The organism is Vibrio sp. Vb1980, assembly GCF_033338615.1.
GTDB classification, from domain to species: domain Bacteria; phylum Pseudomonadota; class Gammaproteobacteria; order Enterobacterales; family Vibrionaceae; genus Vibrio; species Vibrio alginolyticus.
In genome coordinates this window covers 343,589-545,665 of sequence record NZ_JAWOSZ010000003.1, presented here as the reverse complement: position 1 = coordinate 545,665, position 202,077 = coordinate 343,589, and the positions used below count along the sequence as shown (strand labels likewise).

Sequence of the window (202,077 nt, the reverse complement as noted above, 5' to 3'; positions counted from 1 at the left end):
GCCGCCAGCGTTCAATCTGAGCCATGATCAAACTCTTCAATTTAAGATTTTGTTCGGCTCAATGAATACTGAACATTCCTTTCGCTAATAAATAGCAGAAGTAATGTTTGAATTGACTGTGCTGAATCTTTCGATTCAATGGTCACTTCGTATCATTGAAACCTAATTTGAAGCCTAAGCTTCTAATTGGATTATCATCAACGAGTGCCCACACAGATTGATAGGTCTATATTTTTAAAGAGCACACTTCGAAGTTCTCTTCAAAGTGGACGGCTATTTTAGCTAGATAACTTATCGTGTCAAACACTTTTTTAAGTTATTTATCTGCGAGTTAATTTTAACTCACTAACCGTAGTTGTTTAGGTTCCGCTTCACTTGCTTTCCCGTGACAACGGAGGCGCATTATAGGGAGTTCATTAAAGAACACAAGTGCATTTTTTAAAAAAACTCACCTTTTTAGTTTATTCGTATAGAAAACAGACAAAAGACTCTAAAAAACTATAGAAAAGGGGCCAAACGGCCCCTTTAGTGTGATTTTTATCTCAATTTTACTGTATCCATACAATTATTGATGAGCACAAATTTGGTCATTAGTAACAATTAGCTGCACTGTCTTGTCTGGAACGATTTCACCAGAAAGAATTGATTTGGCTAACGGGTTCTCGACATTCTGCTGAATTGCACGTTTTAAAGGACGCGCACCATACACAGGATCGAAACCAACTTGAGCGATCAAATCGAGTGCTTTGTCGGAAACTTCTAGTTGATAGCCTTTCTCCTCTAGTCGTTTCGCCAAACGTTCCAATTGAATAGAAGCAATGGACTTAATGTGCTCTTGACCAAGTGGATGGAACACCACGATTTCGTCAACACGGTTCAAGAACTCTGGGCGGAAGTGTTTGCTAACCACATCCATCACTTCACTCTTGATACCTTGATAGTCTAATGTTGCGAAATTCTCTTGGATACGAGATGAACCCAAGTTAGATGTCATGATCACAACCGTATTACGGAAGTCAACAGTACGACCTTGACCATCCGTTAAACGCCCATCATCGAGAACTTGCAGCAGAATGTTAAATACATCCGGATGCGCTTTCTCTACTTCGTCTAACAAAATTACCGAATACGGCTTGCGACGAACCGCTTCAGTTAAGTAACCACCCTCTTCATATCCGACATAGCCTGGAGGAGCACCAACCAACCTTGCCACTGAGTGTTTCTCCATGAACTCAGACATATCGATACGGACCATCGCATCTTCACTGTCGAACATAAAGCTCGCAAGTGTCTTACAAAGCTCTGTTTTACCCACACCAGTTGGACCTAAGAATAAGAAGGAGCCAATTGGTCGGTTTGGATCAGAAAGCCCAGCTCGACTACGACGAATGGCATTCGATACAACAGAGACCGCTTCGCTTTGCCCTACCACACGATTATGCAGCACGTCTTCCATACGAAGTAGTTTCTCTTTTTCCGCTTCTAGCATCTTGGATACCGGAATGCCGGTTTGCTTAGAAAGTACTTCTGCAATCTCGTTGTCGGTTACTTTATTACGCAATAGCGTCATTTCCTGCATTTCAGCTTGGGTTGCAAGATCTAACTGCTTCTCAAGTTCAGGAATACGACCATATTGAAGCTCCGACATACGGTTTAGATCACCAGCTCGGCGAGCAAACTCCATGTCCATACGAGCTTGTTCAAGCTCAGACTTAATATGTTGAGTACCAGAAAGAGCTGCTTTTTCTGTATTCCAAACCTCTTCTAGTTCAGCGTACTCACGTTCTTTTTCATTGAGTTCTTCATTAAGCGCTTTCAAACGCTTTTCACTCGCTTCATCGTGCTCGTTACTTAGTGCTTGCTGCTCAATTTTGAGTTGGATGATTTTACGCTCAAGCTTATCCAAGGACTCCGGCTTAGAGTCAATTTGTAAACGAATGCTTGAAGCCGCTTCGTCGATTAAGTCGATCGCTTTATCCGGCAACTGACGGTCGGAGACATAGCGATGTGACAAACTCGCCGCAGCAACAATCGCTGGGTCGGTAATTTCGACGTGATGATGAAGCTCATAACGCTCCTTCAAGCCACGTAAAATCGCCACGGTATCCTCAACGGTCGGCTCATCCACCAGCACTTTTTGGAAACGACGTTCTAATGCTGCATCTTTTTCGATGTACTGACGATATTCATCCAATGTTGTTGCGCCAACACAGTGCAGCTCACCACGAGCTAATGCCGGTTTTAGCATGTTGCCCGCATCCATTGAGCCTTCACCTTTACCAGCACCGACCATAGTGTGTAGTTCATCAATGAAGAGGATGACGTTGCCTTCTTCTTTAGCAAGTTCATTCAATACTGATTTTAAACGCTCTTCAAATTCACCACGGTATTTCGCGCCAGCAACCAGTGCGCCCATGTCTAATGACAGCACACGGCGACCACGCAAACCTTCAGGTACTTCATTGTTAACTATACGCTGCGCTAAGCCTTCAACAATTGCTGTCTTACCTACGCCTGGTTCACCGATAATCACAGGGTTGTTTTTAGTACGACGCTGCAATACCTGAATAGTACGACGGATTTCATCATCACGGCCGATAACCGGATCCAATTTACCTTGCTCTGCACGTTCGGTAAGGTCTATGGTGAACTTTTCCAATGCTTGACGAAGCTCTTCTGCATTCGGATCATTGACCTTTTGACCACCTCTGATCTTTTCGATTGCCTGGCTGACTTTTTGCTCCGTTAAGCCGATCTCTTTGAGTAATTGCCCCAATGGTCCGCGATCTTCTAAAGCGGCAAGCAGGAAGACTTCAGACGAGATATAGGAGTCTTGACGCTTTTGCGCCACTTTGTCACACAGGTTAAACAATGTGCCCATCGAGCTAGAGAGCTGAACATCCCCACCGATGCCACTGACTTTTGGTAATCGATCTAACATTTCACTCAATTTAGAGCGTAAATGCGTTACGTCCACATCCAGCATAGTAAGCAATGGACGAATTGGACTGCCATTTTGATCAAGCAAAGCCACCATGAGGTGAACTGGCTCGATATATTGATGATCGCGCCCTAACGCTAGTGATTGAGCATCAGAGATAGCGATTTGAAACTTACTTGTGAATCGATCAAGACGCATATCTACCTTCCTAACCTCAACTAAAGGAAATTCTTTTGACAGTTAGAAAGATGGATACTCAGAGGAGGAATTTCAAGGGAGTGAATGAATAAAGATAGCTTTGCAAAAATAGTAGTATGCATCTTAGCGCTTTGGTGCTTATAGCTAGTCTTCGATCCAAATAAAGGTTGCTTGTCGACCAGTCTTACCATCACGGCGATAAGAGTAAAAAGAGGCTTTATCTTGGTAAGTACAAAGTCCAGAATCAAACACTTGTGTCACACCAGCTCGGTTTAAACGTTGCGTTGCCAGCACCGACATGTCAGCAAACCATTTACCGTCGGTATCGCGTGGAGCAAATGCTTGATTCGCCTGTGAATCAAAATCAACAAAAGCTTGCAGAACATCTTCACCCACTTCGAAGGCTTGAGGGCCAATGGCGGGGCCAAGCCACGCTATCACTTCACCAGAAAACAACGCTAACGCATTTTCGACAATGCCATTTGCTAAGCCACGCCAACCTGCGTGAACAGCGGCTACTTGCGTACCTTGTGTATTAGTCAATAATACAGGTAAACAGTCGGCGGTCATCGCTGAACAAACAACATGGCTTGAAGAAGTAAATACACCATCCGCATCAAGCACCTGTGTTGTTGGTTCATTTACTTGAGCCACAACGGTTGAATGCGTTTGGTTTAACCAGATTGGCGCATTTGGCATGCTTGCCTGTTGCGCCAACCAAGCTCGGTTCTTCTCTACTAAAGACAAATCATCCCCAACGTGAGTACCTAAATTTAGCCCTTGGTAAGGGCCTGTCGAAAATCCGCCTATGCGTGTTGAGGCGAAAGCTTTGACATTTTTAGGCGCTGGCCAATTCGGAATGATCGTCTTCATATTAGAATTCTTCCGGTAAGCCGTGCTCTTCTGTATCTTGACGAAGCGCTTCAGTCATCACAACCATGTCATCAGGCACTGGAGCATGAAACTCAAGAACTTCGCCCGTAATTGGGTGCTCAAAGCGCAGCATTACTGCGTGCAATGCTTGGCGATCGAAACCCCGGATCATTGCCGTTAGCTCTTCAGACGCACCTGTCGGGATGCGAGCACGTCCACCATATGCAATATCACCGAGCAACGGATGCTGAAGGTAAGACATGTGCACACGAATCTGGTGCGTACGACCCGTTTCTAGACGCAAGCGAATACGCGTGTGTTCGCGGAAGCGTTCAGCAACACGGTAGTGCGTTACTGCTGGTTTGCCCATTGGTGCTACCGCCATAAGCGTGCGCTTAGTAGAGTGACGACCAATCGGTTGATCCACTTTACCGCCCGCAGTCATACGACCAATAGCGATCGCTTCGTACTCACGAGTAATATTACGTTTTTGCAGTGCGCGAACCAGACGAGTTTGTGCAGGAACGGTTTTCGCCACCACCATCAAACCCGTTGTGTCTTTATCCAAACGGTGCACGATACCTGCACGAGGTACTTCTGCAATATCAGGGTAATGATGCAACAACGCATTAAGCACAGTGCCATCAGGCGTACCAGCGCCCGGATGAACCACAAAGTCACGAGGTTTGTTGATAACGATAATATCTTCATCTTCATAGACGATATCTAGCGGGATATCTTGCGCTTCCCAGCGTTCTTCATCTTCTAACTCGGCTTGCAATGTAATTTCCTCGCCACCCATTACTTTGGTACGAGGTTTAGTGACAACTTCACCATCAACTTGAACTTTCCCATCAAGCAGCCACTCTTTTAGGCGCGAGCGAGAGAAGTCCGCGAATAATTCGGCGATAGCTTGGTCTAAACGTTGACCTAACTGGCTATCTTTTACGGTATTTGTTAATACAATCTGCTGAGCCATATCGAACTTTTTTAAAAACTGTGAGACTAATGCTCACGACTGTGAAAAAATAGACTATTACGTCATTGTATCTGTTACTGGAAAGAAAGTAACGGCAGCTTAAGAAATATTTAGATTCAAGGAACAGACTCCTGATATGAAACGTCAGACTTTAACAAGCCTTTTAGCGGTATCCCTTCTGTTTGGATGTGCAAGCAAAGAAGAAATCGTTCCTGATGTGCCGCCTTCGGAACTGTATGCAGACGCACAGATTTCTCTTCAAAGTGGTAATTGGCTTTCTGCAATTGAGAAACTGGAAGCATTAGACTCACGTTACCCATTCGGTGCCTACTCAGAACAGGTGCAGCTTGACCTAATCTATGCGTACTACAAAAACGACGACCTTGCTTTGGGCTTGGCAACCATTTCTCGCTTTATGCGTTTAAACCCAACCCATGAAAAGATGGATTGGGTGCTGTACATGCGAGGTCTAAGCCACATGGCGCAAGATCGTAACTTTATGCATGATTTATTCAGCGTAGATCGAAGCGATCGCGATCCTGAACCGGTAAAAAAAGCGTTTGATGACTTCAAAAAACTACTTCAACGTTACCCGAATAGCCCATATGCAGAAGATTCACAAAAACGTATGGTCGCGCTGAAAAACCGTCTAGCGAACTATGATTTAGCGACTGCTGACTTCTACCTTCGCCGTGAAGCTTGGGTCGCTGCTATTAATCGCAGCCAAGAGCTACAAAAAGCGTATCCAGACACAGAAGCTGCACGTAAGTCACTGACTATCCAGCTAGAGGCCTACAAGCAACTTGGTTTGGAAGACGCCGTAGCAAGAACTGAAAAGCTTATAGAGCTCAACCCTGTGAAGTAATTGAACTTGCTTTAAACTGAACCGCCACCGTTTTTACCGTGGCGGTTTTTTATTACTCTCAATAGTGTATTCAGCCCTTTCTTGATGATCTTCCTAGCTCCACATATGCTTAAAGTTCTCCTCCCCCCTTTATAAAAAGGATGTGAACGTGACGATATCTAAGCTTTGCGCAGTTATGCTGCTCCTATTGTCTGCTTCCGTTTGCGCACTGCAAATCTCGCCGCTCAAACAGCCTCCTTATACTGGGGACCTCGATGTCATCAAGGAGAAGAATGTACTGCGCGTCTTAGTTTCTGCTGATTTAGGCTTTTACTACATTGAGGGCGGCACACCAAAAGGCATAGGCGCGGAATTGCTGGCGCATTTCGAAAAAGACCTTCGTAAACTCAAACCAAAGCTTAACGTACAAATTATTCCTGTTGCCCGCGACCAGCTACTGCCAGCCTTAGAAAACGGTTCAGGTGACTTAGTTGTCGCCAACCTGACTATTACCGACACGCGCAAACAGAAAGTGGAGTTCAGTTCACCCATTCTCACTGACATTCAAGAGTGGGTAGTGACAAACAAAAGCACACCAACGATGACGAAAATCGAACAACTGAGCGGCAAAGAGATTTGGGTGCGCGCCAGCTCTAGCTACTTTGAAAGCATTCAGACACTAAATAAGAAACTAAACAAAAAAGGCTTACCGCCTGTTATCGTGCACTTTATTGAAGAAACACTTCAAGATTATGAGCTGGTCGGAATGCTCAACAATGGTTACGTCAAAGCCATTGTTCTCGATAGCCATAAAGCCAAGCTTTGGCTGAAAGTGATGGATGATATTCGGGTTCACAAAAAAATCCCTATCCGCAAAAATGGCAAAATTGCTTGGGCAATGCGAGAAAATAGTCCCAAATTAAAAGCCGTCGTGAATAAGTTCATCCAGAAGTCTCGCTCTGGGACACTACTCGGTAACGTTATTTACGGTAAATACATCGATAACACGGGATGGTTGAACAGAGCTCTTAACCCTAAGAAAATTGCTCAACTAGAAAAACTCGCAGCGCTATTTTCACGCTATGGTGAGAAATACGATATCGACTATTTACTGATCGCTGCAATCGCTTACAAGGAATCAGGATTTAATAACGACCTAGTTGGAAGCCGAGGTGCCGTTGGCATAATGCAAGTCCTACCCAGCACCGCTCAAGATCCGAATATCAATATCAAAAATGTTCGACAATTAGAAAACAACATTCATGCTGGAGTGAAATACTTAGCTTTTTTGCGTAAGCAGTACTTCAGTGATCCTGATATTACTGCACAAAATAAACTCTACTTTACATTGGCGGCTTACAATGCGGGCCCCGGCAATGTAGAGCGTATTCGTAAGCGTGCAGCCCAACAAGGTTACGATCCTAATGTTTGGTTTAATAACGTGGAAGTCGTTATGCGGAAAAGTTTAAGCTCAACGGTTGGGTACGTCACAAGCATTAATCGCTACTACATAATATACAAACAACTAGAAAGTTTGGACCAAGTCAAAAGTCTAGAAAGGGTTTCACTAGCCCCAAAAGACCCCATTTTCATGATACCGCTACGAAAAGTCAGCCAAATGCCAGACAGTAAAAAGCCGCTTGTACAGTAAGCGGCTTTTTAAATGGATTCATTGGAAAGACTCAGTGATCGTCATCACACCTTACGTGTAGTTAAATTTTAACCACCTCAAATATTAGGCCGTAAAACTTCCCTAAAAACGAGGCCGTTTTCAGCTGAGTACTCTATCCAATCTACGGATTTACTAACCGATAACAAGCAATTTCACGATAAATCTCAGAAGTTCTTGAGTGAGATCACATTCATTTTTCATCATAAAAAACCCGAGCAAAATAATGATCTGAATCACATTTTTTTATGCTTAAAGCGGTAATCTGAACTCAACCCATGAGGGATGCAACAGAGGAAAAACACTTATGACAATGAATATCACTGGCAAAAACATCGAAATCACCTCTGCAATCCGAGCTCATATTGAGAGCAAATTTAAAAAACTGGAGAAATGGCAAGTAGACCTAATTGGTTGCCAAGCAACTTTCAGTGAGGAACCAAACAAACAGAAGAAATTCGAAGCGGTTATCAAAGTTCCTAAAGGCCAGCTTATTGCCTCAGCAACTCACGAAGATCTTTACGCAGCTATCAACGAAGTGGAGCAAAAACTAGAACGACAATTGAACAAGCTGACCCACAAACCTGAAGCTCGACGTGCAAGTAAGCCTGAGCTAGTGGAAGAAGAAGAGTAAACTGAACAGATTGAGGAAATAGCGCCGAAAGGCGCTATTTTTTTGCTTGACGCTCTCCCCTGCCTTGCTTATTGTGTTTAAACACTCATAAATTAAGCACTATTTATGCATTTAACCTCACTGTTTATTTTTGACTTCTTTTTCCTCCCATAGTTGGAGGGGCGAACTCGTTTGTGAAAGAAAAGTCAAAAACAAACAGAAAGCCTCCCAAATCGGGAGGCTTTTTTATAAGGAAAGAATTGATGACTGACCAACCTATTTCCCTCGAAGAAATTCGTTTACGCTTGAATGAGTTGGATGACCAACTTCTCAGCTTATTGTCTGAGCGCCGTAAACTCAGCATTGAAGTAGCCAAAAGCAAAGTACAAACCTCAAAGCCTGTTCGCGACGCCGTCCGTGAACAGCAATTATTGGTCAAGCTGATTTCTAATGGCCAAGATAAATACGAACTTGACGCGCAGTACATCACTAAACTTTTCCATACCATCATTGAAGACTCAGTTCTGCTTCAACAAAGTTATCTGCAAAATCTCGTTAACCCACAGCAAAGCCGTAAGCCACTTGCTCGCGTCGCTTTTTTAGGAGCCAAAGGCTCTTATTCGCACTTGGCAAGTCGCGAATACTTCAGTCGTAAAAATACAGAGCTTATCGAGCTCAACTGCGAGCACTTTAAAGAAGTGACTCAAACGGTTGAATCTGGCCATGCTGATTATGGCGTTCTGCCAATCGAAAACACCAGCTCAGGCTCTATTAATGAAGTGTATGACTTACTACAACACACGACGCTTTACATCGTTGGAGAGCTGACTCAACCAATCGAACACTGCTTGGTTGCGAAAAAAGACATTCGTCTGGAAGATATTAAAACGCTGTATTCTCACCCTCAGCCACACCAACAGTGCAGTGAGTTTTTAAGCCGTATGAAAGGGGTAAAGCTGGAGTCCTGCGCGAGCACAGCAGATGCAATGCAGAAAGTCCAAGAGATGGATCGTGATGATGTGGCTGCAATTGGTAATGCATCAAGCGGTAAGCTATATGGCTTGCAAGCAATTCAAGGCAACATCGCAAACCAAACCGAAAACCATACTCGCTTTATCGTGGTTGCTCGTAAACCGGTTGAAGTTTCTACTCAGATTCCAGCAAAAACCACATTGATCATGTCGACCTCCCAAGAGGCAGGTTCATTGGTTGAAACACTATTAGTGCTGCAACGTTACGGCATCAATATGACCAAGCTAGAATCACGCCCAATTATGGGGAACCCGTGGGAAGAGATGTTCTACGTAGACTTGACATCACATCTTGCTTCGACAGAAATGCAACAGGCACTTGAAGAGCTAACAAAAATCACTAAACACTTGAAAGTATTAGGCTGTTACCCGAGTGAGAACGTAAAGCCTACGCAAGTAAAATTGAGTTAATAGACACCAGTGAGTAAAAAGATCATGGCAACCCAAAAAGTCGTAATCGCATCGCTAAACCTAGCCAAAATTAATGCAGTTCAAAGTGCATTTCGTAATGCATTTCCGCATCAAGAGTTCAACTTCGTTGGCATCAGTGTACCGAGTGAGGTCGCAGATCAGCCCATGACGAATGAAGAAACTCATCGTGGTGCGCTAAACCGCGTTAAAAACGCAAAAGTAGAGATGCCAAACGCGGATTACTATGTCGGTCTCGAAGCGGGAATTGAAGCAAACGTGACGTTTGCTTGGATGGTGGTTGAGTCAGAGACTCACCGCGGTGAATCTCGTTCTGCAAGCTTAATGTTGCCGCCAAAAGTCTTGGAAAAACTCAAGGATGCGAATGAGTTGGGAGATGTAATGGACGAAGTGTTTGGTACTGATAATATCAAACAGAAAGGTGGCGCTATTAGCCTGCTAACCCAAAACCAGCTAACTCGAAGCTCGGTCTATCACCAAGCCTTGATTCTGGCTTTAATTCCATTCACAAACCCTGAGCATTTTCCTTCAAATTTATAACACTCAGCCTAGTCTCTAGATACGCAAAAGGGCGGATATTTCCGCCCTTTGTAATACGTTATCTTAGTCACTTGTAACACCAAGGCCTAAAAGCAAATTGGATATACTGTCTACTTAGATACCGCAACTTGTTCTAACAAGACTTTCAACTTGTCTTTTTCTTCATCAGATTTCGACTTTAGTTCGTTAGAGCCACGAGTAATGGTGGCAATGCCCACACCAAGCATCTGACTGATCTGACGTTGAGATAATTCTCCTTTAAGAAGTTCGTTAATTATATTAACGCGTGATATTAATGACTCTCTCTCATCACGTGACATCAGCATAGTTAACAGCATGTCATCTTGCTGGGTGCCCATACTTGTTCGAATTAGCTCAATAATCTGTTGCCAGTCTTTATACTCGGGTTCGTGCGACATCAAGTTACCTCACTCAATACTTGGTATTGATCTCATGTTGATTCAATAACGCGCCATCGATACCCAAAAGATCACGATAGTATGTTTCAAACATCAAGATGTTTTGTACATAACCGCGCGTCTCTTTAAATGGAATTGCCTCAATAAAGGCATAAGCATCCACTTTTCCTTGGGTACGCTCTCGCCACGTTTTTACTCTGTTAGGACCTGCATTATAAGCAGCAAGAGCAAAAATACGATTATTATCGTAATCCTCTAATAAACCTTGCAAATAATGGCTACCAATTTCGATATTTTTTCCTACATTGTAGAGATCCTGCGTACCTTGATAACTCAACTTATATTTACGTGCCGTGTACTTCGCCGTTGCAGGCATGATCTGCATAAGACCACGAGCGCCAACTGGAGAGCGGGCTTCAACATCTAACGCACTTTCCTGTCGAGCGAGAGACATCATCGTGACGGGATCAATGTTGTGCTTTTTCGCATAAAAATTAAACCACCAGCGGTGTGCTATTGGGAACCTAAGTTCGATATTATCCCACATCTGCGCTTGGATACTCGCGGTCACCGTTAGGTTATGCCAACGTTTAAATGATGCATAAGCCGCCAACATCACCTTTTCATCTTTCCCTACGCGGCGCAGTAAGTGTGCCCATTCACTCTTCGCTGCTGCGATTTTATCCGTCGCGATCAACTCTTCGATACGAGCTAGCGAGTCTTGATAGGGTTGAACAACTTTCTTGTCCAACTTAACCGTATGCGTTGGGTATTTGATTGATTGCCCGATTGCATTGGCGGCAGCCACACTGTAGAAGTTTCGTTGCCCAAGCAGAGTTGCTAAACGCTGTTTCCCCGCGATGTCATCACCTAACGCTATTTCACTTCTTCCAAGCCAATATTGCCAGCGTAGCGTGGCTTGTTCTTCTTTATTTAGAACAGCAATCCACTCTTGTACGCCTTTCCAATCTGCATTTTGAATCGCTAAGCGGATGCGCGTTTCAATCAACGGTAAGTACTGACTGGTTTTCGTTTTATCATCGCGCCATTTAGCTAATGACTCAGACTCCGTACGAGTCAATCGAAATGCAATATAGTCGGCAAGTTCTTGCGCTTTTTCTGGAGAAAACTTCTGTCCTTTAATGACGGCATCGTACGCACCTTGTGCTTGGCTAGTGTTCATGCGAGCCAACTTTTCTAACGCATATTCACTTTGCGCTCGATTAAAATCATTCGCAGGTTTTTTCTTCGCGAATTCCGCAACACTTGAAGGATTATCAAACAACGCTTTCATTTCTTTGGCTTGTTGCTTTGCCTGCGCGGATTTAGGCAGTTTGAGCAAGTAACTCATCAAACCGCCATTACGAGCATCAAACGCCAGTAACATACGCTGTAGAATCAGTTCATCGGTACGCTCACCCGCCTTGTCCCATGCTTCAAATAATGGGTCACACTCATCAGCAATGCTGATGCCACGTAACCACATATGTTCAGCCCCTTTAAACGCCGCGACTTTCTTGCCTTGCTTTAATTGAGCGACGTAGAAAATACATTGGTAACGCTCACCACTAGGAATGACTTTTTGAAACTCAGTAATGGTTTTCCAATCTTTTTGCTTATAAAGATGATTGAGGTATGGAGCGCGAACTCGACGAGAAAATGGAAAAGACTCGTGCTCAGAAATAAACTCGTTCACCTGTTGTGGTGACTTTTCCGGTAACTGTCTAATAAAAGTGCGGTAATCCACATAAGGCGTTAGTGGATAGTCAGAAATTTTAGGACGAATCGAAAGGTATCCGTCGATGTCATTTTTATCTAATAAATCTTGAGCTTGCTCATATACTTCGCGCTGCTTTTCCAAACTCAGCGCGGCATTAGCACTCAAACTCATAGCACACAACGCGGCGGCGCAGCATACGTTTTTAGCCAATTCAGATACGTTGAATCTCATTTGTGTCATTTTCCCCAGACATATACTGCCCTAAAGCCTAGTTTTGTTAGAGTTCATGTGATGTTAAGGCAATTTTCACACATGCATCTATTTACACAGAATGCAGATGTCCATGTAAAGCAACTTAGTGTATTAAAAATTGTACTCGTCAAACTTTTAAGACGATGGAGACAAAGCGTTTCTAACTCGCATAGAAAACACTTCGTCATTCTTAACGAATAACAAAAGTGTATACCCTAACCGTGTAAGTTTCCGGTCAGCTCAAAATAAGAAATCCATTCGTTAGGGAAATTCTTGCAATGCGGTAACAAAAACAAAGCACTTGGTATAAAATGATGGGTTTGAATGACAGTTAATTTAGGAACGATCGGCAATGGCTGAATACGTATATACCATGTCGCGGGTGAGCAAAATTGTGCCACCTAAGCGTCAAATTCTTAAAGACATCTCTCTGAGCTTCTTCCCTGGTGCGAAAATCGGTGTTTTAGGTCTGAACGGTGCAGGTAAATCCACACTGCTACGTATCATGGCAGGTATCGACACGGATATCGACGGTGAAGCGCGTCCACAACCTGGTCTAAACGTAGGTTACCTACCTCAGGAACCAGTATTAGACGAATCAAAAACCGTTCGTGAAGTTGTTGAAGAAGCGGTTGCTGACGTTGCTGACGCTCTGAAACGTTTGGACGCAGTCTACGCAGCTTACGCTGAACCAGATGCAGACTTCGACGCACTTGCAAAAGAGCAAGGCGAGCTAGAAGCCCTTATCCAAGCGAAAGATGGTCATAACCTAGAAAATGCGCTTGAGCGTGCAGCAAACGCACTACGTTTACCTGAATGGGACCAAAAAATTGCGCACCTATCAGGTGGTGAACGCCGCCGTGTGGCTATTTGTCGCTTGCTACTTTCTAAGCCAGACATGCTATTGCTTGATGAACCTACCAACCACCTAGATGCAGAATCAGTTGCTTGGCTAGAGCGCTTCTTAGTGGATTACACAGGTACCGTAGTGGCCATCACCCACGACCGTTACTTCCTAGATAACGCTGCGGGCTGGATCTTAGAACTGGACCGTGGTGAAGGTATCCCATGGGAAGGCAACTACACCTCATGGCTGGAGCAAAAAGACGCTCGTCTACAACAAGAAGCCTCCCAAGAGAGTGCTCGCCAAAAGACTATCGAGAAAGAGCTTGAGTGGGTACGTAAAAACCCTAAAGGTCGTCAAGCGAAGTCAAAAGCACGTATGGCTCGCTTTGAAGAACTGCAAAGCTCTGATCACCAAAAACGTAATGAAACCAATGAACTGTTTATCCCACCAGGTGAGCGTCTAGGTGATAAGGTTATTGAAGTGAAGAACCTGACCAAGTCATTTGACGGTCGTGTTCTGATTGATGACCTGTCATTCAGCATCCCTAAAGGTGCGATTGTTGGTATCATCGGTGCGAACGGCGCAGGTAAATCGACGCTATTCAAGATGTTAAGTGGTACTGAACAACCAGACTCGGGCACAATTGAGATGGGCGATACAGTAAAACTGGCATCGGTCGATCAGTTCCGTGACAGCATGGACGATTCTAAAACCGTATTCCAAGAGATCTCTGAAGGTGCTGATATCATTAAGATCAACAACTTCGAAATCCCAGCTCGCGCATACTGTTCACGCTTTAACTTTAAAGGCAGTGACCAACAAAAGATTATTGGTGAACTATCGGGTGGTGAGCGTAACCGTGTCCACCTTGCGAAGCTGCTTAAAGCGGGCGGTAACGTGTTGCTACTCGACGAACCAACCAACGACCTTGACGTTGAAACACTGCGTGCTCTAGAAGAAGCATTACTAGAGTTCCCTGGTTGTGCAATGGTTATCTCGCACGACCGTTGGTTCCTTGACCGTATCGCAACCCACATCATTGACTACCGTGACGAAGGCCAAGTTAACTTCTACGAAGGTAACTACACAGAGTACATGGATTGGTTGAAGAAAACATTGGGTCCTGAAGCCGCAGAACCACACCGTATCAAATACAAGCGCATTGCGAAGTAATCGCAACCCACAAAGTTTGATTGTAATTTGTACAAAGGCCGCTATCATAGCGGCCTTTGTTTTCTTTGTTATAAAAAGAGCTCATTAGCCCGTCTCGTTCGTTAAGAACATGACATAGCACTTACGTCACTCTGTAGCGACCTCGACACTTTTCAAACAACAATCGAACATTTTTTGTTCGTATTGATATACTATTCAATTCTGTTTGACGACCTGACGAGAATATTCATATGACAGAGAGACGACGCTTTTCACGTATTCTCCATCAAGCTCCAGCTAAGATAGAACAACGTGACTTGGCAATTGAAGCTAGGATTCAAGATCTTTCCTTGCATGGTTTACTCATGAAAGTGGAAGAGACTGAGGCTTTGGATCCAACCCTTCCGGTCCATGTGACTTTTTCATTTGATCAATCCGAACAATTGATTACGTTAAAAGCGCAAGTTGTGGATGTCTCTAAGTGTGAGGTGAGGTTGAAGATCGCTAAGATAGACATCGAAAGCATTAGCCAACTAAAACGATTTATAGAATTGAATGTAGGCAATAACGACCTTCTGAATAGAGAGTTAGAGCACCTCTCTGGTTTTTAGGAGAAAAATAAATGAACGCCTATTTAAGTAACAATAACTATGTCTAAAAAAATCATCATGCAGATCCCGACGAAAGACGGCGATCAGCAGTTCTATTTGGGCCGCAGTTCGGTCCTAGCAGTATTTGCTTCGGTATTGGCATTACCCGCCGTCGTTGGTGGTGCGTGGTACCTTAATCAGCAGCAGATGCACAATAAAGACGAACTAACACAAATCATCGCCAAACTGGAAAGTGAAAAGGCCGAAGTGACGGCTCTTTACGAAGAGCAGCTTGATACCAATCATTCACTTTCCCAGTCTTTGACGGACAAAAACAATCAAATTCAGCTATTGGGCAAACGGGTATTCGACGTTGAATCGGTTTTAGGTCTCGCAGACGAAGAGTTGATGATCGATGAGAACAGCATGGGGTTAGAGGAGCGAATTGACGCAGCCGCTATCGATTCTGCTGTTCGCGCGACGATGTTCCGTTTGATACCAAATGACAGTCCAGTCACATACCAACGTATTTCTTCTTCTTACGGCAGTCGTATTAATCCGATTTCAGGTAAGAGGCATGTTCATACTGGTATCGATCTGACTTGTAAAAGAGGAGAAGAGATCCTGGCACCGGCTGACGGTGTGGTGGAAACCGTTCGCCCGAGCAATCGTGGTTATGGTAACTATGTCACCATTCGTCACTCATTTGGCTTTATGAGCTCCTTTGCTCATCTACAACGCTTCAAAGTGAAAAGCGGTCAGTTTGTTAGTAAAGGCGACATCATTGCTCAATGCGGTAACTCTGGCAACTCCACAGGGCCACACTTGCACTATGAAGTACGCTTTCTCGGACGAGCACTCAACCCTCAATACTTAATGGAGTGGACGCCAGAAAACTTCAATGACGTCTTTGAAAAAGAGAAAAAAGTGAAATGGGGACCTTTGGTTCAATTGATTGATAACGTTGTACGTCTACAAGTCAATTTAACCAATTCACCCTATCGCGATACTAGTATCAACACAGTATCAAGTGAAGATACGAGTAATACTGCGACGAACTGATTTGTCCATCAACACGAAAAAGAGCAGCTTACGCTGCTCTTTTTGTTTCGGACTCTGCACGGCTAAATGACCCGTGATTAGCCGCGATGAATATTATCATTCGCCTGTTTGAGTAAGTTTTGGCTCTCATTCATAAATTGTTGAGAATAAGTACCAAACCAATCACTCACCTGCTTAAAGCTTTCGATGAATCGCGCTTTGTCTCTGCTATCCAGAATCGCTACCGCATCACCTAAACGCTGATGGAATCGCTTGATCATATCGATATTCTCTTGAGAAGAGAAAATGATATCACCGTACAAGTTCGGATCCTGACCAAACAGTCGTCCCACCATCGCCAATTCAAGGCGGTAGATTGGCGAGCTTAACTTCAACAACTGATCGATGTTCGGATTCTCTTTGCTAAGGTGCATACCGTAAGCAAACGACGTGAAGTGGCGCAGCGCCTGAATCAACGTCATGCCATGATCGTGCTCTTGTGCATCGATTTGGCACAAGCTTGCGCCCCAAATCCCAAACTGTTGCAATAGCCATTGGTAATGCTCGTGACCACGGCCATCACAGTACACAATAACCTGCTTGGCAAGGCTCGGAACATCTGGGCCAAACATTGGGTGCAAACCAACCACAGGACCTTGATGCACATTCAACATTGCTTGCAGAGGCTTCGATTTGATAGAAGTCAGGTCACACAGAATACAGTCTTGCGGCAAGTTCCCCAGTTTTTCGATCACCCCTTCCGTTAGATGAATCGGCACCGTGACCACGACTAAACCCGCGTTGTCTAGAATCTCATCCGCATGATCCCAGTCTTTACTGCCGAGAACTTTGACCTGGTAGCCCGACAATTTGAACATACGCCCAAACAGGCCACCCAATTGACCATTACCACCAATAATAACAACTGAGCGTAAATCAGGGTTCAAACACTTAAAACCGGAATCTTTCTCGCTGGCATAAGACTCACGCATTGTTCGACGCAGAATATCTTCAATAAGCTGCGGAGGAATTCCCATTTTTTCAGCTTCAGCGCGACGAGAAGCTAACATCGCCGCTTCGCGGTCTGGAGCATAAATTGGCAAACCATGTTCGCTTTTTACTTCCCCAACTTTCTCTACGAGCGCTAAACGCTGAGCCAATAGCTCCAACATTTGCTTGTCGACTGCATCAATCTGATCGCGTAATGCGTTAAGTTCAACTGCCATTGATGTTCCTTAAATCCTGTATTAATTAGCCTTTAGACGATTTTCTAAGAAAGGCACTAGCTCTTCATGTGCATGACGTAATAGTGCCTCAGTTGAATCCCAATTGATACATGCGTCAGTGATAGATACACCGTATTTCATCTCTTCAAGAGCTAAGTCAGAAGATTGATTTCCTTCATTGATATGGCTTTCAATCATAAGACCGATAATAGATTTATTACCTTCACGGATTTGATGAATCACATCCTCCGCGACTAGTGGCTGGCGACGGTAATCTTTACGTGAGTTGGCGTGACTGCAATCCACCATTAATGAAGCATCAAGACCAGATTTCGCCATCTCTTGCTCACACTCAGTGACTGATACCGAATCGTAGTTAGTTTGCTTGCCGCCACGTAAGATCACATGTCCATTAGCATTGCCCTGGGTGGTCAACAGTGCGACTTGTCCCTCACGGTTAATTCCCATAAAACGGTGGCTAGAGGACGCAGCTTGCATCGCGTTAATTGCGGTTGCCAAACTGCCATCGGTGCCATTCTTAAAACCGATTGGCATAGACAGGCCGCTTGCCATTTCACGGTGAGTTTGTGACTCCGTCGTACGAGCACCGATGGCTGCCCAGCTAAAAGTATCCGCCAAGTATTGTGGGCTAATTGGGTCTAGAGCCTCAGTCGCGAGCGGGATTTCCATCTCTGCCAACTCCACCAGAAGTTCGCGTCCAACATGCAGACCGTGTTCAATATCGAAACTGCCGTCTAGGTGTGGGTCATTGATCAGGCCTTTCCAGCCGACCGTGGTGCGCGGCTTCTCAAAGTAAACACGCATAACAATATACAGTTGGTCACTTAGTTGTTCAGAGAGTGCTTTAAGGCGCTTTGCGTAATCCTTCGCCGCTTCTACGTCGTGGATAGAACATGGACCGCATACAACAAGCAGGCGGTGATCCTTCTTGTGAATAATATTAGCGATAGTTTGACGAGACTCTTGAATAAAGCGACGTGCTTTTTCACTCAAAGGAAGCTTGGTTTTTAGTTCCTCCGGAGTAATAAGAACCTGTTCTTCGATAATATTAATATTGCTCAACTCACTTTTCTGCATAACTCTAACCTGTATATTTATTTTTACACCCAACCAAACCTTTGGTGAGACAACTAAGCTTTAACGACAAGATAACAGGCTAAAAAAGAAAAACAAGCGTACAGAATAAAAAACATTTAGTGCAAAATTAACTTTACAGTCAAATAAAAAGCCAAAGTATAATTAACTTTGGCTTCTAATCGCTGTTTTGAATCTTTTACAAGAGGTTTAGCTAGTCAAGCGTTTCATCGCTTCACTCGCCGCTTTCCACTCTTGAGATAGCTTAAGTTCGCTTGGAGAAAATGACTGTTTTTTCAGTAATCCATCCGCGAGTGGCACGGTTGAAACCGGTAAGTTGTCTAATACCTCAACGTGCGCTTCTCGTTTATTACACATTAACAACATATCGCAGCCAGCTCTCAATGCTTGAGCACCTCGCTCGGCAGGGCTGCCCATGATCGCAGCGCCTTCCATGGTCAAGTCATCCGAAAAAACCAAACCTTTAAAACCCAATTGCTGACGCAGGACCTGTTTTAACCAGTATTCAGAACCGCTGGCTGGTTGAGCATCATAGTGTGGGAAAATCACGTGAGCAGGCATCATGGCATCTAAAATACCGGCATCAATTTGCGCTTTGAAGATCGCCATATCTTGTTCAAAAATATCACTGCGCTCGTCGTATGGTGTTTCTAGATGTGAGTCTGCAATCACGCCACCATGTCCAGGGAAGTGCTTGCCTGTCGTTGCCATGCCAACACTCTTCATTCCCTGCATATATGCAGTGCTATAGCGAAGAATGGTATCGGCATCTTCACCGAATGCACGGTTACCGATCGCTTTACATTGATGGCCTTGGTCAAGTACCGGGGCAAAGCTTAAATCAATATCATGGGCAATCAGCTCTGCTGCCATTAACCAACCGCCCATACGAGCAAGCTCTTCACCATTTTGATGTTTAGCGTACTCATCAGCAGCAGGAATTAATGAGAAACCTTCGCGAAAGCGCTGCACTCGGCCGCCCTCTTGATCCACACCGATCAAAAACGGGCGCTTAGCCGCCTTTCGGATGGATTGAGTAAGTGCTTGAAGCTGTTTGCTATCATGATAGTTGCGAGCAAATAGAATTAAGCCACCAACCGTAGGATGCTCCAAGATTTCTTTGTCTTCAGCGGTCAGTTCATACCCCGCAACGTCAACCCATAACGGTCCCATGTTTTCTCCTCAAAATCGGCTGAATATCTCGTATTCGATGAGGTTATTCGCTTCAGATTTGCTTTACAATAAGTGAATGAAGAATTGACGAGATCGGCTATGAAATTTAACGAACTGTACATTGGTGTGATGTCTGGAACGAGTATGGATGGTGTTGATACCGCTCTAGTTGAAATAAGCGATGAGCACGTTCGCCTGATTGCGCATGACGACTACCCAATGCCCGCAGCACTAAAAGACATGCTGTTATCTGTTTGTACCGGTCAAGCAACAAATTTAAAAGCCATAGGTGAACTTGACCACCAGCTCGGCCACCTATTTGCAGATGCTGTGTTACAGCTGCTCAATAAGTCTGGTTACGTCGTAGAGCAAATTCGTGCGATTGGTAATCACGGTCAAACAGTATTCCATCAGCCTACCGGAAACTTGCCGTTTACCACTCAATTGGGCGATGCAAACATTATCGCGGTCAAAACAGGCATTGATACGGTAGCGGATTTTCGTCGTAAAGACATGGCGCTAGGTGGACAAGGTGCCCCACTCGTCCCTGCTTTCCATAAAAGCATTTTTGCGATGCAGGATTCCACAACTGTGGTACTTAACATTGGAGGCATTGCCAATATCTCGGTACTGCATCCAGAACAACCAGTCATTGGCTATGACACAGGCCCGGGCAATATGTTGATGGACGCATGGTGTGCGCTGCATACTGGGCAAAGCTTCGACGAAAATGCACAGTTTGCACTTAAAGGAACGGTAAACGCTACTTTGTTGACTCAATTACTCAAAGAAGCTTACCTCGCCATGCCAGCCCCTAAAAGTACCGGACGAGAACTGTTCAATATTGACTGGCTGCATCAACAACTGGCCCATCACAATTTACCAATCGAAGACGTACAACGTACACTTTGCGAGTATTCTGCAATTACCATTGCCAACGAAGTCGACAAGTTTTCTCATGGCATCACACCTCAACTATTGGTCTGTGGCGGTGGAGCAAGAAACCCACTTTTGATGCAGCGACTAGCTAAGTTATTGCCACAATGGAGCGTTGCGACAACGGCAGAAAAAGGCGTTGATGGCGACTACATGGAAGCAATGGCGTTTGCTTGGCTTGCGCAGCGCCATATTCACGGCCTCCCTAGCAACTTACCGGAAGTTACGGGGGCAAGTCGTCTCGCTTCACTGGGTGTACTCTATTCAAAAAATTAAGGGCAATAGATCCTAAACAAAAAGGCTTAATTCATTATGACGAACGATGCACTTATCGCAGCTTTATCCCATCTGGTATCTGAAGGGCGAAACCCAGACACCATGGACATCGACTTGCTGCCTTCTCTCGATATTGTTCAACGCATCAACCAACAGGACAAACTCGTTCCTCTTGCCGTTGAAAAAGTGTTGCCTGAGATCGCTGAAGCCGTTGATAAGATCACGGAAGCATTTAAGGTCGGAGGTCGGTTGTTTTACATCGGTGCGGGTACCAGTGGTCGACTTGGCGTTTTGGACGCTTCAGAATGCCCACCAACTTTTGGCACAGATCCAGAGATGGTCGTTGGTATTATTGCTGGTGGAAAAGAGGCAATGTTCCGTGCAAAAGAAGGGGCGGAGGACGATCCAGCATTGGGTGAGCAAGATCTTAAAGAGAATACGCTAACACAACGCGATGTCGTCGTTGGTATTGCGGCAAGTGGACGAACACCTTACGTGATTGGTGGCTTAGAGTATGCGAACGAGCTTGGTGCCACCACTGTAGCACTATCTTGTAACCCTGACTCTCCGATTGCAGATATTGCTGATATTGCGATTAGCCCCGTTGTTGGACCTGAAGCGTTAACGGGATCCACTCGCTTAAAATCAGGGACGGCACAAAAACTCGTACTAAACATGCTCACTACCGCAAGCATGATTCGCCTGGGCAAAAGTTATCAGAACTTAATGGTAGATGTGAAAGCGACGAATGCAAAGCTAGTTGCAAGAGCGACTCGTATTGTTATGCAAGCAACAGATTGTACTAACCAAGAGGCTAAAACGGCGCTCAAAGAAACGGACTACGACGCCAAGTTAGCGATTTTGATGATTTTAACCGGGCTGGATAGAGAAAGCGCGACTGAGCAACTGAACGCCAAGCAAGGATATTTAAGAAAAGTCGTGATCGCGCAAACTAATCAATCTTAATCAATAAAGCGCCTCACTTATTTAAAAGTCAGGCGCCTTTTATGGCTCAATTTAGTAGTTCAATCGTTCAATGTGAGTAATACCGACTTTACCTTCAAGGTCACTGAACATATGAACCATTGCTGGGTATGGTTGTGCTCCAGGGTAGACAACTTCTGCATTACAGAAAAACGCATAGTTTTGTCCGGCTACGACTTGAGTAGCCACAACCAAAGGGGAGTATTTGACACCGACAAACCCCTCGATACCTTTAGCAAATACTTCTTTATTCTCTGCTGTGAGTTCATGAAATGGACTCCAGCCACCAGCCATTTGCGTTGACATAATGTGATTCCTTTTTTTCTGTGCTCACTATCAAGCAATATGAACATAGTTTAATAAGGAAAATTTTGCCACATTTATGTGATGCAGACAGTGTAACAACGGCTTTATTGACTATTAATTTGAGTATTCATTCCAACCACGTTGCCATTCCATGCGGAATTTTTGCGCTTGCTCAGTACCTTCACAAACCCCTTCGTAATACTGACCAGATAACCCCATTTGATACGCAAAAGCAGGATTACAGTACTCACGTAAACCTTCTAAATAACCTTGGTCGTAGTCACTTTGCTTAACACTACCCAACTCACGAAGCTCGCTCATCGTGCGCGATGTGTGTCCGGTTATGCCATCTTGATATCCGATCTGATGCCAATCTCCCGACTTGGCAAGATCTGCTGTCGTTGCTGTGCATCCTACAAGTAAAGCCAGTGCCAGACCTACCGTTACCTTTTTCATGGTTCTTCCTTAAGTAATTGTTTTCAAAAATAAGCTTACCACTAATTATTGGCGCTTGCCGCTGAGCTTGCAGATTTAACCACTGATGACTCAAATCAGCCGCTCAAGACTGTCATCAACCTTTCGCCATTTTTAAAAACCGCTCAAGCAGCATATCGACCACTCAGTGCTCTATTCGACCACTCATCTACTAACCGAATGCATTTAACACAAGTGACGCATAACATGCATCCTGAGATTAAAAAATTACCCTACCCAACTAAGACCAAGGACAATTGCTATGATGTGGTTTCTAACCTGTGTCGCAGCCCTAATCGGCGGATACTTCATCTACGGCGCTTTCGTCGAGAAGATTTTCGGCATCAATGAAAAACGCCAAACGCCAGCTCACACCAAATCGGACGGTGTTGACTTCGTTCCAATGTCAACAAAGAAAGTTTACCTAGTTCAACTACTTAACATCGCAGGTGTTGGTCCAATTTTTGGCCCGATCATGGGGGCACTATACGGTCCTGCGGCGATGCTTTGGATTGTAGTCGGTTGTATTTTTGCTGGTGCAGTACACGATTACTTCTCAGGCATGCTTTCAGTGCGTAACGGCGGTGCATCTGTACCTACCATTACAGGTCGCTACCTAGGTAATGGCGCAAAACACTTTATGAATATTTTTGCCATTGTCCTATTGCTTCTAGTTGGCGTAGTGTTCGTTTCAGCCCCTGCTGGCATGATTACTAACCTCATCAATGATCAAACAAGCTTGAGCGTAAGCATGACTACAATGGTTATTGCTATTTTTGCTTACTACATCATTGCGACGATTGTTCCTGTCGATAAAATCATTGGTCGTTTCTACCCACTGTTTGGCGCCCTACTTATCTTTATGTCTGTTGGCCTAATGACAGCCGTTGCTTTCTCTAGCGAACACACAGTAATGGGTGACTTCCAAGTTTCGGACATGTTCTCTAACCTCAACCCAAATGACATGCCGTTATGGCCTGCATTGTTCATCACTATCGCATGTGGCGCTATCTCTGGCTTCCACGCAACTCAGTCTCCACTGATGGCGCGTTGTATGGAAAATGAGAAAAACGGTCGCTTCGTATTCTACGGTGCAATGATTGGTGAAGGTGTTATCGCGCTAATTTGGTGTGCTATCGCTCTGTCTTTCTTCGGCTCTCTAGACGCTCTATCAGAAGCTGTGAAAAACGGTGGCCCTGGTAACGTGGTATACAGCGCATCATTTGGTCTGCTAGGTGTGTTCGGTGGTATCCTTGCGTTCCTGGGTGTGGTTATCCTACCAATTACGTCTGGCGATACAGCGTTCCGTTCAAGCCGCTTGATCCTTGCTGAATACTTCAACATGGAACAAAAAACGCTACGTAACCGTCTACTGATGGCACTTCCACTGTTCGTTATCGGCGGTATCTTAACTCAAGTAGACTTCGGCATTATCTGGCGCTACTTCGGTTTTGCAAACCAAACAACAGCGGTAATGATGCTTTGGACTGCGTCCGCTTACCTACTGCGTCACAACAAGCTGCACTGGATTACCACTATCCCAGCTATCTTCATGACCACGGTATGTGTCACGTTCATCTTAAACAACAGCTCGCTAGGTTTTGGTCTGCCAATGCAACTATCAACTATCGTAGGTATTGTGTTTGCCCTAGCTGTGACAGGTTACGTTATCAAAACCTCTAAGGGTAAAGGTGAAACTGAACTGGCTGACGAAGAGAAACCACAAGCCGTATCAGAAACAGCGTAATACTCGTCACATCTGAGTGACTAAGATAGGAGCCTGCCAATTGCAGGCTCTTTTTGTTTTATACCCAAGTCACTTTAAGACTCAGAAAGCACAGCGCAGCATCATTTACTTAGCTGTTCTTATCTATCTGAGCCAAGCATCTTGAGGTTACTTAGGTATACAATAACAACATTGATTCTAGGTTAGGTTCACTATGGAACTGGTCATCTCCCTTTTACAACAGATGTGTGTGTACTTAGTTTTGGCTTACATGCTAAGTAAAACGCCAATCATCTTACCTTTGCTGAGTATTTCTTCGCGCTTAAGCCACCGCCTAATTTGTTACGTACTCTTCTCTGGCTTTTGTATTCTCGGCACCTATTTCGGTCTGCACATCAACGATGCTATTGCCAATACTCGTGCGATCGGCGCAGTTATGGGCGGGCTGTTTGGTGGACCTGTTGTAGGTTTCGCCGTCGGATTTACTGGTGGCATCCATCGATACTCTCTTGGTGGCTTTACTGACCTAGCCTGCGCAATTTCAACCACCGCCGAGGGCGTAATTGGTGGCTTGCTCCACGTTTACCTTATCAAGCGAAATAAAGGCGCATTGCTGTTTAATCCAAGCGTCGTATTCAGCGTCACGTTTGTTGCAGAAGTGGTGCAAATGATTTTGCTGCTCGCCGTCGCGAAACCTTTTGATCAAGCCTATGAACTGGTGTCCGCTATTGCAGCGCCTATGATCATCGCGAACTCATTTGGTGCAGCGTTGTTCATGAGTATCCTGCAAGACAGAAAAGCAATCTTTGAAAAGTTTTCTGCGACGTTTTCGCGTCGAGCGCTCACCATTGCTGATCGCTCAGTGGGAATTCTAAGCAACGGCTTCAACACCGAAAACGCAGAGAAAATCGCACGTATTATTTACGAAGAAACCAAAGTGGGCGCTGTCGCGATTACTGACCAAGAAAAGATCTTGGCGTTTGTGGGCATTGGCGATGATCACCATAAACCGAACACGCCGATTTCATCGCAAAGCACATTAGACTCCATGGAGAAAAACGACATCATTTATCTTGATGGTGCGGAGCGTCCATACCAATGCTCCATTGCAAAAGATTGCAAGCTCGGATCTGCGCTGATCATCCCACTGCGTGCAGGGAAAGAGGTCATTGGTACCATAAAGCTGTATGAACCGAAGCGTAAATTGTTCTCGACGGCCAACATGTCGATGGCGGAAGGAATAGCCCAGCTTCTATCTAGCCAAATCCTTTATGGCGATTACCAACAACAACAAGCCTTACTCGCCCAAGCAGAAATCAAATTGCTTCACGCTCAGGTGAATCCACACTTTTTGTTTAATGCTCTCAATACTATTAGTGCGATTACTCGTCGTGACCCTGACAAAGCGCGCGAGCTAATCCAAAATCTATCGCACTTCTTCCGCAGCAATTTAAAGCAGAACATTAATACCGTGACGCTAAAGGAAGAGCTTGCACATGTGAACTCGTACTTGAGCATCGAAAAAGCGCGTTTTACGGACCGCTTAGAGGTTGAAATCGATATTCAACCTGAATTGCTGGACATCAAATTACCAAGCTTTACACTCCAGCCTTTGGTTGAGAATGCCATTAAGCATGGCATTTCAAACATGCTTGAAGGTGGTAAAGTTCATATCTACAGCGAAGCACACCCACAAGGTCACTTGATTACCGTCGAAGACAACGCAGGCAGTTTTGAACCGCCAAAAGAAAACCACTCAGGGCTAGGTTTAGAAATTGTCGACAAACGTCTCACTAATCAATTTGGACGTGATGCAGCGCTAAAAATTACGTGCGAGCCACATCAATTTACTAAAATGAGCTTTATCATTCCCCCAAAATCATAAAAGCACGCTGAAGCAATAAAGGTAATGTTGGATGTTAACCGCACTCGTCATTGATGATGAACAGTTTGCTCGTGAAGAGCTAGCAGAGTTACTGGATGAAACAGGCCAAGTTGAGGTCGTGGGCGATGCCTCAAACGCAATCCTTGGCCTAAAAAAAATCAATGAACTCAAGCCTGATGTGGTGTTTCTCGATATCCAAATGCCTCAAGTCACGGGGATTGAATTACTTGGGATGCTTGATCCAGAAACCATGCCTTATGTGGTTTTTGTCACGGCTTATGATCAGTATGCGATTCAAGCATTTGAAGACAATGCCTTTGATTACTTGCTCAAACCTGTCGACCCATGCCGGTTAACTAAAACGGTCAAACGACTAAACAAAGTCATTAGCCAATCCGCCCTAACGCAACAACTGTCTGCTATTACACCTGACACGTTGGATCAGATACCGTGCATCGGACACAACCGCATCGTTATCATGGCCACCGACACGGTGGAATGTGCTTACAGTGATATCAGCGGCGTACATGTACGCTCCACCAGCCAAACCGCGAGCACCCAACTGACATTAAAAACGTTGGAAGAGAAAACCCCTCTAGTCCGCTGCCATCGTCAATACTTAGTCAGTATTAAAGCGATTAGCGAAATCAAGTTACTGGAAAATGGGTTAGCGGAAATCATCACCAAAACAGGCTTTGAGATACCAGTAAGCCGCCGCTACTTAAAGGTGCTCAAAGAGATGCTCGGCATTAGCCACTAACACAAAAACTTCACACATCATCGCTGAGTTTCCGCTAGCGTATAAATAGGACGCTCTGAAAAGACGAGGCGATGATGTATAAAGTTTTATTCATATGTAAGCACAACGCTGGACGAAGCGTCCTCGCGGAGTCAATCGCAACCAATATCCTGCCAGCAGATTTTAGTGTCACCAGTGGAGGCTCACATCCCACAGGCAAGGTGCACCCAGTGGTGCAAAAATATTTAGATGACCACCAACTCCCCATTCCGCATATCCACACGCATTCATGGGAGGAGCGAACTCAATTTCTTCCCGACATCGTTATTATTCTCCGTGATTCTTTACATCAAGAAACCGCTCCTCAGTGGCTTGCAGGTGGTGTTCGAGTAAACTGGCAAGTTGATGCTTTTCCGACCGATGGTTCTGATGAAGACATGTACGCACATTGCGAAAAGGTTGCTCAATCGCTTGAGCGAAGAATCACGAAGATGTCTGATATGATTATCGATGGTTTAGGAAAAGACCAAATTCGTGATTACCTAAATGAGTTAAGAGAGATGTAAAAAAGGCGACCCACAGGTCGCCTTTTGAATATTCGATAAATGGAGACTAATCCACTTGCTTGATTTGAAGTTCTTTAGGTACTTCAAAGAACATATTCTCTTCACGGCCAAGTACTTCATCAACCGCTTCGGCACCAACGAGTTCTTTGATTCGCTCTAGAATCTGATTAACGAGCTCTTCCGGAGCAGATGCTCCCGCAGTCACGCCGACCTTTGTTTTGCCTTCGAACCACTCAGGTTTGATATCTTCCGGACAGTCGGTTAAGTAGCCAGGTGTCCCTAGCTTTTCAGCTAGCTCTTTAAGACGTGTAGAGTTTGATGAGTTTTTAGAACCCACCACAACCATCACATCTACGTCACCAGCTAATTCACGTACGGCATCTTGGCGGTTTTGTGTCGCATAACAGATATCGTCTTTACGTGGACCTTGGATATCTGGGAACACGCGGCGTAGCTCTTCGATAACATCGGCAGTTTCATCGACAGAAAGCGTCGTTTGGCTTACGTAATGAAGATCGGATGGATCTTTCACAATCGCCTTCAGTTTCTCAACATCGGCTGGAGTTTCAACCAAGTACATACCACCGGTTTCACTGGCGTATTGCCCCATCGTACCTTCGACTTCAGGGTGACCTGCGTGACCAATCAGAACCACTTCCATATTACGACGGCTCGCACGCGCCACTTCCATATGCACTTTGGTTACTAAAGGGCACGTTGCGTCAAATACGGTCAAATCACGCTGCTTGGCTTCCTGACGAACTGCCTGCGATACACCATGAGCGGAGAAAATCACAATGTTGTTGTCTGGCACTTCGTGCAGTTCTTCAACGAAGATAGCACCACGCTGTTTTAGACCTTCAACCACAAAACGGTTATGCACCACTTCATGACGCACATAAATCGGTGGCTGATACATCTCTAGCGCACGCTCTACGATGCTAATCGCGCGGTCAACACCAGCACAGAAACCACGTGGGTTAGCTAACAGGATTTTCATTTCATTGCTCATGGAAGTTATCTTTTATTTGGTTCGCTATTCTACTGACAAAATTTCAACTTCGAAAGTCACGTCTTGTCCCGCGAGTGGATGGTTGAAGTCCACAGTTACTGAGTCGCCAGCAATCTCAGTAATGATGCCTGGGATTTCCATGCCATCAGGGCCACTGAAGGCCATGATTGTACCAACTTCCACTTCTGCATCACCTACAAATTTAGTGCGATCCATATAGTGAATATGATCAGGGTTTGGCATACCAAACGCGTCTTCTGCCTTTAGCTCAATCGCTTTTTGTGCGCCTGTTTCGAGGCCGATCAAGCACTGCTCAAAGTTTTCACTCAAGCTGCCATCACCCATAACAAACTTCGCTGGTTTACCCATGTTATGAGTACTATCTGCAACCGATCCGTCTTTCATTTTAATCGTAAAGTGAAGGGTTACTACCGATTCATTGGTTATTGTTGTCACGTTAATGCTTCCTTGTTCTTGGGTTATTACGCTGTCAGCTTGGTCTTTTTATACATTGATATGCTGATTTGCGCTCCAACATAATAAAAAGCGTCGCTCGAATCAACGGACGACGCTTAGGGTTATTCGATATACCGCAAAAGATTACTTGTCAGCGTCTTTTTTACGGAAGCCATCCAGAATAATCATTGCTGCACCAATACAGATCGCCATGTCAGCAAGGTTGAATGCTGGCCAGTGGTAGTTACCCCAGAAGAAGTCTAGGTAATCAACAACAAAGCCATGAACGACGCGGTCAAACACGTTGCCCACTGCACCACCAATAATCAGTGCATAAGCAATGTTGTTCCATTTTTCTTTTGCTGGAAGCTTACTCATCCAGTAGGTCAAAAGACCCGTAACAACAAACGCGATACCTGTAAATAACCAGCGCTGCCAACCAGCTTGATCGCTCAAGAAGCTGAATGCTGCACCGTAGTTATGAACATAAAGTAGGTTGAAGAATGGCAGCACCTCAATTCGGTTTGCCCATCCGTAGCCCATGTTGTCCATCACCACCAATTTGATGCCAATATCTGCAATAAATACCAGAATTGCTAACCACAGCCAGCGAACTCCAGATTGCTTTAACGTCAGTGCTTTTTCACTCATTACTTTACCTACAAACAGCCCCAGTAAATACTGGGGCTGTTAATTTTAAAAAAAGTTCAGTCGTTCTAGGCAATTACGCGAATTTACGTACTTCACCTTCGCCGTCTACGTTAGACACACAACGACCACAGATCTTCTCGTGACCTTCGATTGTGCCTACGTCTGGCGTGTGGTGCCAACAACGGTCACACTTCTCGCCTTCAGCTGCTGCTACTTCTACAAACAAGCCTTCGATATCCGTCGCTTGTGCTGCATCCGTCTTCTCACCTAGAGGCTTAACTTTCGCAGCAGATGTTAGTAGAACAAAGCGCAATTCATCTTCAAGTTTGTTGATCTTCGCCGCTAGTGCGTCATCAGCAAATAGAGTCACTTCAGCTTGTAGTGCACCACCAATGGTTTTCTCTTTACGCGCATCTTCTAGAAGTTTGTTTACTGCACCACGAACCGCTTGGATCTCAGTCCAGAATTCGTTGTTCAGCTCTTCACCTTCAGCAAGACCGAATAGACCGTCGAACCACTCACCAGTGAATACGAACTTGTCGCGCTCGCCTGGCATTTCGTTCCAGATTTCATCTGCAGTGAACGACATGATTGGCGCCATCCAACGAACTAGCGCTTCTACGATGTAGTAAAGTGCTGTCTGACAGCTACGTTGAGCGTTGCCGCCACGTTTTGCTGTGTACTGACGGTCTTTAATTACGTCTAAGTAGAAAGAGCCCATTTCGATTGAACAGAATTGCATTAGACGCTGAGTTACACCGTGTGTGTTGTACTCTTCGTATGCTTTAACAATCTCTTCTTGTGCTGCTAGTGCACGACCAACTGCCCAGCGATCTAGCGCAACCATCTCTTCAACAGGAACGATGTCTGTTTCAGGGTTGAAGCCGCTCAGGTTAGCTAGGAAGAAACGCGCTGTGTTACGGATACGACGGTAAGCATCTGCGCTACGTTTTAGGATTTCATCAGAAACCGCAACTTCACCAGTGTAGTCTGTTGAAGCAACCCATAGACGAAGAATGTCAGCACCTAGCTTGTTAGTTACGTCTTTTGGCGCAACCACGTTACCGATAGATTTAGACATCTTACGCCCCTGACCATCAACCACGAAACCGTGTGTCAGTACTTGTTTGTAAGGCGCTTCGTCTTTCATCGCGATAGATGAAATTAGAGAAGACTGGAACCAACCACGGTGTTGGTCAGAACCTTCTAGGTATAGGTCAGCACTGTTGCCGTTGTACTCTTCACGAGCATCAACAACAGAGAAGTGAGTGACACCTGAATCGAACCATACGTCTAGCGTATCTAGCACTTTTTCGTATTGGTCAGCGTCAGCACCTAGTAGTTCAGCGGCATCTACATCCCACCATGCTTGAATGCCTTTCTCTTCAACCAGCTTCGCTACTTTCTCGATCAGCTCTAGCGTGTTTGGATGAAGTTCTGCTGTTTCTTTATGAACAAACAGAGCAATTGGCACACCCCAAGTACGTTGACGAGAGATACACCACTCAGGGCGACCTTCGATCATACCTTCGATGCGGCTTTGACCCCACTCAGGCATCCACTCTACATTCTTGATTGACTCTAATGCTTTAGCACGTAGGCCAGCTTGGTCCATAGAAACGAACCATTGAGGTGTAGCACGGAAGATGATTGGAGTCTTATGACGCCAACAGTGTGGGTAGCTGTGCTCGTAAGCGTGGTGGTGTAGTAGTGCACCTTTTTCTTTTAGTACTTCTACTACTGCATCGTTCGCTTTAAATACGTGCTGACCAGCAAATAGCTCTGTATCTGGTAGGTAAACACCGTTTGAGCCAACTGGGTTTGCTACTTCTAGGTTGTACTTGTTACCAACCGCGAAGTCTTCTTGACCGTGACCAGGAGCAGTGTGAACAACACCAGTACCTGAATCAGTCGTAACGTGATCACCAAGGATCGCCGGTACAGTGAAATCGTAGAATGGGTGTTGGAATTGAGAAAGCTCTAGGTCCGCACCTTTAGCAAAGCCAAGGTTGTGGAAGTGCTCGATACCCGCACGGTCCATTACGTCTTTCGCTAGCTCAGCAGCAACGATGATACGCTCAGCGTTGTCGCCTTCTGTTTGGATAAGCACGTACTCTAGATCATCACGTAGACATACCGCGCGGTTTGCTGGCAGTGTCCAAGGTGTTGTTGTCCAGATAACGATAGATACGTCACCGTGACCTTCATGACCTTCAGTCAGCTCAAATTTAGACAACAGTGCCGCTTCGTCAGCCGCTTTAAAACGAACGTCGATAGATGGCGATACTTTATCTTTGTATTCTACTTCCGCTTCAGCAAGAGCAGAACCACAGTCTGTACACCAGTGAACAGGTTTGAAACCTTTTAGAAGGTGACCATTGCTTGCAATCTTACCAAGAGCACGAATAATGTTCGCTTCAGTTGCGAAATCCATAGTGCGGTATGGCTTGTCCCACTCACCCATGATACCAAGGCGTTTGAAGCTCTCTTTCTGACCTTCAACCTGACCTGCTGCGTATTCACGACATTTCTCGCGGAATTCCGCTGCTGTCACTTTTTGGCCTGGCTTACCTACTTTCTTCTCTACCATTAATTCGATTGGTAGACCGTGGCAGTCCCAGCCTGGGATGTAAGGTGCGTCAAAACCTGAAAGTGTTTTGGATTTAATAATAATGTCTTTAAGAATCTTGTTTAGTGCGTGACCAATATGAATGTCACCATTTGCGTAAGGAGGGCCATCGTGCAATACGAATGACTTTTTGCCTTTCTTAGCTTTACGGATTTCACCGTAAAGATCTTCTTTGTACCAACGCTTAAGCATTTCTGGCTCACGATTGGCCAGGTTGCCGCGCATTGGAAACCCTGTTTCAGGTAAGTTCAGGGTATCTTTATACTCACTCATCGATTCTTAATTCCGTTATATTGGGCGAAAATTAGACATTATGTTGAACGGTGGAATAAACCGCTCAACGCTTAAGCTGACGCAGCCACACCCTTGCTGCTTCAGCATCCAATTCGATTTGTTGTTTAAGTGCTTCAAACGACTCAAACTTTTGCTCATCTCGAAGTTTATGCAAAAGTTCCACTTCTAGTTGCTTGCCATATAAATTGGCATGAAAGTCGAATAAGTGCACTTCTAACTGTTGGCGAACACCATTGACGGTTGGTCTTTGACCAATATTAGCAACACCACCAACTGGCTTATTTCCTAAGCCAAGCGCTTGAACAACATAGACTCCGGAAACCGGAGAAACACAGCGTTTCAAAGGAATATTTGCAGTAGGAAACCCAATGGTTCGACCTAGCTTTCTTCCGTGAGAAACACGACCGCTGATGCTGTAGTTTCTTCCCAGCATCTGTTGCGCGGAATGCAAATCGTCACGCGCCAGCGCTTGACGGATAGCCGTACTGCTGACACGTAATTGTTGTAAACAAAAGCTCTGGGTACTTACGACATCAAAGCCGTATTTTTCCCCTGCTTCCTGCAGCATTGCAAAGTTACCTGTACGGCCTTTGCCAAAGCAGAAATCATCACCAACGACAAGAAACTTAACACCCAAACGCTCGACCAACAAGTCACGGATAAACTCTTCCGCGGTTAAACTTGCAAAATGGCGATTGAAATTGACACACAGTAAGCGGTCAATATCGAGCTTACTCAATTGCACGAACTTATCGCGTAATCGCGTCAACCTTGCAGGTGCCTTGTCTTTGGCAAACAGCTCCATCGGCTGAGGTTCAAAGGTCATCACAACAGAAGGCAAGGATAGCCTGTCCGCTTGCTCAGACACTTGCTGCAATACTTGTTGATGGCCTTTATGGACACCATCGAAATTGCCAATAGTCAGCACACAACCATGATGTCGCGGGTTGATATTGTGAATGCCTCTAATCAGTTCCATTGGATACTGCTTTCTGCCTCTGTTTTACTTTACACTGTGTGAAACTGACGGATTATATACTAATCACCCTCAGTCTGTCCCAGCTTTTAGGTCTTTTAAACGCGCACCAGTTAAAAATAGAGCCACTAGGTAAACTACGGCTCCTAAACCGATCAACATCCCTAGCACCGCGCTTCGGTGAGCAAAGCTCCAGCCCAGCCATACTGACATATCTTCCAGTTGCCATAAGATTGCCGCCACCATCGCCGCGCCAGCAATAGCTAAACGTATAATAAAGAAGACGGTTCGCTTAGTGATTTGGTATACCTCTGCGATGTGCAGGCCACGATACAGCAGTGCCATATTCACAAATGCCGATAGTGCCGTCGCGATAGCCAAGCCAACGTAGCCATAGAAGTACGCAAAAATTGCATTAAATACCATGTTGGTCACCATCGCAATGATGCCGTATTTCACTGGCGTTTTAGTGTCTTGACGCGAGTAATAACCCGGAGCGAGCACTTTAATCAGCATAAAGTTCAACAAGCCTGAAGCGTAAGCAAAGAGTGACAATGATGCTTGATGTACGTCTTGTGGCGAAAACTCACCTCGCATGAATAACACCATCAACATAGGTTTTGCCAGTACCATCAAACCAAGCATTGCAGGAAGGCCAAGTAAGATCACCATGCGCACCCCCCAGTCCATGGTTTGTGCGAATCCTTCATTTTGTGCGTCAACATGTTTGCGTGATAATGCTGGTAAAATCACCGTTGCAATCGCAATACCAAACAGACCTAACGGGAATTCCAACAAGCGATCTGAATAGTACAACCAACTGATCGAACCGGTTTGCAGAAAGCTGGCAATAAAAGTATCAAACAACAAGTTGATTTGGCTTACCGACACACCGAACAAAGCAGGAATCATTAAGGTTCGGATCTTCACCACGCCCGGATCGCGCCAGCCCCATTTTGGCTTAACCATAACCCCCGCTTTAATAAGGAAAGGGATTTGAAATAAGAACTGAACCAAACCACCAAGGAAAACACCGATGGCAAGACCAATCTCTGGCTGTGACATCTGCGGCGAGATAAACCATGCTGCCAAAATGATCATTACGTTGAGGAAGACGGGAGTAAACGAAGAAACCGCAAACTTACCTAGTGTATTAAGAATGGCTCCCGATAGGGCAACAAAAGTGATGAACCATAAATAAGGAAAGGTAATCTTGAGCATCACGCTAGCAAGTTCGAACTTCTCAGCCGCGGGACCACCATGCATCCAGTCTAGGAACCAACCAAAACCAAACAGTGCAGTCACCACTCCGGAACCTAGAACACCTAAGATGGTAACAATTGAGACTATCACCCCCAACGTGCCCGCTGCACGAGCAATGAGCTCCCGAGTTTTATCCATGTCGCCTTGAGCATGGCTTTCCGTTAAAACAGGTACAAACGCTTGGGAAAAAGCACCTTCAGCAAACAAACGTCGTAAAAAATTAGGAATTTTATTGGCGAAGAAAAAGACGTCTGCGCTTGCTCCTGCCCCCATTAAATTTGCCACTACAACATCACGAACTAGGCCAAGAACGCGGGAAATAAATGTCATAGCACTGACGATCATGCCAGACTTGAGTAGTCGTTTACTCACTGTAACCTCGGAATATCACCATAAGACAGCTAACCCTATACTGTTTCTCTGACAGGTGCTGCAAATAGACGTCAAAAATCTATCCGCGGGTTGTAAGGAATAAGTGTGCCTTTCGCGGATAATTATTAGCATTGGTATAAAAATGCTGTTAGAATCCCCGCCATCTTAACCGCGATAACCTCTCTTACCAAAATTTGTTTTGGCTTAGATCGGTTTTTGCACAAATCATTTGACATTTAAGCGCAAATGAGGGATATTCCTCGCCCTTAAATTGTCACAGAACTAAGTTTTTGGGAGTTAGACCCTTGGCAAATAGTAAATCTGCTAAGAAGCGCGCTATCCAAGCTGAGAAACGTCGTCAGCACAATGCTAGCCGTCGCTCAATGATGCGTACTTACATGAAGAAAACTGTTGCTGCTATCGAAGCAGGCGACAAAGAAGCTGCAACTGCTGCATTCGCTGTAGTTACACCTATCCTAGACCGCATGGCAACTAAAGGCCTTATTCACAAGAATAAAGCAGCTCGCCATAAGTCTCGTTTCGCTGCACAAATCAAAGCTCTTTAATAGAGTCCTGATTTTACAGTGAAGAAAAAACCGACCTTGTGTCGGTTTTTTTATATCTACAAAATTTTCTTAATAAAAAAAGCTGGCAATGCCAGCTTTTCTTTTTCTGAATGTCCCATTTAAAGACATCAGCTTATTCATTACCCATATAACACTCAAACTAGAAAGCACTAATAAAACACTTGAGAACAAAGCAAATTGGTCGATGAGTAGTACCCTATCATCAAAAGTTTAACGCCACTCTCAAATATTCCAACAAGTTAGATTCACACTCTAAGATGAGCAGTATATTAGGACTATTTAATTAATGTTGAGCACTCTCAGCACAATAAAGACTATGCAGTGTTTTTATTAACGCTTTCACTTCATCACTCTTTAATGTGTAGTACACCGTTTGTGCTTCTTTCCTTGTCGTGACTAACTCATCACGGCGAAGCCAAGCAAGATGCTGAGATAATGCCGACTGGCTTAGCTCTAACTTTGCACACAGCTCTCCCACGGACAGCTCTTGGTTATGCAGCATACAAAGGATTTGTAGGCGTCTCTCGTTTGCCATCGCTTTGAGCAACACGACGGCTTTTGCGGAGTTCTGCTCCATTTCTTGTAGATTCATGTGTTGGACCTCTAGCTACAACTTACTTATTCCAACCCTGGCCAGCTTGTTGTGTTGCACTGATTTATATATCTAAGAAAATCAAGATACACTTCCAGAGTCTTCATTATTAGAACCTCTAATTTAGTTGTTAGTGATACACCAATATTATCCACCAAGGATTTTAATTGGTGCGCCATCAATAATTAATAGTTTTGCTCACTAAAACAAGTATCTTGCTTACTTAGATATTATTTAGAATTATATTTTTATTGATAGTAATCTATTTATTTACGCAACGATACGGGTTTACTCAAACATTTGACTGAAATCAGCATCACAAACATTTTTTACCGCGGGGTGTTGGATCATTCGTTCCGCAAAAATCACGTAGTACTCTTCTTTTAGCCCATCGACATGGCCAATTAGCTGTAAATTTCGGTCGTCTTCAATCTCCGACATGTATACGGTCGGTGCCAAGAAAATCACATCGTCGTGGTACCGAGCAAAAGCTTTCATCAACGCAACATCATCAAACTCCCCCAGCACATTGGCTTGAAGGCCTTGACGATCAAACCATTGAATAACTTTACGCCCCATAGCCGTTCGGCTCGCGGGAATCAGAAGTTTTTTTTGTTCCAAGATCTCAGGAAATCGCACATTTTCAATTTCAGAAGAAGCAAAAAAGCTCATGCTACTTTCACCTAACTTTTTGCTATAAAGGCCAGGACTTTGAGTAGAATCAACGGGACAATCCGAAAGGATCATATCTAGCTTGTGCTGAGAAAGGCGTTCAAGTAGCAGTTCGTGGGTTGATTCATAACAGCGTAAATGAATACTGTTATCTTCCGGGACGGTCGTCATCAGTACTTTACTGACCAAGCGTTTAGATAACGCATCGGCTACACCAACTTCAAATAGAATGTTCGAGTGCTGGCTGTAATTGACGATATCTAACATCTCATAACTCAAACCGAACATCCGGTCGGCGTACTTAAACACAAGCTGACCTAACTCAGTGGGCTCAACTGTACGACCATTGCGCTTGGTTAACTTTCCTTTCATGCGCTCTTCAAGCGCTTTAATCTGTCCTGTCACGGTTTGCGGTGTCAGGAAGAGCGCGTCAGCCGCCTTAGTTACAGAGCCCTGTTTGCACACCATCCAGAAATAATAGAGATGGTTGTAGTTTAGATGTGACATGATCGAGTCCCGAAAAGAAAGTGATACTTTTTATACCAAATGTGACAGAGACAAACAATAAACTCGACAAAACCATACAATACCTTACAAAAGCATAAGTTTTACCGAAAGTATAAAGTCAACACTGTCATAAAAGTTGAACTGAGGCGCATTTTCTCTACAAAAAAAACGCAAAAACCAAACAAAACTAAATCAAAATTTAACCATTAAAATCAACAAGTTAAAAATTAATTTCCTTCCTCTTTTACGCCATTATCAAAAAGAACAATAAAAATCTCTCACAGCAAGAAATCTGTAATATTACTGAAATATTTGTTCTCTAACATCGCCCGCAGATTCAACTACAGACCGAAAAATGAACTGAAAGGTCAACGGAGAAAATTATGATGAACCAAGCTACTTCAACAGTGGCACCAATTTCGAGCACAGCTCGTTGGTTACGCTGGGCTAACTTGGCATTCATGTTATATCTGCTTCTTCTAGCAGTATCTATGGTTGGTAGTGGCTTTAAATGGGCAACTGGCGATCAAGCTAAGGTGCTATTTGAATTTGCCGCACACCCAGTTGCAGGTCTCATGATCGGCTTGGTGGCAACAGCCTTAATTCAGTCTTCAAGTACTGTAACGTCTATTATTGTAGGCTTGGTTGCAGGTGGCTTACCTGTAGAAACCGCTATCCCTATGGTGATGGGTGCTAACATTGGTACCACAGTGACCAATACGCTTGTGTCTCTTGGCCACGTGCGCTGTAAAGAAGAGTTCAAACGTGCCTTTGCAAGTGCAACCATTCACGACTTCTTCAACTTGCTTGCTGTCGCTATTTTCCTTCCGTTGGAAATGATGTTCGGCATTTTAGAGAAAGTTTCTCACTGGCTTGTTTCTCCACTGCTTGCTACTGGTGATATGAGCATTAAGGGCTTCAACTTTATTAAACCAATTACAAAGCCAGTCGTAGGCGCAATTAAAGAGCCACTTTCTACCTTCGGTGATACTGTTGGCGGCGTCATGCTTATTGCTTTGGGTATTGCGACTATCTTCGTTGCAATCACAGTGATGGGTAAATTGATGAAGAGCCTAATGGTTGGTCGCGCACGTGAAATTTTGAAAAACGCCATCGGTCGTGGTCCTATTCACGGCATCGTATCAGGCTCAATCGTGACTGTTCTAGTACAATCTTCCTCAACCACGACAAGTTTAATGGTTCCGTTGGTTGGTACTGGCGTGTTGAAAGTACGAGATATCTACCCTTTCACTCTGGGTGCTAACATTGGTACTTGTATTACGGCACTACTAGCAGCGACAGCGGTATCTGGAGAGTTCGCAGTATTCGCACTACAAATCGCTCTAGTCCACTTAGTATTTAACATCATGGCGACGCTGTTTATCTTTGGAATTCCATTCCTACGTGAGATTCCGGTTAAAGGCGCTGAGATGATTTCTGAAATGGCTATTAAGAATAAAGCAGTTGTTGGTGGTTACCTAATGTCAGTATTCGTTATTCTACCAGGTGCAATTCTAGCCCTAACAACGTAACAACAACGACATACCATCGCTTATTGTTTAGGCTCCACATCGTGGAGCCTTTTTTATGATAATTAAACTGTTCAAATCGATTGTCCGGTGATAATTTGAGCCACATCAGCATGCTTATGCTGAGCTATCTCATTTGGAGTCGACAACATGACGCAGCTTAATGACGCTATTTCTGATCAGCTACTCGCAATAGACGAAAACCTAACCCAACTGGTTGCTGATATTGATATCCTAAGTAGCGTGAATCCTCTTAATTATGCTCAAGAAAGAGAACGTTTCATTAAAAACAAATATTCTCAAGAGCCTAATTTTCAATATTCAATTACTAACGTAGATACCCACAGTGCAAAGCGACGTCTATATGAGCTACCTCTAGAAAACATTCAAGACACCCAATTGCAAAGGCTGTACGCGGACGTAATTCAGTCTTATGCAGATAAACTGGATCAAGTGAATACCATCGGCACGCAAGAGTTTCTTTATAACTCCTTACGCTATTATGGGGAACCGAGCGCCAAAGATATTGCCAACGCCCATTTCATATTGCACCTTCCTACAGAAGAAGAAAAAGAACCTCAGCACGATAGCCGTGCAATAGCACGTTTCATGCAAAATTTTGCTCAACGCAATGGGTATGAATGTGAAATACAGGTGTTGGACGGGATGTTAGCAAACGCACTAGTTTCAGGATCTCGAGTCAAAATTAACCACGCGGCGTACATCACCACTGATGAGCTGGAGGCTCTTGCACATCATGAAATGGGAGTACATCTCCTGACTACGCTTAACGGTCGTCAACAACCGCTAAAAGTCCTGAGCTTAGGTTGTCCTGCCAATACCAACACTCAAGAAGGGCTGGCTATATTATGTGAGTATCTGTCAGGACATTTCAGTATCAAGCGCCTAAGAACCTTAGCCTTACGAGTTCTGGCAGTAGAGTCGATGATCAAGGATCGCGATTTCCGCCATACGTTCATGCTATTAAAAGAACAGTATAAAGCTTCTGATCTTCAAGCATTTACAACGACTGCCCGAGTCTATCGAGGTGGAGGTTTAACGAAGGATTACTTGTATCTTAGAGGATTCCGAGAGGTGCTCAATGCCTATGATAAATTGGGCGATGACTTTTCACTATTGTTGTGCGGGAAAACTGAGCTGAAGTACTTTGAGCTTATCCGTTCATTAGTGAGTAAAGAAATATTCACTCAACCTAAGTTTATTAGCCCGGCACTATCCACACCGATGCAGACCAGCCCAATTCACCGTTATATTGTCAGTGCACTAAAATAATACCTTCTATGTACAAAAAAGAAAAAAGCTCCATTCGGAGCTTTTTCTATATCTTGAAGAACGATACTCGTTACACTGAGAATGGGTAACGAATAGGATCGTGATGCTCGTACCCTTCAACCCAAAAGTCATCCAGTGTGACCCATGTTTCCAAATCTTCTAGAGATTTAATCTCTGGGTTGATATGGAACGTCGGCGCTTTTAATGGCTCACGTTTCAACTGAACATCGCGCATCAGTTCAAGCTGGTCTTCATAAATGTGAGCATTCACAATCTTATGAAATGCCTGACCAGGTTTCTTGCCCGTAATTTGCGCAATAATCGCCAAGAACACGTAAACTTGAACCATATTGAAGTTTAAGCCAAGCGGTACATCACACGAACGCTGAGTACTATTCAGGTAAAGCGTATCATCCAGCAATGAAAAATGGTGACTGTACATACAAGGACGCAAGCACCCCATGTGGAACTCACCCGGGTTGTAGAAGTTCAAGATTTCACCGCGGTCATCAACGCCACGCGTTAAGTCATCCACTATCTTACGTAGCTGGTCAACATGACCACCATCAGGTTTCGCCCAGGCGCGCCCTTGAACCCCATAGACACGGCCCATGTCGTCTTCGCCTTTACGGTATGGGTTATTCAACCAGGCATCATTTAGGTTGGCATTGGCATCCCAGGTTTTCGTGCCCAGCTTACGAAAATCTTCCGCATTATCGTAACCACGAATGTACCCTAGTAGCTCTGCAACGGCTGCTTTCCAAAAACTTTTACGTGTGGTGACCAACGGAAATTGATTGTTCGCAACATCGTAGGTTAAATCCGCGTTGATTACGGTCAGGCAGCGCTTGCCTGTACGCTCATTTTCAACCCAAACACCTTGGTCAACGATGCGTTGACACAAATCTAAATACTGTTTCACACCAATACCTTACTTCGTCTTTTGTGGTAATTCGTCTTTGTAATGACCACGTTTGTATGCCCAAACCATCATGAGGACACCGATAACCACCATTGGCAGGGATAAAATCTGTCCCATGGAAATAAAGCCACCGAATAAACCCAAATGAGCGTCTGGTTCGCGCACGTACTCAACTAAGAAGCGGAATGTACCATATCCAGCTAAAAATAGCCCTGAAACAGAACCTAGAGGACGAGGTTTCTTGATGAACCAATTCAAGATGAAGAAAAGTACGATACCTTCAAGCGCCATTTCATAAAGCTGCGATGGATGACGTGGCAGTGGACCGCCATTTGGGAAAACGATCGCCCAAGGCACATCCGTTACTCGGCCCCACAACTCGCTGTTCATGAAGTTACCTAAACGCCCCATACCCAAACCAAATGGCACAAGCGGCGCGATAAAGTCAGCAACACCGAAGAAAGTTCGCCCGTTTTTGTGTGCATACCAGAACATCGCGGTAATCACACCCAGTAAGCCCCCGTGGAAAGACATACCACCGGTCCACACTTTAAATAGATACAAAGGGTCAGCCAGGAAGAGCTCAAAATTGTAGAAAAGCACGTAGCCTACACGGCCACCAATCACCACGCCAAGGAAGCCTGCGAACAACAAATCAGAAACCTGCTCTCGTGTCCAACCACTTCCAGGCTTATCCGCACGTCGGTTCGCTAACCATAGAGCAAACATAAAGCCCACAAGGTACATCAAACCGTACCAACGAACCGAAACAGGACCAATAGAGATTAAAACCGGATCAATATTGGGAAATTCAATATATCCCTGAGACATAAATCATTCTCTTCTTATCACAACAAAATAAATATACCCAAGTAACCTCTAGATGCTTGGTTCAGCGAGAATGACTTGGGTACAAACTTAGAGCAGCATGGTCGCTGCAACAAACATTAAGAACACCGCGAATATCTTTTTTAATACCGCAGTTGGAAGGTTAGTTGCGAGCTTCGCACCCACTTTTGTTGTGAGCATCGAGGCCATAGCAATCGCTAATAAAGCGGGAAGATAAACATAGCCAATACTGTATGAAGGTAAGCCTTCCACTTTATAGCCATGTAAGATGAAGCCGATCATACCAGAAATAGCAATCACGCAACCACAAACGGAGGATGAGCCCACCGCTTTACGCATCTCTATCCCATGTTTATTTAAAAATGGTACCGACAGTGAGCCACCACCAATACCAGCAAGGCTTGATACGACACCAATTCCCGTGCCGTAAACTACAGTCACAGGGCTGCTCGGCATAGGTTTACTGCTCGTAACTTTAATGGAACGAAACATTTGTACTGACAGGCAAAGAACAATGACACCAAACACTTTCGGCAAATAGTGTGTAGGGATCCACTCAGCAATATTGGCACCAACAAAGCCACCAATGACCACACCAGGCATCAACCATTTTACGACAAACATATCGACATTGCCGAGCTTAAGGTGATTCATCGCCGATGAGCCAGACGTGACAATAATACTCGCTAACGAAGTGGCTAAGGCCATGTGCATACTCATTTCTGGAGAGATCCCAGCAAGAGGAAGCAAATACAACAAGGCAGGAACAACAATCAAACCACCACCGATACCGAGTAACCCCGCCATCACACCCACAAAAGCGCCTAGCGCCAACAATAACAAAAATAAAGAGACGGTCACGATTTCCTACTTTTTACCTGCACGGATAAAGCCCGCAAAGCCCTGTTGAATGAAAAAGTCATGCATCATTTGATGAATGTCCTCCCCATAGGACTTTGTCATTGCTTGCTCCGCTAATTTTTCTAATTCTTCTTGTTGGCTATGACGAATCAAATATTTCACCTTAGCCACATTGGAGGTGTTCATACTCAAACTGGTATACCCTAACCCAAGTAAGAGAAGAGCGCCAAATGGATCACCCGCTAGCTCACCACAAATACACACGGGCACCTGATATTTATCACACACCTCATGGATTTGCTTAAGCGCTAACAGTACCGCAGGATGCATAGATTCATAGACATCCGCTACGCGCGAATTGTTCCTATCTACTGCTAATAAATACTGAGTTAAATCGTTTGTCCCGACAGAAACAAAATCAACACGGTGAGCGATCGTTGGCAACAGATACACCATCGATGGTACTTCAATCATGACCCCAATTTGTGGGAATTGAATTCTATCATCAAGCAAAACGGCTTCGCTGTGAGCTTGATTAATCAAGCTAATGGCATCGTCTAGCTCTTTTACCCCTGACACCATTGGCAATAAGATACTTAAGTTTCCGCTTTCTGCACTCGCTCTTAACATTGCACGCAGCTGGATCAAGAAAATGTCTGGATGATCCAATGTAAAACGAATGCCACGCCAGCCTAGAAACGGATTATCTTCTTCGATGGGCAAATACGGCAAAGGTTTGTCACCACCAATATCCAAAGTACGCATCACTACTCGTTGATTCGGATAGCTGTTAAGTATTGCTTGGTATTGATGATACTGCTCATCTTCCGAAGGAAAGTGATGCTGAAGTAAAAATGCAATCTCAGTTCGGTACAACCCAACACCATCAACACCTGTGTTGATGGCAATATTACTGTCTGCACTGAGTCCCGCATTCAGCATAATTTCGATATGGTGATTATCTTGCGTAACCGCAGGGAGTGCGAGGTCCTTGTTTACCATGGCAAACAATTCAGACTCTTCGCTTACTAAGCTGCGATACTCTCGCAACAACTGGCGGTTTGGCTCTAAGAAGATCTCACCCGTATAGCCGTCGACTATCCCGAGTTTGCCATTCACCACATCCGGATTAATGTTGGCGCCCATGACTGCAGGGACCCCAAGAGCTCGAGATAAAATGGCAGCGTGAGAGTTTGCGCCTCCCTCTAATGATACGACAGCTAACAAAAACTCTTTAGGTACAGAAGCGAGCAAGGTGGCAGTGAGTTCATTCGCCACCAAAATAATGGGACGATCAATTGCAGAATTTTCTTGCTCGCTGTTGTGCAGAAAATAGAGCAGCCTTTGCCCTAACTCTCGGATATCTTGCGCTCTTTCACGCATGTATACATCCGACATTCTGGCGAATCGATTCGAGTATGACTCTACAACTTGGCGTAACGCCCAGTCTGCCCTATCTCCTTTTTCAATCTGCTTCTTCAAATCACCGCGAAGCATCGGATCATTCAGTAAGTGAGTAAACAGATCGAAGATCGCCAGCGCATCTTTGTTGATTTCACTGTCCAGCTTTTTCCGCATACGGCGAAAGTCATTTAACGCTCGCTCTATGGCCACCAGTAATGTCTCGTGCTCGCGTTCCTTATCTAACGTGGACGAAGGGAAAACATCCGATAAACTCGGCTGGGTATTGTCGAACCAAAACTCTCCAATCGCGACACCAGTAGACGCAGGCAAACCTTTTAATACCGTGGGTTTAGATGCTAACTGCCAATGCCCAAGATTCTGCGCATGTGCAATGAGCACCGCTAACTGAGCGGATAAGGTAACAAGAAACGATTCTTCCATTTCACTAAACAAGCGCGGCGTTTTTTGTTGGATCACCAACACACCTAAAACTTGTTTACGATGAATGATTGGAGTAGCTAAAAAAGAGTGGTAAATCTGTTCGCCGAGTTGAGGAAAGAATTTGAACTCGGGGTGTTTTGAGGCTTCGGCAAGGTTAAGGGGTTCAGCGCTTCGTTTTACCAACCCAACCAAGCCTTCATTGAAGTTGATATGAATACTATCACCTTCAAAAATAAGGCCTTGAGTTGCCATTAACTCAAGGCGCTGCATTTCTTCATTAGCAAGATAGATAGTACAGCACTCAGTACTAAGGGCAGCACAAGTCTCTTTCACCAATATATCGAGTGCCAGATGCACATCATCGACCCTGGAGACTTTCTCAACTATTTCCCTTAGCTGACTGAGCATGATTATCCTCTACGTTGCTTTTTTCTTTTCCCTTTCGCTTTTCTCTCTCGAAAAGGCATGGCTAAGGATGCAAATTCTTTCATCGCTCGTCGATAAACATCTCGCTTGAAAGAAACAACTTGCCTAACTGGATACCAGTAACTTACCCAGCGCCAACCATCAAATTCAGGGGATTTTCCGCGTTGCATATTAATGCGAGACTCATCGCATTCTAATCTCAGCAGAAACCATTTCTGTTTTTGGCCGATACAAACAGGCTTGGAGTCCCAACGCACCAATCGCTTTGGTAGCTTATATCTTAACCAATGACGACTTGTTGCAATGATCTTAACGTCTTTTTTCGTTAAACCGACTTCTTCGTATAACTCCCTGAACATGGCTTGTTCAGGGGTTTCACCTTCGTCAATCCCACCTTGTGGAAATTGCCATGAGTGTTGCCCGTATCGTTTAGCCCAGAAGACCTGACCATGGTTATTACATATCACAATACCAACATTAAGTCGGTAACCATCGCCATCTATCACTGGCTAACCTCTATGAATAAATTTTTTATTACCGTGATTTTTCCACATATCCCCATTACTAGCAAACTTACTGATGTGATATGAGCAAGATTTATTACCTTTTCAGCATTTTTGGATATCTTTTAATCAAACCATACCTTATCAACACAAGAGTGAGACATTGCCCACATTTATTCACCTTTTCTGTGAATAACTTTGTGAAGAATTCAATTCAAATGAGTAATTCAGTTCAATCCCATCAAAAGCAAAACAAATGAAGAAACAAAAAAACAAACATAAGACATTGATAAAAAAGTATTTATTTTTAAAGATAACGATAATTAGATCTTCAGTTTCTTGATGATCTTTTCACCAAACTCAGATCGGTCAAAGATCCACCAATAGGCTATTTATCCACACTCACCTGCTATTCGTTTAGATGATTACAACAAAATCAACCCCAAAAATGCATTTCAACCCCTGTTCATTCATACAGACCCCGTCAGGATCTTATCTATATCTCCTCCACCTGTGGATAAGTTATGAATTGATCGTTCTTACACCGCCTCGGTGAAATCTTAAACAGTAGATTTGGTCGGAGTTTGATAAACTATATTTTTTGTAATACCACCTTGTAACTATGAAACCAGAACCACAAACAGAAGCAGAGCTATTGGAACGAGCGCATGATATGGCAGGACTCAGTTTTGCTGAGTTGGCCGCCGAGGCGAATATGATTGTTCCTGAAAACTTAAAACGTGATAAAGGTTGGGTGGGTCAATTACTCGAATGGCACTTGGGCGCTCCAGCTGGCAGTAAACCTCAACAAGATTTCGCAAAACTAGGGATCGAGTTGAAAAGTATTCCGATCAGTTACTCTGGCAAACCTTTAGAAACAACCTTTGTTTCTGTGGCCCCCCTCACTGGTGTTCATGGTCTTACATGGGAAACAAGTCATGTTCGAAACAAGCTATCTCGTGTGCTTTGGGTACCCGTAGAAGGAGAACGAGAAATCCCACTCGCTGAAAGACGTGTGGGCAGTCCACTCATTTGGTCACCAGATGAAGAAGAAGAACGGATTTTGCGAAATGACTGGGAAGAGTTAATGGAGATGATCGTCTTGGGAAGATTTGATCAAATTTCCGCCAGACACGGAGAAGCGCTGCATCTTCGCCCTAAAGCCGCAAATGCAAAAGCGCTCACCGAAGCATATAACTCAAATGGTAAGCCGATGAAAACTCTGCCCCGAGGCTTTTACCTTAGAACACAGTTTACTGAACAGATCTTACTCAAGCACTACATTAACACTCAACCAGAATAAAACTATATCAGCTATTTAGTGCGTCACGAGCGATAACTCAATATCGCAGTATGAGGCTGCCTCTTCAGTGCCACATTCGTCATACGCATTGCGCAGCCTTAAATACGCTTTATCGACCCCTAGCCTCAATAGTTCTTCTTTTACTAAGTCTAGAGAGCCAAAATGTATCGGGTCTTCACCGTCTTTAATCGGCTCAAGTTGATGCTTGTACTCCACAGCTAAAAGATAGTCAGAGACATCAGAACACCCAATCACAAATACTTTGGGAGTTTTATAAGTATCTTTATGTGGACCATGTAGCCACATGTCCAATTGATGCTTCTGCATAACATACCTCCTTCACACGATCATTTAAGTGTAGTTAGGCTAACTGTAGCTTTCGAGTTTGCTCTTCCTTTATACGTAAATCATTTGCGATTGCGGCTACAAATCCCCTATATTGGAGTCACTTATTTAGTCGGTAACTCTTCAAGGACGTGATATGCAATACACAAAACTACCGCACTCATCACTTGAGATCAGTAAAATCTGCCTCGGCACTATGACGTTTGGCGAGCAAAACACAGAAAAGGACGCCTTTGAACAGCTCGACTTTGCCCTCGATCATGGGGTGAACTTCATCGATACCGCAGAGATGTACCCTGTACCGCCAAACTCGGAAACACAAGGGCTCACCGAGCAATACATCGGTAATTGGTTAGCAAAAAGCGGCAAAAGAGAGAAAGTAGTACTGGCAACAAAAGTGGCAGGCCCTCGCAATGTTCCTCACATTAGAGACAACATGAGCCTTAATCGTCGCCACATCCATACAGCAATTGATGACAGCCTTAATCGTCTACAAACCGATTATGTCGATTTGTACCAACTACATTGGCCGCAGCGTCAAACCAACTGCTTTGGTCAACTCAACTACCCATACCCTGACAAACAAGAAGAAGTCACGTTAATTGAAACGTTGGAAGCGCTTACTGAATTAGTGAATGCAGGTAAAGTGCGCTATATCGGCGTATCCAACGAGACGCCGTGGGGTGTGATGTCGCTATTGCGTTTGGCAGAAAAACACGATTTGCCAAGAATTGTCTCCATTCAAAACCCATATAACTTATTGAACCGCAGCTTCGAAGTTGGCTTGTCTGAAATCAGCCATTACGAAGGCGTTCAGTTACTTGCCTACTCTCCTTTGGCATTTGGCTGCCTGAGTGGTAAATACCTAAACGGGGCAAAACCTGAAGGCGCTCGATGCACTAAGTGGGAGCGTTTTGCGCGCTACTTCACTCCGCAAGGTGTTAAAGCGACCGAAGCTTACGTCAATTTAGCTCAAGAGCATGGTCTAAACCCTGCACAAATGGCGCTCGCGTTTGTCAATCAGCGTCCATTTGTTGCTTCTAACATTATCGGTGCAACAAACCTAGACCAATTAAAAGCCAATATCGACAGTATTGATTTGCAACTTAGCGACGAACTACTTACTGAAATTCAAGCAATAGGTACAACTTACTCGAATCCTTGCCCTTAACGGTACCCCCCTCAAACGAAAACAGCTGACCTTCAAGATCAGCTGTTTATCCAATGAAGTCATACTTCATATAAAAAGTTAAGCGTGTTGAATGACTCGTTAGCAACTCAGTCAGTCCAACACGCTAACGATTACGTCATTATTCGCGACGTTAAAACTCGACGAAGGTGACGAACTCGACGTTCAACTTTTACTGCATCCGGAACATTGGCACGTGTAGAACGACCATCGCGATCTAAACCAATATCCCTCAATAGATGAACATTCGTCCATGGAATATCATGAGCAGTTCGGCGTATGGTACGCTGCCATTGCTTTTCTTCGCGTTTAAGGTCTGCTTTCAATAGCAAAGTGGCCAATTGTAAGTAAATAGAGTGACGCATAATATTTTCTCCGATTATCGATGTATTCGACTGGGAAAAATAGTGCGTAAAATGAACAGAAATATTCTGTTGATACTAAGCCGCTACTTTCCCGCAGCCTAGTAATAAATATGATAGGTTACGGATTAATTTTTATCTTGTGAGCCAGTGGTATTGGTATCATCCGATTTAAGGGTTATCGGAGCGATAGGCATACGATCAGCGCAAGCAGTGGTGTTAACAACGTAATGTTTCATCTTGCGCCTCCTAGCTAAAAATTAATCCGTTTATGAAAGGTATAACTCATTGAGTTACGGTTAAATTGTAAGCTTTGATGAATATATATCAAACATTTTTTGCCTTTTTGATTAAAAAAAAATCAATACACCGCAATTTAGTTTCATATACTTTTATGTATAACATATTCACCTGAGGAATATATAAATTTGCGGATTTTATAAATCAAACCAAACAAAAAATAAAAAGAGCGGCTCTGTGGCCACTCTCTTTTATTGTATTTATTCGCCTATTTGACACAGGGAAAGGCCAACTACATGGCTTGTTCGGAAATCAAGTTATGTTTATTAAGTAGTCGATACATGGTTGCACGCGAAACTCCGAGCTCTTTCGCCGCATTTGAAACTTGACCAGAATGAGATTCCAAAACAACCAGCAACGCATCACGTTCACTCTTCTCTCGGATTGATTTCAAGCTGCGCTTTGAGTCATTACGTTGAGGTAAATCTAAGTGATGCTCTTCAATCATTACGCTGTCGGACATTAATACCGCTCGCTTCACTTGGTTCATCAGCTCACGCACATTTCCAGGCCAGAAATAACGTGTCAGTGCCTTGAATGCATCCTCAGAAAAGCTTTTTGCTTGCGAGTTGTACTCTTTTGAGAACTCTTGTAAGTAGAAACGAGCCAGCAATGCGATGTCACTCGCACGCTCTTTCAAGCTAGGGACATTGATGCGCAGAACGTTGATGTAATGGTAAAGCTCTTCATTGAAGTCACCGTCAATCAAAGCTTTTTCAACATCTGACGAGTTAGCAGCAAGAATACGCACGTTAACCGCTTTTACGCCATCTTTGGTATCAATGGTGCCTTCTTGCAAGAATCTCAGCAGATTCATTTGCTGCTCTTTTGAAATGGTAAGAATGTCGTTAAACAACACGGTGCCGCCATCTGCTTGTTCAAGCAGGCATGCTTCCATATCTTCATCGGCGTTAATACCAAATACTTCAGCTTGGAAACGTTGTTCATTGAGTGCGCGACAGTTAATTGCCATAAACGGTTTATGAGAGCGTGAAGAGACTTTATGGATGGCCCTAGCAACCGCCTCTTTACCAGTCCCACTTTCCCCAGAAATCAGAATGCTGACGTCCGTTGGACCAATGCGCTTCACTTGATCGCGTAAACGTTTCATCGGGATAGATTCACCGATCAAACCCATATCTAAACTGCTACCAAAACTAGGCCAAACTTTTTTCTCCAATTTAAGCATGCCAAGCTGGTGACCTATTGTGCTTAATAACTGTGCATCTGGGATCGGCGCTGTGAAAAAATCGATACAAAAGTTAACAATGAACTGGCATATGGTGTCAGTGCCAAGCTGAGATTCACGAATAAACGCTAACCAACGTACGTGTTTGTGAGAGCTGACTAAGTTCGCCAAACCATTCAAGCTGAACTCGTCATGGCTGAGATCAACAATACCGATACATGGACCAATATCTTCTAACAGCGTATTAGCTTTGCGTAAGTCACCTACTTGATGACACTTCCAGCCCACTTGCTCCAGTACCGATAACCAAGGCTCATAAGTACCGCCAACTACCACAAGCGATCCCGGGATGGAATCCATCTTAAACTGCCCAGCCATTCTCTAACCCTTTTTCATTGTTAATAGAAATTTTGTGCCACAAACTTATCTTTGCGAGCGGGTAACATTATCGAGACTCCGCCCCCTCACGTCTGTCTCAGTATTAAGACTATGCAATAGATTGAGATTTGGCGAATGTTTATTTGCATATCCCATTAAAAGGCAAGTGCAACAACTTGAATTACCTTAACTAAAAGGCAAAAAAAAACCACCCGAAGGTGGTTTTTTACTCATCCTATCGAATTACGCTTGCGGGCGCATTGCAGGGAATAAGATCACGTCACGGATAGTGTGCGTGTTAGTCAGTAGCATAACCAAACGGTCGATACCGATACCTTGGCCTGCTGTTGGCGGTAGGCCGTGCTCTAGAGCAGTGATGTAGTCTGCATCGTAGAACATTGCTTCGTCGTCACCAGACTCTTTCGCTTCAACCTGTGCTTTAAAGCGTGCATCTTGGTCTTCAGCATCGTTAAGCTCTGAGAAACCGTTCGCTACTTCACGGCCACCGATAAAGAACTCAAAGCGGTCTGTAAAGAACGGGTTATCATCGCTACGACGAGCCAACGGAGAAATATCTGCTGGGTAACCAGTGATGAACGTAGGCTGCATTAGCTTAGGTTCTGCTGTTTCACCAAAGATCTCTTCAAGAAGCTGACCGCATGTCCAGAAAGGTTCTACTTCAACGTGAACAGATTTCGCGATAGAAACCATTAGATCACGGTTTTGTAGGTCTTCTTCTGTTAGCGCTTGGATTTGCGCGTGGTCTGGGTTGTAGTGCTTGATTGCTTCGAACATACTCATACGAGTGTAAGTACCACCAAACTCAACCGTTTCATCACCGTAAGGCATTGACGTTGAACCTAGAACTTCTTGCGCCACTGAGCTTAGTAGTTCTTCAGTTAGGTCCATCAGATCTTTGTAGTCTGCGTACGCCATGTAGAATTCCATCATTGTGAATTCTGGGTTGTGGCGTGGAGAAAGGCCTTCGTTACGGAAGTTACGGTTGATTTCGAATACGCGATCAAAACCACCAACAACTAGACGCTTCAGGTATAGCTCTGGCGCGATACGTAGGTACATTGGCATGTCTAGTGCGTTGTGGTGCGTGATGAATGGACGCGCACTCGCACCGCCAGGGATAACGTGCATCATTGGCGTTTCAACTTCCATGAACTGCTTAGAGATCATGAAGTTGCGGATTGCAGACATTACTTTAGAACGTACTACGAACGCTTGACGAGAGTCTTCGTTAACGATCAGGTCAACGTAACGTTGGCGGTAACGCATCTCTTGGTCAGTTAGACCGTGGAACTTTTCTGGAAGTGGACGTAGTGCTTTGGTTAGCAACTCGTACTCTTCCATGTTCACGTATAGGTCACCCTTACCAGACTTATGAAGTGCACCTTTAACACCGATGATGTCACCGATATCTAGACCTTGGTATTTTTCTTTAAGTACTTTTTGAACCGCTTTGTCAGCATAAGCTTGGATACGGCCAGAAGTTTCTTGAATTACCAAGAATGGACCACGTTTAGCCATGATACGGCCAGCGATTGCTACTACGTGGTTAAGCTCTTCTAGCTCTTCCTTCGTCTTTTCACCGAACTCTTTCTGAAGGTCGCCCGCTAGTGCGTCACGACGGAAGTCGTTTGGATGGCCGTTCGCTTTGCAGCTCTTTCGGATTGCATCCAGTTTAGCGCGGCGTTCAGCAATCAGCTTATTTTCTTCTAGTACAGTTTCGTTTTGAACAGCATCAGTCATTTTCGATGTATCCTGTTTTTGTCGGTGAAAAGCTTTATAGACCTGATTTCAGGCTAGCTTCAATAAATTTGTCCAGATCGCCATCAAGAACCGCTTGAGTATTACGGTTTTCAATGCCCGTACGGAGGTCCTTAATACGTGAGTCATCCAATACGTAAGAACGGATCTGGCTACCCCAGCCAATGTCAGACTTAGCGTCTTCATTAGCTTGTTTTTCCGCATTTTGCTTCTGCAATTCAAGCTCAAATAGCTTCGCTCGAAGCTGTTTCATTGCCTGATCTTTGTTCTTATGTTGAGAACGGTCATTCTGACACTGAACCACTGTGTTCGTAGGTACGTGCGTAATACGTACCGCAGATTCTGTGGTGTTTACGTGCTGACCACCTGCGCCTGACGCACGGTAAACGTCAATACGTAGGTCGGAAGGATTAATGTCGATGTCGATGTTTTCATCAATCTCTGGATAGATGAACGCAGAAGCAAATGACGTATGGCGACGACCGCCTGAATCGAACGGAGATTTACGAACAAGACGATGGACGCCCGTTTCAGTGCGTAACCAACCGTACGCATACTCACCAGAGATGCGAACTGTTGCCGACTTAAGACCCGCGACTTCACCTTCAGAGACTTCAATCACTTCAGCTTTGAAGCCCTTCGCTTCTGCCCAACGTAGGTACATACGCAGCAGCATGTTAGTCCAGTCTTGTGCTTCTGTACCACCAGAACCTGCTTGCAAATCGATGTAACAATCAGAGCTATCGTGGTCGCCAGAGAACATACGACGGAATTCAAGCTTTTCTAGCTTCTCTTCCAACTCAGCAAGTTCTGGTTCAATTTCGTCAAATGTTTCTTGATCTTCTTCTTCTACAGCCAGCTCAAGAAGACCTTCTACATCTTCCACACCTTGCTCTAGTTGATCAATGGTTTCAACAACCGCTTCTAGTGATGCACGCTCTTTACCCAGTGCTTGCGCACGCTCAGGTTCGTTCCATACATCTGGTTGTTCAAGTTCTGCGTTGACTTCTTCTAGACGCTCTTTCTTCGCGTCATAGTCAAAGATACCCCCTCAGGACATTTGTGCGCTGAGACACGTCCTGCAGACGGTTTTTAATTGGATTGATTTCAAACATGTTTACTCAACATTTTAGAATAGAATTTAACCGAGAAATTCTACTGAAAAATGTGACCGAGATACAGGAAAATTTCGGATGAGAAATCAGATTGCGGTGAGAGAGAGCACGGTCATAAAATTTTACGCCCACTTAGGGGCAACCGTACTCTATAAGAAAGGTTAATCTAGGTATTACTTAGCTTCGATATGGTCGATCATCAATTGCAATGATTGATTACCACGAAATTCATTCACATCCAGCTTATACGCGAGACGTACTGTTTTAACCGATGCATCTGGCCATCGGCGTAGATCAACATTGAATGCAATGCCGTCGATCATCACATTGGTAGGGTGACCTTTATAAAGCGGCTCTAACATCAATTTAAGATGCTTCTCACCCACCAGCTTTTGATGCAGTACTTTAAACTCACCATCAAAGATTGGTTCAGGGAAGGCTTGTCCAAAAGGGCCACCCGATCGCAGCTGTTCAGCAACATGCATAGAGAACTCTTCCGGCTTAAGTTCACCATCTGACATGATCACGCCTTTTAGCGCCGCTTCATCGAGTTCCTTTTTTACCACTTCATCAAACAAACGACTGAAACGCTCAAAATCCTGCTCTTTAATCGTTAAGCCTGCTGCCATGGCGTGTCCACCAAACTTGATGATCAAACCCGGGTTTTGTGTGTCGATGAAATCCAACGCATCGCGCATGTGTAGCCCCGGAATAGAACGACACGAGCCTTTAATCGTCCCTTCTCCGCCATCAGCAAATGCAATGACTGGACGGTGAAACTTCTCTTTAATGCGCGAAGCCAAAATACCAATCACACCTTGGTGCCAATCACGCTGGAATAAGGCTAAGCCATAAGGAAGCTCATTGCCTTCACCAAACTGAAGGCGCTCACAGAAAGCCATCGCTTCTTGCTTCATGCCTTCTTCAATCTCTTTACGAGTTTGGTTCAAGCCATCCAATTCACTTGCCATGCGACGAGCAGCGTGGATGTTGTTACACATCAATAGTTCAACACCGAAAGACATGTCATCAAGACGACCTGCAGCGTTAATACGTGGACCTAAAGCAAAGCCAAAGTCAGACGCAACTAAACGACGCGCATCGCGCTTCGCGACCTCAATTAATGCTTGGATGCCGGGACGCGCTTTGCCAGCACGAATACGTTGCAAGCCTTGGTGTACAAGAATGCGGTTGTTTTCATCCAATGGAACGACGTCGGCGACGGTACCCAGTGCAACAAGGTCAATCAGTTCCATCAATTTGGGCTCTTGCATCCCCTGTTCTGCAAACCAATTGTGTTTTCGCATATGAACGCATAGTGCCATCATGAGATAAAACGCGACCCCTACACCCGCAAGCGCTTTAGATGGAAAGCTACAGCTCTCAAGGTTTGGGTTCACCATTGCATCCACATCAGGCAACACTTGTCCTGGCAAGTGGTGATCGGTAACAAGCACAGTAATGCCATTTTCTTTTGCGTAACGCACGCCTTCGATTGATGAGACGCCGTTATCCACCGTCATGATCATCTCAGCGCCAAGCTCTAAGGCTTGGTCAACGACTTCTGGGCTTAACCCATAACCGTCTTCAAAACGATTTGGCACTAGGTAATCCACATTGTGACTACCAAGCATACGCAGCGCGAGCACTGATAATGCTGAGCTTGTCGCGCCATCAGCGTCAAAATCACCGACAACGATGATGCGTTTTTGTTCTTTTATCGCCTGAAACAAAAGATCGACAGCTTGCTCAATCCCCCCGAGTTTTTGATATGAATGCAACCCACGGGCCGACGTTTCTAATTGTGAAAGATCCGTTATCCCACGGTTGATGTAGATACGTTTAAGAATCGGAGGAATGGAATCAGGAAGAAGGGAAAGATCAGGTTCAGGACGTCGTTGAATTTCTATCATGCTTAAAAGAGCCGACAACTTTGCCGGCTCTGCTCCTAATGGATTATAGTTGCTTTAAACGTTTCAATAGCTCTGCAGGTGGTAGGTAGCCACCAACCATTTCGCCATTCGGTAAGAAGATTGCTGGCGTACCAGAAATACCCAATTGGCGACCTAGATTGTAATGCGCCTGGATGGTTTCTTTACACTGTTTCAAGTCTTTCGCAGGGTTATCAAATGTACGATTCACTTTCGCGTTGTGCATTGCCGACGCCGGATCTTCAGCACACCAAATCGTTGCCATTTGCTCCGCTACAGGGCCAGTTGCACCTTGGCGAGGGTAAGCCATGTAACGCACTGTAATACCTAGATCATTATAGCCTTGCATTTGGCTATGCAGACGCACACAGTAACCACAGGTGATATCGGTGAATACGGTCACAACGTACTTTTCATCGTCGGCTTTGTATTCGATCATGCTATCGGAGAACTGCGCAATTTTCTCGGCGTTAAGCGGCGCTTGACGCTCTGCTATGACATCTTTGTAACTGCCATCATCATTAATGGCATAAAGCGTACCGGCGATAAAATGGCTACCATCATTTGAAGCAAACAGGATCCCGCCATTGGTTTGAATTTCCAATAAGCCAGCGACGTCTGATGGTTGAATATCAACGATAGATAAACCAAGCTTTGAGAACTTAGTTTTTAATGCTGCTTCATCAAAGCCGCTTTGTGCAGCTGGCGCCACTTGTTGCGCAGGAGTCTCCGTTTGAGCCTGACTTTCTTCTGCACCACAAGCGGTAACAAAAAATGGTAAAGTCAGCAGAGTTAGTCGGCGTAATACGCTCATGAAATTCACCTTAATGTAAAATCGTTTTTCCAAGAAGACATGGATGAATCTAACCATTGTTATGCTCTTGGGTGGTGTTGACTGTGGATCTGCTTCAATCGTTCAGTCGCCACGTGAGTATAAATTTGCGTGGTCGATAAGTCACTATGTCCTAAAAGCATCTGTACGACCCTGAGATCTGCGCCATAGTTCAATAAATGCGTGGCAAAGGCATGACGCAGTACGTGCGGCGACAGCTGATCCGTGTCAATCCCTGCTATCAAAGCATAGTACTTAATACGGTGCCAAAACGTCTGACGAGTCATTTGTCTTGCGCGTTTACTAGGAAAAACAATATCAGATGATGTATCACCAAGTAACGCAGGGCGCCCTTGTTGAATGAACGTCTCGATCCAATCGACCGCGTTTTCCCCCATAGGAACCAGGCGTTCTTTACCACCTTTACCAGTCACGCGCACCACCCCTTGGCGCAAGCTAACATTTTCCATGGTCAAACTGACGAGCTCTGTCACACGCAACCCTGTCGCGTAGAGTAGCTCTAGCATCGCTTTATCGCGCAATTCTATAGGGTCATTCGGGTCTGGCGCTTCGAGCAACGCGTCCACTTGCTCTTCACTAATATCTTTGGGTAAACGTTGTGGCAGTTTAGGGCTAACCAAGAGCGCACTCGGGTCATCAGCACGCACCTTCTCACGATGCAGGTATTGAAATAAACGACGAATAGCCGACAACATACGCGCACGGGACGTCTGTTTGTAATCTAAGTCTACAAGGTGGCTTTGATATTCTTGCAAGCCAGACAAACTGATAAAATCAAGACGGTATCGATGTTTTTCCATCCACACGAGCAGCTTCATTAAATCGTTTCGGTAGGAAGCCAACGTGTTCTCTGATAGACCACGCTCCATCCACATCGCATCTAAGAATTGCTCAACAAGCGAAAAATCTTGTTGATTGACAGGCTGTTGTGCCGTCATGAATGCTTCCTTATCTGTTTATATTTACAGTATTTAGATTAAAGCACCTGCCAATCCAATACCATAAAAAATCATCCCACATAGGATATTCGCTGCAATCTTCCTCAATTTATGGTTAGAATCTTCCACAACAGCAACACAAATAACGACGAATATAATGAAAATCGGACTCTTTTACGGCTCAACGACCTGCTACACAGAAATGGCAGCAGAGAAAATTCGTACCCTTATTGGTGAAGACCTTGTCGACATTCACAATGTGAAAGAGACACCGTTATCACTAATGGCGGACTACGACTTATTACTCCTTGGCATCTCAACTTGGGATTTTGGTGAAATTCAAGAAGATTGGAACGCGATTTGGCAAGACATCGCGACCACACCACTGAAAGGCAAAGTTGTAGCGCTGTTTGGTCTGGGTGACCAAGAAGGTTACGGAGAGTGGTATTTAGATGCGATGGGCTTACTTCACGATGAATTACAAGCCACAGGCGCAACCTTTATCGGTTACTGGCCAAATGAAGGCTACGAATTTGAAGCATCGAAAGCATTGATCGAAGATGGCAGCAAGTTTGTTGGACTTGCGTTAGATGAAGACTCACAGTACGAACTGAGTGATGAACGCATCGAAAAATGGTGTGAACAAGTTCTTGTGGAATTCCACGACACGCTTTAATAGCGCAAACACGTCATCATTAAAAAGTAAAAAGCCCGATGAAGTAATTCATCGGGCTTTTTATTATCTTGATAACGCGAAGTGATTACGCGGTTTCTTGTGCTAGCTCTGGGCGAGGTTTCGCGATGAAGAACATGCACACGATAGCCGCAAATGTTGGAAGCACCCAACCCATGCCGACTTCGAATAGTGGCAACATGTTAAACGCAGAAACATCAATACCCGATACTTTTGCCGCATCAACCAACGCAAACAGCAGAGATACAAGCAGTACTGCACGGTAAGCAAAGCGTGGATTCGGCAGTTTGCTGCGCACAAATGTTAGTGCAACCAACGCAATCGCCACAGGGTACAGCGCAAACAATACTGGCACTGACAGAGAAATCAGCTGCGCAAGACCAACGTTTGCAACCAATGCACAAACAGAACCATTAATCAGTACCCATTGCTTGTATGACAGTGGTGTTTTCGAGCTGAAGAAATCTGAACACGCAGAAATCAAGCCAATCGCGGTTGTCAGACACGCTAGCAATACGATGACAGACAGAACGATTTGACCGTATGGACCAAACAACGCTTGAACGTATTGGCTAAGCACTAGGCCACCATTATCAGCACCAGCAGCAACAGTTGCACTCGTCGCACCTAAGTAAAATAGTGAGATGTAAACAAACGCAAGACCAGCAGCAGCAATACAACCTGCATAGATCAGATATTTAGTAGTTGCAGAGCGCTCAGTAATGCCTTTGCCGCGCAGTGCATCAACCATCAGCATACCAAACATCAATGACGCGAACGTATCCATTGTGTTGTAGCCTTCTAAGAAGCCTTTGGTCAGAGGCTGCGTTAGGTATTCACCGTGCGCGCCAATCATATCGCCCTGAGGATCAAGGAAGACAGCGACAGCAAGAATGATCAAACCAACAAACAATGCTGGTGTCAGTACTTTACCGATAAGATCGATCAAACGGCCTTGGAACCATGAGAACATCATCGCTGCGATAAAGAAGATCACTGAGAACGCTGTCAGATGCGTTTGTGACGCCTCAAGGAAGAAAGGTTTCACCGCCATCTCGTAAGCCACTAGGCCAGTACGAGGCGCTGCAAACGCAGGACCAATGATGATGAAAATCAGTGCAGCCATAAGAACTGCCGCTTTTTTCGGAAGATCTTGCGTCAAGTGATCCCAAGAACCACCAGCAACAGCAATAGCAACGATAGTAATAAGAGGTAGACCTACCGCTGTTAGCAAGAAACCAAACATAGCTGGCATTAAGTTTTCACCCGCTAACTGACCCGCTAGAGGTGGAAAGATAATATTGCCCGCACCTAAAAAGAACGCAAATAGCATAAAGCCTACTGCGATAATATCTGTTAGTTTTAACGTCTGCTTCACAGATAACCCTTGTCTTTTAATTAATGAATGTTGTGTATGCTTAGACCACTTTTTGTATACCTAAAGTCAATAAGTACACGTGGTTCAATCTATAAAATTTTCGCCGCATAATGACGAAAGACTCATCATTTGGCAACCTTTAAGAAAAAAACACCATATTAATTTAGTTTTCAAACTTAAAAGCAGTGGATATAACCAGATCCAAATAACAGACCAGTTCTTTATCTCGATCAATTAACAATACAATTTAATAACCAACAAAACAACAATCTATACAATTAATAAACAATAGAGCAATCCACTTAATTATTGAGCAAATATAAAACAATCATGAAGAACAAAAAACTGAAAACTAAAGGCTTCAATTTTAAGCAATTTTGTATTGAGGGCGGCGAGAGTGGTATGCCAGTCAGCACAGATGGGGTAATGCTTGGTGCTTGGATTCAAAGCCCTAACGACGCTAAAATTCTCGATATTGGCACTGGCACTGGCCTGCTTGCCCTGATGTGTGCTCAACGCTTTACAGAAGCTCAAATAACCGCGGTCGATATCGAATTAACAGCCGTTGCTGCCGCGCAAAAAAATATGGCCCAGTCTCCTTGGTCAGATCGTGTAAGTGTGCATCACACCGACATACTGCACTTTACGCCGACACATCCATTTCAACGCATCATTTGTAATCCGCCCTACTTCAACAGCGGCGAACAATCGAAACACAGTCAACGTGCAACCGCGAGGCACACTGATACGCTAGGCCATAACACATTGCTACAGCGTTGCTATCATTTGCTTGATGACGAAGGGAGGGCTAGTTTTGTGTTGCCAATCATCGAAGGCGAGCAGTTCATTGAGCTAGCATTAAACCAAGGTTGGTATCTATCGCGGATCTGTCGTGTGCAACCATCAGAAAAGAAACCAGTACACCGACTGTTATTTGAACTATCAAAACGACCTTGCGATTCGCAAACGTCACATTTAATTATCCGTTCAAATGACGGCTATAGTGATGATTTCATCCAGTTAACTCGCGAGTTTTATCTTAAGATGTGAAATAACATGTGATCCTTATCACCAATCACTTTATAATGTGCGACCTTTTTGTATTCTATGCTGTTGTGGCGAACCATTAACCAAGCTTTGCTTGTGGAGAACTCATTGTGATCAGAACCTTTGCTGAACTTGATCTAGACCAAAACCTACTTGAAGCCATTGAAGAGATGGGTTACGAACGCCCAACAAAAATTCAGGCAGAAGCGATTCCACAAGCGTTGGACGGTCGTGACATTCTAGCGTCAGCGCCAACAGGAACTGGTAAAACGGCCGCCTTCGTCCTGCCAGCATTGCAATACTTGCAAGACTTCCCTCGTCGTAAGCCTGGACCTGCGCGTATTTTGATCCTAACGCCTACTCGCGAACTGGCGATGCAAATTGCCGATCAAGCACGTGCTTTGGCAAAAAATACCAAACTCAACATTTTCACCATCACTGGTGGTGTTCAGTACCAAGAGCACGCCGACATCCTTGCAACAACGCAAGACATTGTGGTTGCGACACCTGGCCGTTTAAAAGAATACATTGATGCAGAACGTTTTGATTGTCGTGCAATCGAATGGTTAATCCTTGATGAAGCAGACCGTATGCTAGATATGGGTTTTGCTCCTACTGTCGATCGCCTATCTAACGAATGTCGCTGGCGTAAGCAAACCCTTCTGTTTTCAGCAACGTTAGAAGGGAAAGGCGTAGAAGGCTTTACCGCTGATCTGTTGAATGACCCTGCAGAGATCGACGCAAAATCACCGCTGCGTGAGCGTAAGAAAATTGCTCAGTGGTACCACCGTGCTGATGATGCAGAACACAAACTGGAATTACTAAAACACATTATTACTCAGCAGGCTGAGCGCACTATCGTCTTTTTAAAGACTCGTGAGCGTTTGGCTGAGCTACGAGCGCAGCTTGAAAGCGCACAGATTCCATGTTCTTGGATTCAAGGTGAAATGCCGCAAGATCGTCGTAACAATGCGATTTCTCGCTTCCGCGATGGAACTGTGAATGTGCTGCTCGCGACGGACGTTGCTGCGCGTGGTATCGATCTTCCGGATGTATCACACGTTATCAACTACGACATGCCGCGCACGGCTGATGTTTACCTTCACCGTATCGGCCGTACGGCTCGCGCAGGTAAGAAAGGTAACGCTATCTCAATCGTAGAAGCACACGACCAACCAATGATGGATCGCGTTGCACGTTACGTGAAAGAAGACATCAAAGAGCGTTTCGTGAAAGAGATGCGTCCTAAACACAAAAAGCCTGTGTTTAAGAAGAAAAAGAAAAAAGACGACAAGAAAAAAGTAGCGAAAAAGAAAACCGCTAAGAAGAAGTAATCTTGTTGGGGCCAAGTAGCTCAAGCTAGAAAATAACAAAGGGTTGGCAATGCCAACCCTTTTTCGTTTGTGCTGATAGAGATTAACGTCGATTACGTCTCAATCAGCTTTATTTTTGCTCTTCGCGTTTAAATACTAACTCTGTTGGCGTCGATTCATCTTCCACAAAGTAGTAACCCGCCGTATCAAACTTAGCCAGGTCTGCTACGCTCTCAACACGGTTTTCAATGATGTAACGCGCCATCATACCGCGCGCTTTCTTCGCGTAAAAACTGATGACCTTGTATTGACCATTCTTACAATCTTTGAATACTGGCGTGATCACTTGCGCATCTAAATTCTTTGGCTTAACCGCTTTAAAGTATTCATTTGATGCAAGGTTGATAAGGACATTATCACCTTGAGCAGAAATCGCTTCGTTAAGCTTGTCCGTAATAACGTTGCCCCAAAACTGGTACAAGTTCGTACCCTTGTCGTTTGCAAGCTTGGTACCCATTTCAAGACGGTATGGCTGCATCAAATCAAGTGGTTTTAGTAAACCATAGAGACCCGATAGCATACGCAGATGATCTTGAGCATATTCGAAGTCCGCTTCAGATAAACTTTCGGCGTCTAGCCCTGTGTAAACGTCACCTTTAAATGCAAGAATGGCTTGTCGTGAGTTTTCCGTGGTAAACGTTTCACTCCACTCTTGGAATCGGCCCACATTTAAATCGGCAATCTTGTCGCTCACTTTCATTAAAGAGGCAACATCAGCAGGAGTCAGTTTGCGGCATACATCGATAAGCTCTTTTGAGTATTCGACCAACTCAGGTTGAGTAAATTTTTCTGTCGCTAACGGAGACTCGTAATCAAGAGTCTTCGCTGGAGAAACTACGATAAGCATGACTTTCCCTTCTCTAATTTTGTTTTTAATAGGGTACAAAAAAAGCCATGCATTGTCTGCATGGCTTTTTACATCGTACTAATAGCTTTCAACTATGAGTGATAGCTCACTTAGTCTTTTTTATCGTTGTACCAAATGCCTTCTTCAAGCTGAGATTTCAGCTCTGGGAAGTCATTCGCATCAAATGTTGGCACTTTGCCTTCACCAAGCTGGCGGTTGTAATCTTTTGCCAGTTTAATCACGATGCCAGATAGCAAGATGATCGCCACCAAGTTGACTATCGCCATCAGACCCATAGAGACGTCAGCAAGCGACCATACGACTGGTAACGAAGCTAGTGCACCAAACATCACCATACCAAGAACAATAACGCGGAAAATGCTTAAGCCCGCTTTATGATTGTGCTCTAGGAAGATTAAGTTCGTTTCAGCATACGAGTAATTTGCAATGATTGAAGTAAACGCAAAGAAGAAGATTGCCACAGCAACAAAGATGCCGCCCCAATCGCCAACTTGTGAGCTCAATGCACGCTGAGTTAGCTCGATACCCGTCACTTCTGTTGCTTGACCGACATACTCACCAGACATCAGGATGATAGCCACTGTTGCAGAACAGATAACGATCGTATCCATGAACACGCCTAGCATCTGTACGTAACCTTGAGACGCTGGGTGTGGTGGGTAAGGTGTTGCTGAAGCTGCCGCGTTAGGTGCAGAACCCATACCTGCTTCATTCGAGAATAGACCGCGCTTGATACCGTTAATCATTGCCTGTGCAATTGCGTAGCCAAGACCACCTGCTGCTGCTTCTTGCAGACCAAATGCACTCTTAAAGATAAGCATCAATACATCAGGTAATTTCTCTAGGTTAGAGAACATGATGAACAGCGCTAGGGCTAGATAAAGTAGTGCCATGATCGGAACGATCATCTCAGCAACTCTTGCGATACGCTTGATGCCACCGAAAATAACAATTGCAGACAGTAAAACAACGGCAATACCGACATACAGGTTATTCCAACCAAATGCGTTGCTCATTGCATTGGCAATTGAGTTAGCTTGTACGGCGTTGAATACCAAACCAAAAGCGATGATTAGGAAAACTGAGAACAACACGCCCATCCAACGCATGCCCAGGCCTTTTTCCATGTAGTAGGCAGGGCCACCACGGTAGTTGCCATCATCATCTTTGGTTTTGTATAGCTGCGCCAGTGTGCTCTCAGCAAACGATGTTGCCATACCAAGCATTGCAATCAGCCACATCCAGAAGATCGCACCAGGACCACCCGCAGTCAATGCAACTGCAACGCCCGCCATGTTACCTGTACCAACACGTGCAGCAAGACTAGTACAAAGCGCTTGGAAAGAGGAAATACCAGCTTTGTCTGCTTTACGGCTGTTCTTAAGAACAGAGAACATGTGGCCGAAATGGCGGAACTGAATGAACCCTAATCGAACGGTGAAGTAAATACCAACACCAACAAGAAGATAAACCAGAATCGAGCCCCAGAGGAGATCGTTCATCAAATTGATTAAGTCTGTCATGTGTACCTCAAAGTGAGTTGCGCCAGTCTATGCGTCCTAGCCATCCACCAAATTGCCTGCTAAGTGTCAAAGTGTGCTTAGCTTTTTAAGTAATGTTTATGGGCAATCTAGAATCGTAAACGTCGCTTCATGCATCCATTTTACGTACCAGCGTATTTTTTGACGGGCGGATAATGCAACCTAGGAGCGCAAAAATCAATATGCAATAATAAGAATAACATTGTTATTTTTCACTATAAAGTCACCAAAAAATAACATAAATAGAAGACTTAACACTCAAACTGCGCAACATTTCAATTACCAAACACCAACATAAATAATTATTCTTCATTAAATGGAATGGTAAACCGTATAAACAAGAACAAGCTAGTATTCACAAGGTGTTACATAAATTTACGCTAGTGACTTACCATCTAATTGAACACTATTTCATCAAACTGATTTTATGCAACTTTAACCTTTGCGCAGTGCACCCATTCATCAAATCGAATTAACATAGAAAATCTCTCTATTTAATCGTTTTCTTGAGATCGTTTGTGCATTTTTTATCCACATCGTTGCAATAAAAAGTGTGATTTTGAGAATATTTTTGCACGAAAATGTCATGCTACCGACACAAATGCGAAATATATCATGGTTATTCTCACGGCTATTGTGGTACTTAAAAAACTCCACAAGGACTGGTTACAACAGTTTAGCTTAAGAAAGGTAAAGGTGGCTTATGGAAGGCTTTCAACTAGATGACATTTTTAATCTGGATACTACCTCAACAACCAAATCTCGTGCCAAACCAGTAAAGCGAAAGTGGCGTGAAATAGAAGAGATGAACGACAGACGCAATTTGCTTAAAGAGCTGCGCGAACTTGATGTCTGTACCGATTATAACTTGGAAGACATTAAACTCTAATTCAAACAAAAGGCACCTTACGGGTGCCTTTTGTTTTTTGTTTACAGTGACCGTAAACACCGTGAGTTTATGTATCAAGGTTTAAGTATGAATACCATTATTACTCAATGAGAATCTTCCGTACTTTTTGCCGAAAAATATGCACACGAAATTTTCGGTTGATTCCCAATAAATAAGAAATGTATCTCACAAACCCGAGATACGACTTTCGCTCGCTCAGGTTTCATCATTCAGTCTTAAACATACTCAGTATCACTTTGACGAACACGTTCGGCCAACTGCTTATAACGATCAGCAATCGTGTCACCAAACACAGGGTCATCCTCACTGACGCTCCATAAGCTCTCGACATGCTGCCAATCTTCTGTGGTAAATAACTCTTCAATGAGAGGCAAAATTTTTCGCTCTTCTAGCTCCAAGTGGTGCCTTTGCGATTCTATGAAATCTTCTAGGTGAGCGACAAACATGTCTTGTGGCACAACAGCATCCTGAAGGATCATCTCTATCACGGATGAAAACTCTCTGGTTTTACTCGCTAACTCTAGATGTTCTTTCTCTAAATTTTCCATGGTTTGTTGCTTACCATAGTGTTCAAGAAAGTGGTGATAGAGGATATCTTCTTTCGGGTGGTGTACTTTCTCCGAATGATTAGAGAGGTAATCAACAATCTCGCTTACTAACGCATAGTTGATTACACGTTCTTTTTTTATCTCATTAAGCTTATGGCGCAGTATCGCCAACAGACGAACCATATAACCATGTTCGCGTCGAATTCTTTCGATCATCATAGCGTCTCTCCTTAACACCTACTTTTAGTAAGTGTACATGAGAAATTTACTATCAGCCTCGAGCGTGCTCAAAAAAACAGCGATCATAGCATCCATGATCGCTGTCTCTTCATTTATACCGTTAATGGCAAATGCCAGTTAATTGGTGCTTTTTCTTGTGATGTAAGCAACTGGTTTGCTTGAGAGAAATGCTTACAACCGAAAAAGCCTCGATGTGCCGATAACGGCGATGGATGCGGTGCTGCCAAGACATGGTGTTTATTGCGATCGATAAAACGACCTTTCTTCTGTGCATGTGAACCCCACAGCAGGAACACTACACCTTCTTGATGCTGATTAATGGCTTCAATCACTCGATCAGTAAACGTTTCCCAACCTGTCTTTGAATGTGAATGCGCTTTACCTTGCTCCACCGTTAATACCGTATTGAGTAACAATACGCCTTGTTCAGCCCAGCTTTGCAAAAAACCATGCTGAGGGATTTGGAAACCTTCAATATCTTGCGCCAGCTCTTTATACATATTAACCAGTGACGGTGGCGTTTTAATACCAGGAAGTACAGAGAAACACAGGCCATGCGCCTGATTTGGGCCGTGGTATGGGTCTTGTCCTAGAATCACGACCTTAACGTCTTTGAACTCGGTAAAACGAAACGCGTTAAAGACATCTTTTGCGGGAGGAAAAATAGCTTTGCCTGCGGCGCGTTCGGCTTCAACAAAATTCAAGGTGTCTACAAAGTAGCTCTGCTTTTTCTCTTCGCCGATCACATCGTGCCAAGTGGGTGACTGATTCATGGAAAGTTCCTGTCCTAAATTTTGCTTCTATTCTAACGAGCGAAACTCAAACAAACAAAAACTTACCACGAACTTGAGACAAGTAATAAAAGACTAATGCTTCTGTGGCGTTCGAAAATGCCCCTGTCCGGTAATGTGACGATTAGGCATCGGTAAGCGAAGCACGCGACGAGTGTAAGCATAAGGAGTAAAAGAGAGTGGTCGAGACATGTTGGCATCCTTCTTTGCTAATTCAGAGATTGATGTTCAGTGACTAAGAAAGAAAGGTGCCAACTTTGTGGTTACGCCATTAACTGTCAATGGCCGCTAAATGGAATTGACGCAACGTGTTGATCTCTTGCTGCCAAATATCTGGATCAATTGTTTCTAAAATCAGAGGGATACCATCAAAACGAGGGTCTTTCGCGATGTACTCAAAGCAATCCCACCCGATCTCTCCTTTACCAAGAGAATGGTGGCGATCTACTTTGCTGGCAAACTCTACTTTTGAATCATTTAGATGCATTGCTCTTAAATAGTGCATACCTACGATACGGTCGAACTCTGCAAAGGTGCGCTCGCAATCTTCTTTTGTACGTAAGTCATAACCAGCCGTAAAGGTATGGCAGGTATCAATACAAACGCCGACACGATCTTTATCTTCCACTTGCTCGATGATTTCAGCAAGGTGCTCAAACTTCCAGCCTAAGTTAGTGCCTTGACCTGCCGTATTCTCGATAACAGCGATCACATTCGGCACCGCTTTATGCGCAAGATTGATCGACTCGGCGATCGTCGCGAGACACCCCTGTTCAGAGACTTTCTTTAGGTGACTACCCGGATGGAAGTTAAGCAAAGTCAGCCCCAACTGATTACAACGCTCCATTTCATCAATAAATGCCGCGCGGGATTTATTCAGCTTTTCTTCTTCCGGCGCACCCAAGTTAATCAGATAAGAATCATGGGGAAGAATATGTTCTGCTCCGAAACCCAGCATTTTACAGTTCGCTTTAAACGCACTGATGGTTTTTGCTTCTAAAGGCTTCGCCACCCACTGGCGTTGGTTTTTTGTAAATAGTGCGAATGCATTCGCGCCAATTTCACGAGCTCTCAACGGAGCTTGATCGACCCCACCAGCAGCAGAGACATGTGCACCAATGAGTTTATTCCCAAGCTTGTTTTTCATGTTTGTCATTTAATCACTTTAGACTTTCAGTATTGCTACCTAAATACAGATAGTTGCGTTAACCAGTTTAAACTTTAATCTCAATTTGTAGTAAATTTACAACAAAATCAGTTATTAAATATTTTTCATATTATCAAATAAATTGTAATTAGTTTGTTTTCAAAGGTTTTATTGATTTAACTCAATAAAATCACCTTAATAAAAATAATGTTTTTGGTTGTTTATTGACTTAAATCAATATTAAAATAGTGGATATTAGCTATATAATACTCAGCTCAACGAAAATTCGAAAATTAACACCAATAATCACCACGTAAGTGGTCTAGGAGATAGTGATGATCCAAGGTATCCAAATTACAAAAGCGGCAAACGACGACCTACTAAACTCTATCTGGCTATTAGATAGCGAAAAAAATGAAGCTCGCTGTGTTGCTGCAACTGCTGGCTACGAAGCAGACCAAGTTATCGCAATCAGCGACCTAGGTGAATACGAAAGCCGTGAAGTTGCAATCGAAACTGCTCCTCGTATCGAAGGCGGCCAACACCTAAACGTGAACGTGCTTAAACGCGAAACACTAGAAGATGCAGTTGCACACCCAGAGAAATACCCACAACTAACTATTCGTGTTTCTGGTTACGCAGTACGTTTTAACTCGCTAACTCCAGAGCAACAACGTGATGTAATCGCTCGTACTTTTACTGAGACTCTATAATCTCTCAGTAAACTAGCTCGCTAGAATTTAAAAAGCTTGGTCAGCAATGACCAAGCTTTTTTGTTTCAGAATCCTTCTAACCCCTTTCTATAATGGAAAGCAACTCGCCTCTAAGGTGCATTTCTTTGCGAAGGATCTTTCTGAAACGCTTGCGCTACAGAGGTTGGATCAAGCCTATCTCTTTGCAGTGACGCCCCTTCTGCCCACCAAATCAATTGATGCATAGTGCGATTCATATAGTTGTCCCACTGCGTCTGCTCCGACTCATCCTCAGCAACGCCCTGTTCATCAAACACTTCTTGCGCTTTCGGAATGTGGATCATCGCAGAGACAGGTAGACATCCAAGTTCAGATAAGAAGGTACGCATAGAAACGGCAGCTCTAACACCACCCCATTGTCCGGCAGAATAGGTCACGATAGCACTCGGCTTGTAAGAAAACAGCGAACTGCCGAAATGGTTAAGCGTGTTCGCCAGAGCAGGACTCATCGAATGGTTATATTCCGGGCTAACCATCACATACCCATCCGCATGTTTGATTTTGTCTGCCAGCTCACTTAGGTTCTGCGGAACTTTAGAGCGGTGATAAGCAAACTCGGGCTTAAACACATTACCAAAGTCGTAATTCAAAGGGTCGATGATTTCGACCGTATGTTGCGAATGTTGACTCGCGATGAGTTTTTCACACACTTTACTGACTCGCATTCCTAAACGGGCTGGTCGTGGTGGCGTGCTGTCTCTCACTGAGCCAAGAAAAATCAAAAAATGCATGCTTCTCTTTCCATCTCATTTAGTTAAGTTCGTTTCTCAATCATAAAGAGAGTCAAAACTTACCGACAATAAAAAAGGTGAATGATTACTCATTCACCTCTCGTTATTTCTGTTTTTGATACTTACTATACTTTGAAGCTTACTGCACGCGGCGCAGTACTTGTTTCAATGCGTCAAAGTCTGCGTCGAGCTCTTCCGATAGCAGCTCCATCGCAGCGTGCTTCGCTAGTGGCGCAGGAAGCTCGATATCGGATTCTAGAATATCATCCACGACTTCTTTGAACTTCGCAGGGTGAGCAGTACATAGGAACAGACCGGTTTCACCGTCTTGCAATTGTTCTTCAAGCACTCGGTAAGCAATCGCACCATGCGGTTCGCATAGGTAGCCTAGAGCATGTAAATCTTTCACTGACTGTGCGCTTTGCTCATCAGATACTGCGCCTTTACCTAACGTCTCCAAGCCCCACTCTTTCACGCGGCACAGCTCTTCAATACGAGGCCAGTTGTTTGGTTGGCTCACGTCCATCGCGTTCGATGTTGTTGCGACTGTTGGTTTTGGCTCCCACTTACCTGTTTCTAGGTAGCGAGGAACAGTGTCATTGGCATTAGTTGCCGCGATAAAGCGTTTGATAGGCAAGCCCAGCGCTTTTGCCAGTAGACCAGCAGTTAGGTTACCAAAGTTACCACTTGGTACTGATACCACTAGGTTTTCACGCTCTTGCTTGCTCATTTGCGCAGCTGCTTCAAAGTAGTAACAGATTTGCGCCATCAAACGGCTGATGTTGATTGAGTTTGCAGAGTTCAGACCGATCTCTTCACGCAGTGCTGAATCATCAAAAGCTTGCTTAACCAGTGCCTGACACGCATCGAAGTCGCCATCGATCGCGACAGTGTGAATGTTTTTACCAAGCGTACAGAATAACTTCTCTTGCAGTGGGCTGATTTTTCCTTTCGGGTAAAGAATCACAACATTGATGTCTTCCATACCGTAGAAAGCATGCGCAACGGCTGCGCCAGTATCGCCAGACGTTGCCGTCAGAATGGTGATCTTGCCGCCGTCCGAAACCGCAGCAAGAGATTGCGCCATAAAGCGACCACCAAAGTCTTTAAACGCAAGCGTTGGACCATGGAACAGTTCCAGTGCATAAACACCGTCTTTTACTTGGTTGATAGGCGCAGGGAATTGAAACGCAGCATCAACAAGGGCATTCACTTGCTCCTCTGTAAGTTCATCTCCAATTAACGCCGATAGAATCTTAGTGCTACGAGAGACAAAGTCTTCTGCAAGCAGCGCATCGATATCTTCAAATTTTGGTAATTCCGATGGAAAAAATAGACCTTGGTTACGGCCTAACCCTTGGCGAACGGCTTGGCCAAAGGAAACTTGTTCATCATTTTCTTTTATATTGTAAAGCTTCATAGCTCACTTCCTGTTACTTTCGAACCCTGCTTATCTAGACGACAAACGTGGACGAATCCTTCTTCGTTTTGTACGTAGTTTTGTTCTAACCAGCGAGCAACTCGCTCAGCGACATCTTTCTCTTTGCAAATACTGAACAGTGTCGGACCACTGCCAGAAATACCGGTTGCCAATGCACCCGCAGACGCTGCGTATTGACGTGCATTCGCAAAACCTGGAAGCAGTTTCTCACGATACGGTTCTGCGATCACGTCTTTGATCATTTTTGCAGCAAGTTCTGGCTGACCAGAATGACACGCATGAATAAAGCCCGCAAGGTGGCGACCATGAGCGATGATATCTTGTCGGCGGTATTGAGATGGTAGGATCTCACGCGCTTCCGCCGTTGATACCTTGATACCCGGATACGCCATCACCCAGTACCAATCATCAAAGCAAGGCACTTCTTGACTGATGATACCCAACTCTTCAAGCATCAGTTGCACACCACCAAGGTAACATGGCGCAACGTTGTCGTAGTGAATACCACCAGAGATCTTGCCTTCCATCTCTCCCATCAGCGCTAGTAATTCTGTCTCGTTAAGTGGCTGTCCATGGAATCGGTTCAATGCATCTAATGCAGCAACGATAGAACATGCACTTGAGCCTAAACCAGAGCCAATTGGCATGTTCTTTTCTAGCGTCATCTCAAGTGGTTTTAGCTCAACGCCTTTTTTGTCTAACTCACGAGCAAACACGAGCCAACAGTCGTAGACGATGTTCTCTTTTGGTTCAGTTGGCAATTTCTCAACAAAATCACCCGCCGTTTTAAGGCTGAACGGATCAGCCCCAGATTTCACCAATACACGGTCACCCAATAGTGTGCCATCCACTGGAGACACGGCAGCCCCCAGCACATCAAAGCCAACGCTTACATTACCAATTGATGCTGGGGCATAAACCACTACATCCATATCACTTGAACTCATTATTGTTATACCCCTAGTTTCCAACCTAAAGTACGCATCACGTCAGAAAATACACCCGCAGCCGTTACTTCGGTGCCTGCACCATAGCCACGTAACACTAGTGGGATTGGCTGATAGTAACGGCTGTAAAATGCCAGTGCGTTTTCACCGTCCTTGATTTTATACATTGGATCGTTTTCATCCACCGCTGCGATGCTTACTGTGCACTTGCCCTCATTAATTTCACCAACGTAGCGCAGTACTTTGCCCTCTTCCGCTGCCTTTGCAGATAATTCTTTAAAGTAGGCGTCTGCTTCAGGTAAACGCGCCATAAATTCATCAACGCTACCAGAATCATCAAAACCTGGTGGCAGTGCTTGATCAACCACAACGTCTTCTAGTTCTAGAGACATGCCTGCTTCACGAGCTAGGATCAGAAGCTTACGCGCGACATCCATACCAGAAAGATCATCACGAGGATCCGGTTCAGTAAAACCATTTTCTTTTGCGATATTAGTTGCTTCACTTAGGCTCATACCTTCATCTAACTTACCGAAGATGTATGACAGAGAGCCAGAAAGAATACCGCTAAAGCGCTCTAGCTCATCACCCGCTGAGATTAGGTTTTGCAGGTTTTCGATTACCGGTAGACCCGCCCCCACAGTTGTTTCGTACATCAGCTTGCGACGAGAGCTGCGCGCAACATCGCGAAGCTGATGGTAGTAAGCCATGCTTGCTGTGTTTGCTTTTTTATTTGGTGTAACGACATGGAAACCAGCAGCTAAGAAATCAGCGTATTGATTCGCGATATCTTCACTTGATGTACAGTCAACCAATACTGGGTTGATGATGTGGTTACGTTGAACCAAAGAAATCAAACGCGCTAGGCTGAACTCTTCTGTCGCAGCCGACATACGATCACGCCAATGATCGAGTGGCAGACCTTCACTATCAAGCAGAAGACCTTTGCTGTTTGCCAAGCCACACACGCGAATAACGATGCCTTTTTCCGCAAGCTTCGCCTGTTGACGCTCGATCTGATCCACCAGCTCACCACCAACGCCGCCAATACCAACCACGAATACGTCTAAGAAGTGCTTAGAGTTGAATAGGTTCTCGTGACACGCTTTGATCGCTTCAGAGATTTTATCTTCAGGAATCACGGCTGAGATAGCACGCTCAGATGAGCCCTGTGCGATGGCTACAATGTTTACGTTCACTTCAGCAAGAGATGAGAAGAAGCGAGATGCAACACCGCGCGATGTACGCATGCCGTCACCAACCAACGTTATGATTGAAACATTATCAATAAACTCGACCGGCTCTAATAAGCTATCTTTCAGTTCCAACTCAAACGCATCGGCCAGTACTTGTTGCGCTTTTGCTTTATCTTCTGCCTCAATACAGAAGCTAATGCTGTACTCAGAAGAAGACTGAGTAATAAGAACAATAGACACACCAGCGGAAGACATTGCGCCAAATACGCGGCTTGCCATGCCAACCATACCCTTCATACCTGGGCCGGAGACGTTAACCATAGTTAGGTCGTTTAGCGTCGTGATACCTTTGATCGCCAGATTGTCTTCACCAGTGTCTTGCCCAATCAGAGTTCCTGCACCTTGTGGGTTAAAGCTGTTTTTGATCAGACATGGGATGTGGAACTGCGCGATAGGAGCAATGGTCTTCGGATGCAAAACGGAAGCACCGAAGTAAGAAAGCTCCATTGCTTCTTGGTAGCTAAGAGATTTAAGTAAGCGAGCATCTTCCACTAAACGAGGGTCGCAGTTGTATACACCGTCTACATCAGTCCAGATCTCACAACAATCTGCGCGCAGACACGCCGCAAGAACCGCCGCCGAATAATCAGAGCCATTGCGACCAAGTGTTACCAATTCACCTTTCTCGTTACCTGCGGTAAAGCCTGGCATGATGTTCACATGGCCCTGAGGAAGAGGGTTTTGGCGGAAGTTTTGCGTTGAAACATCTACATCAACCATGGCTTCAAGGTGATCACCTTTTGCGTATAGGTATTCAACTGGGTCGATAAGATGTGCTGGCTGGCCTTTGGCTTCTAACACCGCTTTCATCAATTGAATCGAAACGCGTTCGCCTTTGCTAATAATACGTGCATTAACATTGTTTGGGCACATGCCAAGAAGATTGATGCCATGAACGAATTGGCGTAATTGAGAGAGAGAAGTTTTCACTTGGTTATCGAAAGCTGAACCATCGATATTGGGTAGTACTGCTTGGACTTGAGTGAAGAGCGTTTTAAACGACTCCTCCAACTCTTTGATTTGTAGTTCTGCTTCACCATTGCGCAATGCGCCTTCAATGACCGCAACCAATTTGTTTGTTGTTTTACCAGGAGCGGAAAGAACAACCGCCACTTCTTCTTGTTGAGCGTTATTGGCAATAATGTCTGCCGCTCTCAAAAAGCGATCTGCATCAGCTAGTGATGATCCGCCAAACTTCAATACTCGCATCCCTTCCTCCGGTATATCTTCTTAAATTTGTCTAAATTCTGGATAAAAAAGCATAAAAAAAGGCCTGTATCTTGTTGGATACAGGCCTTTTTTGTGAATTTCTTTCGCTCAGCAGCCTGCCCCAACATGTGTCGTGTCGGTAATAATAATGGTCGTGGTCATTACTACTAGGCTGTTAGATGGCATAAATAAATATTCAACGTTAATTGTGTTTGCTTAACTCTACGTTTACCGAGTTTCTGATACATAGTCAACAAAAAATTGTTTGTTTTTCCATCTTTCAGAGAATTCTGCTAAGCAATGTCATTGATATTTATAGTTAATTACACATTATTGATCATTTAAAAATCTACAGTTAGTTTTTGTAAAGGACTTAACCATCATCACCAGTTCGGTTTTTTATCTAATAACTAGTCTGATCTTTGCCATAAAACGTACGATCAAATAATTCGAGAGGGTTGTGACACATAACAACAACTTAACTGTGACTTATGTTCATAGGATCGAATTATTTAGAAAATAGGTGAGCTAGCTTTCATATTCTATGCTTTAATAGTGAGAAGCTTTGGGCGCATACTAATAAAAAAGTTGACACAAGGAGTGGTGAACATGAAAAGAGGGCTTTTTCTGTTGCTGTTTTTTGTTCCTGGTGTTTGTCTAGCAAACGAGCTTCCGCCGCTTCCAGGTAAAATATCCCCTTCTCCTCATAAACTATTCATTTCCAGCGACAGTTATCAGTCTGACAGTTTTGATGTTTGGAATATCGATACGGGTTACGCTTACGAACTTTTTGATTCGGTAGACGTTTATGTCGGTGCGCGAGTCAATAACTCTCCTACCAAAAATCAAAGTGGTTTTTTGAGTGGGATCAGCTATCACTTTAATGATCGTGTCACGCTGAAAAGTACAGTTCGCTCTTACAAGAATGAAACAGCGGAAGGTATTCGCCAAGACGACAGTAGCCTCGCGGCTGAAGTATCAAGTCGCGTAAAAATTACCGATAAACTGGATCTTCACGCGACTCTTGATTACCAAGATTGGCAACAAGGCTTTGAGGTTGGTTTAGGCTTTCGTTTTTAGAAGTCCAGCTTTTGCTTAGAAATCAACACACCGTTCCAGTCCGCGTAAACGTAGTGCTTAGGTTGAACGATTTGGTTTTGCATCGTTAAGGTTACGTTTACCTCTCCTATCCCGCGTTTCTCTGTTTTAAACGGGTTAGTTCCAAGAGCTTGAACGCCAATGTCCATTTGAGATATTTGTGCTACGTCGCGTATTGCACCATAGACAATGATACCTTCCCACCCATTTTCTATTCCGAGTATCGCTAATTGATCGCCGAGTAATGCTCTCTGACACGATCCATGTCCGTCAACAATCAATACTTTACCCGTTCCATCTTCGCCCAGTACTTCACGCACTTTCGAGTTATCGTGATAGCAGCGCACCGTAACGATTTCACCGTAAAAAGCGCTACGTTGACCAAAGTTCTGCAATGGTAAAGTAAGCAAGCTCACTTGGTCTTCAAATTGGTCACAAATATCGGGTGTAATGTCTCTCATATTTCCTCCGTGAATTTTCTCACCCAAGCGGTGCTTCAGTGAGCAGTATCCTTTTCTATACCTTCTATACGAGCCGAGGTTTAATGGAGCCTAACGTATGAAAAACTTTCGGCTGCGAGCACGCAATAAGATAAAGTTGGTCATTAATGACGTAATAAATCGCGTTTTGTTGAAAGTCACTCGCCAATTCAACGGCTACCTCTGGCGACAACTCGACGGCAAAGCTTTCCTCATACCATGTAAAAGCGCTATCACCTACCGTGACAGGCGCGTAATTAACGTGCTGTAGCTGTTTTTCTAACGCGTGATTGTTTATGCTGTTCTCTTCTTTGGACCTCAAGTTACTGTATGGGTTCCAAGCGGTTATCACAGCATAGTTTGAAACACGCCACTCGGCTTCGAATCTGAAAAAAGATTCTGAATAAGCATTCCATAACGATGCGTCTATGTTCTTATTACTTTTTTCTATCATAAGTCTTAAACGATTAATAACAGTTACATTTCATCAATTGATATAAATCAACAAACTGAATGGAATTAACATTTGAGCATTGTTAGCATGCTGTTAACAATATAAAATCCGCTCAATATCTTAGGGTGTTTACGTTTCAGGCCCCACTGAAAGCAGGAAATGAAAGGTAAACAAGCCCTTTAGAATAAACGTCGCCATTGGATACTGGTGAGTTGGCAAAATTCCATGGAGGGCGGATAACTGAAAGAAGTGTTTTTTTGATCAACTTGATTTATTATCAAAATCACATTACCTGTATGTTATATTTTTGCCTAGAATTTATTCTATTAGCACAATTTTGTCACAAATTTAGGTACCGCCAATGCAAACCCCGCAGATTCTTATCGTTGAAGATGAGCAAGTAACTCGTAACACTCTTAAGAGTATTTTTGAAGCAGAGGGATACGCTGTTTTTGAAGCCAGTGACGGTGAAGAGATGCACCAAGTGTTGTCTGATAACTCAGTCAACTTGGTTATTATGGACATTAATCTTCCAGGCAAGAATGGCCTTCTACTAGCGCGTGAATTACGCGAGCAAGCGAACATTGCTTTAATGTTCCTGACAGGCCGTGACAATGAAGTAGACAAGATCCTAGGTCTTGAGATTGGTGCAGATGACTACATCACTAAACCATTCAACCCACGTGAACTAACTATTCGTGCACGTAACCTACTTAGTCGCTCAATGAGCTCTAACGCGGTGCAAGAAGAGAAGCGCTCGGTAGAAAAGTATGAATTCAACGGTTGGGTACTAGACATCAACAGCCGCTCTCTAGTAAGCCCTGCTGGTGATAGCTACAAGCTACCTCGCTCTGAGTTCCGCGCATTACTGCACTTCTGTGAGAACCCGGGTAAGATTCAAACTCGTGCAGATCTTCTTAAGAAGATGACTGGTCGTGAACTTAAGCCACACGACCGTACTGTAGACGTAACGATTCGTCGTATCCGTAAGCACTTTGAGTCTGTTTCAGGTACGCCAGAAATCATCGCCACTATCCACGGCGAAGGTTACCGCTTCTGTGGCGATCTAGAAGACTAGATTTAACCGCTAATATGCAAAGGGCTTGCTCATTGAGCAAGCCCTTTTTGTTTTAGGTCTAACGACTAATGCAACATCATTGCGGTTAATAAACCTTGTTAATCTTCACGTACTTTTCGACTAACCAACGCTGTTTACCCGCATCGTCTAGAAGCACTGCGATATCAACCGATTTTTCTGTGTTCACATCAATGTGAGACGAGAACGCCACCTCCCATCGGCTTTCACTGTGCGTTCGAGTATCTAAAGACGCACTGTCCACCAACCACTCTTTTTGCCCCTGTTTAATAATAAGAGCTTCTGCCGTTAGATTTGCAGGAAGTAACTGATCTCCTTCGAGGTAAAGTGCACCTTGAATACTTTGCTCTTCCACGTCCCCAATATTCGGCATGAGGTTCACCCATAAATTACTTTTGAGCTCAACATTAACCTCATTAATCGTAATCTGACTGTTTTGTTGCCAATTCACATTTGGAACGGAACTACAGCCTGCCATCAATGCCATGGCTAATGCCAATGGTGCGATTCTTTTCATGTTATTTCCTTTGTTCCAACCAACTTTTGAGGACTTGAATATCGTTTTGGTATTCATTTTTGATCTCTTCAACCCAGTCTGAAATGTTTTCCCACCATGCTGGCATATCGGGCGATTGCGCTTTTTGCGCCACACTTTGGATACGTTTCAGGCCAATTGAACCTGCAGCACCTTTGATTTTATGCGCTTCAGAAACAATCCCATCTTGATCTTTCGCTGTCATGTTCGAATCTAAGACATCGATATAGTCTGGCATCATATCTTCAAACATTTTTATGCTGTCGTAGACAGGTTTTGCACCAACAATGTCGACGTAAGACTCTAACATATCCATATCGAGCAAATGTGTCTCAATCACAGGAGAAGGCACTGGCTCTTCCACTGTTTCGGGACCGCTCACCACTTCCTTAGGTTGTTCTAACTGGTGAGCGAAGAATTTATCAATCACTGACTGAATAGCATTCACTGCCAGCGGCTTACTGATCGCATCATCCATGCCGTTATCTAAGTATTCACGACGATCTTTCATTACATTAGCAGTTAAGGCGACCAATGGAGGAAGATTGTTATAATGCTTGCGGTAATAATTGGCGACATCAAAGCCCGTCATATCAGGCAGTTGGATATCCAACAACGCTAAGTCGTATTTTTCTGGCACAAAGTTCACTAACGCTTCTTGGCCCGTCATTGCCACGGTGACAGAGTGCCCTAGGCTCTCTAGTAACGATTTAGCCACAGTTACGTTAAGCTCGATGTCTTCGACCATAAATATGTTGAGGCGCACATTGTCGCGTTTCGCATCAATGACTGGCTCAGCTAGTTCAACAATCGGAACGTGGATCGATACAGTAAAAGTGCTACCAAAGCCTTCCTCACTGGTAACCGTAATGTCACCATCCATCATATTGATCAGTTGCTTAGATACCGCCAAACCAATACCTGTACCGACCGCATGCAGGTTGTCCTTGCCTGATTTCACTTGGTAGTACATCGCAAAGATCTTATCTAGCTCTTCGTCTGGGATACCAATACCTGTGTCTTCCACTTCCATAATAATGGTCGCAAAATCGTCTTCGACATCCGCGCTCACTGTCATCACAACGCCACCTTCCTTGGTGAACTTCATTGCGTTGCTGACCAAGTTCCAAATCACCTGACGTAGACGGGTTGCATCCACTTCAATTGCTTTTGGCAAGTCGCTTAAACGTTCTAAGTCAAAGCGTAACCCTTTTTGTTCCGCCATCAGAGCTGAGATACTCTCAATCTCTGCGACGAAGTCTTCGAAGTTAAGTGGCGCAGGTAATAGTTCTAACTTACGGCGATCAAATTTATCCATATCGATAATATCGTTGAAGATGTTACCTAGAGTAATCGCACTCACATTGATGGTCTGCATGTGTTTACGCTGCTCTTCTGTCAACGGACTATCTAGAAGCATACGACTTAAGCCTACAATGCCATTCAGCGGCGTTCGCAGCTCATGACTGATGGTTGAGATGAAGGTAGTTTTGTCGCGGCTTGCTTTCTCTAACGACTCTTCATGGCGCTTACGTTCAGTGATATCACGACCGAACCCAACGAGACCAAGGTGGCGGCCATCTTTGCTGTAAAATGGCACTTTACGCAGCTCAAAGTAATGCTTGCGACCATCTGGGTATTCGAGCCATTGCTCGTAAGTAATTGCTTGATTATCGGCAAAAACCTTTTGGTCAGTATCAACGATATGCTCGGCGATTTCTTTGCTATACACATCCCAAGGGCTTAATCCGACTAACTGGTGCTCTTTCTTGCCCGTTAGCTCTTCCATCGCGCGGTTACAGCCAGAGAAAACACCATCCGCATTGCGGTAGTAAATTAAGTCTGGTGAGGCATCAATAAATGAACGCAGTAATGCGGTACGTTCTGCCAACTCTAATTGAGTACGTTCGCGTTGGAACACCTCATTTTCGAGGTCTTGCATCGCCTCTTCACGTGCTTCTTCCGCTTTAATACGCTCTTCAATTTCTTGGTTAAGCTTTTCAATGTTTTGTTGAAGTTGGTAATTCAGCTCTTGATCTCGCGAACGCATGTCCTTCAGTTTGGACACCAGCTTAGTTAAACGCTGGCGAGACTCTTCTAGTTGATCGACAACCACAGAGAGGAAGTAAACCGCCCAAGGGGTGATCAATAGACCAAAAAACACCGAACGGACAATGTCGATATCATCTACTCGCCCTTTGAGAGCTAAAGTAATCCCTACCTGCACCACAACAGCTAATGCCACCAGCGCAAGGGCTAGCAAAATAGAGAAGCGAACAATCCCCAGTTTGACTAGCAAGTCGACATAATACTGGGCGAGATTTTTCATGGGTTTCATTAACTACTCCATGGTGGTGGCTAGATAGCGCCATTCGATGATGAAAAACAGGTAAATGCACTCGACCTAACGCAATTTAGGTCTGTTTGATTAGTGAAAAACACACGGTGCGATCTGCTCTTGTGATACGAGATAAAAAGATAAACCAACGAGCGCACAGGCTTGTGTAAGTTTAACGTGTTTAATACGGTGATTTAAACAATCAGCTATCAACTTAGAGCAAGCGGTCACAAAGCGTTAGCAAGAACTGGGGTGAATACAAGTGCGATTACGTCCATCAGCTTTAGCTTGATATAACGCACTGTCAGCCATAGCGATGCCCATTTCGGGTTCATCACCATGCTGAGGAATGTAAGAGACCAGACCGATACTGACGGTAAGGCGTTCAGATGCTTCTGAACTGTCGTGTTCCATATCAAGCTGTAGAATTTTCTCATGAATACGCTGTGCTACGTTGCGCGCACCTTCCGTGGTGGTATTCGGCAAGATAAAACCAAACTCCTCGCCACCATAACGCGCAACACAATCCGAAGAACGATTGATGACTTGTGTAAACACGGTAGCAACACTGACTAACGCTTCATCACCTTGTTGGTGACCGTAACAGTCGTTGTAATCTTTGAAAAAGTCGATGTCACATAACATGATGGTGAGCGGCAGCTTTTCTCTAGCATGGTGGTACCACAATACCTGCAGCTGTTCGTCGAAACGGCGTCGGTTCGATACTTGAGTTAAGCTATCCATAAAGCTCAATTTTTCTAACTCTAGGTTGGCTTTTTCCAACTTTTGTTCTGCAAGATAACGCTCAGAAATATCACGCGCCATGATCAGCACACCATTCGTTCCTGATGCTTTATCTTTAAAAGGCGATTTCACCACATCAAACCACGTACTTTTACCATCACTACTCACGACTTTATCTATGTATCGAACTGGCTCTAACTGGCGTAATGCTTCTAAGTCACTGTCTGCTAAGCGCGCGTACATCTCTTTAGGAATCACGTCTTGGAGGCGCTTACCTATCAAATCAGAAATTTTTGAAATTCCTAACGCCTTAACAAAAGGCTGATTACACGCTTGATAGACCATGTTCTCATTGAAAATACCAATAGAGTCCGGACTGGCATCCAGAATCGTTTGTAAGATAGTATCTCTTTGCGCTAGCGCCACCTCTGTATCTTTGCGACGCTCCATTTCATCTCGCAGATTCTGTTGCATCTTGTGCCATTCAGTCACGTCATGACTAATAGACAGCGTACCGATAAGCTCACCACTCGGCGAAACAAGAGAGTTTTGATTGACTTCCAGTAAGCAACTTCGACCTTGTGGATCCGTTGTCCATTTACGTTCGCTTTTTCTGGTCATCTCACCCAAGGTCTTGGATGCGCAAGCTTCTTCCCTTCGCCCTTGCCAGAATTGATCAAATGCTCGATTGGTCGTTAACAGATTGCCTTGGCGGTCTTGGGTACAAATCAGCTCTGAAAGTGAGTCTAATGCCGAACGTGCGATGATTAATTGGGCAAGTTCTTGTTGCTGCTCTTGGTGAGTGGCTTGATATGGCTGAGCATAAAGAATCCAAACTCGATGATTGCGCAATAAACTCTTTCTGCCTGACAGCTCCACTTTAATAGATTCACTATCAGATAGTCGCCAGTCAAAAGCCTGCTGACGAAAATGACGACTAGAGAAGCGATCGAGAAACTGCTCAAGCTCATGAATATCGAATAAAGCAGGATACAAATACCCCGTTCCCAAAGAGCGAATGCCTAATAACTGCATCGCAGCCTGGTTAGATAGCAAGAGCTGAGCATGGCTAGTGTCCACCACTATGACTGGATAGGGAGAATCCGTTACTAGTTGCTTAAGTGACGTCTGAAAGTGCAAATAGATCAGTGCTAACGCGCACACGCCTGCGATTAACAACAAGACGACATAGCCATAACCGCCTTGACCACCCCAAAGCCAATTGAGTAACTGATCCATCGTTTAAACCTTCAAAGAACACTGGTTAAAATATATCAGTTATTTATTGAGCGATCTGCTATTAATTCCGGTTTAGTATAGATAAAGGTATTCCCCGTAAGACTCCCTTGAGCACCATGAGCACTGAGATCTCGACCAATTTCCGTCATCGCTAGCCAACGGTTTTCACACCACAGAGGCGATAATAACGTGGGCCTCCTGGCTGCTGATGAAACGCGATGATAAATCACATCTGGTGGTGTCATACGAATCATTTCACTGGCGATCGCAACATATTCTTCTAATTCAGGGGCTTCTAGCTTTCCAGCACGCCAAGCTTTCGCCATGGTGCTACCTTCGACAATATGCAAGCCATGTAACTTGATGCCATCCGTTCCCACGGCCAACACTTTTTGCAGCGTTTCAATATTTTCGGCGCGGGTTTCTTTGGGTAAACCCACAATTAAGTGAGTACAAACCTTGATTCCGAGTGTTCGAGCACGCTTAGTGATTTCGGCATAACACTCAAAGTCATGACCACGATTGATACGTTTGAGGGTGTCGTTGTTGGCGGTTTGAAGACCTAGTTCTAGCCAAATTTCATAACCTTGCTGTACATAGCCCGACAGTAAATCCAATACCGCATCAGGGACGCAATCAGGACGCGTCCCCACACAAAGACCAACCATGTCTGCAGCCTTTAGTGCTTCCTCATACATGTTTTTGAGAACTTGTACTTCTGCATAGGTACTGGTGTAGGCCTGAAAATAAGCGAGATACTTCTTCGCTCTGTGAATTTCACCTGCGCGATCTTTTAACTGTTCGTGAATGCTTTTTATCTGGACTTCTTCATCTGCAAACGAAGCCACATTGCAAAATGTACATCCTCCCCGCCCAATCGTGCCATCGCGGTTAGGGCAACTAAATCCACCGTGCAATGTTAACTTATGAACCTTTTCACCGTATCGACGCTGAAGATCTTGGCCGATTGTATTGACCAACTCATGTAACTGCATAAATTCTCACCAACAATAAATCGTAATCAATCTCACTACGATCTGTGTAAATAAATTACATCCCTGCAAGAAAAAACACACAATATTAATCAATTCAAACACCCATCATGCAGGTCAAAATCAATAAACTTGCATAATTAAAGACAAAAATCGTTCATGTTGCGTGAATGTTAAACTAAAAATGCATAATTAAACGAAAAAATTGGGTCACAACGCCGACTTTTTCATTGCATTCTGAAGTGACAAAATTGTAGGATACTTACACAACCCCGTTATTTTTGTGACTTTTATTACAAAGCACACTGCGGGATTTGTCGGTGTTATCCCACTCCTACCTATATAAATCACTAGATAGTGATAATAAATAAAGGGATACCACCAAGGATTGTTTTTCTCGCAAAACTTTTCCTGCGAGATACGGAAAGGAATCAAGACCGGTCAACCTAGATCGGTGGCGATAATAAATATAAAGGACAAGACGTAATCAATAGTCTAGGTAGTATTTGCTGCCCGGTACTTTTGCGTCGACATTGAACTGGAAGGATGTATCTATGGTAGATAGAGAGCAAAATCCACAGGGTCTGTACACTCCGGAACTGGAGCATGACGCTTGTGGTATCGGTTTTGTTGCTCACCTTAAAAACCGTAAATCTCATGAAGTAGTGACTCAAGCATTGGATATGCTGGCTCGCATGGAACACCGTGGTGGTCAAGGTTGTGACCCATGCAGCGGTGACGGTGCGGGTATCTTGCTACAAAAACCTCATGAATTCCTATTAGAAGAAGCCGTTAAGCTAGGCATTAAACTGCCTTCGTTTGAAAAGTATGGTGTTGGTGTCGTTCTTTTCCCGAAAGACGAATACAAACGCGAACAATGCCGTGACATTCTAGAACGCAACGCACAGCGTCTAGACCTTGAAGTTATCGGCTACCGCGTATTACCAACCGACAACTCCATGATTGGTGCCGACCCTCTAAGCACAGAGCCTCAATTTGAGCACGTGTTTATCTCCGGCGGCCCTGGCATCACGCCTGAAGAGCTAGAGCGCAAACTGTACGTACTTCGTAACTATACTGTACGTGTTTGCCTAGAAAGCGTTTCGAACATTGGTGACGACTTCTACATTAACTCAATGTCTTACAAGACATTGGTGTACAAAGGTCAGTTAACGACCGAGCAAGTACCTCAGTACTTCCTTGATCTGCAAAACCCGACCATGGTGACTGCACTAGCACTGGTACACTCTCGCTTCTCTACCAATACCTTCCCGAAATGGCGTCTTGCACAGCCTTTCCGTTACATTGCCCACAACGGTGAAATCAATACAGTTCGCGGTAACTTGAACTGGATGAAAGCCCGTGAAGCAATTCTAGAATCAGACCTGTTTACTCAGGCTGAAATCGACATGCTTCTTCCAATCTGTCAGGAAGGCAGCTCAGATTCATCTAACTTTGACATGGCACTTGAGCTCCTAGTTCTTTCTGGTCGCAGCCTGCCACACGCATTGATGATGATGATCCCAGAAGCATGGCAAGAAAACAAAAACATGGATCCTAAACGTCGCGCGTTCTATCAGTACCACGCGAACATTATGGAACCATGGGATGGTCCAGCTTCAGTATGTTTTACTGATGGTGTTCAAGTTGGTGCGACACTAGACCGTAACGGTCTGCGCCCTTCTCGCTACACAGTGACCAAAGATAACTTCCTAGTGATGGCATCTGAATCTGGTGTTGTGGATATTGAACCAGAGAACGTAGAGTTCCGCGGTCGTCTACAGCCAGGTCGTATCTTCGTTGCAGACCTAGAGCAAGGTCGCATCATCTCTGATGAAGAAGTGAAAGACACCATCGCAACAGCGCAGCCTTACGAGAAGTGGGTAGAAGAAAACCTACTGAGCTTGAAGAAGCTGCCAGACGCGAGCAACCAGTTCAGCCAGCCTAAGCCAGAACACCTTCTACACCGCCAACAAGCGTTTGGCGTAAGCACTGAAGAAGTGAACGAAATCATCGTTCCAATGGCGAATGATGCGAAAGAGCCATTATCAGCAATGGGTGCCGACTGGCCTCTTGCGGTTCTATCTCATCAATCTCAGCATCTTTCAAACTACTTCAAGCAGCTGTTTGCACAGGTAACTAACCCACCGATCGACCCGATCCGTGAGCGTATGGTTATGTCGCTGAACACTTACTTGGGTAAAGACCAAAACCTTCTGACTGAAACACCACTTCACTGTCAGAAAGTCGAATTAGAATCGCCGGTTCTGGCGAACTCAGAGCTTGAAAAACTGCGTGCGATCGATAACGAGCACCTACAAGCGAAAACGTTGGATATCGTATTCCAAGCTAGTGAAGATCAAGGCAAACTTGAGCGTGCATTAAAACGTATCTGCCAATACGCAGAAGACGCGGTTATCGATGGTTATTCAATCATCCTACTCACTGACCGCGCAGTGAATTCAAACCACGCGGCGATCCCAGCAATGCTGGCAGTTGGCGCAGTACACCACCACTTGATCCGTAAAGGTCTACGTGCGAAGTGTGACATCGTGGTTGAAACTGGTGACGCGCGTGAAACGCACCACTTTGCAACGCTACTTGGTTACGGTGCGAATGCGGTTAACCCTTACCTAGTGATTGAAACCATCATTGAACTTCAACGTACGAAGAAGTTGGATCCAGAAGCGAACCCTCGCGATCTGTTCAACAACTACCGTAAAGCGATCAATGGCGGTCTTCTGAAGATCTTCTCGAAGATGGGCATCTCTACGCTACAGTCGTACCATGGTGCGCAAATCTTCGAAGCATTGGGTATCCACAAATCCGTGGTCGACAAATACTTCACAGGGACGGTTTCTCGTATCCAAGGTCTAACCCTTGATGATATCGCCAAAGAAGTACTTATCCGTCACCGCATCGGTTACCCACAACGCGAAATCCCAATTCAAATGCTGGATGTTGGTGGTGTTTACCAATGGAAACAGCGTGGTGAGAAGCACCTATTCAACCCAGAAACCATTTCTCTACTGCAAGAGTCTACGCGCAACAAGAACTACGATCAGTTCAAGCAATACGCGACTGCTGTAGATAAGCAAGGTGACAACGCGGTAACCCTGCGTAGCCAACTTGAGTTCATTAAGAACCCCGCTGGTTCTATCTCTATCGACGACGTCGAGCCAATTGAAAGCATCGTGAAACGCTTCGCGACAGGTGCAATGTCATTCGGTTCTATTTCTTACGAAGCACACTCCACACTGGCTGTTGCGATGAACCGTCTTGGCGCGAAATCGAACTCTGGTGAAGGTGGTGAAGACCCAATGCGTTTCGAGCGCAAAGAGAACGGCGATTGGGAACGCTCTGCAATCAAACAGGTGGCTTCAGGTCGTTTCGGCGTAACCTCTTACTACCTAACTAACGCTGAAGAGCTACAAATCAAGATGGCTCAAGGCGCGAAGCCAGGTGAAGGTGGTCAGCTACCAGGCGATAAAGTAGATGACTGGATCGGTGCTACACGTCACTCAACTCCAGGCGTTGGCCTTATCTCGCCACCGCCACACCACGATATCTACTCAATCGAGGATTTGGCTCAGCTTATCTATGACTTGAAGAACGCGAACCGCGCGGGCCGTGTAAACGTGAAGCTGGTATCGGAAGCTGGCGTAGGTACGATCGCTTCTGGTGTAGCGAAAGCGAAAGCGGACGTTGTACTTATCGCTGGTTTCGACGGTGGTACAGGTGCATCACCAATGTCTTCAATCCGTCATACCGGTCTTCCTTGGGAACTTGGCTTGGCAGAAACGCACCAAACGCTACTAAAGAACGGTCTACGTAACCGTATCGTGGTTCAAGCGGATGGTCAGATGAAGACACCTCGCGACCTTGCAGTGGCAACACTACTTGGTGCAGAAGAATGGGGCGTGGCAACCGCAGCATTGGTGGTTGAAGGTTGTATCATGATGCGTAAGTGTCATAAGAACACCTGTCCTGTTGGTATCGCGACTCAAAACAAAACACTTCGCGAGCGCTTTGATGGTCGCGTAGAAGACGTCGTAACCTTCTTCCAATACATGGCACAAGGTCTACGTGAAATCATGGCTGAACTTGGCTTCCGCACTATCGATGAAATGGTCGGTCAAGGTCAGAAGCTGAAGATTCGCCAAGACATTTCTCACTGGAAATACAAGAACCTAGATCTGTCTCCTGTTCTCCACGTTGAGCGACCACGTGAAGCTGATGGTGTATTCAACCAAGCTCAACAGAACCACAACCTAGAAGAAGTGCTAGACCGTAAGCTGATTCAAGCAGCTATCCCTGCACTAGAGAAAGGCGAAGCGGTGAATGCCGAGTTCCCTATCGTCAACACGGACCGCTCTGCAGGTACCATGTTGTCGAACGAAATCTCGAAAGTGTACAAAGATGCGGGTCTACCTCAGCCAATGAACGTGAAGTTCAAAGGTTCTGCGGGTCAGTCATTCGGTGCATTCCTAGCTAAGGGCGTGAAGTTCGAGGTGGAAGGCGACGCGAACGACTACTGGGGTAAAGGCTTATCTGGCGGTACCTTAATACTTTACCCAGATGCAAAATCAAGTATTGTCGCGGAAGACAACATCGTGGTTGGTAACGTGTGTTTCTACGGTGCAACTTCGGGTGAGTCTTTCATTCGCGGTATGGCTGGTGAACGTTTCTGTGTTCGTAACTCAGGCGCGAAAGTAGTAGTAGAAGGCGTCGGTGACCACGGTTGTGAATACATGACTGGCGGTGCAGCCATCATCCTTGGGTCAACAGGTCGTAACTTTGCCGCAGGTATGAGTGGTGGCGTGGCTTACGTATGGGATAAATCAGGTGACTTTGAGTCAAAACTGAACCCAGAGTTAGTAGACCTAGATCCAATCGAGAAAGAAGACAGAGATCTATTACTCGACATGCTAACTAAGCATGTTCAATTCACAGGAAGTGAAGTCGCTCAGTCTTTCCTAGACAACTTTGAAGTTAGCCTAGCCTCTATGGTTAAGGTAATGCCGCGTGACTACAAAGCGGTTCTTCAAAAGCGTAAAGCTGAAGCACTGTCTCAAGGAAACGAAACTCAAGTGGAGGCCGTATAATGGGTAAGCCTACTGGATTTTTAGAGCATGGTCGTGAACTACCACAGAAGATCGACCCAGCTGAACGCATCAAGAACAACAAAGAGTTCGTTCTGAACGAGGAGTTTGGTGACAAGATCAATACTCAGGCTTCTCGTTGTATGGATTGTGGTGTGCCGTTTTGTCATAACGGCTGCCCTATCGGTAACATCATCCCAGAATTTAACGACGCGGTTTATCGTGATAGCTGGGAAGAAGCATGGAACATTCTAAGCTCAACCAATAACTTCCCAGAGTTCACTGGTCGTGTTTGCCCTGCTCCATGTGAAAGTGCTTGTGTACTTGGCATCAACCAAGACCCAATCACTATCTGTAATATCGAGAAAACCATCGTAGAAACGGCGTATCGTGAAGGGTACGCCAAGCCAAAAACGCCACGTTCTCGTACTGGTAAAACGGTGGCGATCATTGGTTCTGGACCTGCTGGTCTTGCGGCTGCTGAGCAGCTAAACAGCGCAGGCCATACCGTGACAGTATTCGAGCGAGACGAGAAAGTGGGCGGTCTGCTACGTTTTGGTATCCCAGACTTTAAACTGAGCATGGAAGTCATTGATCGCAAGATCAATCTAATGGCAGAAGCTGGCATTGAGTTTAAAGTAAACCAACACGTTGGTGTTGATGTGAATGCTCAGCAGTTGCGTCAAGAGTTCGATGTGGTTCTACTAACGGGTGGTTCAACCGTTCCTCGTGATTTGCCCGTTCCGGGTCGTGAACTAAAAGGCGTTCACTTCGCAATGGAATTCCTAGGTCAAAACAACCGCCGTGCAAATAACATGGACCTGAAAACGGAAGAGATTCACGCAAAAGGTAAACATGTGGTTGTCATTGGTGGTGGTGATACCGGTTCAGACTGTGTAGGTACGTCAAACCGTCACGGCGCAGCAAGCGTAACTCAAGTGGAAATCATGCCGACTCCACCAGAGAAGCGCCCAGCCAATATGCCTTGGCCTCAATACCCAATGATCCTACGTACTTCGACCTCTCATGAAGAAGGTGTTGATCGTCACTGGAACATCTTAACCAAAGAGTTCATCGGCAATGACAAAGGTGAAGTTACCGGTCTTCGTCTAGCTGATATCGTTTGGCAAGATGCAAAACCTGGCGAGCGTCCAAGCTTCAAAGAAGTAGAAGGCAGCGAGCGTGTGATTCCATGTGATATGGCATTTCTAGCGATGGGCTTCCTACACCCTGAACCAACAGGCGTACTTGCTCAACTGGATATCGCACTAGACGATCGCGGTAACGTAGCAACTCAAGATTTTGCTACTAACCAAGAAGGCGTATTTGCTGCTGGTGATATGCGAACAGGCCAATCTTTGGTGGTTCGTTGTATCAATGAAGGCCGCGAATGTGCCCGTGCTATCGATGATTACCTAATGGGTGGCACAAACCTAGAAGCAAAAGCAGATTCACTGATGCTTTCTGCTTAACGAAGCAGTCATGCTTCTCTCTTTCAATTGCCTAATAGCCATCAGCAATATCGATGGCTATCGGTGAAGAAAGAAAACAATTCCTTCCAATCTTTCTATTTTGGCCAGCATTTTATGCTGGTCTTTTTTATCTCCCACAGAATCAAATGTTACTTTTTTGTAACAATTGATTTTCTATCTATTTGAAATCATTGAACTATTTTAGCTTATTAAATGGTAAATCGTATATTCACGTGATGATCCACTAATAACTTGACCTTTTTTACAATAAGCTATAGCTTGTGAAGTTGATGAAAATAAAACACTCAAAAAATGTTAAATATTTCACAACTTTTACTGAATAATTATACATAAAGCTATAAAGATGACGCATAGTTAGTCATCGATATCAACGTAAGCAGTGTTGATATATCTGTCGGGATGACGGATAAGCAAAGGGAGAATTGCAATGGCTCTTTATGATCCAAGTCTTGAGAAAGACAACTGTGGATTTGGCTTGATCGCGCATATGGAAGGCGAACAAAGCCACAAGCTGGTACGTACAGCAATTTCTGCACTTGACCGCATGACTCACCGTGGTGGTATCGCCGCCGATGGTAAAACTGGTGATGGTTGTGGTCTTCTATTACAAAAGCCCGATTCCTATTTACGTCTTATTGCCGAAGAAAATGGTTTCAACCTTGGCAAGCAATACGCCGTAGGGATGATTTTCTTCAACCAAGATCCAGTCAAAGCTCAACTCGCTAAAGACATCGTCAACAAAGAACTGGCGCAAGAGACGCTAACTGTGGCTGGTTGGCGTGAAGTACCAACTAATTCAGAAGTACTCGGTCCAATTGCGGCCAACTCGCTTCCAAATATTCAGCAAGTCTTTGTCTCTGCACCGGCAGGTTGGCGCGAACGCGACATTGAGCGTCGCCTCTACATCGCACGCCGTCGCATCGAGAAACAAATCACCGAAGATCCGGATTTCTACATCTGTAGCTTGTCGACTCAAGTTTTGGTGTATAAAGGCCTATGCATGCCTGCGGACTTACCGCGCTTTTATCTTGATCTTGCCGATCTACGTATGGAATCTGCTATCTGTCTGTTCCACCAGCGTTTTTCTACCAACACTCAACCGCGTTGGCCATTAGCTCAACCGTTCCGCTACCTGGCTCATAATGGTGAGATCAATACCATTGAAGGTAACCGACAATGGGCACGCGCTCGTGCTTACAAGTTCTCGTCACCACTGCTGCCTGACCTACAAACTGCAGCACCGTTTGTGAACGAGACAGGCTCAGACTCGTCTAGCCTAGATAATATGCTAGATCTCTTTTTAGCTGGCGGCATGGATATCTTCCGTGCCATGCGTATGCTTGTGCCGCCAGCATGGCAAAACCACCCTGACATGGATCCGGATTTGCGTGCGTTTTACGATTTCAACTCCAAACACATGGAACCATGGGATGGCCCAGCAGGTATCGTACTGTCCGATGGTCGTTATGCTGCTTGTAACCTAGACCGAAACGGTCTACGTCCTGCGCGTTATGTAATTACCAAAGACAAGTTGATCACTCTGGCATCTGAGGTAGGGATTTGGAATTACGCCCCAGATGAAGTTGCCAAAAAAGGTCGTGTAGGTCCGGGGGAATTACTCGTCATCGACACTCGTAAAGGTAAGCTTTGGCAGTCTAGCGAGATCGATAATGACCTGAAATCTCGTCACCCTTATCGCGAATGGATGGAGAACAACGTTCGCAAACTAACACCGTTCTCTCAGCTGCCTGAAGATCAAGTAGGTGAGCGCAGCTTTGATGAAGACTTGCTTAAGACTTATCAAAAGCAGTTTGCCATGAGCAATGAAGAAGTCGATCAAGTATTGCGTGTCCTCGGTGATATGGGGCAAGAAGCCGTCGGTTCGATGGGTGATGACACCCCGATGGCGGTTCTTTCTTCGAAAGAGCGCTTGGTGACTGATTACTTCCGTCAGAAGTTCGCGCAGGTCACCAACCCACCAATCGATCCGCTGCGTGAGAAACACGTCATGTCGCTGGCGACCAGCATCGGCCAGGAGATGAACGTCTTCTGTGAAACCGATGGCCACGCGCATCGTGTAACCTTTGATTCTCCAGTACTGCTCTATTCAGACATGCAGCAACTACTAGAGCTGAGTGACGATCATTACCGTAATACCATTCTCGATATCAACTACGACCCACAACAGAAAGATCTCAAACAAGCCATTGATGATCTGTGTGAGCAAGCAGAACAAGTGGTGCGTGAAGGCACGGTTCTAGTCGTGCTTTCAGATCGCGCTTTAGTCAAAGGCAAGCTGCCAATTCCTGCAGCAATGGCGGTCGGTGCGGTTCAAACTCGTCTGATTGACGCGAACTTACGTTGCGATGCCAACATTGTTGTTGAGACCGCAACAGCTCGTGACCCACACCAATTTGCTGTCTTGCTTGGCTTTGGTGCTACTGCGGTTTACCCATACCTTGCTTATGAAGCGTTAGGTAAACTGATTGATGATAAAGCACTAGAGAAAGACTACCGCGATGTGATGCAAAACTACCAATACGGCATCAACAAAGGCCTGTACAAGATCATATCGAAAATGGGGATCTCAACCATCGCCTCTTACCGCTGCTCACAACTGTTTGAAGCAGTTGGCTTGAGCCAAGATGTGGTCGATCTGTGTTTTAAAGGCGTCACAACTCGAATTGAAGGCGCGAATTTTGACGACTTCCAGCAAGATCTTACAAACTTATCTCGTAAAGCATGGGCGAAACGCAAATCGATTGATCATGGCGGCTTGTTAAAGTACGTCCATGGAGGTGAGTATCATGCGTACAACCCGGATGTTGTCGGCACGCTGCAACAGGCCGTTAAATCTGGCGAAAGTAACGACTATCAGAGCTTTGCTAAGCAGGTAAATCAACGCCCTGTTGCCATGCTGCGTGACTTAATGTCGCTGAAAAAATCAGACTCACCGCTGCCACTTGAGCAAATAGAACCACGCACTGAACTGTTCAAACGCTTTGACTCTGCGGCAATGTCCATTGGCGCACTTAGCCCAGAAGCGCATGAAGCACTTGCAACGGCGATGAACCGTCTTGGTGGTTACTCTAACTCGGGTGAAGGCGGTGAAGATCCTCGCCGCTTCGGTACTGAGCGTAACTCACGTATCAAACAGATTGCTTCTGGCCGATTTGGTGTAACGCCTCATTACCTGACTAATGCGGATGTACTGCAAATCAAGGTGGCACAAGGTGCGAAACCGGGTGAAGGTGGACAGCTACCAGGACACAAAGTCACCGCAGAAATCGCAAAACTCCGTTATTCGGTACAAGGCGTGACTCTGATCTCCCCTCCTCCGCACCACGATATCTATTCGATTGAAGATTTGGCCCAGCTGATCTTCGACCTTAAACAAGTCAACCCAAATGCGCTGGTTTCGGTAAAACTCGTCTCCGAGCCAGGTGTCGGCACCATCGCAACGGGCGTAGCCAAGGCTTACGCTGATCTTATTACCATTTCGGGTTACGACGGTGGTACCGCAGCAAGCCCATTAACTTCGGTAAAATACGCTGGTAGCCCTTGGGAGTTGGGGTTGGCAGAGACACAACAAGCTCTGGTTGCTAATGGTCTGCGTCATAAGATCCGCCTACAGGTAGACGGTGGTCTAAAGACTGGTTTAGACGTAGTTAAAGCCGCAATTTTAGGTGCAGAAAGCTTCGGTTTTGGTACTGCGCCAATGGTCGCTATGGGTTGTAAGTTCCTACGAATTTGTCACCTCAACAACTGTGCAACTGGGGTTGCGACTCAAGACGAGACACTGCGTAAAGAATACTTCAAAGGTCTACCAGAAATGGTGATGAATTACTTCATCGGCCTGGCAGACGAAGTGCGCGGATTACTCGCCGAACTTGGCGTTGAAAAGCTGACGGACTTGATTGGTCGTACCGATTTACTTGAGGCAGTAGAGGGATTTACAGCGAAACAGACCAAGCTGGATCTATCCAATATTCTAGAAGCTCCAGTATCACCTGAGGGCCATCCGCTATTTTGGACAGAGCCAAACAAACCGTTTGATAAAGCTGAGCTCAACCAAAAGATCGTTGATGATGCCATGCATGCGGTCGAAAACAGTCAATCGGCAAGTTTCTTCTACAATGTCATCAACACTGATCGTTCTGTTGGTGCACGCTTATCTGGCGAAATAGCAAAACGCTATGGCAACCAAGGGTTGGCGGCTTCCCCTATCAAAATCTATCTTGACGGCACCGCAGGCCAGTCCTTTGGTGTTTGGAACGCAGGTGGTGTAGAGCTTTACCTCACGGGCGATGCGAACGACTACGTGGGCAAAGGCATGGCGGGTGGTAAAGTGGTTATCAAACCTCACCTTGGCACTGCATTTAAGTGTAATGAAGCAACCATCATTGGTAACACCTGTCTGTACGGCGCGACCGGCGGTAAACTATTTGCAGCCGGTAAAGCAGGTGAGCGTTTCGGCGTACGAAACTCAGGTACGATAGCCGTCATTGAAGGTGCTGGCGATAACGCTTGTGAGTACATGACTGGCGGTATTGTTGCCATTCTTGGTGCGACAGGTGTGAACTTTGGCGCGGGTATGACTGGAGGCTTTGCCTATGTTCTGGATGAGAACCAAAGCTTTGAAGGTCGAGTCAATACTGAGTCTGTCGAAGCCATCTCATTGTCCGATCTTTACATCCACCAAGAACATTTGCGTGGCCTAATTGCGGAACACCTTGAAGAAACAGGGTCGAGTCATGCTGAAAATATTTTGGCGAACTTTGATGAATGGATTCCAAAGTTCTATTTGGTGAAACCACAAGCGGCAGATCTTCGCACGCTACTTGGTCACCAGAGCCGCAGTGCCGCAGAGCTGCGTGTTCAAGCACAGTAATCATGGAGGATGTTTGAATCATGAGCCAGAACGTTTATCAATTTATCGATGTGCAGCGTGTAGATCCTGCGAAAAAGCCTATCAAAGTTCGTAAGATCGAGTTCGTTGAAATCTATGAACCGTTTACTAAGCAGCAGGCGACTGCACAAGCGGATCGCTGCTTAGATTGTGGCAACCCATATTGTGAATGGAAATGCCCAGTCCACAACTACATCCCTCAATGGTTAAAACTTGCCAATGAAGGTCGTATTCTTGAAGCGGTTGAACTATCGCATCAAACCAATAGCCTACCGGAAGTATGTGGGCGCGTTTGTCCTCAAGACCGCCTATGTGAAGGTTCATGCACGCTTAATGATGACTTTGGTGCCGTCACCATCGGTAACATAGAAAAGTACATTACCGACAAAGCGTTTGAAATGGGCTGGAAGCCAGATATGTCCAAGGTGGAGTGGACCGATAAAAAGGTCGCAATCATTGGAGCAGGCCCAGCTGGCTTGGCTGCCGCTGATATCCTAGTGCGCAATGGCGTTAAGCCAGTCGTGTTTGACCGCTACCCTGAAATTGGAGGCCTTCTGACCTTCGGTATTCCTTCCTTCAAGCTTGAAAAAGGCGTGATGGAAAACCGCCGCCGTGTGTTCACTGAAATGGGCGTCGAGTTCCGCATGAACATGGAAGTAGGCAAAGATGTCCAAATGCAAGAGCTACTTGATAAATACGATGCTGTTTTCTTGGGCGTTGGCACCTATAAATACATGCGTGCTGGTCTAGATAATGAAGATGCGCCGGGTGTGTATGACGCGCTGCCATTTTTAGTTTCGAACACCTACAAAGTCATGGATCTTGAGAGTAACCAACCCTTTATCGATATGGCAGGAAAGAAAGTCGTCGTACTGGGTGGTGGTGATACAGCAATGGACTGCGTTCGTACCTCAATTCGCCAAGGTGCCTCCAACGTAGTTTGTGCTTATCGTCGTGATGAGGCCAACATGCCGGGCTCTCGTCGCGAGGTAAAAAACGCAAAGGAAGAAGGCGTGAAGTTCATGTTCAACCTTCAGCCTTTGGGAGTTGAAGTGGATGCGTCAGGCAAAGTCTCGGGGGTCAAAGTGGTGAAAACCGCACTTGGTGAACCTGATGAAGCGGGTCGCCGACGCCCAGAGCCCGTTGAAGGCAGCGAGCACGTTCTACCAGCAGACGTTGTTATCATGGCGTTTGGTTTCCAGCCGCACAAAATGGACTGGTTAGCACCGTTTGATGTCGATTTGGATCAGTGGGGTCGTATCAAAGCCCCTGCGAAGCAAGAGTTCCAATTCCAGACCAGCAATGAAAAGATCTTCGCGGGCGGCGATGCGGTACGAGGTTCTGATCTTGTCGTAACCGCAATTGATGAAGGACGAAAAGCGGCAGAAGGCATTCTCGATTACCTCGAAGTTTAATCTCAGCTAACCTCACAAAAAGGGTCCTGTTATTGGATCCTTTTTCTTTTGTATCCATATAATTAGAAACAAAATTATAAGAGTAAATATAATGAAAAAAGCCGCTCTCCTTTCCATTACTTTGCTCGGCTTAACCGCTTGTAGCCAAGGAGTCACAACCATGACGGATCGTTCTCAATCACCTTGTGGTGACAAACCAAACTGCGTCTCCACCCAAGACACGCGAGAAAAATACAACCTAACGCCATTTATCTTAGTTGATTCAGCGAACATCGACGCTATTGAGCAAGTTGCGCTTGAACTGCCAGGCGCGAAAACCGCGGTGAAAGAAAGCAACTACCTTCGTATCGAGTGCACATCTAAAATCATGCGCTTCGTGGATGACCTCGAACTAAAAATAGCAGGAGACCAACTGATTGTGCGCTCGGAATCTCGTGTGGGCTACTCTGACTTTGGCGTAAACAGAAAGCGCGCCGATCAATTACGAGAAAAGCTCACTCAAGCGAAGCTCATCAAATAGAAAACTGCCAACGGGGAGTGCTATACTCTCGGCCAACTAAAATATTTACTTAAAGAGAGTGTTATGAAAGTTGGTATCATCGGTGCGATGGAACAAGAAGTGACCATCCTGAAGCAAGCAATTACAAACTGCAAAACTGTAAATAAAGCAGGTTGTACGTTTTTCTCTGGTCAAATTAACGATGTTGAAGTCGTCGTACTACAATCGGGCATCGGTAAAGTTGCAGCGGCAGTGGGCACGACAATCCTTCTTGATGAATACCAACCAGACGTTGTGATTAACACAGGCTCTGCTGGCGGTTTCGATTCAAGCTTAAACCTTGGCGATGTAGTTATCTCTACAGAAGTTCGTCATCACGATGCAGACGTAACCGCTTTTGGCTATGAAATTGGCCAAATGGCCGGTCAACCAGCTGCATTCAAAGCGGATGACAAGCTAATGGACTTAGCAGAAAAAGCCCTAGCACAAATGGAAAACACTCATGCGGTTCGCGGCCTAATTTGTACTGGCGATGCGTTTGTTTGTACCGCTGAGCGTCAAGAGTTTATTCGTAAACACTTCCCGTCAGTTATCGCTGTAGAAATGGAAGCATCTGCTATCGCTCAAACTTGTCACCAATTCAACACACCGTTTGTTGTTGTGCGTGCAATCTCTGATGTCGCTGATAAAGAATCACCAATGAGCTTTGATGAGTTCCTGCCTCTAGCAGCAAAAAGCTCTTCCGAAATGGTATTCAAAATGCTGGAACTCATTAAGTAAACGACTCATTCATGGAAGAAGTTTTTCAGTCATTTTATGCCAACGGTGCGCTCCTCATTATGTGGGGTGCACTGATCTTGCACCTTTTAGTGCCAATCCCCCATTCAGCGCACCCTATCACTTTATGGCGAAAGCTAGCAGAACAGCTAGCCAACAAAGTGAACAATAATCACAATTACTCACAGAGTGTAATCTCAGGCAGTCTTGCATTAGGCTTGATGCTGTTTCCTTGCTTGATATTACTGATTGCAGTAAAGCCATTTGTTTGGCAAATCCCTTTATATGAACTGGTTCTATTGATCCTTGCGCTAGACTGGCGTAACAGCGAAACGTTAACGAAACAGCTCATCACAAGTATCTCTTCGGAAGACAAAGCTCAGTGTCGAGCATTACTGAGACCATATCTTAATCGCGATACTGGTAACCTCTCGATCGTTGGCATAGGTAAAGCTGGCTCAGAAACCCTGATTATGGGATACAGCCGCAACGTGATCGGCGTACTATTTTGGTACGCACTAACAGGTGGTATTGGTGCGCTAATGTATCGACTCACAACAGAATTAGCGCGAGTGTGGTCCCCTAGCCGACACCAATATTTGCCCTTTGGTAAACCTGTGATTCAACTGGTTGCTACTCTGGATATTATTCCACTTCGTCTCTTTGCCATACTTTTAGCTGCCGGAAAGAATACAAGTAATGTGCTCTCTGGAATACAACAGCAAGCGAAGTCTTGGCCCTTACCAGGACCTAGTTGGGTGTTATGTACTATCGGACACAAACTACAACTGTCTTTATGCGGCCCTGCTATCTATCAAGGTGTGCGTGCAGAGCGCGCAAAAATCGGTGGGCGCATTGCGCCATCGGCTATTCACCTTTCACAAATACATACGCTGCTCGTTTGGCGCGTCCTGGCTTGGATCGCAATCCAAAGTTTGCTTTTAGGAATAATTTATCAAGGATTATGATGAATAAATTATGCTTCGCATTAACGCTATTTGTTTCGACAGCGACCTTCGCTCAACCCGCTCAACGCATTATAAGTTTAGCTCCACATGCCACCGAAATTGCCTTTGCAGCAGGGCTAGGAGAGCAGCTTGTTGCTGTCAGCGAAATGAGCGATTATCCAGAACAGGCAAAGCAGCTAGAAAGAGTCTCAAATTATCAAGGAATTAAATTAGAGCGCATTATTGCTCTTCAGCCGGACTTAGTGATTGCTTGGCCAGCCGGAAACCCCGCTAAAGAGTTGGAGAAAATTAAACAGTTCGGTATTCCTATCTATTACTCCACTACAGGTTCATTAGAAGATATCGCCAATAATATCGAGCAACTCAGCCAATACAGCGAAACTCCACAAGTAGGAAAAAAGGCCGCTGAAGATTTTAGAACGCAACTGAGTACACTAAAAGAACAGTACAACACGAACGAGAAAGTTAGTTACTTTTATCAGTTGAGTGAAAAGCCTATCATCACTGTCGCCGGAAAGAACTGGCCAAGTGAAGTCTTTACTTTTTGCGGTGGTGAGAACATTTTCGCCGCATCTAGCGCGCCTTATCCTCAAGTTAGCATCGAGCAAGTCATTACTCGCCAGCCAGAGGTTTTTTTTACTTCTCGTCACGCAATGAGTAACGATGGTATGTGGGCTGAGTGGAGTAATGAGCTTCTTGCTCTTAAAAACAAACACATCTGGTCCCTAAACTCTGATTGGATTAACCGTCCGACACCACGCACATTGAACGCGATCAAGGAAGTGTGTGAGCACTTTAAAAGCGTTCGTCAAAAACGCTAACGATTTCGTGGCAAATACCGTACAATTTCCGCCCATTTTTTCTCACACTATTTAAAGGTACTAAGTAACATGGACTCCATGCTGCTTTATATGATCGATTTGTTCGGTACCGCTGTTTTCGCTATCTCTGGCGTATTACTGGCTGGCCGTTTAAAAATGGATCCATTCGGCGTTATCGTACTCGGCAGTGTGACTGCTATAGGTGGCGGAACAATCCGAGACATGGCGCTTGGTGCCACTCCCGTATTTTGGATAACAGATACGACTTACTTATGGGTGATATTTGTTACGTGTCTACTAACCATGCTTGTTATTCGAAGACCCAAGCGACTCTCATGGTGGGTATTACCCGTTTGTGATGCCATCGGTCTCGCTGTATTTGTAGGAATAGGAGTAGAAAAGGCACTCGCCTACAATGCTTCTGGGATGGTCGCGGTGATAATGGGGGTTATTACTGGCTGTGGCGGTGGCATTATACGAGACGTGCTGGCTCGCGAAGTTCCTATGGTATTAAGAAGCGAAGTCTATGCTACGGCATGTATTATTGGCGGCATCTTCCATACGATGGCGGTAAACATGGGTTATGACCACTCAACGGCTTTACTCGCTGGTGTAATCTCAACGCTCATTATACGTCTCGGTGCGATTCGTTGGCATCTATCCCTGCCAACTTTCGCCATTAACCGTTAAACACCAACAACATCACTCATCATGGAGTCGACCAAGTGTCGGCTCCTCTCATTTATGCTCATTTGATTCGCCAATTCTTGGGCAATTCGCTAAATTATCTCAACCATTCCTAACTTTCATTAATCATTATGTTGCTTGAAGGTATTGAAACGTTACTTGTCCTCAGTAAAGAAAAAACCATGAGCCGCACGGGCAGTCAACTCTATATTAGTCAATCTGCCGTGAGTAAACGTATTTCAAATCTAGAGAAGAAGTTAGGAAAAAAATTAATAGAGCCAAATGGTCGGCACATAAAGCTGACCTCCGATGGCCTTGCGCTCATCAACACGATCGAGCCAACGTTCAATGAGTTAAGAGGTCAGATCTATGATCAACAACAAATAGAAGATACTTCTTTGATCAAGATAGACTGCTCTGAAACCTTAGTCGCTGGATACCTCAGCATGATCATGGCAGAACACTTTGCCCATGATCAGTACATACGAATATCGACCAATCATACGCCACGCATTATTGAGAATGTGAAATCAGGCAAAGCAACATTGGGATTTTGCGCTGGCTATCTACCACCTCATCATGGATTAATGAGCCTTCACCTCGCCGATGAACCTTTCTCAATTGTCAGTCGACATTCACTTTCACAACTACCTAAAGCTATTTTGACCAATGACCTAACTAACCCTGCCAACACATATCAACAAGCTATTTTATCCAAACACGGAATCGAACCTTTGATGGAAATGGATTCGTATACTGCGGCAGCACAACTGGCTTTGGGAGGTATGGCTCCCGCTTTAATCCCTAAATCTATCCTAACGACACTTAATATCACATCTAAGTTCTGCTATGACTTTGAAGAGCTAGATCAGTTAGTTCGACCAATACATATCTGCTTACGTCACAGCACATATCGTAGCGAACGAGTTAAAGCACTGACAGAATCCATTGCTGATGTTGTTGCCAAAGAAGTTTCGTTGCCATAAGCATCGACATCACTATAACTAGAGGACGAATCCATTTTTGTCCTTTACTTACCACGACCTTCGCTCCTAACTGAGCACCAAGAAAACCGCCAACAGCCATGGTTAAGCCAAGCTTCCACACGGGCAACCCAGCGAAGATAAAAAAGAGTAGTGCCGCAATGTTTGACGTGAAATTGAGAATTTTGGTTCTAGCAGTGGCTTCGACCAAAGAAAAGTGACCTAGTGCAACAAAACAAACAGTAAAAATAGATCCAGTCCCAGGGCCAAAAAAGCCATCATAGAAACCGATCCCGCCACCAATGCATAGCGCAAACATCGCTTCAGATAACTTTGGTTCTCCATCGATTTTTCGCGTACTTGGCGCGAGTAAAAAATAGAGGGAAATGGCTATCAAAAGAACAGGGATCAAACTGGTGAGTACGCTAGCATCAATAAACTGAACAGCCTCGGCACCGATCGCTGCACCAATAAAAGTACAGAGTATCGCGAAACGCATTTCCTTTAGGCTGACAATACCGTTACGCACGAAATACCAGCTAGCAGAGAAACTGCCAAACGAACTTTGTAACTTATTGGTTGCTAGAGCTTGAGTCGGACTTAACCCCGCAGCCAAAAGCGCAGGGAGTGTAATGAGCCCTCCCCCACCAGCCATCGCATCAATAAAGCCTGCGGCAGTCGCAACCAAAAATAAGGCCAACAAAATCTCAACCGTGATTTCCACTACACTTCCTTTTTGAAGAGGTATCAAAGAGGAAGAAACGGTAGCACTTATTCACAAAACTACCAATGGAAAGTCAAGACACCAATCTATTCCTAATTTTCATCAATCAATGAATCTAGAAAATGATACATTAAAAATATCAATTACATCAAAATATAGAGCCTCACCTCAAGAGTATTTCATTTTTTTGATGGCCAATAAAAACACTGGCTTAATCTGATAAATTCAACCTTATCAAGAGTGAAAATAATGGATGTTTTAAGGACTCGCCCCTCAATAAAAGAGCAACAGCTACGCTCTCGTATAGAACAAACCGTAAATCTAAAACAGCTCTTCAAAGTCATAGACTCTAGACCTGAAACTTCGGGGGCAGGGGTTATTTATATAGCAGGTGATTCAACAGTAATCTCTCTTCGAAAGTTCAACTCCAGTTGTCGCGTCAACCCTATCAGCATTATTTTAAAAGAGCCGACATCTCCTATGTCCGCCGATAGCTACGCCAAAGAACTTAAGTCTTCGAATAGAGAGTCTAAGTTAGCTTCTGAACTTATTGGAGCAGGCTTAAGCTGTGCTTCAGCAGCTTTAGGTTGGATGGTTGTTATTGGTAGTGTTGGTGCGATTCCAATTTCGGGAGGCACGGGTGCTGCCGTTACTTATTTGGGATACAGTGCGGCGGCTGCCTCTACAGTCCAATGTATGGTCGGCATAGGCAGGAGTGGAGCTGAGGGTTTTGCTCCTGATAAGCTAGATGAACTGGACTCGCAAGCTTGGTATCAAAATACGTCTAAAGCCCTCGATTACATATCTCTGGTAGGTGTTGGGGCATCAGGCACAGCCACAATAAAAGCCATAAGTAATCTACAGAAGAGCTCAGGAAAAAGCTTAAGTGAAGTTTTGAAGGGCTTAAATCGACACGAAAGAGCAAGGCTCACTAAAGAAATTTCGAAACAAAACATCCCAAACTTATCTTCAAAAGCCTATAAACAACTAGTACGTTCAGGAAGCGTAAAACGAAGGTTCTCTTCACAAGACATCAGCAATGCCATCCAACTTCAACTAAAAGATGCCATTGGTGCAACTATCAGTTTCGTGGGTAGTGCAACCTCCGGCAACGTCGGTGCTATTGCAGTGGGTGTATACGAGGAGTTTTCCATTGAATGGTAGAGAAAAAGAAGTCTTCGTTCTGTCCGCTAAAAGCATCGCTACAGCTTTAAGTGCAATAATACTGCTAACAATGGGGGGAGGATTAAATATTTTCTTTCTGGATCAACTAACCGACATTTCAAACACTTACGGTCCATTCTACTTGTGGGTAGTAATGATGGGTATTGGTGCACTTTTGGTAACGATTCCATTTGGGATGATCATTATTCATGGTTTAAAGTTTCTAAATCCAATCAATATTTTCAATGCCACGATACAAATTTTCATTGCGATATGTTTTGGGGTTTCAGAAGCGAAATTAGGAGACCTATTCTGGTTGATAGCCCTTGCTCTCCCCATTATTGCTCTTTATTTGATGAATACTCCTTCCTACAAATGCTTCATAACCTTTTACTATGAACTAGCTCAGAGTCGTAGAGAGCATCGAAGGCGAATGAAACATATCAACAAGTAGAACAAGTTGCTTAATAAAACAAAAAAGCCCGCTCAAATGAGCGGGCAATGAGGTTGTCATGTAAGCCCTGATTAATGAGCTTACTGATTTTTATCTGTTACGCGTCTAGACTCGCTTTCACTTTAGCGTGTAACTCTTGAACCGAAGTTACTGACGCTTTTGCGTCTGCAGTATGAGACATACATGTTGCGAACGCTGCATTCAGTGTCGTTGTGTAGTTCACTTTTTCTGCCAGTGCACCACGTCGTAGAACTTTCGAATCTTCAATCGCTTGACGACCAGCAGCCGTGTTTACGATGTAGGTGTATTCGTTGTTCTTGATGCGGTCAAGAATGTGTGGACGACCTTCGTGTACTTTGTTTACCAAACGTGGGTTAATACCCGCTTCGCCCAGAATTACAGCAGTACCGTGTGTCGCATCCAACTGGTAACCCAGTTTCACTAACTTAGAAGCTAGGTCAACAACACGCTCTTTATCACCTTCACGTACAGACAGTAGCGCACGACCACCTTCAGGATAAACCGCACCACAACCTAGCTCTGCTTTCGCGTAAGCTTCTGCGAACGTTGCACCCACACCCATTACTTCACCTGTTGAGCGCATTTCAGGGCCCAATAGAGGGTCAACCCCAGGGAATTTGTTGAACGGCAGAACCACTTCTTTCACTGAGTAGTAAGGAGGGATAATCTCTTTAGTAAAGCCTTGTGACTCTAGAGATTGACCCGCCATTACACGTGCAGCGATTTTCGCTAGAGGAGCGCCTGTCGCTTTCGATACGAATGGTACCGTACGAGCAGCACGAGGGTTCACTTCAATTAGATAAACGTCGTTATCTTTCACAGCAAACTGCGTGTTCATCAAACCGCGTACACCGAGTTCGAATGCTAACTTCTCAACTTGCTCACGCATCTTGTCTTGAATTTCCTGACTTAGCGTGTATGCAGGCAGTGAACATGCAGAGTCACCAGAGTGAACACCCGCTTGTTCGATGTGCTCCATGATACCGCCGATAACGACGCGTTCACCGTCACAGATAGCATCAATATCAACTTCGGTTGCATCATCCAAGAAACGGTCTAGCAGAACTGGAGACTCGTTCGATACGCTTACTGCTTCGTTGAAGTAGCGACGCAGGTCTTGCTCGTCGTATACGATTTCCATCGCACGACCACCGAGTACATAAGATGGACGAACAACTAATGGGAAGCCAATTTCTTTCGATTTCTCAACCGCTTGCTCCATCGTTGTTACTGTCGCGTTTTCTGGCTGAAGTAGACCTAAACGGTCAACAGCGGCTTGGAAGCGTTCGCGGTCTTCCGCACGGTCGATAGCATCTGGGCTAGTACCAATGATTGGCACACCAGCCGCTTCTAGAGCACGAGCCAGTTTAAGTGGCGTTTGACCACCGTACTGAACAATCACACCTTTTGGTTTTTCAACACGAGCGATAGACAGTACATCTTCCAGAGTTACTGGCTCGAAGTACAGACGATCAGACGTATCGTAGTCAGTAGATACCGTTTCTGGGTTACAGTTAACCATAATGGTTTCGTAACCGTCTTCACGCAGCGCAAGTGATGCATGAACACAACAGTAATCGAATTCGATACCTTGGCCGATACGGTTTGGACCGCCACCAAGAACCATGATCTTATCTTTGTCTGTTGGGTTTGCTTCACATTCTTCATCGTAAGATGAGTACATGTAAGCCGTGTCAGAAGAAAACTCTGCTGCACATGTATCCACACGTTTGTAAACCGGATGAATATCAAACTGCTCACGAGCACGGCGAATTTCACTTTCAGCGACACCAAGCAATTTAGACAAGCGAGCATCAGAGAAGCCTTTGCGTTTCATCTGACGAAGCACTTCTTTGGTCAAACCTGCGTAGCCGCCCGCCTTGACTTGTTCTTCGAGTTTTACAATTTCTTCGATTTGAACCAGGAACCAGCGGTCGATTTGAGTCAAGTTGAACACACCGTCGACTGACATACCCGCTCGGAATGCATCGGCGATGTACCAGATACGCTCTGCACCTGCTTCTTTAAGTTCGTGACGAATCTTAGTCAGTGCATCTGGCGCTTCCAGATCGACCATCTCATCAAAACCAGTTGCGCCAACTTCTAGGCCACGCAGTGCTTTGTGAAGAGATTCTTGTTGGTTACGACCAATCGCCATTACCTCACCAACCGATTTCATCTGAGTTGTCAGACGATCGTTTGCACCAGCAAATTTCTCGAAGTTAAAGCGAGGGATCTTAGTTACGACGTAGTCGATAGTTGGTTCAAATGACGCAGGTGTTGCACCACCTGTGATGTCGTTTTGTAGTTCGTCTAGCGTAAAGCCAACAGCCAGTTTCGCGGCAATTTTCGCAATTGGGAAGCCTGTTGCTTTTGATGCTAGCGCAGAAGAGCGAGATACACGCGGGTTCATCTCGATGATGACCATACGACCATCTTTCGGGTTGATACCAAACTGTACGTTTGAACCACCTGTTTCAACACCGATTTCACGCAGAACAGCTAGCGATGCATTACGCATAAGCTGGTATTCTTTGTCAGTCAGTGTTTGTGCTGGAGCAACCGTGATTGAGTCACCCGTATGGATGCCCATTGGGTCAAAGTTCTCGATTGAACATACGATGATACAGTTGTCCGCTTTGTCACGAACGACTTCCATTTCGTACTCTTTCCAACCGATTAGCGACTCATCGATAAGAAGTTCGTTGGTCGGAGATAAGTCCAGACCACGACGACAGATTTCTTCGAACTCTTCTTTGTTGTACGCGATACCACCACCAGTGCCACCCATGGTGAACGATGGACGGATGATACAAGGGAAGCCAACCATATCTAAAACTTTGTAAGCTTCTTCCATGCTCTTCGCTGTATCTGCGCGAGGACACTCAAGGCCGATAGACTTCATCGCTTTATCAAAACGAGAACGGTCTTCCGCTTTGTCGATTGCATCAGCCGTTGCACCAATCATCTCTACGCCAAACTCTGCGAGAACGCCGTGCTTCTCTAAATCTAACGCACAGTTAAGTGCTGTCTGACCACCCATAGTTGGCAGAACTGCATCAGGACGTTCTTTCTCGATGATCTTGCGTACAACTTCCCACTGAATCGGCTCGATGTAAGTCGCATCTGCCATCTCTGGGTCAGTCATAATCGTTGCTGGATTAGAGTTAACTAGGATAACTCGGTAGCCTTCTTCGCGAAGAGCTTTACACGCTTGTGCGCCAGAGTAGTCAAACTCACATGCCTGACCGATAACAATCGGACCAGCACCAAGAATTAGAATACTTTGAATGTCAGTACGTTTTGGCATTATCTACTACTCCGAATTAAGCGCTGTGTTTTTTGATTAGTTCGATAAAGTGGTCAAATAGCGGTGCCGCGTCATGTGGACCAGGGCTCGCTTCTGGGTGACCTTGGAAGCTAAATGCTGGCTTGTCTGTGCGGTGGATACCTTGCAAAGAGCCATCAAATAGCGATACGTGAGTAGCACGTAAGTTTTCCGGTAATGTTGCTTCATCTGCCGCAAAGCCGTGGTTTTGCGAGGTAATCATCACAACGTTACGCTCTAAATCTTTTACTGGGTGGTTTGCACCGTGGTGACCAAACTTCATTTTCACCGTTTGCGCACCTGATGCTAGCGCCAGAATTTGGTGACCTAGACAAATACCAAAAATTGGCAGGCCTTTTTCTAGGAACACTTTGGTTGCTTCAATCGCGTAAGTACATGGTTCTGGGTCACCAGGGCCGTTTGATAAGAATACGCCATCTGGATTTAGTGCCAGAACTTCTTCCGCTGACGTTTCTGCAGGTACAACCGTTAAGCGGCAGCCACGATCAACCAACATTCGTAAGATGTTGCGTTTTGCGCCGAAGTCGTAAGCGACAACGTGGTATGGCAGCTCGCTGTCATCTTTCGCCTCTGGAAGTCCAACTTCAAGCGTCCACGAACCTTGCTTCCATTGATACGCTTCTTTTGTTGTAACTTCTTTCGCAAGGTCCATTCCTTTTAAGCCTGGGAATTCTTTTGCTTTCGCTAGTGCCAAAGCTTCGTCTAGGTTGTTGCCCGCAACAATACAGCCGTTTTGAGCACCTTTTTCACGCAGGATACGAGTGAGCTTACGAGTATCGATATCAGCGATGCCAACGATATTTTGAGACTTAAGATAATCAGAGAGGGATTGTTCGTTACGGAAGTTAGAAGCGATTAGAGGAAGATCGCGAATCACAAGGCCTTGTGCATGAATGGAAGAGGATTCTTCATCTTCGGAAGTGGTTCCGGTATTGCCAATGTGAGGATAAGTGAGAGTGACGATTTGCTGAGAATAGGAAGGATCAGTGAGGATTTCTTGATACCCCGTCATCGAGGTATTAAAAACGACTTCACCAACGGAAAGACCATCTGCCCCTATGGACACTCCGCGGAACACTGTCCCATCTTCTAGGACCAACAGTGCTAATTTACCCAAGACAACCTCCAGAATAAAAATGCAAAAAAAATAAATCAAACTGCAAACATGCCTTCCTTTACCTATAAAATCTACATAAATAGGTATTTCAGACAAATTGGCGGTATTCTAAAGTTGGACTCGAAACCTGTCAACCTACAATCAAAAATAAATGATTAATTTCTAGCGAGTAAGGTCATTTTGAATCAGTAAGGCCCAAAAAGATAACTTTTACATGCTATTACATAGATAGGCATAGAGGTTTAATGAATTTTACAAATTTGAACTTTTTAGAGATCACAAAAAAGTATGAATTTTTCACGCAAACGTTCACTCGACAAAAAAGACATTAGTTTTTAGACATCAAAACCCAAAACACCCACAAAACAACCAAAACAACGACAAAAGTAAGCACCAAAATACTTTCTGTTAGAATCATTTCATTTACAAATAATTCTATAGATATAAAAAAGCCGGCTACCGCCGGCGAATAATTATGTATTTAGAGTTCATTCAATCCCAAAACATCTGTCATGGTATAAAAGCCCGCTGGTTTGGCACTCAACCAAACAGCGGCCTTGACGGCGCCATTAGCAAACGTCATACGATCGGTCGCTTTGTGCGTTATCTCCACTCGTTCCCCGATATCAGCAAACATGGCTGTGTGCTCACCGACGATATCGCCAGCGCGAATTGTAGCAAAGCCGATCTCATCTTTAGTACGTTCACCTGTGATACCTTCTCGCGCATAGACAGCTACATCATTCAGCTTGTTGCCCATCGCACCAGCAATGGCTTCGCCCATCCCGATAGCGGTACCAGAAGGAGCATCAACTTTATGACGATGATGTGCTTCGACAATCTCAACATCACAGTAGTCGCCCATCACTTTGGCTGCTTTCTCAAGAAGCTTAAATACTAGGTTCACACCAACAGAGTAGTTAGGAGCCATGACAACAGGCACTTGCTTAGCGGCTTCGTCAATCAGTTCACGCTCTGCATCACTGAAACCAGTCGTCCCAATCACAATACTCTTTCCATGCTTCTTACACAGTTCAAGATTCGCCAACGTACTTACTGGGGCAGTAAAATCGATGATTACATCAAAATTATCGACGTCTTTAGCAAGATCATCCGTTAAGAACACATCGAATTTGCCTTCACCACAAAGTTCACCGATATCGACACCGACAAGTGAGGACTCAGGTCGTTCTGATCCCGCGCTCACTGTCGCCTCTGGGTTAAGGTGTGAAGCTTTAACCAAATTACGGCCCATTCGGCCTGCTGCTCCTGCGATTGCAATACGAACCATTGCGCTTTCTCTCCTTCTCTGGATAACGAGGTTTGCTCTCGTTCTCTCGTTTCGCTTAATCTGTTTAAACTAACAACATACCGTGGTTACCACAAGCAAGTTCATCAGGCTTAAGCGAACTCTTTTACGACACGCTCCAAGATAGGCACGTTCGCTTCAGGAAAGGCATAGTTACCCAATTCTCTTATCTCAACCCAGCGACCTTCTTGACCTTCTCGGCCGTAAGGCTCATTACTGAACTTAGATACCGTAATAAAATCAAACTTAAGTGATTTGTCTGGATAGTCATATTCCAAATGCTCGAAAAGGGCTTGCTCAGTAACTTCAATTCCTACCTCTTCTTCAAGTTCTCTTGCTAGAGCATGTTCAATACTTTCTCCTGACTCGACTTTCCCGCCGGGAAACTCCCAAAACCCGCCTTTATGCTTGTCGTCTGGACGCTTTGTAATAAAAATTTTTGATTTGTCTTGGTTAAAAATAATAGCCGCGACTATGTGAATTCTTTTCATAGGGGTTCCTAACTCTCAAGCCGTTACACTTCAACGGTCTTTGCATCTCTAAAACTATCCGATGCTATCAAAACTTATGAAATTCGACAGCCACAGAATTTGCTTAAAAAAAGAGCCGCCTAGGCGACTCTTTAAAAAATTATCTGACTAATACGTTAGTCGATTTTGCCGTGGCACTGTTTATACTTCTTACCACTACCACAAGGGCAAGGCTCATTGCGACCTACTTTACGTTCATCACGTACCATTGGCTGACTTGAACCTTCTTCAGATTCTTCACCTTCAGAAAGAGGGTTTTGTGCTGCTGCGTGTTGCGCTTGAGCACGACGAGCGGCCTCTTCAGCTTGCGCACGACGTTGCTCTTCCATACGTTCAACTTCTTCTTGTTGCTGAACTCGAACGCGAGATAGAACAGTAATCACATCAGTTTTCAGCGCTTCTAGTAGACCTTCAAACAGTTCAAACGATTCACGCTTGTATTCCTGTTTCGGGTTCTTCTGCGCATAGCCGCGTAAGTGAATACCCTGACGCAAGTGATCCATTGCTGCCAAGTGCTCTTTCCAAAGCGTATCCAGAGTTTGAAGCATAACCGATTTCTCGAAGTTACGAAGCACTTGCGCACCCACCACTTCCTCTTTCTCTTTGTACACTTCAACGGCTAGATTGATGATCTTCTCGCGTAGCGCCTCTTCGTAAAGCTTATCGTCTTCTTCAAGCCATTGCTTCACTGGCGCATCAAGATCGAAGTCTGCTTTCAAGCGCTCTTGCAGACCTTCAACGTCCCACATATCTTCTAGTGATTGTGGCGGGATGTACTCATCAATAACCGCGGTTAGCACATCTTCACGGTTTTGCTCGATCATACCGCTGATGTCTTCAACGTTCATCAATTCGTCGCGCAGCTCGTAGACAACCTTACGCTGATCGTTCGCCACATCATCGTATTCTAGTAGCTGCTTACGGATATCAAAGTTACGGCCTTCCACTTTGCGCTGTGCTTTTTCAATTGAGCGAGAAAGCATTTTCGATTCAATAGCTTCACCTTCTTCCATACCACTTTGAATAAGGCTCGCCATACGATCAGAAGTGAAAATACGTAACAAAGAGTCTTCCATAGATAGGTAGAAGCGCGATGAACCCGCATCACCTTGACGACCAGAACGACCACGTAGCTGGTTATCAATACGGCGAGATTCGTGGCGCTCAGTACCAATGATGTGTAGACCACCAGCATCTAGTACTTGATCATGTACCACTTTCCACTCTGCTTTAATCGCATCGATTTGTTCTTGAGTTGGGTTCTCCAAAGCTTCCACTTTTGATTGCCAACTACCGCCAAGCACAATATCCGTACCACGACCGGCCATGTTGGTCGCGATAGTTACCGCACCCGGCATACCCGCTTCAGCAACAATTTCCGCTTCCTTCTCATGGAATTTCGCATTCAATACGTTGTGTTTGATCTTCGCTTTCTTCAAGGCGTTGGAGAGTAGTTCTGATTTTTCAATCGATACGGTACCAACCAATGTTGGCTGACCTTTCGCAACGCGCTCTTTGATATCTTCAATGATTGCAGCAAACTTCTCAGCTTCGGTACGGTACACCACATCCGGCATATCGTTACGAATCATTGGTTTGTTGGTTGGGATAACCACCGTTTCCAAGCCATAAATAGATTGGAACTCAAACGCTTCAGTATCCGCAGTACCTGTCATACCAGACAGTTTTTCGTATAAGCGGAAGTAGTTCTGGAAGGTAATCGAAGCCAAAGTTTGGTTTTCGTTTTGAATCTTAACGCCTTCTTTCGCTTCTACTGCTTGGTGAAGACCTTCAGACCAACGACGACCTGGCATTGTACGACCAGTATGTTCATCAACAATTACTACTTCACCTTCGTCAGTAACGATGTAATCAACGTTGCGCTCAAACAACACATGAGCACGCAAAGCGGCATTCACGTGATGTAACATGCTGATGTTAGTCGGAGAGTAAAGTGTGTCACCCTCTTCCATAAGACCATTTTTCACCAACAGTTCTTCAACGTACTCTTGGCCCGTTTCTGTGAGGTATACTTGCTTTGATTTCTCATCAACAGTGTAGTGACCATCACCACGATATTCTTCAGAGTCTTCTTTGTCTTGCTTTTTAAGATGCGGGATCAAAAGGTTGATTCGGGTGTATAGCTCAGAGCTATCTTCAGCAGGACCAGAAATGATTAAAGGGGTACGAGCTTCATCAATTAGGATTGAGTCCACCTCATCGACAACTGCAAAGAAGCGTTCACGTTGTACGCGATCTTCGCTACGGAAAGCCATATTGTCACGAAGGTAGTCAAAACCAAATTCATTGTTCGTTCCGTACAAGATGTCAGCTTGGTACGCTTCTTTTTTCTCTTGAGGAGGCATGTTTGGCACGTTTACGCCAACAGTCATACCTAAAAATTCAAATAGAGGGCGGTTTGTCTCTGCATCACGTTTAGCTAGATAATCGTTCACTGTTACAATGTGAACGCCTTTACCAGCCAGGGCATTTAGGTAAGCAGGAAGCGTTGCCGTCAGCGTTTTACCTTCACCCGTACGCATTTCAGCGATTTGACCCGCATTTAGAACCATACCGCCGATAAGCTGGACGTCGAAGTGGCGCATACCGTAGACACGCTTAGATGCTTCACGAACCGTAGCAAAAGCTTCTGGAAGTAGTTTATCAAGAGTTTCACCTTTCTCTAGGCGCTCACGGAATTCAACCGTCTTTGCTTTTAACTCTTCATCACTTAGAGCCTCGAATGTTGGCTCATAGTTATTAATTTCTTTTACAATTTTTCTAAGGCGGCGCAGTGTTCGGTCGTTGCGACTGCCAATCACTTTTGTCAGTAGCTTAGTTATCATTTTTCGTGAATCTCTCTTTATTCAGACCGTTCCCGATCTACTCATAATGCCTTCAGTCTCTGCCAGTTTGGAACTAAGAATACTGAGATAAATCATTTATCAAAGATATTGAGTTCAAACATCCATATTTCAAGGCTAAGTTTTGAAACAATGTGGCTTAGTGTAAGGATTTTTAATCGATACAACCATAAATAGACGTATTTGTTTGAAGCACTCTGAAGTTTTTACTTAAAGTGGTGACTGATTAGCCGATATTGCATACCGCAATATGTGTAATCCATCCAGAGCAAACTTTGCTTTTTACCTTGCTACATTGTAAAACTGAAGCTAAAGACGTTAATGTAAACTATACCTTGATAGAAAGCTGCTCTAGAATAGCTATATCTCAACAAAATTAGATTTTACCTATGCGTGATCACCGTCCAACCTCGACTGAAGATGTTATTGCTGAGTCACAGTTCAAGCAGATTCAAGAACATGCTGGAGAAATCTTACAGCTTAACCAAGCTTTGCAAGAGGTCTTACCCATGGGGACGGCCGATCATTGCCGAGTAGCGAATGTTCGTAACGGCCATCTATTGATCGATGTCTCTAGTGCCGCGATCAAAATGAAGATCGATTACGATCGCCTCATGATCCTAAATAAACTTCGTACTCAAGGCTTTGCCAAGCTGATGAGCGTTGAAGTGAGGATCAATCCTTCACTATATAGAAACCGCTTTCAACAAGACGACAGACCTAAGCGTCCACCACTAACAGAATCTGCAGCAAAGTCATTAATGACGATTGCCGACATGGCGCCACCTAAAATTCAAGAGCGTTTAAAACGATTAGCCGATATGGCAGAAAAGGAAGATCGTAAGTGAACGTTATTTCAATATGCTGAAAGCTTGAATGTTATTGATAAGTCGAAGATTAAAGCCAAATAGCAAAAAACCAGGCATAAGCCTGGTTTTTTATTAATTCTAATGCCAAGTATTTACGCAAGCACCATATTTGGTTCTGCGAATGCTACTGGTGAGCCGACTTCTTCTTCGAATGTAGTCCACTCCCACGCTTCCTGATCTGCAAGAACAGCACGTAACAGTTGGTTATTTAAACCGTGGCCAGATTTAAAGGCACGGAATTCACCAATGATTGGGTGGCCACACATGTAAAGGTCACCAATCGCATCCAACACTTTGTGAGTCACAAACTCATTTTCAAAGCGTAGACCTTCTTCATTAAGAATACGGTAATCATCCAAAACGATAGCATTGTCAAAACTACCACCCAAAACTAGGTTTTGAGATTGTAGATATTCGATATCACGCATAAAGCCAAACGTACGTGCTCGAGAAATCTCACGAACAAAGCCTTTTGACGAGAAATCAAACAGCAAACGTTGCTCGTCTGATTCAATCGCTGGGTGATTAAACTCAATTTCGAAGTCCATACGGAAGCCGTTAAATGGTACAAATTCTGCCCATTTATCACCATCGTCAAAACGAACTGGCTTTTTGATACGAATGAAGCGTTTTGGCGCATTTTGCGTTTCGATACCTGCTTGTTGTAGCAAGTATACAAATGGGCTTGCACTACCATCCATGATCGGAATTTCAGGTGCGTCTACTTCGACAACAATGTTATCGATGCCCATACCAGCAAGTGCCGCATTCAAGTGCTCAACAGTTGAAATACGCACACCTTCATCGTTTACCAATGCAGTACAAAGCATGGTGTCACGAACCGAAGCTGGATCAGCTGGAAAATCTACAGGTGGATTTACATCTGTACGACGGTAAATGATACCTGTATTTGCAGCAGCCGGGCGCAGAGTAAGTGTGACTTTACGACCAGAGTGGAGACCCACACCAGTTGTTTTCACTATTTCTTTCAGAGTACGTTGTCTGATCATCTGCTTGCCTCTCAAAAATTTGCTACAAAACACGGCCGTCTGTAACGTCGACCGTGAATGCTACCATAATTTTGAGCCATGTCAAATTTATGGGTTAAAGATTAATCAGCCTGACGACGCAAAAATGCCGGTATATCTAAATAACCACTTTCCTTTTCTTGCTTTGGAGCCGCAGAACTTTGACTCGACGAAGCTGGAGAAGAAGAAGCAGTGTTTGTCGGCTGAGGAGTTACCTGTGGCTTCTCTTGCACTTGATTATTTTGCAAGGTCTGTGCCGGTTTTTCTTCAGCTTGCGTTGCCGCTGCTTGTTGCTGTGGTTGAGCTTGCGGCGTCGGTGCCACTTTCGCTTTACCACCCGCAACTAGCGTGATATCTGGCTTTTTCTCATTACCAATACCTGTCGCTACAACTGTTACGCGGATTTCGTCAGTCATATCAGGGTCTAGAGAAGTACCGATAACAACAGTCGCATTGTCAGAAGCGAATGCCTTCACTGTATTACCAACCGTCTCAAACTCGTCAAGACGCATATCCAGACCAGCAGTAATATTGACAAGAACACCACGAGCGCCCGCTAGATCGATGTCTTCCAGAAGTGGGCTAGAAATTGCCATTTCAGCCGCTTCTTCAGCTCGGTCTTCACCTTTGGCGATGCCGCTACCCATCATTGCGTGACCCATTTCAGACATTACAGTTCTTACGTCCGCAAAGTCGACGTTGATCATGCCAGGGCGAGTAATTAGCTCAGCAATACCTTGAACGGCATTCTTAAGAACATCGTTAGCGCTTGCAAAAGCTTCTAGTAGTGTTACACCACGACCAAGTACTTTAAGTAGCTTTTCGTTTGGAATCGTGATCAAAGAGTCAACATGCTTAGAGAGCTCATCGATACCTTGCTCAGCAAATGCCAAACGCTTTTTACCTTCAAAACTAAACGGTTTAGTTACTACCGCTACTGTTAGAATGCCAAGCTCTTTAGCCACTTCAGCAATAACAGGCGCTGCACCAGTACCGGTACCGCCACCCATACCAGCTGCGATAAACACCATATCGGCGCCAGTCAGGGAATCTTTAATTCGATCTCTGTCTTCGAGAGCTGCGTCACGGCCAACCTGTGGATTAGCACCTGCACCCAGACCTTTAGTGATATCACCACCGATCTGAATAACATTGCCAACGCTTGTCTTACGAAGTGCTTGCGCATCAGTGTTGACGCTGATGAATTCCACACCTTCGATGGATTCACGCACCATGTGTTCAACGGCGTTACCACCGCCGCCACCAACCCCAACGACCTTGATTACTGCATCGTCAGACATTTCCATCATCGGTTCAAACATGTGTTGTCTCCGTTTATCCTGCAACTCAGGTTAAAACTCTTTTTGTATCCAGTTACGCAATTTATCGAAAAAGCCAGTTACAGATGAGCGTTTAGGTTCATTATAATCGCTATCGTCGCTAGACTGCATGTCTCTTGCGTAATGAAGTAATCCAACTGCCGTAGAATGGTACGGCTCTTTTACATAGTCAGTTAATCCGCTGACTTCGAGCGGTTTGCCGACCCTTACTTGATTGCGGAATACGCGTTCCGCACATTCTACCACTCCGTCCATTTGCGCAGCACCGCCGGTGAGTACAACTCCCGCAGCCAGATGGTGCTTGATACCCTCTTCGCGCAATTTTGCTTGTACAGAGTCGATAGTTTGGTTAACCAGTCCCATAAGCTCAGAGTAGCGTGGCTCAATCACTTCTGACAACGTTTGACGTTGCAGGCTACGTGATGGTCGTCCACCTACGCTTGGTACATTAACCGTGTCATCCTTACTGACCAGTTCACTCAAAGCACAGCCATATTTGACTTTTATTTCTTCAGCATCGCTCACTGGCGTACCAAAAGCAAAAGCAATATCACTGGTTACAGCATTTCCTGCGTACGAAAATACTTCTGTGTGACGTAACGCACCGCCAGTCCAGATGGCCACATCCATCGTGCCGGCGCCAATATCAACCACACAAACTCCAAGCTCTCTTTCATCCTCGGTGATTACTGCATTACTAGCAGCAAGCCCAGAAAATACGAGTTGTTCTACTTTAAGGCCGCAGCGTTCTACCGCCTTAATAATATTGCGTGCCATGTCATTATGGCATGAGATAAGGTGGACACTCACTTCCATTCTTACCCCAGATAAACCAAGCGGATTTTTGATTCCTTCTTGGTAATCAATGGTGAACTCCTGCGGGATCACATGAAGAATTCGCTGTTCATCACCGATTTTAATCGATTTTGCGGTATGGATAGCGCGATCCATGTCTTCTTGAGACACCTCTTCATCAGAAATCGTGCCCATACCTTTTTCAATTCGGCTTGCGATATGCTTACCAGACAACGAAATGAAGACTCGGCTGATCTGGCACTCTGCCATTAATTCAGCTTGATCAATTGCACGTTGTACTGATTTTACAACCGACTCCAAATCATTCACGCCACCTTTATCCATGCCGCGTGAGGGGCTACTACCTGCGCCAATAATATTAATTTGACCGTCTGGTAAAACCTCACCCACTAGAGCCGATACGGTTGCAGTGCCTATATCAAGACCAACAATAATGTTGTCATCAGCGGCCTTAGTCATCTGTACTCTCTTCTAACTCTTGTTCAGGAAACCAACCAACTGCGGCTCCTGTATCGTACCTAAGATCGATATAACTGATTCTTTGCGTGTCACTGCCAAGCTTGTTATAGAGCTTAAAAAAGCGCTCTATACGCTCAAGAAGAGACTCTTTTCCGAGCTCTAATCGAATACCGTTATCAAGGATGATTTGCCAAGCTCGTCGCTCGTTTAATACCAGAGACGATATCGCTAAACCCAATTGCTGAAACTTAGGACTCAAATCACGGTAAGTCTGTAAGACTTCCGGTCCGCTATCTTTGGGTCCGTACAGCTTCACTTTTTCTTCTTGCAACAGAGCAACATCTCCATCAAAAACGAACCCGTTTCTATCTAACAGTTCGTTGCCATTCCAAATGGCTTCTGGTTGATGCTCCGTCAAAAAAACTTTTACTGTATCCGGCCACTGCTTTCGGATTGCGGCATGCGCTACCCATGGCAGAGCTTCGACACTTTGCTGTAATACATCAATATCCTGAGACATAAATGTACCGATGTGATCAATTCGACTAAATGCAGCCTGCACATCGTCAGCTTGGACATACTCCAGTTTCCCCTGAAGTACTATTTTGGAGAGAGGTAACCTTTGGTCATCCCACATCCAACTGATCGCCGCGTACAAAACAGAACTAATTAAAGTCACAACCACAACGAAAAATAACGCACCCAAGATTTTTTCTTGGCGACCACGGTTGTTACCCGTGTTTGGTCGCTCGTCATTCAGTGCAATATTCAACAACGTCTTCGTTTCCTGACTTTTGTCGTGTACTTTTTACCCATATAATTACGCAGAGGTAAAAGTCTTGACTTTAACCTTGGGATTATACTGAGCTCTTGTAAACTATCAAACACTGATAGCAATAAATCACAATGATATTGACGCAAAATCGAGATCTGAGTCTTTATCTGTCCTTCGCATCAACAATATGTGTCAGCCAAGCATCTTGTTTATATTCAATTTAAGACCTGCCAGCTGTTTCGCCACTTTACCAATATCACCCGCACCTTGCGTTAAGATTAGGTCGCCGTCTTGTATAACGTTAGCTAAAACTGAAGGTAATTGCTCGATTTCTGGAACAAAAATCGGATCTACCTTGCCTCGGCTGCGAATTGTGCGACATAAAGCGCGCCCATCAGCACCTGCAATCGGCTTTTCACCCGCTGCGTAAACATCCAGCATGATCAATACATCCACCTGTTCAAGCACATTCGCGAAATCATCGTATAAATCACGAGTACGGCTATAACGGTGCGGTTGGAAAATCATCACCAAACGCTTGTCTTGCCAACCACTGCGTGCTGCATTAATGGTTACATCCACTTCTGTTGGATGATGGCCGTAATCATCAACAAGCATTGCATGGCCGTTGCCAGTATCAAACTCGCCAAGGTGATCAAAACGTCTTCCCGTACCTTGCGTACCAGCCATTGCCTTTAGGATCGCATCGTCTTCAATGTCATCTTCAGTAGCAACCGCAATCGCAGCAGACGCATTCAATGCATTGTGACGACCTGGAATATTCAGCGTGATATCTAAGTTAGCTCGCCCTTTACGTACTACCGTAAATTTGCCTTGCTGCCCCTCTTGACGATAATCTTCAATACGTACGTCGGCATCTTCAGAAAAACCGTAAGTTATCACTTGACGACTAATACGTGGGATTAACTCTCGAACCACAGGATCATCAATGCAAACAATTGCTTGGCCGTAAAACGGTAGATTATGAAGGAAATCGATGAAGGTTTGCTTTAAGGTTTCAAAGTCACCACCATAGGTATCCATATGATCGGCTTCGATATTGGTAACAATGCTCACCATTGGTTGCAAGTGCAGGAATGACGCGTCACTTTCATCTGCCTCTGCAATTAGAATACGACTCGAGCCTAGACGCGCATTTGTACCTGCGCTTTTCACCAAACCGCCATTCACAAACGTTGGATCAAGACCGGCTTCAGAATAGATTTGAGTGACAAGAGCGGTCGTCGTGGTTTTACCGTGTGTACCCGCAACGGCAATACCGTGACGGAATCGCATCAATTCAGCCAACATCTCTGCGCGGCGTACAATAGGGATGCGTAATTCACGTGCCGCCATCACTTCTGGGTTTTCTTCGTTGATCGCCGTTGACACAACAACCACACTTGCTTTTTCTACATTACTGGCTTGATGACCAATAAATACCGTCGCACCTTTTGATACCAAACGCTCTGTCACAGCGTTCTCTGATAGATCAGAACCTGTGATTTGGTAGCCTTCGTTCAACAGCACTTCTGCAATGCCGCTCATGCCCGCACCACCAATACCGATGAAGTGGATGGATTTCACGCGGCGCATCTCTGGCACCATTGCGCGAATCTGAGCTAAGTCTTGTGTATGTTGGATTGTCATCAATTCTATTCTCAATAATTCGGTTAACGCTTTTCGGTCAAAGCGACAATGGCTTGTGCGACAACTCGGTCAGCATTCAATTTTGCAGCGCCACGCGCTTGCTCAGCCATTGTAAGTAAAGCTTGGCGATCCAATTGTTGGATCTGCTGAGTCAGAGACTCAACGGTTAAATCTGGTTGTTCAATCATTTTCGCCGCGCCGCAATCCACCAAGTGGTCTGCATTAAGTGCTTGCTGGCGGTCTTTGTGCATGAATGGAACAAAAATAGCGCCTACACCTGCCGCCGAGACTTCAGAAACGGTTAACGCTCCAGAGCGACAAACTAAAAGGTCAGCCCATGCGTAAGCTTCTGCAACGTCATCAATGAATTCCATTACTTCTGCATTTACCACACCATTAGCTTGGTATGCTGCATTCACTTCTTCGGCGGCACCTTTGCCCGCTTGATGACGAACATAGTAATCTTCGCCCAATTTCGACATCACTTCTGGCAGAGTTTGGTTAAGAATACGTGCGCCTTGGCTGCCACCCATCACCAAAATGCGAATTGGACCTTGGCGCTCTTGCATGCGCTCAATTGGCGCTGCTAATTGAGTCACATCTTCACGAACTGGGTTCCCAACCACTTCGGCATTTGGAAAAGCGCCTGGGAAAGCCTGAAAAACCTTCTTAGCGATTTTCGATAACCATTGGTTCGTTAAACCTGCTACTGCATTTTGTTCATGCAGAACAACAGGAATGCCACTCATCCAAGCGGCAATACCGCCCGGGCCGCTAACATAACCGCCCATACCAAGCACTGCGTCTGGCTGCCAGCGTTTCATGTGAGCACGAGCCTGCATAATGGCATTGATAATTTGAAATGGTGCTGCAAGAAGACGTTTAACGCCTTGACCTCGTAACCCTTTCACTTTGATAAAGTCGATTTCAATGCCATGTTTTGGCACCAAATCCGCTTCCATTCGATCCGCCGTACCTAACCAACGGATCTCCCAACCTTGCTCTTGAAGCTGTTTTGCTACCGCCAAACCTGGGAATACGTGACCGCCAGTACCACCAGCCATCACCATCAAACGTTTATTTTGTTTCATTAGCTTGTTGTTCTGATTGTTGTTGCTCGCGTTTCAAGCGGCATTCGTAATCGATACGCAGTAGTATGGACACTGCGACGGACATAATTATTAGACTAGAACCACCATAACTGATGAGTGGAAGTGTTAAACCTTTAGTTGGAACAATACCGGCGGCAGCTCCAACATTAACCAAGGTTTGAAACGCAAACCAAATACCAATTCCGAAAGCCAGATAACCTCCGAACATTTCGCCTTCTTCAAATGCACGCTTGCCGATGTAAACCGCTTTTAGCACCAAGCTAAAAATCAGCATTAAGACCAGCACTACGCCTACGAAACCAAGCTCTTCAGCAAGTACGGCAAACACAAAGTCGGTATGCGCTTCCGGTAGATATTCCAGTTTTTGAATTGAATTACCGAGACCTTGTCCGAACCATTCACCACGACCAAACGCCATCAAAGACTGAGTCAACTGATAGCCACTGCCAAATGGATCTTCCCACGGGTCAAGGAAGGAGGTTACTCGTCGCATACGGTATGGCTCGACGAGAATCAAACCTACTACAGCGCCGATACCTGCCACCATCAAGGCGAGAAACTGGGTTAGTTTTGCACCTGCGATAAAAAGCATGCCAAACAGCGTGACCAGCATCACGACGACCGTCCCCAAGTCTGGCTGACCAAGTAGTAATACTGCGAAGAAGGCAAACACCATGATTGGCTTCATAAAGCCACCAAAGAACGTTTGTCGTACTTCGTCTTGCTTTCGAACTAAGTAACCAGACATGAAGATAAACAGCGATAGCTTCGCGACTTCCGCTGGCTGAAGGTTAAACAGCCCAAGGGGAATCCAACGAGACGCACCATTAACCGACTTACCCGCCAAGAGCACGATGATCAACAGTGCGAAAGAAGCCCAAAGTAAGTAATGGCTCTTCTTAAACCACTCTTGCAAAGGCACTTGCAAAATAACAGCGGAGGTCCCTAACGCCAGCACGAGAAACGTCGCATGACGAAACATAAAGTGGAACGGCTGTTCCGTTAATCGAGAGCTGATTGGAAATGATGCAGAGGTTACCATGACCAAACCAGTCAACATCAAACCCAGTGCAATCCACACTAACTGACGATCAAACATCGCCTCTGGGGCTGGATGCTTGAGCCAATTGCCAATACTGCGTTTAACGTTACCTAAACCCACGAAGTGTGTAACCTTTAATTATGCATATTTCTGAGCAAGAGCAGCGAAAGCATCACCTCTTGCCATAAAGTTGTCGAATTGATCAAAGCTAGCACATGCAGGAGACAGCATCACCATATCACCTGGTTTTAACTGCGAAGATACTTGTTGAATCACATCTTCCATAGTGTCGAAACGTATTGCAGATTCATGCAGTGGCATAAATTCATCGCCATCAGCGCCAAAGCAACACAGTTGCAAGTTAAGCGTCGCGAAGATCGGTTTTAATGGCGAGAAGTCAGCACCTTTGCCAACACCACCAACGAGTAAGTAGAGCTTGCCTGTCGATTCCAAACCAGATAGCGCAGCCATAGTGCTGGCAATATTAGTTGCTTTAGAGTCATTCACCCATTTGACGCCTTGATTATCCGCAACCACCTGGCATCGGTGTGTCAGTCCCGTGTAATTTTTAAGTGCATTCAATGCTTTGTGATAGTTTACGTCCGCAGCTTTTAATAGCGCTAAAGCAACCAGAGCGTTAGATAAGTTGTGCTTACCAACCAACTTAAGCTCATCACTTGCGACAACTCGTTGACCGTGATCGAGCAGCCAAGTACGGTTGCCATCCACCTCGAGACCAAAGTCCTGATTGTCGCTGCCAAATGTCACCAATGGCATCTCTGCGTCTGGGAAGGTTTCTTGATCATCACGGTTCACGACTGCAAGAGCAGCATGGTTAAAAATACGCAACTTAGCTTGTCGATAGTCAGACATGCCTTGATAACGATCCATATGATCTTCAGAAAGATTCAGAAACGCAGCGGCTTTGAGCTTTAAGCTTGACGTCGTTTCTAACTGGAAGCTCGAGAGTTCGAGTACATATAGGTCTGCGTCTTGTTCTAACAAATCCAGAGCAGGCACACCGATGTTACCACCAACGCCAACATCCAAACCTGCAGCCTTAGCCATCACACCTGTGAGGTCGGTTACTGTGCTCTTACCGTTTGAGCCCGTAATCGCAATTACGGGTTTCTGCACCGCCCAAGCGAATAACTCGATATCACCAACTACTGCCGTACCTTTTGCTAAGACGGCTTGGATCTCTGGTGTCGCTAGCGCAATACCAGGGTTGGTCACGATAAGATCCGCGTCAGAAAGCCAGTCCGTATTCCAACCACCACTATGCAGTTGAACACTTTCCGGCAAGCGCTCTGCACCTGGAGGGTTTACACGAGTATCAATGACTTTGACCACAAGTTGTGGCTGATTTTTTCTTAGGTGTTTAACGACAGAGAGCCCGGTAATACCGAGCCCTACGACGACAACACTATGTATGTTTTGCCAACGTTCCATATTTGATCACACTGTAAATCTTGTTCTTGGAAAGCGCGATTAACGCACTTTCAATGTCGCAAGACCAATCAGAACAAGAACCATAGAAATAATCCAGAAGCGCACGATTACGCGAGGTTCTGGCCAACCTTTCAATTCGTAGTGGTGGTGAATTGGTGCCATACGGAAAATACGCTGACCACGTAATTTGTAAGAACCTACCTGCAGGATGACTGATAGCGTTTCCATTACAAATACGCCACCCATGATCACTAACACCAACTCTTGACGAACTAGAACAGCAATGGTGCCCAATGCACCGCCAAGCGCTAGTGAACCTACATCGCCCATGAACACTTGTGCTGGGTAAGTGTTAAACCACAAGAAACCAAGGCCTGCACCTACGATTGCTGTACATACGACAACTAACTCAGATGCATGTGGTAAGTATGGTATATGAAGGTATTCAGAGAAGTTAACGTTACCGGTCGCCCATGCAATAACCGCGAAGCCTGCTGCAACAAGAACCGTTGGCATGATTGCCAAACCGTCTAGACCATCAGTCAGGTTAACCGCGTTACTTGTACCTACAATGACAAAGTAAGTCAGAATGATATACATCAAACCAAGTTGCGGCATGATGTCTTTAAAGAATGGCACCACTAGCTGAGTTGCTGCTGTGTCTTTACCGTAAGCATACAATGCGAAAGCGACGACAAACGCGATCAACGACTGCCAGAAGTACTTCCAACGCGCGATCAAGCCATCGGTATTTTTGCGTACCACTTTACGATAATCATCAACAAATCCGACCGCACCGTAGCCAAGTAAGACTGTCAGTACCGCCCATACGTAAGGGTTGGATAAGTCTGTCCATAGCAAAATCGTGATTGAGATGGCCGCTAAGATCATGATACCGCCCATTGTTGGGGTACCACGCTTACTAAAGTGAGATTCAGGACCTTCGTTACGCACTACCTGACCAATTTGCAGCATTTGCAAACGCTTGATCATGATTGGTCCCATCCATAATGACAGACCTAGAGCGGTTAATACGCTTAGGATTGCTCGAAAAGACAAGTATTCAAACAATCGGAAAAAAGACAGGTATGGCTGTAGCAGCTCGGCAAGCCAAATAATCATTAATAATACTCCTTCAAAGCAGCAGCGACTTCAAACATACGTGCACCATTCGCTCCTTTCACCAATATCGTATGGTTTTCAGGAACGGCTTGGTCTAGATGCTGCTTGATGTATTCAATCATCTCTTGGTGCGTCTCAAAATGAATGCCTTGGCAAAGATCACTGATCACCTTGGCGTCTGCACCATATGTGAGAACATGTTCAAATTTTTGTGGGGCAGCATGTTCCCCGACTTGACGATGAAGTGCAAGACTTTCCTCGCCCAATTCCGCCATATTACCTAAAATCAGCCAGCGTTGACCTGGGAAAGCGGCCAATAAATCAACTGCCGCTTTCATGGCTGGCACGCTCGCGTTGTAGCTGTCGTCAATCAATTTTATCTTTTCGCTCAGCGCTTCAACCTCGACGCGACCTTTCACTTTGTTCAAATGTTTAAGGCCAGCACGAACCTCTTCTAATGTAGCTCCCATTTGTAACGCAATAATAGAAGCAGCGATCGCATTCGCAACGTTGTGTTGACCTATAATACCCAGAGACAGTTCAATTTCTTGTGAGCTTGCTGCGATATGTAAGTCAAAGCTTGCTTCACCTGCGGCGTTCAATACGATGTTAGAAGCGAAGAAGTCTGCATCAGTATTACTTTGTGAAAAAGTAATGACTTTCTTATCTGCTAACACTTCATCCCACTTGGCTTCACCATTGCTGTCTAGGTTAACAATCGCAATACCACCAGCTGAAAGGCCTTGGTAGATTTCACCTTTGGCTTGTTTCACGCCATCGATAGAACCAAAGCCTTCAAGGTGAGCGGCGGCTACATTGTTCACTAACGCGATATCTGGTTTTACTAACTGAGTCGTGTAAGCAATTTCACCTATATGGTTAGCACCAAGCTCAATCACGGCATAATCATCATCCTGCTGTGAGCGCAATAATGTCAACGGAACACCAATATCATTATTGAAGTTACCCGCCGTGAATAACACTTTGCCTTTCAATTGCAGGATACTCGCAACCATTTCTTTTACGGTAGTTTTACCGCAACTTCCGGTGATGGCAACGGTAGGTGTTTTGCATGCTTGATGCACCCAAGAAGCAAACTCACCCAATGCAAGTTTGGTATCCGACACCACAATTTGCGGCACATTCACATCTAAGCGTTTTTCTACGAGTAAAGCACCGGCACCTGCATCTACCGCTTGTTGGCAAAAGTTGTGCGCGTCAAAGCGCTCCCCTACTAACGCGACAAATAGAGCCCCACGATCAATCGTTCGTGTATCAGTAGAAACCGCGTCGATAAGTAGATCGTCGCCGAATCGCTCGCCACGAGTGATGTCTGCAATTTGAGATAACGTTACTTTGATCATGAGGTCAATCCTAAAAGTTGCATTGCGGACTCGCGGTCGGAGTAATGAATCGTTTCGCCATTACGAATCTGATAATCTTCATGGCCCTTCCCTGCTAACAAGATAATGTCGTTTGGCGAAGCATTTTCAATGGCATAAGACAGTGCTTTGAAGCGGTCATGCTGAACAATCGCTTCAGCAGGTTTTGACAGCCCAGCTAACATGTCTTTCACAATCTGAACCGGATCTTCGCTGCGTGGGTTATCGTCAGTCAACACCACTCTATCACCTAGTCGCTCTGCAATTTCCGCCATCATTGGGCGCTTACCTGCATCGCGATCGCCACCGCAGCCAAAAATAGCCCACAGCTGGCCTTCACAATGAACTCGTAAAGCTTGCAGCGCTTTTTCTAAAGCATCAGGAGTGTGGGCATAATCGACCACGACTTTGGCACGATCCTCAGTTTGGAATAACTCCATTCGGCCGAGTACAGGTTGCAGTTGACCTGCAGTTTCGAGTAACGCTTGTTTCTCTTTACCTAAGCTTAATAAGGTCGCAAAAGCGAGCATTAAGTTGGTTGCATTAAACTCACCAATCAATGGCGCGTGCAATTTACCTGAGCCAAATTTACCATCGAACTTAATAGTAATCCCTGACTCTGCGTAACTGACTTCCGTCGCCCAAATTGCGCTTTCAAATTCAGTGTTCGGCTTGAGCGAGACAGCGATCGCATTACTTAACTGCGACGCCCATTGATGACCGACTTCATCATCAACATTGATAATGGCACGTTCACATTGGTGTTGCGTGAACAACCCAAGCTTTGCATTGGCATACTCTTCCATCGTGCCATGATAATCTAAGTGGTCACGACTTAAGTTAGTAAACACGCCCGCCGCAAATGATAATGCTTTGACACGACCTTGCGTCAGGCCATGAGAAGATACTTCTAGCGCGGTGTATGTGGCTTGTTGATTTGCGAGAGAGGAGAGCGTTTTCTGAATTTCAACGGCATTCCCCGTTGTATTCGCAGCTTGTTGCAAGTTATTGAGGAAGCCATTTCCTGTTGTTCCCATTACCGCCGCTTTATGGTCAAGCAGTTCTAGCCATTGCGCTATTAACTGGGTAATGGTGGTTTTGCCGTTGGTGCCGGTGACACCAATCAAATCCATATCAGGGTAAGCATAGATCTTTCCAGCAATTGCGGATAAACGTTGGTCCAACCTATCAATGTAAATGACGGGAACATCATCAATGATTTCCACCGTACCATGTGTTTTGACATCGCAGGCTTGCGCCAGGGCTGCATTTGCACCTTGCTCAATTGCAGAGGCAATGAATTTACGCCCATCCACAACATGGCCAATCACTGCTACAAACGTGGTTCCAGGTTGAACTCTTCGGCTGTCGAGCTCCAATTCAGAAACAAGAACGGACGATAAGCTAGGGCAATCCACCCAAGGGGAAAGCAGCACGTCCATACTGATGGCTTTAGTCATATTTGTTCTCCGAGCTTTGGCTCAGGTTTTCTTAATTTTGTTTGCTCAGTAAACCACAGGGCTTACTGTTGGAATTTGTTTTCGTCAGGTGCAACATTGAGTATTTGTAGCGCGCCTTTCATGATTTCAGAGAAGACAGGAGACGCTACCGAACCACCATAGTAATCATCACCTTGAGGCTCGTTTACGATCACCACCAAAGCAATTCGCGGATCGCTAACCGGAGCAAGCCCAGCCGTGTAGGTGATGTACTCGTCGCTGTACCCACCGGCAGAAGCTTTACGTGATGTACCTGTTTTCGCTCCCACTCGATAACCAGGAACTGCCGCTCTGCGAGCCGAGCCCCCTTTTTGAGTTACGGTTTCCAACATGTCTAATACTTGACGCGCATACTTCGCACTCACCACTTGACGTGACATGTCATGATCATTGCTTTCGATAATATGAATAGGCTCGTATTTGCCAAGGTTTCCAAGCGTCGCATAAGCATGGGCTAGCTGGATTGGTGTAATCGATAGACCATAACCAAACGCAATCGTGGCGCGCTCAATTGGCGACCAACGAGTTCGTGTAGGAAAAATACCCGTCACTTCCCCAACTAGGTTTAGGCCAGAAAGCTCACCAAAACCCACTGAACTGTACAGCCCAAGAAGCGCCTCTACCGGCATTTGCATTGCTAGCTTCGTCACACCGATATTACTCGACTTTTTAAGGATCGTGGTCAAGCTTGCTTTGCCTACGCGAGAGACATCTCTGACTCGACTACCACCTAAACGTAGGACACCATTACCGGTATCTACGATGGTATCTTTATCAGCTATCCCATTTTCTAAGGCGGCTAAAATAACGAAAGGCTTAATGGTCGAACCGGGCTCCATTGAGTCCGTGATCACTCGGTTACGCATTTGATAGCTTTGCCAATCGCTACGATTGTTAGGGTTGTAAGAAGGAGCATTAACCATGGCCAATACGGCGCCCGTTTTTACATCCAACATGACAACAGAACCTGAAGTGGCGCGGTGGTCCGCAACGGCTTGCTTAATCGCACGATACGCAATCGCCTGTAGACGCTGATCGATAGTTAACTGAAGTGATTTACCTTCTTGCTTGTCTTGCCAAGCAATGTTTTCCACAACACGACCATAACGGTCTTTACGAATAGTTTTCTTACCCGCCGCGCCAGTGAGCCACTCGTCGTAGCTACGCTCCACACCTTCTAGGCCATGCCCGTCAATGCCTGTCACACCGACTAAGTGAGCACTAACCTCACCTGCAGGATAATAACGACGAGATTCCGACTTAAGGCCAACACCTGGCAGCTTTAACTCACGAATATAGTTCGCCATGGCCGGACTGACCTGGCGCTGCAAGTAGATAAAGCGGCGTTTTTCATTGCGCTTGATTTTGTCTATTAACCCTTGTCGGTCAATACCAAGAACATCCGCTAATGCATGCCAACTTTTGGTCTGGCTTAACGCGTTTTCTTTAAATATCGTGGCAGGATCTGCCCAAACAGCCTCAACCGGTACACTGACAGCAAGCGGCTCACCATTTCGATCCGAAATAATACCGCGAGCAGAAGGAATGGATTTAACACGAACCGAACGTAGGTCACCTTGTTTAATCAGGTTATCTGGCTCAATGATTTGGATGTAGGCTACGCGTGCCACCAAAAGGGCAAATGCACAAAAAACAAAAAACAGTAATAGATGGAAGCGCCAACGAATCAAGAAAGATTCTTCGACCGCCACTTTCACTGCTTTGTTATCGGTTTTCTTATCCCCCGTAGCCGCTTTCTCTTTTGCTACAGGTTTACGCTTATTGGCTTGTTTCGTGTTGGATTTTTTTCTAATCATTTGAGCGTGACAACCACTTCTTTATCGCCATCAGGTCGTTTCATTTCAAGTTCTTTTTTGGCAAGGTCTTGAACACGACTGTGTTCCGCGAGGGCAGTTTCTTCCAACATTAAGTTACGCCATTCGCTATCTAATCGTTCTCGTTCAACCAACGTATGGTCTTTCTCGGTAATCGCTTGACGCGCATGGTGGGTAGCAAATACCACTCCCATTGCCGATGCCACGATCAATAGCAACAACAGTAATGGCCAGCGACCAACGGTGAGGAGATCCGTCGCAATCAACTTAGCAAGATTAGGAGTGGATTTCGTCATAATAATTAAAGCTTTTCCGCAATTCTTAACACAGAGCTGCGCGAGCGAGGGTTCATTTCAATTTCTTGTTTGCTTGGCTTAATCGCTTTGCTCACCGCTTTCATATTCGCACTACCAAGAGCACGAATTTGCTCTTCCGTCATTGGAATACCGTGTGGCACTTCAGGCCCTTTGCTCTCTTTACGGATAAAACGTTTGACCATACGGTCTTCCAGAGAGTGGAAGCTAATCACAGATAAACGGCCTTCAGGAGCCAGAATGCTCGCCGCGCCTTTAAGTGCCGTATCAATTTCTTCTAACTCACTGTTGATGTAAATACGAAAAGCCTGGAAAGCACGAGTCGCAGGGTGTTTTTTCTCTTTAAAACTTTTCGGTGCGGCATCTGAAATCAATTTTGCCAGCTGACCAGTGCGAACCATTGGCTCATTTTCTTCGTCTTCACGGTAGGCAACAATCGCTTTTGCAATACGGCGCGCATGTTTATCTTCCCCAAACTCGCGAATGACCCAAGTGATATCATCGAGGTCTGCTTCCATCAACCATTGAGATACTGGAACACCTGATGTCGGGTCCATACGCATATCTAGCGGACCGTCTTTCATAAAGCTAAAGCCACGCTCTGCGTCGTCTAACTGAGGAGAAGAAACGCCTAAATCCAGCAGAACACCATCCACTTTTCCAACTAGCCCATACTCTTCAGCATACTCAGCAATACCAGAAAATGGACCATGAATAATGGTGAAGCGAGGGTCATTGATTTTGCCTGCCTCAGCGATCGCTTGAGGGTCACGGTCGATACTGTACAGTCGGCCATTTTCACCGAGTTTAGATAGAATTGTCCGGCTGTGACCGCCACGGCCAAATGTTCCATCAATATAGACGCCGTCTGGTTTGATAGCTAAGCCATCAATGGATTCATTTAATAACACGGAAATATGTTGGAAGGTTTCGGTCATAGCTTTCTCGTTGAATGATCTTGAAGCGATTCTTTAGTGTACTGATTTCCTACATCATCGCCACCACAAGTCTAAAGTTAGACGTGATTTACGCCAAGTTTATTGGTAATGACATAGTTTGCGTCAATTAAATGCAAAAAACCCATCACTACCGAAGTAGAGATGGGTCTCGAATAGGTGGAGCCGACACATAAGCCGGGTTCTGTTCCGCTTGCGCGGCGGTAGCCATTCGTCTAGGCCAGCAATCACTCACTGGCTCGAGCAACCTACCCGCCTCCTTACGCGAGCAACGCAATGTGGAGGCCTATTTGGTCTTGCTTCAGGTGGAGTTTACCCTGCTACGAACTATTGCTAGTCGTCCGGTGCGCTCTTACCGCACCCTTTCACCCTTACCTGTACCCTTACGGGCCATCGGCGGTCTTCTCTCTGCTGCACTTGTCGTAGGCTTGCGCCCCCCAGGCGTTACCTGGCACCTTGCTCTATGAAGCCCGGACTTTCCTCCCCTTTGTCAGTCTCCCGAAGGACGTCAACGTCAGTCTCCCAAAGGGACTTCGACGTCAGTCTCCCGAAGGACATCAACAAAGCAGCGACTACCCAGTCAGCTCCGAGGGCGGATTGTATAGAGTTCTCACTTCAGAGTCTAGTTAGATCACAGATATGATGAAATGAATGCACTAAGTGATGACTTTTTAGTCAACGTGCCAAAAATAGATTAATAAAAAGGCCGATGCCTAAACATCAACCCTCATTGACCATTTATCTCGCTAGCGGCACTTAGTCTAAGTTTTCTAAGCCCCATTTATATAGCGCATTCTTCTTCAAGTTATGTATTTCTGCCACCAAAGCAGCTGCTTTTTTTAAAGGCAGCTCTTTGGTCAAAATCCCTAACGTGCGTAAAGCATCTTCAGGTAGTGAGTCGTCTGTTGTTTCACGATGGCCATGTACCAACAATACCATTTCACCACGCTGTTGGTTATCGTCACTTTTCACCCATTCAATCAGCTCACCTAACGGCATGCCTTGAATGGTTTCAAAGGTTTTTGTTAGCTCTCTTGCCAACACAACTTCTCTATCTGGGCCAAGAACGTCTAACATGTCTTGTAGAGAGTCTAAAATACGGTGCGGTGACTCGTAAAAAATACACGTACGCTCTACCGAAGCAATCTCTAGGAATTTATCCTTACGACCTTTGCTTTTCGGTGGTAAAAAACCTTCGAAGCTAAAGCGATCCGATGGCAAGCCAGAGGCACTTAACGCCGTAATGACCGCACAGGCACCTGGAAGAGGCACAACTCTAACGCCCGCTTGACGACATTTTGTCACCAAATGGTATCCTGGGTCGCTGATAAGTGGCGTACCAGCGTCAGAAACTAATGCGATAGACTGACCGGAAAGCAGCTTTTCTACCAAAACTTGTGCTTTTTGCTGCTCATTGTGGTCATGTAGAGCAAAAGTTTTGGTTTGAATATTGAAGTGAGACAGTAATTTGCCCGTATGTCGAGTATCCTCAGCGGCAATGATGTCCACAGTCGACAGAATTTCGATAGCACGTTGGGTGATATCCGCTAAATTTCCGATTGGAGTCGGTACGATATAGAGAGTTGGCCCCTCATTCGGCAACTTATTTTTATCTGTCATTTGTTTACCATCACTTCAACGATTAATATAGAGACAATTTTGTACAAAATTATAGAGAACTCACGGCAATGATTAACCATAAGAGACTCAGTGTACCACGCATACTTACTCCTGTTGCACTAGCAATTACGCTCGCCGCCTGTTCTTCAGGTCCAAGACAGCCTGATGGCGTTGATGTAACACTTGAGCCTACTCAGTCTGTTCAGAACTATATGATCCAAGCTGATAGCACGGAAGGCAGTTTACAAAATGACTGGTTGATCATGGCAACCAAAGCCGCGATTCAAGCAAACCAGTTTGATCAAGCAGAAATGTTGATCAAGCGCCTAGCTCGTCAACAGTTAACCGAAGTTCAGCAAGCAGAGTGGCAACTAGCGCGTGCGACCATACAGCAAAAACAGGGTAATTACTCTCAGTTGCTGCAATTGTTGAATTTTAAACCTTGGTGGAAGTTGCCAAATGAGCAATGGAAAGACTATTACTTGATGCGTGCCGACGCTTATCAAGGTCTTAACCAAGCGTTTGAGGCAAACCGCCAACTGGTTGCATTTGGTCAATATGCATCGTCCGCGGAGCAGAGAGAGATTTCTAGCCGTATTTGGATGAACTTTGGCAGCTACTCCGAGTACGAACTGACCTCATTAGAAACAGAGCCAAATGAAGATGTTTTGGATGGTTGGCTACAACTCGCTATTTATGCGAAAACGCTGTCGGGCAACTTATCCCAACTAAAAAATACCCTAGAACGCTGGTTAAACGAGAACCCATCGCACCCAGCCGCTATCTACACACCAGAAGAGATTCAAAACATTCTCTCTCTAGACATTGTTAAACCAAACAACACCGCTTTGTTACTGCCGCTTACTGGTAAATTCTCGCCACAAGCGCAATTAATTCGTGATGGTTTTGTGTTTGCGATGATGAATGATCGTAACCGTGATCCAAGCGCTACCCTCACGGTAATAGACACTAATGCGTATAACGCCGACCAAATTAAACAACGTTTGATCAATGAAAACATCGATTTTGTTGTTGGTCCTCTAGAAAAAGAGAACGTTGAGCTATTGCACACAACCATGGATGGCTCAGAAAATGGTCCTACGATTCCAGCCCTTGCGCTAAATATTCCCGAAGATGTGCAACCAGATAGCAATATTTGCTACTTGGCATTATCACCGGAACAAGAAGCCGCACAAGCAGCGAAACACTTGTTCAGCGAAGGCTATAACTTCCCTCTGATTCTGGCACCAAAGGGCAGCTTTGGTGAACGTGTAACTGAAGCGTTCAACAAAGAGTGGCGCAAGTACAGCTCTAATAAAGTCGCAGCAAGTTATTTTGGTGACAAGCGCCAACTTCAAAAAGACATCAATGAAGTATTTGGCCTACAAGAAAGCAAACAACGTATTGCTCAGATGCAATCACTAATGCGTATCAAGCTTGAAACACAGCCACGTAGCCGTCGTGATGTCGATGCGGTTTATATTGTTGCTAGAAGCACGGAACTGACCTTGATTAAGCCGTTTATTGAGGTAGCGATTAATCCAGACGCCAAAGCGCCACAAATTTTCTCTAGCTCGCGTAGCAACAGTGGCGGCGCGACTTACGAAGATCTAACAGGCATCATCTACAGCGATATTCCATTGCTGATTGACCCAGACCCTAGCGTGACCGCTGAAATGAACGAGTTGTGGTCAGAGCAATCTAACATGGAAAAACGTTTGAAAGCACTGGGTATGGATGCGTATAAATTGATTGGGGAGCTGCCACAAATGAAGGTCGTTCCGGGCTACTCAGTTGGCGGCCAAACCGGTATTTTAAGTATCGACAATAATTGTGTTGTACAGCGTGAGCTAAGCTGGGCTGAGCGTGGGGCTCTTTAGTAAGCGCCAAATCGGAAATCAATATGAAGCTCTGGCGAAGCAGTATTTACAACGCCAGGGCTTAAACTTTATTGAACAAAATTTTCTGACTAAGGTCGGTGAGATTGATTTAATCTTCCAACAAGGTGAAACTATTGTGTTTGTTGAAGTCAAATACCGTAAGAACAATCACTTTGGCTCGGCAGCAGAAATGGTGACGCACGCTAAAATGCGCAAGCTAGTCAAAACCGCACAAGTTTGGCTTAGCCAACAAAAGCGCTTAAAACACAATATCGATTATCGATTTGATGTCATCGCCATTCATGATAATGGTCGAGATATCAACTGGATAGAAAACGCAATCTCTGAAGGATAAGCGATGCTAGACAGCATTAAAGACAGCTTTACAGAAAGTATTCAAATTCAAATCGCAGCAGCAGAGGCGCTGCCTGATGCCATTACTCATGCAGCTCAAGCGATGGTGTCGAGCCTGCTTAATGGCAATAAAATTTTATGTTGTGGTAATGGCGGCAGTGCTTCAAACGCTCAACAATTTGTTTCTTGTCTTTTAAACCGTTTTGAAACTGAGCGCCCTAGCCTGCCAGCAATGGCCTTAACCGCCGATAATACCACCCTAACCGCAGTGGCCAACGATTACCACTACCAGGAAATCTTCTCAAAACAGGTACGAGCGTTTGGTCAACCAGGCGACATTTTGCTTGCCATGTCGACTAGCGGTAACAGTAAAAATATTATCAAAGCGATGGAAGCAGCCGTAACTCGAGACATGACGATTATCGCGCTAACAGGAAAAGATGGCGGAGAGATGGCAGGACTGCTCGGTGAGAACGACGTCGAAATTCGTATTCCATCACACCGCACTGCACGTATTCACGAAGTACATATGGTAACACTCCATTGCCTTTGTGATCTTATTGACCAGGTGCTTTTCCCTGCTCACGAAGAGTAACCAAGACTGAGAGTCAGAATTATGATACGTAGCCTTGTTATCTTATTAACAGCATTGAGTTTAAGTGGTTGCGCAGGTTTGTTTATCGCAGGTGCAGCAACCACAGCGAATATTGTCACGGACACACGCACGACAAAACAAATCTGGCAGGACAATAACATTGAATTCGAAGTTGCGGCGATCGGCAATAAAGCACCGTTTAAAGGTGAAGTACGTGTCGTTGCCAGTTCATATAATGGGACTGTAGTCCTTATGGGACAAGCTCCGACACAAGACCTTATCCTTGCTTTAGAGCGAAGAGCTAGAGAAGTTAGTGGTGTAAAAGTCATACACAATCAAATCAAACAAAAAGAGCCACTCACTGTTACCCAGATTAGCAATGACAGCTGGATCACAACCAAAGTAAAGTCAGCTTTGCTTACTGATTCTGAGCTTAATGGTGTTAAGGTTAAAGTGATCACCGAAGATGGCGATGTTTTTCTGTTTGGTTATGTCACACCAGAACAAGGCGATCGAGCGACAGAAATCGCGCGTAATATCTCAGGCGTAAAACAAGTCATTAAAGGGTTCCAATACGGCGAAATGGAGCCTGTTGAAGTGGACTTACCGAATGACGGTGTACAAACAATAGAAAGTGAGGTAAGCACAGAAAATGAAGAGAACGTCGAAGTCTTTACGATTAGTGAGTAATTTCCAAAGTCTGGCTTGAAATCATCTTCAACAAGTTAAAAAGAAAAAAAGCAGCGTTACGCTGCTTTTTTATTATTTAATCACTCTTAAGCTTGGTTTGCCTTTTGGTCGAGGAGCATCGTCCTCTTCGGCATCTGAATCAGAAACTAACTCAGAAGGCTCATCACTAACCGTTGTGAACGATGGGGATGATTCTTCCTCGGTCATCGCTTCTTCTTCGATGTGAGTGTACGCTTCTTCTGGTTCAAACATAGTACCAGCACCATTCTCACGGGCATAAATAGCTTGAACAGCATACACGGGCACGATCACTGAGTGCGGTCGACCGCTAAAGCGAGCATGGAAGGTAATCGCATCATTACCTAACTCAAGATTACCCACTGCACGTGGCGCAATATTCAAAATAATTTGACCATCTTGAATAAATTCAACCGGGACACGCACCCCTGGCATTGTTGCATCCACAACCAAGTGAGGAGTCAAGTCATTGTCTACTAACCAGTCGTAAAATGCGCGAAGCATATACGGGCGGCGAGCAGTCATTTTTGCAATATCCATAACGTGTTTTAAATCGCTTAACGAACTAGGCGCATTTCACGTTCAGCTTCAGTCAAAGAAGCAAGGAACGAATCACGTTCAAATACGCGGTTCATGTATACCTTGATTTCTTTTGAACCAGGGCCAACAAGATCGATACCAAGTTGAGGCAAACGCCACAATAGTGGAGCTAGGTAACAATCGATCAAGCTGAATTCTTCGCTCATGAAGTACTCATATTCAGCAAAAATTGGCGCTAACGTCAGAAGATCATTACGCAGCTTTGTGCGTGCTTTTTCTGATTCTTCCGCATTACCTTTCATCACTTTTTCAGCGAGTGAATACCAGTTGCGTTCGATACGGTACATCATCAAGCGGCTGTTGCCACGAGCAACAGGGTAAACCGGCATTAGAGGTGGATGAGGGAAACGCTCGTCCAAGTACTCCATGATGATTTTTGAATCGTAAAGAGCTAGCTCACGGTCAACAAGAGTTGGCACTGATTTATATGGGTTTAGCTCAACAAGCTCAGCAGGAAGGTTTGCTTCGTCAACAAGCTCAACTTCAACACTTACGCCTTTTTCAGCTAGTACAATGCGAACCTGATGGCTATACAAATCTGATGCACTTGAGAAAAGAGTCATCACAGAACGTTTATTGGCAGCTACAGCCATGGAGCCCTCCAGTACACTTACAAATAAAAACAATGGAGGCTAAGCCTCCATTGTACATCAATTAAAATTGGGAATTAGCACGGTATTTTAGCACAATTAATGCACATCGCGCCAATACTCTTTCTTGAGCATCACAACAACGATGGTTAGAAGCACTAAGAAGCCCATTACCCACCAGCCTAGAGCGTGACGCTCGAGCTGCACTGGGTCACCTGAATAAACTAAGAAGTTAACGAGATCGCCAACCGCTTTGTCATATTCGCCTTCACTCAGCTCACCCGTGCCATCGGTTTCAGTACCAACAACAACTTGTACTTCTTCGCCATCTACGATTTTCGTATCGTAAATCGGCGTCGGGATGCCCTGTAGCTCTTCAAGCACATGCGGCATACCAACACTCGGGAAGACGATATTGTTCACGCCGAATGGACGAGATGGATCAACATAGAAAGAGCGTAAGTAAGTGTATAACCAATCAGCACCACGAACTCGTGCAACCAACGTAAGATCTGGTGGTGGAGCACCAAACCAGTTTGCAGCTTGCTTCGGTGGCATAGCATTGACCATTAGATCACCGATTTTCGCTTCAGGATTGAAAATCAGGTTTTCTTTCATTAAGTCTGTTGGAATTTCCAAGTCTGTTGCTACACGCTCGTAACGCTGGTATTGCGTAGAGTGACAAGCAAAACAGTAGTTCATGAACAACTTCGCGCCGTTTTGTAGCGAAGCTTTATCCGTAAGGTCAACATTCGCTTTATCCAGCGGAACATTGGCCCCAGCTGCCATCGCTAGTGATGGCAACATAGCAAATAGAATTACAATCCACTTCTTCATTTGAATGTCACCCTCTCTGGTAATGGTTTGGTTGCTTCATTTTTGCTGTAGAAGAACAGCAACACAAAGAACATGAAGTAACACAAGCTAAAGATCTGAGATAGTAGTGTGTACGTTGGCGTCGCAGGTAACGCACCTAAAATACCCAGAGCGATAAAGGCGATAGTGAACTGTACAATATTCAATAGATGAAGTTTGCTACGGTAACGGTATGAACGAACTTTACAACGATCCAACCAAGGTAGAACAAACAGCACTGCAATTGACGCGCCCATTAGGATAACACCTAATAGTTTGTCTGGAACCGCACGTAAGATTGCGTAGAACGGCGTGAAGTACCATACCGGAGCAATATGCTCTGGTGTCTTCAGTGGGTTTGCAGCTTCAAAGTTAGGCGGCTCAAGGAAGTACCCACCCATTTCTGGGTTAAAGAACAGAACGTAACAGAAGAAGAACAAGAAACCAGCAACACCGACCAAGTCCTTAACCGTGCCGTACGGATGGAAAGGAATCGAATCAATGATGTCATATTTCTTCGTGTAGTAATCGTGGAACTTGAATTGCGTTTTGTAATCGTCGCCCATTGAGCCTTTTGGCAGCTTAGTTTCGATACCATCCGGGTTGTTTGAGCCTACTTCGTGCAGCGCCAATACGTGCAGAACAACAAGAAGAAGCAAAACGATAGGCAGTGCAATAACGTGTAGTGCAAAGAAACGGTTTAGCGTTGCACCAGAGATGATGTAGTCACCACGAATCCAAAGCGTTAGGTCATCACCGATAACAGGAATAGCACCAAACAGGGAAATGATTACCTGCGCACCCCAGTATGACATCTGACCCCATGGAAGTAGGTAACCCATGAACGCTTCAGCCATGAGAACTAAGAAGATCAACATACCGAAGATCCACAACAGTTCACGAGGTTTTTGGTATGAACCGTAGATCAAACCACGGAACATGTGAAGATACACAACAACGAAAAACGCTGACGCGCCAGTGGAATGCATGTAACGCAGAAGCCAACCGTACTCTACATCACGCATAATGTATTCGATGGACGCAAATGCACCGTCACCTGAAGGAACATAGTTCATCGTTAGCCAAATACCCGTTAGGATTTGGTTAACAAGAACCAGCATCGCCAGAGAACCGAAAAGGTACCAAAAGTTGAAGTTCTTAGGCATTGGGTATTCAGACAAATGCTTTTTATAAGCATTCATTGCAGGAATACGCTTTTCAACCCAATCTAACATTGCTTGCATTATGCATCTCCCTCATCAACACCCACAATGAGCTTGGTATCGCTCAAATACATGTGCTTAGGAACGACAAGGTTCAACGGAGCAGGTACTCCTTGGAACACTCGACCAGCCATGTCGAACTTAGAACCATGACAAGGACAGAAGAAGCCAGATCTTACGCCCTGCACCTGCTCTGAGAAAGAGTCAGGTAGATAGGTTGGTGAACAACCTAAGTGGGTACAGAAACCAACTGCGACGAAAAACTCTTCCTTAATCGAACGAAACTCATTCTGAGCGTACTCAGGCTGCTGCTCCATTTCAGATTGTGGATCGCGAAGCTTATCACCGATCGATTTTAAGTTATCCAGAACGCTTTGAGTGCGGCGAACAATCCATACAGGTTTTCCCTGCCACTCAACACGAACCAGCTGACCTGGTTCAATTTTACTTATATCCACTTCCACCGGTGCGCCCGCCGCTTTGGCTTTAGCACTCGGATTCCATGATTTGATAAAAGGCACGGCGACGGCGACTGCCCCTAACCCACCAACAACTGCCGTTGTAGCGGTTAGAAAACGCCTGCGACCGTTATTTAAAGGCGCGTTGCTCATCCAAACATTCTCCCATTTGCTCCCTTTGGATCGTTATTATTCCGCTTATAAGAGCATGGCTAACAAATAATGAATTTAGTTCTATTTATTGGAGGGAAATGATAAAGAAAACCCTACTTTTTGACAAGATAAAGCTACCTTTTTGTAACATTTGTGAGGCAAATCGCTCGCGTCGTCACAAAAGCGGCAGAATTATAAAAAATTGATGTGATTTGTAACAAGAAAGCACCACATAGAAGCCCCGCTGAAAGCGGATAAAACCTTTTATCTTGGTAGTTTTCAGTTAATTACACAGAGAAATATTTCGTATTACGCGTTCAGCTTACTGTGTTTATATTTTCAATTTTGTAGCACGCAGAATGCTCAAAAAGGAACGTAAGTCATTTTAAAACATGTTACAGGAAGAATAAGATACAAAGACATTCCTGCTGATGAATACATCTATGCTGCATCGCAAGAGAAAGCGTGGTGAGTCGCGATTAAATAAGGCACACATATAAAACGGCACTGACAACCTTTCGACGAAGAGGACGAATAAGAAGGCCTGCTCGGAGTGTGATGATAAGTGAAGGCTGTTCGTTGCTTGAAGACAAGTATGATGTCTTTAAATACAAAAAAGCCCGGCATAGAGCCGAGCTTTTGGTACACAGTTTCCAGAGTAACTCTGAAAGCATAATTCCCGATAAGAGGAAATTAACGCTTAGAGAACTGTGGACGACGACGTGCTTTACGTAGACCAACTTTCTTACGTTCAACGCAACGAGCGTCACGAGTAACGTAGCCAGCTGCGCGTAGAGCAGGACGTAGAGACTCATCGTATTCCATAAGCGCGCGAGTGATACCGTGACGGATAGCACCAGCTTGACCAGAAATACCGCCGCCTTTAACTGTTACGTAAAGGTCTAGCTTTTCAGTTAGTTCAACTAGCTCTAGAGGTTGTTGTACAACCATACGTGCTGTTGGACGACCGAAGTATTCGTCAAGGTTACGCTTGTTTACTACAATGTTACCGCTGCCTGGTTTAATGAAAACACGTGCAGCTGAGCTTTTGCGACGGCCAGTGCCGTAGTATTGATTCTCTGCCATTTTCGAAATCCCCAATTAGATGTCTAGTACTTGTGGTTGTTGAGCAACATGGTTGTGCTCAGCGCCCGCGTAAACTTTTAGCTTACGGTACATAGCACGGCCTAGAGGACCACGTGGAAGCATGCCTTTAACTGCAAGCTCAAGAGCCATCTCAGGTTTACGATCGATCAACTTTTCAAAAGTGATAGATTTTAGACCACCTGGGAATTCAGAGTGACGGTAGTACACTTTGTTCTTAGCTTTGTTACCAGTTACAGCAACTTTCTCAGCGTTGATAACGATGATGTAATCACCAGTGTCAACGTGAGGAGTGTATTCAGCTTTATGTTTGCCACGTAGGCGAGATGCAATTTCACTTGCTAGACGGCCAAGAGTTTTACCTTCAGCGTCTACAACGTACCAGTCGCGTTTTACAGTTTCTGGTTTAGCAACGAAAGTTTTCATGCTAACAATAACCCGTTAATTAAATTTTAAACTTTAAAGGAACACCCAATAGTGCTCCCACACTGTCTAAGAGCCCAGTCATCACCCCTTCGAGTCGTTGGTACTCTCGACCTTCAATTTCGAAATAACTTCGATAATCAGGTCTGCAGTAACGGTGGGTCGCAGGATTATAGAGAAGAGCGAAGAAAAAATCACCTTTTTTTGCGCCAAATCACTAATTTTTTCTTCACTTTTTTAAGAACCCATTGGATCTAGGCCAAATGTTCACGCGCGAGATACTCATGACTTTGCATCTCAGTAAGCCGAGACAAACAGCGCTTAAATTCGAACTCTAACTGCCCATCAGTATATAAGTCGGCCATTGGCACTTCAGCAGAAATAATCAACTTAACATTGCGCTCGTAAAACTCATCGACCAGCGCGATAAAGCGTCTCGCCGCATCATCGATTTTTCGGTTCATTTGTTGAACATCTGCCAGTAATACCGTGTGGTAAATACGAGACAATTCAATGTAGTCATTTTGACTGCGAGCAGTTTGACACAACTGAGCAAACGACGCATGCAGCACCCCGTCGCTTGCTTCAATCACCGCTAGTTGACGGTGGTTAACTTCGATTTGATGAGCAACAAACTGACGCTCTCCAGTCAGCTGCTGATAATATTTGTTAAGGTTTATGCTAGCCTGCTCATCAAGCGGGTAATGGTATATTTCAGCCTGTTCTAACGTTCTTAAGCGATAATCAACGCCACTATCGACATTCAACACTTCACAACGTGCCAAAATCATATCGATCGCGGGCAAAAAGCGCGCTCTTTGCAAACCGTTACGATATAAGTTCTGCGGCTCGATGTTTGAAGTCGCGACTAGGATCATCTGCCGCTTGAACATTTCTTGAAGTAACGTTGCAAGGATCATCGCATCAGTAATGTCGGAAACAAAAAATTCATCAAAGCAAACCACATCTGCTTCTTCTTTAAATTTATCCGCCACTTTTGATAGAGGATTTTCGACATCACCTAACAGCTTCAACTCATCATGTACTCGATACATAAATCGATGGAAGTGGACGCGCATTTTTCTTTGGGTCGGTAAAGCATCAAAAAATGCGTCCATAAGGTAGGTTTTACCGCGACCTACCCCACCCCAAAAGTAAAGGCCTTTTGGTGGTTCAGGCTTGTCGATTTTTTTCCCCATTAGCTTTTGCCATTTGGAAAGCTGAGGCACAGGCGCTGACTGAAATTCAACGATAGCATGGTAAAGCTTGTCTAATGCAACGACCGCTTGATACTGAGCTTCATCACGCTGAAACCCGTGTTCTGCTATGTCTTTTTGATATTGTTGTAGTGGTGTCATCGTATTAAGTCGTATAGAGGTATAGAGAAAAGGGTTACCTCGGGGTCAACTTTGAGAATAGAGAGAAGTAGTTATCAGTCCCCGAAGACATACTGCTATTTTTCTTTATCGGCTGTTCAAGCCATAGTAACATGGACGAGCACCGCGTGTAACTAAGTAGTAAAAGACTTGTTAAAACAACTATAAGGAGCAGTTATGCCTTGGATTTATGCCATTGTGGGTTTGCTGGTCGGTACAATCGTAGGCGTAGTCATTAGTAGACTAACCACCCCTGAATACAAGAAACAAAAGTCTGTGCAGAAAGAACTTGAAGCGGCCAAGTTTGAATTAGAGCAACAACGTCAAGAGCTCGTCGATCATTTTGCACAAACCGCAGAAATGTTGGACACCCTAGGTAAAGATTACACCAAGCTATACCAACATATGGCCAAGACCTCTTCTGAGCTTTTGCCAAACTTACCAGAACAAGACAACCCGTTTGATAAGAAAACGGCAATGTCGTCTGAAACCATTGCAGAAGATCAACCAGAGTTTAACGAACAACCAAAAGACTACGCTAATGGCGCCACCGGTCTTTTGAAGGATCAAGAGAAAGAAATCATTAATGCTCCCGAAGCGGTAACCGCAAAAGCATCATAATCCTCTCTTACTTCTATCTAGGGCCGATACATTTGTATCGGCCCTTTTTTGAACTTTTTCACCTCACCTTCGCTCTAACTTGGGTGTGCACTGCCTCCCCTTTTGATTGTCCGAACTAGACCCTATATTAGTTATTAACAAAGTGAACTAACCGTTCGGATATTTCTTTTTGGCAGACATGTTTCAAGAGGAGTTATTGGATGAAAAAACCACTGCTTGCGCTCACCGTTCTATCTCTGAGTTTGGGTTCGATTATTGCCCCAGTTCAAGCCACTGCCGCATTACCTTTGAATGTGGATGGCCAACAGTTACCTAGCTTGGCACCAATGCTTGAGAAGGTGACCCCAGCTGTTGTGAGTATTGCTGTAGAAGGTAAACAAGTACAAACCAGCCGCATTCCCGAGCAATTTCAATTTTTCTTTGGCCCAGACTTTCCTATGGAACAAAGGCGAGAGCGCCCGTTCAGAGGTTTAGGGTCTGGTGTCATTATTGATGCGAAGAAAGGCCATATTGTCACTAACTACCATGTGATCAAGGGCGCAGATGAGATTCGAGTTCGCCTCTTTGACGGGCGCGAGTATGACGCTACGCTCGTTGGCGGTGATGAAATGGCCGATGTTGCGTTACTTAAATTAGAGAAAGCGAAAAACTTAACGCAGATTAAAGTCGCGGATTCCGACAAACTGCGTGTCGGTGACTTTACGGTTGCGATTGGTAACCCATTTGGGCTCGGTCAAACCGTAACTTCGGGTATTGTTTCAGCCCTTGGTCGTAGTGGCTTAAACGTTGAAAACTTCGAAAACTTCATCCAAACCGATGCCGCAATTAACAGCGGTAACTCTGGTGGTGCATTGGTCAACCTTAATGGTGAGCTGATCGGTATTAATACTGCAATTTTAGGCCCTAACGGCGGTAACGTGGGTATTGGTTTTGCGATTCCATCAAACATGATGAAAAACCTCACTGATCAAATTCTAGAGTTTGGTGAAGTCAAACGCGGCATGTTGGGTGTGCAAGGTGGCGAAGTAACCTCTGAGCTAGCTGATGCATTGGGTTACGAGTCAAGTAAAGGGGCCTTTATTGGTCAAGTCGTACCGGACAGCGCAGCCGATAAAGCAGGGTTAAAAGCCGGTGACGTAATTGTATCGGTGAACGGCAAAGCGATTAATACTTTCTCAGAGCTCCGCGCAAAAGTGGCAACACTGGGCGCAGGTAAAGAAATCACATTAGGTGTGGTTCGAGATGGTAAGAATAAAACCTTTGATGTAACGCTTGGCGAATCTACGAATATGAAAGCTAAAGCGGAGACATTACATGAGGGACTCAAAGGTGCGGAATTAAGCAATACAACACCAAGTGATGTAATCCAAGGTGTTAAAGTATCGAGCGTTGCAGATAACTCTCCGGCTGCTCAATATCAATTACAACAAGGTGACATTATTATCGGTGTGAACCGTCAACGAGTGAAAAACCTTGCCGAGCTTCGTACAATCGTAGAGAAACACAAAGGTGTACTGGCTCTTAATATTCAACGTGGTGAACGTACTATTTACCTTGTCATTCGTTAACCACTTTCAAAGTGATAGAAAATAAGGTTTTCGATGCATAGTACTGAGTGATAAGGCTCGATCACTTTTCCTTATCGCTCAATAACTAATGAAAAGGGCAGCGCGATGACGTGCTGCCCTTTTGTTATTTTTCAATGTAATGCTATTCTTCATCTTCGATGCCATTTTGGCGCTCACGCATGGAGAGGATATGCTCAGCTTTTTATTACGTTCTGTCTTTTTAGGCTTGGCTACTGCCGCAGTGGTATTACTGGCGGTTCCATCTTTGCGCAACAACGTAATTCCTGCCGCGCTTGATCCTCAACCTGTTAATATCGCATCAGTCGAGTTGACGTTTAATCAAGCGGTCCGAAGAGCAGCGCCTGCAGTGGTAAACATCTACAGCCGTAAGTATGTTGAGAATGATCGCAGTAAACTCTCGACTCAAGGTCTGGGGTCAGGTGTCATTGTTAGTGAGAAAGGCTACATCATTACTAACTATCATGTGGTTGCTCAAGCTGATCAAATTGTTGTGGCATTACAAGACGGCAGAGCCGCAGCGGCTCAGCTCGTAGGGACAGATAAACGTACTGATATAGCCGTACTGCGTGTCGAAGGTTCGAATTTGCCCGTAATCCCTCTGAACTCTAATTACAAACCACAAGTGGGCGATGTAGTACTAGCCATCGGTAACCCATACAACCTTGGACAAACCACAACGTTCGGCATTATTTCAGCCACAGGTCGTTCATCTATTAGCGACGGTCGTCAAGCATTCATTCAAACCGATGCCGCCATCAATGAAGGTAACTCTGGTGGAGCCCTAGTGAACACACAAGGCGAGCTCGTCGGCATTAACACCGCCTCTTTTCAGCAAGCGACAGACTTAGAAACTTACGGTATTTCTTTTGCGATCCCTGCGCCGCTAGCCAGTAAGATCATGCAGAAAATCATCGCTGATGGCCGCGTGATTCGTGGTTATATTGGAATCGACGGCCAAGACATTAATGCGGTCACTGCTCGCCTGCTTGGAAATGAACACATAGGTGGTATTGTCGTACTTGGTATTGATCCAAATGGTCCAGCCAATGCGGCAGGCTTCCAAAAGCAGGACATCATTATCAGTATTGATGGCAATAAAGTGCAAGGGCGTCAGAGCGTTATGGATATCGTCACCGATTTACGTCCTGGCACCACCGTGGACGTCGGTATCATTCGCAAAGGAAAAGAGATGACCTTGAAAGTCACCATTGCCGAAGACAAGCAAGAAGCATAAAAAATCCCAGCCATTGGCTGGGATTTTTATTTGTGCGTTACTCGCTATCGCTCGGTGTTTCCGTCGTATCGGAATCATCTAGCTCAACTTCAATGCGAGTGACTCGCTGCAAACCTCTCGGTAATAACCCACCTCGGCGACCACGTTCGCCACGGAAGTTATCAAGGTCAGACGGTTTAAGACCCAACTTTCGCTTACCCGCGTACAGCGTTAACGATGCACCTTTTGGTAAAGACATTAAGTGAGATAGTACTTCTTCTCGCTCTTTTGCTTTAGCAGCAGGAATGTTGATGATCTTATTCCCTTTACCTTTCGCCAGTTGTGGCAAGTCTTTGATTGGGAACAGCAGCATGCGACCTTGGTTAGTGATTGCTAAGATTTCATCAGAGTCTAAATCTTCAATCTCTTTTGGCGTCATGATCTCAGAGTTGGCAGGTAAAGTGACGAGCGCTTTACCACTGCGGTTTTTAGACAGCAAGTCCGCGCCTTTACATACAAAGCCGTAACCTGCATCTGAGCCCACCAGCCACAGCTGCTCTTCTTCACTCATGATGACTTGGCGAATACTGCTACCAGCCGTAATATTCAAGCGACCGGTAATCGGCTCACCTTGACTACGAGCAGAAGGCAGTGAGTGCGATTCCAGAGAGTAACTTCGACCGTCACTACCTAGGAATACCGCAGGCTGATTACTCTTACCTCGAGCATGCGCTAAATACTTATCACCCGACTTATAGTTTAAGCCTTCGGCATCCACGTCATGGCCTTTCGCGTGACGAATCCAACCTTTCTCAGAAAGCACAACCGTGATTGGCTCACTTGGTACGAGGTCACGTTCAGTCAGCGCTTTTGCTTCTGCACGCTCAACCATTGGAGAGCGACGGTCATCACCGTATTTCTCTGCGTCTGCTTTGATTTCTTTTTTCAGTAGTGTGTTCAGACGACGCTCAGAACCGAGTAGCTGTTCTAGCTTCTCACGCTCTTTCTCTAGCTCGTCTTGCTCACCACGGATCTTCATCTCTTCTAGTTTTGCTAGATGACGAAGTTTGGTATCTAAAATTGCATCCGCTTGGATATCGGTAATACCAAAGCGTTCCATCAGCACCGCTTTTGGATCGTCTTCAGTACGGATGATCTCAATCACTTCATCTAGGTTGAGGTAAGCAACCAACAAACCTTCCAAGATGTGTAGACGAGCCATTACTTTGTCTAGGCGATGTTGTAGACGACGACGCACAGTCGTACGACGGAACTCGATCCACTCAGACAGAATTTGCACCAGACCTTTAACTTGAGGACGGTTATCCAAACCAATCATGTTCAAGTTAACGCGGTAACTGCGCTCAAGATCCGTTGATGCGAACAAGTGGTTCATCAACAAGTCACAATCGACGCGGTTTGACTTAGGCACCACAACGATACGCGTTGGGTTCTCGTGATCCGATTCGTCACGAAGATCGTCAACCATTGGCAGCTTCTTCGCACGCATCTGGTTAGCGATTTGCTCAAGCAGTTTGGCACCCGATACTTGGTGAGGCAAAGAAGTGATAATAATATCAGAACCTTCTTTATGCCAAACCGCGCGCATTTTGATGCTGCCACGACCGTTGCGGTAAATCTTCTCGATATCCGCTTGCGGCGAGATAATTTCTGCTTCTGTTGGGTAATCTGGACCTTTGACATACTGCATCACGTCCGGCAGTTCTGCTTTCGGGTTGTCGATCAAATGAATAGTCGCATCTGCGATTTCACGAACGTTGTGCGGTGGGATGTCTGTTGCCATACCAACGGCAATGCCGGTTACACCGTTAAGCAGGATATGAGGCAGACGTGCTGGCAACATTTGTGGCTCTTTCATTGTGCCATCAAAGTTAGGTTGCCATTCAACCGTGCCCTGGCCAAGTTCGCCAAGCAATACTTCAGCAAACTTAGACAGTTTTGCTTCGGTATAACGCATTGCCGCAAATGATTTCGGATCATCTGGCGCACCCCAGTTACCTTGACCATCCACTAATGGATAGCGGTAAGAGAATGGCTGAGCCATCAATACCATCGCTTCGTAACACGCTGAATCACCGTGCGGATGGTATTTACCTAGCACGTCACCAACGGTACGTGCAGATTTTTTGTATTTTGCTGATGCAGAGAGACCAAGCTCTGACATCGCATAAATGATGCGTCGTTGAACCGGCTTTAAGCCATCACCAATGTATGGCAAGGCGCGGTCCATGATTACGTACATCGAGTAGTTCAGATAAGCGTCTTCAGTGAACTTGCGCATTGGCAATTGTTCGACGCCATCGTAGGTAATTTCTGTAGACATCCGTTACACCTCTGCCAAGTCGCCGTTGTTTTGTAGCCAAGAACGACGGTCATCTGCACGCTTTTTACCTAGCAGCATGTCCATCATTTCCATGGTCGCCGTAGAGTCGTCAATGGTTAACTGCACTAAGCGACGCGTGTTCGGATCCATGGTGGTTTCACGCAACTGAAGTGGGTTCATCTCACCCAGACCTTTGAATCGTTGCACGTTGATTTTGGCTTTCTTCTTCGACAAGCGCTCTAAAATGCCATCTTTTTCATCGTCATCGAGGGCGTAGAACACTTCTTTCCCGCAGTCGATTCGATACAGAGGCGGCATTGCCACATAGATATGACCCGCTTCCACTAGTGCGCGGAAGTGACGAGTAAATAGAGCACAAAGCAGCGTTGCGATGTGAAGACCATCCGAGTCCGCATCGGCAAGGATACAGATCTTACCGTAACGAAGACTCTCGAGGTTGTCGCTATCTGGGTCAATACCCAAAGCAACAGAGATATCGTGTACTTCTTGAGACGCAAGAACTTGATCGGCAGAGACTTCCCACGTGTTCAAGATCTTACCACGCAGTGGCATCACAGCTTGGAATTCACGGTCACGTGCCTGTTTTGCCGAGCCACCCGCAGAGTCACCCTCCACAAAGAAGATTTCCGTGCGACTTAAGTCCTGTGCAGAACAGTCGGTCAACTTGCCTGGCAATGCCGGGCCGGATGCCACTTTCTTACGTACGACTTTTTTCGCCGCTCGCATACGACGGTGCGCGTTAGCGATACAGACTTCTGCCAATTGCTCTGCGAGCTGAGGCTTTTCGTTCAACCAAAGACTGAACGCATCTTTTACAACGCCAGAGACAAATGCCGCGGTTTGACGAGAAGAGAGACGTTCCTTGGTCTGGCCTGCAAATTGTGGATCTTGAATTTTAACCGACAGCACGTAAGAACAGCGGTCGAAAACGTCATCACCCGTTAGCTTCACACCACGAGGTAATAGATTACGGAACTCACAGAATTCGCGCATCGCTTCCAATAAGCCTTGGCGTAAACCATTAACGTGCGTACCACCTTGAGCGGTTGGGATCAGGTTAACGTAGCTTTCGGTGATCATCTCACCGCCTTCTGGCTGCCAAATTACCGCCCAGTTTGCCGCTTCAGTATCCGCCAAGAACTCACCAGTAAATGGTTCTTCAGGAATAACTGGATAGCCTTTTACACCTTCCGCAAGATAGTCTTTCAAACCATCTTCGTAGTACCACTTATAGTCTTTGTCATTAACTTTGTCGGTTAATGTGATTTCTAAGCCCGGACACAAAACCGCTTTTGCGCGCAGGTTGTTGACTAAGCGCGTCACAGAGAAGTTAGCCGAATCGAAGTACTTCGCATCAGGCCAGAAATGTACGCTGGTACCGCGATTGCGACGACCACATGTGCCAGTTACGGTCAGATCAGACACTTTCTCGCCGTGTTCAAATGCAATTTCATACACTTGACCATCACGACGAACTGTTACTTCAACGCGTTTTGACAACGCGTTTACTACAGATATACCTACCCCGTGCAAACCACCAGAGAATTGGTAGTTTTTGTTAGAGAACTTACCACCCGCATGTAGCTTACATAGAATTAGCTCTACGCCTGATACTTTCTCTTCTGGGTGGATATCAACAGGCATGCCTCGACCATCATCGATCACTTCGAGTGATTGGTCAGCATGTAGGATGACTTGTACTTTTGAGGCATGTCCGGCTAGCGCTTCATCGACACTGTTGTCGATAACTTCTTGGCCCAAATGGTTTGGGCGCGCTGTATCCGTATACATCCCTGGTCGGCGACGTACTGGCTCTAAGCCATTCAGTACTTCAATGGCACCAGCATTATATTGTTCAGTCATAATACGGAATTATTCTCAAAGTTTACTTGTTGCCTGAGTATCACCAATGGGCGTACCCATACTCAGGAAACGAAAAAGCCACCCTGTTCACATCACTAAGAGTTTGTAAACATGATGCATAACAAAGTAGCCAGGGTCCTCGACCCTTAAGATCTTTTGGCAAAACATAGTCGGAAAGCATACCGCTCATGTCAAGAAACGGTTGGATATATCAATAAAAACTATGAGCCTTTTCCAATCGCTTTCGAATTACAGTTCTAGAAATTCGATAATCTGTGCAGGATAACGCTCAAAGCCTACAAAACTGTGATCACCGCCTTGTTCTACTGTTTGCTTAGCGTCTGCAAACTTATCTACCGCTTGTCGATAGTCTAAAACCTCATCTTCTGTTTGTTGCAATAACCAAAAAGAATGTGGCGACGCGATGCTTTGTACATCAAGAGCTTTTAACTCGTCAATATGACAAGCTTCAAGTGTATAGGTTTCATGCGTATATGGGTTAGTTTGCTTACCCAAATAATCTACTAGCAACTCATAAGGCTTGACTGCGGGGTTAACCACTACCGCTTTAAACCCAAACTTGTCATTTAGCCACGTTGACATAAAACCGCCTAATGAGCTGCCCACTAGACCAATTTTATAGTCATCTTTATATTGCTCGATAATATCCAACAACATTTTCGCCGCTTGCTGAGGATAACAAGGTAACTGGGGAACAATCACCTTGATATCAGACCTATGTTGCTCGCAGTAGGCTCTCATCACATTCGCTTTCATGGAGAGTGGAGAGCTATTAAAGCCATGGATATAGAGAAGAAGTGAAGGTTTACTCATAGATATCTCGCACAAAAAAGCGAGCCCGAACAGAGAGCTCGGGCGCGTTAGTAGCCGTTAGAAGAGAAGTCTGGTTGGAACTGGCCATCAGGAAGCCGACCTACTTGGGTCGTAATATCGCCACAAGCATGTAGTTGCAGCTCCCGCCAACCAGGCGAAGTGGTATCAAGGGCAAAATCATCCGAGTTAGGCTTAAACTGAACACAAGTTGAGGGTGTTGCCATCACTCGAATGCCCTTGTGAAGCACATTCATATCTTGATGAACATGACCACAGAGAATGCCTTTCACGTTATCAAAACGCTCGACAACCTGCCAAAACGCTTCGGCATCTTTTAAAGTATGTTGATCAAGCCACGCGCTTCCCACCAGTAACGGGTGATGATGCAACAAAACAAGTGTGTGTCTTTCTGGGTGTTCGGCTAGCTTTTCTTCGAGTAGCGTTAATTGCTGATCACTCAAGCGCCCATGAGGAACGCCAACAACTTGCGAGTCTAAAAGAATTAACTGCCAATGCTCGCCAAGCAACACATGCTCTGCGGCTTTGATTTGTGGCGAAGGCAAAACACTGCCCATATTAGGCTTGTAATCATGATTACCAGGTAGCCAAAAGCAGTCTTTCTCTAGCGGTTCAATGCCGTTGGCAAAGCGCTGATAAGATTCTGCACTATGGTCTTGGGAAATATCGCCCGTCGCCAAAATGTAATCAAACGCCACGTTGCGGCGTAAAACATCAGCAACAACAGCATTAAAGCTATCGACTGTTTTTACGCTTAGCAAACTTCCCTCATCGGCAGCAAACAGATGAGTATCCGTAATTTGTAAAAGTTTGATGCTGTCACTAGATGATTGCAAAATGAAAACCTGATTCGTCCACTATATCGTTATTTGTTATTTTCCTTTAGTGAAGTGACGATCAATTGAAGGCAAGTGGTGTTCTACTGATACCACTTCGTAAACAAAACGTCAGCCATTCACCGAGGAATGTGTTTAATTGATGCTTTTCATCTTTCTGCATCAGTTGGTCATTGGGATAATCATACTTAGCTTTTATGCGAGAGAACTCTCCGCTTGAGCATACTTCGGCTACTCTCGCATCATGATAAAGCCTGACAGACATCGTCGGTAAAGGAAACACTGGCGTTTCATCACTCTGACATATCTCAACAACTGTGGTGTATTTTGTGATTTCATTCACGGTCAATTGGTAAACCATGTTCGCCGCTTGGTAGCAACGTACATCCCCAACTTCGGCAGAAGCAGGCAATAAGGCATTCAATTTAGCGTAGTTGGTCTCATACGTTCTCATAAGACCAGCTAAATCAACATGATATTGTTGTTTTTCAGCCAATTGTGCCATTACTCACTCTCCACCGTTTGGGATAGTCCCCATTCTGACTTTAACTCTTGATGGTGTAATTGCAGCCATTGCAACGCAATAATCGACGCACCATTTTCAAATTTTCCGTCCTTCACCCATTGATACGCCGTTTCACGACTCATGACATGAACTCGGATATCTTCATTCTCATAGTCTAAACCATGAATGCCGTGCGCTTTAGACGCATCCACTTCACCAACAAAGACGTCTAGCTTTTCCGAGCAACCACCAGCCGAAGGATAATAGGACGTAACAGGTACAACGCGCCCCACCTGAATCCCCGCTTCTTCGACAGCCTCTCGACGAATTACGGCTTCAGCAGATTCATCGCGGTCAATCATACCGGCGACAATTTCTAGCTGCCAAGGGTGTTCATGTTCCAACGCGCCAATACGAATCTGTTCAATGATTACGACCTGGTCCGTCTTTGGATCATAAGGAAGCATCGCTGCTGCGTGACCACGCTCGAACATTTCTCGTTCGACAACTCCACTCCAACCACCAGCAAATAGCCTATGCTGAAAGCGGTATTTCACCATTTTGAAAAAACCTTCAAATAAGGTTTCTTTCGAGATGACTTTTACATCTCGCGAAGTAAAATCTTGTTGTTGTTTGTCACGCTGTTGCATTCAACACCTCTCTGAGTGAATCCTGTAGTTTACTCATTGTTATTCGCTTGCTCAAAGGACTTGGCTCAACTTTTTGTATAATAGTTACAAATTAATTTAAGTCTTTGCTAAAAATTTATTGCACAAGTGGATAATTACGTGTAAAAAAGTGCAAACTTTAGAGTAAATATCGTGCAAATTGAGTTAAACTACTGAGAATTAACCAATCTATGGACCGCGGGAATAGAAAATGAAAAAATTGCTTCCACTATTTATCAGTGCAGCGCTAGGTAGCATGAGTACGTCTGCGTTCGCAGACTCTTTGGCTGAAATCTACGACTTGGCAAAACAAAATGATCCACAATTGCTCAGTGTAGCAGCACAACGTGACCAAGCTTTCGAAGCAATCACCTCAAGCCGTAGTGCTCTATTACCACAGATCAACCTTACTGCGGGTTACAATTTAACTCGTGGTGATACTGAATACGATTCAAATCTAATTAGTGACGTATCAAACGATGGCAACGCGCTAACCGCTGGTGTTAGCTTTTCACAAGCACTTTACAACCGCGCATCTTGGATCTCTCTAGATACTGCTGAGAAAAGTGCTCGCCAAGCAGACGCAACTTACGCAGCGACGCAACAGGCACTGATTCTTCGCGTGTCACAAGCGTATTTTGAAGTTCTACGCGCACAAGATAATCTTGTTTTCGTACGTGCAGAAAAAGCCGCGGTTGGCCGTCAACTTGAGCAAACTAAACAGCGCTTTGAAGTAGGTTTGTCTGCAATCACTGACGTGCATGACGCACAAGCTCAGTACGACCAAGTGCTAGCGGACGAAGTGTTGGCAGAAAACGCGCTAACTAATAGCTACGAGTCACTGCGTGAAATTACAGGCCAAGAGCACAAAGATCTCAACATTTTGGACACTGGCCGCTTCACTGCTAGCCCATCGACTGTACCAGCTGAATCGCTCATTGATGAAGCAAAAACCAAAAACCTGACCTTGCTATCATCACGTATTCTTCAAGACATTGCGCGTGATAATATTTCACTAGCAAGCTCTGGCCACCTACCAACGCTCTCTCTAGACGGTGGTTACAACTACGGTGATACTTCTCATAGCTCTCGTGACAACACGACAGACAACTTCAATATTGGTGTGAACCTTGCAGTACCGCTATACACAGGTGGTAACGTAACCTCTCAAACCAAACAAGCTGAATACGCGTACGTGGCAGCAAGCGAAGATCTTGAAGCACAGTACCGTAGCGTAGTCAAAGATGTTCGCGCACAAAACAACAACATTAACGCCTCTATCGGCGCATTACGTGCGTATGAGCAAGCGGTTATTTCTGCACGCTCTGCACTAGAAGCAACAGAAGCTGGCTTTGATGTAGGTACTCGTACTATCGTTGATGTACTGGACGCGACTCGTCGTCTATACGATGCGAACAAAAACCTATCGAACGCTCGTTACGACTACATTTTAAGTGTTCTTCAGCTACGCCAAGCAGTTGGTACGCTAAGCGAACAAGACATCTTGGACGTTGATGCAGGTTTGAAAGCGGCAAAATAACCGCTAACTGAATACTTCAGGTCTTAATAAATAAAAACGCCAGTTGAGTTATCAGCTGGCGTTTTTTATTACTTGTAGTTCAGGCCTAAAAGTGCCTCTGAACTAAAAGTATCAAAAAGGCCGCACTTAGCGACCTTTATGAGCAAATAGCATTTCAATGCTAACAAACAGCAGGCTTAGCCCTTACCGCCTTTGATTGCATTAATGATTTCACTGGTCGAGCAGCCATCTTCAAAGTTCAATACACGAACTTCACCACCCGCCGCAATGACTTCTTTACCACCAGCAATCTCTTCTGGTTTGTAGTCACCGCCTTTTACTAGCAAGCTTGGTAGAACTTCTGAGATCAAACGCTGCGGCGTATCTTCACTAAATGGTACAACCCAATCCACAGCGCCCAAACCTGCCAACACCGCCATGCGGCGATCGGTTGGGTTTACCGGACGACCAGGGCCTTTAAGGCGTTTTACTGACTCATCGGTATTTACCGCAACGATTAGGCGATCGCCCAGTTCAGCAGCATGGTTTAAGTAAGACACATGCCCAGCGTGCAGAATATCAAAGCAGCCATTTGTCATAACGACTTTCTCGCCACGAGCTCGTGCTTTTTTCACCGCTTCGATCAGTGCTTTTTCTGAAATCACACCGTAATCCGTGTCTTGGCTGCCATGTACCGCTTCTGCTAATTCAATCTCAGAAAGCGTTGACGTGCCTAGTTTACCAACTACAACACCTGCCGCTGCGTTTGCTAGTGCACACGCTTCTTCAAATGATTTGCCTGCGGCAACAGACGCTGCCAATACAGAGATAACCGTGTCGCCCGCACCTGTCACGTCATACACTTCTTTCGCTTGAGTTGGAAGGTGGAACGGTTCCTGACCACGACGAATCAAGGTCATTCCGTTTTCGCTGCGTGTCACTAAAAGCGCTTCAAATTCAAACTCTTCAACCAAAGCCAGTGCTTTCTCTACTAGCTCTTGGTCAGATTTCACTTTACCTACAACGTCTTCGAACTCTTTCATGTTTGGCGTAAGAAGTGTTGCGCCACGGTAGCGTTCAAAATCCGCACCTTTCGGGTCAATGAAAACCGGAATATTTGCTGCGCGCGCTTTTTGAATGTATGCCTGAACATGCTCTAACGAACCTTTTGCGTAATCAGACATAATCACGGCTTTAACGTTTGGCAGTGCGGCATCCATTCGAGATAACACTGGCGCAGAATCTGTGTTTTCAAACTTGTCTTCGAAGTCGAGACGAATAAGCTGTTGTCCACGGCTCATTACACGAAGCTTCGTAATCGTTGGGTAATCAGGCAGTGCAACGAAATCGCACTTCACATTGAGTGAGCTCAGCGTCTCCGTCAGCACTTTTGCAGGCTCATCTTCCCCAGTTAGACCAACAATGTGAGCATGGCCACCTAGTGATGCGATGTTCATCGCAACGTTCGCAGCACCACCAGGACGCTCTTCATTGTTTTCTACTTTTACAACAGGAACCGGCGCTTCAGGAGAAATGCGCCCGGTTGGGCCATACCAGTAACGATCTAGCATGACATCACCGATGATGAGCACACCAGCGCTGTTGTAATCAGGTAGAATTGGTTTCATTGTTGGTCTCCAAAAATTAAATCGAAGTGAGTTTATCACAGCCCTTATCGAGGCTAAATATATGGTCTTAACTGAACCACTGATTCCAAGCCTGTTTTACCCACTCCCTTTCGGCAACAAACTTATCTTCCACCACATCAGCGTCTAAATTGAGTAGATTTCGGCGGTGTATTTCGTTGCGCATTGTCGTGTAAGCACGTATCAACTGCATTGCTTGGTCTTCGTCCATAACATCTTGCGCAATGAGCGTTTCAAAGATGCGCACATTATCACACCAACGCGTCAATTTCGGCTTATCGTGACTATAGTTGAGCACTAGGTACTGAGCGAGAAATTCGATATCGGTAATCCCACCCACATCTTGCTTGAGCATAAAGCGGCCTGGCTTTTTCCCCCCAAGATGACCGCGCATTTTTTCTCTCATTTCGACAACGTCTTTTTTCAGTTCAGCTTGATCGCGTGCTTTGCACAGCACATCATGCCGCGTATTGTGAAATGCAATTGCCAGTGGTTCATCACCATAAATCATGCGCGCGCGGACAAGTGCTTGATGCTCCCATGTCCACGCGTCTTGATGTTGATAGTCGTCGAACGCGTCCGTTGGGCTAACCAACAAACCCGATGCACCGGACGGACGCAATCGGGTATCGACCTCGTATAAAATACCGGAAGCGGTGCGAGTGGAGAAAATATGAATGATACGCTGTGCTAAACGAAGGTAGAACTGACGACCATCAATCTCTTTTTTGCCGTCAGTGTAGACATTGACTGGGCAGTCATGCATGAAGACAATATCCAAATCGGAGTTATAGCCGAGCTCCCACCCTCCGACTTTACCATAACCAATTACAGCAAAGCCTTTGCCTTCACGATCTTGCACATGCGTTGGCTCGCCGTACTTTTCAGACACTTGCAACCAAGCCTGACTGATCACCGCATCAACGATAGCTTCCGCTAAATAAGTTAAATGGTCACTCACTTTCATCACTGGCAATGCGCCAGCAATATCTGCCGCTGCAATACGCAAAATACAAATTTGCTTAAACTGACGCAACGCTTCCATTTGCTGTTCCATATCATCTTCAGGAATACGCGCCAAATAATCACGCAGCTCTGTACGGTAACTGTCTAATGGAATGGGATTGTACAGCTGCGCAGGGTCGATTAACTCATCAAGCAAGATAGGATAACGAGACAGCTGCTCTGAAATCATTGGACTTGCGGTACACAAACGTACGAGCTGCACCAGAGCCGCTGGATGCTCATCCAATAATTCCAAGTAAGTCGTGCGAGTGCAGATGTTGTGTAGCAAGTGAAGTACACGAGATAAACCAAACTGTGCATCAGGATGGGCAAAGACCGCATCAAACACTTTCGGCATCAAACGATTGAGCACTTCGCGTCCACGTGGGCCTAACGTTTTTTTGGCCAGATCGGTTTTAAAGTTGATGATGGTTTTCGCGCATGAAGCAAAGTCTTCAATCTGAATATCCTGCTGCAAGATATGCTCAAGAACGTCTTGTTTGTCGGCCATATCCCATAGCTCATGAAAATGACGAGCAACAGTAGTCCCCTCGTCTTCTTCATCATCACCAATTAGTGATTCAAAAACTTGGTGAACATTTGCCATATGCTGCTGGGTTTGCTCAATCAATTGCTCCCAACAGCTCATTTTCATCGCGGTGGCGAGCTTTAAGCGTTCGGTTTCGCAATCAGGCAGCGTCTGGGTTTGCTTATCCGCCATTGCTTGCAACAAGTTTTCTAATTGACGCAAGTACTTGTATGCAGCTTCTAGATCGCTGACTTCTTTTGGAGTAAGCAATGCCAGTTCTTCAATGCCTTGCAGCGTTTCCAACAGCCCTCGATTACGCAAAGAAGGCTCTCGACCACCTCGAATCAATTGAAAAACTTGAGCGATAAATTCAATTTCTCGGATGCCACCCGCACCTAGCTTAATGTTGTTATTCAACCCTCGGCGGCGAACCTCGCTACTGATCATCGACTTCATTCGTCGCAAAGATTGAATCGCACTGAAATCAATATAACGACGAAAAACAAAAGGGCGCAGCATTTGGCGTAGCTCTTGATACTGCGGGTACATCTCACATCCCATCACCCGAGCTTTGATCATCGCGTAACGTTCCCAATCTCGCCCCTGTTCTTGGTAATAATCTTCAAGTGCGGCATAGCTCATTACCAAAGGGCCACTTTCTCCAAATGGGCGAAGTCGCATGTCGACGCGGTAGCAAAAACCATCGAAGGTTTGTTGGTCAAGCGCTTTGATGATGCGTTGACCAAGACGAGTAAAGAACTGGGCATTGGCAATGCTGCGGCGTGCGCCTTGGGTTTCGCCATTCTCTGGATACGTGAAAATTAGATCAATATCGGAAGAAAAGTTTAGCTCGCCACCACCCAGTTTCCCCATGCCGATAATTAACATCGGCTGCACTTCACCGTCCTCACTTGTTGGCGTGCCCCACTCCTGACAACACACTTGATATTGCCATTGATAGGTTTCAAAAATCATCGCTTCTGCCAACTCAGATAAGTGGCTTAAAGACGTCTCTAGAGACCATGCATGCGTGAAATCCTTCCACGCAATGTACACCATTTCTCGATTGCGAAACTGACGCAATACGCGATGACCAGACATCTCATCAGGACATTGTTCCAACAGTTCAGCAAGGCGTGAGCGGTAAGACTCCTGACGACTTGGCTGCGCTAACATACTTGGCAACTCACGGGCTAGGACTTCATCGCGATGAATGGCTTCGGTTATAAATTGGCTTAAGCCCGCCACATAACGAAATTGCTGCGCAACCTCATCGGGCCAAAAGGGAAAATAACCTGCGTCTTGGGCGTTTTGTACGGCAGATTCAGCGATAGAAATCAGTGGCGAAGGCAGCTGCATTTTTCTTCCTTGTTTGAAAAGCACGGTAACTCATTCTTTATACCAGACTGAAAGCAAATAAAAACGCCCACAAAAGGTTTGTGGGCGTTTTATCAAAAGTTCGGGATCGAATATTAAACTTGGAAAGATTTGATCTTCTTGTCTAGCTCACCTGCATTATTTTGCATCATTTCAGAGGTTTCTAGCAGCTCGGTAACAACAACAACTGAGGCTTCCACCAACTCACGTACATTGGTGAGGTTTTGGCTCATCTCTTCTGCAACACTGCTTTGCTGACCAGACGCCGTCGCGATCTGGAAGTTCATGTCATTGATTTGCGTCACTTGCCCAACAATACCATCGAGCTCAGATCCAGCATTAGAAACCAGCTCGTTTCCATCTGCCGCTTCTACAACGCTTTTTTCCATGAGTTCTACCGCAGATTCAGCACTGGTTTGCAGCTGTGCGATCATCTCTTGAATTTCTACCGTCGCTTGTTGTGTGCGTTGGGCAAGGTTACGAACTTCATCTGCAACCACAGCAAAACCCCGCCCAGCCTCGCCAGCTCGCGCCGCTTCAATCGCCGCATTCAGTGCAAGCAGGTTGGTTTGCTCAGAAATGCCTTGAATCGTCCCCACAACGCTACCAATGGCTTCAACACGTTCTTCAACTTGGTTAACCGCTTGTGCCGATGAAGCGATATCCGACGAAAGTTCACTCATTTTCGCCATTGTACTTTGCAAGAACTGCTGACCAGAAATTGCTTGTGCGGAAGCTTGCTCTGTTAGAGAAGATGCCGTCTGGGCATGTTCCGCAACCGTTTGGACCGTCGACGACATTTCACTCATCGCCGTAGCAAGTTGATCAATTTCGTTAAACTCTTCTTGCGCCGATTCCTTCGTTTCCGACATGCTCAGTGTCATTACTTCGGTGAGCGTTGATAATTCATCAGACGCATTAATTTGCATTTGAATCACATCGTGCAATTGTCGACGTGTCTTTTCTAATTCACGTGCCACGTCTCCGTATTCATCTTTACAATCCATACCAAATGGAACAGAGAGGTTCTTGCTCGCCATCAGTTTGATCGCGTCGCTCAGATACTGTGTTTGACGCAACATCACTCTAGCCGCCGCTAATAAGAGCACGACAAAAACCACTATCAATAAGGCGGTTTGCCAAGCAACTTGCGTTAAGTATGCTTCATAATGCTGTTGGGCAACTTGCGCGTTTTGTGTCGCCGCTAAAAGTGAGTCGTAAAAAGTGTTTGCGTCCCACAGTTGTTTTGCCACGATCAGGACAGTACTGAAGACCATCAACATGACCATTTTAGGCACCAGTCGAATGTCGGATATGACCCTTTCCCATGGCTTAAATGCCAGCTTTTCCATTGTCAGTTCTCCACCGAGTCTTATATAGTCTTTATCTATAATCTTTATATTACTTATAGTTATGTTCGCGCTTTGCGTGGTTACGCGATTTATTTTGAGCTTCGTATGAAAAACAATGATATCAAAGACAGCACACGACCGATGGGCCTGTTGTCACTAATATTGTCTTTTATGGCACTATTTGTGATCTCTGGCTTGTTGTTTTTCCCGATCGATCACGAAACCCGTCAAGTTCTTATCGGTCTGGATTTCATAATCTGTAGTATTTTTCTACTACAGCTCACCATTGATTTGATCCGGTCCACAGATCGCTGGTTATTCCTTAAACGTCATTGGATAGATTTCGTGGCGAGCATCCCATTGATAGAGCCCCTGCGCTTTGCTCGTATTTTTCATATTATGCGAGTGGTATTAGTACTGCGTTCGTCAAAGTTCATTTTGCATCAGCTCAAAGAAAACCGCCGCGAAACCACGGTCGCCTCTATACTGCTATTGATGGTTATCCTCATAACACTCGGTTCTAGTGCAATGCTGTTTATCGAAGCGAAAAACCCAGAAGCGAATATTCGTACTGGCGCCGATGCTTTGTGGTGGGTATTTGTAACAATCTCAACGGTTGGTTACGGCGATCATTATCCAGTGACCTCCATAGGAAAGTTTTTGGCTGTCATCATCATTGTTTGCGGGGTGGGTATCTTTGGTATGATCTCGGGTCTTATCACCTCTATCCTTACTGCCCCAACGAAACAACAGACGCACAGTTCAATCAATAAAGAACGTATGCTCGAGCAGCTCCTAACCCAACAAGCTCAAATACTAGAACGACTCGATTTCATGGAAAAAGAGCTACAACAACGTAAAACAGAGACAAAAAAATAGGACCATGCGGTCCTATTTTTTTGTCGTTATCACCAGAACGATCATTCACGCCAATAAGGCTGAACTTCCACACTGATCGCTCGGGTTTGATCCATTGCATGCAAAATTGAGCGCTCTTGACGGTGCAACCAGCGTTCTAACTGCTCTTTTTCTGCGTCTTCCAGCATATCAACCAACGGGAGCAAGTGGTTCAGCATTAGCAGATCATCGATACCATGCACTAGATCCGCCCATGGTAAACGGAAGCTGTTACGCTCATCCGAGTTATACAAACTCGCGAAACCAATACCAGTATAGAGGTTACGCAATAAGCGATAACGCTGATCAACGTACTCTTGCGCCGTCAAATCGCGCTCTGCTGGGAAAGCTTCCATTAGCTCAGCCCAAGTGCGATCGAGCTGAGTAACTGAAAACGGCATGATGTTACTTGCCATTTTTTCACGTGCTTTTTCATCAAGAAATGGCTGCCAACCGCGCGCTAAGATCCAGCGGCTTAGATCCAGCAGTAACCCTGTGTAACGCGCGGAATTGAGCAACCCTAGCACTTCTTCACGGCTTGGCAACTCTTGTAACTGCTGAGTCAACTCAGATACTAAGAACTTACGTGCATCCAACTTGCGCAGCACATTGCCTTTGTCATCTAAAAGCTCTTCAAGGTGTGCATGCTCATCCAACCAACTCAGTTCTTCTTCCAACCATTTAAGCTCTTGGCGCAGAATCGCGCTCGCGCGACGAGGGACAATCCCGCCAAAAATAGTCAATGTTTGACGAATGAAACGAATGGCATTACTGATTTCACGCAGTGCTTCCACGCTGTCACGCTCAGCATAAATTTGCTCGTGATAATGCCAATGAGACAAAGCGTGCTCTAAAGAGTTGATCAAGCAAAATTCAACGGTATCCGTCGGACTACTGTCCACAAGTGCCAATGATTTTACTTCATCACCCGCATAACCGCTTGCAAGTCGATAACCTTTCGCCGCTTTGCTCAAGTTACCCAAGCGCATACCGCCTTGCTCGCAAAAGCTGCGTGCCAGCGTGAATAAAGCTTCGGTTTGGCCAGACTTAAGTTCCAGTTCAACTTCGCAAATCGGCTCCTGCTTCTCTTCTTCGTCTTCACCTTTGGCTACAACTAAGCCTTGGTCAAAGGCAACTTCAATCTGACTGCCATCGGGCATGCCAATCAGCCATTGTTCACGTGTGAAGTTGGTCGAGAATAATGGCATAAGCTCGGATTGCAGCGTTTCTGCATCTTTACCTGGAGGCCAAATATCTAGAGGATGAAGCGACAGTTCAGGCTCGTCGCTAGTGTGCTCAGCATTGTATTCTGGTCTTTGATGTAAGCCTGCGACGACGCGTCCTGCTGTCTTTACGGTTTGGACGAATACATCATCAAAACGGCGAATTCTTAAACCAATGTCGTGCTTTCGAAGCCATTTATCGGCAGTATCAAAATAGGTGTTACCCAAGTCACGACAACTATGCTGAAGTACTTTTGTCTCAGAAATTTTTTCTTTTAAAGTTTCTGAAAATTCAGGAGAAACAAAAAACTTCAGTTCTATTTCGGTTTCCATAGCTATACCTTTCAAAGCAGATAGAAACAGGATATTGCGTAATTTCTCACACGGCAAGAGAGAAATATCGCCGGATTGATGATCTAAAACAGTTTTAATGAGCGATTTAATGCGTTACCATGCGCGCCTTTATAGCCATCGTTCAACATTTCGCCAAGCACTCAGAAATGGTGTATGTTTTTTTAAGGTTATAGTTATTAGGTTGAATGACCATGCCAGTAAATACAATTATGGGGTTATTTGCAAAGTCCCCAATTAAGCCTTTGCAACGCCACGTTGTGTGTGTCAACGAATGTTGTTCACACTTGGTGAAATTCTTTGAAGTATCTTCAAAGGGTGATTGGGAAAAAGCAGCAGAAATCCGTGCACAAATTTCTCACCTAGAGAAAGAAGCGGATGTGCTGAAACGTGAAATCCGTCTAAAACTGCCTCGCGGTTTGTTCATGCCAGTCGACCGTACTGACATGCTTGAGCTTTTGACTCAACAGGACAAACTTGCAAACCTGGCAAAAGACATTGCTGGCCGTGTATATGGTCGTCAACTTGTCATCCCTGAGGCTCTCCAACCAAACTTCCTCGCTTACGTTCAACGTTGTCTTGATGCTGCCGATCAGGCGCAAAAGGTAATCAATGAACTTGATGAATTGCTAGAAACCGGCTTCAAAGGCCGTGAAGTGACGCTCGTCGCTGAAATGATTCATCAATTAGACGTTATCGAAGATGATACCGATGCCATGCAGATTGAACTTCGCCAACAGTTGATGGTGATTGAAGCTGACATGAACCCTATCGATGTCATGTTCCTGTACAAGATTCTTGAATGGGTAGGTGGTATTGCCGACCAAGCGCAGCGCGTAGGTGCTCGTTTGGAAGTCATGCTATCTCGATCTTAAAACATAAAGTTAACGACATAACGAAGAGCATAATTAACACGTGTCATAGGGACGATGACTATTTTCATCGTCTTATGGTTTGGTGCGCGTAAAATTTTGTTCCGCTTGTTATAAAACAACTAGGTATTACGATGGATATCCTTGCGAACTACGGCACTGTCCTGATTATTGTTGCAGCGATTTTTGGTTTCATGATGGCGATTGGTATTGGCGCGAACGACGTTGCTAATGCGATGGGTACATCTGTAGGTTCAAAAGCGCTAACTGTAAAACAAGCTATCATCATTGCGATGATCTTCGAGTTTGCAGGTGCTTACCTTGCAGGCGGTGAAGTAACCGACACTATCCGTAAAGGTGTAATCGAAACTTCTTTATTTGCTAGTCAACCAGATGTTCTTGTCTACGGCATGATGTCTGCGCTTTTAGCAGCAGGTACATGGCTGCTTCTTGCTTCTTACATGGGCTGGCCAGTATCAACGACTCACTCAATCATCGGTGCAATCATTGGTTTTGCATGCGTATCAGTAGGTACTGAAGCGGTTGACTGGGGCAGCGTTCAAGGCATTGTTGGTAGCTGGATTATTACGCCAGTGATTTCAGGTTTCTTTGCTTACGTTATCTTTGTCAGCGCACAACGCCTGATTTTTGATACAGAGAACCCTCTGTTTAATGCGAAACGTTTTGTACCTGTTTACATGTTCATCACAACAATGGTGATTGCACTTGTAACCATCAAAAAAGGTCTAAAACACGTTGGTCTTCACCTGACCAATGGTGAAGCCTGGATGTGGGCAGCAGCAGTTTCAGCACTTGTGATGATTGGCGGCTACGTATACATCCAGAAAAAATTCGCTAATCGCGAAGAGGACCGCAGCTTTTCTGGCGTGGAAGGTATCTTCAGCGTTCTGATGGTTATCACCGCTTGTGCGATGGCATTTGCACACGGTTCAAACGACGTTGCAAACGCCATTGGTCCACTGTCTGCTGTCGTATCGACTGTTGAACACATGGGCGAAATCAGCACGAAAAGCACCATCGCTTGGTGGATTCTACCTCTTGGTGGTATTGGTATCGTGGTCGGTCTTGCAACACTAGGTCACAAAGTAATGGCAACCGTTGGTACAGGCATCACTGAGCTAACGCCTAGCCGCGGTTTTGCAGCACAGCTAGCAACAGCATGTACGGTAGTTCTAGCGTCTGGTACAGGCCTGCCAATTTCAACCACTCAAACATTGGTTGGTGCGGTTCTCGGAGTTGGCTTTGCTCGTGGTATCGCAGCACTGAACCTAGGCGTAGTTCGTAACATCGTGGCATCATGGATCGTTACACTACCAGCGGGTGCGTTATTGGCCGTAGTATTCTTCTACGGACTTCAAGCGATGTTCGCTTAAGACACTCGTCAATAGAATGTAAGCGCTTTGTCATTATTGACTCAAACGCACAGAAAGGGAGGCTTTGCCTCCCTTCTTTGTTGCACCGAAGTTTGAAACTGCATACTATTCGTCTATTTCCGGCTCCAATCATTCGGTGCCAACGCTGTCTCCAAGAAAAATCGTTAAGGGATTTACTGTGAAAAAACTAATCATCACGGTTTTGTTTACTTTGCTAGCAGCGCCAGCGGCCCTAGCAGCAGACCGTTATATTTCTGATGACCTCTTCACTTTTATGCACTCAGGTCCAAATAACACCTACCGTATTATTGGTAGTGTTAACGCCGGTTCTAAAGTACAACTGATTAAAACCAACCGAGATACTGGCTACACGCAAGTTCGTGATGACCGTGGTCGCACTGGTTGGGTACAAAGCAAGTTTGTGACAAACCAAGAGAGCATGGCAATTCGCCTTCCTCGCATTGAGAAAGAGCTAGCCGAAGTAAAAGAGCAGCTTGCTAATGCTCGTCAAACTTCTGATGCAGAGAAAGCAGGTCTTGTTACCTCTCTCGAAACACGTAACCAACAAATTTCAGATCTAGAAAATAAATACTCTGAGATCAGTGATCAGCTTACTTCTGTTGAAACAGAAAACCGCGAGCTACGCGCAAAGCTGGATACACAAAAAGATGACATGCTGCTTAAGTACTTCACTTATGGCGGCGGTGTTGCAGGTTTAGGTTTACTATTTGGTTTGATTCTTCCGCATGTCATGCCTCGTAGAAAGCGCTCTCCTGCGGGTTGGGCATAAACCCTTACGCTTTTATCTTTAAAAAGAACGCAAAAGCCAGTCGATATTGACTGGCTTTTTAGTTTGCTTCGTTTGATAGAAGTGAGTACTACTCCCCCATTGAACTAGAGGCTCGACGACGATCCGTTGCGCCATAAAGCTTGCCATCTTTTAGCTCAATTGCATTCAAACCGCTTACCACTGGAATAACGTGCACTGGGTAGCCAAGCTCCATAAACTCAGGCACCAACATTTCTGCGAACGTTTTCTTTTCCACCAGCAAACCAGTCGGGTCATAAGACTTGGTGCGGTCTATCTTAGTGCCATACTGGATGTTTGGTAAGTCAATAGCCTCTTGCGCTGATAAATTCCAATCCAGCACCCCAACCACGGTTTTGAGTACATACCCCGGGATTTGTGAACTACCTGGTGACCCAACCACCAAACGCAAGTTATCATCACTGTCCATCACCATTAATGGCGTAATAGCCGAACGTGGACGCTTGCCCGCTTCAATTGAGTTTTGCGTAGGCTTGCCCGCTTCAATTGAGTTTTGCGTAGGCTTGCCGTTAACCGTTGGCTGAGGTGAGAAGTTAGCCATCTGCGCATTCAAGATAACGCCATCGACCATCACACCCGAGCCCATACCCGTGCCAACGGTGCTGGTCATCGCAATTGCATTTCCATCTCTATCGACGATAGAAATATGCCCTGTATCTTTGCTCTCGAAGCCTTGATATTGCGCATACTGAGTTTGCGTTATCTGTCCTGCTTTTGGATCCTCTTTTAAAGTGCCATTATCAGGGATTAAATCACGTCTCTGATCTAGATAGGCTTTAGACAACAACTGTTCAACTGGCGTTTCCACATAATCCGGATCTCCGGCATATGCAATACGATCGGCTTTTGCAATTCGCATCGCTTCAGTCATGAGACGCCAAGGTTCCACATCCGTTTTCGCCATATGGGCAATGTCATAGGGTGCGAGCAGTTCAAGACTCTGAGCGACCATCACACCGCCCGAAGCTGGGTAACCAAAAGAGACGATTTTATTCCCACGGTAGTCGCTCTCAATGATGTCACGCTGCTTCACTTGGTAATGTTTAAAATCTTCTAAAGACAACTTCTCGTGTTGGTCATCAATACGACTATTAACCGTCTCTACGATGTGCTGACCAAGCTCACCACCATAAAGGTAACGATCGCCTTGTTGCGCGATCTTCCTCAGCGTCTCAGCCATCTTAGGGTTCTTCATCAAGGTTCCCGTCGGCTTAATATCGTCCCCTTGCCAATACAAGGCTTTCACTTCCGGATCTTGCTCAAGTCGGCTTTGCTCTCTTACTACGATGTCGTAGGTGTAGCTGTTCATCGCGTACCCATTGCTCGCCAATGTAATCGCCGGCTTAATCAGCTCTGCCCATGGCAACTTGCCATATTGTTCATGAGTGGTGTAAAGCAACCGCAATGTGCCCGGAACCGCAACAGAACGAGGGCCTAATATTTCGTTGCGACTGAGTACTTCCCCATTCTCAACAAACATTTCAGGGTTCGCGCTAGAGGGCGCTTCATCTCGACCATCAAGGGCCAGAAATTTTTTCTCGTCATGTTGATAAAACAGCGCGAAAGTCCCGCCGCCAATTCCGGTCATATCTGGCTCAACGACAGACATCACCATCTGCATCGCGACCATAGCATCAACAGCATTACCGCCTTCTTTCAATATTGAGTAACCGGTACTGCTCACGTAAGGATTCGTCGCACTGACCATGAAATCTTGCCCGCGACTATCTGGTGTAACTGGGAATGGGTCTGGCTTTGCTGCATAGCTTGTCGATGCAACAATGCTTAAAGAAAAAATCAGAATACGCATGTGTCTCTGTTTAGACTCCTATTATGTGATGGGGTCTAACGTGGACCAAGTCATTACTCCGAAGTTCGTGAAGATGGTGTCTTTTTACACAACGCTGACTGGAATCGCGCTATCAATAGATGAATGATATTGGTGCTATTTAAACGACTGAGGAAAGCTATATTTTGCTTGTTTGAGTATCTAGAAATCATCACCAGAATAGATGCAAAAGATGCTCTGAAAAATAAAAAGCCAGCGATATGATTTCGCTGGCTTGATGTGTTTCTACAAGAGTTACCCTTTCCACTCATACAACGCTGGTATACGAATTTGCTCACCTTGGAACTCAACAATCACAGCTTGCGGTTGTATTTCTCTTAGAGTGACCTGATCATCAACGACATCCCCCTGATGATACTCAACATTGTTAATTTTCACCCAACGGCGATTTTCATCACTAGCGTACATATGGGTTTGCAAATTAAGCGCAGGTAGACGCCCTTGCCACTGGTGAGCGTTGCGCTCTAAATCGTTCACGCGTGCCGTTTGTGATGACGAATTGTCATCATCTCGGGATAAGGCATTTTCGACCTTCCTAGCTAAATCTGGAGATAATGAGGATAAATCCAGATCATCCAAAGACAACCCGAGGTCCTCTTCAGCAGCAGAAGTCGTTTGGGTTGATGCTGAGTCGCGTGTTTCATCTCTGCTTGGTGTATGGCTCGTGTATTCATCGGGGGTGGTAAATGTACCAAAATCACGCGATAGCTCTGCACTTGGCCACTCTCTTGGCAATTGGGCCAACTGGGTGTTCTCTGGATAGTCTAATACTTTGAAAGGTGATACCACTTCGACCTTTTCTATCGGGGACGTTGTATCTACTTCAACACTCGGTGCAAAGAGATCTAAGTACCAAGCGACTCCGATAGCAGAAGCAGTGATTGGCAGCAAGAACAGACCTATATGTTTCACAGCTGACATTATGCGTCCTCCTTCTCTATTCTCGCCAGTTGAGGCGCATCTGGCTGAACATTTTGCTGAAGTCGGTCTAGCGTTCGCTTACCTGCAATACCATCGACACCAATTCCTTGCCAACGTTGAAATAACTCGACTCGCTCTTTCATCGCACCATCAAAAATAGACGTTTCAAGCAGTGGCTCACTCACCGCTTCTGCTAATAATCGGTCTAATACTTCAATCGCAGGGCCTTCCATGTCTAAACGTAATGTTTCATTCAGCGGAGCATGCCGCAGTTCGATAATATTGCCCTGCCACAACGGCTTTAGCCACGAAACTGGCAGACGCAGACGCTGCTTGCCATTGAGCACTTCAGCTTGGTCATTACCGACGGCATATAGAATGACATACCCAACATCACCTTGATAATTCAACTCCAAGATCACAGGGCGATTTTGTTGCATCAACAGCGGCCAAGTCGCCATTTTACGCTCACAACGCATAGTCGACTGCGGTTCTGACAAACAAAGATTATCGCGAACCGATGCTTGATACCCCCACAAACGATACAAATCATTTACAGCGAGGTTCGACTGTTTTTGTGTTAACAATAAATCACGCTGCTCATCCGTTAACTGTTGGCTTACGACGGTTGGTGTTGGCTCTACTCTTGGCTCCGTCACTTGTGTCAACACTGACGTCGCTTGAGCTGGCATATAATTCACGACCGCCCACCCCGTACTTAATGCAGCAATAAGGCCTACCGTGACAGAGCCCCAAGCAGGCCAACGGAAAGTCCGGCGCTCTTTTTTATCTTGCTGATAAATATCTGCCTGAAACTGCATCACCTCTTCACAGGCCTGCTGAACGGTTTGCTTATCCACCACCACATTACCCTGGTGATAACTAATGTTGAGGGATTTGTCACAGATAAGGTTGATGAGCCGCGGTATACCGTGACTGTATTTGGCTATAAGTTTACAAGAAGCACGATTAAACAGTTGCTGGTCGCCACCTGCTGTATGTAGTCGAAATGCGATGTAATCTTCTGTCTCTTTTTCATCCAACGGCAACAGGTGATAACGCCCGGTAATACGCTGGGCAAGTTGGCGTAGTTGTGTTGTTTGTAATAACCGCTGCAATTCAGGCTGCCCGACCAACAACACTTTGAGCAATTTTCTGGTATCGGTTTCCAAGTTGGTCAACAAGCGCAACTGCTCTAGAACGTCGGCAGCAAGGTGTTGAGCCTCATCAATGACCAGCAATGTCTGCCAGCCTGAACGATAATTACGCAGCAAATATTGATGGATAACCTGGTTTAGCTGTTTGAGGTTTGCATCTGGCGGATAGGTGATTTTGAACTCATCGCAAATGGCTTCGAGCAAGTCTCTACTCGAAAACGTGGGATTGAGAATAAGACCCGCTTTGGTGTTATCACCCAAATTCGCCAGCATCGCTTTTGCGACGGTCGTTTTGCCTGTACCTACTTCGCCAGTAAGCATAGCAAAGCCACCGCCATCGCCTAGCCCAGCTTGGAGATGTGTGATTGCCTCTTTGTGACGTTGGCTTAAATACAAATAACGTGAGTTTGGAACAATCGAAAATGGTTGTTCGACAAACCCAAAAAAGTCCTTATACATTAGGCTCTCCAGCTAAAAAACCACCTGGGAATAGTCAGACATGGTATAAACGCTCTTCTTCTATTCTTAGGAGTAAAGAAAAGTACCATTGCTTGCTACAATGTCCAACGGCATATCCATAAATTAAGAGGTAATTCGTGCAAGTTTATTTAGTAGGTGGCGCAGTTCGAGATAAATTGCTCGGAATTGATAGTTATGACAACGACTGGGTGGTCGTAGGCGCGACGCCCGAGATGATGCTGTCCCAAGGATACACCGCCGTTGGTAAAGACTTTCCTGTATTTCTGCATCCCAAAAGTAAAGAAGAATATGCCCTTGCACGAACAGAGAGAAAGTCAGGTTCTGGTTACACTGGTTTTGAATGTTTCTTCGATCAAAACGTCACCTTAGAAGAAGATTTGATACGTCGTGATTTAACCATTAACGCGATGGCAATGGAGAGTGATGGCACGATCCATGACCCATATGGTGGCCAGCAAGATCTCAACGATAAACTGCTACGCCATGTATCAGACGCCTTTATTGAAGACCCTCTACGCGTTTTACGTGTCGCTCGCTTCGCAGCGAAGCTTGCTGATCTAAACTTTACGGTTGCCGACGAAACTATGCGGTTAATGCGTCACATGGCAGAATCTGGAGAGCTAAGTACACTGACTCCCGAGCGTGTTTGGCAAGAATGGCATAAATCTCTCTCTACTCCTCGTCCTGATATTTTCTTATCGGTTCTACGAGACTGTGGTGCATTAACCGTGGTGTTACCTGAAATTGATGCACTATTTGGCGTACCTCAACCTGAGAAGTGGCATCCAGAAATCGATACTGGCATCCATACTTTGATGGTGGCAGAGCAAGCCGCAAAATTGAGTAACTCACTCCCCGTCAGGTTTGCCGCCCAAGTGCATGACTTGGGTAAAGGCGTGACGCCAGAGAGCGAATGGCCAAGCCACAAAATGCATTGCCATACAGGATTAAAACTGATCAAAAAGCTGTGCGAACGTGTCCGGGTACCAAATGAGTTTCGTGATTTAGCCTTGATGGTGTGCGAACAGCACTCCAATATTCATCGCGCGGCTGAACTTAAACCACAAACCATAATTAAAATACTCAATAAACTTGATGTGTGGCGTAAGTCCGAACGTCTACAGGATATCTTGCTTTGCTGCCAAGCGGATCACGCTGGTCGTAAAGGACTGGAAACGCAACCATATCCACAGGCGGATATTTTTAGGCAAGCCTACCAAGCAGCAGCGGCAGTTGACGTTCAAGCCATTATCAAAGAGGGCTTTAAAGGCCCTGCGATTCGTGACGAGCAAGAAAAACGACGTATTGAAGCAGTGAAAGCAGCACTTAAGAAGTAACGAACAAACAAAAACGCCCGCGGATTTCGCGGGCGTTTTTCGTTAACATCAATTATGCACTTAATAGAAAAGCGAACAAACCGACGCCCAAAATGAGACGGTAAATCACAAACGGTGTCATGCCCATGCGTGAAATCATCTTCAAGAAGAAGTGGATACAGATGTACGCACTGATAAACGATGTGATAATGCCAGTCATTAAGAAACCAACATGGACAGGTTCACCACTGGTCACTAACTTCATGCCTAAGTAGCTACCAGCTAATGTAATGATTGGGATCGACATTAAAAATGAAAAGCGCGCAGCCGCTTCTCGAGTAAAGCCAAGGTAAAGCGCTGCTGTGATGGTCGCCCCTGAACGTGAAGTTCCAGGAATCATCGCTAAGGCTTGAGCAATACCGATAAATACAGCTTTCTTCCAACCCGTTTGGTATTCATCGGCAACGAGTTTAGCGTTTTTGTCTACCCACCATAGCAACAGGCCAAATACGATCGTAGTAGTCGCGATAACGTAAGCGCTACGTAGATACACTTCAATGATGTCTTTCATCAATAAGCCGAACACACAAGCTGGAATCGTCGCAATCACGATCATCCAAGCCAATTTAGCTTCTTTACTGCGATCTCCTTTAAAGATCGAAGCAAATAACGCTTGAAACAAAGTGATTACTTCATGACGAAAATAGATCACGACAGCCATTAATGTACCGACGTGAACAGCAACATCAAAGGCCAGACCTTGATCTTCCCATCCTAAAATAGCGGAAGGCAGGATCAAATGGGCAGAGCTTGAGATAGGCAAAAACTCTGTCAGCCCCTGAATCAGAGCCAAAATAAAGGCTTCAAAATAACTCATGTAAACAACTCAAATTAAAAATGAAAGGAAACGGGTTTGAGCGAATCGACTGGCTGCATAGCATGCCAAATGTCTGCGACTGTGCGTCCATCGCCTGGGATCACTAATTGCGGTTCGAGATCATACAACGGCTTTGTGACAAAAGGATATTTGTAGATATCACTGCGAGGTAGCTCAGGTTTTTTCTTGGAGACGCGCTCACCGAACAACACTATATCGAGATCCAGTGTTCGATCCTGATACTTTTGCGCGTTTTCTTCGCGTCCCCACTTAAATTCAATCTCGCGTAGTTGATGGCTCAACTCTTCTAATGACAACTCGGTACGCATTGCAACGACAAAGTTGTAGAAATTATTGCTACTAAAACCAATAGGTTCGCATTCATATATCGGTGATACGAGGAGATTTTTTCCAAGCCGTTGCAGCTCCTGATACGCAGCAAGCACATGTTGCTCTCTTTCTACGTTCGTCCCAACACCGATATAGGTGGTGATCATGCTCGGCCTCGCTCAATCACCACACCAACAGCACGTGCTTGTGGCACGGCGCCAGGCTTCGCTAGGCGGATTTTCACCCAAGGCACTGAGAAACGCAGCATGATAAGCTCTGCTACTTCTTCAGCCACGCGCTCGACCAGTAAGAAACGACCATTTTCAATGTGGTTAAGTACCGCCTCACTCACCTGCGAATAATCCAGTGCATCTTGCACATCATCACTTTTGCCCGCAGGTTTATTATCGTGTGCCATTTCAATATCTAGAACCAACTTTTGTTTGATTTGTTGTTCCCAGTCGTACACGCCAATGGTGGTGATTACTTCTAACTGTTCAATAAAAACTTTATCCAGAGCCATCTTATGTCCTTCTATTACAGAGGTCGGATACCCGTGAGGGGTAATTTGATCGTAGTATTCTATACCTAAGTAACATTTACTTTGGTCATCACAATGTTACTTAGGTATAAACTGCGAAAGCATCTTTATATACAAGAAATCACATAATGCAAGCTCTATCACAGTGAGGATTTCTGCATTATGTAAATTCGGGGTATGATAGCAACTACGCGGGAACCGAGCATTAAATTCCAATCCATCAAGGACTTCTATGGACGCACTGGCACTGATAATGACAATGGCCGCCTATTTATTAGGTTCGGTTTCCAGTGCGGTTTTGATCTGTCGACTCTTAAAACTGCCAGACCCACGCAGTGTGGGATCTAACAATCCTGGAGCAACGAACGTATTGCGTATTGGCGGACGAGGAGCCGCTGTTTCAGTCTTGTTGTGTGATATGCTCAAAGGCACTATCCCCGTGTGGGGCGGATACTTTCTTGGTATCGACCCTATCATTCTTGGCGTCATCGCCATTGCTGCCTGTCTTGGCCACATGTACCCCATCTTTTTCCACTTTAAAGGCGGAAAAGGTGTCGCAACCGCGCTTGGCGCTATCGCTCCGATTGGTTTGGACTTAACAGGACTGGTAATGTTAACTTGGCTGTCAGTAGCCGCGCTATTCCGCTATTCATCCTTAGCGGCTCTCGTCACGGTTTTGGTCACTCCGTTGTATACTTGGATGTTTAAACCGCAATACACGTTACCTGTTGCTATGCTGTGCTGCTTAATCGTATTTAAGCATCATCAAAATATTCGGCGGCTTTTATCTGGCGACGAGCCAAAAATCGGCGAGAAAAAACTGACACAAAAAAACTCGGCTTAATGCCGAGCTTTTCGTTTAAAGAAGGGTGCATTGGTTACGCATGAACTCGATTCAGGAAGTTCAACAACATCTGGTTGACGAACTCAGGTTGTTCTAAACAACTGATATGTCCCGCTTGGGGAATCTCCACCAACTCACTGCCTGTGATACAGTCTTTCATTAAATAAGATTCAAAAACTGGACGTGGTTTATCTTCACAGCCCACTGCAATTAACGTCGGCAGAGCAAATTTTTCCGAATCCTCAATCACATCCCGGCGACCAAACACCATACGCCCTATGCGAGCGACTTCCACCGCACGCTCACCGTTCAGCTCTTCTAAACTGCGTTTGAATGAAGCGACAAGTTCAGGGTTATCCTGATTGACGTTGTTGGCAAAGAACAGCGGCACAACGGCTTCAATAATTGGCGCAGGCACTGCTTGGACTTGGCTGATGGTATCAAGCATTGCAAAATACTTCTTATACGTAACTTCTGGCTCCCAGCCAATGAAGGTATCCATCAATACCAGTGACTTAACACGTTGCGGCGCTTGAGCCGTTAGCTCTGCTCCCCACATGCCGCCAACAGATAAGCCCACTATCGAGAACTCTTCGATATCTAAATGATCCATCAATGCCAACATATGCTGTGCATAGTCGGCCAATGACTGTGTCGATGCAGGTGCAGCGTCCGATTCACCATGTGCCCAAAGATCTGGCACAATACAACGGAATGACTGGCTTAAAACCTCAACTTGTGGCGCCCACATTTGGCTATCCCAAAGGTAACTATGACCAAATAGAAGCACAGGGCCCTCACCTTTATCTAGATAAGCAAGTTGCTGACCTTCAATTTCAAACTTATTCATTGTTATATCCATTTCTTATTCTTCCACGTCATCCTAGCACTGAAACAATAGCGAACTGATCGCATCAGTCAGAATGTAAAACGAGGCGGTTCATTGAATAATTAAAAATAAAGGCCTCTGAGGAGCAGAGACCTTTATTACACAGAACCGGTTTCAAACCTACCGCATAAATTTGATTAAGCAACAGGTGTTAGTTGATCAATTGGCCAACGTGGACGAGCCTCTACTGACATATCAGCCACTTCGCCATTCTTCAAGCGCTGCATGCCTGCGTAAGCGATCATCGCACCGTTATCTGTACAGAACTCAGTACGTGGGTAGTAAACTTCGCCGCCAACTTTCTTCGCTAACTTCTCTAACTCAGCTCGCAAACGACGGTTAGCACTCACACCACCAGCAATAACAATGCGTTTCATGCCTGTTTGCTCAAGCGCGCGCTTACATTTAATAGCCAACGTAGCACACACAGCTTCTTCAAATGCTAATGCGATGTCCGCGCGAGTTTGCTCGTCATCACCGTTTGCAGCAATCGTGTTAGCCGTAAAGGTTTTTAGACCAGAGAAACTCATGTCCAAACCTGGCACATTCGTCATTGGGCGCGGGAACTTAAAGCGGCCCGGTGTACCTTTTTCCGCCAGTTTAGATAATAGTGGACCGCCTGGGTAATCCAAACCCATTAGCTTCGCTGTTTTATCAAACGCTTCTCCCGCCGCATCATCAATCGACTCACCTAGAATTTTGTACTCACCGATGCCTCTCACTTCCACCATCATAGAGTGGCCGCCCGATACTAATACCGCCACAAACGGGAACGGTGGAGGGTTATCTTCCAACATTGGGGCCAATAGGTGACCTTCCATATGATGAACAGGTACCGCTGGCACTCCCCAAGCATAAGCAATACTGCGACCGATAGTCGCACCCACTAATAGCGCCCCAACAAGACCAGGCCCCGCGGTATACGCGACACCATCGATGTCTTTTGAAGTTAAGTTCGCTTCTTTTAGTGCCTCTTTAATAAGAGGAATGGTTTTCTTTACGTGGTCACGTGAAGCCAACTCAGGCACCACACCGCCGTAATCTGCGTGCAGTTTTACTTGGCTGTATAGCTTGTGTGACAAGAGACCGTTTTCATCGTCATAAATTGCAATGCCAGTCTCGTCACAAGAGGTTTCAATACCAATAATGCGCATGGTTTTCTCAGTATGCTTTCTGTATAGAGGAAATTTGGGCGTCATATTACCTCGCCTTGGTGCTGCAAACAAATTTTGTACAGACAATAATCGACAAAAGGCTTTACAAAGTAGTTGTGATCGGATTAAAATTCCGCACCATTTTTGATCAAGCTGGTAAGAGACCTAACAATTGTGATTTGGTCTGTTGAATACCAGCGTTAACGAATAACCCCTGAGGTGAAAGGCATATGCCAGTAGTTAAAGTACGTGAAAACGAACCGTTCGACGTTGCTCTACGTCGTTTTAAGCGCTCTTGCGAAAAAGCAGGTATCCTTTCTGAAGTGCGTCGTCGTGAGCACTACGAAAAACCAACTACAGTTCGCAAACGCGCTAAAGCAGCGGCTCAAAAGCGTCACGCTAAGAAGCTAGCTCGCGAAAACGCTCGTCGCGTTCGCCTGTACTAATAACTGAGCTCCAAAAGGAATTTAGTTATGGCTCTGATTGATCAACTCAAAGAAGAGCAAAAATTAGCGATGAAAGCCAAGGACAAATTGCGCCTTGGTACTATTCGTTTAGCCCTATCAGCAATCAAGCAACGTGAAGTTGACGAACAGATTACTCTGAACGATGACGACATTCTTGCAGTATTGACCAAGATGGTTAAACAACGTCGCGACTCTGTAGCGCAGTTTGAAGCAGCGGGTCGTCAAGATCTTGCTGATGCGGAACAAGCAGAAATTACCGTTCTTGAGGACTTTATGCCTCAACCACTGACAGACGAAGAAGTAGCGGCTCTCATCGAGAACGCGATTGCTGAATCTGGCGCAGCTGGCATGCAAGACATGGGCAAAGTAATGGGCGTTCTGAAACCGCAAATTCAAGGGCGTGCAGATATGGGTAAAGTAAGCGGTTTAGTTCGCGCTAAATTGGCTTAAGGTACCCCACCCAATTGCAGCAAGCCGTGCTATCCTTTGGAGCGCACGGCTTGTTTGTATCTGGATGGATGGAATGAAATCAATGAGCAATACGCTCATTCTTTTAAGGCATTCACTCCACTCATCATCTTCTTTTTTTGTTAGGTTTTATGGCTGGACACATCCCTCGCAGTTTTATCGATGACCTTCTAGCTCGACTTGATATTGTCGATATCATCGACGCACGTGTGAAACTTAAGAAAAAAGGCAAAAACTACGGCGCATGCTGCCCGTTCCACAACGAAAAGACACCCTCATTCAGTGTCAGTCAAGAAAAGCAGTTCTACCATTGTTTTGGTTGTGGCGCGCATGGAAATGCCATCGATTTTTTGATGGAATTCGACCGACTAGAATTCGTCGAAGCCATTGAAGAACTCGCTTCATACTTGGGTTTAGATGTTCCTCGCGAACAACGTAGCGGCGGTAATGGTTCGTTTCAGTCAGGCCCACAAGCAAGCAGCAGTGAAAAACGTAACCTATACGACTTAATGGGCAGCATTGCTCAATTTTATCGTAACCAACTCAAACAGCCAGCAAGTAAGGTGGCGATTGAGTATCTAAAAGATCGCGGCCTGTCTGGTGAAATCGTCCAGAAGTTTGGCATCGGCTATGTGGCTGATGAATGGGATTTAGTTCGTAAGAACTTTGGTCAGAATAAAGAAAGCCAAGACATGCTCGTCACTGGCGGCATGTTGATTGAAAACGATAAAGGCAACCGCTACGACCGATTCCGTGGTCGAGTGATGTTTCCTATTCGAGATAGACGCGGCCGAGTAATAGGCTTTGGTGGTCGAGTATTAGGTGATGGGACACCAAAATATCTCAACTCACCCGAAACCCCGATATTTCATAAAGGTAAAGAGTTGTATGGCCTATATGAAGTACTACAAGCGTATCGTGAGCCACCACAAATTTTAGTGGTTGAAGGCTATATGGATGTTGTCGCGCTTGCTCAATATGGCGTAGATTATTCCGTTGCCTCATTGGGAACCTCGACAACGGGCGATCACTTGCAGGTGTTATTCAGGCAAACAAGCACCGTCGTGTGTTGTTATGACGGTGACCGCGCAGGCCGTGAAGCCGCGTGGCGTGCCATGGAAAATGCATTGCCTTACCTAACGGATGGTCGCCAGTTAAAATTCATGTTTTTGCCGGACGGAGAAGATCCCGACTCTTATATCCGACAAAACGGAAAACAAGCATTTGAGCAGCAAGTGTCTAATGCGATGCCCTTGTCTGAATTCATGTTCAGCTCATTGACTCAGCAGGTCGATATGAGCACGAAAGAAGGCATGGCCAAACTGAGTACTCTTGCGGTTCCTCTCATTGATAAAGTCCCTGGCGGCACTTTAAGACTATACTTGAGAGAATTGCTTGGCCGCCGTTTGGGTTTGGTTGATGAACGCCAACTACAGCAGCTAATTTCAAAACAAGGTAAAGAGGATAAAAGGCCTCAACCTCATAAAGAAATCAAGCGAACGCCGATGCGAGAAGTGATCGCGTTACTGATTCAAAACCCACAATACGTAAGTATGGTGCCAGATCTAACTAGCGTTAGAGATTTGCCCATTCCTGGTCTAAGTTTATTTGTTGATGTACTTGATAAATGCCAAGCGCATCCCCATATCAACACAGGCCAATTATTAGAGCATTGGCGAAACAGCCAAAATGAGACCCTTCTGTCTCGTCTCGCGAGTTGGGACATTCCACTCGATGAGGACAACCAAGAAGAAATCTTTTTAGACTCACTGGATAAAATTATTGCCCAGTGCGTAGAAAAACAAATTGAAAACCTGCAGGCCAAAGCAAGAAGTGTCGGTTTATCAGCCGAAGAGAAAAGGGAGCTGCTAGCACTTATGCTAGATTTAAAAGCGTAACCCTGTTTAATTAGTCAGCAACGATTTAATTTGTTATAGTAAGTGGTTTGCATTTCGCATACTGATTCCTTCACCAGATTACGAAGTTGGATACCGTCTATGGATCACAATCCGCAGTCACAGCTAAAGTCACTTGTTATTAAAGGCAAGGAACAAGGCTATCTGACCTACGCCGAAGTAAATGACCACCTACCTGCTGAAATCGTAGATTCAGAACAGGTAGAAGACATCATTCAGATGATCAACGACATGGGCATTAAGGTAGTAGAAACTGCTCCTGATGCTGATGATTTAGCACTGAACGATGACACAAATATTACCGATGAAGATGCAGCCGAAGCTGCAGCCGCTGCACTTTCTAGCGTAGAGAGTGAGATTGGTCGTACAACAGACCCAGTACGTATGTACATGCGTGAGATGGGTACTGTCGAACTTCTAACTCGCGAAGGCGAAATCGACATCGCAAAACGTATTGAAGAAGGTATTAACCAAGTTCAATCGTCTGTTGCTGAATACCCAGGCACAATTCCGTACATTCTTGAGCAATTTGACAAAGTTCAAGCTGAAGAACTACGTCTTACAGACCTAATTTCAGGTTTTGTAGATCCAGATGCTGACGACACCGCTGCACCAACGGCAACACACATCGGTTCTGAACTGACTGAATCTCAGTTAGAAGAAGAAGACGATGAAGACGTTGATGACGACGAAGATAGCGATGACGATTCAGATGATTCTGAAGAAGATGTAGGTATCGATCCAGAATTAGCGCTAGAGAAATTCAACCAACTACGCAGCACCTATCAAAATCTTCAATTAGCAATCAATGAGTACGGCTATAACAGCCCGAAAGCAACCGTTGCTAATGAAATGATGCTAGACGTATTCCGCGAGTTTCGTCTAACGCCTAAACAGTTTGATCACCTAGTGAATGAACTGCGTACTGCTATGGATCGCGTTCGTACACAAGAGCGTCTGATCATGAAGTCCGTGGTTGAATACGGCAAAATGCCGAAGAAATCATTCATCGCGCTGTTCACTGGTAATGAATCAAGTGAAGCTTGGCTGGATGAAGTTCTTGCGTCAGACAAGCCATACGCTGAAAAGATCAAACGTAACGAAGAAGAAATCCGTCGTTCAATCGCTAAGCTAAAAATGATTGAAGAAGAGACTTCTCTAAACGTACAGAACATTAAAGACATCAGCCGTCGTATGTCTATCGGTGAAGCAAAAGCTCGCCGTGCGAAGAAAGAGATGGTTGAAGCGAACTTGCGTCTTGTAATTTCTATCGCGAAGAAATACACCAACCGTGGCCTACAGTTCTTGGATCTGATCCAGGAAGGTAACATCGGTCTGATGAAAGCGGTAGATAAGTTCGAATATCGTCGTGGTTACAAGTTCTCGACTTACGCAACGTGGTGGATCCGTCAGGCAATCACTCGTTCAATCGCGGACCAAGCACGTACGATTCGTATCCCGGTACACATGATCGAAACGATCAACAAGCTAAACCGTATCTCTCGTCAAATGTTGCAAGAGATGGGTCGTGAGCCACTACCGGAAGAACTGGCAGAGCGCATGCAAATGCCAGAAGACAAGATTCGTAAAGTTCTAAAAATCGCTAAAGAGCCTATCTCAATGGAGACACCAATCGGTGACGACGAAGATTCGCATCTAGGTGATTTTATCGAAGATACAACGCTAGAACTTCCGTTAGATTCTGCAACTGCAACTAGCCTTAAGGTGGCAACAAAAGACGTGCTTGCAGGTCTAACGCCACGCGAAGCGAAAGTACTTCGTATGCGTTTTGGTATCGACATGAATACTGACCATACTCTAGAAGAAGTTGGTAAGCAGTTCGACGTTACTCGTGAGCGTATCCGTCAGATCGAAGCAAAAGCACTACGTAAACTTCGCCACCCAAGCCGCTCAGAGACTCTGCGCAGCTTCCTAGACGAATAATCGCAGCGCATACAAGCTTTTAGAAATCAAAAAAGGTGACTTTAGGTCACCTTTTTTATTATCTACTGTTCTAAGTGGATAAAAACTAAGCGCAATTGCCCTAGTTGGTATCTAGACACCTTGCAACGCTTCCCCTATAATCGTTGTCCTATTAAGGCCCCTTAGCTCAGTGGTTAGAGCAGTCGACTCATAATCGATTGGTCCGCAGTTCAAGTCTGCGAGGGGCCACCATTCAAATCAAGCACTTACTGCTTACCCTTCTTTGAATGTTGCCTTTTATTTCGTCCCGAGGTACAAAATCAGTACAGTACGCATTCGGGAGTACTCACATGGCAACTTTAGTTAAAACTTCTTCAGGTACCTGGAAAGCCGTTATTCGAAAAACCGGCTGGCCGACGACGTCTAAAACTTTTCGTCTCAAACGCGATGCCGAGGATTGGGCAAGACGCACCGAAGATGAAATCGTGCGTGGCGTGTATATCAAACGTTCCTCATCTGAACGCCTCACCATTGAAGAAGCGTTAAAACGCTACCTGGCAGAAATCTCACCGACCAAACGACCGGCGACCGCTGCCTGTGACGCGAGACATTCCAAACCGATTATCAAAGCCCTGGGAAAATACTCCCTGGCCGCCCTGACGCCCGAGATCATTGCCAAGTATCGAGACGACCGGTTAGCTGGCCTGGACCGTTGCGACGCCAGAGGTAACCCGGCCCCTAAGCCACGCTCACCTAATACCGTGCGCATTGACCTGGCCCTGCTAAGTCACCTGTACAATATTGCGATTAAAGAATGGGGTATCGGCCTGGCCATTAACCCGGTCCAGAATATTCGTAAGCCCTCCCCGCCTTCTGGCCGGGAACGACGCTTAACTGAGGAAGAAGAGTTACAGCTCCTGGAAGCCGTTGAAGCGCACACCAATCCGATGTTGGCCTGGATTGTTCGTATCGCGCTGGAAACCGGTATGCGTTCCTCTGAAATCACTTCTCTGCGCCGCTCTCAGGTTGATTTGAAAAAGCGTGTGGTTTTCCTAGTCGAAACCAAAAACACCATGCCGAGAACCGTTCCGCTTTCTCTCCTGGCGTTAGAATCCTTTAAGCAGGCGATTAATAATCCGGTACGGCCCATTGATACCGACCTGATTTTCTTTGGCGAACCAGGCAAAGACGGCAAGCGACGCCCGTACAACTTCAACAAAGTGTGGATGAAGATCAAAGCCAAGATTGGCCTGAAGGATTTTAAATTCCACGACCTGCGCCACGAGAGCGTCAGCCGCTTAGTTGAAGGCGGGCTAAGTGATCAGCAAGTCGCCGCCATCAGCGGCCATAAATCGATGCAGATGCTGCGCCGCTACACGCACCTAAGAGCCGAAGACCTGGTTGAAGAACTGGACGCAATTGCCAAAGGGAGAAAGGCTTAGTCAAAAGCGCCCCTCAAATGTCAATAAAATGAAGATTAAGCCCGGTGTAACCTGGCTGTGAGCAATCGTCAGGACTGGTTTATTGACATTTGGGGGGGCGAGACCAAAGTCACCAAAAAACTTAGTCCCTTTCCTCATCGCTGAAACAAAAAACAATTTCTAAAGAAAGCGAATGCATAATTAAAAAGTCTAACAAACCAGGTTATGTAGCAGCTCAACAATATTCCACAAAGAAAAAGCTTAATGGCTTTTTTGCGGTACAATAAACTCATGACTACAAGACGACACCAATACCCATGAATGATGAAACTAAAGATTACAATGTACCATTTGATCCATCTCGTATTAAGATGGATTCGAAAGTACAGTCTATCTATGCCTTGATGTTGAGACTAGAACATGGGGAGATTGTTACACCAACCTATCAACGCGATAAAGTGTGGAACAATGACGCAAAAAGTAGACTTATTGAATCACTCATTGTTCGAATTCCTATTCCGGTCTTCTATATGGACGCTACAGATGAAGAGCGTTGGAAAGTCGTTGATGGCCTCCAACGTTTAACGGCTTTGAAAGAGTTTCTAATCGACAAGTCTCTAAAATTGACTGGACTAGAGTACATAAAGGAGTTGGAGGGATATGGATACGATAAGCTCCCTAGAGCTTTCCAGCGCCGAATTCTCGAAACTGATGTTACTGTAATACATATTAATCCCGGTACTCCCGAAGATGTCAAATACAACATTTTCAAGCGAATTAACACTGGAGGATTACCTCTATCAGATCAAGAAATAAGACATGCACTAAATGATGGAAAAGCTACACCAACACTTCTAGAGTTAGTAGATAATCTTGATTTCGAAAAAACTTGGACCAAAGGTGATGATGACAATACTAGAATGAGTCTCAATGAACTTGTTCTACGTGCTTTCTCTCTTTGGTTTTTACCTGAGGAAAAAATATACAACTCAAGCATAGATGCATACCTTACTGAAGGGATGAAAGCAATCAATGCTGCAGATAGTGCAACTATCGAAGTAAAAAAAGTCAATTTTTCTGATGCATATAAAACCATAGAGAAAATATTTGGTGAGCAAGCTTTTAGAAAAATAAAATCGAATGGAAGAGGTAAAAGCCCTGTAAATAAAAACGTTTATGAAATGTGGATGTTTGCTCTTAAAGATTTCACAAAACAAGATAGAAATAAGCTTATTGACAACAAGGATAAGGTTTTAGCCATGTTTATTGATTTACTTTCTCAAAAGAAATTTGACTACGCTGTAAGCTCAAGAAAAGGAGATACTATGAAGCTTAGAAACACAACGCTAAAAGACAAATTAACTGAGATAATTAAAAATGATTAATAACCTTTTCGTTAATAACTTTAAAAGCATTATTAATGAACCTTTCAAATTAGGCCCGCTAAATGTACTAAGTGGAGTGAATGGTTCGGGAAAGTCTACTATATGTCAAATATTTCTACTACTTAAAGAATACTTTGAACACTATAATGAAGGTGTTTCCACGGTTAGCCTGAACAACAAATATATGGATCTTGGAAGGATACAAGATATCCTTAACGAAGGAGCATCAGAGGAAAAAATAAATATATCGTTCCAATACGAAGGTGAAGAACATCATTTTGAACTCGATGCAAGTAGTGAACTCAGCACAAATGATTTTGCAAAAGTAAGCAGTACAGTACTAGACCATCATCGTTTAAAGTATATTTTCTCGAAAGTTAAGTATCTCCGAGCTGAAAGACTTGGTCCGAGAGTTGTTCAAGAAAAGGATGATTATTCCGTCAGAGTATTACAAGATATCGGTATATCAGGTGAGTTTGTAAACAGTTTCCTCGAATATTATGGAAAAGAAGTCGTTGATTTTGAAAATAGATTTCATATCAATTCAGAGTCAGAACAGCTTTCACATCAAGTAGGCCTGTGGCTCAATGAGATATCTCCAAATATTTCTTATAATACAAATGAGCTTCAAAATACTGATTTTGTAGGTGTACAGTATAGTTTTGCAACTAAAATGGGTCACTCTCAAGGTTATAGAGCTACAAACGTAGGGTTTGGAATATCTTATGTATTACCTGTCATTGTAATGTGCTTATCTGCATCTCCCGGTGATATTCTAATAATAGACACACCGGAAGCCCATCTACACCCTAAAGGACAAAGTAAAATTGGGGAGCTTCTCGCCAATACTGCAGCGGATGGTGTTCAAATTATTGTCGAAACACACAGCGATCACGTAATAAATGGCATTAGAAAGCAAGTAATAAAGAAAAAAATACAGCCAGAGAATACTAACTTCTACTATTTCAGCTTGATATCTGGTAAAGGAGTACTTTCACCATGTACAAAAGTAGTAAAACCTAAAGTCGATATTAATGGAATGTTTGATGTTTGGCCAGACGGTTTTTTTGATGAGTGGTCTTCATCTCTTAGTGAATTAATACAACTCAGATCTAACGATACTAAAGGATGAGAAACAATGATATTTCCTTTCAACGAAATTTCATTAGATAACTTGAATCATCAGAATGACATCGAACACTTTTATAGACAAATTGAAGAACTTATATGTTTATTAAATCTTGAGAAAATCCCAAATATAGTATTTAAGTCTGATTTTGTTTCTTTGAATATTAATGGAATCGGTAACATCCATGATATAATAAAAAAATCAGATCTAAAAGATGATGACGAAAGAGCTCTTTTATCAATAATTCAGAATACTCCTTATATCGATGAAGAAGCAATTCATCCTTATCAGATTACATATAGTGATATAGATGCTCACGGCCTTACTTATGCTTATAGCAAGGATATTGCAAGTATATCTATTCCCGGTGCAGATTGGGATCGTTTTTTCATTAATGCTAAAAAAATCTCAATAACTGATAATGCGGAGCTGAAAGAAGAGTTCATCACTATAAAGCACTTGGGGAATTTGAAAGAAATTCAAGGTAGCTGGTTAGAAGAGTTAATACCGATCGCTAGTTACTCAAATCAAGAAGAATTTTTAGAGTATATAGAAACACAATACTTAAAGATTATTATATCCAAAGATTGTATAGATAGCATTAAAGGATTAACGCTACCCAAAGTAAGAAAGCTTGACCGTTCACTTGAGATACTTAATAACTATTGCACTTCAAATTGGAAAGTAGGAAAACTCAGATATTCATCCATATCTGAGTTGGGTTTGCATGTAAGACCTGAAAGTGACTCAACGTTACAACAATACAGCGAACAAAGAACGTTCAAAAATGAGGATGGAGATAAAGAAGTATTCTCTCTTCACTTTGACATATCTGAAGGAGAACGAGCGTATATTAAAGGAGTAGTCACAGATAAAAGCATTTTTATTCCATATATAGGAAAACACTTAAGCACAAAAAAATTCCCAAAATAATTCATATGTATATAGGGGAGCAAGATGTACTAGAAACTGTAGATATTGCAGCTTGTATTTCATCAGCAACCCTATTATCAGATATAGTAGAACGTGTCTTTAATAAAGCTTCCATTGCAACTTGTTCTGATATTTTTTCCAAATCATTCTTAGATATTACTTTGTTATCAATATTCTCGAAATGTATTATTTCTTCCACAATATCTTGACCAAAGCGATTTTTAAACGTTCTTGTCTGGTCAAGAACAAGCTCTAACCCCATCGACAGACCAAGGTTTTTAACTATCTCTCCATTATATACTTTTGCCTTTTTTATCGTTGAATATTTACCAACTATAAAAATTAATCTTGAGCCTCTCTTTGAGACTCTTATCAACTCATTTAAAGACATACTGATGTCCTTACAGTATTGGGTCAATGTTCTAAATCTATTAGGCCTATTTTTTCTATTTGATCCTATTTCTGATTTCGCGATTTTTAAAATGTCATATCCTAACAGCTCTGTATTCTTTCTATATTGCTGATGATAGTTAAAAACATTAACATATGGTGGAGATGTTATGACGAGATCAATAGAATTAGCTCTAATTGGTATGTTTCTACAATCAAAGTTAATAGCATTCACATGCTTCTTACTATACGGCATTGACAACAATACAGAAAAAAAACCACTAACTATTCTATGAAACTTATAAAGATCATTAACGTTATCTAAAAGTACAATAAGAGAATCTCTAATAATTTTAGTGTATCTACACTCACTATTAACAGATAATAGATAGTCATAACCATCGTTAACATTATCTACATTTAAAATAACATTAAACTCTTTAGTTAGGCCTTCTCTTTTTTTTATAGATAACCTACAAAGCTCATAGACTTTAGATATTCTATTTGCAGCTGGATTAACATCCACACCTAGTGCAGAAATACCTTTTCTTGCACATTCATATAATACGGTACCGCTTCCTGAGAATGGATCTAATACTTTATAATTATCTTTAGCGTATACATCTAACAGTGCTTCTATAAGTTGAGGAGAGAACTGTCCATTCCATTTGAATAAATTATTTCTCGTTTTATTTTTAATATCTAAAACGTCTTGTGAAATAGGCACCATAAACTCAATTTATACTCAACAGAATTAATACAAAAAACAGCGCTATATATTAGCAGGTATACGTGAGATAACAAAGCGTTAGCTCTTGTTAAAGTAAGTATCTATCCCCTAGGACCAAAATAGCTAACGTTGCCAAGTGATTAGCCCATTTCCACGCCGTCACTTGGTACGAAGTCACTCAGACCTCGTAGACAGAGCACAACATCAAGTAAACAACTTTTTTACTATCTACATTATTTATTGCATGAATTGATGGAACTAGGCCAAGAACTTGTAACCTAGTCGGCTACACTCAGTCTACATCGTAGTCTCACTCAAACCTAAAGCCAAACGAGCAACATTGAACTTGGTTATTTATAATAAAAGAAAAATTTTCATATTTTCAAAACATTAGGCTGGACACATCCGAAACGAAAAGTGTCGCATTGACAAAAAACGAACAAAATGCATCCAAACTTAGTTTTATATTTCACGGTTGAGGATTGATACCGTTTTCTTATTGTTGCCTTAATTTAGCTTTAAAGAACAACCCACATCGACTCTGTATACCAAATAAGAGCTTTAGTGCATATAAAACATCACATCGATATGAAGAAAGTACGCCTATCAAGAAGTACATACCTATTGACACTTGAGGGGCACATTCACAACGACTAAGTAGCCATAGAGTGTGATCACTCAAAAACAAAAGTGACTTAAATCACAAGTACATATGCAACGAAAAGAAAATCATGATAGATGGTTTTTGCAAGTTAAGCGTATTACCCCCGAATTAATCCAACTCTACTGACTATCTCACTTACTTGATTCCATTCCTCTCTCTTTATTTATACATACAGAACAAAAGTAAATTTTAATAATTAAAACAACAGGATAAATAACCAACTCTATCAATAGAGATATTAATGTTCGATATACCGAAATCAAGAACGCTCAAAATCAGCAAAGACTCGATTTTAGCCGCTAAAAAATAGAAAACATCAAATCAAAAAACTTACGATATATCGAAAATTGTCGATAAAATTCACGAAAAGTATAGCTATACCACCGAAAATCCTCCATTTGACACGAAAACTCACATTTCATACGCTCAAATTCAAAGTAATAACGAACGTTACGAAGGAGAGCAACATGACGACTGAAGAATGGTTGTACAACAAATACGGAAATTCTCCGTTGCTGTCATTTACTCAGGTTGCGGAGATCCTGCATCGCAGTCCTGAAGGGTTGAGAATTACTCTTCGCACTAACTGTGATTTAGCCAACAAGCTGAAACCCAATCGACTCAAAATAGGCAGACGCGTTTATTTCAAGGTCTCCGATATCGCCAACTTAATTGACCAGGCTACCCCGGACAATATGGAGGCTTGAGATGTCGGATTACGTCAAAGAGCTGCAAGCCTGGATTATTCAGCGCCAGCCCAATACTCGCCCTCCCACCAAACAGGAAGTCCTTGCAACCTTCCTTGGCATTCAATCCTTCGTCGAAGAAGGCATTGAGGCCGGATATAACCTCAAAACCATTTGGGAGTACCTGACGGAGCAGAAATATATCTCGTTCCGCTATGAAACGTTTCTGCGCTACGTAAAGCAGTACATCGCGACGAAGTCCAAGCCCTGCACAACCAATAAGCCAGATGAAGAAAAGCAGAACGTTTCGCGCAAAATCAGCGGATTTTCGTTTGATGCCAAGCCAAATAAGCAGGACTTGATATGAATACGCAGCCACGCTGTTTACCCGCTGTCAGCTCGCAGTCGCGGCACTACCAACGCGCAACGCCAACACAACTTTGTGTGTGTTTTGCCTGTATTGATGTGGTTTGTTCGTGTTTTTGCCTGCTTTTGGGCTGGTTTACGCGCAATTGCGCGACAGCAGCGCAGCATACCTGCGATATCCAAAACACAGTTGCGGGTGATATTGCGGGCAGGATAGGTGAAGTGGTCCCCCCGACAAGTCGGCGGTTACCACTTCACTTCCCTTATTCGCGCCAGGGCGCTCAACGGTCATCCTGCCCTGCGGGGCCGAGTCAGTAACAGACGGTTCGAGACGGAGATAACACATGAATCATTCACAGAAAGTCACCAGGAAGAATACGACGCCAATCAAAGTCTATTGCCTGCCGGAAGAGCGTGAACTGATTGAAGCCAACGCCAAACAAGCCGGGCTGAGCGTATCCACTTACCTGCGCAGAATTGGTCAGGGACGCCAAGTGAAAAGCGTCGTCGATGCCGAGCAAGTGCGAGAACTGGTTAAGGTCAATGGCGATCTTGGCCGTCTTGGCGGTTTACTCAAACTCTGGCTGACCAACGATGTAAAAGCCGCGCAAATCGGTGCGCCGACCATCAAGGCCGTGCTGAACCGGATTGATATCACCAAAGATCAGATGAGCACCATCATGGAGTCGGTCTTGCGCCAAAGGTGATAGTCATGATTGTTAAACACATTCCGATGCGTTCCACGCACAAATCTGATTTTTCCGGCTTAATCAATTACCTCACCGATGCTCAAAGCAAAGAGCACCGCTTGGGACACGTAAAGCTGACGAACTGCCACGCTGATTCCATCCGGGACGCAATCAGCGAAGTGCTTGCCACTCAGCAGTCAAACACCCGGGCAAAGAACGATAAAACCTATCACCTGATCATCAGTTTCCGAGCCGGTGAACAGCTTGAGCAGGACGTGCTTTCAGAGATTGAAAATCGTGTGTGTGACAGCCTTGGATTTAACGATCACCAACGTATCAGCGCCGTGCACAACGACACGGACAATCTGCATATCCATGTTGCCATTAATAAGATTCATCCCACGCGCCACACCATGCATGAACCGTATGCCGCCTATCGAACCTTGGCCGAACAATGTGAACAGTTAGAAAAAGCATTTGGACTCCAGCAGGACAATCACACGCCGCAGCAAACTCACAACGCTGCGCGCGCGGCTGACATGGAGCAACACTCTGGTATTGAAAGTCTGGCTGGCTGGATTAAACGTGAGTGTATAGACGAGATTAAAGCCGCCCAGACCTGGGCTGGGCTGCACGATACCTGCCGCGCAAATGGCCTAACGCTATCGGCCAAAGGTAATGGCTTGGTTTTCTCGGCTAACAATGGCATCACGGTCAAAGCCAGTACCGTTGCCCGAGATCTTTCAAAACCCAAGTTAGAAGCTCGATTCGGCGTTTTCCAATCGGCTCAGTTCGATAGCAATCGCTCCGGCCAAGCCGCGCAGCGCAATTACCAAAAGCAACCGCTAAAAACACGCATCGATACCAGCGAACTGTATGCACGCTATCAGCGTGAGCAAAAGGCTCTCGCAACTCATAAGGCCACCGCTTTAGAGCAGCTTCGCCACAAGAAAAACCAGCAAATCATCAACGCCAAAAATAACAACAAGGTTCGCCGCGCCGCCATCAAGCTGACTGGCAGCGGTCGATTTACCAAACGCGTACTGTATTCCCAGGCGAGTCAGGCACTGCAAAGCCGCTTGGCCGCTATTCATAAACAATACCGACAAGAACGCCAACAGGTTTATCAAACTCACAGCAAGCGCACCTGGGCCGATTGGCTGAAACACCAAGCGCAACACGGCGACCAAACAGCATTAGCCGCGTTGCGAGCGCGAGAAGCAGCTCAGGCACTGAATGGCAACACGCTCCAGGGAAACGGACAGACACGAAAAGACCACGGCAGTGTGATCGATTCAATCACCAAAACCGGCACCGTTCTGTTTCGCTCCAAAAATGGCGCGGTCCGTGACGATGGTCAGCGCCTTCAGGTTTCAACTCAATCCGACTCCGAAGCGATAACTCAGGCGCTAAAAATAGCCCTGGAGCGTTATGGCAATCAAATCAGTGTCAATGGTTCTCCGGAATTTAAAGCTCGCGTGATCCGGGCAGCGGCAGACACCGGCCTGCCCCTCACTTTCAGCGATACAGGTCTGGAACAACGCCGACTCGCACTGCTGTCTGCCAATCATCAGGCCACACCGGCTAAGGCTCAACACCGTGGTGTTCCACCGATTGGCAAAGCGCCGCCTGGCATCAGGCGCAACACGCTCAGCACTCTTGCTCAGCTTGATGTCATGCGTTTTGACAAACCACAGGAGCAAAGGCCATCGGCGTTGGAACAACGCAAAGCGCAACTTCACGCTGAAATGGCTCAGAAAAAACAGAAACAAGCCAAGAAGAGCAGAAGTCGATAAACCACTTAAACGTCAGTAAGGAATACACGATGAAAATCAGCACAAAAATTTTAGCGGCTAAAATTCGTCTTTTAGCACTCGGCGGGATCATGGCGCACGCTAGCCCTGTTTGGTCCGGTATACCGGTGGCCGATGGCGTTAACCTGCAACAAAACATCATTTCAGCAATGGAAGCCGTGACGCAGACCGCCAAACAAATCCAGCAGTATCAGTCCCAATTGCAGCAATATGAAAACATGCTGCAAAACACTATGGCTCCGGCTTCCTACATCTGGGACCAGGCTCAATCCACGATTCATGATCTGACTCAGGCGACCAATACACTCGCCTACTATCAGAATCAGCTCGGCAGTCTGGACGAGTATCTAGGCAAATTTCAGGATGTGGCCTACTACCGCAGTTCACCTTGCTTTTCCTCGTCAGGATGCAGTGAAACGGAAAGGACTGCCATGATCCAAAACCGTCGCTTGGCCTCTGAATCTCAGAAAAAGGCCAACGACGCGTTATTCAACAACCTGGCACTCCAGCAAGACAACTTACAAACCGATGCCCGTCAGCTTCAGCGTTTGCAATCGGCCGCTCAGGGAGCCGATGGTCAGATGGCCGCCATCGGTTATGCCAATCAGCTTGCCAGTAACCATGCTAACCAACTGCTGCAAATCCGCAGTTTATTGATTGCTCAGCAAAACGCTGTGGGGGCTCGGATGCAGGCAGACGCCGATAAAGAGGCACTGCAACAAGCAGCCCACGAAGCACTTTTTGATTTTGGTTCGTCAACCGACCGTTCCCAAAACAGAGGGTTTTAAGCATGAAAATCACTTCATCTATCGCTTTGTGCCTGTTCACGTCATTGCTTCTGCTTGGCTGTGACCAATCACAAGACATCAAAAATATCGATTGCGACTCACCGAACCTGACCAAAGCCGAGAAACAACAAGCCAACTGCTTTTGGAACATGGGTGACCCTACCGATCGCAGCCAGAATAAGGGGTTCTGATCATGAAGGTTCGTCAGGTAATTTCCTTGGGCTTGATTATCCCTTCGGCAGCCGCCCATGCTGCCATTGATAACAACGGTGTGCTGGATGACGTGGCATTCCAGTTCATGACGGTCGCCAGTACCTGGGCTGGCGTGATGACCAACTATGCCAGTTGGCTATTCTGGCTGCTTGGTACTATCTCTCTGGTTTGGACCGGAGGAACCCTCCTCCTCCGTCAAGCAGATATCAGGGAATTCTTTGCCGAGTTTATCCGCTTCATAATGACCTTCGGCTTCTTTCTGTGGCTGCTACGCAATGGTCCTGTATTTGCCACGTCCATCATCGATTCACTGAGAATCATTGGTGCAGAAGCTGCGGGGTTACCGCGTGAACTGACGCCATCCGAGCCAATCAGTATCGCCCTGGATATAGTGGCTAAATCAGGCAATGCATATAGCTTTTCCAGCCCTTTCGACAGCCTGGCGATCTTTATCATCACCCTGCTGATTGTCGTTTGTATGACGATTGTTTCTGCCAACGTGTTAGTGGCCTTGGTGTCGGCCTGGGTACTTTGCTACGCAGGCATCTTTGTGCTTGGTTTTGGCGGCTCACGCTGGACTTCCGATATCGCCATTAACTATTTCCGCAACGTCCTTGGCCTGGCGTTAAAACTCATGACGATGACACTCATGATCGGCATTGCGATGTCCATCATGGACTCATTCCTGGTCAACCTATCTGACGACACTCCCATGCGAGAGCTGCTGGTTATTTTCATTGTTGCGCTGGTCCTGGTGCTACTGATCCACTCCGTTCCCAATATCGTTGCCGGTCTCATCCCAGGCGCAGGGGCCGCCGCCAGTTCGGGCAACATCAGTGCCGGAGCAATGGCCGGGGCCGCAATGACCACAGGGGGAATGGCGGCTGGTGCAGTGATGGGGACTGCCGGTGGCGCATCCGCCCTTCAAGCCGCGTTTAAGTCGGCGACCAACTCAGAGATGGCTGAGATGATAACAGGCTCAATTGGCAGCGATTCTGCCAAGTCCGAAGAACCAGGTACAGGTGACACACCGTTTGCCAGAGCCGCAGGTATGGGGCGTGAGTCGAATTGAGCTTTAGCGGGCCGGTAGACGGTTGGCTAAAGAATCACACACCGAAGTTCTGAGAGAACAGGTCTCCAGGATTTCACCATTAGGCATAGAGGAGAACAAGCATGGAACTACATTTTCCACCTCAAAACTGGACCGACTTTGGCGCGTTTTTCGCGGTCATGTTCCTGGTAATGCTGGCGTTTTATTTTGCAGGTCAGTGGGCACACTCCACCAAATACAGTAAGCAGCTTTATCGCTTAGCTGACGTGCTGGAAGGGATTCAAAACAAAGTGGCAAACAAGGCGTATCGAGGAATGATGTCGTTGAATAAGCAAACCAATAAAACCAAAGGTTGGCCGTTCAAGTAACGCAAATCATAAAGACACACAGGCCGGTGCTCGCAACACCGGCCCGCATTTTCACATTAACCGTCCTGAGAGGTATAACATGACAATAAAACATTATAGAGCACCTCACACAGAGTTAAAGTGCTTAAAAATCACTCTATCCGATGTATCTTGTGAGGACTGATAGCATGTCACGCAAGAACACTAAGACAACACCAACAGCAATCAAAGGCTATTCCCCTGAAGTACGTGTAGTTCTGCGAGTAGTAAAACAAGGTAGCGTACCAGAGGCTACTCGCCGTTTGATAGACAAGCTGAAGCACTTTCAGGACAAACCCTTTGTTCTCAGGTCACTAAATTCACTGATTAGCCCTCACAGAGATATGCAGCGCCGCGTAAGAGTCAGAGCGTTTCGGGTCTTAACCGTTCTAATCAGTTATATGGATTGGGCAACATTCCGCATTGGAGTCCCAAAGACGGCGTTTAATGATCCAGTCAAACACCGAGCCATGATCAAGCGATATGAAAAAATGTATAACGAAACAATGCCTGAATCCTCTTGGTTTCGTTATATCGATAAATTAACGCAAGCGGGCTACCTCAACAGTGCCAACATGGATATTCTTAACCAAGACGGTCAAATTCGTGGGACGGCTGGACTTAAATGGTTAACCATGAAACTGATGAAAGAACTTCGTATCAAATCGGGCTGGCTGGATGAACAAAGAAATCATGCACTAGAGCGGTTAAAAAAGTCAGGTCGATGTAACGTGTGGCCTACCTATTTCAGTAAAATGGCCCAGAAGAAGCGAGTTAAAGCGATAGTGGTCGAAGCCACACAAACAGAATCATTCCAGGGGCAATTTGATACAGGCTTAACACCGCTCGACTTGAGATACCCGCCCATTCATTAACACTCCCTAATTTTTCATGCCAATTAGCTTTGGTCGACTTGTCACGCCTTCAAATCAGTCACCAATGCTAACGCTCAAATTTTAACCTGAACATATCTAAAATCTTGCACCGTATCCCTCTGACATAACTCAGTTGAGTCTGTTCAACAGACTCCGTTTTGATGTATCTACCAGAGTTCCGAAAAAATGAGAGTTGATAAAAGAATCCGGTATAACAAGTGGTTACTTCATTAACCTCACGGTTAAGCTCTATCATTGGTTTATTCATGTCTCGTCCCTCGTCATGAATAAACTTTTTAAGTAGGTATTGAAGGTTTACGCTACGCTATGCCCAAAGGGGCAAGCCCCTCTGGACTCCCATTGGAAGCTTGGTCACCTTGCTGCAAGAGCAGATCACATATTGAGCACCTGAGCAGATGGTGAGATGATAGTTTTTACGCCAGGAAGGTAATCGACTTAAACCACCAAAATCTTCTCACCTAGAGAGTCAGACGCAGCATGAAAAGAAAAGCACCCGATACAGAGCCACCACGCCCCCTCACAGAAGCCGAAAAGGAAAACTTGAGGAAAGATATGCTGGAGTCGTCGAAGTGGGCCAGAGAGGAGCTAAAGCGCCGAAGAAAGTCTACATGACATCTGTCTTTAGTGCAGAAATTTAACCAAGGAGATTTGAGTTTTGTTAAAATGTTGATATTTTAAAGATTAGGGCAAGGACTTAGAGAGCCAAATGAGAATACACACTACCATAGCTAACGATTCTCCAGACAGAGAAATTGAATTGCACATTGATAAGTTTTTTCAATTTATCATTGTAGGAGATATCGTGAATGGTGAATGTGATATAACTATTTATAACTCTATTTCATTCCATTACAAGAAAGATACTGAAAACCCAAGACTTATTGTAAAGTTCAATGTAAATGATGACGAGAACGTAAAAATAGAGCATCTCGACATGTCTCATTTTTACCGTGAAGAAAGGGTAATAAAGCAGTTTTGGGGGAGTGAATCTAAATTTTCAAGCTCTTACAGAGAGTTAATTAATAAAGTAAGTCGAGAAACCCCTTTAGATGATAAACAGGTAGAAACTCTAAATACATCCTTTTGTAAATCTGGAGATATTGATGGTGCTATATTTATAACTGAAAACAAAGAGCATATAGATGATATTATAATATCTCCATGTTCAATTAAAAATCCAAATTCAGATGTAATATTGTACGATACATTCTTAGAACTAGATGATGAATTAAAAAACATTTCATCAAATGGATACTGGTTTAAAAGTACATTTAAACACAAAATTGAAAACAACCACCAAGGATTTAAAGTTAAAGTTAACATCGATCTTAAAGATGCTAAGTTTAGTTCATCCGATTTCAAGCTTTACATACAAACTAAAAAAAGTTTCGACATAAAACAAGATAATTCCACAATTGACGGAAAACCAGTTTCAATAGAAAAGGTATACTCTCAAAATAGTTTGAATTATTTTAAAGAATGGGAAGATCTAGGAATATATAAGTCATCTTTATTTAGATTAAGCAACAGTAAAGATATAGACAATCAAGTATCAGAAAAAATAAATAATTTATCATCTTCTATTCAGTTTGAAAATATTTTCGCATCAAGACATAGAGAAATAAAAATACTTGTCTTCAGTATAATATTATCGCTTATATCATCAATAGGCTTAGATGCGACTCGCCAAGACACTAGTAGATTTGAATCTCTATTTCCATCTTATTTTAATTTAAGCCTTGATTTTTTATGGATTCTAGCATGCGTATCATTAGCGACTAAATTTTTATTCTTTAATCAATCAATTATAAAAATTAGAACCATATTGCTCATTTCTTTTCCGTCCGCAGCTTGGTTCCTTAGCTACTTTATGTTCAACTTTGATGAAGCAAGGTACACTTGCCAAGATATCACTTATGGCAATAGTTTATTATGCTTAAGCTATTTTCAAGGGAAGTTATTTATATTAGATTTAATTATAACAGTAGCTATTATATTGTTGTTAAGCTGTAATCACTTTAAATTGTTATCAGCATATAATATAAAGTTATTCGATAAATTCATGACTAAAATATTTGGTAAATAGTATGGAATTATTCAACAACCTTATATATGTAAAAAATCCTTTAGAGGATATTATTATATATAATGATAAGCAGTACTATCGATACATGAATAAAATTTACATTCCTAATCCACCTTGTGATTTGGATGATAATGATGTCAGTAGTTTATCCAAAATAAGAATATTATTAAACGGAGACGTAATTGATTACGATTACACAGAGTCAATAATTAATTATCTCATAGATAAGTCAGAACTCAAAGATGGAGAAGAAATCTTAGACTTTGGTTGTGGCGGAGGAATCCTAGCTGATGTCATTTTAAAAACAAAGAGAAAATTAAAAGGTATCACTGGATTAGATCTATGCTCATTTGCTGTACATACTGCTAACGAGATGTACAAAGAGAGACTGTCTATGGGTAATGCTTTTTTATTTGGAAAAGATGACAGTATAGATAAGGATGACAATAGTATAGATGCTATTGTTTCAAGCTTCGTAATGCACTTTAATGTATCCCCTGTTCAAATAGAGGAACTGTATAGAGTACTAAAAAAAGGCAAGAAGTTTGTATATAACGACTACGTCTATCATAAATACCCAGGACACTCTAAAAATATAATCAAATTACTTGTAAATAGCGGGTTTACCGTTGAAAAAGAAGTAGTTGAATTTAAGATTCACTCTGAATCTCTAATTAAAAAGCACTTAATAGTAACAGCAACAAAATGAGCTTTAACTTTATCTCGAAGTTTCGAACTGAGTGCTTCAAGGAGAATGGGTACACTAGAGGTACAGTCACTAGTTTTGACAATTTTAGCAAAACTACGCTAAACTACTGTTTAGTAAATACTTTAAGGTATTTTTAGTTACGCTTAATTTACCTCGGTTTTCCTAGACTTCCTGCGTTAGTGGCTAACTCATAATCGATTGGTCCGCAGTTCAAGTCTGCGAGGGGCCACCATATTTCGAAAGGCGTAGCAGGTTAATACCTACTACGCCTTTTTTGTATCTTATATCTTTGGGTACAGTTTCGGTTGCGGTAACTCGTCACTAACCTCGTAATAGCTTTTCTTCTTCCCCTCTTCTTTAACTATTATCTGGCTTTCTATACGAGCAATAGAAACAAAATGTCTGCTCGTGATTTAAACCATTGACCCTCAGACAACTTCTGATAGTATGGACATATAAACGTATGGACGTCTAAAGCAAAAATGGAGCTACAATGAAAAGTATTGGTCACTTAAAGAAACTAGCTTTGATTCTCACGGCAGTAGTCGGCTTAAGCGCTTGTGGAGAAAAAGATGACTCTGTCATTAAAGTGGGCGCGACAGTTGGACCACATGCACAAGTAGTCGAGGCGGTAGCGAAGGAGGCAGCGAAGCAAGGTTTGAATGTCGAAGTCATTGAGTTTTCTGACTACGTGACACCTAATGCCGCTCTTAGCGATGGTAGCATCGATATTAATAGCTATCAGCACCAGCCATTTTTAGACAACTTCAACAGTAGCCATAACGCCCAATTAGTATCAATTGGTCAGTCCATTCTTATGCGTATGGGGCTTTATTCCAATAAGTATCGCTCACTGCAAGAGCTTCCAAACAATGCACGTATAGCGCTTCCAAATGACCCTACCAACGGTGGTCGTGGTCTGTTGCTACTCGCCGATGCAGGTTTAATTGAGCTGAAACAGGGTGTTGGCCATAAAGCCGCCCTAACTGATATCACAAAAAACGCAAAATCATTTGAATTTGTCGAGGTAGATGCCGCTCAGCTACCCAGAACATTAGATGATGTGGACGCGGCTGCGATTACAATGAACTACGTAATGTCTTCTGGTTTAGATCCTAAGAAACAAAGTATCTATCTTGAAGCAAAAGACGCCCCATTAGCAGTCATGGTCATCGCCACTCGTGACGCAGACAAAAATAATGAAGCGTATAAAAAATTCGTTTCTATTTATCAATCTCAAGCGATTCGTGATTATCTCGATCGCACTTTCAAAGGCACAATCGAAGCAGCTTTTTAATCAATAAAGCAGCGAATACTTTGCCCCACGAATCAGATAGAAAAGAGGCTAATGTTTTCTCATAGCCTCTTCTTTTCATTACTCACTAAATCGACTCATTGTCGACTTTCAGCCTCTAACTTCATTGCCAAATAAGCTTGATCAGCAGAAACCAATTCAGGGCGGTTAATCAACTTCCAGAGGAAGTATGGTGGGATTAAAAATACGATGAAGTAGAGAGATTCATGGAAAAAAACATCGGCTATCGTTTGCTGATGCTCCCAAAGTGCCGTCAGTGCGAAGAGCTCTAACATCACGCCTAATACGCCAAAGACGACAGAGACAACAATCGCTAAACCCAGTAGTTCTCTAACAAAGTGCTTGTATGCCATGATACTAATTCCTTCTAGCAATAAGTCATACTAACTTACGCTCATAAGAAACAAGTGAGCTTGATTATTATCAAACTCACCTCATCACTGTTAAGAACTTAGTTTTATAAAAAAGTACTTGTATATAGCGTCAGCGAAGACTGATTTCCCTATCACAGAGCATAGATACCTCTACAAATAGAAGGTGATGGAACGACCAACTATTGACTATATGAGCGCAACTTTAATCAGATAAGTAATATTGAACCGTCGATACCACTCGTACTTTCTTAATGTAAGGCGTGTTGCTGTCTCGGTCATAAATCGAGAACTGCCCTTGAGTTGCACGTTTGATCTTACCCAGTGAACTCTGTGAGTCTTTCGCAAATTTCTCAGCCACTTCACGCGCATTCTTAGTCGCTTCTTCGATCATGTCTGGCTTCACATCATTCAGCTTAGTAAAGCTGTACTCAACACGATTTGCATAAGGATCTTGGTTAAGCAAAACGCCTTGCTTTCCTAGCTCACCTATTTCATTGATTGCCGCTCGAACAACATCAACACTCTGGCTATAAACCGTAACGGTTCGCGAGGCCAAATAACGATACTCAATGTCTTGCTCGCTCCCATATTGCTGTGCTTTTCTGTCAATGACCGCTGGGGAAGAAAGGGAAACGCTGGTTTCAGGAAGCCCTTTGGCACTTAGAAAGTCCAAAATCAAACGGGTTTGCTGGTCAATTTCATCAAACATGGCTCCCATATCATTACTCGCTAGAGTAAATTGAATCGGCCAAATCACCGTATCAGCAGGATACTCACGCTCCGACAAACCTTTTACTGTCACGACTCTTTCATAGGCTCGGTATTTCACCGCCGTCTGCTGCATAAAATAGCCAAGTATGCCAAGACCAAGTATCAAACTTAGCCCAATCCAAAGTGCTGCTTTATTGGAAACTCGTTCCATTATTTCCCCCTGATAAATATCAACTTAGCTTAATCTTTGTTCTAGATAAGATAGCCTATCTCTTGTTTTAAGAGGGAGACATAACGCGAGTTTTGATTCATAGCACAGTGATATACCGTTTTCTTTAGTCAATAAAGCTTCATTGGTTTGTCACCAAAGGCTCATGCTTTTGCCTCTGAATTGTCATCTGTAATTTCTACTATCCAATCAGCAACTTGTACGCTGAGGTAAATATGGATAGTTCGACCCCTTTTCGTCTCCCACGTAAAACGCCGTTTGGCATTGGTGAAAACGTTGCTGAATGGGCAACCGGTTTAAACCAACTTGATAAGTTCTACGCCCAACGCCCCGTTAATGCCGATACCAAAACTTTTCTCCGCTTCACGCTGGATGTCTTAGGTATCGACTATCGCATTGCTCATGGTTCACTCGACTCAGTACCTAAACAAGGAGCTACCGTCATTGTGGCGAACCACCCGCTTGGTTGTGTGGAAGGCGTCATCTTGGCCGAACTCTTGTTGATGGTACGAGACGATATCCAAATTCTAGCCAATCAATACCTGAAAACCGTACCAGAGTTAGATCAGCTCTTCATTGGTGTCGATGTGTTTGAAAGCAGAGACGCCGTCAAATCGAATATGAAGGCCCTCAGAGCGGCTAATAAACACCTCGCAAGTGGCGGCTTATTGCTTGTCTTTCCTGCCGGTGAGGTTTCCCAGTTAGTCGATGCCAAACAGCAACGCTTGGAAGACAAAGCGTGGAGTCGAAGCGTAAGTAGCCTGATCCGCAAAAACAAAGCAACGACAGTTCCAGTATTCATCAGTGGTCAGAACTCGAAACGCTTCTATATGGCAGGGAAAATCCATCCACTTTTGCGCACCCTACTGCTTGGGCGAGAACTGCTGAACAAACAGGCGCAAACCATCAACTTATCCTTTGGCCAAGCGATAAAATTTAAAGAGATCAACACGCTTAACGATGATCAAGTAGTGAACTATTTGCGGCTCAACACTTACTTACTCAATCGTGAAATCCAATCGGTGAAGCCCTCTTCCTCATCAGAACGGCTCTCACCAATAGCGGCAGGGTTACCCGTAGGCGAATTGCTTGAAGAACTGAACAACTTACCAAAAGAGTCCAAGCTGCTAACAAGTGGTGAGTTCGATGTCTACTGCACGGAGTCGCAGAATATCCCTTCCCTACTGCATGAAATTGGTCGCCTACGTGAGCTCAATTTCCGACAAGTTGGCGAAGGGACGGGACTAGCAATAGACATTGACCATTTCGATCATGATTACCTGCATCTGTTTGTGTGGGACAGAGAGAATCAATGCTTGGTGGGCGCGTATCGTTTAGGTCTGGTTGATCAACTGATTGAAAAGCGCGGCGTAGCAGGTCTGTATTCACGAACGTTGTTTAACTATGACCAACGCTTTATCGACCAAATGGGTAAATCCATTGAGATGGGGCGCTCTGTGATTGCACAGCAATATCAAAAGAGCATGAGCGCGCTACTGCTGCTGTGGAAAGGCATCGCAACGTTCGTTCATCAAAACCCAGATTACACTCACCTATTTGGTCCGGTAAGCATTAGCAACGATTATAGCGATACTGCACGTCAATTACTGGCTCAATCAATGACACTGCACCACTACGACAACAATTGCGCAGAGTACGTCACACCTTCTAACCCACTTCCTGAGCACCACCGTGACTGGAACACCAGCATGCTCACTGCTCTGGGTGATTTACAGCTATTGTCACGTGTCATTGCCAGAATCGATGAAGGGAAAGGAGTGCCCGTTTTGCTGCGTCAGTACTTAAGCCTCAATGGCAAGCTGGTATGCTTCAACGTCGACCCTGCATTCAATAACGCTCTAGATGGATTGATTATGGTGGATTTGCGCGATGTTCAAGAAAAGACGTTGGCAAGGTATATGGGACGCGAGCAAGCTCATGACTACCTCGTCTATCATACTAATAGCAACGATGATTAAGAACAGTGATTAAGTAGAGAGTTGGGAATCACAAGAAGAACCGTGTGGCGACTCTCTTTATTTACCCTTTCATCAACTAATTAGGCGTGCTCCGTGAAGTGCGCCGAAAAGACTCTCATAGATACAATCTATCGAAAGATCTAGATAGCATTTATCTCACCAATTCCGTCACAAACTTTCACAAAAAACAAAAACAGATCCAAGTCACACTTTAAATCCACCACAACTCAACACAAAACGTGACATTGATCATCACAAGCATTTAATTCGAATTTCAAAAAAAATCAAAAGTGATCAAAGTCACAAAGTATTTTGATTTTAATTTTGTCAGAAGATCGGATTGATCACTAAGATTTTTATTGACAGGTTTGAAAGTTGCTTTTTGTTATTAAGTTACAAGTTAAT

The 202,077-nt window shown here is 44.8% G+C and carries 172 protein-coding genes, 1 tRNA gene, 1 other RNA gene and 2 other annotated features; of the genes, 75 read left to right on the top strand and 99 right to left on the bottom strand.

Features of this window, described 5'->3' with window-relative positions:
• Positions 1–565: 565 nt before the first annotated feature.
• From clpB to rluD, 3 genes are all read right to left on the bottom strand, one after another.
• Entirely contained in the window at positions 566–3,139 is a 2,574-nt protein-coding gene (gene clpB / locus R7F64_RS08880) for an ATP-dependent chaperone ClpB (RefSeq protein WP_005381873.1), read from the bottom strand.
• 144 nt (positions 3,140–3,283) lie between these two features.
• Entirely contained in the window at positions 3,284–4,012 is a 729-nt protein-coding gene (gene pgeF, locus R7F64_RS08875; RefSeq protein ID WP_047103899.1) for a peptidoglycan editing factor PgeF, read from the bottom strand.
• A 1-nt stretch (position 4,013) separates the two neighbouring features.
• On the bottom strand, positions 4,014–4,991 hold the full coding sequence (gene rluD, locus R7F64_RS08870; protein ID WP_005381875.1) for a 23S rRNA pseudouridine(1911/1915/1917) synthase RluD: 978 nt from the start codon (positions 4,989–4,991) through the stop codon (positions 4,014–4,016).
• Between the two features lie 136 nt (positions 4,992–5,127).
• Here rluD and bamD point away from each other — a divergent pair, with 136 nt between their 5' ends.
• The 5 genes from bamD (at position 5,128) to yjjX (ending at position 10,117) form a co-directional block, all read left to right on the top strand.
• Positions 5,128–5,856: an outer membrane protein assembly factor BamD gene (gene bamD, locus R7F64_RS08865; RefSeq protein ID WP_170890653.1), complete on the top strand. Its 729-nt coding sequence runs from the start codon at positions 5,128–5,130 to the stop codon at positions 5,854–5,856.
• 148 nt (positions 5,857–6,004) lie between these two features.
• The gene (locus tag R7F64_RS08860; RefSeq protein WP_309473959.1) at positions 6,005–7,486 is read left to right on the top strand and encodes a lytic transglycosylase F; all 1,482 of its coding nucleotides are present in this window, start codon (positions 6,005–6,007) and stop codon (positions 7,484–7,486) included.
• A gap of 325 nt (positions 7,487–7,811) precedes the next feature.
• The gene (gene hpf, locus R7F64_RS08855; protein ID WP_005381889.1) at positions 7,812–8,138 is read left to right on the top strand and encodes a ribosome hibernation-promoting factor, HPF/YfiA family; all 327 of its coding nucleotides are present in this window, start codon (positions 7,812–7,814) and stop codon (positions 8,136–8,138) included.
• Between the two features lie 108 nt (positions 8,139–8,246).
• Positions 8,247–8,368: a sequence feature (Phe leader region), on the top strand.
• A gap of 12 nt (positions 8,369–8,380) precedes the next feature.
• Positions 8,381–9,559 (top strand): prephenate dehydratase, encoded by a 1,179-nt coding sequence (gene pheA / locus R7F64_RS08850; RefSeq protein WP_017636154.1) that lies wholly within the window; start codon positions 8,381–8,383, stop codon positions 9,557–9,559.
• 24 nt (positions 9,560–9,583) lie between these two features.
• A complete protein-coding gene (yjjX, locus tag R7F64_RS08845) occupies positions 9,584–10,117 on the top strand; it encodes an inosine/xanthosine triphosphatase (protein ID WP_318071605.1) in 534 nt (177 codons plus the stop codon).
• A 110-nt stretch (positions 10,118–10,227) separates the two neighbouring features.
• Here yjjX and trpR read toward each other — a convergent pair whose 3' ends face one another.
• Both trpR and sltY read right to left on the bottom strand, forming a co-directional pair.
• Entirely contained in the window at positions 10,228–10,536 is a 309-nt protein-coding gene (gene trpR / locus R7F64_RS08840) for a trp operon repressor (protein ID WP_005381892.1), read from the bottom strand.
• Between the two features lie 13 nt (positions 10,537–10,549).
• Positions 10,550–12,496 carry a murein transglycosylase gene (gene sltY, locus R7F64_RS08835; protein ID WP_412034461.1) on the bottom strand — a complete coding sequence of 649 codons (1,947 nt, stop codon included), beginning with the start codon at positions 12,494–12,496 and terminating at the stop codon, positions 10,550–10,552.
• 364 nt (positions 12,497–12,860) lie between these two features.
• Here sltY and ettA point away from each other — a divergent pair, with 364 nt between their 5' ends.
• The 3 genes from ettA to R7F64_RS08820 all read left to right on the top strand — a co-directional run bounded on the left by ettA (position 12,861) and on the right by R7F64_RS08820 (position 16,159).
• Positions 12,861–14,528, top strand: coding sequence for an energy-dependent translational throttle protein EttA (gene ettA, locus R7F64_RS08830; RefSeq protein ID WP_005381894.1), 1,668 nt, complete (start codon positions 12,861–12,863; stop codon positions 14,526–14,528).
• A 230-nt stretch (positions 14,529–14,758) separates the two neighbouring features.
• Positions 14,759–15,118 (top strand): PilZ domain-containing protein, encoded by a 360-nt coding sequence (locus R7F64_RS08825; protein WP_017821492.1) that lies wholly within the window; start codon positions 14,759–14,761, stop codon positions 15,116–15,118.
• 39 nt (positions 15,119–15,157) lie between these two features.
• A complete protein-coding gene (locus R7F64_RS08820; protein ID WP_005381900.1) occupies positions 15,158–16,159 on the top strand; it encodes a M23 family metallopeptidase in 1,002 nt (333 codons plus the stop codon).
• Positions 16,160–16,236: 77 nt separating this feature from the next.
• Here the strand turns inward: R7F64_RS08820 and tyrA are convergent, their stop codons facing one another.
• The 3 genes from tyrA to nagZ all read right to left on the bottom strand — a co-directional run bounded on the left by tyrA (position 16,237) and on the right by nagZ (position 19,653).
• The gene (gene tyrA, locus R7F64_RS08815) at positions 16,237–17,364 is read right to left on the bottom strand and encodes a bifunctional chorismate mutase/prephenate dehydrogenase (RefSeq protein ID WP_005381901.1); all 1,128 of its coding nucleotides are present in this window, start codon (positions 17,362–17,364) and stop codon (positions 16,237–16,239) included.
• A gap of 21 nt (positions 17,365–17,385) precedes the next feature.
• Positions 17,386–18,462 (bottom strand): 3-deoxy-7-phosphoheptulonate synthase, encoded by a 1,077-nt coding sequence (locus tag R7F64_RS08810; RefSeq protein ID WP_005381904.1) that lies wholly within the window; start codon positions 18,460–18,462, stop codon positions 17,386–17,388.
• Between the two features lie 207 nt (positions 18,463–18,669).
• Positions 18,670–19,653 carry a beta-N-acetylhexosaminidase gene (gene nagZ, locus R7F64_RS08805; protein WP_017821494.1) on the bottom strand — a complete coding sequence of 328 codons (984 nt, stop codon included), beginning with the start codon at positions 19,651–19,653 and terminating at the stop codon, positions 18,670–18,672.
• A gap of 99 nt (positions 19,654–19,752) precedes the next feature.
• On the opposite strand from nagZ, the gene R7F64_RS08800 reads away from it, so the two are divergent.
• The gene (locus R7F64_RS08800; protein WP_170890655.1) at positions 19,753–20,865 is read left to right on the top strand and encodes an anhydro-N-acetylmuramic acid kinase; all 1,113 of its coding nucleotides are present in this window, start codon (positions 19,753–19,755) and stop codon (positions 20,863–20,865) included.
• Positions 20,866–20,901: 36 nt separating this feature from the next.
• The gene (murQ, locus tag R7F64_RS08795) at positions 20,902–21,831 is read left to right on the top strand and encodes an N-acetylmuramic acid 6-phosphate etherase (RefSeq protein WP_047103912.1); all 930 of its coding nucleotides are present in this window, start codon (positions 20,902–20,904) and stop codon (positions 21,829–21,831) included.
• Between the two features lie 51 nt (positions 21,832–21,882).
• Here murQ and R7F64_RS08790 read toward each other — a convergent pair whose 3' ends face one another.
• Together R7F64_RS08790 and R7F64_RS08785 are read right to left on the bottom strand one after the other, a co-directional pair.
• The gene (locus tag R7F64_RS08790) at positions 21,883–22,155 is read right to left on the bottom strand and encodes a hypothetical protein (protein WP_005381911.1); all 273 of its coding nucleotides are present in this window, start codon (positions 22,153–22,155) and stop codon (positions 21,883–21,885) included.
• Between the two features lie 114 nt (positions 22,156–22,269).
• Positions 22,270–22,611 (bottom strand): DUF2799 domain-containing protein, encoded by a 342-nt coding sequence (locus R7F64_RS08785; protein WP_047103915.1) that lies wholly within the window; start codon positions 22,609–22,611, stop codon positions 22,270–22,272.
• Positions 22,612–22,891: 280 nt separating this feature from the next.
• On the opposite strand from R7F64_RS08785, the gene R7F64_RS08780 reads away from it, so the two are divergent.
• From R7F64_RS08780 to R7F64_RS08765, 4 genes are all read left to right on the top strand, one after another.
• Positions 22,892–24,376 (top strand): carbon starvation protein A, encoded by a 1,485-nt coding sequence (locus tag R7F64_RS08780; protein ID WP_005381914.1) that lies wholly within the window; start codon positions 22,892–22,894, stop codon positions 24,374–24,376.
• 193 nt (positions 24,377–24,569) lie between these two features.
• On the top strand, positions 24,570–26,240 hold the full coding sequence (locus tag R7F64_RS08775; protein WP_005381915.1) for a sensor histidine kinase: 1,671 nt from the start codon (positions 24,570–24,572) through the stop codon (positions 26,238–26,240).
• Between the two features lie 31 nt (positions 26,241–26,271).
• Entirely contained in the window at positions 26,272–27,000 is a 729-nt protein-coding gene (gene btsR / locus R7F64_RS08770) for a two-component system response regulator BtsR (RefSeq protein ID WP_005381917.1), read from the top strand.
• Between the two features lie 71 nt (positions 27,001–27,071).
• Positions 27,072–27,545: a low molecular weight phosphatase family protein gene (locus R7F64_RS08765; RefSeq protein WP_167415021.1), complete on the top strand. Its 474-nt coding sequence runs from the start codon at positions 27,072–27,074 to the stop codon at positions 27,543–27,545.
• A gap of 46 nt (positions 27,546–27,591) precedes the next feature.
• Here R7F64_RS08765 and ispH read toward each other — a convergent pair whose 3' ends face one another.
• From ispH to murJ, 6 genes are all read right to left on the bottom strand, one after another.
• Positions 27,592–28,557, bottom strand: a complete 966-nt coding sequence (gene ispH / locus R7F64_RS08760; RefSeq protein WP_005381920.1) for a 4-hydroxy-3-methylbut-2-enyl diphosphate reductase — start codon at positions 28,555–28,557, stop codon at positions 27,592–27,594.
• 24 nt (positions 28,558–28,581) lie between these two features.
• On the bottom strand, positions 28,582–29,013 hold the full coding sequence (fkpB, locus tag R7F64_RS08755) for an FKBP-type peptidyl-prolyl cis-trans isomerase (protein WP_005381922.1): 432 nt from the start codon (positions 29,011–29,013) through the stop codon (positions 28,582–28,584).
• A 144-nt stretch (positions 29,014–29,157) separates the two neighbouring features.
• Positions 29,158–29,664, bottom strand: coding sequence for a signal peptidase II (gene lspA, locus R7F64_RS08750; protein ID WP_005385948.1), 507 nt, complete (start codon positions 29,662–29,664; stop codon positions 29,158–29,160).
• Between the two features lie 73 nt (positions 29,665–29,737).
• On the bottom strand, positions 29,738–32,566 hold the full coding sequence (gene ileS / locus R7F64_RS08745) for an isoleucine--tRNA ligase (RefSeq protein WP_167415020.1): 2,829 nt from the start codon (positions 32,564–32,566) through the stop codon (positions 29,738–29,740).
• Between the two features lie 64 nt (positions 32,567–32,630).
• On the bottom strand, positions 32,631–33,566 hold the full coding sequence (ribF, locus tag R7F64_RS08740; RefSeq protein ID WP_005381933.1) for a bifunctional riboflavin kinase/FAD synthetase: 936 nt from the start codon (positions 33,564–33,566) through the stop codon (positions 32,631–32,633).
• 69 nt (positions 33,567–33,635) lie between these two features.
• Entirely contained in the window at positions 33,636–35,198 is a 1,563-nt protein-coding gene (gene murJ / locus R7F64_RS08735) for a murein biosynthesis integral membrane protein MurJ (protein WP_167415019.1), read from the bottom strand.
• 305 nt (positions 35,199–35,503) lie between these two features.
• Between murJ and rpsT the strand changes: the two genes are divergently transcribed.
• Positions 35,504–35,764, top strand: a complete 261-nt coding sequence (gene rpsT, locus R7F64_RS08730) for a 30S ribosomal protein S20 (protein ID WP_005381938.1) — start codon at positions 35,504–35,506, stop codon at positions 35,762–35,764.
• 304 nt (positions 35,765–36,068) lie between these two features.
• On the opposite strand, the gene R7F64_RS08725 is transcribed toward rpsT, so the two are convergent.
• The gene (locus tag R7F64_RS08725; protein ID WP_005381940.1) at positions 36,069–36,377 is read right to left on the bottom strand and encodes an ArsR/SmtB family transcription factor; all 309 of its coding nucleotides are present in this window, start codon (positions 36,375–36,377) and stop codon (positions 36,069–36,071) included.
• 288 nt (positions 36,378–36,665) lie between these two features.
• Positions 36,666–37,556, bottom strand: a complete 891-nt coding sequence (nhaR, locus tag R7F64_RS08720; RefSeq protein WP_005385959.1) for a transcriptional activator NhaR — start codon at positions 37,554–37,556, stop codon at positions 36,666–36,668.
• 386 nt (positions 37,557–37,942) lie between these two features.
• Here nhaR and R7F64_RS08715 point away from each other — a divergent pair, with 386 nt between their 5' ends.
• Together R7F64_RS08715 and R7F64_RS08710 are read left to right on the top strand one after the other, a co-directional pair.
• A complete protein-coding gene (locus R7F64_RS08715; RefSeq protein ID WP_025768431.1) occupies positions 37,943–39,088 on the top strand; it encodes a Na/Pi symporter in 1,146 nt (381 codons plus the stop codon).
• 147 nt (positions 39,089–39,235) lie between these two features.
• On the top strand, positions 39,236–40,378 hold the full coding sequence (locus tag R7F64_RS08710) for a flavohemoglobin expression-modulating QEGLA motif protein (protein ID WP_062730733.1): 1,143 nt from the start codon (positions 39,236–39,238) through the stop codon (positions 40,376–40,378).
• A gap of 70 nt (positions 40,379–40,448) precedes the next feature.
• Here R7F64_RS08710 and R7F64_RS08705 read toward each other — a convergent pair whose 3' ends face one another.
• The 5 genes from R7F64_RS08705 to rppH form a co-directional block, all read right to left on the bottom strand.
• Positions 40,449–41,300: a thymidylate synthase gene (locus R7F64_RS08705; RefSeq protein ID WP_017636170.1), complete on the bottom strand. Its 852-nt coding sequence runs from the start codon at positions 41,298–41,300 to the stop codon at positions 40,449–40,451.
• Between the two features lie 9 nt (positions 41,301–41,309).
• A complete protein-coding gene (lgt, locus tag R7F64_RS08700; RefSeq protein ID WP_005381948.1) occupies positions 41,310–42,131 on the bottom strand; it encodes a prolipoprotein diacylglyceryl transferase in 822 nt (273 codons plus the stop codon).
• 87 nt (positions 42,132–42,218) lie between these two features.
• On the bottom strand, positions 42,219–43,010 hold the full coding sequence (locus R7F64_RS08695) for a sulfite exporter TauE/SafE family protein (protein WP_005385965.1): 792 nt from the start codon (positions 43,008–43,010) through the stop codon (positions 42,219–42,221).
• Positions 43,011–43,016: 6 nt separating this feature from the next.
• A complete protein-coding gene (gene ptsP, locus R7F64_RS08690; RefSeq protein ID WP_005385966.1) occupies positions 43,017–45,263 on the bottom strand; it encodes a phosphoenolpyruvate--protein phosphotransferase in 2,247 nt (748 codons plus the stop codon).
• Positions 45,264–45,265: 2 nt separating this feature from the next.
• A complete protein-coding gene (gene rppH / locus R7F64_RS08685) occupies positions 45,266–45,787 on the bottom strand; it encodes an RNA pyrophosphohydrolase (RefSeq protein WP_005381953.1) in 522 nt (173 codons plus the stop codon).
• Positions 45,788–46,406: 619 nt separating this feature from the next.
• On the opposite strand from rppH, the gene mutH reads away from it, so the two are divergent.
• Positions 46,407–47,087: a DNA mismatch repair endonuclease MutH gene (mutH, locus tag R7F64_RS08680; RefSeq protein WP_017821501.1), complete on the top strand. Its 681-nt coding sequence runs from the start codon at positions 46,407–46,409 to the stop codon at positions 47,085–47,087.
• A gap of 15 nt (positions 47,088–47,102) precedes the next feature.
• Here mutH and R7F64_RS08675 read toward each other — a convergent pair whose 3' ends face one another.
• The gene (locus tag R7F64_RS08675) at positions 47,103–47,414 is read right to left on the bottom strand and encodes a DUF6482 family protein (RefSeq protein WP_005381772.1); all 312 of its coding nucleotides are present in this window, start codon (positions 47,412–47,414) and stop codon (positions 47,103–47,105) included.
• Between the two features lie 154 nt (positions 47,415–47,568).
• On the opposite strand from R7F64_RS08675, the gene R7F64_RS08670 reads away from it, so the two are divergent.
• The gene (locus R7F64_RS08670; protein WP_005381774.1) at positions 47,569–48,603 is read left to right on the top strand and encodes an NADP(H)-dependent aldo-keto reductase; all 1,035 of its coding nucleotides are present in this window, start codon (positions 47,569–47,571) and stop codon (positions 48,601–48,603) included.
• Between the two features lie 131 nt (positions 48,604–48,734).
• On the opposite strand, the gene R7F64_RS08665 is transcribed toward R7F64_RS08670, so the two are convergent.
• The 7 genes from R7F64_RS08665 to xerD all read right to left on the bottom strand — a co-directional run bounded on the left by R7F64_RS08665 (position 48,735) and on the right by xerD (position 57,466).
• Complete coding sequence (locus R7F64_RS08665) at positions 48,735–48,986, bottom strand: hypothetical protein (RefSeq protein WP_005381776.1); 252 nt, start codon at positions 48,984–48,986, stop codon at positions 48,735–48,737.
• A 529-nt stretch (positions 48,987–49,515) separates the two neighbouring features.
• A complete protein-coding gene (gene vpsR, locus R7F64_RS08660; RefSeq protein ID WP_017635067.1) occupies positions 49,516–50,850 on the bottom strand; it encodes a cyclic-di-GMP-binding transcriptional regulator VpsR in 1,335 nt (444 codons plus the stop codon).
• A 243-nt stretch (positions 50,851–51,093) separates the two neighbouring features.
• Positions 51,094–52,611: a lysine--tRNA ligase gene (gene lysS, locus R7F64_RS08655; RefSeq protein ID WP_005382861.1), complete on the bottom strand. Its 1,518-nt coding sequence runs from the start codon at positions 52,609–52,611 to the stop codon at positions 51,094–51,096.
• A gap of 34 nt (positions 52,612–52,645) precedes the next feature.
• A protein-coding gene (gene prfB / locus R7F64_RS08650) for a peptide chain release factor 2 (protein ID WP_100068604.1) occupies positions 52,646–53,744 on the bottom strand; the annotation gives its coding sequence in 2 pieces (ribosomal slippage) (positions 52,646–53,668 and positions 53,670–53,744; 1,098 coding nt in all).
• 173 nt (positions 53,745–53,917) lie between these two features.
• Positions 53,918–55,657, bottom strand: coding sequence for a single-stranded-DNA-specific exonuclease RecJ (recJ, locus tag R7F64_RS08645; protein WP_017821504.1), 1,740 nt, complete (start codon positions 55,655–55,657; stop codon positions 53,918–53,920).
• A 43-nt stretch (positions 55,658–55,700) separates the two neighbouring features.
• Positions 55,701–56,489 (bottom strand): bifunctional protein-disulfide isomerase/oxidoreductase DsbC, encoded by a 789-nt coding sequence (dsbC, locus tag R7F64_RS08640; RefSeq protein ID WP_005381786.1) that lies wholly within the window; start codon positions 56,487–56,489, stop codon positions 55,701–55,703.
• 59 nt (positions 56,490–56,548) lie between these two features.
• Positions 56,549–57,466: a site-specific tyrosine recombinase XerD gene (gene xerD / locus R7F64_RS08635; RefSeq protein ID WP_005381788.1), complete on the bottom strand. Its 918-nt coding sequence runs from the start codon at positions 57,464–57,466 to the stop codon at positions 56,549–56,551.
• A gap of 157 nt (positions 57,467–57,623) precedes the next feature.
• On the opposite strand from xerD, the gene fldB reads away from it, so the two are divergent.
• Complete coding sequence (gene fldB / locus R7F64_RS08630) at positions 57,624–58,142, top strand: flavodoxin FldB (RefSeq protein WP_005381790.1); 519 nt, start codon at positions 57,624–57,626, stop codon at positions 58,140–58,142.
• Positions 58,143–58,227: 85 nt separating this feature from the next.
• On the opposite strand, the gene brnQ is transcribed toward fldB, so the two are convergent.
• Positions 58,228–59,538, bottom strand: a complete 1,311-nt coding sequence (gene brnQ / locus R7F64_RS08625) for a branched-chain amino acid transport system II carrier protein (RefSeq protein WP_005381792.1) — start codon at positions 59,536–59,538, stop codon at positions 58,228–58,230.
• Between the two features lie 330 nt (positions 59,539–59,868).
• Here brnQ and R7F64_RS08620 point away from each other — a divergent pair, with 330 nt between their 5' ends.
• Together R7F64_RS08620 and srmB are read left to right on the top strand one after the other, a co-directional pair.
• Positions 59,869–60,588: a tRNA1(Val) (adenine(37)-N6)-methyltransferase gene (locus R7F64_RS08620; protein WP_318071603.1), complete on the top strand. Its 720-nt coding sequence runs from the start codon at positions 59,869–59,871 to the stop codon at positions 60,586–60,588.
• Positions 60,589–60,695: 107 nt separating this feature from the next.
• A complete protein-coding gene (gene srmB / locus R7F64_RS08615; RefSeq protein ID WP_005381797.1) occupies positions 60,696–61,919 on the top strand; it encodes an ATP-dependent RNA helicase SrmB in 1,224 nt (407 codons plus the stop codon).
• A gap of 109 nt (positions 61,920–62,028) precedes the next feature.
• Here the strand turns inward: srmB and yaaA are convergent, their stop codons facing one another.
• A complete protein-coding gene (gene yaaA / locus R7F64_RS08610; protein WP_005381798.1) occupies positions 62,029–62,805 on the bottom strand; it encodes a peroxide stress protein YaaA in 777 nt (258 codons plus the stop codon).
• Positions 62,806–62,915: 110 nt separating this feature from the next.
• On the bottom strand, positions 62,916–64,349 hold the full coding sequence (locus R7F64_RS08605) for an alanine/glycine:cation symporter family protein (RefSeq protein ID WP_005381800.1): 1,434 nt from the start codon (positions 64,347–64,349) through the stop codon (positions 62,916–62,918).
• 721 nt (positions 64,350–65,070) lie between these two features.
• On the opposite strand from R7F64_RS08605, the gene R7F64_RS08600 reads away from it, so the two are divergent.
• Positions 65,071–65,256 carry a DUF3545 family protein gene (locus tag R7F64_RS08600; RefSeq protein WP_005381805.1) on the top strand — a complete coding sequence of 62 codons (186 nt, stop codon included), beginning with the start codon at positions 65,071–65,073 and terminating at the stop codon, positions 65,254–65,256.
• Between the two features lie 236 nt (positions 65,257–65,492).
• On the opposite strand, the gene R7F64_RS08595 is transcribed toward R7F64_RS08600, so the two are convergent.
• The 3 genes from R7F64_RS08595 to nfo all read right to left on the bottom strand — a co-directional run bounded on the left by R7F64_RS08595 (position 65,493) and on the right by nfo (position 68,012).
• Positions 65,493–66,044, bottom strand: coding sequence for a hemerythrin domain-containing protein (locus R7F64_RS08595; protein ID WP_005381807.1), 552 nt, complete (start codon positions 66,042–66,044; stop codon positions 65,493–65,495).
• A 113-nt stretch (positions 66,045–66,157) separates the two neighbouring features.
• Positions 66,158–66,838, bottom strand: coding sequence for a uracil-DNA glycosylase (ung, locus tag R7F64_RS08590; RefSeq protein WP_005382846.1), 681 nt, complete (start codon positions 66,836–66,838; stop codon positions 66,158–66,160).
• Positions 66,839–67,127: 289 nt separating this feature from the next.
• The gene (gene nfo, locus R7F64_RS08585) at positions 67,128–68,012 is read right to left on the bottom strand and encodes a deoxyribonuclease IV (RefSeq protein WP_213886491.1); all 885 of its coding nucleotides are present in this window, start codon (positions 68,010–68,012) and stop codon (positions 67,128–67,130) included.
• A gap of 326 nt (positions 68,013–68,338) precedes the next feature.
• Here nfo and grcA point away from each other — a divergent pair, with 326 nt between their 5' ends.
• Positions 68,339–68,716: an autonomous glycyl radical cofactor GrcA gene (gene grcA / locus R7F64_RS08580; RefSeq protein WP_005381814.1), complete on the top strand. Its 378-nt coding sequence runs from the start codon at positions 68,339–68,341 to the stop codon at positions 68,714–68,716.
• Between the two features lie 110 nt (positions 68,717–68,826).
• On the opposite strand, the gene R7F64_RS08575 is transcribed toward grcA, so the two are convergent.
• The 5 genes from R7F64_RS08575 to thrL form a co-directional block, all read right to left on the bottom strand.
• Complete coding sequence (locus R7F64_RS08575; protein WP_318071602.1) at positions 68,827–69,486, bottom strand: NAD(P)H-dependent oxidoreductase; 660 nt, start codon at positions 69,484–69,486, stop codon at positions 68,827–68,829.
• A 139-nt stretch (positions 69,487–69,625) separates the two neighbouring features.
• Positions 69,626–70,906: a threonine synthase gene (gene thrC, locus R7F64_RS08570; protein WP_005381818.1), complete on the bottom strand. Its 1,281-nt coding sequence runs from the start codon at positions 70,904–70,906 to the stop codon at positions 69,626–69,628.
• Positions 70,903–71,859, bottom strand: coding sequence for a homoserine kinase (gene thrB, locus R7F64_RS08565; protein ID WP_017635074.1), 957 nt, complete (start codon positions 71,857–71,859; stop codon positions 70,903–70,905). The genes thrC and thrB overlap by 4 nt, the downstream gene beginning before the upstream one ends.
• A gap of 20 nt (positions 71,860–71,879) precedes the next feature.
• Entirely contained in the window at positions 71,880–74,339 is a 2,460-nt protein-coding gene (gene thrA, locus R7F64_RS08560) for a bifunctional aspartate kinase/homoserine dehydrogenase I (RefSeq protein WP_258644975.1), read from the bottom strand.
• A gap of 53 nt (positions 74,340–74,392) precedes the next feature.
• Positions 74,393–74,512 (bottom strand) — a sequence feature (Thr leader region).
• Positions 74,448–74,525, bottom strand: a complete 78-nt coding sequence (gene thrL / locus R7F64_RS08555) for a thr operon leader peptide (RefSeq protein WP_074192076.1) — start codon at positions 74,523–74,525, stop codon at positions 74,448–74,450. It overlaps the preceding feature by 65 nt.
• A 423-nt stretch (positions 74,526–74,948) precedes the next feature.
• Between thrL and R7F64_RS08550 the strand changes: the two genes are divergently transcribed.
• The gene (locus R7F64_RS08550) at positions 74,949–75,419 is read left to right on the top strand and encodes a hypothetical protein (RefSeq protein ID WP_017821468.1); all 471 of its coding nucleotides are present in this window, start codon (positions 74,949–74,951) and stop codon (positions 75,417–75,419) included.
• Here the strand turns inward: R7F64_RS08550 and R7F64_RS08545 are convergent.
• Positions 75,416–75,898: a putative 4-hydroxy-4-methyl-2-oxoglutarate aldolase gene (locus R7F64_RS08545; protein WP_005381822.1), complete on the bottom strand. Its 483-nt coding sequence runs from the start codon at positions 75,896–75,898 to the stop codon at positions 75,416–75,418. The two genes, R7F64_RS08550 and R7F64_RS08545, sit on opposite strands and share 4 nt — an antisense overlap.
• Before the next feature lie 64 nt (positions 75,899–75,962).
• Positions 75,963–76,370, bottom strand: a complete 408-nt coding sequence (locus R7F64_RS08540; RefSeq protein ID WP_005381823.1) for a DUF3293 domain-containing protein — start codon at positions 76,368–76,370, stop codon at positions 75,963–75,965.
• Positions 76,371–76,731: 361 nt separating this feature from the next.
• Between R7F64_RS08540 and arcA the strand changes: the two genes are divergently transcribed.
• A complete protein-coding gene (arcA, locus tag R7F64_RS08535) occupies positions 76,732–77,448 on the top strand; it encodes a two-component system response regulator ArcA (protein WP_005381824.1) in 717 nt (238 codons plus the stop codon).
• A gap of 85 nt (positions 77,449–77,533) precedes the next feature.
• Here the strand turns inward: arcA and R7F64_RS08530 are convergent, their stop codons facing one another.
• From R7F64_RS08530 to R7F64_RS08515, 4 genes are all read right to left on the bottom strand, one after another.
• Positions 77,534–77,983 carry a hypothetical protein gene (locus R7F64_RS08530; RefSeq protein ID WP_005381825.1) on the bottom strand — a complete coding sequence of 150 codons (450 nt, stop codon included), beginning with the start codon at positions 77,981–77,983 and terminating at the stop codon, positions 77,534–77,536.
• Between the two features lies 1 nt (position 77,984).
• A complete protein-coding gene (arcB, locus tag R7F64_RS08525; RefSeq protein ID WP_005381826.1) occupies positions 77,985–80,339 on the bottom strand; it encodes an aerobic respiration two-component sensor histidine kinase ArcB in 2,355 nt (784 codons plus the stop codon).
• Between the two features lie 237 nt (positions 80,340–80,576).
• Positions 80,577–82,322: a GGDEF domain-containing protein gene (locus R7F64_RS08520; protein WP_033906101.1), complete on the bottom strand. Its 1,746-nt coding sequence runs from the start codon at positions 82,320–82,322 to the stop codon at positions 80,577–80,579.
• Between the two features lie 35 nt (positions 82,323–82,357).
• Positions 82,358–83,317 carry a TIGR01212 family radical SAM protein gene (locus R7F64_RS08515; RefSeq protein WP_017633631.1) on the bottom strand — a complete coding sequence of 320 codons (960 nt, stop codon included), beginning with the start codon at positions 83,315–83,317 and terminating at the stop codon, positions 82,358–82,360.
• A 551-nt stretch (positions 83,318–83,868) separates the two neighbouring features.
• Between R7F64_RS08515 and gltB (R7F64_RS08510) the strand changes: the two genes are divergently transcribed.
• The 10 genes from gltB (R7F64_RS08510) (at position 83,869) to R7F64_RS08465 (ending at position 100,971) form a co-directional block, all read left to right on the top strand.
• Positions 83,869–88,419, top strand: a complete 4,551-nt coding sequence (gene gltB / locus R7F64_RS08510; RefSeq protein ID WP_318071601.1) for a glutamate synthase large subunit — start codon at positions 83,869–83,871, stop codon at positions 88,417–88,419.
• On the top strand, positions 88,419–89,888 hold the full coding sequence (locus R7F64_RS08505; RefSeq protein ID WP_213904802.1) for a glutamate synthase subunit beta: 1,470 nt from the start codon (positions 88,419–88,421) through the stop codon (positions 89,886–89,888). Before gltB (R7F64_RS08510) ends, R7F64_RS08505 begins: the two co-directional genes overlap by 1 nt.
• Positions 89,889–90,336: 448 nt before the next feature.
• Positions 90,337–94,800 carry a glutamate synthase large subunit gene (gene gltB / locus R7F64_RS08500; protein WP_318071600.1) on the top strand — a complete coding sequence of 1,488 codons (4,464 nt, stop codon included), beginning with the start codon at positions 90,337–90,339 and terminating at the stop codon, positions 94,798–94,800.
• A gap of 20 nt (positions 94,801–94,820) precedes the next feature.
• Positions 94,821–96,233: an FAD-dependent oxidoreductase gene (locus tag R7F64_RS08495; RefSeq protein ID WP_262639830.1), complete on the top strand. Its 1,413-nt coding sequence runs from the start codon at positions 94,821–94,823 to the stop codon at positions 96,231–96,233.
• Between the two features lie 91 nt (positions 96,234–96,324).
• Positions 96,325–96,753 carry a DUF1499 domain-containing protein gene (locus R7F64_RS08490; protein WP_025768418.1) on the top strand — a complete coding sequence of 143 codons (429 nt, stop codon included), beginning with the start codon at positions 96,325–96,327 and terminating at the stop codon, positions 96,751–96,753.
• 63 nt (positions 96,754–96,816) lie between these two features.
• On the top strand, positions 96,817–97,512 hold the full coding sequence (mtnN, locus tag R7F64_RS08485; protein ID WP_005381837.1) for a 5'-methylthioadenosine/S-adenosylhomocysteine nucleosidase: 696 nt from the start codon (positions 96,817–96,819) through the stop codon (positions 97,510–97,512).
• 11 nt (positions 97,513–97,523) lie between these two features.
• The gene (locus R7F64_RS08480; protein ID WP_318071599.1) at positions 97,524–98,477 is read left to right on the top strand and encodes a cobalamin biosynthesis family protein; all 954 of its coding nucleotides are present in this window, start codon (positions 97,524–97,526) and stop codon (positions 98,475–98,477) included.
• Positions 98,477–99,298: a vitamin B12 ABC transporter substrate-binding protein BtuF gene (btuF, locus tag R7F64_RS08475; RefSeq protein ID WP_199266755.1), complete on the top strand. Its 822-nt coding sequence runs from the start codon at positions 98,477–98,479 to the stop codon at positions 99,296–99,298. The genes R7F64_RS08480 and btuF overlap by 1 nt, the downstream gene beginning before the upstream one ends.
• Positions 99,299–99,367: 69 nt before the next feature.
• Positions 99,368–99,988: a TRIC cation channel family protein gene (locus R7F64_RS08470; RefSeq protein WP_005387377.1), complete on the top strand. Its 621-nt coding sequence runs from the start codon at positions 99,368–99,370 to the stop codon at positions 99,986–99,988.
• Between the two features lie 128 nt (positions 99,989–100,116).
• Entirely contained in the window at positions 100,117–100,971 is an 855-nt protein-coding gene (locus R7F64_RS08465) for a LysR family transcriptional regulator (protein ID WP_017821479.1), read from the top strand.
• On the opposite strand, the gene R7F64_RS08460 is transcribed toward R7F64_RS08465, so the two are convergent.
• Positions 100,913–101,692 carry a TSUP family transporter gene (locus R7F64_RS08460; protein WP_005381847.1) on the bottom strand — a complete coding sequence of 260 codons (780 nt, stop codon included), beginning with the start codon at positions 101,690–101,692 and terminating at the stop codon, positions 100,913–100,915. The two genes, R7F64_RS08465 and R7F64_RS08460, sit on opposite strands and share 59 nt — an antisense overlap.
• Before the next feature lie 249 nt (positions 101,693–101,941).
• On the opposite strand from R7F64_RS08460, the gene R7F64_RS08455 reads away from it, so the two are divergent.
• Both R7F64_RS08455 and R7F64_RS08450 read left to right on the top strand, forming a co-directional pair.
• Positions 101,942–102,856 (top strand): hypothetical protein, encoded by a 915-nt coding sequence (locus tag R7F64_RS08455; RefSeq protein WP_318071598.1) that lies wholly within the window; start codon positions 101,942–101,944, stop codon positions 102,854–102,856.
• Complete coding sequence (locus tag R7F64_RS08450) at positions 102,846–103,310, top strand: hypothetical protein (RefSeq protein WP_047102012.1); 465 nt, start codon at positions 102,846–102,848, stop codon at positions 103,308–103,310. Before R7F64_RS08455 ends, R7F64_RS08450 begins: the two co-directional genes overlap by 11 nt.
• Before the next feature lie 97 nt (positions 103,311–103,407).
• Here the strand turns inward: R7F64_RS08450 and carB are convergent, their stop codons facing one another.
• The 5 genes from carB to secA all read right to left on the bottom strand — a co-directional run bounded on the left by carB (position 103,408) and on the right by secA (position 112,482).
• Positions 103,408–106,641, bottom strand: a complete 3,234-nt coding sequence (gene carB / locus R7F64_RS08445; protein ID WP_005381854.1) for a carbamoyl-phosphate synthase large subunit — start codon at positions 106,639–106,641, stop codon at positions 103,408–103,410.
• A gap of 16 nt (positions 106,642–106,657) precedes the next feature.
• A complete protein-coding gene (gene carA / locus R7F64_RS08440; protein WP_238974798.1) occupies positions 106,658–107,797 on the bottom strand; it encodes a glutamine-hydrolyzing carbamoyl-phosphate synthase small subunit in 1,140 nt (379 codons plus the stop codon).
• Between the two features lie 481 nt (positions 107,798–108,278).
• Positions 108,279–109,088, bottom strand: coding sequence for a 4-hydroxy-tetrahydrodipicolinate reductase (gene dapB / locus R7F64_RS08435; RefSeq protein ID WP_005381860.1), 810 nt, complete (start codon positions 109,086–109,088; stop codon positions 108,279–108,281).
• Between the two features lie 110 nt (positions 109,089–109,198).
• Positions 109,199–109,597 carry an 8-oxo-dGTP diphosphatase MutT gene (gene mutT / locus R7F64_RS08430; RefSeq protein ID WP_005387387.1) on the bottom strand — a complete coding sequence of 133 codons (399 nt, stop codon included), beginning with the start codon at positions 109,595–109,597 and terminating at the stop codon, positions 109,199–109,201.
• A 155-nt stretch (positions 109,598–109,752) separates the two neighbouring features.
• Positions 109,753–112,482: a preprotein translocase subunit SecA gene (gene secA / locus R7F64_RS08425; protein WP_005387389.1), complete on the bottom strand. Its 2,730-nt coding sequence runs from the start codon at positions 112,480–112,482 to the stop codon at positions 109,753–109,755.
• Between the two features lie 407 nt (positions 112,483–112,889).
• Here secA and R7F64_RS08420 point away from each other — a divergent pair, with 407 nt between their 5' ends.
• A complete protein-coding gene (locus tag R7F64_RS08420; protein ID WP_005381869.1) occupies positions 112,890–113,348 on the top strand; it encodes a DUF721 domain-containing protein in 459 nt (152 codons plus the stop codon).
• A gap of 113 nt (positions 113,349–113,461) precedes the next feature.
• Here the strand turns inward: R7F64_RS08420 and lpxC are convergent, their stop codons facing one another.
• The 16 genes from lpxC to rsmI all read right to left on the bottom strand — a co-directional run bounded on the left by lpxC (position 113,462) and on the right by rsmI (position 131,771).
• The gene (lpxC, locus tag R7F64_RS08415) at positions 113,462–114,379 is read right to left on the bottom strand and encodes a UDP-3-O-acyl-N-acetylglucosamine deacetylase (protein WP_047102006.1); all 918 of its coding nucleotides are present in this window, start codon (positions 114,377–114,379) and stop codon (positions 113,462–113,464) included.
• A gap of 101 nt (positions 114,380–114,480) precedes the next feature.
• Positions 114,481–115,719 (bottom strand): cell division protein FtsZ, encoded by a 1,239-nt coding sequence (gene ftsZ / locus R7F64_RS08410; RefSeq protein ID WP_005387391.1) that lies wholly within the window; start codon positions 115,717–115,719, stop codon positions 114,481–114,483.
• Positions 115,720–115,749: 30 nt separating this feature from the next.
• Positions 115,750–117,012 carry a cell division protein FtsA gene (gene ftsA / locus R7F64_RS08405; protein ID WP_005372946.1) on the bottom strand — a complete coding sequence of 421 codons (1,263 nt, stop codon included), beginning with the start codon at positions 117,010–117,012 and terminating at the stop codon, positions 115,750–115,752.
• Positions 117,005–117,787 carry a cell division protein FtsQ/DivIB gene (locus R7F64_RS08400; protein WP_215810548.1) on the bottom strand — a complete coding sequence of 261 codons (783 nt, stop codon included), beginning with the start codon at positions 117,785–117,787 and terminating at the stop codon, positions 117,005–117,007. The genes ftsA and R7F64_RS08400 overlap by 8 nt, the downstream gene beginning before the upstream one ends.
• 192 nt (positions 117,788–117,979) lie before the next feature.
• Positions 117,980–119,437 (bottom strand): UDP-N-acetylmuramate--L-alanine ligase, encoded by a 1,458-nt coding sequence (murC, locus tag R7F64_RS08395; protein WP_005387395.1) that lies wholly within the window; start codon positions 119,435–119,437, stop codon positions 117,980–117,982.
• A 23-nt stretch (positions 119,438–119,460) separates the two neighbouring features.
• Positions 119,461–120,528: an undecaprenyldiphospho-muramoylpentapeptide beta-N-acetylglucosaminyltransferase gene (gene murG / locus R7F64_RS08390; RefSeq protein ID WP_047102003.1), complete on the bottom strand. Its 1,068-nt coding sequence runs from the start codon at positions 120,526–120,528 to the stop codon at positions 119,461–119,463.
• Positions 120,515–121,711, bottom strand: a complete 1,197-nt coding sequence (gene ftsW / locus R7F64_RS08385) for a cell division protein FtsW (protein ID WP_005372933.1) — start codon at positions 121,709–121,711, stop codon at positions 120,515–120,517. Before ftsW ends, murG begins: the two co-directional genes overlap by 14 nt.
• 18 nt (positions 121,712–121,729) lie before the next feature.
• Positions 121,730–123,043, bottom strand: a complete 1,314-nt coding sequence (murD, locus tag R7F64_RS08380; protein WP_017821485.1) for a UDP-N-acetylmuramoyl-L-alanine--D-glutamate ligase — start codon at positions 123,041–123,043, stop codon at positions 121,730–121,732.
• A gap of 39 nt (positions 123,044–123,082) precedes the next feature.
• On the bottom strand, positions 123,083–124,165 hold the full coding sequence (gene mraY / locus R7F64_RS08375; RefSeq protein ID WP_005372931.1) for a phospho-N-acetylmuramoyl-pentapeptide-transferase: 1,083 nt from the start codon (positions 124,163–124,165) through the stop codon (positions 123,083–123,085).
• Complete coding sequence (locus R7F64_RS08370) at positions 124,165–125,529, bottom strand: UDP-N-acetylmuramoyl-tripeptide--D-alanyl-D-alanine ligase (protein WP_005387401.1); 1,365 nt, start codon at positions 125,527–125,529, stop codon at positions 124,165–124,167. The genes mraY and R7F64_RS08370 overlap by 1 nt, the downstream gene beginning before the upstream one ends.
• Positions 125,526–127,007 (bottom strand): UDP-N-acetylmuramoyl-L-alanyl-D-glutamate--2,6-diaminopimelate ligase, encoded by a 1,482-nt coding sequence (gene murE / locus R7F64_RS08365; RefSeq protein ID WP_213917034.1) that lies wholly within the window; start codon positions 127,005–127,007, stop codon positions 125,526–125,528. The genes R7F64_RS08370 and murE overlap by 4 nt, the downstream gene beginning before the upstream one ends.
• 62 nt (positions 127,008–127,069) lie before the next feature.
• On the bottom strand, positions 127,070–128,863 hold the full coding sequence (locus R7F64_RS08360) for a penicillin-binding transpeptidase domain-containing protein (protein WP_086046525.1): 1,794 nt from the start codon (positions 128,861–128,863) through the stop codon (positions 127,070–127,072).
• Positions 128,860–129,177 (bottom strand): cell division protein FtsL, encoded by a 318-nt coding sequence (ftsL, locus tag R7F64_RS08355; protein ID WP_005372920.1) that lies wholly within the window; start codon positions 129,175–129,177, stop codon positions 128,860–128,862. The genes R7F64_RS08360 and ftsL overlap by 4 nt, the downstream gene beginning before the upstream one ends.
• A gap of 5 nt (positions 129,178–129,182) precedes the next feature.
• Positions 129,183–130,133: a 16S rRNA (cytosine(1402)-N(4))-methyltransferase RsmH gene (rsmH, locus tag R7F64_RS08350; RefSeq protein WP_005372918.1), complete on the bottom strand. Its 951-nt coding sequence runs from the start codon at positions 130,131–130,133 to the stop codon at positions 129,183–129,185.
• Positions 130,134–130,308: 175 nt separating this feature from the next.
• Positions 130,309–130,739, bottom strand: an RNA gene (gene rnpB / locus R7F64_RS08345) — RNase P RNA component class A.
• Between the two features lie 168 nt (positions 130,740–130,907).
• The gene (gene rsmI, locus R7F64_RS08340) at positions 130,908–131,771 is read right to left on the bottom strand and encodes a 16S rRNA (cytidine(1402)-2'-O)-methyltransferase (RefSeq protein ID WP_005372907.1); all 864 of its coding nucleotides are present in this window, start codon (positions 131,769–131,771) and stop codon (positions 130,908–130,910) included.
• Positions 131,772–131,839: 68 nt separating this feature from the next.
• Between rsmI and R7F64_RS08335 the strand changes: the two genes are divergently transcribed.
• From R7F64_RS08335 to R7F64_RS08320, 4 genes are read left to right on the top strand one after another with little or no spacing between them, the layout of a single operon-like run.
• Entirely contained in the window at positions 131,840–133,651 is a 1,812-nt protein-coding gene (locus R7F64_RS08335) for a penicillin-binding protein activator (protein WP_005372905.1), read from the top strand.
• The gene (locus tag R7F64_RS08330) at positions 133,638–134,006 is read left to right on the top strand and encodes a YraN family protein (protein ID WP_005372903.1); all 369 of its coding nucleotides are present in this window, start codon (positions 133,638–133,640) and stop codon (positions 134,004–134,006) included. Before R7F64_RS08335 ends, R7F64_RS08330 begins: the two co-directional genes overlap by 14 nt.
• Before the next feature lie 3 nt (positions 134,007–134,009).
• Positions 134,010–134,600: a phosphoheptose isomerase gene (locus tag R7F64_RS08325; RefSeq protein WP_005372901.1), complete on the top strand. Its 591-nt coding sequence runs from the start codon at positions 134,010–134,012 to the stop codon at positions 134,598–134,600.
• A 21-nt stretch (positions 134,601–134,621) separates the two neighbouring features.
• Entirely contained in the window at positions 134,622–135,290 is a 669-nt protein-coding gene (locus tag R7F64_RS08320) for a BON domain-containing protein (RefSeq protein ID WP_213867132.1), read from the top strand.
• Between the two features lie 72 nt (positions 135,291–135,362).
• Here the strand turns inward: R7F64_RS08320 and sspB are convergent, their stop codons facing one another.
• The 8 genes from sspB to zapE form a co-directional block, all read right to left on the bottom strand.
• Positions 135,363–135,848, bottom strand: coding sequence for a ClpXP protease specificity-enhancing factor (gene sspB / locus R7F64_RS08315; RefSeq protein WP_005387408.1), 486 nt, complete (start codon positions 135,846–135,848; stop codon positions 135,363–135,365).
• 17 nt (positions 135,849–135,865) lie between these two features.
• On the bottom strand, positions 135,866–136,501 hold the full coding sequence (gene sspA / locus R7F64_RS08310) for a stringent starvation protein SspA (protein WP_005372897.1): 636 nt from the start codon (positions 136,499–136,501) through the stop codon (positions 135,866–135,868).
• 96 nt (positions 136,502–136,597) lie between these two features.
• Positions 136,598–137,335 (bottom strand): cytochrome c1, encoded by a 738-nt coding sequence (locus R7F64_RS08305; protein WP_005372881.1) that lies wholly within the window; start codon positions 137,333–137,335, stop codon positions 136,598–136,600.
• Positions 137,332–138,597: a cytochrome b gene (locus R7F64_RS08300; protein ID WP_005372880.1), complete on the bottom strand. Its 1,266-nt coding sequence runs from the start codon at positions 138,595–138,597 to the stop codon at positions 137,332–137,334. The genes R7F64_RS08305 and R7F64_RS08300 overlap by 4 nt, the downstream gene beginning before the upstream one ends.
• Positions 138,597–139,187, bottom strand: a complete 591-nt coding sequence (petA, locus tag R7F64_RS08295; protein WP_005372877.1) for a ubiquinol-cytochrome c reductase iron-sulfur subunit — start codon at positions 139,185–139,187, stop codon at positions 138,597–138,599. Before petA ends, R7F64_RS08300 begins: the two co-directional genes overlap by 1 nt.
• 693 nt (positions 139,188–139,880) lie before the next feature.
• On the bottom strand, positions 139,881–140,273 hold the full coding sequence (gene rpsI / locus R7F64_RS08290; protein ID WP_005372876.1) for a 30S ribosomal protein S9: 393 nt from the start codon (positions 140,271–140,273) through the stop codon (positions 139,881–139,883).
• Positions 140,274–140,288: 15 nt separating this feature from the next.
• Positions 140,289–140,717 (bottom strand): 50S ribosomal protein L13, encoded by a 429-nt coding sequence (rplM, locus tag R7F64_RS08285; protein ID WP_005372872.1) that lies wholly within the window; start codon positions 140,715–140,717, stop codon positions 140,289–140,291.
• 251 nt (positions 140,718–140,968) lie between these two features.
• Complete coding sequence (gene zapE / locus R7F64_RS08280; RefSeq protein WP_005387411.1) at positions 140,969–142,072, bottom strand: cell division protein ZapE; 1,104 nt, start codon at positions 142,070–142,072, stop codon at positions 140,969–140,971.
• A gap of 195 nt (positions 142,073–142,267) precedes the next feature.
• Between zapE and zapG the strand changes: the two genes are divergently transcribed.
• From zapG to degS, 3 genes are all read left to right on the top strand, one after another.
• The gene (zapG, locus tag R7F64_RS08275) at positions 142,268–142,711 is read left to right on the top strand and encodes a Z-ring associated protein ZapG (protein WP_005379861.1); all 444 of its coding nucleotides are present in this window, start codon (positions 142,268–142,270) and stop codon (positions 142,709–142,711) included.
• A gap of 200 nt (positions 142,712–142,911) precedes the next feature.
• Positions 142,912–144,279 carry a Do family serine endopeptidase gene (locus R7F64_RS08270; protein ID WP_025768400.1) on the top strand — a complete coding sequence of 456 codons (1,368 nt, stop codon included), beginning with the start codon at positions 142,912–142,914 and terminating at the stop codon, positions 144,277–144,279.
• A 190-nt stretch (positions 144,280–144,469) separates the two neighbouring features.
• Positions 144,470–145,534 (top strand): outer membrane-stress sensor serine endopeptidase DegS, encoded by a 1,065-nt coding sequence (gene degS, locus R7F64_RS08265; RefSeq protein WP_017633606.1) that lies wholly within the window; start codon positions 144,470–144,472, stop codon positions 145,532–145,534.
• Between the two features lie 37 nt (positions 145,535–145,571).
• Here degS and parC read toward each other — a convergent pair whose 3' ends face one another.
• From parC to nudF, 6 genes are all read right to left on the bottom strand, one after another.
• Complete coding sequence (gene parC / locus R7F64_RS08260) at positions 145,572–147,857, bottom strand: DNA topoisomerase IV subunit A (RefSeq protein WP_318071597.1); 2,286 nt, start codon at positions 147,855–147,857, stop codon at positions 145,572–145,574.
• Positions 147,858–147,860: 3 nt separating this feature from the next.
• The gene (gene parE / locus R7F64_RS08255) at positions 147,861–149,741 is read right to left on the bottom strand and encodes a DNA topoisomerase IV subunit B (protein WP_005379872.1); all 1,881 of its coding nucleotides are present in this window, start codon (positions 149,739–149,741) and stop codon (positions 147,861–147,863) included.
• 249 nt (positions 149,742–149,990) lie between these two features.
• On the bottom strand, positions 149,991–150,575 hold the full coding sequence (gene yqiA / locus R7F64_RS08250; RefSeq protein ID WP_005379875.1) for an esterase YqiA: 585 nt from the start codon (positions 150,573–150,575) through the stop codon (positions 149,991–149,993).
• Between the two features lie 47 nt (positions 150,576–150,622).
• Positions 150,623–151,429 carry a 3',5'-cyclic-AMP phosphodiesterase gene (cpdA, locus tag R7F64_RS08245; protein WP_005387419.1) on the bottom strand — a complete coding sequence of 269 codons (807 nt, stop codon included), beginning with the start codon at positions 151,427–151,429 and terminating at the stop codon, positions 150,623–150,625.
• Positions 151,430–151,490: 61 nt separating this feature from the next.
• Positions 151,491–151,934 (bottom strand): DUF1249 family protein, encoded by a 444-nt coding sequence (locus R7F64_RS08240; protein ID WP_017633603.1) that lies wholly within the window; start codon positions 151,932–151,934, stop codon positions 151,491–151,493.
• Positions 151,934–152,584, bottom strand: a complete 651-nt coding sequence (gene nudF / locus R7F64_RS08235; protein WP_017633602.1) for an ADP-ribose diphosphatase — start codon at positions 152,582–152,584, stop codon at positions 151,934–151,936. The genes R7F64_RS08240 and nudF overlap by 1 nt, the downstream gene beginning before the upstream one ends.
• Positions 152,585–152,813: 229 nt before the next feature.
• Here nudF and tolC point away from each other — a divergent pair, with 229 nt between their 5' ends.
• Positions 152,814–154,142: an outer membrane channel protein TolC gene (gene tolC, locus R7F64_RS08230; protein ID WP_005379884.1), complete on the top strand. Its 1,329-nt coding sequence runs from the start codon at positions 152,814–152,816 to the stop codon at positions 154,140–154,142.
• 176 nt (positions 154,143–154,318) lie between these two features.
• On the opposite strand, the gene hldE is transcribed toward tolC, so the two are convergent.
• From hldE to R7F64_RS08215, 3 genes are all read right to left on the bottom strand, one after another.
• Complete coding sequence (gene hldE / locus R7F64_RS08225; RefSeq protein WP_017633601.1) at positions 154,319–155,749, bottom strand: bifunctional D-glycero-beta-D-manno-heptose-7-phosphate kinase/D-glycero-beta-D-manno-heptose 1-phosphate adenylyltransferase HldE; 1,431 nt, start codon at positions 155,747–155,749, stop codon at positions 154,319–154,321.
• 67 nt (positions 155,750–155,816) lie between these two features.
• Positions 155,817–158,660, bottom strand: coding sequence for a bifunctional [glutamate--ammonia ligase]-adenylyl-L-tyrosine phosphorylase/[glutamate--ammonia-ligase] adenylyltransferase (gene glnE, locus R7F64_RS08220; protein WP_318071596.1), 2,844 nt, complete (start codon positions 158,658–158,660; stop codon positions 155,817–155,819).
• Between the two features lie 113 nt (positions 158,661–158,773).
• Positions 158,774–160,030 (bottom strand): methyl-accepting chemotaxis protein, encoded by a 1,257-nt coding sequence (locus tag R7F64_RS08215; RefSeq protein ID WP_005379890.1) that lies wholly within the window; start codon positions 160,028–160,030, stop codon positions 158,774–158,776.
• A gap of 105 nt (positions 160,031–160,135) precedes the next feature.
• Between R7F64_RS08215 and R7F64_RS08210 the strand changes: the two genes are divergently transcribed.
• A complete protein-coding gene (locus R7F64_RS08210) occupies positions 160,136–160,909 on the top strand; it encodes a potassium channel family protein (RefSeq protein ID WP_025768395.1) in 774 nt (257 codons plus the stop codon).
• A gap of 41 nt (positions 160,910–160,950) precedes the next feature.
• Here the strand turns inward: R7F64_RS08210 and R7F64_RS08205 are convergent, their stop codons facing one another.
• Positions 160,951–162,483, bottom strand: a complete 1,533-nt coding sequence (locus R7F64_RS08205) for an inorganic triphosphatase (protein ID WP_025768394.1) — start codon at positions 162,481–162,483, stop codon at positions 160,951–160,953.
• Between the two features lie 212 nt (positions 162,484–162,695).
• On the opposite strand from R7F64_RS08205, the gene R7F64_RS08200 reads away from it, so the two are divergent.
• The 3 genes from R7F64_RS08200 to R7F64_RS08190 all read left to right on the top strand — a co-directional run bounded on the left by R7F64_RS08200 (position 162,696) and on the right by R7F64_RS08190 (position 165,557).
• Positions 162,696–163,376 carry a TIGR00153 family protein gene (locus R7F64_RS08200; protein ID WP_005379896.1) on the top strand — a complete coding sequence of 227 codons (681 nt, stop codon included), beginning with the start codon at positions 162,696–162,698 and terminating at the stop codon, positions 163,374–163,376.
• A gap of 131 nt (positions 163,377–163,507) precedes the next feature.
• A complete protein-coding gene (locus R7F64_RS08195; RefSeq protein ID WP_005379898.1) occupies positions 163,508–164,767 on the top strand; it encodes an inorganic phosphate transporter in 1,260 nt (419 codons plus the stop codon).
• A gap of 178 nt (positions 164,768–164,945) precedes the next feature.
• Positions 164,946–165,557, top strand: a complete 612-nt coding sequence (locus tag R7F64_RS08190; RefSeq protein ID WP_005379900.1) for a TIGR04211 family SH3 domain-containing protein — start codon at positions 164,946–164,948, stop codon at positions 165,555–165,557.
• 88 nt (positions 165,558–165,645) lie between these two features.
• Here the strand turns inward: R7F64_RS08190 and ggt are convergent, their stop codons facing one another.
• From ggt to R7F64_RS08175, 3 genes are all read right to left on the bottom strand, one after another.
• Complete coding sequence (gene ggt / locus R7F64_RS08185) at positions 165,646–167,406, bottom strand: gamma-glutamyltransferase (RefSeq protein WP_318071595.1); 1,761 nt, start codon at positions 167,404–167,406, stop codon at positions 165,646–165,648.
• A 273-nt stretch (positions 167,407–167,679) separates the two neighbouring features.
• On the bottom strand, positions 167,680–168,366 hold the full coding sequence (locus R7F64_RS08180) for a general secretion pathway protein GspB (RefSeq protein ID WP_005379904.1): 687 nt from the start codon (positions 168,364–168,366) through the stop codon (positions 167,680–167,682).
• Positions 168,366–169,982: an ExeA family protein gene (locus R7F64_RS08175; RefSeq protein WP_025768392.1), complete on the bottom strand. Its 1,617-nt coding sequence runs from the start codon at positions 169,980–169,982 to the stop codon at positions 168,366–168,368. The genes R7F64_RS08180 and R7F64_RS08175 overlap by 1 nt, the downstream gene beginning before the upstream one ends.
• Before the next feature lie 137 nt (positions 169,983–170,119).
• Between R7F64_RS08175 and R7F64_RS08170 the strand changes: the two genes are divergently transcribed.
• Positions 170,120–171,340 (top strand): multifunctional CCA addition/repair protein, encoded by a 1,221-nt coding sequence (locus tag R7F64_RS08170; protein ID WP_005379907.1) that lies wholly within the window; start codon positions 170,120–170,122, stop codon positions 171,338–171,340.
• A gap of 52 nt (positions 171,341–171,392) precedes the next feature.
• Here R7F64_RS08170 and R7F64_RS08165 read toward each other — a convergent pair whose 3' ends face one another.
• The 3 genes from R7F64_RS08165 to folB are packed head-to-tail and all read right to left on the bottom strand — an operon-like array spanning position 171,393 to position 173,049.
• Positions 171,393–172,196 carry an undecaprenyl-diphosphate phosphatase gene (locus R7F64_RS08165; RefSeq protein ID WP_017820255.1) on the bottom strand — a complete coding sequence of 268 codons (804 nt, stop codon included), beginning with the start codon at positions 172,194–172,196 and terminating at the stop codon, positions 171,393–171,395.
• Between the two features lie 14 nt (positions 172,197–172,210).
• Positions 172,211–172,693: a 2-amino-4-hydroxy-6-hydroxymethyldihydropteridine diphosphokinase gene (gene folK, locus R7F64_RS08160; protein WP_025768391.1), complete on the bottom strand. Its 483-nt coding sequence runs from the start codon at positions 172,691–172,693 to the stop codon at positions 172,211–172,213.
• On the bottom strand, positions 172,690–173,049 hold the full coding sequence (gene folB / locus R7F64_RS08155) for a bifunctional dihydroneopterin aldolase/7,8-dihydroneopterin epimerase (protein WP_005379859.1): 360 nt from the start codon (positions 173,047–173,049) through the stop codon (positions 172,690–172,692). Before folB ends, folK begins: the two co-directional genes overlap by 4 nt.
• Before the next feature lie 250 nt (positions 173,050–173,299).
• Here folB and plsY point away from each other — a divergent pair, with 250 nt between their 5' ends.
• Entirely contained in the window at positions 173,300–173,911 is a 612-nt protein-coding gene (gene plsY, locus R7F64_RS08150; RefSeq protein WP_318071594.1) for a glycerol-3-phosphate 1-O-acyltransferase PlsY, read from the top strand.
• A gap of 34 nt (positions 173,912–173,945) precedes the next feature.
• On the opposite strand, the gene R7F64_RS08145 is transcribed toward plsY, so the two are convergent.
• On the bottom strand, positions 173,946–174,761 hold the full coding sequence (locus R7F64_RS08145; RefSeq protein WP_017635973.1) for an alpha/beta fold hydrolase: 816 nt from the start codon (positions 174,759–174,761) through the stop codon (positions 173,946–173,948).
• A gap of 176 nt (positions 174,762–174,937) precedes the next feature.
• The gene (tsaD, locus tag R7F64_RS08140; RefSeq protein ID WP_005379854.1) at positions 174,938–175,954 is read right to left on the bottom strand and encodes a tRNA (adenosine(37)-N6)-threonylcarbamoyltransferase complex transferase subunit TsaD; all 1,017 of its coding nucleotides are present in this window, start codon (positions 175,952–175,954) and stop codon (positions 174,938–174,940) included.
• Positions 175,955–176,184: 230 nt separating this feature from the next.
• Between tsaD and rpsU the strand changes: the two genes are divergently transcribed.
• The 9 genes from rpsU to R7F64_RS08095 all read left to right on the top strand — a co-directional run bounded on the left by rpsU (position 176,185) and on the right by R7F64_RS08095 (position 185,596).
• The gene (gene rpsU, locus R7F64_RS08135) at positions 176,185–176,400 is read left to right on the top strand and encodes a 30S ribosomal protein S21 (protein ID WP_001145625.1); all 216 of its coding nucleotides are present in this window, start codon (positions 176,185–176,187) and stop codon (positions 176,398–176,400) included.
• 27 nt (positions 176,401–176,427) lie between these two features.
• Positions 176,428–176,871 (top strand): GatB/YqeY domain-containing protein, encoded by a 444-nt coding sequence (locus R7F64_RS08130; protein WP_005379720.1) that lies wholly within the window; start codon positions 176,428–176,430, stop codon positions 176,869–176,871.
• A 149-nt stretch (positions 176,872–177,020) separates the two neighbouring features.
• Positions 177,021–178,787: a DNA primase gene (dnaG, locus tag R7F64_RS08125; RefSeq protein ID WP_047101965.1), complete on the top strand. Its 1,767-nt coding sequence runs from the start codon at positions 177,021–177,023 to the stop codon at positions 178,785–178,787.
• A 99-nt stretch (positions 178,788–178,886) separates the two neighbouring features.
• Positions 178,887–180,749: an RNA polymerase sigma factor RpoD gene (gene rpoD / locus R7F64_RS08120; RefSeq protein WP_005395986.1), complete on the top strand. Its 1,863-nt coding sequence runs from the start codon at positions 178,887–178,889 to the stop codon at positions 180,747–180,749.
• A gap of 155 nt (positions 180,750–180,904) precedes the next feature.
• Positions 180,905–180,980 (top strand) — tRNA-Ile (locus R7F64_RS08115).
• A 98-nt stretch (positions 180,981–181,078) separates the two neighbouring features.
• Positions 181,079–182,170 (top strand): site-specific integrase, encoded by a 1,092-nt coding sequence (locus R7F64_RS08110; protein WP_318071593.1) that lies wholly within the window; start codon positions 181,079–181,081, stop codon positions 182,168–182,170.
• 296 nt (positions 182,171–182,466) lie between these two features.
• Complete coding sequence (locus tag R7F64_RS08105; protein WP_318071592.1) at positions 182,467–183,534, top strand: DUF262 domain-containing protein; 1,068 nt, start codon at positions 182,467–182,469, stop codon at positions 183,532–183,534.
• The gene (locus R7F64_RS08100) at positions 183,527–184,666 is read left to right on the top strand and encodes a DUF3696 domain-containing protein (protein WP_318071591.1); all 1,140 of its coding nucleotides are present in this window, start codon (positions 183,527–183,529) and stop codon (positions 184,664–184,666) included. Before R7F64_RS08105 ends, R7F64_RS08100 begins: the two co-directional genes overlap by 8 nt.
• Positions 184,667–184,672: 6 nt before the next feature.
• On the top strand, positions 184,673–185,596 hold the full coding sequence (locus tag R7F64_RS08095; protein ID WP_318071590.1) for a hypothetical protein: 924 nt from the start codon (positions 184,673–184,675) through the stop codon (positions 185,594–185,596).
• 1 nt (position 185,597) lies between these two features.
• Here R7F64_RS08095 and R7F64_RS08090 read toward each other — a convergent pair whose 3' ends face one another.
• On the bottom strand, positions 185,598–186,716 hold the full coding sequence (locus R7F64_RS08090; protein ID WP_318071589.1) for a DNA methyltransferase: 1,119 nt from the start codon (positions 186,714–186,716) through the stop codon (positions 185,598–185,600).
• 1,131 nt (positions 186,717–187,847) lie between these two features.
• Here R7F64_RS08090 and R7F64_RS08085 point away from each other — a divergent pair.
• The 12 genes from R7F64_RS08085 (at position 187,848) to R7F64_RS08030 (ending at position 198,361) form a co-directional block, all read left to right on the top strand.
• Entirely contained in the window at positions 187,848–188,087 is a 240-nt protein-coding gene (locus R7F64_RS08085) for a hypothetical protein (protein WP_017048924.1), read from the top strand.
• A gap of 1 nt (position 188,088) precedes the next feature.
• Entirely contained in the window at positions 188,089–188,433 is a 345-nt protein-coding gene (locus tag R7F64_RS08080) for a TraK family protein (RefSeq protein ID WP_318071588.1), read from the top strand.
• A 343-nt stretch (positions 188,434–188,776) separates the two neighbouring features.
• Positions 188,777–189,139, top strand: a complete 363-nt coding sequence (gene traJ / locus R7F64_RS08075) for a conjugal transfer transcriptional regulator TraJ (RefSeq protein ID WP_318071587.1) — start codon at positions 188,777–188,779, stop codon at positions 189,137–189,139.
• 5 nt (positions 189,140–189,144) lie between these two features.
• Positions 189,145–190,917, top strand: a complete 1,773-nt coding sequence (gene traI, locus R7F64_RS08070) for a TraI/MobA(P) family conjugative relaxase (protein ID WP_318071586.1) — start codon at positions 189,145–189,147, stop codon at positions 190,915–190,917.
• A gap of 29 nt (positions 190,918–190,946) precedes the next feature.
• A complete protein-coding gene (gene trbJ, locus R7F64_RS08065; RefSeq protein ID WP_318071585.1) occupies positions 190,947–191,723 on the top strand; it encodes a P-type conjugative transfer protein TrbJ in 777 nt (258 codons plus the stop codon).
• Between the two features lie 2 nt (positions 191,724–191,725).
• Positions 191,726–191,914 carry a hypothetical protein gene (locus tag R7F64_RS08060; protein WP_213963424.1) on the top strand — a complete coding sequence of 63 codons (189 nt, stop codon included), beginning with the start codon at positions 191,726–191,728 and terminating at the stop codon, positions 191,912–191,914.
• A gap of 2 nt (positions 191,915–191,916) precedes the next feature.
• Complete coding sequence (gene trbL / locus R7F64_RS08055) at positions 191,917–193,008, top strand: P-type conjugative transfer protein TrbL (RefSeq protein ID WP_318071584.1); 1,092 nt, start codon at positions 191,917–191,919, stop codon at positions 193,006–193,008.
• A 101-nt stretch (positions 193,009–193,109) separates the two neighbouring features.
• A complete protein-coding gene (locus R7F64_RS08050) occupies positions 193,110–193,355 on the top strand; it encodes a hypothetical protein (protein WP_060658345.1) in 246 nt (81 codons plus the stop codon).
• Between the two features lie 167 nt (positions 193,356–193,522).
• A complete protein-coding gene (locus R7F64_RS08045) occupies positions 193,523–194,248 on the top strand; it encodes a hypothetical protein (RefSeq protein WP_237301104.1) in 726 nt (241 codons plus the stop codon).
• 727 nt (positions 194,249–194,975) lie between these two features.
• Entirely contained in the window at positions 194,976–196,355 is a 1,380-nt protein-coding gene (locus R7F64_RS08040) for a hypothetical protein (RefSeq protein ID WP_237301102.1), read from the top strand.
• Between the two features lies 1 nt (position 196,356).
• A complete protein-coding gene (locus tag R7F64_RS08035) occupies positions 196,357–197,064 on the top strand; it encodes a class I SAM-dependent methyltransferase (protein WP_237301101.1) in 708 nt (235 codons plus the stop codon).
• A gap of 493 nt (positions 197,065–197,557) precedes the next feature.
• Positions 197,558–198,361 carry a MetQ/NlpA family ABC transporter substrate-binding protein gene (locus tag R7F64_RS08030; protein WP_017633488.1) on the top strand — a complete coding sequence of 268 codons (804 nt, stop codon included), beginning with the start codon at positions 197,558–197,560 and terminating at the stop codon, positions 198,359–198,361.
• Between the two features lie 95 nt (positions 198,362–198,456).
• On the opposite strand, the gene R7F64_RS08025 is transcribed toward R7F64_RS08030, so the two are convergent.
• Complete coding sequence (locus R7F64_RS08025) at positions 198,457–198,732, bottom strand: hypothetical protein (protein ID WP_005379716.1); 276 nt, start codon at positions 198,730–198,732, stop codon at positions 198,457–198,459.
• 223 nt (positions 198,733–198,955) lie between these two features.
• The gene (locus R7F64_RS08020) at positions 198,956–199,675 is read right to left on the bottom strand and encodes an SIMPL domain-containing protein (protein ID WP_005379714.1); all 720 of its coding nucleotides are present in this window, start codon (positions 199,673–199,675) and stop codon (positions 198,956–198,958) included.
• 233 nt (positions 199,676–199,908) lie between these two features.
• Between R7F64_RS08020 and R7F64_RS08015 the strand changes: the two genes are divergently transcribed.
• Complete coding sequence (locus R7F64_RS08015) at positions 199,909–201,672, top strand: lysophospholipid acyltransferase family protein (protein ID WP_318071583.1); 1,764 nt, start codon at positions 199,909–199,911, stop codon at positions 201,670–201,672.
• The last annotated feature ends 405 nt before the right edge of the window (positions 201,673–202,077 follow it).

Coding starts and splice junctions, on each gene's coding strand:
- clpB (WP_005381873.1), bottom strand. CDS start 3,139: ATGCGTCTTGATCGATTCACAAGTAAGTTTCAAATCGCTATCTCTGAT.
- pgeF (WP_047103899.1), bottom strand. CDS start 4,012: ATGAAGACGATCATTCCGAATTGGCCAGCGCCTAAAAATGTCAAAGCT.
- rluD (WP_005381875.1), bottom strand. CDS start 4,991: ATGGCTCAGCAGATTGTATTAACAAATACCGTAAAAGATAGCCAGTTA.
- bamD (WP_170890653.1), top strand. CDS start 5,128: ATGAAACGTCAGACTTTAACAAGCCTTTTAGCGGTATCCCTTCTGTTT.
- hpf (WP_005381889.1), top strand. CDS start 7,812: ATGACAATGAATATCACTGGCAAAAACATCGAAATCACCTCTGCAATC.
- pheA (WP_017636154.1), top strand. CDS start 8,381: ATGACTGACCAACCTATTTCCCTCGAAGAAATTCGTTTACGCTTGAAT.
- yjjX (WP_318071605.1), top strand. CDS start 9,584: ATGGCAACCCAAAAAGTCGTAATCGCATCGCTAAACCTAGCCAAAATT.
- trpR (WP_005381892.1), bottom strand. CDS start 10,536: ATGTCGCACGAACCCGAGTATAAAGACTGGCAACAGATTATTGAGCTA.
- sltY (WP_412034461.1), bottom strand. CDS start 12,496: ATGACACAAATGAGATTCAACGTATCTGAATTGGCTAAAAACGTATGC.
- ettA (WP_005381894.1), top strand. CDS start 12,861: ATGGCTGAATACGTATATACCATGTCGCGGGTGAGCAAAATTGTGCCA.
- R7F64_RS08825 (WP_017821492.1), top strand. CDS start 14,759: ATGACAGAGAGACGACGCTTTTCACGTATTCTCCATCAAGCTCCAGCT.
- R7F64_RS08820 (WP_005381900.1), top strand. CDS start 15,158: ATGTCTAAAAAAATCATCATGCAGATCCCGACGAAAGACGGCGATCAG.
- tyrA (WP_005381901.1), bottom strand. CDS start 17,364: ATGGCAGTTGAACTTAACGCATTACGCGATCAGATTGATGCAGTCGAC.
- R7F64_RS08810 (WP_005381904.1), bottom strand. CDS start 18,462: ATGCAGAAAAGTGAGTTGAGCAATATTAATATTATCGAAGAACAGGTT.
- nagZ (WP_017821494.1), bottom strand. CDS start 19,653: ATGGGACCGTTATGGGTTGACGTTGCGGGGTATGAACTGACCGCTGAA.
- R7F64_RS08800 (WP_170890655.1), top strand. CDS start 19,753: ATGAAATTTAACGAACTGTACATTGGTGTGATGTCTGGAACGAGTATG.
- murQ (WP_047103912.1), top strand. CDS start 20,902: ATGACGAACGATGCACTTATCGCAGCTTTATCCCATCTGGTATCTGAA.
- R7F64_RS08790 (WP_005381911.1), bottom strand. CDS start 22,155: ATGTCAACGCAAATGGCTGGTGGCTGGAGTCCATTTCATGAACTCACA.
- R7F64_RS08785 (WP_047103915.1), bottom strand. CDS start 22,611: ATGAAAAAGGTAACGGTAGGTCTGGCACTGGCTTTACTTGTAGGATGC.
- R7F64_RS08780 (WP_005381914.1), top strand. CDS start 22,892: ATGATGTGGTTTCTAACCTGTGTCGCAGCCCTAATCGGCGGATACTTC.
- R7F64_RS08775 (WP_005381915.1), top strand. CDS start 24,570: ATGGAACTGGTCATCTCCCTTTTACAACAGATGTGTGTGTACTTAGTT.
- btsR (WP_005381917.1), top strand. CDS start 26,272: ATGTTAACCGCACTCGTCATTGATGATGAACAGTTTGCTCGTGAAGAG.
- R7F64_RS08765 (WP_167415021.1), top strand. CDS start 27,072: ATGATGTATAAAGTTTTATTCATATGTAAGCACAACGCTGGACGAAGC.
- ispH (WP_005381920.1), bottom strand. CDS start 28,557: ATGAGCAATGAAATGAAAATCCTGTTAGCTAACCCACGTGGTTTCTGT.
- lspA (WP_005385948.1), bottom strand. CDS start 29,664: ATGAGTGAAAAAGCACTGACGTTAAAGCAATCTGGAGTTCGCTGGCTG.
- ileS (WP_167415020.1), bottom strand. CDS start 32,566: ATGAGTGAGTATAAAGATACCCTGAACTTACCTGAAACAGGGTTTCCA.
- ribF (WP_005381933.1), bottom strand. CDS start 33,566: ATGGAACTGATTAGAGGCATTCACAATATCAACCCGCGACATCATGGT.
- R7F64_RS08725 (WP_005381940.1), bottom strand. CDS start 36,377: ATGAATCTACAAGAAATGGAGCAGAACTCCGCAAAAGCCGTCGTGTTG.
- nhaR (WP_005385959.1), bottom strand. CDS start 37,556: ATGTCACATCTAAACTACAACCATCTCTATTATTTCTGGATGGTGTGC.
- R7F64_RS08715 (WP_025768431.1), top strand. CDS start 37,943: ATGAACCAAGCTACTTCAACAGTGGCACCAATTTCGAGCACAGCTCGT.
- R7F64_RS08710 (WP_062730733.1), top strand. CDS start 39,236: ATGACGCAGCTTAATGACGCTATTTCTGATCAGCTACTCGCAATAGAC.
- lgt (WP_005381948.1), bottom strand. CDS start 42,131: ATGTCTCAGGGATATATTGAATTTCCCAATATTGATCCGGTTTTAATC.
- ptsP (WP_005385966.1), bottom strand. CDS start 45,263: ATGCTCAGTCAGCTAAGGGAAATAGTTGAGAAAGTCTCCAGGGTCGAT.
- mutH (WP_017821501.1), top strand. CDS start 46,407: ATGAAACCAGAACCACAAACAGAAGCAGAGCTATTGGAACGAGCGCAT.
- R7F64_RS08675 (WP_005381772.1), bottom strand. CDS start 47,414: ATGCAGAAGCATCAATTGGACATGTGGCTACATGGTCCACATAAAGAT.
- R7F64_RS08670 (WP_005381774.1), top strand. CDS start 47,569: ATGCAATACACAAAACTACCGCACTCATCACTTGAGATCAGTAAAATC.
- R7F64_RS08665 (WP_005381776.1), bottom strand. CDS start 48,986: ATGCGTCACTCTATTTACTTACAATTGGCCACTTTGCTATTGAAAGCA.
- vpsR (WP_017635067.1), bottom strand. CDS start 50,850: ATGGCTGGGCAGTTTAAGATGGATTCCATCCCGGGATCGCTTGTGGTA.
- lysS (WP_005382861.1), bottom strand. CDS start 52,611: ATGACTGATGCTGTTCAAAACGAAACTGTACTAGAAGAAAATAAGCTG.
- recJ (WP_017821504.1), bottom strand. CDS start 55,657: ATGATAGAAATTCAACGACGTCCTGAACCTGATCTTTCCCTTCTTCCT.
- dsbC (WP_005381786.1), bottom strand. CDS start 56,489: ATGAGCGTATTACGCCGACTAACTCTGCTGACTTTACCATTTTTTGTT.
- xerD (WP_005381788.1), bottom strand. CDS start 57,466: ATGACGGCACAACAGCCTGTCAATCAACAAGATTTTTCGCTTGTTGAG.
- fldB (WP_005381790.1), top strand. CDS start 57,624: ATGAAAATCGGACTCTTTTACGGCTCAACGACCTGCTACACAGAAATG.
- R7F64_RS08620 (WP_318071603.1), top strand. CDS start 59,869: ATGAAGAACAAAAAACTGAAAACTAAAGGCTTCAATTTTAAGCAATTT.
- yaaA (WP_005381798.1), bottom strand. CDS start 62,805: ATGCTTATCGTAGTTTCTCCAGCGAAGACTCTTGATTACGAGTCTCCG.
- R7F64_RS08605 (WP_005381800.1), bottom strand. CDS start 64,349: ATGACAGACTTAATCAATTTGATGAACGATCTCCTCTGGGGCTCGATT.
- R7F64_RS08600 (WP_005381805.1), top strand. CDS start 65,071: ATGGAAGGCTTTCAACTAGATGACATTTTTAATCTGGATACTACCTCA.
- R7F64_RS08595 (WP_005381807.1), bottom strand. CDS start 66,044: ATGATGATCGAAAGAATTCGACGCGAACATGGTTATATGGTTCGTCTG.
- ung (WP_005382846.1), bottom strand. CDS start 66,838: ATGAATCAGTCACCCACTTGGCACGATGTGATCGGCGAAGAGAAAAAG.
- nfo (WP_213886491.1), bottom strand. CDS start 68,012: ATGACAAACATGAAAAACAAGCTTGGGAATAAACTCATTGGTGCACAT.
- grcA (WP_005381814.1), top strand. CDS start 68,339: ATGATCCAAGGTATCCAAATTACAAAAGCGGCAAACGACGACCTACTA.
- R7F64_RS08575 (WP_318071602.1), bottom strand. CDS start 69,486: ATGCATTTTTTGATTTTTCTTGGCTCAGTGAGAGACAGCACGCCACCA.
- thrC (WP_005381818.1), bottom strand. CDS start 70,906: ATGAAGCTTTACAATATAAAAGAAAATGATGAACAAGTTTCCTTTGGC.
- thrB (WP_017635074.1), bottom strand. CDS start 71,859: ATGGATGTAGTGGTTTATGCCCCAGCATCAATTGGTAATGTAAGCGTT.
- thrA (WP_258644975.1), bottom strand. CDS start 74,339: ATGCGAGTATTGAAGTTTGGCGGATCATCACTAGCTGATGCAGATCGC.
- thrL (WP_074192076.1), bottom strand. CDS start 74,525: ATGCCATCTAACAGCCTAGTAGTAATGACCACGACCATTATTATTACC.
- R7F64_RS08550 (WP_017821468.1), top strand. CDS start 74,949: ATGAAAAGAGGGCTTTTTCTGTTGCTGTTTTTTGTTCCTGGTGTTTGT.
- R7F64_RS08545 (WP_005381822.1), bottom strand. CDS start 75,898: ATGAGAGACATTACACCCGATATTTGTGACCAATTTGAAGACCAAGTG.
- R7F64_RS08540 (WP_005381823.1), bottom strand. CDS start 76,370: ATGATAGAAAAAAGTAATAAGAACATAGACGCATCGTTATGGAATGCT.
- arcA (WP_005381824.1), top strand. CDS start 76,732: ATGCAAACCCCGCAGATTCTTATCGTTGAAGATGAGCAAGTAACTCGT.
- R7F64_RS08530 (WP_005381825.1), bottom strand. CDS start 77,983: ATGAAAAGAATCGCACCATTGGCATTAGCCATGGCATTGATGGCAGGC.
- arcB (WP_005381826.1), bottom strand. CDS start 80,339: ATGAAACCCATGAAAAATCTCGCCCAGTATTATGTCGACTTGCTAGTC.
- R7F64_RS08520 (WP_033906101.1), bottom strand. CDS start 82,322: ATGGATCAGTTACTCAATTGGCTTTGGGGTGGTCAAGGCGGTTATGGC.
- R7F64_RS08515 (WP_017633631.1), bottom strand. CDS start 83,317: ATGCAGTTACATGAGTTGGTCAATACAATCGGCCAAGATCTTCAGCGT.
- gltB (WP_318071601.1), top strand. CDS start 83,869: ATGGTAGATAGAGAGCAAAATCCACAGGGTCTGTACACTCCGGAACTG.
- R7F64_RS08505 (WP_213904802.1), top strand. CDS start 88,419: ATGGGTAAGCCTACTGGATTTTTAGAGCATGGTCGTGAACTACCACAG.
- gltB (WP_318071600.1), top strand. CDS start 90,337: ATGGCTCTTTATGATCCAAGTCTTGAGAAAGACAACTGTGGATTTGGC.
- R7F64_RS08495 (WP_262639830.1), top strand. CDS start 94,821: ATGAGCCAGAACGTTTATCAATTTATCGATGTGCAGCGTGTAGATCCT.
- R7F64_RS08490 (WP_025768418.1), top strand. CDS start 96,325: ATGAAAAAAGCCGCTCTCCTTTCCATTACTTTGCTCGGCTTAACCGCT.
- mtnN (WP_005381837.1), top strand. CDS start 96,817: ATGAAAGTTGGTATCATCGGTGCGATGGAACAAGAAGTGACCATCCTG.
- R7F64_RS08480 (WP_318071599.1), top strand. CDS start 97,524: ATGGAAGAAGTTTTTCAGTCATTTTATGCCAACGGTGCGCTCCTCATT.
- btuF (WP_199266755.1), top strand. CDS start 98,477: ATGAATAAATTATGCTTCGCATTAACGCTATTTGTTTCGACAGCGACC.
- R7F64_RS08470 (WP_005387377.1), top strand. CDS start 99,368: ATGGACTCCATGCTGCTTTATATGATCGATTTGTTCGGTACCGCTGTT.
- R7F64_RS08465 (WP_017821479.1), top strand. CDS start 100,117: ATGTTGCTTGAAGGTATTGAAACGTTACTTGTCCTCAGTAAAGAAAAA.
- R7F64_RS08455 (WP_318071598.1), top strand. CDS start 101,942: ATGGATGTTTTAAGGACTCGCCCCTCAATAAAAGAGCAACAGCTACGC.
- carB (WP_005381854.1), bottom strand. CDS start 106,641: ATGCCAAAACGTACTGACATTCAAAGTATTCTAATTCTTGGTGCTGGT.
- dapB (WP_005381860.1), bottom strand. CDS start 109,088: ATGGTTCGTATTGCAATCGCAGGAGCAGCAGGCCGAATGGGCCGTAAT.
- mutT (WP_005387387.1), bottom strand. CDS start 109,597: ATGAAAAGAATTCACATAGTCGCGGCTATTATTTTTAACCAAGACAAA.
- secA (WP_005387389.1), bottom strand. CDS start 112,482: ATGATAACTAAGCTACTGACAAAAGTGATTGGCAGTCGCAACGACCGA.
- R7F64_RS08420 (WP_005381869.1), top strand. CDS start 112,890: ATGCGTGATCACCGTCCAACCTCGACTGAAGATGTTATTGCTGAGTCA.
- lpxC (WP_047102006.1), bottom strand. CDS start 114,379: ATGATCAGACAACGTACTCTGAAAGAAATAGTGAAAACAACTGGTGTG.
- ftsZ (WP_005387391.1), bottom strand. CDS start 115,719: ATGTTTGAACCGATGATGGAAATGTCTGACGATGCAGTAATCAAGGTC.
- ftsA (WP_005372946.1), bottom strand. CDS start 117,012: ATGACTAAGGCCGCTGATGACAACATTATTGTTGGTCTTGATATAGGC.
- murC (WP_005387395.1), bottom strand. CDS start 119,437: ATGACAATCCAACATACACAAGACTTAGCTCAGATTCGCGCAATGGTG.
- murG (WP_047102003.1), bottom strand. CDS start 120,528: ATGAAACAAAATAAACGTTTGATGGTGATGGCTGGTGGTACTGGCGGT.
- murD (WP_017821485.1), bottom strand. CDS start 123,043: ATGGAACGTTGGCAAAACATACATAGTGTTGTCGTCGTAGGGCTCGGT.
- mraY (WP_005372931.1), bottom strand. CDS start 124,165: ATGATTATTTGGCTTGCCGAGCTGCTACAGCCATACCTGTCTTTTTTC.
- R7F64_RS08370 (WP_005387401.1), bottom strand. CDS start 125,529: ATGATCAAAGTAACGTTATCTCAAATTGCAGACATCACTCGTGGCGAG.
- murE (WP_213917034.1), bottom strand. CDS start 127,007: ATGACTAAAGCCATCAGTATGGACGTGCTGCTTTCCCCTTGGGTGGAT.
- R7F64_RS08360 (WP_086046525.1), bottom strand. CDS start 128,863: ATGATTAGAAAAAAATCCAACACGAAACAAGCCAATAAGCGTAAACCT.
- ftsL (WP_005372920.1), bottom strand. CDS start 129,177: ATGACGAAATCCACTCCTAATCTTGCTAAGTTGATTGCGACGGATCTC.
- rsmH (WP_005372918.1), bottom strand. CDS start 130,133: ATGACCGAAACCTTCCAACATATTTCCGTGTTATTAAATGAATCCATT.
- rsmI (WP_005372907.1), bottom strand. CDS start 131,771: ATGACAGATAAAAATAAGTTGCCGAATGAGGGGCCAACTCTCTATATC.
- R7F64_RS08335 (WP_005372905.1), top strand. CDS start 131,840: ATGATTAACCATAAGAGACTCAGTGTACCACGCATACTTACTCCTGTT.
- R7F64_RS08325 (WP_005372901.1), top strand. CDS start 134,010: ATGCTAGACAGCATTAAAGACAGCTTTACAGAAAGTATTCAAATTCAA.
- R7F64_RS08320 (WP_213867132.1), top strand. CDS start 134,622: ATGATACGTAGCCTTGTTATCTTATTAACAGCATTGAGTTTAAGTGGT.
- sspB (WP_005387408.1), bottom strand. CDS start 135,848: ATGGATATTGCAAAAATGACTGCTCGCCGCCCGTATATGCTTCGCGCA.
- sspA (WP_005372897.1), bottom strand. CDS start 136,501: ATGGCTGTAGCTGCCAATAAACGTTCTGTGATGACTCTTTTCTCAAGT.
- R7F64_RS08305 (WP_005372881.1), bottom strand. CDS start 137,335: ATGAAGAAGTGGATTGTAATTCTATTTGCTATGTTGCCATCACTAGCG.
- R7F64_RS08300 (WP_005372880.1), bottom strand. CDS start 138,597: ATGCAAGCAATGTTAGATTGGGTTGAAAAGCGTATTCCTGCAATGAAT.
- petA (WP_005372877.1), bottom strand. CDS start 139,187: ATGAGCAACGCGCCTTTAAATAACGGTCGCAGGCGTTTTCTAACCGCT.
- rpsI (WP_005372876.1), bottom strand. CDS start 140,273: ATGGCAGAGAATCAATACTACGGCACTGGCCGTCGCAAAAGCTCAGCT.
- rplM (WP_005372872.1), bottom strand. CDS start 140,717: ATGAAAACTTTCGTTGCTAAACCAGAAACTGTAAAACGCGACTGGTAC.
- zapE (WP_005387411.1), bottom strand. CDS start 142,072: ATGACACCACTACAACAATATCAAAAAGACATAGCAGAACACGGGTTT.
- zapG (WP_005379861.1), top strand. CDS start 142,268: ATGCCTTGGATTTATGCCATTGTGGGTTTGCTGGTCGGTACAATCGTA.
- R7F64_RS08270 (WP_025768400.1), top strand. CDS start 142,912: ATGAAAAAACCACTGCTTGCGCTCACCGTTCTATCTCTGAGTTTGGGT.
- degS (WP_017633606.1), top strand. CDS start 144,470: ATGCTCAGCTTTTTATTACGTTCTGTCTTTTTAGGCTTGGCTACTGCC.
- parC (WP_318071597.1), bottom strand. CDS start 147,857: ATGTCTACAGAAATTACCTACGATGGCGTCGAACAATTGCCAATGCGC.
- parE (WP_005379872.1), bottom strand. CDS start 149,741: ATGACTGAACAATATAATGCTGGTGCCATTGAAGTACTGAATGGCTTA.
- yqiA (WP_005379875.1), bottom strand. CDS start 150,575: ATGAGTAAACCTTCACTTCTTCTCTATATCCATGGCTTTAATAGCTCT.
- R7F64_RS08240 (WP_017633603.1), bottom strand. CDS start 151,934: ATGGCACAATTGGCTGAAAAACAACAATATCATGTTGATTTAGCTGGT.
- nudF (WP_017633602.1), bottom strand. CDS start 152,584: ATGCAACAGCGTGACAAACAACAACAAGATTTTACTTCGCGAGATGTA.
- tolC (WP_005379884.1), top strand. CDS start 152,814: ATGAAAAAATTGCTTCCACTATTTATCAGTGCAGCGCTAGGTAGCATG.
- hldE (WP_017633601.1), bottom strand. CDS start 155,749: ATGAAACCAATTCTACCTGATTACAACAGCGCTGGTGTGCTCATCATC.
- glnE (WP_318071596.1), bottom strand. CDS start 158,660: ATGCAGCTGCCTTCGCCACTGATTTCTATCGCTGAATCTGCCGTACAA.
- R7F64_RS08215 (WP_005379890.1), bottom strand. CDS start 160,030: ATGGAAAAGCTGGCATTTAAGCCATGGGAAAGGGTCATATCCGACATT.
- R7F64_RS08210 (WP_025768395.1), top strand. CDS start 160,136: ATGAAAAACAATGATATCAAAGACAGCACACGACCGATGGGCCTGTTG.
- R7F64_RS08205 (WP_025768394.1), bottom strand. CDS start 162,483: ATGGAAACCGAAATAGAACTGAAGTTTTTTGTTTCTCCTGAATTTTCA.
- R7F64_RS08200 (WP_005379896.1), top strand. CDS start 162,696: ATGCCAGTAAATACAATTATGGGGTTATTTGCAAAGTCCCCAATTAAG.
- R7F64_RS08195 (WP_005379898.1), top strand. CDS start 163,508: ATGGATATCCTTGCGAACTACGGCACTGTCCTGATTATTGTTGCAGCG.
- ggt (WP_318071595.1), bottom strand. CDS start 167,406: ATGCGTATTCTGATTTTTTCTTTAAGCATTGTTGCATCGACAAGCTAT.
- R7F64_RS08180 (WP_005379904.1), bottom strand. CDS start 168,366: ATGTCAGCTGTGAAACATATAGGTCTGTTCTTGCTGCCAATCACTGCT.
- R7F64_RS08175 (WP_025768392.1), bottom strand. CDS start 169,982: ATGTATAAGGACTTTTTTGGGTTTGTCGAACAACCATTTTCGATTGTT.
- R7F64_RS08165 (WP_017820255.1), bottom strand. CDS start 172,196: ATGAGTTATTTTGAAGCCTTTATTTTGGCTCTGATTCAGGGGCTGACA.
- folK (WP_025768391.1), bottom strand. CDS start 172,693: ATGATCACCACCTATATCGGTGTTGGGACGAACGTAGAAAGAGAGCAA.
- folB (WP_005379859.1), bottom strand. CDS start 173,049: ATGGCTCTGGATAAAGTTTTTATTGAACAGTTAGAAGTAATCACCACC.
- plsY (WP_318071594.1), top strand. CDS start 173,300: ATGGACGCACTGGCACTGATAATGACAATGGCCGCCTATTTATTAGGT.
- R7F64_RS08145 (WP_017635973.1), bottom strand. CDS start 174,761: ATGAATAAGTTTGAAATTGAAGGTCAGCAACTTGCTTATCTAGATAAA.
- tsaD (WP_005379854.1), bottom strand. CDS start 175,954: ATGCGCATTATTGGTATTGAAACCTCTTGTGACGAGACTGGCATTGCA.
- rpsU (WP_001145625.1), top strand. CDS start 176,185: ATGCCAGTAGTTAAAGTACGTGAAAACGAACCGTTCGACGTTGCTCTA.
- R7F64_RS08130 (WP_005379720.1), top strand. CDS start 176,428: ATGGCTCTGATTGATCAACTCAAAGAAGAGCAAAAATTAGCGATGAAA.
- dnaG (WP_047101965.1), top strand. CDS start 177,021: ATGGCTGGACACATCCCTCGCAGTTTTATCGATGACCTTCTAGCTCGA.
- rpoD (WP_005395986.1), top strand. CDS start 178,887: ATGGATCACAATCCGCAGTCACAGCTAAAGTCACTTGTTATTAAAGGC.
- R7F64_RS08110 (WP_318071593.1), top strand. CDS start 181,079: ATGGCAACTTTAGTTAAAACTTCTTCAGGTACCTGGAAAGCCGTTATT.
- R7F64_RS08105 (WP_318071592.1), top strand. CDS start 182,467: ATGAATGATGAAACTAAAGATTACAATGTACCATTTGATCCATCTCGT.
- R7F64_RS08100 (WP_318071591.1), top strand. CDS start 183,527: ATGATTAATAACCTTTTCGTTAATAACTTTAAAAGCATTATTAATGAA.
- R7F64_RS08095 (WP_318071590.1), top strand. CDS start 184,673: ATGATATTTCCTTTCAACGAAATTTCATTAGATAACTTGAATCATCAG.
- R7F64_RS08090 (WP_318071589.1), bottom strand. CDS start 186,716: ATGGTGCCTATTTCACAAGACGTTTTAGATATTAAAAATAAAACGAGA.
- R7F64_RS08085 (WP_017048924.1), top strand. CDS start 187,848: ATGACGACTGAAGAATGGTTGTACAACAAATACGGAAATTCTCCGTTG.
- R7F64_RS08080 (WP_318071588.1), top strand. CDS start 188,089: ATGTCGGATTACGTCAAAGAGCTGCAAGCCTGGATTATTCAGCGCCAG.
- traJ (WP_318071587.1), top strand. CDS start 188,777: ATGAATCATTCACAGAAAGTCACCAGGAAGAATACGACGCCAATCAAA.
- traI (WP_318071586.1), top strand. CDS start 189,145: ATGATTGTTAAACACATTCCGATGCGTTCCACGCACAAATCTGATTTT.
- trbJ (WP_318071585.1), top strand. CDS start 190,947: ATGAAAATCAGCACAAAAATTTTAGCGGCTAAAATTCGTCTTTTAGCA.
- R7F64_RS08060 (WP_213963424.1), top strand. CDS start 191,726: ATGAAAATCACTTCATCTATCGCTTTGTGCCTGTTCACGTCATTGCTT.
- trbL (WP_318071584.1), top strand. CDS start 191,917: ATGAAGGTTCGTCAGGTAATTTCCTTGGGCTTGATTATCCCTTCGGCA.
- R7F64_RS08050 (WP_060658345.1), top strand. CDS start 193,110: ATGGAACTACATTTTCCACCTCAAAACTGGACCGACTTTGGCGCGTTT.
- R7F64_RS08045 (WP_237301104.1), top strand. CDS start 193,523: ATGTCACGCAAGAACACTAAGACAACACCAACAGCAATCAAAGGCTAT.
- R7F64_RS08040 (WP_237301102.1), top strand. CDS start 194,976: ATGAGAATACACACTACCATAGCTAACGATTCTCCAGACAGAGAAATT.
- R7F64_RS08035 (WP_237301101.1), top strand. CDS start 196,357: ATGGAATTATTCAACAACCTTATATATGTAAAAAATCCTTTAGAGGAT.
- R7F64_RS08030 (WP_017633488.1), top strand. CDS start 197,558: ATGAAAAGTATTGGTCACTTAAAGAAACTAGCTTTGATTCTCACGGCA.
- R7F64_RS08025 (WP_005379716.1), bottom strand. CDS start 198,732: ATGGCATACAAGCACTTTGTTAGAGAACTACTGGGTTTAGCGATTGTT.
- R7F64_RS08020 (WP_005379714.1), bottom strand. CDS start 199,675: ATGGAACGAGTTTCCAATAAAGCAGCACTTTGGATTGGGCTAAGTTTG.
- R7F64_RS08015 (WP_318071583.1), top strand. CDS start 199,909: ATGGATAGTTCGACCCCTTTTCGTCTCCCACGTAAAACGCCGTTTGGC.